The 230686-nt window shown below is 44.3% G+C and carries 211 protein-coding genes, 2 tRNA genes, 2 riboswitches and 1 other annotated feature (2 of these 216 cut by a window edge); of the genes, 128 read left to right on the top strand and 85 right to left on the bottom strand.

Translation table 11 applies throughout. The features are described from left to right. The 6 genes from R7O13_RS10960 to R7O13_RS10935 form a co-directional block, all read left to right on the top strand. Nucleotides 1–256, top strand: the end of a protein-coding gene (locus tag R7O13_RS10960) for a 54K polar flagellar sheath protein A (protein ID WP_225473778.1). It extends 1208 nt beyond the left edge of the window; only the last 256 of its 1464 coding nucleotides appear in the window; the start codon falls outside the window, past its left edge; the stop codon is at nucleotides 254–256. 241 nt (nucleotides 257–497) lie between these two features. Continuing rightward, nucleotides 498–1268, top strand: coding sequence for an ABC transporter ATP-binding protein (locus tag R7O13_RS10955; protein WP_005378438.1), 771 nt, complete (start codon nucleotides 498–500; stop codon nucleotides 1266–1268). A gap of 83 nt (nucleotides 1269–1351) precedes the next feature. Further along, nucleotides 1352–2122, top strand: coding sequence for an ABC transporter substrate-binding protein (locus tag R7O13_RS10950; protein ID WP_005378437.1), 771 nt, complete (start codon nucleotides 1352–1354; stop codon nucleotides 2120–2122). Nucleotides 2123–2203: 81 nt separating this feature from the next. After that, a complete protein-coding gene (locus tag R7O13_RS10945; protein WP_005378436.1) occupies nucleotides 2204–2944 on the top strand; it encodes an ABC transporter permease in 741 nt (246 codons plus the stop codon). 3 nt (nucleotides 2945–2947) lie between these two features. Then, complete coding sequence (locus R7O13_RS10940; RefSeq protein WP_053303243.1) at nucleotides 2948–3625, top strand: ABC transporter permease; 678 nt, start codon at nucleotides 2948–2950, stop codon at nucleotides 3623–3625. Nucleotides 3626–3779: 154 nt separating this feature from the next. Next, entirely contained in the window at nucleotides 3780–6497 is a 2718-nt protein-coding gene (locus R7O13_RS10935; RefSeq protein ID WP_318303830.1) for an ImpA family metalloprotease, read from the top strand. A 93-nt stretch (nucleotides 6498–6590) separates the two neighbouring features. On the opposite strand, the gene xthA is transcribed toward R7O13_RS10935, so the two are convergent. From xthA to dinG, 5 genes are all read right to left on the bottom strand, one after another. After that, nucleotides 6591–7397 (bottom strand): exodeoxyribonuclease III, encoded by an 807-nt coding sequence (xthA, locus tag R7O13_RS10930; RefSeq protein ID WP_005378433.1) that lies wholly within the window; start codon nucleotides 7395–7397, stop codon nucleotides 6591–6593. A gap of 93 nt (nucleotides 7398–7490) precedes the next feature. Then, nucleotides 7491–7655, bottom strand: a complete 165-nt coding sequence (rsmS, locus tag R7O13_RS10925; RefSeq protein WP_005378432.1) for a pleiotropic regulatory protein RsmS — start codon at nucleotides 7653–7655, stop codon at nucleotides 7491–7493. Further along, nucleotides 7655–8200 (bottom strand): primosomal replication protein, encoded by a 546-nt coding sequence (locus R7O13_RS10920; protein WP_033905048.1) that lies wholly within the window; start codon nucleotides 8198–8200, stop codon nucleotides 7655–7657. The genes rsmS and R7O13_RS10920 overlap by 1 nt, the downstream gene beginning before the upstream one ends. Continuing rightward, entirely contained in the window at nucleotides 8197–8982 is a 786-nt protein-coding gene (locus R7O13_RS10915; protein WP_005387866.1) for a sulfite exporter TauE/SafE family protein, read from the bottom strand. Before R7O13_RS10915 ends, R7O13_RS10920 begins: the two co-directional genes overlap by 4 nt. A 14-nt stretch (nucleotides 8983–8996) precedes the next feature. Continuing rightward, entirely contained in the window at nucleotides 8997–11072 is a 2076-nt protein-coding gene (gene dinG, locus R7O13_RS10910) for an ATP-dependent DNA helicase DinG (RefSeq protein WP_053303240.1), read from the bottom strand. A 514-nt stretch (nucleotides 11073–11586) separates the two neighbouring features. Here dinG and R7O13_RS10905 point away from each other — a divergent pair. Then, the gene (locus R7O13_RS10905) at nucleotides 11587–12666 is read left to right on the top strand and encodes a porin (protein WP_005378424.1); all 1080 of its coding nucleotides are present in this window, start codon (nucleotides 11587–11589) and stop codon (nucleotides 12664–12666) included. A gap of 76 nt (nucleotides 12667–12742) precedes the next feature. Continuing rightward, complete coding sequence (locus R7O13_RS10900) at nucleotides 12743–13420, top strand: DUF2057 family protein (protein ID WP_017634732.1); 678 nt, start codon at nucleotides 12743–12745, stop codon at nucleotides 13418–13420. 85 nt (nucleotides 13421–13505) lie between these two features. Here the strand turns inward: R7O13_RS10900 and R7O13_RS10895 are convergent, their stop codons facing one another. Further along, nucleotides 13506–14207, bottom strand: a complete 702-nt coding sequence (locus R7O13_RS10895) for a pseudouridine synthase (protein WP_005387874.1) — start codon at nucleotides 14205–14207, stop codon at nucleotides 13506–13508. A gap of 311 nt (nucleotides 14208–14518) precedes the next feature. Here R7O13_RS10895 and R7O13_RS10890 point away from each other — a divergent pair, with 311 nt between their 5' ends. Beyond that, on the top strand, nucleotides 14519–16744 hold the full coding sequence (locus tag R7O13_RS10890; protein ID WP_005387876.1) for an NADP-dependent isocitrate dehydrogenase: 2226 nt from the start codon (nucleotides 14519–14521) through the stop codon (nucleotides 16742–16744). Nucleotides 16745–16927: 183 nt separating this feature from the next. Here the strand turns inward: R7O13_RS10890 and cspD are convergent, their stop codons facing one another. Then, nucleotides 16928–17146: a cold shock domain-containing protein CspD gene (gene cspD, locus R7O13_RS10885; protein ID WP_005378407.1), complete on the bottom strand. Its 219-nt coding sequence runs from the start codon at nucleotides 17144–17146 to the stop codon at nucleotides 16928–16930. A 704-nt stretch (nucleotides 17147–17850) separates the two neighbouring features. Between cspD and clpS the strand changes: the two genes are divergently transcribed. Together clpS and clpA are read left to right on the top strand one after the other, a co-directional pair. Further along, complete coding sequence (clpS, locus tag R7O13_RS10880; protein WP_005378419.1) at nucleotides 17851–18171, top strand: ATP-dependent Clp protease adapter ClpS; 321 nt, start codon at nucleotides 17851–17853, stop codon at nucleotides 18169–18171. 50 nt (nucleotides 18172–18221) lie between these two features. Then, nucleotides 18222–20489, top strand: a complete 2268-nt coding sequence (gene clpA / locus R7O13_RS10875) for an ATP-dependent Clp protease ATP-binding subunit ClpA (protein WP_213915086.1) — start codon at nucleotides 18222–18224, stop codon at nucleotides 20487–20489. Between the two features lie 127 nt (nucleotides 20490–20616). On the opposite strand, the gene infA is transcribed toward clpA, so the two are convergent. From infA to aat, 3 genes are all read right to left on the bottom strand, one after another. Beyond that, nucleotides 20617–20835, bottom strand: coding sequence for a translation initiation factor IF-1 (infA, locus tag R7O13_RS10870; protein WP_001040192.1), 219 nt, complete (start codon nucleotides 20833–20835; stop codon nucleotides 20617–20619). Nucleotides 20836–20916: 81 nt separating this feature from the next. Beyond that, entirely contained in the window at nucleotides 20917–21618 is a 702-nt protein-coding gene (locus tag R7O13_RS10865; protein WP_151514645.1) for an arginyltransferase, read from the bottom strand. After that, nucleotides 21615–22322 carry a leucyl/phenylalanyl-tRNA--protein transferase gene (gene aat / locus R7O13_RS10860; protein ID WP_308387114.1) on the bottom strand — a complete coding sequence of 236 codons (708 nt, stop codon included), beginning with the start codon at nucleotides 22320–22322 and terminating at the stop codon, nucleotides 21615–21617. Before aat ends, R7O13_RS10865 begins: the two co-directional genes overlap by 4 nt. 39 nt (nucleotides 22323–22361) lie before the next feature. Between aat and R7O13_RS10855 the strand changes: the two genes are divergently transcribed. After that, a complete protein-coding gene (locus R7O13_RS10855; RefSeq protein ID WP_005378348.1) occupies nucleotides 22362–22838 on the top strand; it encodes a glycine zipper 2TM domain-containing protein in 477 nt (158 codons plus the stop codon). A 290-nt stretch (nucleotides 22839–23128) separates the two neighbouring features. Beyond that, nucleotides 23129–24409, top strand: a complete 1281-nt coding sequence (gene aroA / locus R7O13_RS10850) for a 3-phosphoshikimate 1-carboxyvinyltransferase (RefSeq protein WP_005387883.1) — start codon at nucleotides 23129–23131, stop codon at nucleotides 24407–24409. A gap of 63 nt (nucleotides 24410–24472) precedes the next feature. Here aroA and R7O13_RS10845 read toward each other — a convergent pair whose 3' ends face one another. Beyond that, a complete protein-coding gene (locus tag R7O13_RS10845; RefSeq protein WP_005387884.1) occupies nucleotides 24473–24721 on the bottom strand; it encodes a YciN family protein in 249 nt (82 codons plus the stop codon). Nucleotides 24722–25155: 434 nt separating this feature from the next. Here R7O13_RS10845 and topA point away from each other — a divergent pair, with 434 nt between their 5' ends. The 4 genes from topA to R7O13_RS10825 all read left to right on the top strand — a co-directional run bounded on the left by topA (nucleotide 25156) and on the right by R7O13_RS10825 (nucleotide 31959). Beyond that, the gene (topA, locus tag R7O13_RS10840; RefSeq protein WP_005378351.1) at nucleotides 25156–27786 is read left to right on the top strand and encodes a type I DNA topoisomerase; all 2631 of its coding nucleotides are present in this window, start codon (nucleotides 25156–25158) and stop codon (nucleotides 27784–27786) included. Between the two features lie 595 nt (nucleotides 27787–28381). Beyond that, entirely contained in the window at nucleotides 28382–29599 is a 1218-nt protein-coding gene (gene glgC / locus R7O13_RS10835) for a glucose-1-phosphate adenylyltransferase (RefSeq protein ID WP_017634726.1), read from the top strand. After that, entirely contained in the window at nucleotides 29589–31046 is a 1458-nt protein-coding gene (gene glgA / locus R7O13_RS10830; RefSeq protein ID WP_017820031.1) for a glycogen synthase GlgA, read from the top strand. The genes glgC and glgA overlap by 11 nt, the downstream gene beginning before the upstream one ends. Before the next feature lie 109 nt (nucleotides 31047–31155). Further along, the gene (locus R7O13_RS10825) at nucleotides 31156–31959 is read left to right on the top strand and encodes an alpha/beta fold hydrolase (RefSeq protein ID WP_017820032.1); all 804 of its coding nucleotides are present in this window, start codon (nucleotides 31156–31158) and stop codon (nucleotides 31957–31959) included. A gap of 31 nt (nucleotides 31960–31990) precedes the next feature. On the opposite strand, the gene R7O13_RS10820 is transcribed toward R7O13_RS10825, so the two are convergent. The 5 genes from R7O13_RS10820 to torD all read right to left on the bottom strand — a co-directional run bounded on the left by R7O13_RS10820 (nucleotide 31991) and on the right by torD (nucleotide 36337). After that, nucleotides 31991–32311: a DUF2007 domain-containing protein gene (locus R7O13_RS10820; protein ID WP_318303823.1), complete on the bottom strand. Its 321-nt coding sequence runs from the start codon at nucleotides 32309–32311 to the stop codon at nucleotides 31991–31993. 20 nt (nucleotides 32312–32331) lie between these two features. Beyond that, a complete protein-coding gene (locus tag R7O13_RS10815) occupies nucleotides 32332–33018 on the bottom strand; it encodes a TVP38/TMEM64 family protein (protein WP_005378366.1) in 687 nt (228 codons plus the stop codon). A gap of 114 nt (nucleotides 33019–33132) precedes the next feature. Next, nucleotides 33133–33723 (bottom strand): TfoX/Sxy family DNA transformation protein, encoded by a 591-nt coding sequence (locus R7O13_RS10810; RefSeq protein WP_005378367.1) that lies wholly within the window; start codon nucleotides 33721–33723, stop codon nucleotides 33133–33135. 116 nt (nucleotides 33724–33839) lie between these two features. Further along, nucleotides 33840–33929, bottom strand: a riboswitch (cyclic di-GMP riboswitch). Nucleotides 33930–34216: 287 nt separating this feature from the next. Continuing rightward, the gene (gene purR, locus R7O13_RS10805; protein ID WP_005378368.1) at nucleotides 34217–35221 is read right to left on the bottom strand and encodes an HTH-type transcriptional repressor PurR; all 1005 of its coding nucleotides are present in this window, start codon (nucleotides 35219–35221) and stop codon (nucleotides 34217–34219) included. Nucleotides 35222–35689: 468 nt separating this feature from the next. Next, complete coding sequence (gene torD, locus R7O13_RS10800) at nucleotides 35690–36337, bottom strand: molecular chaperone TorD (protein ID WP_005378369.1); 648 nt, start codon at nucleotides 36335–36337, stop codon at nucleotides 35690–35692. A 266-nt stretch (nucleotides 36338–36603) separates the two neighbouring features. Here torD and torR point away from each other — a divergent pair, with 266 nt between their 5' ends. Further along, nucleotides 36604–37314 carry a two-component system response regulator TorR gene (gene torR / locus R7O13_RS10795; protein ID WP_005378370.1) on the top strand — a complete coding sequence of 237 codons (711 nt, stop codon included), beginning with the start codon at nucleotides 36604–36606 and terminating at the stop codon, nucleotides 37312–37314. A 72-nt stretch (nucleotides 37315–37386) separates the two neighbouring features. Here torR and elyC read toward each other — a convergent pair whose 3' ends face one another. Then, on the bottom strand, nucleotides 37387–38172 hold the full coding sequence (elyC, locus tag R7O13_RS10790; RefSeq protein ID WP_005387893.1) for an envelope biogenesis factor ElyC: 786 nt from the start codon (nucleotides 38170–38172) through the stop codon (nucleotides 37387–37389). Between the two features lie 114 nt (nucleotides 38173–38286). Here elyC and cmoM point away from each other — a divergent pair, with 114 nt between their 5' ends. From cmoM to mukB, 4 genes are read left to right on the top strand one after another with little or no spacing between them, the layout of a single operon-like run. After that, nucleotides 38287–39078, top strand: coding sequence for a tRNA uridine 5-oxyacetic acid(34) methyltransferase CmoM (cmoM, locus tag R7O13_RS10785; RefSeq protein WP_025766915.1), 792 nt, complete (start codon nucleotides 38287–38289; stop codon nucleotides 39076–39078). Nucleotides 39079–39080: 2 nt separating this feature from the next. Continuing rightward, on the top strand, nucleotides 39081–40418 hold the full coding sequence (gene mukF, locus R7O13_RS10780; protein WP_213866951.1) for a chromosome partition protein MukF: 1338 nt from the start codon (nucleotides 39081–39083) through the stop codon (nucleotides 40416–40418). After that, nucleotides 40399–41124 (top strand): chromosome partition protein MukE, encoded by a 726-nt coding sequence (gene mukE, locus R7O13_RS10775; protein ID WP_005378379.1) that lies wholly within the window; start codon nucleotides 40399–40401, stop codon nucleotides 41122–41124. Before mukF ends, mukE begins: the two co-directional genes overlap by 20 nt. Nucleotides 41125–41126: 2 nt before the next feature. Continuing rightward, nucleotides 41127–45590 carry a chromosome partition protein MukB gene (gene mukB / locus R7O13_RS10770; protein ID WP_285335093.1) on the top strand — a complete coding sequence of 1488 codons (4464 nt, stop codon included), beginning with the start codon at nucleotides 41127–41129 and terminating at the stop codon, nucleotides 45588–45590. Nucleotides 45591–45732: 142 nt separating this feature from the next. On the opposite strand, the gene R7O13_RS10765 is transcribed toward mukB, so the two are convergent. The 7 genes from R7O13_RS10765 to R7O13_RS10735 all read right to left on the bottom strand — a co-directional run bounded on the left by R7O13_RS10765 (nucleotide 45733) and on the right by R7O13_RS10735 (nucleotide 52375). Beyond that, nucleotides 45733–45885, bottom strand: a complete 153-nt coding sequence (locus R7O13_RS10765; RefSeq protein WP_318303821.1) for a hypothetical protein — start codon at nucleotides 45883–45885, stop codon at nucleotides 45733–45735. Between the two features lie 227 nt (nucleotides 45886–46112). Further along, nucleotides 46113–47081, bottom strand: a complete 969-nt coding sequence (locus R7O13_RS10760) for an alpha-L-glutamate ligase-like protein (protein ID WP_005378387.1) — start codon at nucleotides 47079–47081, stop codon at nucleotides 46113–46115. 3 nt (nucleotides 47082–47084) lie between these two features. After that, nucleotides 47085–48590, bottom strand: coding sequence for an inactive transglutaminase family protein (locus tag R7O13_RS10755; protein ID WP_005378389.1), 1506 nt, complete (start codon nucleotides 48588–48590; stop codon nucleotides 47085–47087). 11 nt (nucleotides 48591–48601) lie between these two features. Further along, on the bottom strand, nucleotides 48602–49348 hold the full coding sequence (locus R7O13_RS10750; RefSeq protein ID WP_005378391.1) for an ATP-dependent zinc protease: 747 nt from the start codon (nucleotides 49346–49348) through the stop codon (nucleotides 48602–48604). Nucleotides 49349–49624: 276 nt separating this feature from the next. After that, a complete protein-coding gene (cmoB, locus tag R7O13_RS10745) occupies nucleotides 49625–50596 on the bottom strand; it encodes a tRNA 5-methoxyuridine(34)/uridine 5-oxyacetic acid(34) synthase CmoB (protein WP_005387902.1) in 972 nt (323 codons plus the stop codon). 81 nt (nucleotides 50597–50677) lie between these two features. Beyond that, the gene (gene cmoA, locus R7O13_RS10740; RefSeq protein ID WP_017635063.1) at nucleotides 50678–51415 is read right to left on the bottom strand and encodes a carboxy-S-adenosyl-L-methionine synthase CmoA; all 738 of its coding nucleotides are present in this window, start codon (nucleotides 51413–51415) and stop codon (nucleotides 50678–50680) included. Nucleotides 51416–51508: 93 nt separating this feature from the next. Then, on the bottom strand, nucleotides 51509–52375 hold the full coding sequence (locus R7O13_RS10735) for a DUF72 domain-containing protein (protein WP_054576382.1): 867 nt from the start codon (nucleotides 52373–52375) through the stop codon (nucleotides 51509–51511). 273 nt (nucleotides 52376–52648) lie between these two features. Here R7O13_RS10735 and aspS point away from each other — a divergent pair, with 273 nt between their 5' ends. From aspS to R7O13_RS10630, 21 genes are all read left to right on the top strand, one after another. Further along, complete coding sequence (gene aspS / locus R7O13_RS10730; protein ID WP_054576383.1) at nucleotides 52649–54427, top strand: aspartate--tRNA ligase; 1779 nt, start codon at nucleotides 52649–52651, stop codon at nucleotides 54425–54427. A gap of 143 nt (nucleotides 54428–54570) precedes the next feature. Beyond that, complete coding sequence (locus tag R7O13_RS10725; protein WP_005378402.1) at nucleotides 54571–55317, top strand: YebC/PmpR family DNA-binding transcriptional regulator; 747 nt, start codon at nucleotides 54571–54573, stop codon at nucleotides 55315–55317. Nucleotides 55318–55409: 92 nt separating this feature from the next. Continuing rightward, nucleotides 55410–55931, top strand: a complete 522-nt coding sequence (ruvC, locus tag R7O13_RS10720; RefSeq protein WP_005387909.1) for a crossover junction endodeoxyribonuclease RuvC — start codon at nucleotides 55410–55412, stop codon at nucleotides 55929–55931. 67 nt (nucleotides 55932–55998) lie between these two features. Then, complete coding sequence (ruvA, locus tag R7O13_RS10715) at nucleotides 55999–56610, top strand: Holliday junction branch migration protein RuvA (RefSeq protein WP_005378313.1); 612 nt, start codon at nucleotides 55999–56001, stop codon at nucleotides 56608–56610. 286 nt (nucleotides 56611–56896) lie between these two features. Beyond that, the gene (gene ruvB, locus R7O13_RS10710) at nucleotides 56897–57901 is read left to right on the top strand and encodes a Holliday junction branch migration DNA helicase RuvB (protein WP_005378312.1); all 1005 of its coding nucleotides are present in this window, start codon (nucleotides 56897–56899) and stop codon (nucleotides 57899–57901) included. Between the two features lie 461 nt (nucleotides 57902–58362). Further along, nucleotides 58363–59949 carry a cytochrome ubiquinol oxidase subunit I gene (gene cydA / locus R7O13_RS10705; protein WP_005378311.1) on the top strand — a complete coding sequence of 529 codons (1587 nt, stop codon included), beginning with the start codon at nucleotides 58363–58365 and terminating at the stop codon, nucleotides 59947–59949. Nucleotides 59950–59966: 17 nt separating this feature from the next. Next, the gene (gene cydB, locus R7O13_RS10700) at nucleotides 59967–61103 is read left to right on the top strand and encodes a cytochrome d ubiquinol oxidase subunit II (protein ID WP_318303819.1); all 1137 of its coding nucleotides are present in this window, start codon (nucleotides 59967–59969) and stop codon (nucleotides 61101–61103) included. A gap of 12 nt (nucleotides 61104–61115) precedes the next feature. Continuing rightward, complete coding sequence (gene cydX / locus R7O13_RS10695) at nucleotides 61116–61223, top strand: cytochrome bd-I oxidase subunit CydX (RefSeq protein WP_000270284.1); 108 nt, start codon at nucleotides 61116–61118, stop codon at nucleotides 61221–61223. Then, nucleotides 61216–61518, top strand: a complete 303-nt coding sequence (gene ybgE, locus R7O13_RS10690; protein WP_005378304.1) for a cyd operon protein YbgE — start codon at nucleotides 61216–61218, stop codon at nucleotides 61516–61518. The genes cydX and ybgE overlap by 8 nt, the downstream gene beginning before the upstream one ends. Before the next feature lie 172 nt (nucleotides 61519–61690). After that, nucleotides 61691–62110, top strand: coding sequence for a tol-pal system-associated acyl-CoA thioesterase (ybgC, locus tag R7O13_RS10685; RefSeq protein WP_017820044.1), 420 nt, complete (start codon nucleotides 61691–61693; stop codon nucleotides 62108–62110). After that, nucleotides 62100–62798, top strand: a complete 699-nt coding sequence (gene tolQ, locus R7O13_RS10680; protein WP_005378301.1) for a protein TolQ — start codon at nucleotides 62100–62102, stop codon at nucleotides 62796–62798. The genes ybgC and tolQ overlap by 11 nt, the downstream gene beginning before the upstream one ends. A gap of 3 nt (nucleotides 62799–62801) precedes the next feature. After that, nucleotides 62802–63245, top strand: a complete 444-nt coding sequence (locus R7O13_RS10675) for an ExbD/TolR family protein (RefSeq protein ID WP_005378298.1) — start codon at nucleotides 62802–62804, stop codon at nucleotides 63243–63245. 13 nt (nucleotides 63246–63258) lie between these two features. Then, nucleotides 63259–64326, top strand: coding sequence for a cell envelope integrity protein TolA (gene tolA, locus R7O13_RS10670; RefSeq protein ID WP_042522108.1), 1068 nt, complete (start codon nucleotides 63259–63261; stop codon nucleotides 64324–64326). A 12-nt stretch (nucleotides 64327–64338) separates the two neighbouring features. Continuing rightward, nucleotides 64339–65691, top strand: a complete 1353-nt coding sequence (tolB, locus tag R7O13_RS10665) for a Tol-Pal system beta propeller repeat protein TolB (protein WP_005387925.1) — start codon at nucleotides 64339–64341, stop codon at nucleotides 65689–65691. 30 nt (nucleotides 65692–65721) lie between these two features. Further along, nucleotides 65722–66246, top strand: coding sequence for a peptidoglycan-associated lipoprotein Pal (gene pal, locus R7O13_RS10660; RefSeq protein ID WP_005378293.1), 525 nt, complete (start codon nucleotides 65722–65724; stop codon nucleotides 66244–66246). A 15-nt stretch (nucleotides 66247–66261) separates the two neighbouring features. Next, on the top strand, nucleotides 66262–67014 hold the full coding sequence (ybgF, locus tag R7O13_RS10655; RefSeq protein ID WP_005378285.1) for a tol-pal system protein YbgF: 753 nt from the start codon (nucleotides 66262–66264) through the stop codon (nucleotides 67012–67014). Between the two features lie 251 nt (nucleotides 67015–67265). Next, nucleotides 67266–68327: a quinolinate synthase NadA gene (gene nadA / locus R7O13_RS10650; protein ID WP_064367997.1), complete on the top strand. Its 1062-nt coding sequence runs from the start codon at nucleotides 67266–67268 to the stop codon at nucleotides 68325–68327. Nucleotides 68328–68445: 118 nt separating this feature from the next. Further along, entirely contained in the window at nucleotides 68446–69489 is a 1044-nt protein-coding gene (locus R7O13_RS10645) for a potassium channel protein (protein WP_017635053.1), read from the top strand. Beyond that, nucleotides 69489–69905, top strand: a complete 417-nt coding sequence (locus R7O13_RS10640; protein WP_005378281.1) for a DUF350 domain-containing protein — start codon at nucleotides 69489–69491, stop codon at nucleotides 69903–69905. Before R7O13_RS10645 ends, R7O13_RS10640 begins: the two co-directional genes overlap by 1 nt. An 8-nt stretch (nucleotides 69906–69913) precedes the next feature. Next, nucleotides 69914–70483: a DUF1190 domain-containing protein gene (locus R7O13_RS10635; RefSeq protein ID WP_025766906.1), complete on the top strand. Its 570-nt coding sequence runs from the start codon at nucleotides 69914–69916 to the stop codon at nucleotides 70481–70483. An 8-nt stretch (nucleotides 70484–70491) separates the two neighbouring features. Continuing rightward, complete coding sequence (locus tag R7O13_RS10630) at nucleotides 70492–71658, top strand: glutathionylspermidine synthase family protein (protein WP_042522104.1); 1167 nt, start codon at nucleotides 70492–70494, stop codon at nucleotides 71656–71658. Between the two features lie 73 nt (nucleotides 71659–71731). Here R7O13_RS10630 and R7O13_RS10625 read toward each other — a convergent pair whose 3' ends face one another. Continuing rightward, nucleotides 71732–72343 (bottom strand): YecA family protein, encoded by a 612-nt coding sequence (locus tag R7O13_RS10625; RefSeq protein ID WP_203345782.1) that lies wholly within the window; start codon nucleotides 72341–72343, stop codon nucleotides 71732–71734. A 51-nt stretch (nucleotides 72344–72394) separates the two neighbouring features. Between R7O13_RS10625 and R7O13_RS10620 the strand changes: the two genes are divergently transcribed. The 4 genes from R7O13_RS10620 to R7O13_RS10605 all read left to right on the top strand — a co-directional run bounded on the left by R7O13_RS10620 (nucleotide 72395) and on the right by R7O13_RS10605 (nucleotide 77793). Beyond that, nucleotides 72395–74815, top strand: a complete 2421-nt coding sequence (locus R7O13_RS10620; RefSeq protein ID WP_318303816.1) for a hybrid sensor histidine kinase/response regulator — start codon at nucleotides 72395–72397, stop codon at nucleotides 74813–74815. Between the two features lie 502 nt (nucleotides 74816–75317). Further along, nucleotides 75318–75767, top strand: coding sequence for an L-alanine exporter AlaE (locus R7O13_RS10615; RefSeq protein WP_054575116.1), 450 nt, complete (start codon nucleotides 75318–75320; stop codon nucleotides 75765–75767). A gap of 144 nt (nucleotides 75768–75911) precedes the next feature. Continuing rightward, a tRNA-Ser gene (locus R7O13_RS10610) sits at nucleotides 75912–75999 on the top strand. Between the two features lie 93 nt (nucleotides 76000–76092). After that, nucleotides 76093–77793, top strand: a complete 1701-nt coding sequence (locus R7O13_RS10605; protein ID WP_140339977.1) for a site-specific integrase — start codon at nucleotides 76093–76095, stop codon at nucleotides 77791–77793. A gap of 221 nt (nucleotides 77794–78014) precedes the next feature. Here the strand turns inward: R7O13_RS10605 and R7O13_RS10600 are convergent, their stop codons facing one another. The 4 genes from R7O13_RS10600 to R7O13_RS10585 all read right to left on the bottom strand — a co-directional run bounded on the left by R7O13_RS10600 (nucleotide 78015) and on the right by R7O13_RS10585 (nucleotide 80377). Next, entirely contained in the window at nucleotides 78015–78950 is a 936-nt protein-coding gene (locus R7O13_RS10600) for a hypothetical protein (protein ID WP_140339975.1), read from the bottom strand. A gap of 158 nt (nucleotides 78951–79108) precedes the next feature. After that, complete coding sequence (locus R7O13_RS10595; RefSeq protein ID WP_152915237.1) at nucleotides 79109–79300, bottom strand: hypothetical protein; 192 nt, start codon at nucleotides 79298–79300, stop codon at nucleotides 79109–79111. A gap of 20 nt (nucleotides 79301–79320) precedes the next feature. Further along, nucleotides 79321–79788 (bottom strand): ribonuclease HI, encoded by a 468-nt coding sequence (gene rnhA / locus R7O13_RS10590; RefSeq protein WP_152915238.1) that lies wholly within the window; start codon nucleotides 79786–79788, stop codon nucleotides 79321–79323. Then, the gene (locus R7O13_RS10585) at nucleotides 79769–80377 is read right to left on the bottom strand and encodes a recombinase family protein (protein ID WP_005459841.1); all 609 of its coding nucleotides are present in this window, start codon (nucleotides 80375–80377) and stop codon (nucleotides 79769–79771) included. The genes rnhA and R7O13_RS10585 overlap by 20 nt, the downstream gene beginning before the upstream one ends. A gap of 352 nt (nucleotides 80378–80729) precedes the next feature. On the opposite strand from R7O13_RS10585, the gene R7O13_RS10580 reads away from it, so the two are divergent. The 5 genes from R7O13_RS10580 to R7O13_RS10560 all read left to right on the top strand — a co-directional run bounded on the left by R7O13_RS10580 (nucleotide 80730) and on the right by R7O13_RS10560 (nucleotide 83629). Further along, on the top strand, nucleotides 80730–80918 hold the full coding sequence (locus tag R7O13_RS10580; protein WP_213866945.1) for a hypothetical protein: 189 nt from the start codon (nucleotides 80730–80732) through the stop codon (nucleotides 80916–80918). Nucleotides 80919–80921: 3 nt separating this feature from the next. Continuing rightward, nucleotides 80922–81512: an ABC-three component system protein gene (locus R7O13_RS10575; protein ID WP_213866944.1), complete on the top strand. Its 591-nt coding sequence runs from the start codon at nucleotides 80922–80924 to the stop codon at nucleotides 81510–81512. Continuing rightward, complete coding sequence (locus tag R7O13_RS10570; protein WP_213866943.1) at nucleotides 81506–81763, top strand: hypothetical protein; 258 nt, start codon at nucleotides 81506–81508, stop codon at nucleotides 81761–81763. Before R7O13_RS10575 ends, R7O13_RS10570 begins: the two co-directional genes overlap by 7 nt. Next, a complete protein-coding gene (locus R7O13_RS10565) occupies nucleotides 81747–83498 on the top strand; it encodes a DUF2326 domain-containing protein (protein WP_213866942.1) in 1752 nt (583 codons plus the stop codon). The genes R7O13_RS10570 and R7O13_RS10565 overlap by 17 nt, the downstream gene beginning before the upstream one ends. A 56-nt stretch (nucleotides 83499–83554) precedes the next feature. Further along, nucleotides 83555–83629 (top strand) — tRNA-OTHER (locus R7O13_RS10560). Nucleotides 83630–83902: 273 nt separating this feature from the next. Here the strand turns inward: R7O13_RS10560 and R7O13_RS10555 are convergent. From R7O13_RS10555 to R7O13_RS10545, 3 genes are all read right to left on the bottom strand, one after another. After that, on the bottom strand, nucleotides 83903–84031 hold the full coding sequence (locus R7O13_RS10555; protein WP_258453793.1) for a hypothetical protein: 129 nt from the start codon (nucleotides 84029–84031) through the stop codon (nucleotides 83903–83905). 347 nt (nucleotides 84032–84378) lie between these two features. Further along, nucleotides 84379–85371: a cytochrome d ubiquinol oxidase subunit II gene (locus R7O13_RS10550; protein WP_138940014.1), complete on the bottom strand. Its 993-nt coding sequence runs from the start codon at nucleotides 85369–85371 to the stop codon at nucleotides 84379–84381. Between the two features lie 2 nt (nucleotides 85372–85373). Then, complete coding sequence (locus R7O13_RS10545; protein WP_318303805.1) at nucleotides 85374–86705, bottom strand: cytochrome ubiquinol oxidase subunit I; 1332 nt, start codon at nucleotides 86703–86705, stop codon at nucleotides 85374–85376. A gap of 816 nt (nucleotides 86706–87521) precedes the next feature. Between R7O13_RS10545 and R7O13_RS10540 the strand changes: the two genes are divergently transcribed. Beyond that, the gene (locus tag R7O13_RS10540; RefSeq protein WP_262658442.1) at nucleotides 87522–87770 is read left to right on the top strand and encodes a hypothetical protein; all 249 of its coding nucleotides are present in this window, start codon (nucleotides 87522–87524) and stop codon (nucleotides 87768–87770) included. Nucleotides 87771–87775: 5 nt separating this feature from the next. Here the strand turns inward: R7O13_RS10540 and R7O13_RS10535 are convergent, their stop codons facing one another. Further along, the gene (locus tag R7O13_RS10535; RefSeq protein ID WP_104978953.1) at nucleotides 87776–88765 is read right to left on the bottom strand and encodes a Solitary outer membrane autotransporter beta-barrel domain; all 990 of its coding nucleotides are present in this window, start codon (nucleotides 88763–88765) and stop codon (nucleotides 87776–87778) included. Nucleotides 88766–89539: 774 nt separating this feature from the next. On the opposite strand from R7O13_RS10535, the gene R7O13_RS10530 reads away from it, so the two are divergent. From R7O13_RS10530 to R7O13_RS10515, 4 genes are all read left to right on the top strand, one after another. Then, nucleotides 89540–91177 carry a methyl-accepting chemotaxis protein gene (locus R7O13_RS10530; RefSeq protein WP_053307463.1) on the top strand — a complete coding sequence of 546 codons (1638 nt, stop codon included), beginning with the start codon at nucleotides 89540–89542 and terminating at the stop codon, nucleotides 91175–91177. A 467-nt stretch (nucleotides 91178–91644) separates the two neighbouring features. Further along, nucleotides 91645–92784, top strand: coding sequence for an efflux RND transporter periplasmic adaptor subunit (locus R7O13_RS10525; RefSeq protein ID WP_042522092.1), 1140 nt, complete (start codon nucleotides 91645–91647; stop codon nucleotides 92782–92784). Nucleotides 92785–92786: 2 nt separating this feature from the next. Beyond that, on the top strand, nucleotides 92787–95948 hold the full coding sequence (locus tag R7O13_RS10520) for an efflux RND transporter permease subunit (protein WP_005378264.1): 3162 nt from the start codon (nucleotides 92787–92789) through the stop codon (nucleotides 95946–95948). A gap of 187 nt (nucleotides 95949–96135) precedes the next feature. Continuing rightward, nucleotides 96136–96591, top strand: coding sequence for a MarR family winged helix-turn-helix transcriptional regulator (locus tag R7O13_RS10515; protein ID WP_017635039.1), 456 nt, complete (start codon nucleotides 96136–96138; stop codon nucleotides 96589–96591). A 44-nt stretch (nucleotides 96592–96635) separates the two neighbouring features. Here R7O13_RS10515 and R7O13_RS10510 read toward each other — a convergent pair whose 3' ends face one another. Beyond that, on the bottom strand, nucleotides 96636–97592 hold the full coding sequence (locus tag R7O13_RS10510; RefSeq protein ID WP_005388415.1) for an AEC family transporter: 957 nt from the start codon (nucleotides 97590–97592) through the stop codon (nucleotides 96636–96638). Nucleotides 97593–98193: 601 nt separating this feature from the next. Between R7O13_RS10510 and trpS the strand changes: the two genes are divergently transcribed. After that, entirely contained in the window at nucleotides 98194–99216 is a 1023-nt protein-coding gene (gene trpS / locus R7O13_RS10505) for a tryptophan--tRNA ligase (RefSeq protein ID WP_025766897.1), read from the top strand. A gap of 84 nt (nucleotides 99217–99300) precedes the next feature. Here the strand turns inward: trpS and R7O13_RS10500 are convergent, their stop codons facing one another. Both R7O13_RS10500 and R7O13_RS10495 read right to left on the bottom strand, forming a co-directional pair. Further along, nucleotides 99301–100257, bottom strand: coding sequence for an ATP-dependent dsDNA exonuclease (locus R7O13_RS10500; protein WP_318303800.1), 957 nt, complete (start codon nucleotides 100255–100257; stop codon nucleotides 99301–99303). Next, on the bottom strand, nucleotides 100254–101582 hold the full coding sequence (locus R7O13_RS10495; protein ID WP_318303798.1) for a sphingomyelin phosphodiesterase: 1329 nt from the start codon (nucleotides 101580–101582) through the stop codon (nucleotides 100254–100256). Before R7O13_RS10495 ends, R7O13_RS10500 begins: the two co-directional genes overlap by 4 nt. Nucleotides 101583–101874: 292 nt before the next feature. On the opposite strand from R7O13_RS10495, the gene R7O13_RS10490 reads away from it, so the two are divergent. After that, nucleotides 101875–102141: a hypothetical protein gene (locus tag R7O13_RS10490; RefSeq protein WP_017634954.1), complete on the top strand. Its 267-nt coding sequence runs from the start codon at nucleotides 101875–101877 to the stop codon at nucleotides 102139–102141. A gap of 155 nt (nucleotides 102142–102296) precedes the next feature. Then, a complete protein-coding gene (locus R7O13_RS10485) occupies nucleotides 102297–103925 on the top strand; it encodes a methyl-accepting chemotaxis protein (protein WP_005388969.1) in 1629 nt (542 codons plus the stop codon). 125 nt (nucleotides 103926–104050) lie between these two features. Here R7O13_RS10485 and miaE read toward each other — a convergent pair whose 3' ends face one another. Both miaE and R7O13_RS10475 read right to left on the bottom strand, forming a co-directional pair. Beyond that, a complete protein-coding gene (gene miaE / locus R7O13_RS10480) occupies nucleotides 104051–104821 on the bottom strand; it encodes a tRNA isopentenyl-2-thiomethyl-A-37 hydroxylase MiaE (protein ID WP_005388968.1) in 771 nt (256 codons plus the stop codon). A gap of 97 nt (nucleotides 104822–104918) precedes the next feature. After that, complete coding sequence (locus R7O13_RS10475) at nucleotides 104919–105683, bottom strand: hypothetical protein (protein ID WP_005378247.1); 765 nt, start codon at nucleotides 105681–105683, stop codon at nucleotides 104919–104921. Nucleotides 105684–105996: 313 nt separating this feature from the next. On the opposite strand from R7O13_RS10475, the gene cysB reads away from it, so the two are divergent. Then, on the top strand, nucleotides 105997–106971 hold the full coding sequence (cysB, locus tag R7O13_RS10470; protein ID WP_005388967.1) for an HTH-type transcriptional regulator CysB: 975 nt from the start codon (nucleotides 105997–105999) through the stop codon (nucleotides 106969–106971). 54 nt (nucleotides 106972–107025) lie between these two features. Next, nucleotides 107026–108222, top strand: coding sequence for a methyltransferase (locus R7O13_RS10465; protein WP_213969478.1), 1197 nt, complete (start codon nucleotides 107026–107028; stop codon nucleotides 108220–108222). 93 nt (nucleotides 108223–108315) lie between these two features. On the opposite strand, the gene ald is transcribed toward R7O13_RS10465, so the two are convergent. Then, complete coding sequence (ald, locus tag R7O13_RS10460; RefSeq protein WP_005378241.1) at nucleotides 108316–109440, bottom strand: alanine dehydrogenase; 1125 nt, start codon at nucleotides 109438–109440, stop codon at nucleotides 108316–108318. Between the two features lie 156 nt (nucleotides 109441–109596). On the opposite strand from ald, the gene lrp reads away from it, so the two are divergent. The 9 genes from lrp (at nucleotide 109597) to R7O13_RS10415 (ending at nucleotide 118511) form a co-directional block, all read left to right on the top strand. Then, the gene (gene lrp / locus R7O13_RS10455; RefSeq protein ID WP_005378234.1) at nucleotides 109597–110091 is read left to right on the top strand and encodes a leucine-responsive transcriptional regulator Lrp; all 495 of its coding nucleotides are present in this window, start codon (nucleotides 109597–109599) and stop codon (nucleotides 110089–110091) included. A 152-nt stretch (nucleotides 110092–110243) separates the two neighbouring features. Then, nucleotides 110244–113291: a DNA translocase FtsK 4TM domain-containing protein gene (locus tag R7O13_RS10450; protein ID WP_318303795.1), complete on the top strand. Its 3048-nt coding sequence runs from the start codon at nucleotides 110244–110246 to the stop codon at nucleotides 113289–113291. Nucleotides 113292–113352: 61 nt separating this feature from the next. Beyond that, nucleotides 113353–113979, top strand: coding sequence for an outer membrane lipoprotein chaperone LolA (gene lolA / locus R7O13_RS10445; RefSeq protein WP_318303794.1), 627 nt, complete (start codon nucleotides 113353–113355; stop codon nucleotides 113977–113979). Next, on the top strand, nucleotides 113980–115335 hold the full coding sequence (locus R7O13_RS10440; protein ID WP_242531641.1) for a replication-associated recombination protein A: 1356 nt from the start codon (nucleotides 113980–113982) through the stop codon (nucleotides 115333–115335). 91 nt (nucleotides 115336–115426) lie between these two features. Further along, the gene (serS, locus tag R7O13_RS10435; RefSeq protein WP_005378225.1) at nucleotides 115427–116734 is read left to right on the top strand and encodes a serine--tRNA ligase; all 1308 of its coding nucleotides are present in this window, start codon (nucleotides 115427–115429) and stop codon (nucleotides 116732–116734) included. Nucleotides 116735–116940: 206 nt separating this feature from the next. Then, nucleotides 116941–117252 (top strand): hypothetical protein, encoded by a 312-nt coding sequence (locus tag R7O13_RS10430; RefSeq protein ID WP_318303792.1) that lies wholly within the window; start codon nucleotides 116941–116943, stop codon nucleotides 117250–117252. Nucleotides 117253–117286: 34 nt separating this feature from the next. Continuing rightward, on the top strand, nucleotides 117287–117673 hold the full coding sequence (locus R7O13_RS10425; protein WP_318303791.1) for a hypothetical protein: 387 nt from the start codon (nucleotides 117287–117289) through the stop codon (nucleotides 117671–117673). Continuing rightward, nucleotides 117667–118107: a hypothetical protein gene (locus R7O13_RS10420; protein ID WP_318303790.1), complete on the top strand. Its 441-nt coding sequence runs from the start codon at nucleotides 117667–117669 to the stop codon at nucleotides 118105–118107. The genes R7O13_RS10425 and R7O13_RS10420 overlap by 7 nt, the downstream gene beginning before the upstream one ends. Before the next feature lie 137 nt (nucleotides 118108–118244). Continuing rightward, nucleotides 118245–118511, top strand: a complete 267-nt coding sequence (locus R7O13_RS10415) for a DksA/TraR family C4-type zinc finger protein (RefSeq protein WP_005437185.1) — start codon at nucleotides 118245–118247, stop codon at nucleotides 118509–118511. Between the two features lie 69 nt (nucleotides 118512–118580). Here R7O13_RS10415 and bioA read toward each other — a convergent pair whose 3' ends face one another. Next, nucleotides 118581–119861: an adenosylmethionine--8-amino-7-oxononanoate transaminase gene (gene bioA, locus R7O13_RS10410; RefSeq protein ID WP_171344574.1), complete on the bottom strand. Its 1281-nt coding sequence runs from the start codon at nucleotides 119859–119861 to the stop codon at nucleotides 118581–118583. A gap of 130 nt (nucleotides 119862–119991) precedes the next feature. Between bioA and bioB the strand changes: the two genes are divergently transcribed. The 4 genes from bioB to bioD are packed head-to-tail and all read left to right on the top strand — an operon-like array spanning nucleotide 119992 to nucleotide 123686. Continuing rightward, a complete protein-coding gene (gene bioB / locus R7O13_RS10405; RefSeq protein ID WP_005378222.1) occupies nucleotides 119992–121044 on the top strand; it encodes a biotin synthase BioB in 1053 nt (350 codons plus the stop codon). Next, a complete protein-coding gene (gene bioF / locus R7O13_RS10400; RefSeq protein WP_318303787.1) occupies nucleotides 121031–122182 on the top strand; it encodes an 8-amino-7-oxononanoate synthase in 1152 nt (383 codons plus the stop codon). Before bioB ends, bioF begins: the two co-directional genes overlap by 14 nt. Next, on the top strand, nucleotides 122182–123003 hold the full coding sequence (gene bioC / locus R7O13_RS10395) for a malonyl-ACP O-methyltransferase BioC (protein WP_318303786.1): 822 nt from the start codon (nucleotides 122182–122184) through the stop codon (nucleotides 123001–123003). The genes bioF and bioC overlap by 1 nt, the downstream gene beginning before the upstream one ends. Further along, entirely contained in the window at nucleotides 123000–123686 is a 687-nt protein-coding gene (gene bioD / locus R7O13_RS10390; RefSeq protein WP_005378217.1) for a dethiobiotin synthase, read from the top strand. The genes bioC and bioD overlap by 4 nt, the downstream gene beginning before the upstream one ends. An 82-nt stretch (nucleotides 123687–123768) precedes the next feature. Here the strand turns inward: bioD and R7O13_RS10385 are convergent, their stop codons facing one another. Next, on the bottom strand, nucleotides 123769–123972 hold the full coding sequence (locus tag R7O13_RS10385) for a hypothetical protein (RefSeq protein WP_054575128.1): 204 nt from the start codon (nucleotides 123970–123972) through the stop codon (nucleotides 123769–123771). Nucleotides 123973–124445: 473 nt separating this feature from the next. Between R7O13_RS10385 and htpX the strand changes: the two genes are divergently transcribed. The 9 genes from htpX to R7O13_RS10340 all read left to right on the top strand — a co-directional run bounded on the left by htpX (nucleotide 124446) and on the right by R7O13_RS10340 (nucleotide 131664). Beyond that, nucleotides 124446–125315, top strand: a complete 870-nt coding sequence (gene htpX, locus R7O13_RS10380) for a protease HtpX (protein WP_005388085.1) — start codon at nucleotides 124446–124448, stop codon at nucleotides 125313–125315. Nucleotides 125316–125524: 209 nt separating this feature from the next. Continuing rightward, nucleotides 125525–125944 carry a nuclear transport factor 2 family protein gene (locus R7O13_RS10375; RefSeq protein WP_005378211.1) on the top strand — a complete coding sequence of 140 codons (420 nt, stop codon included), beginning with the start codon at nucleotides 125525–125527 and terminating at the stop codon, nucleotides 125942–125944. Beyond that, nucleotides 125941–126666 carry an SDR family oxidoreductase gene (locus R7O13_RS10370; RefSeq protein WP_047100788.1) on the top strand — a complete coding sequence of 242 codons (726 nt, stop codon included), beginning with the start codon at nucleotides 125941–125943 and terminating at the stop codon, nucleotides 126664–126666. The genes R7O13_RS10375 and R7O13_RS10370 overlap by 4 nt, the downstream gene beginning before the upstream one ends. Before the next feature lie 12 nt (nucleotides 126667–126678). Continuing rightward, nucleotides 126679–127989: an NAD(P)/FAD-dependent oxidoreductase gene (locus tag R7O13_RS10365; protein WP_053349496.1), complete on the top strand. Its 1311-nt coding sequence runs from the start codon at nucleotides 126679–126681 to the stop codon at nucleotides 127987–127989. A 1-nt stretch (nucleotide 127990) separates the two neighbouring features. Beyond that, complete coding sequence (locus R7O13_RS10360; RefSeq protein ID WP_154204701.1) at nucleotides 127991–128809, top strand: DUF1365 domain-containing protein; 819 nt, start codon at nucleotides 127991–127993, stop codon at nucleotides 128807–128809. Continuing rightward, nucleotides 128803–130059 carry an SAM-dependent methyltransferase gene (locus tag R7O13_RS10355; protein ID WP_213970491.1) on the top strand — a complete coding sequence of 419 codons (1257 nt, stop codon included), beginning with the start codon at nucleotides 128803–128805 and terminating at the stop codon, nucleotides 130057–130059. Before R7O13_RS10360 ends, R7O13_RS10355 begins: the two co-directional genes overlap by 7 nt. Before the next feature lie 6 nt (nucleotides 130060–130065). Then, the gene (locus R7O13_RS10350; protein WP_318303773.1) at nucleotides 130066–130578 is read left to right on the top strand and encodes a DUF2878 domain-containing protein; all 513 of its coding nucleotides are present in this window, start codon (nucleotides 130066–130068) and stop codon (nucleotides 130576–130578) included. Further along, nucleotides 130538–131131: a chalcone isomerase family protein gene (locus R7O13_RS10345; protein WP_017821712.1), complete on the top strand. Its 594-nt coding sequence runs from the start codon at nucleotides 130538–130540 to the stop codon at nucleotides 131129–131131. Before R7O13_RS10350 ends, R7O13_RS10345 begins: the two co-directional genes overlap by 41 nt. Then, entirely contained in the window at nucleotides 131131–131664 is a 534-nt protein-coding gene (locus tag R7O13_RS10340) for a DUF3833 domain-containing protein (RefSeq protein WP_137281853.1), read from the top strand. Before R7O13_RS10345 ends, R7O13_RS10340 begins: the two co-directional genes overlap by 1 nt. A gap of 133 nt (nucleotides 131665–131797) precedes the next feature. Here the strand turns inward: R7O13_RS10340 and purB are convergent, their stop codons facing one another. From purB to mnmA, 3 genes are all read right to left on the bottom strand, one after another. Further along, complete coding sequence (gene purB, locus R7O13_RS10335; protein ID WP_005378198.1) at nucleotides 131798–133168, bottom strand: adenylosuccinate lyase; 1371 nt, start codon at nucleotides 133166–133168, stop codon at nucleotides 131798–131800. Between the two features lie 153 nt (nucleotides 133169–133321). Then, the gene (hflD, locus tag R7O13_RS10330; RefSeq protein ID WP_005378194.1) at nucleotides 133322–133939 is read right to left on the bottom strand and encodes a high frequency lysogenization protein HflD; all 618 of its coding nucleotides are present in this window, start codon (nucleotides 133937–133939) and stop codon (nucleotides 133322–133324) included. 10 nt (nucleotides 133940–133949) lie between these two features. Continuing rightward, nucleotides 133950–135074 (bottom strand): tRNA 2-thiouridine(34) synthase MnmA, encoded by a 1125-nt coding sequence (mnmA, locus tag R7O13_RS10325; protein ID WP_005378192.1) that lies wholly within the window; start codon nucleotides 135072–135074, stop codon nucleotides 133950–133952. A gap of 188 nt (nucleotides 135075–135262) precedes the next feature. On the opposite strand from mnmA, the gene R7O13_RS10320 reads away from it, so the two are divergent. Together R7O13_RS10320 and R7O13_RS10315 are read left to right on the top strand one after the other, a co-directional pair. Further along, a complete protein-coding gene (locus tag R7O13_RS10320) occupies nucleotides 135263–135532 on the top strand; it encodes a hypothetical protein (RefSeq protein ID WP_005378190.1) in 270 nt (89 codons plus the stop codon). A 117-nt stretch (nucleotides 135533–135649) separates the two neighbouring features. Next, complete coding sequence (locus tag R7O13_RS10315; protein ID WP_005378187.1) at nucleotides 135650–136954, top strand: inosine/guanosine kinase; 1305 nt, start codon at nucleotides 135650–135652, stop codon at nucleotides 136952–136954. Between the two features lie 127 nt (nucleotides 136955–137081). Here R7O13_RS10315 and R7O13_RS10310 read toward each other — a convergent pair whose 3' ends face one another. After that, a complete protein-coding gene (locus tag R7O13_RS10310) occupies nucleotides 137082–137489 on the bottom strand; it encodes an H-NS family nucleoid-associated regulatory protein (protein ID WP_318303769.1) in 408 nt (135 codons plus the stop codon). 582 nt (nucleotides 137490–138071) lie between these two features. Continuing rightward, nucleotides 138072–138254: riboswitch (Lysine riboswitch) on the top strand. Between the two features lie 109 nt (nucleotides 138255–138363). Between R7O13_RS10310 and tet(35) the strand changes: the two genes are divergently transcribed. After that, nucleotides 138364–139965, top strand: a complete 1602-nt coding sequence (tet(35), locus tag R7O13_RS10305; RefSeq protein ID WP_318303768.1) for a tetracycline efflux Na+/H+ antiporter family transporter Tet(35) — start codon at nucleotides 138364–138366, stop codon at nucleotides 139963–139965. 324 nt (nucleotides 139966–140289) lie between these two features. On the opposite strand, the gene R7O13_RS10300 is transcribed toward tet(35), so the two are convergent. Then, nucleotides 140290–141243 (bottom strand): sigma-54 interaction domain-containing protein, encoded by a 954-nt coding sequence (locus R7O13_RS10300; RefSeq protein ID WP_005388056.1) that lies wholly within the window; start codon nucleotides 141241–141243, stop codon nucleotides 140290–140292. Between the two features lie 369 nt (nucleotides 141244–141612). Further along, nucleotides 141613–141750, top strand: a sequence feature (His leader region). A 53-nt stretch (nucleotides 141751–141803) separates the two neighbouring features. On the opposite strand from R7O13_RS10300, the gene hisG reads away from it, so the two are divergent. From hisG to hisIE, 8 genes are all read left to right on the top strand, one after another. Then, on the top strand, nucleotides 141804–142700 hold the full coding sequence (gene hisG, locus R7O13_RS10295) for an ATP phosphoribosyltransferase (protein ID WP_005378180.1): 897 nt from the start codon (nucleotides 141804–141806) through the stop codon (nucleotides 142698–142700). A gap of 5 nt (nucleotides 142701–142705) precedes the next feature. Then, a complete protein-coding gene (gene hisD / locus R7O13_RS10290; RefSeq protein ID WP_054575132.1) occupies nucleotides 142706–144004 on the top strand; it encodes a histidinol dehydrogenase in 1299 nt (432 codons plus the stop codon). Nucleotides 144005–144016: 12 nt separating this feature from the next. Then, a complete protein-coding gene (gene hisC / locus R7O13_RS10285) occupies nucleotides 144017–145057 on the top strand; it encodes a histidinol-phosphate transaminase (RefSeq protein WP_154204696.1) in 1041 nt (346 codons plus the stop codon). Nucleotides 145058–145126: 69 nt separating this feature from the next. Continuing rightward, complete coding sequence (gene hisB / locus R7O13_RS10280; RefSeq protein ID WP_005427528.1) at nucleotides 145127–146200, top strand: bifunctional histidinol-phosphatase/imidazoleglycerol-phosphate dehydratase HisB; 1074 nt, start codon at nucleotides 145127–145129, stop codon at nucleotides 146198–146200. 26 nt (nucleotides 146201–146226) lie between these two features. Beyond that, complete coding sequence (gene hisH / locus R7O13_RS10275) at nucleotides 146227–146841, top strand: imidazole glycerol phosphate synthase subunit HisH (protein ID WP_005450758.1); 615 nt, start codon at nucleotides 146227–146229, stop codon at nucleotides 146839–146841. A 12-nt stretch (nucleotides 146842–146853) separates the two neighbouring features. Then, nucleotides 146854–147591, top strand: coding sequence for a 1-(5-phosphoribosyl)-5-[(5-phosphoribosylamino)methylideneamino]imidazole-4-carboxamide isomerase (gene hisA, locus R7O13_RS10270; RefSeq protein ID WP_318303762.1), 738 nt, complete (start codon nucleotides 146854–146856; stop codon nucleotides 147589–147591). Then, nucleotides 147573–148346: an imidazole glycerol phosphate synthase subunit HisF gene (gene hisF / locus R7O13_RS10265; protein ID WP_004749837.1), complete on the top strand. Its 774-nt coding sequence runs from the start codon at nucleotides 147573–147575 to the stop codon at nucleotides 148344–148346. Before hisA ends, hisF begins: the two co-directional genes overlap by 19 nt. After that, nucleotides 148343–148978 (top strand): bifunctional phosphoribosyl-AMP cyclohydrolase/phosphoribosyl-ATP diphosphatase HisIE, encoded by a 636-nt coding sequence (gene hisIE, locus R7O13_RS10260; protein WP_005378160.1) that lies wholly within the window; start codon nucleotides 148343–148345, stop codon nucleotides 148976–148978. The genes hisF and hisIE overlap by 4 nt, the downstream gene beginning before the upstream one ends. Before the next feature lie 275 nt (nucleotides 148979–149253). Here the strand turns inward: hisIE and R7O13_RS10255 are convergent, their stop codons facing one another. The 4 genes from R7O13_RS10255 to R7O13_RS10240 form a co-directional block, all read right to left on the bottom strand. Beyond that, nucleotides 149254–149769: a YchJ family protein gene (locus R7O13_RS10255; RefSeq protein WP_033905094.1), complete on the bottom strand. Its 516-nt coding sequence runs from the start codon at nucleotides 149767–149769 to the stop codon at nucleotides 149254–149256. An 80-nt stretch (nucleotides 149770–149849) separates the two neighbouring features. Beyond that, nucleotides 149850–151064, bottom strand: a complete 1215-nt coding sequence (locus tag R7O13_RS10250) for an EAL and HDOD domain-containing protein (RefSeq protein WP_104975223.1) — start codon at nucleotides 151062–151064, stop codon at nucleotides 149850–149852. A 98-nt stretch (nucleotides 151065–151162) separates the two neighbouring features. Continuing rightward, entirely contained in the window at nucleotides 151163–151900 is a 738-nt protein-coding gene (gene lpxH, locus R7O13_RS10245; RefSeq protein WP_005389817.1) for a UDP-2,3-diacylglucosamine diphosphatase, read from the bottom strand. 60 nt (nucleotides 151901–151960) lie between these two features. Next, nucleotides 151961–152455 (bottom strand): peptidylprolyl isomerase, encoded by a 495-nt coding sequence (locus tag R7O13_RS10240; protein WP_104975224.1) that lies wholly within the window; start codon nucleotides 152453–152455, stop codon nucleotides 151961–151963. A 203-nt stretch (nucleotides 152456–152658) separates the two neighbouring features. On the opposite strand from R7O13_RS10240, the gene cysS reads away from it, so the two are divergent. Continuing rightward, nucleotides 152659–154041: a cysteine--tRNA ligase gene (gene cysS / locus R7O13_RS10235; protein WP_318303759.1), complete on the top strand. Its 1383-nt coding sequence runs from the start codon at nucleotides 152659–152661 to the stop codon at nucleotides 154039–154041. Nucleotides 154042–154128: 87 nt separating this feature from the next. Beyond that, nucleotides 154129–154707, top strand: a complete 579-nt coding sequence (locus tag R7O13_RS10230; protein WP_042522050.1) for a thymidine kinase — start codon at nucleotides 154129–154131, stop codon at nucleotides 154705–154707. A 60-nt stretch (nucleotides 154708–154767) separates the two neighbouring features. On the opposite strand, the gene R7O13_RS10225 is transcribed toward R7O13_RS10230, so the two are convergent. The 3 genes from R7O13_RS10225 to R7O13_RS10215 are packed head-to-tail and all read right to left on the bottom strand — an operon-like array spanning nucleotide 154768 to nucleotide 157127. Then, the gene (locus tag R7O13_RS10225) at nucleotides 154768–155406 is read right to left on the bottom strand and encodes a YdcF family protein (protein WP_318303757.1); all 639 of its coding nucleotides are present in this window, start codon (nucleotides 155404–155406) and stop codon (nucleotides 154768–154770) included. Beyond that, nucleotides 155403–156230: an NAD-dependent epimerase/dehydratase family protein gene (locus R7O13_RS10220; RefSeq protein ID WP_318303755.1), complete on the bottom strand. Its 828-nt coding sequence runs from the start codon at nucleotides 156228–156230 to the stop codon at nucleotides 155403–155405. Before R7O13_RS10220 ends, R7O13_RS10225 begins: the two co-directional genes overlap by 4 nt. 18 nt (nucleotides 156231–156248) lie before the next feature. After that, a complete protein-coding gene (locus R7O13_RS10215; protein ID WP_005378151.1) occupies nucleotides 156249–157127 on the bottom strand; it encodes a LysR family transcriptional regulator in 879 nt (292 codons plus the stop codon). Between the two features lie 89 nt (nucleotides 157128–157216). On the opposite strand from R7O13_RS10215, the gene R7O13_RS10210 reads away from it, so the two are divergent. Continuing rightward, nucleotides 157217–157663 carry a PACE efflux transporter gene (locus tag R7O13_RS10210; protein ID WP_042522041.1) on the top strand — a complete coding sequence of 149 codons (447 nt, stop codon included), beginning with the start codon at nucleotides 157217–157219 and terminating at the stop codon, nucleotides 157661–157663. A 43-nt stretch (nucleotides 157664–157706) separates the two neighbouring features. Here R7O13_RS10210 and R7O13_RS10205 read toward each other — a convergent pair whose 3' ends face one another. Further along, nucleotides 157707–157940: a TIGR02647 family protein gene (locus tag R7O13_RS10205; protein ID WP_005387662.1), complete on the bottom strand. Its 234-nt coding sequence runs from the start codon at nucleotides 157938–157940 to the stop codon at nucleotides 157707–157709. 299 nt (nucleotides 157941–158239) lie between these two features. Here R7O13_RS10205 and focA point away from each other — a divergent pair, with 299 nt between their 5' ends. Then, on the top strand, nucleotides 158240–159100 hold the full coding sequence (gene focA, locus R7O13_RS10200) for a formate transporter FocA (protein ID WP_318303753.1): 861 nt from the start codon (nucleotides 158240–158242) through the stop codon (nucleotides 159098–159100). A gap of 85 nt (nucleotides 159101–159185) precedes the next feature. On the opposite strand, the gene R7O13_RS10195 is transcribed toward focA, so the two are convergent. Then, complete coding sequence (locus tag R7O13_RS10195) at nucleotides 159186–159323, bottom strand: hypothetical protein (RefSeq protein WP_005378145.1); 138 nt, start codon at nucleotides 159321–159323, stop codon at nucleotides 159186–159188. Nucleotides 159324–159707: 384 nt separating this feature from the next. Then, nucleotides 159708–160490 (bottom strand): ABC transporter permease, encoded by a 783-nt coding sequence (locus tag R7O13_RS10190; RefSeq protein WP_318303752.1) that lies wholly within the window; start codon nucleotides 160488–160490, stop codon nucleotides 159708–159710. Nucleotides 160491–160952: 462 nt separating this feature from the next. Between R7O13_RS10190 and torE the strand changes: the two genes are divergently transcribed. The 4 genes from torE to R7O13_RS10170 all read left to right on the top strand — a co-directional run bounded on the left by torE (nucleotide 160953) and on the right by R7O13_RS10170 (nucleotide 166794). Continuing rightward, on the top strand, nucleotides 160953–161132 hold the full coding sequence (gene torE, locus R7O13_RS10185; RefSeq protein WP_005378141.1) for a trimethylamine N-oxide reductase system protein TorE: 180 nt from the start codon (nucleotides 160953–160955) through the stop codon (nucleotides 161130–161132). 50 nt (nucleotides 161133–161182) lie between these two features. Further along, entirely contained in the window at nucleotides 161183–162367 is a 1185-nt protein-coding gene (gene torC, locus R7O13_RS10180; RefSeq protein WP_005378139.1) for a pentaheme c-type cytochrome TorC, read from the top strand. Nucleotides 162368–162393: 26 nt separating this feature from the next. After that, nucleotides 162394–164856, top strand: a complete 2463-nt coding sequence (gene torA / locus R7O13_RS10175) for a trimethylamine-N-oxide reductase TorA (RefSeq protein WP_041156583.1) — start codon at nucleotides 162394–162396, stop codon at nucleotides 164854–164856. Between the two features lie 198 nt (nucleotides 164857–165054). Then, nucleotides 165055–166794 carry a glycoside hydrolase family 36 protein gene (locus R7O13_RS10170; protein WP_154204692.1) on the top strand — a complete coding sequence of 580 codons (1740 nt, stop codon included), beginning with the start codon at nucleotides 165055–165057 and terminating at the stop codon, nucleotides 166792–166794. Nucleotides 166795–166871: 77 nt separating this feature from the next. On the opposite strand, the gene R7O13_RS10165 is transcribed toward R7O13_RS10170, so the two are convergent. After that, entirely contained in the window at nucleotides 166872–168086 is a 1215-nt protein-coding gene (locus tag R7O13_RS10165) for a putative manganese transporter (RefSeq protein ID WP_017820871.1), read from the bottom strand. A 186-nt stretch (nucleotides 168087–168272) separates the two neighbouring features. Between R7O13_RS10165 and R7O13_RS10160 the strand changes: the two genes are divergently transcribed. Both R7O13_RS10160 and R7O13_RS10155 read left to right on the top strand, forming a co-directional pair. Continuing rightward, nucleotides 168273–169178: a manganese-dependent inorganic pyrophosphatase gene (locus tag R7O13_RS10160; RefSeq protein ID WP_017634678.1), complete on the top strand. Its 906-nt coding sequence runs from the start codon at nucleotides 168273–168275 to the stop codon at nucleotides 169176–169178. Between the two features lie 68 nt (nucleotides 169179–169246). Next, complete coding sequence (locus R7O13_RS10155; protein WP_005378129.1) at nucleotides 169247–169636, top strand: DUF2750 domain-containing protein; 390 nt, start codon at nucleotides 169247–169249, stop codon at nucleotides 169634–169636. Between the two features lie 81 nt (nucleotides 169637–169717). On the opposite strand, the gene R7O13_RS10150 is transcribed toward R7O13_RS10155, so the two are convergent. From R7O13_RS10150 to pspF, 6 genes are all read right to left on the bottom strand, one after another. Next, complete coding sequence (locus R7O13_RS10150) at nucleotides 169718–170509, bottom strand: ATP-binding cassette domain-containing protein (protein WP_005393308.1); 792 nt, start codon at nucleotides 170507–170509, stop codon at nucleotides 169718–169720. After that, on the bottom strand, nucleotides 170506–171501 hold the full coding sequence (locus tag R7O13_RS10145) for an oligopeptide/dipeptide ABC transporter ATP-binding protein (RefSeq protein WP_005378126.1): 996 nt from the start codon (nucleotides 171499–171501) through the stop codon (nucleotides 170506–170508). Before R7O13_RS10145 ends, R7O13_RS10150 begins: the two co-directional genes overlap by 4 nt. After that, the gene (locus tag R7O13_RS10140) at nucleotides 171501–172388 is read right to left on the bottom strand and encodes an ABC transporter permease subunit (RefSeq protein WP_005378123.1); all 888 of its coding nucleotides are present in this window, start codon (nucleotides 172386–172388) and stop codon (nucleotides 171501–171503) included. The genes R7O13_RS10145 and R7O13_RS10140 overlap by 1 nt, the downstream gene beginning before the upstream one ends. Further along, nucleotides 172375–173337 carry an ABC transporter permease gene (locus R7O13_RS10135; RefSeq protein WP_005378122.1) on the bottom strand — a complete coding sequence of 321 codons (963 nt, stop codon included), beginning with the start codon at nucleotides 173335–173337 and terminating at the stop codon, nucleotides 172375–172377. The genes R7O13_RS10140 and R7O13_RS10135 overlap by 14 nt, the downstream gene beginning before the upstream one ends. Next, entirely contained in the window at nucleotides 173337–174956 is a 1620-nt protein-coding gene (sapA, locus tag R7O13_RS10130) for an ABC transporter substrate-binding protein SapA (RefSeq protein ID WP_017820870.1), read from the bottom strand. Before sapA ends, R7O13_RS10135 begins: the two co-directional genes overlap by 1 nt. A 205-nt stretch (nucleotides 174957–175161) precedes the next feature. Then, nucleotides 175162–176169: a phage shock protein operon transcriptional activator gene (gene pspF / locus R7O13_RS10125; RefSeq protein ID WP_017820869.1), complete on the bottom strand. Its 1008-nt coding sequence runs from the start codon at nucleotides 176167–176169 to the stop codon at nucleotides 175162–175164. Between the two features lie 232 nt (nucleotides 176170–176401). Between pspF and pspA the strand changes: the two genes are divergently transcribed. From pspA to R7O13_RS10090, 7 genes are all read left to right on the top strand, one after another. After that, entirely contained in the window at nucleotides 176402–177073 is a 672-nt protein-coding gene (gene pspA / locus R7O13_RS10120; protein ID WP_005378119.1) for a phage shock protein PspA, read from the top strand. 14 nt (nucleotides 177074–177087) lie between these two features. Next, entirely contained in the window at nucleotides 177088–177321 is a 234-nt protein-coding gene (pspB, locus tag R7O13_RS10115; protein ID WP_005378117.1) for an envelope stress response membrane protein PspB, read from the top strand. Continuing rightward, the gene (gene pspC, locus R7O13_RS10110) at nucleotides 177314–177703 is read left to right on the top strand and encodes an envelope stress response membrane protein PspC (protein ID WP_025766867.1); all 390 of its coding nucleotides are present in this window, start codon (nucleotides 177314–177316) and stop codon (nucleotides 177701–177703) included. The genes pspB and pspC overlap by 8 nt, the downstream gene beginning before the upstream one ends. A gap of 161 nt (nucleotides 177704–177864) precedes the next feature. Beyond that, nucleotides 177865–178896, top strand: a complete 1032-nt coding sequence (locus R7O13_RS10105; RefSeq protein ID WP_005378114.1) for an efflux RND transporter periplasmic adaptor subunit — start codon at nucleotides 177865–177867, stop codon at nucleotides 178894–178896. Nucleotide 178897: 1 nt separating this feature from the next. Then, nucleotides 178898–179995 (top strand): efflux RND transporter periplasmic adaptor subunit, encoded by a 1098-nt coding sequence (locus R7O13_RS10100; protein WP_005378112.1) that lies wholly within the window; start codon nucleotides 178898–178900, stop codon nucleotides 179993–179995. Next, nucleotides 179992–183102, top strand: a complete 3111-nt coding sequence (gene vmeI / locus R7O13_RS10095; protein ID WP_318303748.1) for an efflux RND transporter permease subunit VmeI — start codon at nucleotides 179992–179994, stop codon at nucleotides 183100–183102. The genes R7O13_RS10100 and vmeI overlap by 4 nt, the downstream gene beginning before the upstream one ends. Nucleotides 183103–183174: 72 nt before the next feature. Beyond that, nucleotides 183175–183741, top strand: a complete 567-nt coding sequence (locus tag R7O13_RS10090; protein WP_017634671.1) for a DNA-3-methyladenine glycosylase I — start codon at nucleotides 183175–183177, stop codon at nucleotides 183739–183741. A gap of 24 nt (nucleotides 183742–183765) precedes the next feature. Here R7O13_RS10090 and R7O13_RS10085 read toward each other — a convergent pair whose 3' ends face one another. The 4 genes from R7O13_RS10085 to cls all read right to left on the bottom strand — a co-directional run bounded on the left by R7O13_RS10085 (nucleotide 183766) and on the right by cls (nucleotide 188664). Beyond that, complete coding sequence (locus R7O13_RS10085) at nucleotides 183766–184626, bottom strand: lipase secretion chaperone (RefSeq protein WP_086046632.1); 861 nt, start codon at nucleotides 184624–184626, stop codon at nucleotides 183766–183768. 12 nt (nucleotides 184627–184638) lie between these two features. Next, nucleotides 184639–185544 carry an esterase/lipase family protein gene (locus R7O13_RS10080; protein ID WP_197687493.1) on the bottom strand — a complete coding sequence of 302 codons (906 nt, stop codon included), beginning with the start codon at nucleotides 185542–185544 and terminating at the stop codon, nucleotides 184639–184641. Nucleotides 185545–185792: 248 nt separating this feature from the next. Further along, nucleotides 185793–186998, bottom strand: coding sequence for a cystathionine beta-lyase (locus R7O13_RS10075; protein ID WP_151514686.1), 1206 nt, complete (start codon nucleotides 186996–186998; stop codon nucleotides 185793–185795). A gap of 211 nt (nucleotides 186999–187209) precedes the next feature. After that, nucleotides 187210–188664, bottom strand: a complete 1455-nt coding sequence (cls, locus tag R7O13_RS10070) for a cardiolipin synthase (protein ID WP_017820861.1) — start codon at nucleotides 188662–188664, stop codon at nucleotides 187210–187212. Between the two features lie 430 nt (nucleotides 188665–189094). On the opposite strand from cls, the gene R7O13_RS10065 reads away from it, so the two are divergent. The 3 genes from R7O13_RS10065 (at nucleotide 189095) to R7O13_RS10055 (ending at nucleotide 192213) form a co-directional block, all read left to right on the top strand. Then, on the top strand, nucleotides 189095–190465 hold the full coding sequence (locus R7O13_RS10065; protein ID WP_043884644.1) for a sodium-dependent transporter: 1371 nt from the start codon (nucleotides 189095–189097) through the stop codon (nucleotides 190463–190465). An 82-nt stretch (nucleotides 190466–190547) separates the two neighbouring features. Further along, complete coding sequence (locus tag R7O13_RS10060) at nucleotides 190548–191240, top strand: TIGR01621 family pseudouridine synthase (protein WP_086046635.1); 693 nt, start codon at nucleotides 190548–190550, stop codon at nucleotides 191238–191240. 31 nt (nucleotides 191241–191271) lie between these two features. Next, a complete protein-coding gene (locus R7O13_RS10055) occupies nucleotides 191272–192213 on the top strand; it encodes a class I SAM-dependent methyltransferase (RefSeq protein ID WP_171342727.1) in 942 nt (313 codons plus the stop codon). 213 nt (nucleotides 192214–192426) lie between these two features. Here R7O13_RS10055 and R7O13_RS10050 read toward each other — a convergent pair whose 3' ends face one another. From R7O13_RS10050 to R7O13_RS10010, 9 genes are all read right to left on the bottom strand, one after another. Next, nucleotides 192427–193482, bottom strand: coding sequence for a hybrid-cluster NAD(P)-dependent oxidoreductase (locus R7O13_RS10050; RefSeq protein ID WP_318303743.1), 1056 nt, complete (start codon nucleotides 193480–193482; stop codon nucleotides 192427–192429). A gap of 81 nt (nucleotides 193483–193563) precedes the next feature. Further along, nucleotides 193564–195225: a hydroxylamine reductase gene (gene hcp, locus R7O13_RS10045; RefSeq protein WP_318303741.1), complete on the bottom strand. Its 1662-nt coding sequence runs from the start codon at nucleotides 195223–195225 to the stop codon at nucleotides 193564–193566. Nucleotides 195226–195399: 174 nt separating this feature from the next. Next, nucleotides 195400–196929 carry a nitric oxide reductase transcriptional regulator NorR gene (norR, locus tag R7O13_RS10040; RefSeq protein ID WP_318303740.1) on the bottom strand — a complete coding sequence of 510 codons (1530 nt, stop codon included), beginning with the start codon at nucleotides 196927–196929 and terminating at the stop codon, nucleotides 195400–195402. Between the two features lie 202 nt (nucleotides 196930–197131). After that, on the bottom strand, nucleotides 197132–197611 hold the full coding sequence (locus tag R7O13_RS10035) for a glycine zipper 2TM domain-containing protein (RefSeq protein ID WP_005386695.1): 480 nt from the start codon (nucleotides 197609–197611) through the stop codon (nucleotides 197132–197134). 123 nt (nucleotides 197612–197734) lie between these two features. Continuing rightward, complete coding sequence (locus R7O13_RS10030; RefSeq protein ID WP_042522015.1) at nucleotides 197735–198346, bottom strand: CDP-alcohol phosphatidyltransferase family protein; 612 nt, start codon at nucleotides 198344–198346, stop codon at nucleotides 197735–197737. After that, complete coding sequence (locus R7O13_RS10025; protein WP_065274385.1) at nucleotides 198339–198986, bottom strand: ATP-binding cassette domain-containing protein; 648 nt, start codon at nucleotides 198984–198986, stop codon at nucleotides 198339–198341. The genes R7O13_RS10030 and R7O13_RS10025 overlap by 8 nt, the downstream gene beginning before the upstream one ends. After that, entirely contained in the window at nucleotides 198952–200661 is a 1710-nt protein-coding gene (locus tag R7O13_RS10020) for a thiamine ABC transporter permease (RefSeq protein WP_318303737.1), read from the bottom strand. The genes R7O13_RS10025 and R7O13_RS10020 overlap by 35 nt, the downstream gene beginning before the upstream one ends. Before the next feature lie 9 nt (nucleotides 200662–200670). Further along, the gene (locus R7O13_RS10015; RefSeq protein ID WP_064353819.1) at nucleotides 200671–201831 is read right to left on the bottom strand and encodes an ABC transporter substrate-binding protein; all 1161 of its coding nucleotides are present in this window, start codon (nucleotides 201829–201831) and stop codon (nucleotides 200671–200673) included. Between the two features lie 435 nt (nucleotides 201832–202266). Further along, nucleotides 202267–202713 (bottom strand): META domain-containing protein, encoded by a 447-nt coding sequence (locus R7O13_RS10010; RefSeq protein ID WP_005378077.1) that lies wholly within the window; start codon nucleotides 202711–202713, stop codon nucleotides 202267–202269. 184 nt (nucleotides 202714–202897) lie between these two features. Between R7O13_RS10010 and R7O13_RS10005 the strand changes: the two genes are divergently transcribed. Next, nucleotides 202898–203146 carry a DUF1289 domain-containing protein gene (locus R7O13_RS10005; protein ID WP_005378062.1) on the top strand — a complete coding sequence of 83 codons (249 nt, stop codon included), beginning with the start codon at nucleotides 202898–202900 and terminating at the stop codon, nucleotides 203144–203146. Nucleotides 203147–203281: 135 nt separating this feature from the next. Here the strand turns inward: R7O13_RS10005 and R7O13_RS10000 are convergent, their stop codons facing one another. Next, entirely contained in the window at nucleotides 203282–203503 is a 222-nt protein-coding gene (locus R7O13_RS10000) for a hypothetical protein (protein WP_005386686.1), read from the bottom strand. Nucleotides 203504–203918: 415 nt separating this feature from the next. Further along, complete coding sequence (gene ushA, locus R7O13_RS09995) at nucleotides 203919–205607, bottom strand: bifunctional UDP-sugar hydrolase/5'-nucleotidase UshA (protein WP_017634888.1); 1689 nt, start codon at nucleotides 205605–205607, stop codon at nucleotides 203919–203921. Between the two features lie 751 nt (nucleotides 205608–206358). Between ushA and R7O13_RS09990 the strand changes: the two genes are divergently transcribed. Further along, complete coding sequence (locus R7O13_RS09990) at nucleotides 206359–206874, top strand: GNAT family N-acetyltransferase (protein ID WP_064353820.1); 516 nt, start codon at nucleotides 206359–206361, stop codon at nucleotides 206872–206874. A 147-nt stretch (nucleotides 206875–207021) separates the two neighbouring features. Here R7O13_RS09990 and rplY read toward each other — a convergent pair whose 3' ends face one another. The 5 genes from rplY to R7O13_RS09965 form a co-directional block, all read right to left on the bottom strand. Beyond that, nucleotides 207022–207300, bottom strand: a complete 279-nt coding sequence (gene rplY / locus R7O13_RS09985; RefSeq protein WP_005378066.1) for a 50S ribosomal protein L25 — start codon at nucleotides 207298–207300, stop codon at nucleotides 207022–207024. A 283-nt stretch (nucleotides 207301–207583) separates the two neighbouring features. Beyond that, on the bottom strand, nucleotides 207584–208933 hold the full coding sequence (locus tag R7O13_RS09980; RefSeq protein ID WP_318303734.1) for an ATP-binding protein: 1350 nt from the start codon (nucleotides 208931–208933) through the stop codon (nucleotides 207584–207586). Beyond that, the gene (locus R7O13_RS09975) at nucleotides 208923–209582 is read right to left on the bottom strand and encodes a response regulator transcription factor (RefSeq protein WP_005378073.1); all 660 of its coding nucleotides are present in this window, start codon (nucleotides 209580–209582) and stop codon (nucleotides 208923–208925) included. The genes R7O13_RS09980 and R7O13_RS09975 overlap by 11 nt, the downstream gene beginning before the upstream one ends. Before the next feature lie 76 nt (nucleotides 209583–209658). Further along, nucleotides 209659–210024: a PepSY domain-containing protein gene (locus tag R7O13_RS09970; RefSeq protein WP_372008595.1), complete on the bottom strand. Its 366-nt coding sequence runs from the start codon at nucleotides 210022–210024 to the stop codon at nucleotides 209659–209661. 155 nt (nucleotides 210025–210179) lie between these two features. Continuing rightward, nucleotides 210180–211931 (bottom strand): DEAD/DEAH box helicase, encoded by a 1752-nt coding sequence (locus tag R7O13_RS09965; RefSeq protein WP_206953201.1) that lies wholly within the window; start codon nucleotides 211929–211931, stop codon nucleotides 210180–210182. Between the two features lie 121 nt (nucleotides 211932–212052). Here R7O13_RS09965 and rsuA point away from each other — a divergent pair, with 121 nt between their 5' ends. From rsuA to R7O13_RS09950, 3 genes are all read left to right on the top strand, one after another. Next, nucleotides 212053–212754 (top strand): 16S rRNA pseudouridine(516) synthase RsuA, encoded by a 702-nt coding sequence (rsuA, locus tag R7O13_RS09960; RefSeq protein ID WP_033905117.1) that lies wholly within the window; start codon nucleotides 212053–212055, stop codon nucleotides 212752–212754. Between the two features lie 436 nt (nucleotides 212755–213190). Beyond that, nucleotides 213191–214393 (top strand): Bcr/CflA family multidrug efflux MFS transporter, encoded by a 1203-nt coding sequence (locus R7O13_RS09955; RefSeq protein ID WP_017820848.1) that lies wholly within the window; start codon nucleotides 213191–213193, stop codon nucleotides 214391–214393. Continuing rightward, nucleotides 214393–215055 (top strand): DUF2913 family protein, encoded by a 663-nt coding sequence (locus R7O13_RS09950; protein WP_005378053.1) that lies wholly within the window; start codon nucleotides 214393–214395, stop codon nucleotides 215053–215055. Before R7O13_RS09955 ends, R7O13_RS09950 begins: the two co-directional genes overlap by 1 nt. 30 nt (nucleotides 215056–215085) lie before the next feature. Here the strand turns inward: R7O13_RS09950 and R7O13_RS09945 are convergent, their stop codons facing one another. Beyond that, nucleotides 215086–216537: a DUF2867 domain-containing protein gene (locus tag R7O13_RS09945; RefSeq protein WP_318303733.1), complete on the bottom strand. Its 1452-nt coding sequence runs from the start codon at nucleotides 216535–216537 to the stop codon at nucleotides 215086–215088. Between the two features lie 94 nt (nucleotides 216538–216631). Between R7O13_RS09945 and R7O13_RS09940 the strand changes: the two genes are divergently transcribed. The 8 genes from R7O13_RS09940 to fabV all read left to right on the top strand — a co-directional run bounded on the left by R7O13_RS09940 (nucleotide 216632) and on the right by fabV (nucleotide 228991). Further along, nucleotides 216632–218008: an MATE family efflux transporter gene (locus R7O13_RS09940; protein WP_318303732.1), complete on the top strand. Its 1377-nt coding sequence runs from the start codon at nucleotides 216632–216634 to the stop codon at nucleotides 218006–218008. A gap of 187 nt (nucleotides 218009–218195) precedes the next feature. Then, nucleotides 218196–218867, top strand: a complete 672-nt coding sequence (locus tag R7O13_RS09935; protein ID WP_005378040.1) for an ABC transporter ATP-binding protein — start codon at nucleotides 218196–218198, stop codon at nucleotides 218865–218867. After that, nucleotides 218848–221301 carry an ABC transporter permease gene (locus tag R7O13_RS09930; protein WP_005378038.1) on the top strand — a complete coding sequence of 818 codons (2454 nt, stop codon included), beginning with the start codon at nucleotides 218848–218850 and terminating at the stop codon, nucleotides 221299–221301. Before R7O13_RS09935 ends, R7O13_RS09930 begins: the two co-directional genes overlap by 20 nt. Continuing rightward, nucleotides 221301–222425, top strand: coding sequence for a lipocalin-like domain-containing protein (locus R7O13_RS09925; RefSeq protein WP_042521997.1), 1125 nt, complete (start codon nucleotides 221301–221303; stop codon nucleotides 222423–222425). The genes R7O13_RS09930 and R7O13_RS09925 overlap by 1 nt, the downstream gene beginning before the upstream one ends. Nucleotides 222426–222755: 330 nt before the next feature. Further along, a complete protein-coding gene (nhaA, locus tag R7O13_RS09920; RefSeq protein ID WP_005378034.1) occupies nucleotides 222756–223907 on the top strand; it encodes a Na+/H+ antiporter NhaA in 1152 nt (383 codons plus the stop codon). 717 nt (nucleotides 223908–224624) lie between these two features. Continuing rightward, nucleotides 224625–225260 carry a TetR/AcrR family transcriptional regulator gene (locus tag R7O13_RS09915; protein ID WP_005378033.1) on the top strand — a complete coding sequence of 212 codons (636 nt, stop codon included), beginning with the start codon at nucleotides 224625–224627 and terminating at the stop codon, nucleotides 225258–225260. Between the two features lie 71 nt (nucleotides 225261–225331). Then, complete coding sequence (locus R7O13_RS09910; RefSeq protein ID WP_017634878.1) at nucleotides 225332–227614, top strand: acyl-CoA dehydrogenase; 2283 nt, start codon at nucleotides 225332–225334, stop codon at nucleotides 227612–227614. Between the two features lie 174 nt (nucleotides 227615–227788). Next, the gene (gene fabV / locus R7O13_RS09905) at nucleotides 227789–228991 is read left to right on the top strand and encodes an enoyl-ACP reductase FabV (RefSeq protein ID WP_005388648.1); all 1203 of its coding nucleotides are present in this window, start codon (nucleotides 227789–227791) and stop codon (nucleotides 228989–228991) included. 78 nt (nucleotides 228992–229069) lie between these two features. Here the strand turns inward: fabV and R7O13_RS09900 are convergent, their stop codons facing one another. Then, nucleotides 229070–230686, bottom strand: the 3' portion of a protein-coding gene (locus R7O13_RS09900; protein ID WP_005378028.1) for an aspartate:alanine antiporter. 66 nt of this gene lie beyond the right edge of the window; 1617 of the gene's 1683 nt are visible here — the last part of the coding sequence; its start codon lies off the right edge, out of view; its stop codon occupies nucleotides 229070–229072.

The raw sequence follows: 230686 nt of genomic DNA, 5'->3' as shown, positions 1-230686 counted from the left end.
GGAATTGTACTACTACACATTCGATGACAGTGTGAAGCAAGATTTGAAAGTTTCTTCTACCAGTGATTACTCACAATCTATTGTCGTGGAGTCTGCTGAAGCAAACCTAAATAGCTATGACTTTGTTTCTCTTTTCTCTCATGGTGATGTGACCGATCTTAAAGTGGATCACGATGGTCTTGTGATCAGTGAAGTTGATTCTGAGAAGGTCAATACGAATGCTCAGAAATCTGATTTTATGGTATTGGTTAAGTAGCGTCTTAACACTTTTGTAAATTAATTAAGCCCCTTTGAAAGGGGCTTTTTTATATTTAATATTCAATTTTTGAAGAATATGTTGCTATATATTGCATATTAATTTGTCTATCGTATCTTTCTATTCGAATTATTTAGGTTAATAATTTGTTGCAAGTTTCAAGGGGCGGTGCTAATTTGTTCCGAATTAGAGAGGGCGGAGTCCCTTAATTGCAGTGACAAAAACACAGGGAGTAGGGCGCATGAATGATGTACCAGCGCTAGATATAAAAGACCTGCACAAAACATTTGGACAAAATGAAGTTTTAAAAGGCATTTCACTTGCTGCGCACAAAGGAGATGTTATCTCCATCATTGGCTCTTCCGGCTCAGGTAAGAGTACCTTTCTCAGATGTATCAACTTGCTAGAAACGCCTACCGCGGGCGAAATTTGGGTAAATGGTGAATTAATCCAAATGAAGAACAACAGAGCAGGTGAATCTGTTCCTGCTAATGAAAAGCAAGTCCAACGTATTCGTTCACGCCTGGCAATGGTTTTCCAAGGTTTCAACCTCTGGTCTCACCTAACCGTACTAGAAAACGTGATTGAGGCGCCTGTTCATGTCTTAGGCGTGCCAAAAGCTCAAGCGATTGAAAATGCAGAAGTCTTGCTTAAGAAGGTAGGCTTGTATGAGCGTAAAGATTATTACCCTGGGCACTTATCTGGCGGCCAGCAGCAACGTGCAGCTATTGCCCGTGCGCTAGCAGTTGACCCAGAGGTGATGTTGTTTGACGAGCCAACTTCTGCGCTTGACCCAGAACTTGTAGGAGAAGTTCTGGGGGTAATGAGAGATTTGGCAGATGAAGGGCGAACTATGCTGGTGGTCACGCACGAAATGGCGTTTGCGCGTGACGTATCAAACCATGTGATGTTTTTACATCAAGGCTTAGTGGAAGAACAGGGAAATCCAGCTAAGCTATTTACAAACCCGGATTCAGAACGATTACAGCAGTTTATCTCATCCATTTACTAATATTTGTTAGGCGGCAGACTATTGCCTCCTAAGCCAACACAACAAACAAAACGAAATAAAATAGCAATCACAGGAGTATGGAAATGAAAAAGTGGTTATTAGCAGCAACGATTGCTGCAACGGCAGTATCAGGTGTTGCCCAAGCGAAAGAATGGAAAACAGTTCGCTTTGGTATCGAAGGTGCTTACCCTCCGTTTAGCTGGACAGAAACTGATGGCTCAATAAAAGGCTTTGACGTAGACATGGCAAATGCACTCTGTGAAGAGATGCAAGTGAAGTGCAAAATCGTCGCTCAAGATTGGGATGGTATTATTCCTTCTCTGCTTGCACGTAAGTACGATGCCATCATCGCAGCAATGTCTATCACTGAAGAGCGCAAGAAAAAAGTCGATTTCACTGGCAAGTACGCACAAATTCCAAATAAATTTATCGCTAAGAAAGGTGCTGGTCTAGATTTTGATAATCTTAAAGATGTCAAAATTGGCGTGCAACGTGCGACGACACATGACAAGTACTTAACTGACAACTACGGCGATGATGTTGAAATTGTGCGTTATGGCTCTTTTGATGAAGCGTATCTTGATCTAGAAAATGGTCGAATTGCTGCCGTTTTAGGTGATGCGTCTGCTCTAGAAGAGGGTGTGATCAACAAAGCAGGTGGAGAAGCTTATGAGTTTGTTGGACCGTCGTTAACCGATCCAAAATGGTTTGGTGAAGGTATGGGGATCGCTGTTCGTAAACAAGACAAAGATCTGACGAAGAAACTCGACGCAGCAATTATTTCACTACGTGAGAAAGGTGTTTACCAAGAAATTGCTGGTAAATACTTTAACTACGATGTGTACGGTGAATAAACCGTAATTAAGCGACCGTTGGCTTGTTCCTAGAAGTAGTCAACGGTCGATTTTTTGAGTTTAGGGATTAGGAACTCACCTATGCTAGATTTACAAGGATACGAAGCTTCGATTTTGAAAGGAGCTTTAGTAACAATAGAAGTTGCAGTGCTTTCACTCATTCTCGCCATGGTCTTAGGCATGCTTGGCGCATTAGCTAAGTTAGCACCTTACAAATGGGCAAGGGCGATTGCCACTCTTTACACCACCGTCATTCGCGGCATTCCAGATTTGGTTCTGATGATGCTAATTTTCTTTGGTGGACAAATACTTTTAAATAACAGCCTTTACTCCATCAACGAAACGCTCAACGAGTGGTTTGCCTCGAGTGATCCAAACCATGAATGGACGTCTTACTTACCTGATTATATTGATGTCAGCCCATTTATAGCTGGTGTACTCACGATTGGTTTTATCTTTGGCGCCTACATGGCGGAGACTTTTCGTGGAGCGATCATGGCGGTGGACAAGGGTGAATTAGAAGCGGCGAAAGCTTATGGGATGAGCTCTGCTTTATCGTTTAGAAGAATCTTGCTTCCTCAGATGATTCGTCATGCATTACCTGGATTTGGTAATAACTGGTTAGTGTTACTTAAGACCACTGCGTTAGTTTCCATTATTGGTCTGGATGACATGGTGAGAATGAGCTCATTGGCAGCAGGTACGACCAAAATGCCGTTCACCTTTTACATGGCTGTCGCGCTCATCTTTCTATTTTTTACCAGCGTTTCGACCGGGCTACTCAAGCTTGTTGAGCGTAAGTTCAGTATTCATGCGAGGTAAGTTATGGACTTTTCTTTGATTATTGAAAGCTTTCCAACTTATCTTCAGGGACTTTGGACAACAGTTTGGTTAGTGGGATTAGCGTTGGTTATTGGCTTGTGTGTCTCTATCCCATTAGCCGTGGCACGCAATAGTACCAATTACGCTCTAAGCTTACCTTCTTGGGGATTCATTTACTTTTTCCGTGGAACGCCGCTATTGGTTCAGCTGTATTTGATTTACTACGGCATGGATCAGTTTTTCCCTGTGAAAGATACCTTATGGGAGAACGCTTGGTTCTGTGCTTTGGTCGCTTTTATTCTTAATACATCGGCTTACACCGCAGAAATTATTCGTGGTGCGATTAATGGTTTGCCGAAAGGTGAGGTGGAAGCTGCGAAAGCGTATGGCATGAGTAAGTTTATGACATACAGACGTATTATCTTGCCGAGTGCATTGCGTCGAGCATTACCAGCTTATTCAAACGAGGTCATATTTATGCTGCACGGAAGTGCAGTCGCGGGCATCGTTACCATCATGGATTTAACTGGTGCTGCGCGTCTAGTTAACTCGCGCTACTATGCACCATTTGAGTCTTTCCTGACGGCGGGGCTGTTCTACATGGCACTGACGTTTATGATTTTGTGGTGTTTCAAAGTGGCAGAGAGGCGTTTCTTAGCTTATCTACGTCCTTTAAGCTAATTATCAATAGAGGCAATAGCACCGGAATGGGTGCTATTGCTTTTGATAATTTTGTTATCTTCATTCCTATTTTTCCAGCCGATATAAAAGACTCTTTCTTATTATTCATTAACTTACATTAACATTCGGTAAACTCATTGTTTAGTAAGTAAAAATGAAAAAAACAATTCTATCGTTGGGCATTGCCGCCTTAGCCACAGGATGTGGAGAGGGAGAATCACAACCTAATGCTCAAGTAAAACCAACGCCAGCTCCAGTTCAACAAGCTCTGGAAACTGGTAATGCACTGCTCGTTTCTGACCCGAGCGATTTCATTCGTAAAAGTCATCAGGTTGTGGAAGCTCACAAGATGCAGTCGAACACGATCAAATCTGCAATTGCGAAAAACCTTTCAGGTCTTTATTGGGATCCAACCCATGATGCCGCGATCTTGGCACCTAAGTATGGCTTCAACGACACCATCTTGATGACCAATAAGGCCATGGTAAGCGGTTACAAAGATCAAGCTCTGTCAATTGGCGTTGCCGGGGAAAAGTCTAATGGTCAACGTTACGCACTATTAGGTAGTAACCCATTTAGAACGGCACAACGTTTTCCCGACTCTTCCAACGCAGCGATGACGCAATGGTTAAGTAACCTGGTCACTTGGGTGTCGGGCGGAGTTACTTCAAACGTCGTCATCGCGCAAATGGATCAGTCTTATTACTTTCCGGATGAGCAAGCGACTCGGAATTGGCTGAAAGACAATGTTTCACAAGAGCTGGCGTTTAACGAGGCCAACCTATGCGATGGTTCGAAGCTACTTAGCTGCTTGCAAACCAATACTCCAAACTTATTGATCTTGTCACAGCATCTGCAATCTGGAGATACCAACAAACCAGTACTCGAAGCTTTGGAATACGCTGAGCAAGCCCAAATTCCTGTTCTATACCTGCATTGGGATGGAGGACTAACTGATCTTGGCCAAGACATTTTGGAAAAATTCCATGTTGATTATGTGGGAGATAACTATTGGCGTAAGTTAGGCTTGGTCGACTGGGAACCTTCATCGTTGATGAACGTTGTGCCGGACTCTGTCATCACACAACAAGCGCTGTTGTCTCGTTTTGAATCTCAAAATTTCAACGTTGACTTGTCAAAGTGTGATGACAAATCCTGCCCTGACACTGCGAATATGGACAGTCAATTTTATGCAGGGGCAAACAGCATTCGCCATTGGTTGCAAAAGCTTGATGAACAAAAAGTAGATTTGTTTAATCAAAACGGCTACCAATACGAAAAACTCATGGTATTGCTGGCTGATCATTATCGTCAAACGGTTGTCTTCCCGATGGACAAACAATCAACCCAAACGACCGAATTCCTAAAGTCGTACTTTGCCGATTACGTGCAATACAACAGCCGAAGCGTAAACCCAAAACAACCAAATATGGGGAACTTCAGCCGTAGTGAGTTTAGCCCTGACATAAAGAGAATCAGTGCAACGATTAATATGGAATCAAAGCGTAACTTCCGTTCGGCTGGTGTGTATGCGCTTCCTGGGGAAACCTTTACGGTTAAACGTAATGACAGCAATGATGTGGCGACTAAGATTGTCATCAACACTTTAAGAAGTGGTGCAACTCATGAGTTCAGCAAAGATGGATACACGCGACCAAAACTGCTGACTTCATTCGGCTATGAAGTGAAGCCGGGTGAAACCATCACGCTGACTTCTCCTTATGGTGGTCCAGTACAGGTTCACTTTGACAAAAATGATGTTCCGGTTGAACTGAAATTTAATCATGTGGCACAGCATCCAGTTTGGAGAAGTGAGAAGGACAACGACGCTTTTATTCAACAGTTAGAAGCCAATTTATTCGATTGGGCTGAGCTGATCACTCCTGGGTTTGAAGTACACTCAAAGCGCGACAAAATGTTGGAGTCGGTCAACGATGAAATGTGGTCTACCCCTTCGGAAATGGCGCTTGCAACAGAAGAATATGTTCACAACTACCCGCATGTGCTGGCAGGTTTCCAAGGGCCGGGCATAGATGAAGTGCCTGAAATTATTCAATACGCCCAAAACCAAGGTTGGGAAATCGCCAATATTGATATAGTGAAGCACATGAACGCTGACCAAGCGACGTGTGGTTATGGTTGTTCGGGTAACCCTTACGATGCTTACTGGTCATTCAGCCCACTCGGTCACGGTGATTTACATGAGCTTGGTCATGGTTTAGAAAAAGGTCGATTCCGATTTTCAGGCTGGGAAGGGCATTCAACGACTAATTACTACTCGTATTACAGTAAGTCTCGTTTCTTCCAGAATACGGGAAAAGTTTCAACTTGCCAAAGCTTGGATTTCAAAGGCCAGTTTGAATTATTGCAAGCTAGCCGAACTCAAGCGGATCCAAACGCATACATGGCTGCGCAAAATCAAACCAGTTGGAGTTGGGGCGCTCGTGTTTACATTCAAATGATGATGGCGGCGCAGCATGAAGGTGTGCTTAAAAATGGTTGGCATTTATTGGCGCGCTTGCACCTGATTGAACGTGAGTTTAACCGCTTAAAATCGGACGATGCGCTTTGGGATGAGAGACGATTGAGCATTGGTTTCGCCAACTACTCTCGGGAAGAAGCAAATAGCATCTCGAACAACGACTGGTTGCTTATTGCTCTGAGCTACATCTCTCAGCGAGATATGACTAACTATCTCGATATGTGGGGGTTCTCGTTCACAGAAAAAGCGAAACAGCAGGTTGTGGCGCTGAATCTACCGCCGATGCCGCTCACTTACTTTGCAAGTAGTAATACAGGCTACTGTCTGAACGAATTTGCTCAAACACCGATAACTATTGATGGTCAAACGGTTTGGCCGCTGAATCAGTGATTAAATGGTAATTTGTATGAAAAAGGGAGACTGAGTCTCCCTTTTTATTGGACTAAGCTTAGCGTTGAGTCTCGCTTATAGCTTTGCAATATATTACTTAAATGTTGACCAGATTGGTGCGTGATCTGAAGGCTTCTCGATACCACGAAGCTCATAGTCGATACCAGATTCAATACACTTTTCCGCTAGAGAAGGGGTTGCCAAAATGACATCAATTCGTAGGCCACGGTTATCATCAAAACCGCGAGAACGGTAGTCAAACCACGAAAATTGATCGTTCACCTCTGGGTATAGCTTACGGAAGGTGTCCACAAAGCCCCAGTCTAGTAAGGTTTTCAACCATTCGCGCTCTTCAGGTTGGAATGAACATTTACCTGTTTTTAGCCAACGTTTACGGTTTGGTTCGCCGATACCGATATCTGCATCAATAGGGCTGATGTTGATGTCACCCATAACAATCAATTGCTCGTCGTTATTGTGATGATCGTTTAGGTAGGTCATCAGATCTTTATAGAATTGGCGCTTGTATGGGAATTTGGTTTCGTGGCTGATGTTATCCCCTTGAGGGAAATAGCCGTTTAGCACAGTGACCTTTTCGCCGTTTTCATTTAAAAACGTTGCCATGATCATGCGCTTTTGATGTTCTTCGTTATCCGTCGGGAACCCTTTTTGTACGTGTAGAGGCTCTTGCTTACAAAGCATTGCTACGCCGTAATGTGCTTTTTGACCATGAAAATACACTTTGTAGCCCATGGCTTCGACAGCTTCAATCGGGAATGCTTCATCGTGAACTTTAATTTCCTGAAGACCAATCACATCAGGTTGGTGTTTGTCGATTAGCGCTTGGAGCTGGTGCAGTCGCGCACGTAGTCCATTGATGTTAAAGCTGATTACTTTCATTATTTATCCTTTTGGGGCGTACTTTTTATGAATAGTATCATTGTGTAAGAGCACTGGAAATGAGTCTCGGTGAAAGGAGTGAAACGCTCTGAGCTACTTTGCTTTTAATTTGTTTTCTAAGTCGTTTTGCACGATCTTTAAAGCGTTAAGCGCAACTTCTGGATCTATCTCATTGCTCTCAAGCAAATAGATTAAATCGACAGCCAGTTTGATCTCTTCAGGTGCGTCATCTAAAGGCGAGGTTGGTTGGTCAGCCATTATTGATGTTTTTCCCTATGTGTAATTTGGTTCTCTAGCTTAAGAAGTGCTGCTTCACAACGCGCTAAACGTTGCTCGGTTGCTAGTAATACTTTTTGAGCGTCGGCACGCATAAAACTCGGAGCGCTTTCGACAGCACGTTCTTTTTCTAACACCATCTCGCGCAAGCGTCTTGCCCACTCTTGGTGTTGAGCGAGTTCCTGATAAAGCACGTTGATAGGCTTGCGGAAATAGCTGCTATGTTTGATTTCATTCTTACGAATTTTAGTGGTAGAAATCTCGCGTTGAATCGCACCGATTTGTGCCACTAACCGTTCAGTGAGGTACTCAGCACGCAAAGCGGTGAGCTTACCTTCATTTTGCTCACGCACAATCGCATCCAGCGTGGCTTTTGCTTCTTTTACGCAAGGAGTAAGTAAGCGAGAGCGGCAACCAAATAAACGCTCATCAAAAAGCGGAACATGATGTTCGCCTCTTTGACGGTCAAGAACAGCGGCTTGCTTCGCCATTTGTTCTAGATTTTCCTGGAGTTGAGAAATGTTCATGACAAACCTACAAACCATGCGTCATAAGCCAATTTAATGGCTAGTATGCTGACGACAGTAACAAATACAGGACGAATGAATTTAGAACCAAATCTAATAGCGGAGTGCGCGCCAACAAAAGCACCAGCCATTAAACATACTCCCATTGTTAAGCCTAGCACCCAGTTGATATGTCCGAGGAATGCAAAAGTGATCAAAGAGGTAAAGTTACTGGTAAAGTTCATTGCTTTTGCTAAGCCAGAAGCGAGCAAGATATTCAGCCGGTACAGCGCCATTGAACTTACTGTCCAAAAAGCCCCAGTTCCAGGCCCTGCGAGTCCGTCGTAGAATCCTATGGATAAGCCTTGCATGTACTGTTTTTTATGAAGTTTTGGACAAGGCTCGGGTATTGGACTTTGATGAGCAGAGTGGGGTGTTTTATGAAAAACGGTATACAACGCTGCCGCCAAAATAACAAGCGGCAATCCTTTTTCCAGCCAATCCGTACTAATCGCATCTACAAATAGCGTACCTAATGTCGCTCCGACGAGTGTTGCCACGAATGCACGCCTCCAGCATTGAGGTTTGAATAGACGTTTTTTGTAGTACGTAAATGCTGCAGTAGAAGAAGCAAAGGTAGCGGCAAGTTTATTGGTGCCTAGTGCAATATGAGGCGGCAAGCCTAGCGAAAGTAGAGCAGGTACGGTAAGCATGCCACCACCACCGGCAACTGCATCAATAAATCCAGCGACAAAAGCGACAAGCGCCAACACCAACAGCATGGTTGGCTCAATCATTTCCATAAATGGTGATTCTTCTAATATTCTATTTTACGTTTAAATGGAGGTAGTGAGTCGATTAAGGCTTGTCCGTATCGCTTAGTGACTAGGCGTCGATCAAGAATCGTTACTCTACCAGAATCTCTCTCTTTACGCAGTAAGCGACCTACGCTCTGGATCAGCTTTTTGCTTGCGTCTGGTACAGTTATTTGCATAAACGGGTTTCCTCCTTTTTTCTCAATGTATTCGGAATGAGCCTGCTCAACAGGGGAGGTTGGAACGCCAAATGGAATTTTTGTAATCACCAAGTTTTCAAGTAATTCGCCAGGTAAATCTAGCCCCTCAGAGAAACTGCCAGTACCAAATAAGATGCTGGTTTTATTTGATTCTATTAGCTTTTTATGTTTTTTTAGAATTTCTTGACGTGAGCTTTCACCTTGAACTTGCAACGCCCAGCCTTTTTTTATGAACTCCGAAGAGAGTGCCTTCGCGACTTGGTTCATCTGCCAATAGGATGAGAATAATACTAAGTTGGCTTTCTTGTCTTCCAAGTACTTAGGCAAGATCTCAATAAGATATTCAGTAAATTGAGGCGCTGGTGGTTCATATTTCATCGCAGGGATGAGTAATTCTGCCTGGTTTTGGTAATCGAATGGTGACGCAAGCGCTAAAAACTGAGTGCCTGATTCTGGTTTTCCATCAATACCAACCTGATGGCAAAAGTAATGGAAAGAGTTTAATGCACGCATCGTTGCGGAAACCAAAATGGCGCCAATACATCTGCTCCAAATCTGTTGGTCGAGTTGCCATCCAATTTCAAGTGGCGAAACACTCACAATGAAATCACCCTCGCGATCGGGGTGGGTTTCTAACCAGCGAGCTAAAGGCGCACCTTTTTCACGAGTTGGTTCAGCCATTAAATGCCATACTTGCGCTAGGTTTTCTAACCTTTGAATGTAGAAACCGAGCTCTGCAAGCGCTGGTTCAGCCAACCTTGTCGCAAGCTCCCCGTCTTTTACTCTTTCCGCAATAAGGTCGGCAATTTTTGCCACACTCTGATTTGCTTTTTTACTGAACTGTTTTAGTTCTTTGGATTGGTTCTCTAGCCACTCAGGTAGTTCACCGTGTTCGAAGCGGTAGATACCCTCTTCAAATTGAGCTGGGTCGAACTGTTTGGGCAATTGAGTCAGTGCCGGTATCAAGTTCTGAACCGCGTCTTGAAGGTCGTTGCGAAATCGAGCTACGCGTTTCTCGTCTGCGAGTGATGAAAACTTACTAATCGACTGATTTAACTTCTCAAGCCATGCTGCCGCGCCTTTTAAACTCGCAGATGCTGAAGCATGGTCACGAGCGACGTGAGGTAAGTGATGTGCCTCGTCGAAGACGTATATTGTATTTTCTGGCTCAGGTAAAATCACGCCGCCACCTAAATCTGCGTCTGCCATGACGAGAGAGTGGTTAGCAATGATGACATCGTTTTTATCCAACTCTGAGCGCGCTTTTTGGAATGGGCAGCCGCGGTGGCCTGGTAAACTGTTATTGCAACTGTGTTTATCACTGACAATCAGTTGCCAAAGCTTATCGTCGATGGGTTTAGGCCAAGAATCACGGTCACCGTCCCATTTACCTTGCGCAAGAGAGCGATGCATTGTTTCCAACAGCTCTATATCTTTTTGCTTAGGCTTGGTTTCGAACATGGCTAACTGACCACCATCAGCACCGCTAGCAGTGGCGAGCTTTTCTGCACAACAATAGCGTTGACGGCCTTTTGCCAAAATAAAAGAAAACTCGCGGTCAGTAATCCGACGAAAAAGAGGGAGGTCTTTATTTATGAGCTGCTCTTGCAGAGCGACGGTCGCCGTTGAGATAACCACTTTTCTATTGTTATGTACAGCCACGGGAATGGTCGCCATTAGATAGGAGAGCGATTTACCAATTCCAGTCCCTGCTTCTGCAACGAGTATTCGGTTAGATTTGTGATACTGACCGCACAGCGTTTTTGCAATCTCTGCAACAAGGTAGTTTTGTGCTCTTCTAGGCACAAAGTTATCAAGTTGATCTTGAAGGTTTTGATAGCTATTACGAATCGATTTTTGAATGTTACTGGTCAGCATACGGGCCTCAAATGCGTTGGAGGCGAATAGTAGCACACATCACTAGTTGTACAGTAGTTCACAAAACGGAATGCTTTTATAAGGAATGTAGATCTCCTTCACAAAAAAATATTGAACCTTATCTTAATGAAATTAATTTCATTATATGAAAAATATAAAACTCCAACTTGGTCTTATTTGTAGGTTTTTATTCTTTTTTTGTTTTTTTAAAATTTACTTATTGGATTAAAAAACCATTTGTTAATAATTTTGTAAATTACAAATAATAATGGGGATTGGTTAGATGTTCGTCGAATAAATAAAGGTAAACTTATTAAGTTGTTGTTTTGTAATGGTATTTTGTTTTTTTTACATTGGTATTTAGAAAATTTGACAGCCAGAATAATCTTTTGCACTCTTAGCTCCAGATTTTGAGGAGGTGCTGTATAACGTTTTGTTAACGCTCTACCTCAAACATATAAAAAAGGGAACCGGACAAGGATATCCCGAACTAAGAAAAGGCAGTGGATTAATTATGAAAAAAACTCTATTAGCACTAGCTGTAGTTGCGTCTGCAACTTCAGTGAACGCAGCTGAAGTATTCAAATCTGAAGAAGGTTCTGTAGATTTCTACGGTCAGCTACGTCCAACTCTTCTATTCACAGAAAAAACTGATCACACAGCAGAGCTAAACACTAGCTCTTCTCGTACTGGTGTGAACGCGGTTTACGTTGTTGACGAAAGCCTAAAAGTTCTGGGTGAAGTTGAAATCGGTGTTGCTCTAGGTGACAACTACGACGCAGGTGCTGATTCAAGCGAGCGTACAGATGACTCTGTATACGTACGTCGCCACATCATCGGCTTTGATATGGGTGATATGGGTACTCTTCGCTTCGGTAAAGAAGGTACTTGGGCTGATGACGTATACTTCGCAGATTACTCTTACTTCTTCGGTGGTAACGCAGCGGAAACTGCATACGGTCACGCTTGGAACAACGATTCTCAAATCAAATACGCTTACGAAAATGACGCATTCTGGCTAAAAGCTGGTTACGCGCTAGGCGAAAAAGATTCTAACGAAGAAGTACTAGAAGTATTCGTTGGTAAATCTTTCAACGACCTATCTCTACACGCTGGTGTACTTACTGCAAACAACGACATCAACGTAACTAAAGAGAAAAAACTAGTTCTTAATGGTGTAGAGCAAACAGTTTCTCACACAGAGCGTACTGATAACGAAAACCTATCTTTTGAAGTAACTGCTGAGTACGCACTAAACGAGCACACTCTAGGTGCTACGTACTACTACAACGAAAACGAAGATAAGCTAGGTAAATCAACAGTTGATTCACACTACATCGTTGTAGCTGGTATGTTCGCTGTTGCTCCTAAAACAACTCTATACTCTGGTTACGAGTACTTAGCTCAGTCTACTGACGAAGCAGGTAAAGTAGACGCAGACTCTTCTTGGTTCTACGCTGGTGTTGAATACAAGTTCTCTAAATGGGCACGTGTATTCGCAGAAGCGGGTTACACTTTCGAAGGTACTGACTTCGACAACAAAGACACAGACGACGCAACTAACTTCGGTGTTGGTGCTCGTTTCTACTGGTAATCAATACCCAGTTTGATATTGTAAGACCCAGCTATATGCTGGGTCTTTTACTATGAAGATAAGGATGAAAAATTCTATGCAGTTATCATTAAAAGTGGCAATGGCACTGTCTATTTTTGCCAGTACAAACCTCTACGCTGCAACGACTTTAGTGGTTCCAGAAGACGTGAAGTTATTGGCCGTCAACATGGAGAAGCCAGATCTAGAAGGTGGTCTTTTTTCTAGTGAGAAGACAATCGAACTACCTGACGGAACGAATCAAATTGTCTTCAAATATCAACCTACATTCGAAATTAACGAAAACCTTAAGACGGTTTACAGTGATGTAATCGTTGCTAAATTTGATGCTGAAAACGAAAAGCTAACGTTTGAACTGCCAGAGTTTAAAACTCTTCGCCAAGCGCAAAACAACATCTCGCCTCTAGATTGGCAATTACTGGATACCAAAGGCCAACCTATTGCTTTGGTCGAAGATGTATTAGAGTCAGATGGTGTTCAAATTGGTCGTAATTACCCTCAAGAATCTCGTAACTACAATATTGCTGGCGGTATCGCGAGTGTTGCCGTTAGTTATGTAACTGTGAATCAGCATCAACAATCAGTAAGTGATATCGAGCCTCGAGTTGAGACTAGTGATACCCGTTCAACAGCCGCATCGAACGACAGCCCAATGGTTGATGTATTAAAGACTATGTACCAGAAAGCGTCTCCGGCGGAAAAAGAGGCATTTAAAAACTGGCTTGCTGAGCAGTAATCCCTTAGTTCATTAGATAGGGCTTAACTGAAAAAGTACGAATCTAAAAAGCAGGCTTTAAGCCTGCTTTTATCTTTTCTGCTTATTAGAGAGAGATTTCTCTCCATTCACCAGGCATTAGGTCGTTAAGGACGATATCACCCATCGAATGACGAATGAGGCGCAAAGTAGGGAAGCCAATGTGCGCAGTCATGCGACGCACCTGACGATTTCTTCCTTCGATAATGGTAATGGCTAACCAAGTGGTTGGGATATTTGCGCGAAAACGAACCGGAGGCGTTCTGTCCCAGACTTGTGGTTCTGGAATAACTTCAACTTCGGCTGGTAGAGTCATACCATCTTTTAGCTCTACTCCCTTCCTCAATTTTTCAAGATCTTGCTCCTGAGGAGCGCCATCGACTTGAACCCAATAAGTCTTCGGCGATTTTGACTTTGGCTGCGTTAACTTCGCCTGCAAGATGCCATCGTTAGTGAGTACCATCAAACCTTCGCTGTCTCGGTCCAATCGGCCAGCCGCATAGACATTTTTGATTGGGATATAGTCCGCTAACGTTTTGCGACCATCGCCATCGGTAAATTGACTGAGCGTATCGTAAGGCTTATTGAAAATAATGACTTTACGATCTTTAGGGGCCACTTTTGGCTTTTGGCTTTTTGTTGGGCGATTAGGGCGGCGGTCTTGCTGAGTACGAGTCTTCGAGCCATTGCGAGCTCCTGAGTGTTTAAAATGGCCCGTTTTAGACTGGTTACGACTGCGACCTTTTTCCTGACCTGTACGAGATGACATGTTAACTACCCTGCAAAAATGTAAATGAACTGTGTTTGAAAGTTTTAAGTTTTCTCATGATCGGATATGATTTGCGCGCCTAAAACTAACAAACGCGCACAGAATGATAGACTAATTCGTGTTATTTGTTTAATTATATCAGTGCACTCATGGATTCAGAGCTTAGAGCTTCAAACTACAACAAAGAGTGCGAACCGCATGTGGCGTTAGTGAGGAGACATGTACTGCTAACGTGCAGCAATGCGTCAATTAAACCAACTCAGACGCTGAGTTGATCAGCCAACAAGTTGATTAAAAAATAGGGAAATTTCATGCCTACAGAAAAACCTACAATTATCTACACCATCACTGATGAAGCGCCGGCGCTAGCAACTTATTCATTACTACCAATCATTCAATCATTCACAGCATCGTCTGGCATCAATGTAGATACTCGTGATATTTCACTAGCAGGTCGAATTATCGCTAACTTCCCAGAGCATCTAAAAGAAGAACAGCGCATTGGCGATGCGTTGACTGAGCTTGGTGAACTAGCTCAAACTCCAGAAGCAAATATCATCAAGCTACCTAACATTTCAGCTTCAGTTCCTCAGCTTAAAGCGGCGATTAAAGAGCTTCAGGCGAAAGGTTACGATTTACCAAACTACCCAGAAGAGCCGAGCACGTACGAAGAGAAAGCGATTAAAGCGGCTTACGACAAAATCAAAGGTAGTGCGGTTAACCCAGTACTTCGTGAAGGTAACTCAGACCGTCGTGCTCCGACTTCGGTTAAGAACTACGCGAAGAAAAACCCACACTCAATGGGTGCATGGTCAGCAGAATCTAAGTCTCATGTTGCGAGCATGTCAGACAATGACTTCTTTGGTAGCGAAAAGTCTACAACTATCTCTGGTGCAACAGATGTCAAAATCGAGTTTGTCGGTAATGATGGTACAGTTAAAGAGCTTAAGTCTGCGTTCCCATTACTAGATAAAGAAGTCATTGATACTTCAGTAATGAAGAAGAAGGCGTTGGTTGAATTTTTCGAGAAAGAGATTGCTGAAGCGAAAGCACAAGACGTGCTGCTGTCTCTTCATATGAAAGCGACGATGATGAAAGTTTCTGACCCTGTCATTTTCGGCCATGCCGTAAAAGTTTACTACAAAGACGTTTTCGATAAGTACGGTAAGCTGTTTGAAGAGCTAGGCGTTGATGTAAACAATGGCATCGGTGATGTTTACTCAAAAATTGAGTCTCTACCTGAAGCGCAAAAAGCAGAAATTGAAGCGGCCATTCAAGCGGTTTACCAAACTCAACCAGAACTTGCGATGGTTGACTCTGATCGTGGTATCACAAACTTACATGTACCAAGTGACATTATTGTAGATGCTTCTATGCCAGCAATGCTTCGCTCTTCGGGTCAAATGTGGGGACCAGATGGTAAACAAAAAGACACCAAAGCGATGATTCCAGATCGTAGCTACGCAGGTATTTACCAAGCGGTTATTGATTTCTGTAAAGAGCACGGCGCATTTGATCCAACCACTATGGGTAGCGTACCTAACGTTGGTCTAATGGCTCAGAAAGCTGAAGAGTATGGTTCTCACGACAAGACATTCATTCTAGACGCTGCGGGTACTGTTCGCGTTGTTGATGCTTCAGGTAACGTACTGTTAGAGCAAGCGGTTGAAGAAGGTGATATCTTCCGTATGTGTCAGGTTAAAGACGCACCAATCCAAGATTGGGTTAAACTAGCAGTGACTCGCGCACGTGCAACAGGTGTTCCAGCTGTATTCTGGCTAGATGAAAACCGCGCGCACGATGCTGAGCTCATCAAGAAAGTAAACGCCTACCTACCAGATCACGATACTGACGGTCTAGAGATTAAGATCCTATCTCCTGTTGAAGCTTGTAAGTACTCACTAGAGCGTATGAAAGCGGGCCTAGATACTATCTCTGTTACAGGTAATGTTCTTCGCGACTACCTAACAGACTTGTTCCCAATTCTAGAGTTAGGTACGTCTGCTAAGATGCTATCTATTGTTCCATTGATGAATGGTGGTGGTCTATTTGAAACAGGCGCTGGTGGTTCTGCTCCTAAGCACGTTCAACAAGTAGAAAAAGAGAATCACCTTCGTTGGGATTCTTTGGGCGAGTTCCTAGCGCTTGCAGCTTCGTTAGAGCATTTAAGTGTAGCGACAAACAATCCTAAGGCTCAGGTTCTCGCAGATACACTAGATAAAGCGACCGGTGAGTTTTTAGACACCAACAAATCTCCGTCACGCAAAGTGGGTGAGCTAGATAACCGTGGAAGCCACTTCTATCTTGCACTTTACTGGGCGAAAGCGCTTTCAGAGCAAACGGATGATGCGGATCTTGCTGCTGAATTTGCACCAATTGCAAAAGCGCTGTCAGAGCAGGAAGAAACGATCGTTGCTGAGCTAAATAATGCGCAAGGCGTGAAAGGTGAGCTAGGAGGTTACTACTTACTAGACGATGCATTGGTTTCTAAATTGATGCGTCCAAGCGAAACCTTTAACGCAATCATTAACAAGTAAGTTAGTGTAAAAACACGTCGTTTTCGGCGTGTTTCCTATCCTGTAAGTGCGTTGTAAGTGTTCCTTTTGTAACACGTGCTCTAAATAGTAAGAAACCCGCTATCTTTGCGGGTTTATTTTTCTCTTCAAAACATCAACGTGGCGTTTCGAGAGCAATATTTTAATATTTCGACAGCGCTCTAATTATTTGGCTTGGCCTTCAAGAGGCACGACGCTACTCGCGTGACAGCCTTTGGGACCTTTTTCAATCTCGTAAGAGACTTGTTGGCCTGCTTTCAGTGTACGATAACCGTCCATCTGGATAGTTGAGTAGTGGGCAAAGATATCTCCCTCTTCTTCATCTGAACAAATAAACCCAAATCCTTTGGCATTGTTAAACCACTTTACTGTACCTGTAGCCATGCTTTACATCCCTCATGCATTTTTTACTGATGTTGTTACTGCAACCAAGTTATACCTTTAACTTGGTACTACCATTGTCAGCGAATGCCAACAAACGTCAAATCAATGATAAGTCACATTCATCAAACCACTTAAAGGAGAGAGGTTTCAAAATGATGATTTATGCATCGACACTTTCCACTGTAGTCAATGAATTTCGACAGTCAATAGCAGTGAGCAACAAACAGAAACATAATTGAAAACAAATCACTTTTGAGATTAACAAATTTGCAAACAGTTTTTCGTATATACGCAGAAGTTTAGTCAATTTGCCTATGAAGTGGCTCATACTGAAAAAGCCATACTGTCCGTGTTGCTTATGGGAGAAGAATCCTCTGACTGAATAAAAAATGAAGTTTTCGTGATAATTACCGTATTCTCAATGAGGAAGTGTGATCCAGATAGAAGATGATGGGGTGGTTTGCAATAGTCCGAGAGCAATAAATAGAAAGTTCTTTTATAAGAAAAAATGTGTAACTTATCGACAAGCATCTTTTATTTGCGCCGTATCAAGACGTGCATTAGTCTCTATATTAGGTAGCAACTTTTATCGATCAAAGATCGAATTCGGTGCCATAACTCACTACACCGCGCTGCATGCTTGTGGTAGATTGTTTTTATAGGTCGAAAACATCAACCCTTTGATACGATATCTTTAGATTGCCATGAGTAAAAATTTTGAATGGGTCACTCCGGACTCTGATCTTCTGGAGCGAGAAAGTACGAAAGTCCAGCCACCTAAGCTGTACAATGTCGTACTCAATAATGATGACTATACACCTATGGATTTCGTCATAGAGGTGCTTGAGCGATTTTTCTCACATGATATTGATAAAGCAACTCAAATCATGCTTCAGGTCCACTATGAAGGAAAGGCAATCTGCGGCACATACAGCGCAGAAATTGCCGAAACAAAAGTAGCGCAAGTTACGATGTACGCAAGGGAAAATGAACATCCGCTACTTTGCACTATGGAGCAAGCGTAAACAAAGAAGACTTGCTCGAACAACCCCAGTTGTTTTTTCGGGAGGTACTTATGCTAAATAAAGAACTAGAGTCAAGCCTTAACGGTGCATTTGCTCGGGCGCGAGATAAACGCCACGAGTTTATGACTGTCGAACACCTCCTACTTGCATTGTTGGAAAATGATGCAGCTAAGGAAGCCCTTCTAGCTTGTAAGGCGGATCTTGACGCTTTACGCAACGAACTCGATATTTTCATCGATCAAACTACGCCTCTTATCCCAGATAGTGATGAGACGCGTGAAACGCAGCCGACTTTGAGTTTTCAACGTGTACTACAACGCGCCGTCTTTCATGTACAGTCGTCTGGTCGTAATGAAGTAACAGGCGCCAACGTGCTTGTTGCTATCTTCAGTGAACAAGAGTCGCATGCCGCTTACTTACTGAAGAAAAATGACATCTCCCGATTAGATATTGTTAACTTCATCTCCCACGGTATTACTAAAGCATCAGGTGCAGGTGAGGATTCATCATCAGACTCGTTTAGCTCAGAAAGTGTTGAAGAGCCTAATTCTGAAGAACGCCTAGAAAGCTTTGCGACGAATCTTAATCAAGTCGCTAAAGATGGAAACATCGACCCACTCATTGGACGTGATAAAGAGTTAGAGCGCACTATTCAGGTACTTTGTCGACGCCGCAAGAATAATCCACTACTAGTGGGTGAGGCAGGGGTTGGTAAAACAGCCATAGCGGAAGGTCTTGCATGGAGAATTGTCGAAGGGCAGGTCCCTGAGGTTATTCAAAACAGCGTGATTTATTCACTAGATATTGGCTCTTTGCTCGCTGGTACCAAATACCGCGGTGATTTTGAAAAGCGCTTCAAGGCGATTTTGAAACAACTTGAAAAAGAAGAAGATGCCATTTTGTTCATCGATGAAATACATACCATCATCGGTGCAGGCGCGGCATCTGGTGGTCAAGTCGATGCAGCAAATCTTATTAAGCCTCTTTTAAGTAGCGGTAAGTTGCGTTGTATTGGTTCGACGACATACCAAGAATACAGCAACATTTTCGAGAAAGAGCGTGCGTTGTCTCGCCGTTTCCAAAAGATAGACGTTGTAGAGCCTTCATTGGATGATACAACTAAAATCTTGATGGGCTTGAAGCCGAAGTACGAAGCTCACCATGAAGTACGTTATACCAATAAAGCACTGCGTGCCGCGGTAGAACTGTCGGCTAAATACATTAATGAACGCCATCTACCAGATAAGGCCATTGATGTCATTGATGAAGCTGGTGCTCGTAGTCGTCTTGCTCCTGCAAGCCGTCGTAAAAAAACGGTCGGAGTGGCTGATATCGAATCAATGGTTGCCAAAATGGCGCGAATTCCAGAGAAGTCGGTTTCTTCTTCAGATAAAGACATTTTGAAAAACTTAGATAGCAAAATGAAGATGTTGGTATTCGGTCAAGATAATGCGATTGATGCATTATCCGAGGCGATCAAGCTGACACGCGCAGGTTTAGGTGTAGACAACAAACCTGTTGGTTCATTCTTGTTTGCAGGCCCAACAGGGGTTGGTAAAACAGAGGTGACGGTGCAGTTATCTAAGCTTCTAGGTATCGAGCTACTTCGTTTTGATATGTCTGAGTATGGTGAGCGTCACTCCGTAAGTCGCTTGATTGGTGCGCCTCCTGGTTATGTCGGTTATGACCAAGGTGGTTTGCTAACTGATGCTGTTATTAAGCACCCACATTCAGTCGTATTACTTGATGAGATTGAAAAAGCGCACCCTGATATCTTTAACCTGCTGTTGCAAGTCATGGATAACGGTACGCTAACGGACAACAATGGTCGCAAAGCAGACTTCCGTAATGTCATTCTTGTTATGACAACTAACGCAGGTGTGGCGGAAACCGAGAAGAAATCAATTGGTTTGATTCAACAAGACAACAGTCACGATGCAATGGCGGAAATTAAGAAGGTGTTTACTCCTGAGTTCCGTAACCGTCTTGATAACATTATCTGGTTTAACAGCCTTGATGAAAACGTTATCCATCAAGTGGTTGATAAGTTCATTGTTGAACTGCAAGTGCAACTTGATGCGAGAGGCGTTTCAATGGAAGTATCGCAAGACGCTCGCCATTGGTTAGCACATAAAGGTTATGACAAAGCTATGGGGGCTCGCCCAATGGGGCGTGTTATCCAAGAACAGCTTAAGAAGCCTTTGGCTAACGAACTGTTGTTTGGATCTTTAGTTGACGGCGGTACAGTGAAAGTAACGCTGGTCAACGATACGCTTGAGTTTGAATACTTAAGTGAGAAAGAGACAGCGATGCATTAATCGTTAGTCGGTAACAAACGCGCACGAGAAGATCGTGCGCTTTTTTATCTGAACTAAATCGGAAAAAATTGTGCAATAAAAAACGGAGCAGCTTGCTCCGTTTTTTATTGCATCCGAAAATCAGAGATTAACGAGCGCGGAAGACGATGCGGCCTTTTGACAGGTCGTATGGAGTCATCTCTACAGTTACTTTGTCACCCGTTAGGATACGGATGTAGTTCTTACGCATCTTGCCAGAGATGTGAGCAGTCACAACGTGACCGTTTTCAAGTTCAACACGGAACATAGTGTTTGGTAGAGTGTCAAGGACTGTGCCTTGCATCTCGATTACGTCTTCTTTAGCCATTTAATCCTCTTTAGAAATTAGGCAATATTAGCGGGCTATATTCTGCCGCTAAATAGTAATTATGTAAAGTTGAGGCGTATTCTACCCTCGCCAACGCTGATTTACTAGCCTTTGGTGGCGTTGAAAGCGTGTTTTGTAGCTCATTGCTGGGCACTCATCAATCTGATATCCCAAATATAGCCACTGTTGTTTGTTTTCTTGGCAGTATTTAATTTGATAAAGCACTGCTAACGTGCCAAGAGATAACTCGTAGTCAGGGTCAAAAAAAGTATAAAAAGCACTCGAGCATTGTGGCATCAAATCTGTCACTGCAATGGCGAGCAATTGATCTGATTCATCGTAAATGTGTAAAAACGACGTTGTCAGCCAGCTAGTTTGAGCAAATCGAGCAAACTCATCACGCTTTGGTGGGTACATAGTGCCGTTTTTATGCCGTTTGCAGATGTACCGACTGTAAAGCTCAAACCATTCCTCATCCATTTCAGGTTTCATATCCCAGCGTAAAGACTGTGCTTTATTAAGCAGCCTCTTCTGACTTTTTGATAGTCTAACGTCTGGAATCGAGACTCGAATTGGCTGGCAAGCGGTGCAATGCTCGCAATGCGGTTTATATATGGTATCTCCGCTACGACGAAAACCGTTAGCCATGAGCAACTGGTAATTTTCTTCAGTATGCAGCCTTTCATCAAGCGCCACCGCAACCCGCTCTTGCCGTTCAGGCAAATAACTACAAGGGTGATTATTCGTCAACCCTATTCGAATATGTTGTATATCCGTACTCATACTGAATCCTGCAAAACTTGGGGATGATAGGCATCAAATAGTGTTTGCTTTTCTCTTAAAGATAGTAGTTTTTGCATAAATTCGTCACGCTCAAGTTCAAATGCGCCAAGTGATGCCAAGTGAGAATTCATAACTTGGCAATCGATTAATTGACCTTGCTTTGACGCCAAATGGTTGCATAAGTACCACAATGCAATTTTGGATGCGTTATCTTTTAGACTAAACATCGACTCTCCGCAAAAAAGTTGGCCCACGCAGATGCCATATAGTCCGCCAATCAGGTTGTTGTCATGCCATACTTCTACAGAGTGACAGTGACCAAGTTTGGCTAACTCAATGTAGGAAGCTTGCATTTCCTCGTTGAGCCATGTTTCCTCTACAGGGCGTGTTGAAGAACATAGTCTAATCACTTCTTCTGTCGCGAAATTGAGTGTTACTTTATAGTTATGTTTACGCTGAAATTTTTTGAGACTTTTAGATGGCTTAAACTGCAATGGGTCAAACACAGCGCGCGGAGAAGGGCTCCACCATAAAATAGGTTCACCAGGACCATACCAAGGGAAAATGCCTTGATAGTAACCATTGAGGATTCTCATGGGGTTTAAGTCACCACCAAAAGCCAGCAAACCATTGGGGTCGCTGAGTGCTTTATAGGGTGAGGGAAAGTTGAACGTTTCATCGAGTTCAGTTAAATAAATAGCCATAAGAAGTCGTTACCAACATTGGAGTCAGAGGAGTTTATGATGACCTGGTTAAGAAATATCGTAAAAGTATGGCTTGGGATCATACTGTTTTTACCACTTGTCGCCAACGCAGCCTATGAAAGAAATGTTGCCAAGCCAGTTAATGAAGTAGTTTACGGGAAGATTGACTCTGTCCGTTATATTACTCAACAAGAGGTTGTTCAATCGAAAAGTAACGGTTGGAAGACACTACTTGGTGCCACTATCGGTGGTTTAGTCGGTAATCAATTTGGTGGCGGTACGGGAAGAGAAGTCGCGACGGCAGTGGGTGCGCTTGCAGGTGCCGCAGTTGCTCAAAACCAAAGTAATTACCAATACACGGTTGAATATAAGTTAGTTGAGCTACTCATCAAAGTGAAGGGTGATAAGCTAATTAATGTCATCCAAGATGTTGATAAAAATATGTTATTTAGTCGAGGGGATGAAGTTCGTATTTTATATTTTGATGATGGAGTCAGGGTTGATATCACTTATTAACCCTAGGTTGTTTTAGTCTAACGAAGCCTAATCAGGCATGTACAGTCGGGCTGGCTTATCGTCAAATAAAGTCGAAATAGTTTGCTGTTTCGCCGTGCTTCTTTCGCTCTGATTTACATCGCTGGCAATGCCTTTAATTCTGTATCTTTAGGCTGCTTGAGGATATTCATAAATTAGCGCCGATTTACTCTGGTTTTGTCGTGTTTTTTTGGGTAGTCTGAATTCACGAAGAATTGTTTAGCCCTCATAAAAAATCGTATGTTGAGGGCACAAAGGATTATCAACTTTTAATGGAAAGCCTAACGTTACAACCTATCAATAAAATTCAAGGGGAAGTGAACCTTCCTGGCTCTAAAAGCGTTTCTAATCGAGCTCTTTTACTTGCTGCTCTTGCTAAAGGCAGAACTCGCCTTACTAATCTCCTCGACAGTGATGATATCCGTCATATGCTGAATGCGCTGACTAAACTAGGCGTTCAATACCAACTTTCCGAAGATAAAACAGAATGTCTCGTTGAAGGCCTTGGGCGTCCGTTTTCTGTCTCAGAGCCGGTAGAGTTATTTCTCGGCAATGCTGGCACTGCGATGCGACCATTAGCTGCGGCTCTTTGTCTTGGAGAAGGGGAGTATGTACTGACGGGCGAACCTCGTATGAAAGAGCGTCCAATTGGTCACCTTGTCACGGCACTGAAAGATGCTGGTGCGAACGTTGAGTACATGGAAAACGAGAACTTTCCGCCTCTCAAAATAATTGGTACTGGCCTAAAAGCAGGTACAGTTTCTATCGATGGGTCCATTTCAAGTCAGTTCTTGACCGCTTTCTTAATGTCTGCGCCATTGGCTGAAGGTGAAATTCGCATCAACATCGAAGGCGATTTGGTTTCTAAGCCTTATATCGATATCACCCTGCATATCATGAAGCAGTTTGGAGTCGATGTGATCAACAACGACTATCAAGAGTTTGTGATCCCAGCCGGTCAGCAATACATCGCTCCAGGTGATTTCTTGGTTGAAGGTGACGCGTCTTCTGCTTCTTACTTCTTGGCGGCGGCAGCCATCAAAGGCGGAGAAGTTAAAGTCACGGGTATCGGTAAAAACAGCATTCAAGGTGATATTCAATTTGCTGATGCGCTTGAAAAAATGGGTGCAGAAATTGAATGGGGTGATGACTACGTAATTTCACGTGTTGGTCAATTAAAAGGCATTGATATGGATTACAACCATATCCCTGATGCTGCAATGACCATCGCGACAACAGCGTTATTTGCCGAAGGCACTACCGCTATTCGTAACGTTTATAACTGGCGTGTAAAAGAAACAGACCGTTTGTCAGCTATGGCGACTGAGTTACGTAAAGTTGGTGCGGAAGTGGAAGAAGGGGAAGACTACATCATCGTCAAACCTGTCTCTCAGTTAAAGCATGCTGCGATTGATACTTACGATGATCATCGAATGGCGATGTGTTTTTCGCTGGTGGCACTTAGTGATACGCCTGTGACGATTAACGATCCAAAGTGTACGTCGAAAACGTTCCCTGACTACTTCGACAAACTTAAGGCTTTAAGTTGCTAAATATTCTGACCTAAAACAGGAAAGCCAGAGTGAATAACACTCTGGCTTTTTTGTTTCCCAATACTATTTAACCAGCGTAAATTCCTTAGAAAGGTGATGCGCTAAGTATTTGAACATATTGAATACTGCAGTCGTATTTGAAGTTGGTAAACCTTTGTCATCAAGGAAGTATTCACCTTTAAAAACTAAAACACCTTCTTTTTCTTCTACGCTTGTTGCTCGCATCCCCTCGATGTAATCATCGTGCTCTTGGATGATTTGGTTAGCGATCAAAAGAAGGTCGAACTCTTCGATAAACGTTCTATCAGACATATTCTTTCTACCATCCTATTCAGTTAAGAACGCTGAGTATACCTACAACTAAAATGGGTTTGCATGATTAATTCAGTCAATCGTTCAGTAAGACTAAACAGATCAATTTTTAGAGTATAAGCATGATGCGGAGGAAGATGGCAGAGCATTGAACCAAACTATTTTGTGATGGGTAACAAAATTTATTGCATTGGATTAGCGGATGCTAAGTTTGCCTGTTTAGATATGCCGCTCAATACCTTTCAGAACCCTGTCTCTTTGAAGTATAAAGACGATGAATTGTCAACCAATCGGATCTGAATTTCAAAAAAGCAGTTGATCTTCTTTTCATCTCGCACAATAGTAAAAAAAGAAGCAATGAAATAGAACATTATGCGGGTGGCCTTTAAACAAGGTTTCTACCCGCATTATTATGAAGGACGTTAGAGTCAGTTATGGGTAAATCACTCGTTATAGTGGAGTCACCAGCCAAGGCAAAGACGATAAATAAGTACCTTGGTAAAGACTTTATTGTTAAGTCTAGTGTTGGTCATGTGCGTGATCTGCCTACGGCCGGTCAAAGCACTGGTGAGAAAAAAGCCGCAGCCATCTCAACTAAAGGGATGAGTCCGGAAGAGAAAGCGCGCGTTAAAAAAGAGAAAGACCGCAAAGCGTTGATCAAAAAGATGGGGATTAACCCATATCATGACTGGGAAGCGAATTACCAAATCCTTCCAGGCAAAGAAAAAGTTGTCAACGAACTACAAAAACTCGCCAAAGACGCAGATTGCGTTTATCTCGCAACCGATTTGGACCGCGAAGGAGAAGCAATCGCATGGCACCTTCGTGAGATCATCGGTGGCGATGAAGAGCGATACAAACGTGTAGTTTTTAACGAAATTACGAAAAACGCGATCCAACAAGCTTTCCAGACACCTGGCGAGCTGAACATGGATGGTGTAAATGCCCAACAAGCACGTCGCTTCATGGACCGTGTCGTTGGTTTTATGGTTTCACCTTTACTTTGGAAAAAAGTGGCTCGTGGTTTATCTGCTGGTCGCGTGCAGTCTGTTGCGGTGAAACTGTTAGTTGAGCGCGAGCGTGAGATTAACGCGTTTGTACCAGAAGAATTCTGGGACATTCATGCGAATACGAAAACGAAAGACAAAGCGGACTTTAAACTGCTTGTTGCTCAGAAAGACGGTTCTGCGTTTAAGCCAGTTAATGAGGCAGAAACCAAAGCAGCGATGTCTGTACTTGAGAATGCAAGTTACGAAGTATGTAAGCGTGAAGACCGCCCTACAAAGAGCAAGCCCTCAGCACCTTACATCACCTCTACGCTTCAACAGGCAGCAAGTACACGTCTGGGCTACGGCGTGAAAAAGACCATGATGCTAGCTCAGCGCCTCTATGAGGCCGGTTACATCACTTATATGCGTACTGACTCGACTAACCTAAGTGCCGAGGCTGTGGACGCTGTACGTGACTTTATTGGTTCTGAGTTTGGTGATAAGTACCTACCAGCGAAACCATTGACGTACGGTAGCAAAGAAGGAGCACAGGAAGCGCACGAAGCGATCCGCCCTTCAAATGTGGGTGTTAAGGCGGAAGACCTGCAAGGTGTCGATGCTGATGCGCACAAACTTTATGCTTTGATTTGGAATCAGTTTGTAGCGTGTCAAATGACGCCAGCAGAATACGATTCAACAACCATTAGCGTAAAAGCGGCAGAATACACGCTTAAAGCGAAAGGCCGTATCCTTAAATTTGACGGCTGGACTCGTGTACAGCGTCCAATGGGCAAAAACGAGGATACAATCCTTCCAGCGGTACAACTTGGCGATAAGCTAAGCTTAGAGTCACTTGACCCTAAACAGCACTTTACAAAGCCACCTGCGCGCTACACTGAAGCAGCACTGGTTAAAGAGCTGGAGAAACGAGGCATTGGTCGTCCGTCGACTTACGCATCGATCATTTCTACGATTCAAGATCGTGGCTACGTGAAAGTTGATCAGCGCCGTTTCTACGCTGAAAAAATGGGTGAAATTGTTACTGACCGCCTTGATGACAGCTTTAACGATTTGATGAACTACGACTTTACTGCGCGTATGGAACAGAAATTGGACCAAATCGCTGAAGGTGAAGTGAACTGGAAAGCTGTGTTAGACAACTTCTTTGCTGATTTTACTGGCGATCTTGAAAAAGCGGAGCTGGATGAGTCAGAAGGCGGTATGAAGTTAAACCACATCGTCATGACGGATATCGAGTGTCCGACGTGTAGCCGTCCAATGGGCATCCGTACTGCTTCGACAGGTGTGTTCTTAGGCTGTTCAGGTTACGCGTTACCACCAAAAGAGCGTTGTAAGACAACCATCAACTTGGGTGACGAAGAAGGTATTATTAACGTTCTAGAAGAAGACGTTGAAACCGCAGCTCTTCGTGCTAAAAAGCGTTGTCCGATCTGTGAAACAGCGATGGACGCATACCTGATTGATGACAAGCGTAAGATGCATGTTTGTGGTAATAACCCGAACTGTGAAGGCTACCTTGTTGAATACGGCGAGTTCAAAGTAAAAGGCTACGATGGTCCAGTTGTTGAATGTGACAAATGTGGCTCTGATATGGTGCTTAAGAACGGTCGCTTTGGTAAATACATGGATTGTACGAGCGAAACGTGCAAGAACACTCGAAAGATCTTGAAGAATGGCGAAGTCGCGCCCCCGAAAGAAGATCCTGTTCATTTCCCCGAGTTGCCATGTGAAAACTCAGATGCGTATTTCGTACTTCGTGATGGTGCTTCAGGTCTATTTATGGCGGCAAGCAACTTCCCGAAATCGCGCGAGACACGTGCTCCTTTGGTTGCTGAACTGGCACGTTTTGAAGAGCGTTTACCTGAGAAGTTCAAATACCTAGCGACCGCACCGCAAGAAGATCCTGATGGTCGTCCTGCAGTTGTACGCTTTAGTCGCAAAACAAAAGAGAACTACGTTCGTTCGGAAGAGAATGGCAAACCATCTGGTTGGACAGCGCTCTTTGTTGACGGTAAGTGGGAAGTCACTGATAAGCGTAAAAAAGCGAAAGCATAAAAACGTACGATCTAAGTAATGTAAAAAGGCAGCGATATCGCTGCCTTTTTTGCGTAAAGGCCACTGTGTTGTTCGTATAGATCTTTGCTGCTTTGACTGAGTTTTGCTGACGCGAGAAGATCCCAGTATCAATATTTCGTAGTCGCTGATGTATTTTTTATGTAAAAAATATTCGTTGTAACTTTCATTTTGCATTCACATATTTGTTATACATTGGGCTAAAAAATCGGCGGTGTAGTGAATCCGTTCGTAAATTGTTTTCACAATGTAATCGTTTGCTTTTCCATGTGTGATCTAGATATCGTCTTGAGTACGCAAGAGCTGTATGGTACACAGAATGGCGTATTAAAAATTGTAATTTAGAACCCGCTTAGATAATTTATTACAAAAATTAGTGCAACTGTGTGCATTGTTTGCGTCAAAAAATAAGGAAAGAGTGGACGTTGCATACTGGAAGTGCCGTAGCTTTTTTATCCGTGTTGTAAGAGTTCACAGAAACTCAGAGACGGTTGCTAAATGTATTCGCTTGACTCCCCGAGTATGACTCATTCAAGCGAGTACCAAATCCAAGCTATAACGATATGGAGAACAACAAATGGCTGGTGTTTTGGGAATGATTCTTGCTGGCGGTGAAGGCTCTCGTTTGAGACCTTTAACGGAATCTCGCAGTAAACCTTCGGTACCGTTTGGTGGTAGTTATCGATTGATCGATTTTGCTCTAAACAATTTTGTTAATGCGGATCTGATGCGCATTTACGTCCTAACCCAATTTAAATCTCAATCTTTATTCCATCACTTAAAAAAGGGGTGGAACATCAACGGCATTACAGACCGCTTTATCGATCCTATTCCCGCTCAAATGCGTACTGGTAAACGTTGGTACGAAGGGACGGCGGACGCGATCTATCAAAACCTGCGTTTTATGGAGTTAGAGGAACCAGAGCAAGTTTGTATTTTTGGCTCTGACCATATCTATAAGATGGATATCAAACAAATGCTGAACTTCCACTCAGAAAAGCAGGCTTCTCTGACGGTATCTGCATTGCGCATGCCACTAAAAGAGGCGTCGCAATTTGGGGTTATCGAAGTGGATAGTGAAGGTCGTATGATTGGCTTTGAAGAAAAACCAGCAAATCCGAAGTCGATTCCTGGGGACCCAGATTACGCTTTAGTTTCAATGGGTAACTATGTTTTTGAAGCTCAGGTACTGTTCTCAGAGTTGGTCGAAGATGCGGATAATGAAGCTTCATCACATGATTTTGGAAAGGACATCATTCCAAAGATGTTCCCTAGAGGTGATGTGTTCGTGTATGACTTCAGTACCAACAAAATCAGTGGCGAAAAAGAAGAGGTGTACTGGCGTGATGTCGGAACTATTGATGCGTACTGGCAAGCGCATATGGATCTGCTAGAAAAAGATGCACCATTTTCGCTGTACAACCGTAAATGGCCATTGCACACCTACTACCCACCATTGCCACCTGCGACATTTACCGACTCTGATAATGGTCGTGTGCAGATAATCGATAGTTTAGTGTGTAATGGCAGCTATGTTAGAGGCTCAAGAATCGAAAAGTCGGTGCTTGGTTTTCGCAGTAATATTGCTTCTGCTTGCGATATCAGCGAATGTATACTTCTTGGTGACGTAAAAATTGGCGAAGGCTGTGTTTTACGTCGTGTGATTGTCGACAAGGATGCCGATATTGCTCCTGGTACTCAGATTGGTGTGAATCTTCAAGAAGATAAAAAACACTTCCACGTGTCTGAGGAGGGCATTGTTGTTATTCCGAAAGGAGCTCGAGTTGGCTACTAACAACTTATCTATTCTGTTTGTAGCTTCTGAGGTTGAAGGCCTCATTAAAAGTGGTGGCTTGGCAGATGTTGCCAAGGCACTACCGGAAGCCCTTCAAAACCTACAGCAAGACGTAAGAATTACCATCCCTGCGTACAGTAGTATTGATAAACTCGCAGACGCAGAAGTTGTATTAGAAACAGAATTAACATCATGGCCGCATACGGAGTATCGAGTTTTGCGGCTCATGTTAGGTCAAAATCCTGTTTACCTGATTGATTGTCCGCCGTATTTCAATCGACCATCAATGTATGCGGAGAACAACCAAGCGTATACTGATAACGGCGAGCGCTTTGCGTTTTTTAGTGCAGCATGTCTCGATATGTTACCCAAGCTCGCCTTTCAACCTAATATCATACACGCGAACGATTGGCACACAGGTCTTGTTCCATTTTTGCTCAAGCACAGGTATGGCAATGATCCGTTTTTTGCTCATACTAAAAGCGTCATTTCAATTCACAATGCGGTCTTTAAAGGCGTATTTAGTTATGAAGACGTGCAGTGTTTGCCAGAGTTTCATTGTAGAAACGTTCCCGATGCTGCGGTGAGTGCAACGCATATTACGATGCTTAAAGCTGGTGTAATGAATGCAGATAAGATAAACGCGGTTAGCCCTACGTACGCAGAGGAACTAAAAACAGAGCTTGGCAGTCACGGCATGGCTTGGGAGTTTCAGCAACGCGCGCAGGACTTAGTCGGCATCTTGAACGGTTGTGATTACAGTGCTTGGAATCCGGAAACTGATACCTACTTGCCGGTTAATTACTGCGCCGACCAGCAAAGTATGTCGCAAGGGAAGAAAGCTTGTAAAAAAGCATTACAACAGCGACTAAATTTGCCCGAAAAAAATGTAGCTATGTTCGGTATGGTTTGTCGGTTGACCCAGCAGAAAGGCGTTCATTACTTGTTGCCTGCTTTGGCCGATTTTTTAAAGCACGATGTTCAGCTAGTTGTCGTTGGGACCGGAGACCCTGTTCTTGCCGCTCAGTTACGAGAGGTTGCCGCGCAGTTTTCTAGCAAATTTGCCTTTGTAGAAGCGTATGACAATGAACTTGCGCATATCGTTGAAGCTGGTTCTGATTTCTTCTTGATGCCTTCTGAGTTTGAACCATGTGGCTTAAACCAAATCTATAGTATGGCTTATGGGACATTACCGATAGTACGCGGTGTTGGTGGCTTAAAGGACAGCGTTAGCGATTATGATGTAAACCCATCTGAAGCAACGGGGTTTGTTTTTTTCGAACCGACACCGCAGGCATTGTTGTTAACGATGCTAAGGGCACTGTTGCTCTACGCTCAAAACGAGCCTGAAGTGAATAAAGTACAGTTGCACGCGATGCAACAAGACTTTTGTTGGCAAAAGGCCGCAGAATCTTATTTGCAGCTTTACCACTCAGCGTTAGTTTGACTTAAAATTGTAACGAAAGGCACCGAATGAGGTGCCTTTATTATCTTGAGTAAGGGGAGTGTGGTAGGATGGCTTTTTACTCAATAGCACGATCTTTTTGATACTCAATATGACCCAGCCGCTACTTTTTCATAAAACCTATTTGCACCCTACTAGTAATGAGTGGGTTGTATTTGTGCACGGTGCTGGTGGTAGCTCTTCTATCTGGTTCAAGCAAATTAAAGCTTACAAGCAACACTTTAACTTATTGCTGATCGATTTAAGAGGTCATGGAAAGTCAAATCAGTTACTTAAAGAGCTCATTGCTAGCCGTTATACCTTTACGGAAGTTACCCAAGATATTTTGAAAGTATTGGACCATTTAAAGATCCAATCCGCTCATTTTGTCGGTATGTCGCTTGGTACTATTATTGTTCGAAACCTTGCTGAATTGTCATCAGAGCGCGTACGTTCGATGGTGCTCGGCGGTGCTGTCACAAGGCTTAACACTCGTTCTCAGATATTGGTGAAATTAGGTAATTTTTGTAAGCATATCCTACCGTACATGTGGCTCTACAAACTGTTCGCTTATATTGTTATGCCTCAAAGAAGCCAACGAGAATCTCGCCACCTTTTTATTCGCGAAGCCAAGAAGCTTTGCCAAAAAGAATTTAAACGTTGGTTTATTCTTGCCGCTGATGTAAATCCGTTAATGAAATATTTTAAAGATCGAGAGTTACCCATTCCGACTCTTTACTTAATGGGCGACAGGGATTACATGTTTATTAAACCTGTCAAAGAAATGGTTGCAGCACATAAGCTCAGCATTCTACGAGAAATCCCGAATTGTGGTCATGTATGCAATGTAGAGCGTCCAGAAGACTTCAATCAACACTCCATCGAGTTTATTAAACAGCAAGCTGTATGTGCTTAAAACTGAGTGCATCCACTGAATAGGAGAGCCGCTATAGCTCTCCTAGTTGATATCCACATTGCCAACATGCACCAAATTGCACTTCGTTTATTTCATGACATTTTGGGCATTGCCAATCTTGATACTCATGCCTATCGGATTGTTTTCGATATGCTTTTACTATTTCTTCAGCTTTCATCTTTTGTGCAGTGTCAAAAAGCCACACATAAGGATCGGTATCATCACCAAACGGCAGTTCTCCTTTTAAGCCGAAAATACCTTCTCCACGAACTTCACAGTAAATTTGTTCCACTTTAAGCAGCTCACATACAATGTGTGCTTCTGCTGGGTTTTTAGCGATAAATATTTTCATCAAAATACCCACTTCACCAATTACGAGTTTTGCTGACTTGGTGTCGGCCTTACTTTATTCATAACCCATTTAGTGATGATTGGAAATAGTCCCAATAGCGCAAAAGACGCTAATACTGCGGGTGAAACAATGCCCGATAGGCTTTCAATTGTTGCTAATTGAGTACCTGCATTCAGATATACGGCTGTGCCTGGCAGCATACCTATTTGGCTAGTGAGATAAAATCTACCTACAGACATCGGCGTTAAGCCCATCAGTAAGTTGATTAGAAAGAAAGGGAATACAGGGATTAGACGCAAGGAAAATAGATAAAAAGCTCCGTCTTTTTCGACACCTTGATTAATTGCGTTGAGTTTATTTCCGAATTTGTTTTGTACCCAGTCACGCAATAAGTATCGGCTGCTCAAGAAGGCCAGTGTTGCCCCCATAGTGCTAGCGAAAGAAACCAGTAGCAAGCTTGTCCAAAAACCAAATAAGGCTGCACCAAGTAAGGTGACTACTGCCGCTCCTGGGATAGAAAAAGCGGTAATTGCAATGTAGGTAAAAAAGTAAATCGCAGCCGAGAATACAAAATTCTGATCGATGTATGTAGTTAGTGCTTCTTGTTGGGCTTTTGCATTCTCTAAGGTTAAATACTGGCCAAAGTTAATACCTAAAAAGACGATAGCCGCTAGTAGGATGAGACCTAAAATCAGTTTCTTATTCATAATTTTGATTCCAATTTGGGATATATGTAATAAGACAGTAGGAAAACCGAAAAAATTTCACAAAAAAACCGCAGATTAGACTGCGGTTTTACAAGATAGTTTTTAGGCCGACTTTTATTGGAGGCCGTTCATCAACTCATCTCGGCGAGCTTGAGGTACCACACTCCAATGAGTGCCGTTGATAGCACCTTCTAGTGCCCATAGCAACTCAATGTTGACGGTTGCAGAGTGCGTATCTCTTATCGCTTTATAGGCGTTAAGCGCACCTTCCTCTTCAAGCTTCTCTACGGATTCGATGCCGGCTTTTTTTAGCATGCGCTCGGTAGCCAGTCGTAAGTTAGGCAAATCTTTCAAACGGTTAGGCTTTGTACTTGCTTGCTGTTCTTTCTCAAGCTTTGCCTTTTTCAATGATTGATTCGCTACTTCGATTAAGCGTTCGCTTGATTCCCATAAATCGCTGGAAATAGCGTAGTACTTTGTAACGACTGGGAAGCCACGTTTTTTATAAACGTAAGGCTTTAGCCCTTGTTTCTCGAAGTCAGATGAAGTTTTTTGGTCTGCTCTGATATGAAGCTGATTATTTACCACTAGTGCAAACATTGTTTCATCAGCGAATAGTCCGAAGCCACCAAACATTGAGCGCGACTTGATATTACCAAGTGCCTCAAATAGCTTCATAGAGTCTTTGAGTATCGGTTTATCCATGTTTTGTTATCTCGGTGTAATTAATATTACGCCACCAAAAGTCAGGTCCGAGAGAGTAGCAAACATGCGTAAAAACAATGTCATTACAGAGTAAAGTCATTGCTTACACACTTGCCATCGGTAACCCCGCTACCTTCCATATCGCAATATGGTTCAGGCCGGAGGCTTTGCGTCCCACTCTTTCGAATGGTTTGCCCTGTGCGTGACACAATGAGCATACTTCTTATATTGAATTAACATCACGGTTTAGCGTTAAAAGTGTGATTTTGGTTCAATAAAAATGATAGATTGAATGCTCTATTTTGCATATGGAAAGGTGCAAATTGGCCTTTGAAAAGGAGTTCTTAATATATATTACATTTATATAAAACAGGGAGTTAACGTTAGTCAATTGTTATTAGAGCGGTGTGAAGTATTAGAGAATGCTTAATTTTCCCAAAAAAATAAGCGCCCCTGTAGAGCGCTTATTTAACACGGTTAAATACAGTGAAATTTAGTTCATTTTTTTCACAGTATTTCGAATTACAAGCTCAGGTTGCATTTCGAAAATTCGTTTTTCGTGTTCTTTATCTTTGATACGCTCAAGTAGAATTTCGAATGCATTTTTACCAACACGACGTTTAGGTTGGTGGATAGTCGTTAGCGGTGGAGAGAAGTATTCCGCAAGCTCGATGTTGTCGTAGCCGATCACTGAAATATCTTCAGGAATTTTGATCCCGTTTTGTTGCAAGCGGCTCATTAGGCCTAGAGCCATTGTGTCGTTAAAACAGAATACCGCCGTCGGGCGCTTGTCCATTGCGGTAATTTTATCTGCAACTAATACGGCCGTATCACATTCAAAGTTACCTTCAAGGATCCAGTCTTCATTTACAGCTAGGTTCGCTTCGCTCATTGCGCGACGGAAACCTGCAATGCGCTCTTGGCAAGCAAGCTTTTCAAAATGACCGCTTAGACAAGCGATATCCGTATGACCATTGTCAATCAGATGTTTGGTTGCAATGTAGCCACCTTCTTCTGAGTTATCCATGATCTTGTCTGCTTGTGAGCTCTCTGGGCCCCAATCCATGACCACTTTAGGAATGTCCGCATGACGGTCAAGCATCTCTTTTAGTTCTTCGGTTAAGTCAGAACACATCACTAGGATGCCATCAACGCGCTTTTCAGCCAGCATACGAATGTAATCGCGTTGTTTTTCGTAAATCCCGCCTGTGTTACATAAAATCAGAGTATAGCCTTGGCGGTAACAGTAGCTCTCAACGCCATCAATCACTTCTGAGAAAAATAGGTTAGTTGATTGAGTTACTAACATGCCAATCGTACGAGTTGAGTTGCATTTTAGGCTGCGTGCAACGGCACTTGGCGCGTAATTCAGCTCGTCAACGGCTTTCATTACTTTTTCTTGCGTTGCTTCTGCAACGAAACGCGTTTTATTGATAACGTGCGAAACTGTCGTAGTGGAAACGCCGGCTAAGCGAGCAACGTCTTTTATCGTGGCCATAAATGGTGTCCTGTATCGAGCTACTGAAATATGTCGTATTGGATGTACCTGATGCTCTAATGGTTTCACACCTAGCAATATAAAATTGGCGCTAAGTGTCTCGGCAGCGGTTGATCCAAGTGCGACAAAAGGGTACGTAGCAGCATCGGTCGATGAATTTTATCTTTTTTCTATCTGATGAGAAATTGCCATCAACCTGTTAAGAAAACACAAAAACCGCTATATTTCAGCGGTTTACATATAAATCATATTTAATCGTTTGCGCTCACATTTTAGCCCTATGTGGACTGACTAGCAATGTTTTCAGCAAGAGATTTGTGTATTTGAAGTCACATTTTGACTGCTAAATAACCAAGCGTCTTTGCGCTAAGTTAAGGCAAACGAATATTATACCCAAGTTACTTACAATTGGTCACTTTCAGGCATACAGGAAGCCCGATAGGCAGGCTCCCTAAAAATAGGCGGCAATTATTCACCAAGAAGGTAGGCGCTGTCTAGTTTACAAAATGCAACTAATAGTTTCGCGACACTCGAGTAAAATCCAAATTCGTCGAATTTTTTACATTTGTCTGAAAACTGAGGTAACCAAGACATCAATTGTTGCTGGATAAAGTCGTTTTGTTTAACGAAGGCTTCTTCCATGTGTTTTTCTTGTTCAAGCTCGTTTGAGCGGATAATCATGTTCCCGAGAAAGTCGAGCTCAACGGCTAAGTGATCCGCAGGTTCCTTTAGGTTTTCGTCTACTTGAACGCCAAATTCAGCCATCAACTTTTCCATTTCCTCAGCTGGCTTGTCATTCAGTAAACCTGATTCACCAATGTACATGGATGCGTAAGGAAGAGCGCCGTATTTTTCTGTCTTCAAAAACAGTTCACAAAAGTCAGCTGCAAGCTCTAGTTGTGCATCTTCACGATCTTGTAACCGATTCAATGCATCAACTAGGCTATCAACAGCTGGTTTCAGCGACTCATTTTCACCTAAACCTGCGAGAAAACTGCGAATTTCAACACTGTGATAGGCTTCCAATTCTTTCTCTGTTAGTTCTTTTGCGAACAAGCTCGAAAACCACCAGTAAATTTCAGCGCGTTTTTCATTAAAAGCTTTCACTTCTTGCATTTTGGGCTCCTGAATGATGCTTCAAGTCATGCATCACAAAGTCAATTAGGGATATCCCCTAAGTGTAATCAATTAAAATGAATAGCAGTAACTATAATTGTTATGTTTTATGGTCAAAAATGACCGTTTATTAATAGCAATGGGCAAGCTTGTTTTGAATCAATAAAAACGCTAAATCTTGCGTTTTAATGTATCTATGACTAGAAATGTTACTAGTTATGAATAGAATACGTCTTGGATAATAAGAAGACAGAAAAGTGGTGTAAATGAGCTATCACGTATTAGTCGTAGAAGATGATGTTGTAACTCGTAGTAAGCTTGCGGGGTATTTCCAAAATGAGGGCTACCAAGTCAGCGAAGCAGAGAGTGGCGCAGAAATGCGTGAAGTTTTGCAAGCGGGCGATGTAGACCTGATCATGCTGGATATTAACCTGCCTGGTGAAGACGGCCTGATGCTTACTCGTGAGTTACGTAGCCAATCGGATATTGGTATCATATTAGTAACAGGACGCACGGATAGCATTGATAAAATCGTAGGCCTAGAAATGGGTGCTGACGATTATGTGACAAAACCTTTTGAACTGAGAGAGCTGTTAGTTCGCGTTAAAAACTTGCTGTGGCGTATTTCAGCAGCGCGCAGTGGCAGCTCGAAAGCGAATGAAACCAGTGAAGAGCACATTGTGCGCTTTGGGGAGTGGACATTCGACATTCAACGTCGCGCACTTAGCCGCAACGGTGAGCCAGTAAAACTAACTAAAGCAGAGTATGAACTTTTGGTGGCATTATCGTCTTACCCTAACCAGGTGTTAAGTCGTGAGCGTATTTTGAACATGATCAGCCATCGAGTGGATGCGCCGAATGACCGCACCATTGATGTTCTTATTCGACGTATGCGCGCAAAAATGGAGTTCGATCCTAAGAACCCACAGATTTTTGTAACGGTACACGGCGAGGGCTATATGTTTGCTGGTGACTAGTTTGAACATAACTCAATCGTAAAAAGAAAAAGGAGAGCTTCGGCTCTCCTTTTTTGTGGCTTCAAGATAATACTAGTTTGCTTCAACCATTGGTGTTTGGCCGACAGTATCACGCAACCTTTGCCAAATACTGCCCAAGTACTCATGCCAATAAAGCTCTGTTTGTTCTAAGTAACGCGCTTTAGGTGAGTATTTATCCCAAGGTTGACTTATCTCGCTAATAGCTAAGAAGTTGGTCGGGGCTGGGATTGGTTTAATGCCTGCTGCGTTGAACTCATACAATGCACGGCTCATGTGACTCGCAGAAGTGACTAACACAATTTCCTTTTGTTGAACGAATGCAGCCGCTTGACGCGCCTCTTCCCACGTATCTTTCGCATCTTCTAATAAAATGATATCGGATTTCGCGACTCCCAACGCAAGGGCAACGTTCGCCATCATTCGCGCGTGGCTAATTTCAGATCCGCCAGCATAGCCGGATAAGATTAATTTCGCGCCTGGATACATTCTTAAAATACGAATGCCCTCAGTTAAGCGCATTAATGCTGCACGGCTTAACTGCGAGGTGGGTGGAATTTCGTCATCGATAACATGACCATTCCCTAAAACCATCACGTAGTCGATGGTGCCAGAAACTGGCAAAAAGGCTTTATGCTCTCGCTCTAACGGCATAAGAAGCTTGGTTGAAACAGGTTGGAAGGCAACAAGAAAAATGCCAACAAAAGAGAATAGAACAACGAAGCAGCCAGTTTTACGTTTTGTAGTAAAACTAATGAGAGCAAGACCCAACAAGCCTATCAGCAGCAATGCCGGAAGGGGCATAAGCATGGCTGACACTACTTTTTTCAGCTCAAACATACATAAATAGTCCGAAAAAACATCAATTGATAATAAAAATGAGGGTATCCCTCTTTATTCCTGCTTTCCTTGTGCCAGAATAGCGGCACAATCCGTTATGATAACTCAGCAGAAGTGACAGAAGACCGCAATTTCGACGATATCGCCCACAAATTTGCAAAAAATATTTACGGCTCCGATAAAGGGGAGATCCGCCAAATCATTGTGTGGGAAGATTTTCTACAGATTCTAAGTGAATTAGATGCTGACCAGCAACCCCTAGAAGTGTTAGACGCTGGTGGTGGTTTGGCACAAATGTCGCAAAAGCTTGCTAAGCTCGGACATCGAATCGCTTTATGTGATCTATCTTCGGAAATGCTGCAGTTGGCTAAGCAGGATATTGAAAAAAACGGTTTGCTTGAGCAGTATCGCCTGATTCATTCGCCTGTCCAATCCATCGGTGAACATATGGATGGACAGGTCGATCTGGTTATGTTCCACGCTGTGATGGAGTGGCTGGTTGATCCTAAGGCCGCACTTGAAACAGTTCTTGAACAAGTAAAACCGGGAGGTATCGCATCAGTCATGTTCTACAACCACCACGGTTTAGTCTATAAAAACGTGGTTTGTGGCAACATTCCTCATATATTAGACGGCATGCCTCACCGAAAAAGATTTAAACTACAGCCGCAAAAAGGCTTAAAACCTGAAGAAGTCTACCAGTGGATAGAAAATTCAGGTTTTAATATTTGTGGCAAATCTGGTATTCGCTCATTTAGTGATTACATAGGCAATATGGAATACATGGGTGATTACGAGTTTGAAGATGTGTTGGCGCTAGAAAAACAACTTTGTCGACAAGAGCCATACCTCTCATTAGGCCGCTACATTCATGTGTGGGCTAAAAAGAACGATAAACAGGAATAACAATGAGTGAGATGACTCTCAATGCTGCAGAGCAACCAATCGATGAGCTGGTTGGCTGGGTTAAGCAGCACGATTTCTCGTTGAACCTGACCACAGAGCGATTGGCATTTTTGATAGCCATTGCCGTACTGAGTAATGAAAGGTTCGATGAAGAACTGGGTGAAGGTGAACTGCATGATGCATTTGCCATCGTCACTCGACTATTTGATGAGACCGGCGAAGCCTCCGCTTTTCGTGCGAACAATGCGATCAACGAGATGGTTAAGCAGCGTCTTATGAGCCGTTTTGTCAGTGAGATTACTGACGGAGCGAGCATTTACCGCTTGTCGCCATTAGCGATAGGAATAACCGACTACTACGTGCGTCATCGTGAGTTCTCAAAACTGCGTCTATCTATCCAGCTATCCATGGTAGCGGATGAAATGGCGAAAGCGATTGAGGCAGCACAAAAAGGTGGCACACCGGGTCACTGGAAGAAAAACGTATACGGTGTTTTAAAATATTCTGTAGGCGAAATTTTCGATCAAATTGACCTCAACCAACGTGTTATGGATGAGCAGCAACAGTCAGTGAAACAACAGATTGCTGACCTGCTTAACAAAGACTGGCGTGAAGCGATCAACAACTGTGAAGCACTTCTGTCAGAAACATCAAGCACGTTGCGTGAACTTCAAGATACGCTGCAAGCCGCCAGTGATGAACTGCAAACTCAGATCCTCGATATTCAAGAAATTGTTTACGGTGACCCTGAGCTGGAGTTTATCGAAGAAGCCTTGTTTGGTCTGCAAATGAAGCTGGACCGAATCACAAGCTGGGGCCAGCAAGCTATCGACCTTTGGATTGGTTACGACCGACACGTGCACAAGTTTATCCGTACTGCAATCGATATGGATAAGAATCGTGCGTTTAGCTCGCGTCTGCGTCAATCTGTCAAAGATTACTTCGATGCGCCTTGGTATCTGACTTATGCAGATGCGGAGAGGCTTTCCGACCTTCGTGATGAGGCCCTAGTACTGCGTGATGACGAGGTCACGGGTCAAGTTCCGATGGAAGTAGAATACGAAGAGTTTCAACAAGTCAATGATGAGTTGGCAGAGCGAATTGGTGACATGCTGAAAGCGCATAAAGATCAAGGCACACCAATCGATTTGAGTGTGGTACTGCGAGATTACCTTGCACAGCACCCTTACACTCATCATTTTGATTTAGCTCGCATTATCGTCGATCAAGCTGTACGTCTAGGGTATTCAGAATCGGATTACCAAGCGATTCAACCAGACTGGAAAGCAATCAACGAATTTGGGGCAAAGGTACAAGCGAATGTCATCGACCGATACTAATGAATACATGTCAGAGAATCTGGCAAAAGCAATTTCTAACCCTCTGTTCCCAGCGCTAGACAGCATGCTTCGAGCAGGGCGTCATATCTCAAGTGAAGATCTAGACAATCACGCGTTGTTGTCGGATTTCGAACTTGAGCTTTCTTCTTTCTACCAACGCTACAACACCGAATTGGTGAAAGCGCCAGAAGGTTTCTTCTACCTTCGTCCTCGTTCAACGTCTCTGATTGGCCGTAGTGTTCTTTCTGAACTGGATATGCTGGTGGGTAAGGTACTGTGTTTCCTTTACCTAAGCCCAGAGCGTCTTGCGCACGAAGGCATCTTCACTAACCAAGAGCTGTACGACGAACTGCTTGCTCTAGCAGATGAAAATAAGCTGATGAAGCTAGTGACGAACCGTGCTACCGGTTCTGACCTTGATAAAGAAAAGCTGTTTGAAAAAGTACGTACGTCACTTCGTCGTCTGCGTCGCCTAGGCATGATCATCAACATCGGTGAAACCGGTAAATTCAGCATCAGTGAAGCGGTATTCCGCTTTGGTGCCGATGTACGTATTGGCGATGACATGCGTGAAGCGCAGCTGCGTCTGATCCGTGATGGTGAAGCAGTAGTGCACACCAAAGAGCCAAGCCAAGGCAGCTTATTGTCTGAAGAAGATCAAGACGACCAAGCCCAAGAAGAAACAACAGAAGAGGGTGAAGCATGAGCATGATTGAACGCGGTAAATACCAATCGCTGACCATGGTCAACTGGAACGGCTTCTTTGCCCGTACGTTTGACATCGATGGTCTGGTCACCACGCTATCAGGTGGTAACGGTGCAGGTAAATCAACCACAATGGCGGCGTTCATCACCGCATTGATTCCTGACCAAACGCTACTGCACTTCCGTAACACGACAGAAGCAGGCAGCAGCCAATCGTCTCGCGACAAAGGTTTGTACGGTAAGCTACAGCCGGGCGCATGTTATGCGGCGCTGGACGTGGTGAACTCACGTAACCAACGCCTATTGTTTGCAGTAAAACTGCAGCAAGTTGCGGGTCGTGATAAGAAAGTAGACATCAAACCGTTTGTTATCCAAGGTCTTCCAAGCCATGTGAAACCAACGGATATCTTGGTGGAAAGCGTATCGGCGACTCAAGCTCGTGTACGTCAAATCAATGAAGTAAAAGAATCGATCGCGGAATTTGAAGGCGTTCAGTTCAAAGCGTTCTCTTCTATCGTGGATTACCACGCACAAATGTTTGAATTCGGTGTGATTCCGAAGAAACTGCGTAACTCTGGTGACCGCTCTAAATTCTACCGCCTGATCGAAGCATCGCTTTACGGTGGTATTTCAAGTGCGATTACGCGCTCGCTACGTGACTACCTTTTGCCACAAAACGGCGGCGTGAAAAAAGCGTTCCAAGATATGGAATCGGCACTGCGTGAAAACCGCATGACGCTAGAAGCGATCAAAACTACGCAAGCAGACCGTGACTTGTTCAAACACTTGATCACAGAGTCGACTAACTACGTGGCAGCGGACTATATGCGCCATGCTAACGAGCGTCGTAAAAAACTAGAACAGACATTGTCTTTGCGTTCAGAGTTATTTGGTTCTCGCGAGACCTTGATTGAGCAAAACAATCTGCTTAATCGCGTTCAAGAAGAGCTGGAACTGCTGATCGAGTCAGAATCTTCTTTAGAGCAAGACTACCAAGCGGCTTCTGATCACTTGCAACTGGTGCAAAACGCGCTGCGTCAGCAAGAGAAGATCGAACGCTACCAAGAAGATCTTGAAGAGCTGAGCGAGCGTCTTGAAGAACAAATGATGGTAGTCGAAGAAGCGCAAGAACGCGTGATGATGGCTGAAGAGCAAGCTACCGTTGCAGAAGAAGAGGTGGATAGCCTTAAGACGCAACTTGCTGATTACCAGCAAGCTCTTGACGTTCAGCAAACTCGCGCCCTTCAATATCAACAAGCAGTTCAAGCGCTGGAGAAAGCGAAGCAACTACTTGGCGATGACAGCCTAACGGCGGAATCGGCTCAAGCGCTTGTCTCTGAGCTTAAGAACAAAGAGTCAGAAAGCACCAATGCGTTGCTATCGGTTAAGCACAAACTGGACATGTCTTCTGCAGCGGCAGAGCAGTTTGAAACCGCGCTTAAACTGGTACAAAGCATTGTTGGTCAAGTTGAGCGCAAAGACGCGTCTGAACATGCGAAAACCGCAATTGCGAAAGCGCGTGAGTCACAACAAATCGCACAAAACGAACAGCAATGGCGAGCACAACACCGTGATCTCGAACGCAGCCTTAACCAGCAGCGTCAAGCACGTGAACTGGTTGCTGAATACAAAAAGCAATATCACGTTGAACTAACCGATGAGGTTACGTTTGAACAAGAACGTGAACGTCATGCGACGCAAATCGAATCACTAGAGATAGCTCAAGAAGAAGTTCGTGATCAGCGTGGTGAACAGCGCCGTCTAGAGCAAAACGCGGTGGCAGAAATCAGTAAGCTTGAAGCAATAGCACCAGCTTGGATTGCGGCGAACGATGCGCTAGAGAAACTGAGAGAGCAGAGCGGTGAAGAGCTTGAGGATCGCCATGCGGTAATGAACCACATGCAAGTTGTCCTTGAACAAGAAAGGGAGCTGTCTTTAGCTAAAGATAAGCTTGCTGAGCGCCGTAGCCAGCTAGACTCTGAGATTGAGCGTCTTGCTTCTCCTGGTGGTTCAAATGACCCTCGCCTGAAAGGTTTAGCAGATACGCTGGGCGGTGTATTGCTGTCTGAGATCTACGATGACATCACGATTGATGACGCGCCTTACTTCAGTGCGATGTACGGTCCGGCTCGTCACGCTATCGTTGTTTCTGACTTGTCAGGCATCGAAGAAAAACTGGTAGAGCTAGACGACTGTCCAGAAGACTTGTACATCATTGAAGGTGACATCGATGCCTTTGATGACAGCTCGTTCGATGCAGAAGAGTTAGAGGGCGCGGTTTGCGTTCGTATGAACGATCGCCAAATGCGTTACTCTCGCTTGCCTGAGATCCCATTGTTTGGCCGCGCGGCACGTGAGCAGCGTCTAGAGTTGCTGCGTAACGAACGAGAAGAAGTGGTAGAGAAACACGCAAAAGCGGCGTTTGATTCTCAGAAAATGCAGCGCTTGTACCAAGCGTTTAACTTATTTGTGTCTAACCACATTCAGGTTGCTTTTGACGCCGATCCAGAACAAGCACTGGCAACTATTCGTGATAAGCGTAACCAAATTGCTCGCGTGCTGGCGGATCTGGATGCGAAAGAGCAACAACAACGTTCTCAGCTTCAAACCAGCAAGCAAGCGTTGTCTTCTCTGGACAAGCTAGCGTCACACATGGTGCTTGTTGAAGATGAGTCATTGCAAGCGCGTTTTGATGAGCTAGAAGAGAAAATCGCTCAGCTGGCAGAGGCGAAGAACTTCTTAAGCAACCATGCAAAAGCCGTCGGGCAATTAGAGAATATTGCGTCTGCGCTTGATGCTGACCCCGAGCAATTCGATGCACTAGAAGCAGAATACAAAGCGGCAGACGAGCAGCTACAAGATCTTAAGAAGCAAATCTTTGCACTTTCAGATCTCGTTGAACGCCGCCACTACTTCGCTTACTCTGATTCAGTAGACCTACTGAACAAGAGCAGCGAACTGAGTGAGCAGCTAAAAGCAAAACTGGTTCAAGCTGAACAAATGCGTACACGCTCTCGTGAAGAGTTGAAACAGTCGCAAGGCCAAATGAACCAATACAACCAAGTATTGGCTTCTCTGAAGAGTTCACACCAAGCGAAACTGGAAACGGTTCAAGAGTTCAAACAAGAACTTCAAGAGTTTGGCGTGAACGCTGACGAAGGTGCAGAAGAGCGCGCAATGCGTCGTCGTGACGAATTGCACGAGCGTCTACACACGTCTCGCAGCCGTAAGAGCGAATACGAGCGCACGATCACCTCTACTGAACTAGAGATGAAAGGCTTGGCAAAACGTCTGAAGAAAGTTCAGAAAGAATACGTTGAGCTGCGTACGTTCGTGGTTGCTGCGAAAGCCGGCTGGTGTTCAGTGCTTCGTCTGGCGCGTGAGAATGATGTTGAGCGTCGTCTACACAAGCGTGAACTGGCTTACATGTCAGCGGATGAACTGCGTTCGATGTCGGATAAATCACTGGGTGCGCTGCGTCTAGCGGTTGCGAACAATGACGACCTGCGTGATGCACTCCGTTTGTCTGAAGACAACGCTCGTCCAGAGCGTAAAGTTCTGTTCTATATTGCTGTATACCAACACCTTCGTGAGCGTATTCGTCAGGATATCATCCGTACTGATGACCCAGTTGAAGCAATCGAAGAGATGGAAGTCGAGCTGGCGCGTCTAACGGAAGAGCTAACGCAACGTGAAAACCGTCTAGCGATCAGCTCTGAGTCGGTAGCGAGCATCATCAAGAAGACGATTCAGCGTGAGCAAAACCGTATTCGTATGCTGAACCAAGGCTTGTCGAACATTTCGTTTGGCCAGGTGAAAGGCGTACGTCTAAACGTGAAGATCCGCGAAAGTCACGAAGTGCTACTGAACGGTCTAGCGACACAGCAAGAGCAGCACAAAGACCTGTTTGAATCGACTCGCTTTACTTTCTCCGAAGCAATGGCGAAGCTGTTCCAACGTGTGAACCCACATATCGATATGGGTCAACGTTCTCCTCAGGTTCTGGGTGAAGAGCTACTGGATTACCGTAACTACCTAGAGCTAAGTGTAGAAGTGAACCGTGGTACAGATGGTTGGCTACAGGCTGAGTCTGGCGCACTATCAACAGGTGAAGCGATCGGTACCGGTCAGTCAATCCTATTGATGGTAGTACAAAGCTGGGAAGAAGAGTCTCGTCGTCTACGCAGCAAAGACATTGTGCCTTGTCGTTTGCTCTTCTTGGATGAAGCAGCGCGTCTGGATGCGAAATCGATCGCGACATTGTTCGAATTGTGTGACCGTCTGGATATGCAGCTTCTTATCGCGGCACCAGAAAACATCAGCCCAGAGAAAGGTACGACCTACAAACTGGTGCGTAAGGTGTTTAAAGACCACGAACACGTACACGTGGTTGGCTTGCGTGGTTTTGGTCAAACGGATAAGCCTAAGACTGAAGCGCAAGAGATGATTGAAGAGTTTGAATCGTAAACTGCGAATCTAACAAAACGCCCGCATGAACGCGGGCGTTTTTGTATCTGTTTGCGAGGTAGGCTTCGAACTACATAAGATAAGCCGAGACTGTAGGACGGCAGTCTCGGCTTATTAGCGGAACTTAATGAGGAAGCGACGTTTATTCCTCTGGAATATCGTCCCTGACTTCGATCATTTCAGCAAGCTGTTCAAGTGCTTGGACAGAAAGCTCAGACAAGCGCTGTAGGTGTTGGTCTAAGCTCTCTTGTTCTTCAAGCTCTGGTTCATCATTATTTGTTTCTTTTATTAGCATTTCCCAACCTCTCAAGTTGAGTAAGGGGAGCTCTCATCATACTCAAAAGGCAAAGTAGAACAGAAACGATCTATGTTGATTTTGTTAGCTCGATCATTGATTCAACTTATATATGAGAAGGATGTGTTTAATAAGGAGAGCAAGTGCAAGGTTTTTGGATGCGGGAACAAAAACGCCAGTAATCATGACAATTACTGGCGAGTAATAACGAACATTATGTCGGAGGGTTAGAACAACGGCTTCACACCGAACTGCTCTGCCGCGTAAGCGACGCGTTCAATCGGTTTTGGATACTCAGCAGGTGTGCCAAGGCTCTCTATGTGTTTCAAACGAGGAAGCAAGCCTGCACCATTAGCGATTTGGATTGCCAGACCAGGGCGAGCGTTAAGCTCTAAAACCATAGGTCCTTCATCTTTATCCAGCACCATATCCGTACCCATGTATCCCAAACCTGTCATTTCCCAGGCACTTGACGCAAGCTCCAGCAAGCGCTCCCAATGCGGTACTTGAAGGGTCGAAAGGTCTTTACCTGTATCAGGGTGATGAGTCACTGGATGATCGAACTGCACCGCTCTGACGGCTTTACCTGTCGCGATGTCAATGCCTACTCCTACCGCACCTTGGTGAAGGTTTGCTTTGCCGTCGGAAGCCGCTGTAGAGCAGCGCATCATCGCCATAACTGGATAACCTTTAAATACGATGATCCGAACATCTGGTACGCCTTCATAACTGAAGCCATCAAAACAGTCATCAAACTTGATTAAGTTTTCAACCACAGCAACGTCATTTTTACCACCAAGAGAGAAAAGGCCAGCAAGCGCATTACTAATGTGACGCTCGACCTCATCCCTACCAATTGTAGAGCCGGAGGGTTTGGTATATACCCCGTTTTTATGAGACGTAACAACCAGAATGCCTTTACCGCCACTACCTTGTGCAGGTTTGATTACAAAACCAGGCCAGTTCTCAACCATTTTGTGGATAGTCTTAACTTCAGCTTGGTTATGAATGACACCGATCAGGGCAGGAACTGTTGCTCCTGCTGCCTGTGCAATAATTTTGGTCTTTAGCTTGTCATCGACAAGTGGGTATTTAGAACGATCATTGTAACGGCCAATATAGCTGTGGTTACGCTTGTTCATCCCCATAATGCCTTTATGGCGAAGCTTAGACGGCGAAGTAAAACTTTCGAACATCGTTTAGTCCTCCGCTAGTGGTTTGAAGCGTCGTAGCTCAGTGAGGCGGTAACCTGTGTAAGTACCTAGTAATAGAATACCGGCCAGAACAATCAACTGTAGACCAATGAAGTTAAAGGTTAAGTGTTGAATGTATGAGTTCGTCATTGCAAGGTAAACTAATACCGCTGTCAGCAATGAACCACCACCTTGCAGAGCAACTTCCTTCGCACCTTCTTCTTCCCATAGGATTGACATACGTTCAATCGTCCAAGACAAGATGATCATAGGGAAGAAGGTAATTGTTAGGCCTTCCGTTAAGCCCATCTTAAATGCAACAACGGTGAACACCGAGATGATCATGATAACGGTAATAATGACCGCAGATATCCTTGCTACCAGCAATAAGTTCAACCTAGACAAATAGCTTCGAATAATCAGGCCTGTACCTACAATTAGCAAGAAACCGACAATACCAGTTAATAGTTGAGTTTGAACAAAAGCAACGGCAATCAACACCGGCATGAAGGTACCGGATGTTTTCAGGCCGATAATCACACGCAAGAACACAACGATCAGAGCACCAATAGGGATGAGCATGATGGTTTTGAACATCGCTTGCTCTTCCAAAGGTAAGCTATGAATTGAAATATTCAGTAATCCATCTGCTTCTATTTTGTTGTTTGTAGCTTGTTGTGGTGTCATTTCTTGCTTAATCATCGAGAAATGCACTTGGCTATTTTTACCACCAACAAGGTCAAGTAAGGATACGTTTGATTCATCCCACACTAACAAGTTGGGTTTCACTGCTTTTTGTTCGGATTTTGGTGAAAACAGTACCCAATCTTTACCTGACCAAACCTGAACCATTGGTTGAATTGTTTGGCGTCGACGACCATCCTCTAGTTCGATAACACCGACGGTTTTGCTCTGTATACCTGCGGTAAGCAAAATATTATGCAGTGCATCAGTACGGCTGAAATCGTTCAGTAGTAGCGACGAGTTTTGGCTATCTGGGTCATTAAGCGCTTTGATAAGCTCACGAGTAAACGTCACATTATCGGCTGAGCGACTCATCGCACGTTCGATAAGGGCATTTGCCGCTGCTGCTTGTGGTGCTGATAGCGTTGGTGGCGTAATGTCTTCCGTTGGCGGTAAAGGAGTGACTTTAGCCTGAGGGTCTACTAAGAACTGGGCTTTGTAGTATATGGTTTGTGGCCCTTGAGCTTGGCGAATTGACCATTCTGCACGACGGCCTGAATCGTCATTGATGTAGGAAACGCCATAACCTGATGAGGAAGCAGATTCACCAATAAGTGTGTAACCACTTTGCGTATGCGGTGCTGCAAGTGACGCTTTTACTTCGTTGCCGTTAGCATTGAACTCAATACGAGCTTCTACATCCCACACCTGGCGAGTTTCGCCTGGCGTCCAAGGCACGCCGTAGTTTTCATGCCTGAAAACACTCAGAGCAATGCCCGCAATCACCAATAAGATGATAGAAAGGTAAAACGGTATTTTTGACGTCATAATCTACCTTATTATTTTTTATCTTCGTCCGTTTGGATATAGGTACGACTTACATCGACAAGTGCTATGTCGCGCATAAATTCTCTACCCAGTAAAATAGGATGGTTCATATGTGAGCGATCTGCCAACGTAAATTGCGCTTTTTCATGAATTTTTCCAACGCGCACCCAAAGTTCTACCACAGCGCGGCGTTCTAACTCTTCACTGGTAACCTGGCGGATTTTGACGTAGCGAATGACAGGTGCTTCGATCCAAGTACTTTTCTCTTCTTCGGATTTACTGGTGTCTGCTAAGTGGAATCGGACCCATTTTTTGCCATTTCTTTCGAACTCTTCAATATCAACGGCATTTAAAGACGACGTCGCAGCACCAGTGTCGATACGTGCATCAAAAGTTTGCTTAATCGACTCTACCGTGACCTTTTCGATAGAGCCAAGGACAATATCGTGAGTTGGGGTTGGTTCCACAGGAGCGGGAGATTGGACAATAATCGGCTCTTTCGGTTTTTTTACTTCTGCCATTGCTTCATCGCGAAATGTAAGAAGTTCAACCTGTAGTTTATCGACTTGTTCTTCAAGGCTGTCGATATAGTCCGATTGGTTGCTGAGCTGTAGCTCTAGGTTGGTAATGCGATTATTGACATTCGCTTCTGAATTTTGAATCGCCGCTAACGTTTCTTGGTGGTACTGTTCGCCTTTGGTTAGTGAGCATCCAGATAGTAAGGCGATGGCAACAATCGGGGTCAATCGTAATAACATTGAAAACCTTGGGATTGGATTAAGTTGTTTATTTTTTAGGAGTTTAGCTTATATCGATAAAGCCTCACAAGTAAGAATGTTTCTCTATTACTTATTGTTTGAGGAATAGTGATGAAAAGCCAAAAATCAAGGACATAAAAGCGCATCCTTATTTAGAGCGTGCTTATATTTTGACGTGAAAAATGGATTCAAAAAACAAACTCGCTCATTACGAGGAAAGAGGGTAATGTCTTAACTCGTAAAATGAGTTAAGACAATGTCAGGAATCTCAGCGAATTATGATTTGCGAGCGACAAGAACCGCGCGGCGAGGGGCAGGGTAGCCTTCTACAGTCTTGCTTGGGTCGTTCGGATCTAAGTAGTCAGGTAGAGAGTTATGCGTCATCCAATCTGTGGTACGTTGTTCATCTACGGATGTGATGTTTTCATCAACGATACGAACATCTTCAAAACCGACCAATTCTAACCACACTTTTAGGGCTTTTGCTGAAGGGAAGAAATAGACATTACGCATTTGCGCGTAACGAGAAGTCGGGACCAATACTGCATTCTCATCACCTTCAATCACGAGTGTTTCCAATACGAGTTCACCACCAGATACCAATTGATCTTTTAGTTGCACTAAATGATCGAGAGGCGAGCGGCGATGGTAAAGCACGCCCATGCTGAATACCGTATCGAACGCTTCTAACTTAGGTAGTTGTTCAATGCCCAATGGCAGTAGGTGTGCACGTTGGTCATCGCCCATTAGTTTACGAATTGCTTCGAACTGAATCAGGAACAGGTGAGATGGATCGATACCGACAGTTAAGCGTGCACCTTCGCCTAGCATGCGCCACATGTGGTAGCCGTTACCACAACCTACATCGAGTACGCTGCGATTCTTTAATGGTGAAATATGCGGAAGCACGCGGTCCCATTTCCAATCACTGCGCCACTCAGTATCAATATGGATGCCGTGTACGTGGTATGGGCCTTTGCGCCAAGGATGGAATGTACGAAGTAAGCTTTCTAGCTTTTTAAGTTCCCCTTGAGGCATCGGCTCATTGTTTGAAATCGTGACAGAATCAACAATGTCGATGTTGTCCGGTCTACCCGCTGGGATTTTGTTCAGGGCTTTCAACCAGCGACCAAAGTCACCGTGCTCTGCATTTTGCCAATCCGTTAGCTGTTGTGGAAGCACATTAAGCCAAGGTTGAAGACGGGTGTCTTGGGCAATCAATTGGTAGAAATTTGCAAAGTTAAACATAGTTAGTTAATCGCTGAGTTGATGGGTATAAATTATTAACAAAAGCCGAAATCGGTATGGTTCAGGCTTTGTATGCATGGTCTATTTAATCGCGAACATGGAGCCGAAGTTAAAGCATTGGAACCAAACATCGTAGCTAGAAAAGCCAATTTTAGCGAAACGCTCTTTATGCTCTTTCTTTGAATCTGGGCGCATTACATTTTCTATCGCGCTGCGCTTTTGGCTGATTTCTAGTTCGCTATAACCATTCGCACGTTTAAAGTCGTGGTGAAGGTCAATTAATAGTTCGTTCGACACTTCATCTTCGAAGACGAATTTCTCAGATAGAATCAAAATGCCGCCCGGACGAAGGCCAGCGTAAATTTTTTCGAGCAAGGAGTAACGATCTTCTGGAGAGAGGAATTGCAAAGTGAAGTTCAACACCACCACTGACGCGTTTTCAATTTCGATATTGCGAATGTCTGCTTCTACTACATCCACAGGAGTGTCACTGCGGTAAGCGTTGACGTGAAGTTTACAACGCTCAACCATCGCAGGAGAGTTGTCCACTGCGATGATTTGGCAACCTTCTTGTTTGATATGGCGACGCATAGACAATGTTGCAGCACCCAAAGAACAGCCAAGGTCATAGATGTTTGAGTGAGGTTTTACAAAACGCTCTGCCAGCATACCGATTGCAGAAATGATATTGCTGTAACCCGGTACCGATCGTTGAATCATGTCAGGAAATACTTCCGCTACGCGTTCATCGAACGTGAAATCCCCAATTTTATCGATTGGAGCCGAAAAAATAGTATCTGGATTGCTCTTAGGGTTCATAACTAAGTCTCTGCATACAAGCCGCCTGAAAATGTCAGGCACCAAAAAAGGCGCGTATTTTATGGGAATTTCGCGCCTCTGTCATGTGTTGCGTTAGAACATCTGTAACTGCGAGTTGCCATCGTCAGCAGGGAAAGGTGCTAACTCAGGGAGCGTGATACGCTTTTGTATGTCTTTATATAGGTTTGCGGCCAACTCTGGCGCAATTATATTGTCTGCGGTATGGATCATGACATATGGCTGTTTACCTTCGGCAATCCATTGTGGCAACTTGTTGAGCCATGGTTTAAAAAACTCGTAATTTTGCTGTTCTTCTGGATGACCAATAAAGCGAATCAAAGGGTGTGAAGCGGTAGCAATGGCGTGAACAGGTACTCGTGGTTTTTTCATTTGTGCATCAATAATCGCCTCATTGTCGGGCTTAGCGGCAAAGACTGGGCGGCTATCCATAATAATGCGGTCAATATTATTCTCTACTAACCATTGGTTAAGTGCTCGCTCTTCTTCGCCTTTGGAGAAAAATGCCATATGGCGAACCTCAACACCGAGAGGGAAGTTAGGTGGAAAGCTCGCACAGAACTTTTTCAGCCGATCAAGGTGCTCAGGACCAAATGCGGCTGGCAATTGAATTGTCCATTGGCCCACACGGTAATGCAAAGGCTCCATGACTTTCATGAAGTCTCTCAGTTGTTCGCTGCAACCTCTTAGCATTTGCTCATGAGTGATGGCTTTAGGAAGTTTGAAAGTAAAGCGAAAATCATCGTGGGTTGCGGCTCTCCAGTTTTGCACTGTATTGAGCGTCGGTGTGGCATAAAATGTCGTGTTGCCTTCCACGGTATGAAACACTTGCGCATACCTTTCTAAACGTTCAGCGGGCTTTGTCCCGCTGCCGTAAAAACTTTGTTGCCATTGATTGTGCGACCACATCGTCAATCCAAGTCGAAGAGGTAAGTTATCCATTATTCTTTACTGCTTGCTACTCGTGTGAATACTTTACGAGAGTTTTGCTGAAATAGGTAATTTCACGCTATAATCTTCCCCAATTTTTTCGCTTTGGTGCGCTTTTGAACATTTGTTGTACTAAAAAGCACCAGTGAATGATAAAACACACGTAATTGTATGTTGAGTAGTCGATTTTCGTGGACATTCAGCGTATAACTGAATCTTTACTCTGCTTAGCAATGAGGCTGACAGAGCGTAGTTAACAACATTTGAGAGATTGGGAATTTCATTATGCGTACCCATTACTGTGGTCACCTGAACAAGTCCCTTGCAGGACAAACTGTAGAACTTTGCGGCTGGGTTAACCGTCGTCGTGATTTAGGCGGTCTTATTTTTATTGATATGCGAGATCGCGAAGGTATCGTTCAGGTAGTTGTTGATCCAGATATGGCGGATGCGTATGAAGTGGCGAACACACTTCGTAATGAATTCTGTATCAAACTAACGGGTGAAGTGCGCGTTCGCCCAGAGAGCCAAGCAAACAAAGACATGGCAACAGGTGAAGTCGAGATCCTTGCGAAAGGTCTTGAAATCATCAACCGTTCTGATGTTCTGCCTCTAGACTTCAACCAAAAGAACTCTGAAGAGCAGCGCCTGAAGTATCGTTACCTAGATCTACGTCGTCCAGAAATGAGCGACCGCATCAAGCTACGTGCTAAAGCGTCTAGCTTTGTTCGTCGTTTCCTAGATGACAACGGCTTCCTAGACATCGAAACACCAGTACTAACAAAAGCGACACCAGAAGGCGCTCGTGACTACCTAGTACCTAGCCGTGTTCACAAAGGCAGCTTCTACGCGCTTCCTCAGTCTCCACAGCTATTCAAACAGCTTCTAATGATGTCTGGTTTTGACCGTTACTACCAAATCGTTAAGTGTTTCCGTGATGAAGACTTGCGTGCTGACCGTCAACCAGAATTCACTCAGATCGATATCGAAACGTCATTCATGACGGCTGACCAAGTTCGTGCAACGACTGAGAAAATGGTTCGTGAAATGTGGCAAGAGCTACTAAACGTTGACCTAGGTGAATTCCCAGTAATGCCGTTCAGCGAAGCGATTCGTCGTTTCGGTTCTGACAAGCCAGACCTACGTAACCCACTGGAACTAGTAGACGTTGCTGACCTAGTGAAAGACGTTGAGTTCAAAGTATTCTCAGGTCCAGCAAACGACGAAAAAGGCCGCGTTGCCGTTATTCGCGTTCCAGGTGGCGCTTCTCTGACTCGTAAGCAAATTGATGGCTACGGTGAATTCGTTGGCATCTACGGTGCGAAAGGTCTAGCTTGGATGAAGGTTAATGACCGTGCAGCGGGCATGGAAGGTATCCAATCTCCAGTCGCTAAGTTCCTAAATGAAGACGTGATCAACGGCATTCTAGATCGTACTCAAGCGGAATCTGGTGACATTATCCTATTTGGCGCTGATAAAGCGGGTATCGTTGCAGAAGCAATGGGTGCGCTACGTTTGAAACTAGGTAAAGACCTAGAGCTAACGGATGAGTCTGCATGGGCTCCACTATGGGTTGTTGACTTCCCAATGTTCGAAGAAGATGACGAAGGTAACCTACACGCGATGCACCACCCATTCACATCGCCTCTAGGTGTGACTGCAGAAGAGCTAAAAGCAAACCCAGCTGCGGCAAATTCTAACGCTTACGATATGGTTCTAAATGGCTACGAAGTGGGCGGCGGCTCTGTTCGTATCCACAACGCAGATATGCAAGAAGCCGTATTTGATATTCTAGGTATCACACCTGAAGAGCAACAGCTTAAGTTCGGCTTCCTGCTTGATGCGCTGAAATTCGGTACGCCTCCACATGCTGGTCTTGCATTTGGTCTAGACCGTCTAGTAATGCTGCTATGTGGCACAGAGAACATCCGTGATGTTATCGCGTTCCCTAAAACAACAGCAGCGGCGTGTCTACTAACAGACGCACCAAGTATTGCGAACCCAGCAGCGCTAGAAGAGCTAGCAATCTCAGTAACTGCAGCGAAAGAAAAAGACGCAGAATAAGCGCACAACATTTTAAGAAAACTCCCGCAACTGCGGGAGTTTTTGTTTAAATAAACCCAAGAAACTTCCAAAGCAATTTCCCAAGCAACGCTTTTTAGAACATGTTTTGTTATTAAGCGTCAAAATACATTAAAAGGTGAATTATGGCTGGTCATAGTAAATGGGCGAATATTCGTCACCGTAAAGCAGCGCAAGATGCGAAGCGCGGCAAAATCTTTACTAAATTAATCCGTGAAATCGTTGTTGCGGCAAAAGAGGGGGGCGGTGAGCCAGAAAATAACCCACGTTTGCGAGCAGCAATTGATAAAGCACTGTCTAACAACATGACACGTGACACTGTCAACCGCGCTGTCAGCCGAGGTGCTGGTGGTGAAGGCGACGACAACATGGAAACCGTGATCTATGAAGGTTATGGTCCAGGTGGTACGGCGGTCATGGTCGAATGTATGACGGATAACCGAAATCGTACGGTATCTGGCGTACGCCATGCATTCTCAAAGTCAGGCGGCAATCTGGGGACGGATGGTAGCGTCAACTATCTTTTCGACAAGAAAGGCGTGATTTCATATGGCCCAGGTTTAGATGAGGATGCGGTAATGGAAGTAGCATTAGAAAGTGGTGCTGATGACATTGAAACGGCAGAAGATGGCTCGATTGATGTCTACACGGCCCCAGGCGACTTTGGACTCGTAAAAGATGCTCTTGATGCCGCAGGGTTTGAGGCAGAGAACGCTGAGGTGTCGCTGATCCCATCTACGAAAGCAGATTTGGACGCGGATACTGCGCCAAAACTACTTCGTTTGATTGACGCTTTGGAAGATCTGGACGACGTTCAAGAGGTTTATCACAATGGTGATATCTCTGACGACGTTGCGGCTACGCTAGATTAAACTCAAGGTGTCGGGAGCGGTATTTGCTCCGAAGTTAGCAAGTAATAATAAAAAGACTGAGGCCGAATTAGGCCTCATTTTTAGGAACATTCATGTCAATTATTTTGGGCATTGACCCAGGTTCGCGCATTACCGGCTATGGGGTCATTCGTCAAAATGGACGCCACTTGCAATACCTTGGTAGTGGCTGCATTCGTACTTCAGAAAAAGAACTTCCGGGTCGGCTTAAACAGATTTATGCAGGCGTCACGGAAATCATTACCCAGTTTCAACCGGACGTTTTCGCGATCGAGCAAGTGTTTATGGCCAAAAACGCGGATTCAGCGCTAAAACTTGGCCAAGCTCGTGGCAGTGCAATTGTTGCTGCGGTGAATGCGGAGTTGCCGGTATTTGAATACGCGGCTCGTCTTATTAAGCAAGCTGTCGTCGGCACTGGTGGCGCGGACAAAGCGCAAGTTCAGCATATGGTTCAGCAGATGCTTAAATTGCCCGCCAAGCCTCAAGCGGATGCAGCCGATGCTTTAGGTGTGGCGATTTGTCATGCCAATACTAACAAGACTCTCGTTGCGTTAGCGGGCAAAGCAACCAGTGCCAGAAAAGGGCGCTACCGTTAAAATTAACTGGATGTCTATCCAGTTCTTTATTATCCTGTCGCAAATTCATTTCCAAAGAGTATTTATAGTGATTGGACGTCTTCGTGGCATACTGATTGAAAAACAACCACCTGAAGTATTAATTGAAGTTAATGGCATTGGTTATGAAGTCCAGATGCCAATGAGCTGTTTTTACGAACTGCCAAATGTTGGCGAAGAAGCCATTATTTATACTCACTTTGTTGTCCGTGAGGATGCGCAATTGCTATACGGTTTCAACACAGTAAAAGAACGAGCACTTTTCCGTGAAGTGATCAAAGCCAATGGCGTTGGTCCTAAACTCGGTCTTGGTATTCTCTCTGGTATGACAGCAACGCAATTTGTTACTTGTGTGGAACATGAAGACGTTTCTACGCTGGTTAAGCTTCCAGGCGTTGGCAAGAAAACCGCAGAGCGATTGGTTGTTGAAATGAAAGACCGCTTGAAAGGGTGGGGCGCTGGCGATCTATTTACGCCATTTACGGATGCTGCTCCTGCGGATTCTGGTGCAACATCCAACAACGCAGAAGAAGAGGCAATCAGTGCTCTTCTAGCTCTAGGTTACAAGCCGACTCAAGCGTCGAAAGTGGTATCTCAGATCGCTAAACCGGACATGAGCAGTGAGCAAATGATCCGTGAAGCTCTAAAATCAATGGTGTAACGCTGGTTGCACAGTGAACATTTGTTCAAGATAACTCATTCTCTAAGGTTAATGCCAATCGCTTAACGATGTTTTTTGTGTCATTCCAGCGAGCCTGGCGAGACTGGGAATCTAATAGCAGCACGCTGAGCGGTTAATGAAACAATTTGACCATAAATCGCTCGGATAGAAGATCCTGTATCACGCTCCTTCGTCGCTGTACAGGATGACGAGATATAGAAATATGCCACTTGCTGTTAAACGAGCGGCATTATTCTCTCAGGTAACCATTTTTCAAGGTAAAAAGATGATTGAAGCCGATCGTTTAATCGCGCCAGAAAACCCTGCCTTTCGTGATGAAGATGTCATTGATCGTGCTATTCGGCCAAAAAAATTAGCGGATTACCAAGGTCAGGACCATGTCCGTGACCAAATGGAGATCTTCATTAAAGCTGCTCAGTTACGTAGCGAAGCACTTGATCACCTTTTGATTTTTGGTCCCCCAGGTTTGGGTAAAACCACACTTGCGAATATCGTTGCCAATGAAATGGAAGTGAACATTCGCACTACTTCAGGCCCTGTACTTGAGAAAGCAGGCGATTTGGCCGCGCTGTTAACCAACCTTGAAGAAAACGATGTGTTGTTCATCGATGAGATTCACCGCTTGAGTCCGATGGTTGAAGAGGTGCTATATCCGGCGATGGAAGATTATCAACTGGATATTATGATCGGTGAAGGTCCGGCCGCTCGTTCTATTAAGATCGATTTACCACCGTTTACGTTAATTGGTGCGACGACCCGAGCGGGCTCTTTGACGTCACCATTGCGCGACCGCTTTGGTATTACTCAGCGCCTTGAGTTTTATAAGATAAAAGACCTCCAAGATATCGTGCAGCGAAGCGCGGATTGTTTAGGTTTATCAATGGAACCTGAAGGTGCATTGGAAGTGGCAAGACGTGCGCGTGGCACACCACGTATTGCTAACCGTTTGCTACGCCGTGTTCGTGATTATGCGGAAGTAAAAGGCAATGGTCACATTTGTGCCGATGTTGCCGATAAGGCGTTGAATATGCTTGATGTGGACGCCGAAGGCTTCGATTACATGGACCGTAAGCTACTACTCGCGATTATGGAAAAATTTGGTGGTGGTCCGGTCGGGCTCGACAACATGGCAGCGGCGATAGGTGAAGAAAAGGACACTATTGAAGACGTTCTTGAACCTTATCTTATTCAGCAAGGTTATTTACAACGCACTCCGCGTGGAAGAATCGCGACAGATCGTGCGTATTTGCATTTCGGAATTGAAAAATAAGATTCCCTCGCTGGGCCGTTGTTGCCCAGCGCTTCATTAAAGTTGACCAAACTCACATTTTTTGAATTTTTTCTCATACTGGTTTAGTAAGTAAAAAGCATTGATTGTTAACTCGATGTTTGCTTGCAACTGGTTAATTTCTCTCCTGATTACTCTCTCTTAACATCCGTATCCAATACTGGTTGATCTAGATCAATGTGATGGATTTTTGTGCAAATTCCGCGCATAAACATTGATGTATATCAAAGCGCGTTACGGCTATAAACCTTTTGAAACAATCTGTTTTTACAAGTAATATTAGCCCCAGCTATATTAGCTGATGCTTAACAATTAACTAACCAATGAAGCACATTTTTGCAACAATGAGTTGTGATAATTCAACATTTTTCAAGTGTAAATAACACCTGAATATGGATTGCAATATGTAGAGAGTGTCATTCAGCCGACACATAGGAGTTACCATGATTGACGTAGTTGATCTATCGCGGTTGCAGTTTGCACTGACAGCGATGTATCACTTCCTATTCGTACCATTGACCCTTGGTATGGCCTTCCTTCTGGCCATTATGGAATCGATGTACGTAATGACGAACAAGCAAATCTATAAGGACATGACCAAGTTCTGGGGTAAGCTATTCGGTATTAACTTTGCACTTGGTGTGGCGACAGGCCTTACCATGGAGTTCCAGTTTGGTACGAACTGGTCTTACTACTCCCACTATGTAGGTGATATCTTCGGTGCACCGCTAGCGATCGAAGCACTTGTCGCATTCTTCCTGGAGTCAACTTTTGTTGGTCTATTCTTCTTCGGGTGGGATCGTCTATCTAAACGCCAACACTTAGCGGTTACCTGGCTTGTGGCACTAGGCTCTAACTTCTCTGCTCTTTGGATTCTTATCGCAAACGGCTGGATGCAAAACCCAGTAGGCGCAGATTTCAACTTCGAAACCATGCGAATGGAAATGGTGAGCTTCTCTGAGGTTGTACTAAACCCAGTTGCTCAGGTTAAGTTCGTGCATACGGTTGCTTCTGGTTACACTTGTGGCGCAATGTTTATTCTAGGCATCAGTTCATACTACCTATTAAAAGGTCGTGACATTGCGTTTGCTCGTCGTTCATTTGCTATCGCTGCATCTTTCGGTATTGCTGCTATCTTATCTACCATCGTTCTTGGTGACGAATCTGGCTACGAGCTTGGTGAAGTTCAAAAAGTGAAACTCGCTGCAATTGAAGCAGAGTGGCACACTGAACCTGCACCTGCCGCATTTACATTATTTGGTGTTCCTAACCAGGAAACGATGCATACCGATTACGCAATTAAGATCCCTTACGTAATGGGTATTATCGCGACACGTTCTTTTGATGAGCAAGTAACAGGTCTTCGTGATTTACGTGATGAACACGTCGATCGTATTCGTGACGGCATGTACGCTTATGAACTTCTAGAGAAGCTTCGTGCGGGCGATAAGTCAGAAGAAAACATGACTGCGTTTGATGAAGTGAAAGGTGACCTAGGTTACGGTCTACTTCTAAAACGCTACACAGACAATGTTGTTGATGCAACAGAAGAGCAAATCCAAGCTGCTGCGGACGACTCAATCCCAACAGTATGGCCGCTATTCTGGTCATTCCGTATCATGGTTGCTTGTGGCTTCATCATGTTGTTTGTCTTTGGTGCGGCGTTTATCCAAACGTGTCGTCAGAAGATTGAGCAGAAACAATGGATTCTAAAAGCTGCACTATTTAGCATTCCACTACCTTGGATTGCAATTGAAGCGGGTTGGTTCGTCGCTGAGTACGGCCGTCAACCTTGGGCTGTAGGTGAAATTTTACCAGTGCATGTTGCAGCTTCTGCACTAACTGCAGGTGAAATCTGGACTTCACTCTTCGCAATTCTGGCGCTATACACGGTATTCCTGATTGCAGAAGTTTACCTAATGTTGAAATTCGCTCGTAAAGGTCCAAGTAGCCTGAAAACGGGTCGCTACCACTTCGAGCAAAATGCTGACTCTGTTGAAGACAAAGTTAGTCGCCAAGTAGAAGCGTAAGGTAAGGAGATAACAAGATGTTTGATTACGAAATCTTGCGACTCATCTGGTGGATACTAATCGGTGTTCTACTAGTTGGTTTTGCAGTAACAGACGGCTTCGATATGGGTGTAGGCGCGCTTGTACCTATTATCGGTAAAAACGACACGCAACGCCGTGTCATGATTAACTCAATTGCTCCTCACTGGGATGGTAACCAAGTTTGGCTTATCACTGCTGGTGGTGCACTGTTCGCAGCTTGGCCTTTGGTTTACGCAACGTCATTTTCAGGCTTTTACTTAGCGATGATTTTGACACTAGCAGCGCTATGGCTTCGTCCTCTGGGCCTAGACTACCGCTCTAAAATCGAAGATCCAAAATGGCGCAATACCTGGGATATCTGTATCTCAATCAGTGGTTTTGTTCCGCCAATCATCTTTGGTGTGGCGTTTGGTAACCTTCTACAAGGTGTACCGTTCCAATTGAGTGAGTTCTTGATGCCAACATACCATGGCTCATTCTTTGGTCTACTAAACCCATTTGCACTGTTGTGTGGTCTAGTAAGCTTGTTCATGATTTTGATGCAAGGTTCTACTTGGCTACAAATGAAAACAACAGGCGAAGTGCATGTGCGTGCGCGCAACGTTGCTCAGTTGGCTGGTTTACTGACGGTTGCTGCGTTTGTAGCGGCTGGTTTCTGGATCCAAAATATCGATGGCTACGTCATTGTTGGCGGTATCGACACTAACGCTGCTTCTAACCCTCTAAACAAAGAGGTTATCCGTGAAGCTGGTGCGTGGATGAAGAATTTTGAAAACTACCCATTACTATGGGCTGCTCCTGTACTAGGTGTTGCAATGCCGCTTCTCGCTGTATTGGCATCTCGTCTTGAAAAATGTGCGATTTCGTTCATTACTTCAAGCTTGGGTGTTGCTGGTGTTATCTTTACTGCAGGTTTTGCGATGTTCCCATTCATCATGCCTTCAGACTTAATGCCAAGCCACAGCTTAACAATGTGGGATGCAACGTCATCTGAGCTGACTCTGAACCTAATGACAGGCGTTGCGTTTGTTATGGTGCCAATCATCCTTGGTTACACATCTTGGACTTACTACAAGATGTTTGGTCGCCTTGATGACCAGTACATTGAAGACAACAAAAACTCACTTTACTAAGGAGCATTTACTATGTGGTATTTCGCATGGATTCTAGGTGTACTACTTGCTTGTGCATTCGGTATCATCAACGCTCTTTGGCTAGAGCACTCAGAAATGATGGATAAAGACAGTGAGTAACCTCGCTGATAAGGTAGCGAAACTTCACGCACCAATGGATAAGACTCTGCTACGAGTCTTATCTCTCATCCTTGGCTTTATGCACGTAGGATTGGTGATGTGGGACCCTGAAGCTTACCATCAAGCAATTGGTGGTTTTAACTCAATCATCGCACCAGCACTGATTTGGTCTGTATGTTCAAGCATGGTGTATGGGGTGGGCTTCAAGCCAAGAAACTGGTACTGGCAAGTTTTGTTTAGTCCTTATTTCTCGTTAGCTATCTTAATTTATCTAACGGCACTTTATTTCATTTAGGCTGAAATATGCTGTAATAAAGTCGGTTACTAAATCACCGAATAAAAGCTAGGTATCTCGCCTAGCTTTTATTTTTTCTACAAATTTCAAAAATATTTCCTTAGCTCGGTACCAATTGCTGTCGCTTCAGTTATAGTAATTACTTTAAAGAATTGAATATATTGGTACTCCCTTGCAAGGCACATCAAATCTCTTTCACTGGCCGATCACCGTGTACTATGAAGACACTGATGCGGGCGGTGTTGTATATCATTCTAATTATCTAAAATTCTTTGAGCGCGCACGGACAGAGATGTTACGTGCTAAAGGCATTTCTCAACATGTGTTACTGGAACAAAATATCGGCTTTGTTGTCCGACACATGGATATCGATTTCAACCAAGGGGCTAGGCTGGACGAGCATCTGACAGTCGTAACCCGAGTGTCAGAAATAAAACGTGCTTCTCTGCAATTCTGTCAAGAGTTGGTCAATGATCAAGGCAAGATATTGTGCAAGGCCTCGGTTAAGGTAGCATGTATCGATAATAAGAAAATGAAACCAATAGCTATTCCAACCTTTATAAATTCGGAGCTAACAAATAGTGACTGCTGATATTTCCATTTTAGATCTCTTTCTTCAGGCCAGTCTGTTGGTAAAGCTTGTGATGCTGACGTTGCTTGGCATGTCAATTGTGTCATGGGCAATGATCATCAAGCGCAGCAAAGTGCTTTCTCAAGCATCAAAAAATGCAGAGCAGTTTGAAGACAAATTTTGGTCGGGTACTGATCTTTCTCAGCTTTACCAAAAAGTAAAAGCGCGTAAAGACGAAATTGAAGGCACAGAAGAAATCTTCTACGCAGGTTTTACAGAGTTTGCTCGCCTACGTAAGAGCAACGCAAATTCACCAGCTTACATCATGGAAGGCACTGGTCGCGCAATGCGCGTTGCTGTTTCTCGTGAAGTTGATGAGCTAGAAACAAGCTTACCGTTTTTGGCAACAGTCGGTTCTATAAGCCCTTATATCGGCCTATTTGGTACCGTTTGGGGCATCATGCACGCCTTTATTGCGCTGGGTGAAGTAAAGCAAGCTACGCTGTCTATGGTTGCACCGGGTATCGCGGAGGCACTTATCGCGACAGCGATGGGTCTATTTGCGGCTATTCCGGCAGTAATGGCGTACAACCGCCTAAGCAATAAAGTGAGTAAACTAGAGCACACTTACGCAACATTTTCTGAAGAATTCCACAGCATCCTTCATCGTCAAGCGATGGCTGGCCGAGACAGCGCGGATAAGGAATAAAGCATGGCGGGTTATCAACCTAAAAAGCGAAAAATGACAGCGGAGATCAACGTTGTTCCGTATATCGACGTAATGCTCGTACTGTTGATCATTTTTATGGCGACCGCTCCATTTGTGACTCAAGGCGTCGACGTTGATCTTCCGAAAACATCGACCGCAGAATCTATGCAAGACCTTGCTGGCGAGACTGACAGTAGCTTTATTATCATCGAAATTGATAGCGAGGGTAATTTAGGCCTAAGCGTAAATGATGAAGAAGTTCAGCGAGGTTTGTCGTTGCAAGATGTTATTGTGCGAGTGAAAGCGGAGCGAGAGGTTAAGCCGGATTCACCAGTTGCGGTAGGTGGCGACGCGGCAACACCATATGCCGATGTTGTTCTATTGCTAGATGAACTAAGTCGAGCTGGTATCCCTAAGGTAGGTCTAATGACCGATATCAGGGAATAGACATCAATTATCTATGAAAGATCACAAGAAGAAACCCAACCAATACGCCAAACCGATAGCAATATCGGTTGGTTTGCATGCAATTCTAGTTGCAGCCCTGCTTTGGGGGACGGACTTCAACATGTCTAAACCAGAGCCTACAGGGCAAATGGTTCAAGCTGTTGTCATCGATCCAAAACTTGTGCAGCAACAAGCGAAAGAAATTCGCCAGCAACGCGAAAAGGCAGCGAAAAAAGAACAAGAGCGTCTTGATAAACTGAGACGCGAAGCAGAGCAGCTAGAAAAAAACCGCAAAGCTGAAGAAGAGCAAATTCGCAAGTTGAAAGAGCAGCAAGCGAAAGATGCTCAAGCGGCGCGAGAAGCAGAAGCTGCACGTAAGAAAAAAGAGCAAGAGCGCAAGCAGGAAGAAGAACGTGTTCGCAAAGAAAAAGAGCGAGCTGCTAAGCTAGAAAAAGAGCGCAAGGAAAAAGAAGAAGCCGTGCGTAAAGCTGAGCAGGAGCGTTTAGCAAAAGAAGCGGCTATAGCAAAAGCTGAGCAAGAACGTTTGGCTCGTGAAAAAGCAGCAAAAGAAGCGGAAGAAAAAGCACGTCGTGAGCGTGAAGCTGCTGAAAAAGCTGAACAAGAGCGCATTGCAAAAGAGAAAGCGGCAAAAGAGGCAGCGGAGCGAGAGCGTAAAGCGAGAGAAGCAGCTGAGCGTGCCGAGCGTGAGCGTAAAGCTCAAGAAGCCGCGTTAGATGATATTTTTGCGGGTCTCGAGGATGAGGTCAGTAAAAACAGTGCTGCGCGCAATCAATTTATTGACGACGAACTTTCTCGTATGTCATCCATCTATACTCAAAATATTCAGCAAAAGCTGATTAAGGATGACTACTTGCTGGGAAAGGAGTGTAGGGTAAACATCAAATTGATTCCGACAGGAACTGATATGATGGTCTCTGGTGTTACCGTTTTGAGTGGCGATACTCGAGTATGTGCTGCGGCGAAGCGAGCAATAGCTCAGGTAGGGACGTTCCCTAAATCTTCAGAATCAGCGGTCAATGAAAGACTAAAAGACATCAACATAACTGTTGCTTTGGACTAAAAGGAATAAGACGTGATTAGACGCCTTTTACTAGGAATGTTTGTACTGTTTAGCAGTATGACAAATGTGGCGAATGCCGCATTAGAGTTGGTCATTACCGATGGTATTGATTCAGCACGACCAATTGCTGTTGTTCCGTTTAAGTGGGAGGGCACACAAGCGCTTCCAACGGATGTTTCTGCTGTTATCGCCTCGGATTTACAACGTAGTGGTAAATTCAGCCCAGTTCCAACGAGCAAAATGCCACAAACACCGTTCAGTGAATCAGAAGTTAATTTTGATGCTTGGACCAATTTAGGTGTGGATGCGCTATTGACTGGTTCAATCAAGCAAAACGACCAAGGTGACTACGTTATCAACTATCAACTTGTTGATATTGTGCGTGGTCAGTTAACAGGTGGGAAGAGTAAGGCGCTTGGTAGTGACGGTGAATTGGTTCTGTCAAAAGATCATGTGCTGTTCAATAAAGTAGCCACTGTTCAAGGGCCTCGTATGCGTGAGTACGCTCACCGTATCTCTGATTTGGTGTATGAACAGTTAACTGGCGACCGTGGCGCTTTCATGACTCGTATCGCATATGTGGTAGTGAACGATAAAGACCGTTTCCCTTACCAACTTCGAGTCGCTGATTACGATGGCTACAATGAGCGTCTGGTTTTACGTTCTAAGCAACCATTAATGTCACCAGCGTGGTCACCAGATGGTAAAAAGCTTGCGTATGTTAGCTTCCAAAATGGCCAAGCAGAAATCTTCATCATGAACATCTACACCGGTGAACGTGAGAAAATTACTTCATACCCACGTCACAATGGTGCGCCAAGATTTTCGCCAGATGGCAATAAGTTAGCGATTGTTCTTTCTAAAACAGGCTCGCTTCATGTTTATACGTTTGACCTTAACACTCGTAAGCTGACGCAAATTACGCGTGGCAGATCAAATAATACGGAACCGTTCTGGCATCCGGATGGAAAATCGTTGATTTTCACATCGGATAGGGGTGGTAAACCACAGATTTATCAAGTAAATTTGGGCAGCGGTTCTATTGACCGTTTGACTTGGCAAGGCAGCCAAAATTTGGGTGGTCAGATTACTCCTGATGGGCGATTCCTAGTTATGGTGAACCGCAGCAACGCAGGATTTAATTTGGCGAAACAAGATTTGGAAACTGGTGCTCTTCAAGTCTTAACTAAGACCTTGCTTGATGAGTCTCCTAGTATTGCCCCAAACGGTGGCATGGTTGTGTATAGCTCGATTTACAACAAGAAAAACGTACTATCGATGGTGTCAATTGATGGTCGATTCAAAGCTAGATTACCGGCAACAAATGGGCGTGTTCGAGCGCCTGCATGGTCACCGTTTTTGTAGTAATAAGTTTGATTAATAAAGGAAAATAAGATGCAACTGAACAAGGTTCTAAAAGGGCTACTAATCGCGCTTCCTGTAATGGCTGTTACAGCGTGTAGTTCAAGCGACGACGCTGCTTCTAACACTGGTGCAGCAACAAACAACAATGGCGCAGTTGAAACAACAGTAGCTACGCCAATTGATCAAAGCGGTCAGTTGACAGAGCAAGAGCTAAAAGAGCAAGCGCTACGTGAAACTCAAACAATCTACTTTGCTTTTGACAACTCAACAATTGCAGCAGATTACGAAGAGATGCTAGCGGCTCACGCTTCTTACCTAAGCAAGAACCCAGCACTTAACGTAACTATCGAAGGTCACGCTGATGAGCGCGGTACACCTGAGTACAACATTGCTCTAGGTGAGCGTCGTGCACAAGCAGTAGCGAACTACCTACAAGCACTAGGTGTTCAAGCTGACCAAATCTCAATCGTTAGCTACGGTGAAGAGAAGCCACTTCTTCTAGGTCAATCAGATGAAGTTTACGCTAAGAACCGTCGCGCGGTTCTAGTATACTAATTCGAGGTAATCCTCATGTTCAGTAACACTAAGCGCGCTGTTGCGCTTACGTTACTGGCAAGTGCAGCGAACTTTGCGTTCGCTGCACCAGCTCCAGTATCCGATCTCAACAGCACATCATCCGTCTCTAAGAGCCGTTCATCTGAAACGGAAGTAGAGCGTCTAGAACGTTTGCTACAAAATCGCAATCGCGTTCAGCTCCAAATGCAACAGCAAATTGACCAAATGTCACAAGAGATCAGTGAATTGCGTGGTCAATTAGAGCGAAATAGCTACGAAATGAAACAAATGTTGCAACGTCAACGTGAGTTGTTTGTCGAGCTGGATCGTGTTCGTGGAGAGATAAAATCCACACCTGCACAAGAAGCACAACCTGTGAAAACAGGTGGCCAGTACACTCCAAATGTTGATGAGCAAACGGCATATCAGAATGCAGTTGACCTCATTCTCAAAAAGCGTGATTACACTGGTGCAATTGCAGCGTTCCAGCAGTTCCAGAAAGATTATCCTGATTCTACATATTCAGCGAATTCTCACTACTGGTTAGGTCAGTTGTACTTCGCTAAAAAGCAGGATGAGGATGCAGTGAAAAGTTTTGCCGCTGTGGTGTCTTATAAAGACTCCAATAAGCGAGCCGATGCGTTGCTTAAGTTAGGCGAAATCGCTGAGCGTAATAACAATGCAGCTCAAGCGAAAAAGTACTACCAACAAGTGGTTGATGAATACCCAGGTAGTGCATCTGCAAAACTTGCCAGCTCTAAGCTGTAAGACGTTATGTTTTGAAAAGGAAGCTTCGGCTTCCTTTTTCTTTTCCATTTTCTGTTGGTGCAGAACGGCTAAGTCGATAGCAATGATGCAGAGCCTCTGACCTTATGTTGCACCGAATTTCGCTACTCGGAAATGCTACCTGTAACAAAGATATACGGCTAGACCGCTAGAAATCCCCGCGACAAGTTGGTTTTTGAAAATTAACGAGGTTACAATACTCGGATTAAAGGAAGTTGCGTAGAGCAAGAGCAATGAGCCATATATTAGATAAAATCGACACTGTTTACCCATTCCCACCGAAACCAGTTCCATTAAGCGAAGAAGAAAAAGCATCTTACATTGAGCGTATTAAAAAGTTACTCAAAGAAAAAGATGCGGTACTTATCGCGCACTACTATACCGACCCTGAGATTCAAGCCCTAGCAGAAGACACTGGCGGGTTTGTTGGTGACTCGTTGGAAATGGCGAAGTTTGGTAATCGTCACCCTGCAAGTACATTGATTATTGGTGGTGTTCGCTTTATGGGCGAGTCGGCCAAAATTCTGACACCAGAAAAGCGCATTCTAATGCCAACGTTGGAAGCGGAATGTTCGCTCGACCTTGGCTGTCCAGCGGATAAGTTCAGCGAGTTTTGTGATGCTCACCCTGATCATACGGTTGTAGTTTACGCAAATACTTCAGCAGCGGTTAAAGCCCGTGCCGACTGGGTCGTTACATCGAGCATTGCGCTTGAAATCGTGGAACACTTAGACGCTGAAGATAAGCCAATTATTTGGGGACCAGACCGTCACCTAGGATCGTACATCGCTAACAAAACTGGCGCAGATATGCTGCTTTGGCAGGGTGAGTGTGTGGTTCATGATGAGTTCTCTGCTGATGCGTTACGAAAAATGAAGAGCGTATATCCAGATGCGGCTATTTTGGTTCACCCTGAGTCACCAGCAAGCGTCGTAGAACTTGCCGATGCCGTTGGATCAACGAGTCAGCTGATCAAAGCAGCGAAAGAGCTTCCTCACAAACAAATGATCGTTGCGACAGACAAAGGTATTTTCTTTAAAATGCAGCAACTTGTGCCAGAGAAAGAACTTATCGAAGCGCCAACCGCAGGTGCAGGCGCAACATGTCGCAGCTGTGCACACTGTCCTTGGATGGCAATGAACGGTTTGAAAGCAATTGAGAAAGCGCTTAGTGAAGGTGGTGAAGAGCACGAGATTTTTGTTGACGAAGAACTGCGTGTTAAATCCCTTATACCACTTAACCGCATGCTAGATTTTGCTGAGCAGCTAAATATGCAAGTGAAAGGTAATGCTTAAAAAGTAGGCGTAACTGAAAGTAAATCTCAAAAACCAGCCGAATATGGCTGGTTTTTTTGTGTCTTACTATCAATGAGTTACTATTGATGCAATCAATGAATATCGAGGTCATAAATTTATGGCGGTGTGGTTAGTAGTTAAAAAGTGGCTTAGTTCCCACCTTTTTAAATTGAGCAACCGAAGCCTTCTCATCTTTAGTGGCTTATATGTGAGCCTTTCATGGTGGCTGCTGGTTCTCGCTGGTGAAACAGCATTAACAGACAGTTTCGCTAACTTTATCTATTACCTCATGGTTACGGCGAGTACGGTGGGTTATGGCGACCATTCTCCAGTAACAGATTTGGGTAAATGGGTTGTCGTACTATTTGTAATCCCCGGCGGTTTGAGCTTATTCGCCGCATTATTGGGGCGTGTCGCTGGAGCAGCGATGGACTATTGGCGAGCGGGTATTTTAGGAAAACGGAGAGTAAGAGTGGAAAACCATATTGTATTGTTGGGCTGGAATGGATCGAGAACGATGCACCTTATTCGCATGTTACAACATGAAGAAGAGGGAAAGCGTCCGATTGTTTTATGCAGCCGTTCAGAAATAGAGAACCCGTTACCTGGCGAAATCAGTTTTATCAAAGTGACCAGTTATACCGATTCGCAAGAAATGAAAAACGCCAATATTGCCGAAGCCGCTTGCATTATTGTGGATAATCTCTCGGACGACATTACCTTGTCAGCCGCTCTATACTGCGCATCTGTAAACCCTTCCGCTCATTTGGTCGCTTACTTTAAAGATGAAGCGCTAGGCCGACTTCTAAGTCAGCATTGCCCGAAAGCGGAATGCATACCTGCTGTTGGCGCAGAAATGTTGGCAAAAGCGGCGGTTGACCCGGGCTCAAGTGCGCTTCATCAGGAGCTTTTGGCTTCAACACGAGGTATGACGCAATACTCAGTTATTTATCCCGAGGGTCAGTCTGCCACCACTATTGAGAATCTCTTCGTTTTTCTCAAAAGACGCCATCATGCCACGCTGATTGCTTTTGATATTGGCGATGGTATTCAACTCAACCCAGATTTAGATGCTGAAGTACCCGCGAGTACCAAGCTGTTTTACATTGCAGATGAACGTATTGAAGATTTTGCCTGGAAAGAAATGAACAAGGAACAATAATGCACATGATTGCCGGCCTGTTAGCAGGCTTCCCAAACTTTTTACTCTATTTCTCTGTTTCTATTATTTTTGTATTGGCGTTTAAGTTCATCTACGTCAAGTTGACGCCATACGATGAGTGGCATCTGATCAAAGAAAAACAAAATACAGCAGCAGCGATTGCGCTAAGTGGGGCCTTCCTTGGTTATTGTCTCGCGATTTCGGGGGCGGCAAAAAACTCGGTCAATATCGTCGATTTTATGGTGTGGGGCGTTGTTGCAATGCTTGCTCAAATTATCGCATTTGCAATTGTACGCTTTATTTTACTTCCGAAAGTGGCAGAGCGTATCGAAAAAGATGAGCTGCCAGCCGGTATTGTATTAGCCGCAGTTTCTGTTTCGGTTGGCGTATTGAATGCCGCGTGCATGACCTACTAGGAGGAACGATGAAGCGGAGTTCTAACGTTAAACGTTCTTCCATGGACAAAAGCTTAAAGCTTGGGAAAATTCTTCCCTTTGCTGCCTTTGGTGGTATTTTCTTCTTTGCTACGTACGAGTCAAAAACAGAAGGGTACATTTTTTCTGATGCTGATGAGTGTAAATCTAACTCGCCTGAGTTTAGTGAACAGTGTGACATTGCATACCAAGAAGCTTTAGCTCGTGCCGAACAAAATGCCCCTCGCTACCGCAGCGAGTTCGAATGCGAGAATGATTTCTACGAGGATGATTGTTACTACAGTTCCAGTTCCCGAGCTTATGTACCTAACTTTGGCGGTTTTTTTTACAGTCGCTCATTAAGCGGGTTGAAAGGTTATAACAAGAGCTATTACTCAGAGCCGATGTACCGTTATAAATCCAAATTCTATAATGGAGCAGGACAATTCTTTGGCTCCTACCGAAATCAGCCGACCAAAGTTGCGACGAATAGCCTTAATAAACGTGGTGGCGGCACCATTGGCAGGGCGATGTCTCGAGGCGGGTTTGGTAAAGCGGTGTCGGTCAGTCGAGGCGGTTAAAAAGCACTATGTTTCGACGAGAAATACAAGAGCGCGAAAACTGGCGTGAATTAGCACGCCAGTTTGGTTTTGGTTTCCATACCATGTATGACCAACCGTATTGGGATGAGAGTGCTTACTATCAATTCACGCTGGAGCAAATTGAGCGCGATATAGAAGCGCCCACTGAAGAGCTGCATCAGATGTGCCTGGCTATTGTGGATGAAGTCGTTCGGAGTGAGCGGTTGCTGACGCAATGTGCGATCCCTGAATCTATGTGGGAGCAGGTCGCTTCTTCATGGAGACGAAGCGAACCTTCGCTTTATTCGCGGCTGGATTTCGCGTACAACGGGACCTCGCCAGCAAAATTACTGGAAAACAATGCGGATACGCCAACCAGCTTGTTTGAAACTGGCTTTTGGCAGTGGGTGTGGCTAGAAGATGTTGTAAATAAAGGTCGAGTTCACCAGAGCGCGGATCAATTCAATATTCTTCAAGACTTTTTGATCGAGCGCTTTGCCGAAATAGCAAAATACCAACCAGGACAAACACTTCACTTTAGCTGCTGCAAGTACACTGAAGAAGATAAAGGGACTGTCCAGTATTTAGAGGATTGCGCGCGAGAGGCAGGGTTAGCAACGGCATTCGTGCATGTCGAAGATATTGGAGTGACGGAAGATGGTCTGTTTGTGGATGCTGACGACAGAGCGATTCGTTGGATGTTTAAGCTTTACCCTTGGGAGTTTATGTTTGAAGAGGAATATGCGAAGTACTTAGCGACTGCGAACGTAAACTGGTTAGAACCGATGTGGAAGTCGATTCTATCCAATAAAGCACTTTTACCGTTATTGTGGGAGCGTTTTCCTAACCACCCGAACCTTTTGCCCGCTTATTTTGCTAACGATTCAAAAGCGAACACTATGAGAGATTATGTCATCAAGCCACTATTTTCTCGAGAGGGCGCGAACATCGAGATCGTCATCGATGGAAAACGTTTTGTTAAAACGTCAGGGCCTTATGAATCTAAATTCAATATCGTCCAGCAATACCATCCACTACCTAAGTTTGGGCACAACCATACGTTAATTGGCAGTTGGTTGGTCAATGATAGAGCTGCCGGTATTTCGATTAGGGAAGACAGTAGCTTAGTGACTCAAGATATGGCGCGGTATATTCCACATGTAATTTTAACATGATCAAAAAAGCTCTCCATTTGGAGAGCTTTTTGTCTATTCAGCCGTTCAATCTTGATGGTCGACAGCGTTGCGTCTATTGTTCTTCAGCTAATGCAACACCGCGCTGGGTAAGACCACATAACATCACTGGCATTGCATTGAAGATCTCTTCAAACTGCTCTAAGCCTTCCATACCTTGTTCGGCCAATGTTTCAATGGTTGTTTCTGGGTCGTAAAGCATAGTAAGAGAAAGTAAAAGACCACCGAGTAGGGCATTATCTTCGCTATCCTCAGGCATCAACGTTTCCCAGTCATCACGCGCAAGTTGCCAGCCTTGTAATACACCTTCACAGAAATCGCGAGCCTGACTTGTTACAATGTCTTGCTCATCTAGCGCGCACCCTGCAGGCCACTGCCAAGTGCCTTCTAGGAGAGCGGGACGAGTTTGGTTCCACATTTGTACAATCTCGTCAATGTACTGCTCTAGTTGTTCACCGTCAGTAAATGGCGCTGTTTCTTCTCCACCCCATAAGAATGGCAACCACTCTTGAGGCATTAATACGTTTGGCGCTGCAGCCATCGCTGTTACAAAGCCTTGAGTTTTTGCTAGGTTTAGTAGTTTACCGTCAAGTTCTGGGAGAGAAAGGATGTCTTGTAGTTTCAAAATAGAATACCATTTGTTAATGGGCTGGTTGATTGCGCTCATCTTACCAATCAATTAGTGATAAATCGATATTAGGGAATGATTCACACATCTATGGAAATTCGCTCATCACTTAGAAAAAAAAGCATTGTCGCCCTAACACTTTACCTGTGCTTCTTTATCGCCACTATCGGTTCTGTCGCCTATTTGGTTGTTGAGCCACCGGTTAGACAAAAGCTAGAGCAAAACCTAGAGTTACGTACCCAACTCCTGGCTCTTGAGATAAAAGAGCCCCTCCTCAGTTCTACAGGTGTATTGAGCAGCTTAGTAGGGCTAGCCCAAGGGACTGAAAATATTCAATCTCTCAACACAATAATTCCACATATACTTCAATTGAGTGACAAGATGCTTGTTAGTGGTGGCGTATGGCCTAAACCCGAACTCAAAGCAGAACAATGGAGATATAAAAGTCTATTCTTCAATAAAAACAGTGATAGTGGTATTGACCAAATTCACTCCTACAATAACCCCGAATCTGGCGGTTATGATAATGAACCCTGGTATGTCGCTGCCGCCGATGCTCCGGTAGGTTCTGTTAGTTGGTCTACGGTTTACATCGATACCTTTACTCAGGTCCAGATGATTACCGCGTCTTCTCCGTACTACCAAAACGGTCGATTCGCTGGAGTTGTAACGGTAGACCTATCACTTGATGCACTTTTTCAGTTTATTCGAGAGCACACGAACCAGCATTCTTTGGGGGTAGTGGTTCGCGATGCTGACTCAAACGTGATTATTGAACACAACTTTCAACTGACGGATGAAATTTATGTCAGCGAGCTTGATTTCGGAGAGTTTGATTGGCGCATGGAAGTTGTCAACGCAAAAGCTAAAGTCGCCGATCAAGTGTTTGAACAAGTGATGAGCGTTGAGGGGAGGATCATTCCATTTTTGCTCTTGTGTGTCTTGGTCGGTTACTACTTACTGAATCGCTATATTGTTGAACCAATTGTTCGCATTGCCGCTAAGATTGATGACTCGAAAACTGGTGGGATCATAGATATTGACTACGATAGCGATGACGAAATCGGACAGCTTATCGAGAAGTTCAATGAAAAGACGATCTATTTAGAGCAGGAGAGAATAAAAGCTCAGGCTTCGACAAACGCTAAAACGGCATTCTTAGCCACATTGTCCCACGAGATTCGCACACCAATGAACGGTGTACTAGGAACTGCCCAGATACTGTTAAAAACACCACTTACCGATGAGCAGCGTAAGCACCTGAGAACACTTTATGATTCAGGTGATCACATGATGACATTACTCAATGAGATTTTAGATTACTCAAAAATTGAACAAGGGCATGTTGAGTTTGAAAATAAGCCTTTCCCAATTGAGTCGATTATCGGCAGTATCAAGAGTGTTTATCAAACTCTATGTGCAGAAAAAGGTCTTCGCTTTAGAGTAGTCTCGCATTTACCAACGGGTCGTTGGTACAACAATGACAAAGCCCGTTTGCGTCAAGTACTGTTCAATCTACTCAATAACGCTGTTAAGTTCACCGATCGTGGCATCGTAGAGGTAGAGCTAGCCGAGAAATCGAGTAAGGCAGGCACCAAGCTGATACTAAAGGTAAAAGATACAGGAATTGGTATTTCAAAAGAGGCACAAAAACGCATTTTTCGTCCTTTTGAGCAAGCGGAGTCATCAACGACTAGACGGTTTGGTGGTACAGGGCTTGGTTTAGCAATAGTCAAAGAAATCGCGGAACATATGGGTGGGCAAGTGGTTGTAGAGAGTCAGGAGGACGCTGGAACGACTTTTACTGTCGAAATTGCCCTTACACCTTGCAAGCCGGGTAAAGTAGAGTCAATCAATACACATAAATTGAACTGTAAAGGGTTGAAAGCACTCATTGTTGAAGACAACCGAACAAATGCGATCATTATGGAAACTTTCCTCCGAGCCAAGGGCTTTGAGTGCACAAGTGTCGAAAATGGTCAGCTTGCAGTCGATGAGGTTGCGATCAAACCATTTGATTTGATACTGATGGATAATCATATGCCTGTTCTAGATGGCGTTGGGGCCATATCAGCCATTCGAGCAATGAGTTCACCTGCTAAGTCGGTACTGATTTTTGGCTGTACAGCGGATGTGTTCAAAGAAACACAAGAGCGTATGATTAATGTAGGAGCAGACCACATAATAGCGAAACCAATAGTGGAGTCTGAATTAAATGATGCACTGTATCTTCATGCGACACAGTTATATCAGTACCAATCGGACTTTGATGGAAATGCAGCAGATAGCTTTAATGCTGAAAAGTGGTTACTCAACTTCTATGTCGCTCTAGATAGTGGACATCTTAATGAAGCACTTGAGGCTATTTCAGCGATCATTGCGGAGGCTCCCCTTGAACTCAGTGACGACGTTTCTTCAGTCGCCGAACGGATAAGAAGTAACTTAAAGCGTCAGCAATCCCCAGACCAAGATGATATCGATACATTAACGATTTTGCTGGCCTCACCATAACTGAATCAATATGGCGCAACTGTGAATTGTTCTTACTATTTATACGTCATCCAGCGTCGTCACAAACTCTTCTAACCTGCAATGAACAGGCTTGCTGTTTCACTTTTACGAGTAAAACAGCAAGCCCTTCTACTGTGATTATATCGGTAATACTCTGAATTTTCGCAGCTCGGTAGCATAAGCTATAGGAGTGGCTGTTTACAGTCCGAGTTTTGTTCTAACTTTACGTCAAAATAATTATCGTAACCCCTTTTTATGTAAGTGAAATCCGTGTTTTTGTACCATTTTTACGTAATTTTAGGCGTTTTTACTCGCCATTGGTGAAAAAAACTACTTTTACTTTAAAAGTTGGTTATAAATTTACAACTTAATTTTAAATACAGGACCATAAGCTAGTTTTTGTGTGTTCTAATTGCATCATTAACTGGCTTGATGTCTTTTTTCTGGTTAATAGTTTTATTATTTTCATTAATTGCAGTGTTTGATTTTAAGGGTTTTGTAAATGAAGTCTCGTGGACCATTTTGTATTCGTCACGCCGCAGCGGATACCTTTGCTATGGTTGTTTTTTGCTTTATCACAGGGATGATTGTCGAGATTTTGATTTCAGGGATGACATTTGAGCAATCTCTAGCATCGCGTACGCTATCGATTCCAGTGAATATCGCCATTGCTTGGCCGTATGGGGTTTTTCGTGATTGGGTGCTGCATCAAGGTAGTAAGGTGTCACCGTCTTCCTTTATGAAGAATATCTCTGATCTGGTCGCTTATGTACTATTTCAATCTCCAGTTTATGCGGGTATTTTATTCGCAGTTGGCGCGTCTACAGATCAAATTGTGACCGCAGTAGCAAGTAACGCTGTTATTTCTTGTGGCATGGGTGTGTTGTATGGGTACTTCCTGGACATGTGCCGCCGTTGGTTCCGTGTTCCCGGTTATTCTCAAAGCATCTAAATGCCCCAGTTTTGCTCAATTTAGTTACTTAGTGAGCAATCGATTCGAAAAGGGCGCTTTTTTTTATGTTTAGCCTTGACCATCAGGCACATAATCATTAAATTAGCGCCTCGTTAGCCAATGATGCTAACCAAAATTTGATTCGGTGAGTTGTCCGAGTGGCTGAAGGAGCACGCCTGGAAAGTGTGTATACGGCAACGTATCGAGAGTTCGAATCTCTCACTCACCGCCACATTCTATAAGCCCTTGTAGTGTAAGAACTTCTTATAATACAGGGGTTTGGTGTTTTAATGTAAGCTGCCTACTGGTACAAAGAGTAGGTACAATGTCGAACATCATGGCAAGTCCTTATAAGCATCCCCAAACTGGTGTTTACTACTTTAGAATGGCTGTCCCCAAAAAGCTGGTTCCTATAATCGGTAAGACAGTCTTCAAGAAATCTCTTCAAACGAAAAACCTTTCTGAAGCAAAGCAGCGCTTTCCTCAGCATCTTGATGATGCGCTCAAGCAAATCGATTTCGCTAATTTAAAGCTATCTAATTCATCTGATATTGAGCTTAATGTCCGTGATTGCGCGATCATTGCCGAGCGTTGGTATCTGCGTGTCAAAGATGAGGTTGATGGTAATGGTAACTATGATTGCTATCTTCGATATGAATGGTATGGCGTTGAGGGCGATAAGCGTCTCCACGTATTCGGCTTGTCTGACACATTTGAGTTTAGTGGTCTAGATGCGTCAAAAGCTACTGAAGAAGAATACCAAGAGCTTTTGGAAGGCTTGAAAGATTTCATTGAAGAACAGCTAAAGATAGAAGGTTTAGTTGTATGTGAGACAAGCGCTTCATATAGACGTATGGTTTACGCTTTTTACGATTACGCCCGTCGAGTTGAGTCTCTCTGTTTGGCTCGTCACAAGCGAGACTTTGGGTATGAGCCAGTGACCACTCCAATCGCTAGTGAGCCCCTTTCAGTGTCTAAGCCTGATAAGATACCGTCTAGGGTTTTGAAACCATCTCAGGACTCCATTTCGAGCCTATTGAAGCGTTACCTTGAGTCTGCATCTATTAATGGCAAAGCTTCTCAATCCTTGGCAGAGGTTGAGTCTCAGATAGAGCGTCTTATAGAGATAATAGGGGATCTAGACGTTGCTGATGTAACCAGAGGTCATATCTCAAAATACAAAGATACCCTGTTACAATTACCTAAGTCTAAAGCTAAAGAGATTAGAAACAAATCAGTACCTGAGCAGCTTGAGCTTGTTAGGACCAAGGGGCTCGAAACAATAGCTCCTTCAACCGTTAAGACTATTCTCAGAAAGACTTCTCCTGTATTTGGCTATGCTGTTGAGCTTGGTCTGATAGACGTCAACCCATACAAAGGTGTAACACTTCCTAAAGTGCAGAATAAGTCAGCGGTTGCCGAAGCTAAAGGCTTTAGCCCTAGTGAACTCAACCAGTTATTTCAGTTTGATATATTCACTGACGCTACTGCTAATAAGCCTTATGGCATGGCTTGTTATTGGGTACCACTTCTATGCAGGTATACGGGCTCACGGATTGAAGAAATGGTTCAACTTAGAAGGTCAGATATACAACAGTCAGACGAAGGTATTCATTTTATTTATGTTCGTGAGGGTGAAGAGCAGAACGTAAAAAACGTTAAGTCAGTTCGACAAGTACCGATTCATGATCATCTCATTGATTTGGGCTTTTTGGATTATGTGGCGTCCTGTGGAGAGTTTCTATTCCCTGAGCACAAACCAAACAAACACGGTAAAAGGTCTGGTGCTATTGGTAAGTGGTGGAGTAAGCAGGTCAAGACGTTAGGCATAACCAAGCAGCCATCACACTCGTTTAGGCACTCTTTGAGAACAGCTTTGCGTGGCCTAGGAGTGGTTGATTCTGTTAGTGATGCTATCACTGGTCACGCTCCGGCTAATATCGGTGCAGCATACGGTACGGTTGATATGAAGGCTAAGAAGGACGCTATAGACCGCCTTCCTCGCTTAGGGTTAAGTAAGCTTTAAATAAATAGTTATCAGTTGTTTTATTTCGAGGGTATATTGGTTTAACTGATTTAAGTTGTTGTATTGTTGGGGTTTTATTGTTTTTTGGTTCTTTCAAAACCCCTATAGTGACCACCTAGAGGTCTCAGCGGTCACGAGTGACCACCCTAGCGTTTTCTCAAAGATAGCCACCAGCTTGGGGATACCGCTAAGATCTCTCTGTGGGTTTTCTGGTGTAAGTGCTAGGTTTTCACCGTGGCTTTTTCTTCGAATTTCTCGTATTCATTAACGTCACCATCACCGTACTTTAGAATAACCTCGTTTTCGTCCCAACTACGCTTTACGACAATCCCTAATGCTCTTTTATCTAAAGTATTTAATGCCTTTCTAAATGCCATAGGGTTTCTTTGGATTAACTCTTTGAGGGCACTTTCTTGATAAATGATTTCTTGTAGCTCTAACTCTTCTTCAGATAAAGCAGCCTCAAACCTATTACCTTTATAAGCTTTTGATAATCTGCTGATAATTGGAAACCCATCCTTATCGAAATCGTCAGGCATTACCTCAAATCTCTTTAATAGCTTTTTTCTAAGCTTTTCTGCCGCCTTTTGATAATCACTCGACCACTCTTTCACATTAGGTAAACCAACCTCGATACAGGCCTTCTGAGCGTTCAAAATATGTAATCCTTGGGTTTCACTGCAATCAAATAACTTAGCGGTTTCGCGCTTTGAAAGTGGTTCTAGGTTTTCCCCCTGCATCAAAGACTGCTTAAACTTGTTTTGCCATATCTCAGACTGATCTAAGGCTGTACCGTGTTCCACGTTCTTAGTAAGAGAATCTAAATAAGCCTCTGCTTCTGTATAGCCTCGATAAATTTTTACGGGCACTAAAAGGTTTTGGCTTGGGTTGTCTTTAAGGAACTTGTGGCATGCCTCCGTGCGGTGGAAACCACTCACTACATACAACTCACCGTAAATATCATAGGCTTCTATTGGTTCCCTAATGCCATTACCGTTCTCTAAACTGGTAAGAATGTTTCTGAGTTGCCTTTGTCTACTGTTTTCTGAAGATGCTCTGTCTGCTCTTTTAGCTATTAACTGTGTTTGTCTGCTTTGAAACCTTTCATCGAGAACAAGCTGTCTAGGGTCTATCTGCTCTAAAATACACTGTTTCATAGTTTTTTACTGCTGGTGGTTTATCTCTTTCTTTTACTAAGTTTTAATGCACCTCAAACCACGACCATAGGGGGGGAAGGTTCGACATAAATTGTTTTCCTTACGATTGCTCCGCCCCCTGACGTTTACACAAAATGTGATTTACAAAAGTTCATTTTTTAAGAGAGACGACCATACCAGTTGCCTACATGCGTTCGGATTACGGGTACACCATCTTTTGCCGCTTTCTTTGCATTTTTCATTGAACAGACAAACCATGCTTTGACTTCAGGTATGCGGTGATAGTTGTCTATCTCGTTAAGTTCAACTTCTGGTAGGATAAAATCTTCAACTAATGTAGTTTGTTCCATGTTGTTATACCTTTGTAATTTTACTTTTGTGGAATAGCAGAGTAAGCAAGCATGTTAACTCTCTCGTTTAGAGGATGACCATTGTGTGCTTTTACCCACTCCCAAGAAACATTCATTGATTCGTTCAGTTCGTCCAATTTCTGCCATAAGTCTGCGTTAAGGACGGGTTTTCTGTCACTCTTACGCCAACAATTACGCTTCCAGTTATGTATCCATGTAGTGATGCCATTTTTTACATACTGGCTGTCTGTGTGGACTGTTATAGGGTTGTTCGGATACTTCTTATATATGACCTCTAATGCTTTAATTGCTGCCGTTAGTTCCATTCTGTTGCTGGTGGTCTTTCTTTCGTGTCCAGAGCGTTCTAGCTTTTTGTCTGCTCTGGTTAGTATGAATGCCCAGCCGCCTATGCATTTCTGTGTAATACATGAACCGTCTGTGTAGGCGTTAATTACTTCTTTAGCGTTGCTAGTTACTGTTGTTTCCATTTTTCTCCTTACTCTTCTTTGATTCTGCGTAGAGGCGCTTAACCGTTGATTGAGAGATGTTAAGCTTCTCTGCGGTTTTGGATATGGACAATCCTTCATTCCTTAGCTTTGCTACTTTGTCCGCACTTGCTTTGGCAGGACGACCAATAGTTTTACCTTCAGCCCTTGCTCTTGCTTGACCCTCAATTGTTCGTTCTCTAATACGATCTTTTTCAAACTCAGCAAAAGCTAAAAACATTTTCAACATTAACTGACCTTCAGGGCTGTTTAGGTCGTTATGTGGTAAATCTAAACAGTGGATATTGATACCTTTGTCCATCAAAAGCTTGATCGTTTGTTGTACATCTATGTTGTCACGTCCTAAACGGTCTAGCTTTAAGACCACCAGCGTGTCACCTGCAACAAGCTTGTGCTCAATAAGAATCCTGAAGCCTTTACGTTCCAAAGCACAAACTCCACCTGATACAACATCTTCAACTACAAAAGCTTCGTTGACTTCATATCCTCTGTCTTTGAAGGCTTGTATTTGGTTCGCTGTTGTCTGCTCTGTTGTAGAGACTCGACAATAGAAATAAGTCCTCGTACTCATTAGCCCTCGCATACCACTCTGAAAAAGTAGTATGGATTTTATGAGCCTGGGTCAAAATGTCAAGAGGGTACTTATGAGACGTTTTTGTCTCATACTATGCGGGTAGGTTCGAAAACGAATGGTTTTGAGCTAGTTATACCTGTTTGATTTTTAGATACGAATAAAAGCAATGTAATGATAAAGAAAATGAGCCTTAATGGGTTCTGTTATCTCATAACGTGAACATAGTCCCTTGAATTGATAAAGAAAGGGTGACTGAGCTAAAAGTTCAGTATTCACAGTGAGATAGATGATTGAAAGGATTATACTGGCCTTGTAATATGTGACAACTTGCAGCAAAAGGGTGCGAATAATGAAGGACTTGATGACATCAGATTGGTTAGCAATAGCTGGGATTATCGTAGCGGTATTTGGAGTTGTTGTTGCTTTAGTGATCGGAGTTATCCAGATCAAGAAAAAAAATGATGCAATCACTATAAACCAAAAGCAAGGCTCGTTATCTAGAGGAAAACAGACTATTACCATAAACAAGGATAGTTAAATTATGGAGAACCGAGACCCAGTTCGTATACATCAAAGTCAGGGTATTGGGAGTTCTGGGAAGCAATCTATTCACATAGACCAAAGCGTTCATAACCACTATCCCAATGTGTATAAGCATCTAGTTAAAACTCATGTTGGCGCAATAACCTTTAATCCAGTGCAGCTTAGAGAAGTAGTTGAGATCATTTCTGATAACTATGAAGATATCGAGCAATCTCCAAGGGATTTCGACTCAATTTCTATCGAAAAGAAAAATGTTCTGAATAATCTATCACAAGAGTTTTACAACGATGTAATTGCAAGAGATTATGAACCTTACTTTATGGAACTGGACATTTTCTTTAGGCAGCGAGCAAGTGAAGACTTGCAAAAACTTGTAGGGAAAATAACTAGAAGTTTAAATAGAAATATTCGTTCCACATCTAACGAACTTGATCGATTCGAGTCATTACTAGCTTCCATTGAAAACTCATTATTGGATTCTCAGTTTGAAGAACTCAATGGAAAAGAAGATTCTATCACTTTGTTCTTATATTACCTTTATGCTAATTGCTTTATTGGTCGTAAAACAGAAGAGGAAAATTTATGTTAACACCTCATCGTTTTATGGATCTAAATTATTCCGTGTTGAACGTAACTAGTTTAGCTATAGATCTTTTAACACAAAGATGTAGCGCTACTTTGGATGAAATACTCGATTTCGCTCAGGATGAATATTCTGAAATAAATGAACAGGATGTCTTATTAGCTGTTAGCTTTTTATATCTTTTGGGGAAAGTAAGATATTGCAAGGAGAGTGAGTCAGTTTTACTATTAAAGGATGACAATGATAAAGTTAAATAAACTATATTCAAGTGATGAAGAGGTTTTCCCTACAATAACTTTTGTTGAAGGAATTAACGTTGTCTTCGCTAGTGTTAGTAATAACAAAAGCAAGTCTTCGCATAGCTTAGGAAAAACTACTCTAGTAGATATAATAGATTTCTGTTTCCTAAAGAAAGTTGTAAAAGGAAGCGTACTGAGGAACGAGCGTCTCTCTGGTCAGCAACTGTTTCTTGAACTGAAGCTGGGTAAGGATAAATATTTAACTATTAAGCGGGTGGTCTCGGGGAAGATATCTATTGTAACTACAACTACGCCTTGTAGCATGGCAGGACAACCTAATATTCCTTGGGGATATACCAACCTTTCATTTGATAAAGCCAAAGAGGTATTGAATGGTCTAATATGTCCTTCTTTATTAACGGAGTCAGGTTTCCATTTTAGAAGTGGTCTAAGGTACTGTCTTAGAAAGCAAACTAATTATGAAGAGACCTTTAAAGTTCGGGCAGGTCAAGAACCAAATGCCTCTTGGGTACCTTATTTAGGGTCTATTTTGGGTATAGATGCCCAATCAATAAATGAAAAGTTTGAGGCAAACAAAAGGGTAGATGCTCTAGATAACGCAATCAAACAAATTAAAGACCTTCCAACTGATAGCAGTCAAAGCTTAGAGGCTGAGATTACAAGAATTGAAGCAACAGTAACAAAGATGAAAATTACTGCTGATAGTTTTGATTTTAAGACTTCAGATGAGGTTGTTAGTAAGGAGCTAGTCAATGAGGTATCAACGAGAGTATCTAGTTTAACCAAGGAGCTATACTCGATTGATCAAAAAATATTGGCAATAAATAAATCATTGTTAATCGATTTTTACTTTGATCTTGAAAAAACTTTAGAGCTATTTGAGGAAGTTAAAATACATTTTCCCGAAGGTCTCAAGAGGTCATACGAAGATCTTATTTCTGTAAATGAAGAAATGACTAAAGGTAGGAAATCTAGGTTAATTCAATCGAAGAAAGAGATTGTATCCTATAGGGTAACGCTAGAAGGTGAGCTTAATTCCGAAAGAGAGAAACAACAAAAATTGTCACAGCTATTGCTTCAGAAAGATGTATTTAAGAAGTACAAAGAACTCCAAAATAAAATATCAAAAGAAGAGTCAAGGGTAGCTACATTAAAGGAAAAGCTTAAGCGATTAGACCTAGTTGGTACTTTGGATGAAAAACTAGAAGAGGCTAAGTCTGAAAAACGAAAGAAAGGTAGAAAGTTAGAACCTGCTACAAAATTAAGCCAAAATGAAATCCTGAAGAGTGCTGTCACTATCTTTAGTGGAATGGCCGAAAATATTTTAGACTTGGATGCGTTTTTTTATGTGGAGCTTAATAAAGAAGGAAATCTACAGTTCGATATCCAACTAAAAAATCAAACGAGTATTAATGAAGGCTTTTCCTATACGCGAGTATTATCAGCTATATTCGATGTCACATTATTACTCATACACTCTAAGGTAAGTTTTTATCGCTTTTGTTACCACGATGGCTTACTTGAGTCTCTGGATGACCGAATTAAAGTGAAGCTCATAAAGCTTTGGCGTGAGATCTCTAATCAAAACGGTCTGCAACTTATCATTACGGTTTTAGATAGTGATTTGCCAATCGTAAACGGGCAAAGACAATACTTTCCTAAAGATGAAGTTATACGTGAGTTGAATGATAAAGGTGACGAAGGTAGGTTGTTTAAGATGCCTGCTTTCTAAAAATCCGTGCGATTGTTTGGTACAAATTACTGGTACAAAAATTAGAATTTATATATAATTAAGTGGTTGATATTAAATGGTTTATACTTGGTAGCTTGCAATCGAGAGTTCGAATCTCTCACTCACCGCCACATTCTAAAAGGTCTGATTTATCAGGCCTTTTTTCATATCTGCACTAAAGTAATGCGTCATTGAAAGTACACAAGAGTGCTCAAGGTGCAAGCGCCATTCTATCTACAAGCCAACTATTCACATCTCACCTCTATACAACGCCAAAATTGAAGAAGCTATACAGAGGCAGCCATAATCTGATTGGTGCGGGTTAGCCTATCCACTTTAATCTAGAATTTAGCACCCATATCACATGAGGTATGAATACGGCCACAAGAATGAACGTAGTGCTACTAGATGCTAAGCAAAACAGCCATGAACACGAATACAACAGCAATCATACCAAAGAGATCTGTGTTTGGATTGAGGTCATCTGGGTTAAATTTTTCAATGCTATGCGTCGTTTTGCATCTTATCTTCATGTTCTTGTCCTTATTTCATGTACTATTTCAACAGCAACATAACATGCAATTGAGTGTTCACAAGTCATAAAAAGCATAAGTATACTTGCACCTCATTGAGCGCAAAAAATACTCAAAACGTTTTAAAGTGGTGGTCTACCTTTTGTAATATCCAATATTCTTTCTGTTTTTGTGCCTGTATCGCTATAGTTGAGAAACGGTTATCTCGTTCTAGTTAGGAACAAACTACTGGCTGCCGCTACATTCTCTCAGCGTTCCCACTCAGTCGCCTTGGGTAGATACTTTAGTCGTGAGTACTGCAAAAAAACGCCGCATGAGCAGCGGCGCTTTGTTGAGGAATTACCTTCCTACTTGTAGCTAAGTTCTGTCGCTTTGCCTTTGAAGATCCGGTATACCACAAAGGTGTAAAGCAATATCACCGGCATAACAATCATCACACCGTAGCCCACGATTATTAATGTCGCAGGTGAGGAGGCCGCTTGTTGTGCGGTCATCAACCCCGGCACAACTTCTGGGAAGAAGCTATACGCAAGACCGAGAAAGCTCAAGGCGAAAATGACGGTGACACCAAAGAAAGGCCAGCGCACACCCAGATCATTCACCATTGGAACCTGACGCAAATAGCGATCAACGAGGAAGATGGTCGCCAACACAATCAGCGGAACTGGGGCAAGCAACAAGACTTCTGGGAAGCTGAACCAACGCAGGGCAACTTGTTGATTTACAATTGGGTTTACAACGCTCACGACTAAGATTCCTAAGGCTGCTAACCAACCAGCACGACGAGACCAACGTGCTGAACGTATTTGCAAATCACCCTCCGTTTTCAGTACCAACCATGCGCCGCCGATGTAAACATACGCCGCCGTTACACAAAGTGCGCTTAACCATGCAAAGCCAAATGCTTCGGTTGATTGCTCAAATCCCATGATGTAACGACCAACCATGTAACCTTGGGTTAGCGCGGTGACTAACGAGCCAATTCTAAAGCACCAATCCCAATGAGGTTTATGATCCGAGTTCGCTTTGGCGCGGAAGTCGAACGCTACGCCACGCATGATCAGTGCGATAAGCATGATGGCGGTCGGCATATAAAGCTCAGTCAAAATCAAGCTATGAGCGGTAGGAAAGGCAATCAGCAGAATACCGACGGCTAACACCAACCACGTTTCATTCGCATCCCAGAAAGGGCCGATAGACGCTATCATTCGGTCACGTTGCGCTTCATTATCACTCGGTAAAAGGATACCGACGCCAAGATCGTAGCCGTCGAGCACGGCATACATAAAGACCGAGAAGCCAAGCAGCAGAAGATAAATTTCTGGTAGATAGTCGAGCATGATTAGGCCTCTTGTTGTGTCAATGGGACTTCATGGGCTGCAACGTCTTTGCGCGCCAAATAGAATAGGGTATGGATGTACGCAACCAGCAATGCAGCATAAATGGCTAAGTACATAATGAGCGAAGTCATCACGCTACTGCTCGCAACCGTGGTGACGGCTTCGGATGTTCGCAATACACCGCTGACCAACCAAGGTTGTCGACCAATCTCAGTAACATACCAACCCGCCAGTGTGGCTATCCAACCAGAGAACGTCATGGCTAATACTGTGTATAGGTAAGGTTTAGGTAGCGCTTTTTTGCGTGTTAGCTTCACCGCGCCATACCAGCTAACCAGCAGCATAAGGACACCTACACCAACCATCACGCGGAAACCAAAGAACAAGGGCTTCACTGGCGGGTGGTCAGGCGCAAACTCGTTAAGTCCCTGGATTTCCCCGTCTAAGTCATGCGTAAGAATCAAACTCGCCAACTTAGGGATGCCCACTTCAAAATCATTGCTGCGAGTTTCTTCATTTGGCATCGCAAATAGTAGAAGAGGTGCGCCTTGCTCGGTCTCCCACACACCTTCCATCGCTGCAATTTTTGCAGGTTGATGTTCAAGCGTGTTTAACCCGTGAAGGTCACCGACAAAGATTTGTACCGGGATGAACCCAGCCGCCGCGAACAACGCGAATTTTAAGCCAAGTTTGGCTGAGCGGTGATCTGGCTTTTTCATTATTTGATAAGCCGAGATACCCGCAATCAAGAAGCTGGCAGTCAGCGCCGACGCTAATAGCGTGTGCAGAAGACGGTAAGGTAAAGAAGGATTGAAAATGACTTCCTTCCACTTGGTTACATGCACAATACCGTCAATCACTTCATAGCCACTTGGTGTGTGCATCCAGCTGTTAAGCACCAGAATCCAAAATGCGGACATACTTGTCCCAACAGCAACCAGAATGGTGGCGAGAGTATGAACCCATTCTGGCACTCGTCCACGCCCAAAAAGCATCACGCCAAGGAAGGTCGCTTCCATAAAGAAGGCGGTCATCACTTCGTATCCGAGCAATGGTCCTGCTACGTTTCCTACTCGTTCCATAAAGCCTGGCCAGTTGGTCCCAAACTGGAAACTCATCGTAATGCCGGAAACCACACCTAAGGCGAAAGTGAGAGCGAATATCTTGACCCAGAAGTAATAAACATCGAGCCAAACGGGGGCTTGTGTGCGGTTATATCGCCACTTGAAAAACACCAACATCCACGCCAACGCGATGGTGATGGTCGGGAAGAGAATATGAAAGCTGATATTGGCCGCGAACTGGATCCGCGACAGTATGAGGGTATCTAACATCTTGGTTCCTCAAAAACGTGCCATACTAAAAATCGTGTCTATCTGTAATTTAGTTACGAAAAGTCGGGCAGTTTGGATTCATGTATCGAGAAATACAGGTGATTCTGTTTTCTTCTAACCATGATTTATATCAACTAAGGGAAAGAAAGGAGTGTAGGAAATTGTCTCAAAATGCCACTAATAGTCGCGAGAAGTGAGTAAAAGAAAGCAAATGTAACTGAAGGAGCATGGATTAAGATTAGTTCGAATTATCCTTATGATGGTTTCGATAATCCTGAAATAAAATTACAAAAACAATATTTTTAGTAAGGAAAATTGCCTTGCCTTCACTTTGAACCTCCATACTATTTATACACTAGTCATGTCGAGATCATCTCAAACACAGCAAACTTACTGGCAGTTAAGGTGGGAAACTTTAGCTAATTGATAAACTTAAAATTGCACTGCTAATGACATGTGCATCATAAGTTCGTTAGCACTCGACCAGAAGTGCGATAGGCTACATTTTTATACTAGCGAACGATTTGGCTCTAGGTAATTCGGCTTTCACTAGATCAACAAGTCGACTGCGGACCATTTTCGATTCCTGATGAGTTTCAATCCAAACTGACACTTACTTTTCAGCAAGTGTGCTAGTGTCTTTCTTGTTATTTATTAAATAATTAATAAATGCCTATATGGTAAAGAGAGTTGTGGACAGCTATCTCGAGCAGTAGACTGGCGCTAGCCAGAGCGTCTGACTTTGAGGGGGGCATTCTACATGAATCTTGGATTCTGCCACCGCAAAGCTGATATTGAATTTGATGGAGATGGATAATGAACGACAGTTGGGCTAATTTCTTTCCTTACTTTGCTGGAGCTTTTAAGCTTATTGTATTAGGGATAGGAGCCTACTTAGCCATTAAATGGCATTTTGACGAAGAGCGAAGGGTAAGAGAAGCGGAAGGTGTGGTGTTTGATAACCCAAGTCTCATGAAAAAGTTTGCGAAGACGCTAACTCTGCCATTACTTTTGTGTCTTCTCGTTCTTCTTGTTATATATGCTACCAACTGGTTCCTGTACTGACAGCGTTATTGTTTGTTGTAGTAAAGTTGAATGCTGCCACCTCTGAGAGTCGAGCCGTAGTTGAAGTTAACGCCTATGCCGAAATTGTCCAACCAATCAAAGGGCTTTGGTGCATAAAATAGCCATCCTATAGAAGCTTCGTAGTAATGCGGACTTCCAAGTTCGTCGCTTAAATCATGCGAAAGGTCGACTCTTTTAATCCCAGTAAATAAAGCTTGCTCACCGTGATAAATATTGTAGTAACCGGTGATTTCATTAGATAGGTACCAACCTTTAGGGTTGCCTATATTGCCGTTATTTGCGCTTCCCCAGCTGTGCCCAATGAATGAATTCAATGTCGAACTGGCATGCCATTTCCCCCAACTTGTGGGAGACGTGTATTTGGCTTTAATGGATGGTTGAACTATTGCCGCCCATGCTGAAACGTTAACGGCACGGCCGTCTAGGATTCTTCCAATGATGGATGAAAGTTTATTATCGGTAGAGAATGAGTTTTTATAACGCATAAGGTGAGTCGTCGTTCTGGTGCTAAGGGTGACGTTTTCACTTGCTTTGTATAGATACCCATAACCAATCGACGCGCCGTATGTCCTTTCCTTGAGAAGATCCTTACTTGTGCCGAATAGTTTGAGATCATTCTCTGTTTGTATCGTAAACGCCTTAAACGACAGCTCATGTAAATCCTCGCTGCCCTCAATGTCAAAGTTAGTCGTGTAAGGGAGAACATATACGGATTTGCTTCGACGTTCATTGATTGACTCGTCAGTCCCGAACTCTGGGTTGGCGGTATCAAATAATGCATTCGGATCAAAGTCGCCAATACCAAACGCAATTGCGTCAGTATCGGACAGCAACACCGCGATAGAAAAACGTTGTTGAAGAAGGTTGCTAATTTCCTTATCTAGTGGATCCGCATGAGCAGTATGAGGTAGAGAGAGTAGGAGAGCGAGCGAAACGACTCGCCACTCCACTGAGGCGAAGTTGGGTTGGAACATTTTGGCTCTTTTAAATGGTTCATGCATGGAGTTTTCGGACGTATCGGTACGCTAACATTAGTTTAATCGTTGAATGGTCTGTGTAACTTTGAGAAATCTATGTTTTCTCATATTGATATGAAAAAGTTCCTTAAACGAGTTTAGCTTCAATGTGTATGCTGCACCAGATTTGTTTAGCAACATCATTCTTTTCTGAAGATGTAGCAAGACTTTGTGACTAGGTTGCATTATTTTCTTTAATGCGTCTCTTGAGAGGAAAATAGCAAACTTTTTTATTGCCTTGGCGCTCAAGAAAATCTGAATCGTTCACTGCGCTACTGGTTAACTTCGAAAACTTGTAAGAATCCTGTCTGCCAACATCACGATTAACATCATCAAGGAGTACCCTTAAATACGTTAGATAAACAATGGTTTTTTTGAGCTTTAGAAGAAGTGTTCGGACCTTTGCATATTCCGCGGTGGTGCTCAATCCTAGAACTGTGTTTTGTATGTGTTCTCAGTAAATCATTGAGTCGATCTATTCTTCAAAATGTGGTCCCTTTTAATTCACTTTCTGTTACATATTTTTCGTTTTGAAAGAGCATTTTAATTTGCATCTTTTGAAAAGATCTCTTTGTTAAATTTTGTATAAAATCAACTAATTGTTGAAATTAGAACCCTTGTCAAAAAGTCATTAGATTTCATGTTGAATAGCCTCTTTTACCTAATGGTATACTCTATTTGTTTGATATAATTTCCGGCAGTTTGTATACCATAAATAAAGAGAGTCTATTCATGTTCCAGAACTTAACGATCAAGCAGAAGATAGTGATCCCGCTGTCATTGATTATTGGATTGTTTATTGTGAGCTCTGTATTAAACGTTATGACAAGTTGGAAGCAATCTGAATTGAGTGAGACACTCAACGAACAGATCGTGCCGAACTTATTAACGATTGAGGATGCTTATCGCGATCTTTACCAAGCAACATCTGCAATCCAAGGTGTTGCACTTTCTGATACTCAAAACGATATTGATCATCACATCGGTGAATACAAAGACAACGCCTACAAAGCACTGCCACGTATGGAACAAATGATTGAGCTATCACAAGCCGGTGTGATGCCTTCTACACATGGTAATGAAGTTCGAACGCTTGTCTCTTTGGGTGAAAAGTGGTTAGCAAGTTATGAGGCGATGCTACGTTTACCTCAATCTCAATGGCGTGGTTACTACAATGAGCACAAACATACCTTTGAAGACCAATTTATCGAGGTTAGAGCGCAGCTTAACGTTGTAAAAGATGCAATAGAAGAAAAGCAAAGCCAATTGAAGGACGAAATATCAGCGGCTGCAACAAGAGCAGAACTCATTCTTGAGGCTGGCATTGTGATTGTTATTTTTGCCGCTATCGCGATGGCTTTTTTGTTGTTACAAACGGTTGTGAAGCCTATCAATGATATTAAAAATGCGATGACAGAAATTGCGTCCGGTGAAGGTGATCTAAGTCAGCGAATCGATGTAAAAACACAAGACGAAATTGGCAATTTAGCAGACGCATTTAACCAGTTTGTGTCCAAAATTCAAATGACAGTCGCTCAGGTAATTGAAAGCTCAAATACCTTACGTAACGAAATGGCAAATCTTAGCTCGTTGACCACGACCATCGCGAACTCGACCGTTTCTCAGCAAAAAGATAGCGAGGCGGTAGCGGCGGCAGTGCATGAAATGCAAGTCACAAGCAGAAATGTAAGCGATAGCGCTAACGAAGCTGCGGTTGCGAGCCAAACAGCGAATGATGAACTTACCAATACCAATGTTATTTTGGATCAAACGGTTAGCTCAATTCGCAGCCTCGCAAGTGAAATCGAAAGCGCAAGCCACGTCATTAACACATTGGATCATGATGTGAGTAACATTGCGTCCGTACTGGATGTAATTCGTGGTATTGCCGAGCAAACAAACTTATTAGCGCTTAACGCAGCCATTGAAGCGGCTCGCGCTGGAGAGCAAGGGCGAGGCTTTGCTGTGGTAGCGGACGAGGTTCGTTCTTTAGCCAGTCGTACGCAACAGAGTACGGGAGAAATCCAAACCATGATTGAAAAGCTACAATCTGGTGCAGGACAAGCTGTAGAAGTGATGCGCGGTAGCCAAAATAGCAGTGATGAAACGATCAAGTCCGCTGGCCGAGCGAGTGAATCCCTTTCTGAAATCTTGAACGCGATTTCACGTATGAACGAGATGAATACACACATTGCAACGGCTGCGAGCCAGCAAAGTACAGTAAGTGACGAAGTAAATAGCAACGTACAAGGCATTGCAGACAGTAGCACTTCAATTGTGGAAATCGTAAACCAAGCGCAAGCTTCTTTAGCCATGTTGTCAGAGCAAACTCAACGTTTAGATCATCAGGTCAGTCAGTTCAAAGTATAAGCTTGAGAACAGCAATCTCACTGACGAAATAACCCGCTTCTTAGCGGGTTATTTTTTAGATAAGTGGCGAACCTGACTTGTGAAATTTCGACTATATTTACATTCCTTTCTCACTTTAGTTCGTATACCAGAGTGGGCAAATAACCCCTAGACAGCGGTAACAAACTCTGTACAGCGTGATGATGCTTTTATCATCACTTTTGCTGCTTTTTAACCATTGCAATTGCACACAGGAAAATGTGATTTCCAACCCAAAATCTTCAAATTTGAGAACTTCATAACACCTTTACCATAAACGTTTTTCGTAAGCGTATAGAACTGTAAATTTTGTTGTATGTACAACACTGGGTATTTATCATCCTAATTAATTTGTTCTGGATATACATCCTTTAGTCATTATTAAGTCATTCTAGAAGCTTTTAATAAGGAATCTTGAAGGCTTGTCGGTAGATAAGAGAGAAAAATTCATGAGACGTAAAACCACGCTATCTCTGCTGATTGCGTCGAGCCTTTTTGTGGTTGGATGTCAACCTAGCGAAGAAGGATCGAGCCAAGGTGGTGGTCCTGCGCCCGCAACCGAAGTAGAAGTGTTAACAGTGCAGCCAACGCGCCAAGCATTGACAGTAGAGTTGCCGGGTCGTAGCAGAGCATTCAAAGAAGCAGAAGTTCGTCCGCAAGTCACTGGCATTATTTCGGAGCGAAATTTTGTTGAAGGTGGCCTTGTTGAACAAGGACAGTCGCTATATCAAATTGATGATTCATCATTTCAGGCGGATTTGCTGAGCGCTGAAGCGGAATTAATCCGTGCGCAAGCTGCGGCAGAGTCGACCTATGCCACGGTGAAGCGTTACAGAACCTTGATCACCAAAAAATCCATCAGCCAACAAGACTTGGATGAAGCAGAAGCGGCATACAAAGAAGCGAAAGCGCAGGTCTTAGTCGCAAAAGCCAAGATCAACACAGCAAAAATCAACTTAGATTATACGCAAGTCAAAGCTCCGATTAGCGGGGTGATCGGTAAATCGAGTGTGACAGCGGGTGCGTTGGTTACGGCTAATCAAGCTGCCAAATTAGCGACCATTCAGCAGCTTGACCCTATCAATGTTGATATTGTGCAATCATCCGCGCAACTGCTGCGTTTGAAAGCATCACTCTCCCAAGGCCATATGCAAGAAGATGACTCTGCGCAAGTTACATTGATGCTTGAAGATGGCAGCACTTACGAACACAAAGGCACAATGAAATTTACTGAGGTTAATGTGAACGAAAGTACGGGCAGCGTGACGCTTCGTGCCGAATTCCCAAACCCTGACGGTTTGTTGCTACCTGGAATGTTTGTTCGTGCGACGGTCATTACTGGTGTCGACCCTGATGCGATTCTAATACCACAAAATACGGTATCTCGTGATGCGACAGGTAAAGCGACAGTGATGACGGTTAATGGCGAGAACAAAGTGGAAGCGAAACCAGTGAAGACTGCCGAAGCGATCAATAGCCAATGGCGCATTATTGATGGTTTGAACGCGGGTGATAAAGTCATTACCGCCGGTTTACAAAAGGTAGGGCCAGGCAGTTCGGTAACTATCCAAAACGGTGAACAGGAGTAATCATGGCACGATTTTTTATCGATCGTCCGGTATTTGCTTGGGTTCTCGCGATTCTAACGATGTTGGCGGGGGTAATGTCATTATTCAATTTACCCGTCTCGCAATACCCAACGATTTCACCGACGACGATCACCATCAGTGCTCGCTATCCAGGTGCATCAGCAAAAACCGTTGAAGACTCGGTAACGCAAGTTATCGAGCAAAACATGACGGGATTAGATTACCTTCGCTACCTATCATCGAGCAGTGATGCATTTGGTAATGCGACAATTACCCTGACGTTTGATAGCGAAGCTGACCCTGATATCGCGCAAGTACAGGTGCAGAACAAACTGCAATTGGCATTGACTTCATTACCGATGGAGGTACAAAACCAAGGTATTGTCGTAAATAAATCCAATACGGCATTTCTCATGGTTGTCGCAGTTTATTCTGAAGATCCAGACTTTACAGAAAACGATATCGGCGACTTTGTTGTAACGAATATTCAAGACCCGATAAGTCGTGTAACTGGCGTAGGACAAGTGCAGGCGTTTGGTGCGCAGTATGCGATGCGAGTTTGGCTGGATCCATTTAAGCTTACGCAGTTCAACTTGACCGCAATCGATGTAGCGAACGCGATCAGTGAACAGAACGCGCAAGTTTCTTCAGGTCAACTTGGTGCAGCACCTGCGCAGGAAGGCCAGTTGTTGAATGCAACGATTTCGTCTGCAAGTCGTTTGAGCAGTGTGGAAGAGTTCCAAGACATCATTCTTAAGTCTGACGCCAGTGGTTCTAATGTTTATTTGAAAGATGTTGCTCGTGTTGAACGTGGTGCAGAAAGTTATGATATTCGAGGCCAATATAATGGCTTCCCAGCATCGGGTTTAGGTATTTCATTAGGTACTGGCGCAAACGCGCTTGAGACAGCCAATGCGGTAAAAGAGCGCTTAGAACAACTGAGTGCAACGTTCCCAGAAGGGTTGCAGATTGCTTACCCATTTGAAACAACGCCATTCGTCAAAGCCTCGATTCAAGAAGTGGTTAAAACGCTATTAGAAGCCATTCTTCTTGTGTTCTTAATCATGTACCTGTTCTTGCAGAACTTCCGTGCGACGATCATTCCAACGATCGCAGTGCCTGTCGTATTGCTCGGAACCTTCGCTATTTTGTACGCGACTGGATTTAGTGTAAACACGTTAACCATGTTCGCGATGGTTCTGGCTATCGGTTTGCTGGTGGATGATGCCATCGTTGTGGTAGAAAACGTCGAGCGTGTGATGCATGAAGATGGTTTAGAGCCCAAAGAAGCGACCAAAAAATCGATGGGGCAGATCACTGGTGCCTTGATTGGTGTGGGTTTGACGCTTTCAGCGGTATTCGTCCCTATGGCGTTTATGTCTGGTTCTACCGGGGTTATTTACCGTCAGTTCTCGATAACTATTGTGGCGGCTATGACGCTTTCCGTTTTGGTTGCGATAATTCTGACTCCAGCATTGTGTGCTACGTTGCTGAAAAAAGGCGATGCTGAGCTTCTAGAGAAGAAAGGTTTCTTTGGCTGGTTTAACCGCAAGTTTGATGCGATGACAGCTGGCTATGAAACCGGTGTTGCTAAACTTCTAAAACGCACAGGTCGCATGTTGGTTGTATTTTTGGCAATGAGTGCAGGTGCTGGCTGGTTATTTATGAACCTTCCAACGTCATTTTTGCCAGATGAAGACCAAGGCACAGTATTCTCAATGGCTATTTTGCCGCCTAACTCAACACAAGAACAGACGGAAAAAACACTTGAGAAAATGCGTGACTTTTACCTAGTAGACGAAAAAGACAATGTAAAGTCTGTCTTCTCCGTTGCTGGATTTAGTTTCGCAGGCCAAGGCCAAAACATGGGGATGGCATTTATCGGTCTGAAAGATTGGTCTGAGCGTGAAGCGCCTGGCGCTGATGCGGCTTCCATTACGGGCCGAGCGATGGGGTACTTCTCTACCATTAAAGAAGCTTTGGTGTTTGCGTTCGCCCCTCCAGCGATTCAAGAGCTAGGTAACTCGACAGGTTTCGATTTCTATCTCCAAGACTCGTTGAATAAAGGGCACGATGCATTAGTTGCGGCTCAAGGGCAACTTCTGGGCATGGCAGCACAAAACCCGAAACTTGTCGGTGTTCGTCCAAACGGTCAGGCAGATGCGCCAATGTACAAAGTGAACATTGACCACGTCAAACTTCGTGCTTTGGATGTCAGTATCAATGACGTAAACCAAATCCTGTCAGCTGCATGGGGCGGGGCTTACATTAACGATTATATTGATCGCGGTCGTGTGAAGAAAGTGATGGTGCAAAGTGATGCGGAATACCGCATGCAGCCAAAAGACTTCGATTCATGGTACGTACGCAACGCTAAGGGAGAGATGGTGCCTTTCTCTGCTTTTGCGAGTGGCGAGTGGACATATGGTTCTCCTCTTTTGCAGCGCTTTGATGGTTTGCCAGCAATGAATATTCAAGGCGGTGCAGCTCCTGGTGTAAGTACTGGTGAAGCCATGGAAGAAATTGAAGCAATGGTAGAAAAGCTACCAGAAGGTTTCACGGTGAACTGGAATGGTATTTCGTATGAAGAGCGCCTTTCCGGAAACCAAGCGCCGATGCTATATGCGCTATCTATCCTTGTCGTATTCTTAGTTCTTGCCGCTTTGTATGAAAGTTGGTCAGTACCTTTCGCCGTGGTGTTAGTTGTTCCTCTTGGTGTGCTTGGTGCTGTGCTTGCGGTAATGACGCGCAGTATGGATAACGATGTGTTCTTCCAGGTGAGCTTATTAACTACGGTCGGCTTGGCAACCAAAAACGCCATTCTGATTGTTGAGTTTGCAAAGGACTACTATGAGAAAGGCGCTGGGCTTATCGAAGCAACCTTACATGCTGTTCGCGTTCGTCTGCGCCCAATTATCATGACATCGCTTGCTTTTGGTTTGGGTGTGGTACCACTTGCTATCAGTTCAGGTGTGGGATCGGCAGGTCAAAACGCAGTAGGTACCGGCGTACTTGGTGGCATGATCAGTGCCACGATATTGGGTATATTCTTCGTCCCAATCTTCTTTGTAGTGGTTGAGCGATTGTTTGATCGACGTGCGAGAAAAGAGTCGGAGGCAGAGTTGTCTGAGACCAGCACTAAACCCACTCAGCAAAGCGAGTAGGACTTGGTTGTTTTAACTGAGTTATACTAGTGATAATAAACACGATTAAAGGGCGCTTCGGCGCTCTTTATTTTATGTTTTCACTTGGTGGTTACCGTCTATGACGCGAGCCTGAAAGACGGCGTGTTGTGTGCAGTATCAGCACAGCCTTTTCGGCCGAATGAAAGCCTAAAGAAGAAAAACGACGATGAAAGATCAGAAAATTTCCCCAATTTCCGTTTTGGATCAAAGCCCTATGTTTGTCTGCGGTGTGATGCAGCGCATGTACCGCAATCGTGCCCAAGCTGAGCTCTCTCGGCAAAATTTGATGACACTAGAAATGGCAAGTGCACTGGCCGCTTTAGAAGAATTTCAACCTATGAGCCAGCAAGCGTTGGCTGATGCGGTTCGAACTGAGCGAAGTGTAGCAAAGCGGATGGTGGACAATCTGGAAAAGAGAGGGTTTGTTCAAGTGTCTAAAAGTAAATCGAATCAGCGCCTTAAAATGCTAAGCATGACAAAAGAGGGGGCAAATGCTTTAAAGCAAGTTCATCAAATCATGACGAATTTACAGAAAGAGTTTTTTTCTTGTTTGTCGGAATCTGAAGCGAGTGAATTTTTTCGTCTGGTAAGAAAGCTCACTTTTGCGAATCACGACCAGTAACTGACATCAATGCCGTTTAGCGTCTTTATTTTATCGCAGACCAATTATATTAAGTTGTAGAACTTAAGAAATAGGATGCCCAACGTACAGGTCACGGTAGAAAGCACCGTAGTGAGTGCGATGATATTTGCGGCTAATGTGGCATTGCCCCCCATGGAACGCGCCATGACATAGCTGGCAGCAGCGACTGGAGAGGCGTTCATAAAGAAAAGAATACCTAGCTCAATTCCTCGAAATCCTACTAAGTAAGCTCCCATGGTGATGATGACTGGCGCTACGATGAGCTTGTAACTGCTCGCAAACCAAGATGGACCTTTCTCTTTTCTCATCAAGCTAAAGTCAAGTGAGCCACCCGTACACAACAGCGCCAAAGGCAATGTCATTTTGGACAAGTAGTCTCCTGCGTCAATAACCACATTCGGTACTGGAATAGCGAGTAAATAAAAAGCCATTCCTAGAACAATGGAGATTATGAGCGGATTCCTAGTCAGTGTTCGGCCCATCATCTTTGCTGCTTGCGAGGCAGACGTTGCCCCCTTGGGCGATAAGCAAATTACCGCTTGGACGTTATAAATAAATGTGGTGACCGCGACATAGAGCGCTGCTAGCGCCACACCTTGAGAACCATACGCATTGGCAACGTAAGCGATACCAATAATACCTGTATTTGCTCGGAACCCACCTTGGATGAGAACGCCTTGGTCAGGCGATGCTTTGAACAGAAGTTTGACGGAAAGGTAGGTGAAAATGAAAAACGAAATACTAGCGATGACGCCGAAATTGACGAATCCACTTGCCGCGGAAAAGTCGTGTTCTGAAGCCACAATGCTGACAAATAACATTGCAGGCAAGGTAACTTGAAACACGAGTTTAGAGCCTACTTCGATAAAATTATCGTTGATTAGACCAAAGCGCTTAAAAAGAACGCCAAGTACCAACATCAAACAGATAGGTCCGGTTATCGACAAAGAGAATTGCAACTGATGTAAAACAGCTTCCATGTAAGTATCCGCAGCAAAAGAAAAAAGTGTTCCTGTTGCCTATTAAGCCACAAACCCGGAGGGTAGGACAGTAACGTGATGAAATTTTCTTCTGTTGTAGGTTCCGGAGTCATTTACACTCCAAGTTATGGACGAGGTCCCAATTTAACAAAGCGGTACTGGTCCTACGTGCGATATGTTGGTTAACTCGTTGTCGTGATGCATCCACATGCGTATTAGATGTGAGGGCTGGTCATCGTAGTTATGGATAGGAGTTCATCAATGAAAAGGAAACACAACAAAACTGTACTGTGTGCGTTTGTCTCTGGTTCGGTATTTGGTGCGGTTTTGGTCATTGCGATGTCTTTACCAATGTAATCCTCTTAATTGGCTGTTGGAACACTCACTCTAATTCAGTACAAAACAGATTGAGTTCTGCGGTATGTGCTGTTAGTTTAAAAAACATGAAAATACACGTTCGCCCTTCATTAACAACCTTCTCTTGGTGGCGCTCTAAATAGAGCGGCGCGGAATACTTACATTCTTAAGCTGCTGGATGGTAGCTAAGAGTGTTTGATCTTTTTATCTCCAGTAGCGATCTATTAATTACTTGGAGACAAATATGAATAGCCATAAAAATACATCTCAGCGTGAAATTATACTTACCGGAGATCGAGCAACAGGTCCATTACACCTCGGGCACTATATTGGTTCATTGCAACAACGAGTCAAATTGCAAACGGAGCACGAGCAAACGATCTTGGTCGCGGACATGCAAGGGCTGACGGATAACGCGCATAACCCATCAAAGGTATCCTCTAATATTCTCAATGTCGTTGCAGATTATTTGGCTGTTGGTATCAACCCCGCTCAAACTACGATCACGTTGCAGTCTCAAATTCCAGCGTTAGCCGAGTTGACAATGTATTACAGTAATCTTGTTTCTATCGCACGATTAGAGCGAAACCCCACGGTTAAAAATGAGATTCAAAGTAAAGGCTTTGAACGCTCTATTCCCGCAGGCTTTTTAACGTATCCAATTTCTCAAGCTGCTGATATTACGGGGTTTCATGCGACGCTAGTACCAGTGGGTGATGACCAGCTGCCGATGTTAGAGCAAACTAATGAAATCGTGAGAAAAATAAACCACCTGGGTGGAAAAGAGGTTCTTAGAGAATGCCGTCCATTACTTAGCGATGCACCTCGTTTGCCGAGTACTGACGGTAAAAATAAGATGTCTAAAAGCATGGGGAACGCAATCAACTTAGGGGCCTCCGAAAAGGAGATTTCCGCGGCAGTGAAATCTATGTATACCGATCCCAATCATCTGAAAATTGAGGACCCTGGCCAAGTCGAAGGGAATATTGTATTCATCTACCTCGATGCTTTTCATCCTGATAAAAATTATGTCGAACAGCTAAAAGACCATTATCGACGAGGTGGGTTAGGTGATGGTTTGACCAAGAAAGTGTTAGAAGAATGCTTACAAGAGATGCTTCGCCCTATTCGAGAAAAGCGCGCTATGTATTTGAATGATAAAGCGCAGCTGATTGATATTTTAAAACAAGGTAGTGAGCGTTCTCGCGAGAAAACCGAAAAAGTGCTATTTGATGTGAAAGATGTATTTGGTTTAAATTTGTTCTGAATTAAAAGTAGAGAGTTGAACATAAGGCACGACGGCTGGTTAGCAACGTGCCTTTTTAAGTTCCCAGTCAGTCAAAGCGCATTGTTAAGAAGAAAAAAATTCACGACGAAAATCCGCGACTTCTTGTTGGTAATAGCTTTGCCATTCCGGTTCTGACAAATTTGAATGGCTAGAAGCTCTTTGCGTTCTTAACTTGGACTCAAGTTGTTGTAATGCTTGTTGGTAATCTTTGACTTGTTTTTTTTGTTCTGTAATTTGCTGCTGACGAGCATGAATGTTTTTAGTTTCTTCTTTCGTTAAGTAAGTTCGTTCTAGCTCTGCGATGATCGCCAAGCGATCTGGTAGGCTCATACTATTAGGAATCAGGGTGACCGCACGCTCATATTTTTCCTGGTCGCTTGTTAGCCCGATAGCACCTGCATGTTCTTGCCAGTCAATGGTGAGTTGCTCGAAAGCTCGCAAAAAGTTATCTGGGCTTTGAGTGTCCAGCTTTTGGGCTTCTAAGTTGAAATCGTACAGCGCGAACTCATCCGCGAAAACAACATCAGCCAATTCTCCCCAGATGCTTCTTGCTTCGTTCTTCAGGTGTGCAATACGCGACGCCAGTGATTGTTGCTCATCAAATAACAAATTTCCTACACTCTCTTGCCATTGGCTGCTGAGCTGAGGGTAGTTCGCCAAAAGCTGGAATCGAGCTGAAGATAAATGCGCCTCAAACAAGGCGACCTGCTCTTCACAACTACGGTTCAACATACACTCATGCCAAAACGTCTCAAGTTCAGCGACAAGTTTCCTGCCTTTGAGTTGAGTTAATCGCTCAGTCGTTATTTGAACTGTGGAAGGGAGCTTAGTTGTTTGTGGTGAAGTATCCGTATCGGGCACGATGCTATTTGTTTGTGGTGATGTACTTGAGACACTCTTATTTTTTGTCTTAGGGGAAGGAGAGGAAGCGAGCTCTTCTTTTTGAACATCGTGATTGAAAGTTAAAAATATCATGCCCGCCATAATGGCGGACATGATTATCAAAGCGATTTTCTTCATGGCTTGATTGTTGCGCTTACTGGGAAATGGTCAGAAAGGTTGTAGTGTTTCCATAAACTCTCTGCGGTTGTGCGCGGCACGTCTACACGGTTGTCATTGAATGATTTCACCCCGTATTCACTACTCACCATAACATAGTCAAGGTATTCCACGTTTTCGCCACCTGATAACGCTTCACCTGCAAAGTTATTGATACGGGGATCAAAGGTTGACTCCGTGTAACCAGAGTAGTGAGGTTCGATGGCGCTTAAGTTAGCGATCATTTGTTGGTAGTCACCAGGGAACTTTCTTTTGTTTACGTTAAAGTCGCCGCTGTATACCACAGTTTCGCTTGAAGGAATTTTAAGAGATTGGGCGAGTGCGCGGATTTGTTTGAACTGGCGCTGACGATACTCACGGGCGGTGTCTGTATCGAAAGATGCGGTATGGGTAGCAAACACATGGTAAGCCTGACCACCTTTAATTATTTCCGCATAATTTACGCCTTTATCGGCAAAGCAGTCTGTACCAGAGCAATCGGGAAAGACATATTGCGCTTCGTTCACGATAGGGTAGCGACTAACTATGATTACGCCACCATCATGAATATTAACGCCTTCTTTATCTAACATCTTTGTTTGGTAAGGATATTCCTTGGCTAACTCACGTAAGAATGCTTCACGGCCGCTGGCAAACACCTCTTGCAGCGCCAAAACATCGTAACCTTTTACATGTTGAGGAATCAGTTCGTAACGATCTCCAATGTGCGATGCAATAGCCGTCAACGCCCAGATGTTATAAGTCATCAACTTAAGGTTTTGTTCTTCGTTGTCGACAGACTCCGCTACCTTGCTTGGCGTGATGGTGTAGTAAAGATCATCATATCGAGCGGTACTGTCTGACTTAAATGCCAGTTCGGTTTCTCTCGCACCAAAAGCGTTAGTGTTGGCACGATGAATGTTACGATCATCTTTGAGAGATAACTCGACATCGGCTGCGGACAAGCCGTATTCAATGGTCGAATTGTACCAATGGCCTTCCATTATTTGATTGAGTGTTATGCTTTCACCTTCGGGGCTAGAAACCACCGTTTCAAAACGGTAAGTTTGATTTGATTTCACGCCCTCCCAGCGGTTGAAGCTTAATACAGATTTAGTTTCCCACGGACCAAGTACCTGCACATGTTGTTGCCACTCGTCTCCGTATTGAAGCAAATCACTACCTTCATGTTTTACTTGAATAGTTAACGGTTGATCAGAGTTATTCGTTAGGTAAACGTCGGTATCTGCAATGCTGGGTAACGCTATCAAGCTACTTAATAAAAGGCTCCACTGCGAAAATTTCATCTTATTTTTCCATCATTTGAACTAGAGTAATCATTCTTGTTTATAAATGTTACTTGCACGTTAAATATGGATGACATCTAAGCCAGCGCTGAAAATTGTTATCAGAATGTGATCTTTATTCAATGGTTAGGATGGGGGTATTGAGTGTGTGGCCGTTGAAGCGGTGGAAAAATAATACCAACAGTCAACGAATTGCATTCACTGCAATCAAGCTGTCATCTTTGCTCTATAAGTTGTGCGGCGTCATTCATCTAGCCATATGGCTAGAACTCAAATTGATAGATGGAGCACCATGGCTAGAGCAGTAAATCCAACCGATGAAACCATCATTAAATTGTTACAAGAGCAAGGTCTGATTAGAAGTGAAGCAGAAGCGCGTTTAAAGAAAGAGGTGTACCGCTTGCAGCCTAATGAGATAGCAAAAGTAAAAAATTATGCCCAGCATTTTGGGATAAACGCGAAAGAAAAGCTCATCGATGAGATCTTGGATCTGCGCCGAGAAGCGCTCATGAAAAGATGTAGACACAATACGGAGCATGCGAGCCTATCTCTAAAATAGCTTGTGATAAAACTATCAATTACTGGTCAAGATTTGATCTCTCAAGCCGATGTATATAAGAGCGTTCAATGATATCGAGCGCAAAAAACAGTGTGTTTTAGAGGTTAAGCTTTCACTTAAGTGAGAGGTTTGGAAAGGCTGCGGGGAGAAAGTGCATGCGTATTAAAGACTTAAGTGTCGTAAAGAAAATATCGGTTAGTTATTTAACCGTTTTTGCCGTGTTTGGTTTAGTGTCAGTAATGTTGGTGCAAGGTTTGTTAACACTGAATAAAGACATCTCAGTGTTAACAGATAAAAGTTTACCTTCTGTTGCGATTTTGAAAGGTATCCAAGTTGATATTACTAAAGTGCGTAAAGATGAGTTCTCTTTATTGCCAAACGCAAATCACCCCAAAATTGGTGAGTGGTTAAAAGGCCTCGACCAATGGCGTTCTGATGTGCAGGCTGGTATTGCAGAATACGAAAAGCTCGACCTTAATAAGCGTGAAACGCAGTCTTTTAGCGTTTTTAAAGAAACTTGGAATCAATACATCAAAGAAACGAAGACTTACAACGCACTGCTAAGCCAAGGTGATGCTGAAAGTGCAAATGATGTGATTTTATCGAGTTTCGATACCTACTCAAAAGCGTTGAGCAGCTTGGATGATACCCTCGCGTTGAACGATGAGTTGGTGAATTTGATTGGTGAAGAAGTACAAAGTGAAGCGGCATTTACACAATACAGCGCTGCTGTTGGTGCGCTCGTCGTCGCATTGGTCATGGTAATGTCTGCCATGTTGCTTTCTCGAGTCATTTGCGGGCCTGTTGATCGAGCATTGGAATTCGCTTCCAAAATCGCCAAGGGTCAATTGAATAATCAAATCGACGAAAGTGAATTGAGCAAAGACGAGTTAGGAACGTTGCTTAAAGAGCTTGTCGGTATGCAAACAAACTTACATTCGCTGGTTTCTGAGATTAATGACTCAACGATTCAGCTAACGGCAGCAGTAGAGGAAGTGAGTGCTATTTCTTCTCAGACCGCCTCTGGTATGCAAAATCAACAAATTGAACTTAGCTCGGTGGCTTCTGCGATGACAGAGATGCAAGCTGCTGTAAGTGAAGTGGCACAAAATACCGAAGTTGGCGCAACCTCTGCTTATTCGGCTGCGGAAGTGGCAAAGCAAGGAACGGCGACGTTACAACAAACTATCGCAGTAATTGAGCGTGTATCACATACGATCCAAGAATCAGATGAACTGGCACGTGAGCTTGAATCGAGCTCAAACAATATCAATGTGGTCGTCGATGTGATCCGCGGGATTGCCGAGCAAACAAACTTGTTAGCACTGAACGCCGCAATTGAAGCCGCTCGGGCTGGTGAACAAGGACGTGGGTTTGCTGTTGTGGCAGATGAGGTTCGTTCTCTGGCGCAACGCACTCAAGACTCCACTTCACAAATTGTGGAAATTGTTAATCAGCTACAAGAGAGCAGCAGTAAAATAGGGCATTCAAGCCGTGATTGTCAGGAGGGTATTTCTCAGTGTGTTGAGCAAGTTAATGATGCTGATAGCCAGATAAAAGAAATTGAACATTCTGTCGATAACATAGCGCAAATGAGCACACAAATCGCAACGGCGTGCAGTGAGCAGAATTCTGTATCCGAAGAGCTGAATCGCAGTGTGGAGCATATTAATAGTGCTTCAACAGAGATGGCTGAGGGAGCTTCACAAACGGCTGTGGCTTGTCAGCAGATTAGTAGCCTAGCGCACAACTTGAAAACTCGAATAGGTTCATTCCAGCTCTAGCTGTTGTGTTTCAGCTTTATTCCTAACCTCATTGCTACAATAAATAAGCCGGACGAAATGTCCGGCTTATTTACTCTCTGTCTATATAAGTTCAGAGTATGCTCAACCTTGGGAGAATATGCTCGCTAGGCTGGAATACCACTGTGAAACTTAAAATCTGTATCTGGCGTAGAAATTAAATCTGCCTCTATACGTCCAAAGTAGGCGATGCGCTCGCTGATATCTTTGCCTGCGATTTGCTCCGCTAATACAAGATAATCCTGGTAATGGCGTGCTTCAGAACGTAATAAAGAAATGTAGAACTTTGCGATATCGTCATCCATATGTGGTGCTAGTTTGGCAAAACGCTCACAAGATCGGGCTTCGATGTACGCACCAATGATGAGTTTATCGATCAGCGTTTCCGGCTCATGAGTCTTCATATGCGAAATCAGTCCTTTAGCATAGCGACTTGCTGGAATATTTTTATACTCAATTCCACGACTTTCCATGATCTCTAAAACTTGATAAAAGTGGTGTAACTCCTCTTTTATCAAAAGCACCATCTTATCGATCAAATCTTGGCTGTATGGTGAGTCGGACTTAGCCATGATTGACTTAGAAATATTGCTCTTGCCTTTTAAAGTTTCCAATGAGCCTACGTTACGGTAAGCAAAATCTTCGTAGGGCTTAAACCAGTCAAGTAGAGCATGTGAACTGGATTGGTCAACGGCATACTTACGAATTAAAAACATGGCAGATTGGCCAGCTTTTAGTTCGCACAGTAGGTGGTCTAACAAAATGGTTTGAAGGTTCTCTGGTTTCTTTGCTTCCTCTACCCATTCATCAGGTGTACTGCATTGCAGAAATTGGTTAATGGGAGCAAGAAGATCTTGATAGGCGTCTAGATTCATCATTTTAGTTTTAGTACTTCACATTTTTATTGGGCATATCCGTTGTCTTGCGGATAGAAAAAAGGCTGCAATTGCAGCCTTTCTTGACCTGAAGTGAATGTTACCACTTTTTCTTCTCGCCGAAGAGTGCTTCCATGTCATTGTCACGCTCTTTGTCAGCAATCTGCTGCATTTCGGCATCGCTTTTATCTTGGCGCTTTTTATCTAAGTCACCCAACATCTCTTCAAGCTTTTGTTTCGCTTGAATAGAATAAGGATCGCTCTTAGTGCTCAAAGCATCGATACCTTTACGCAGCAGTTGAAGCGCGGTGCCTGGTTGGCCACGAGCGATAGAGTCGTTTGCTCTTTTGATGACATTTTCAATGTTGATGCGAATTTGCATCGTTTCCAAGCGCGCATTTTCAGTGACGTAAGTCTGGGTATCCAATCGGCCTTTGTTGTGCTCGTTACGGATAGTGTCGCGAAGTCGTTTAACCAGCTTAAGCATGACGATAGCTTGTTTATCACTACTCGGCATCTTGAAAGTGGTACTCTCGCCAGTAGGACCATTCTCTTTTAGCTGCGTAATCTGCTGCTTCATATTTTCGATACGTTGAGCAAGTTGCTTGTTCTTCGGGTCCAGCTCATGCATGCTCTCTAGCGCGTCAAGAATACGATTGTTTAGACACAGCAACAGCTCTTTACTAAAAGGGATATGGTGTGCATGACCAATCAACTCTTCAGTACCATCTATCAAGGCTACATATCGCGCTGATTCCTGCCTTTTTGCGGTTTCAACTTTAACCTTATATTGCAACATAATGTTATAGCCTAGGATTAACACCAGTAGGATGGCTACCAAAGCGATTATTAAACCAATATTCATATCTTTGCGTCTGCTTTACTTTTCTGCGGCTAGCGTTAAAGAATACATGAATCTTATCTTACTCGGCACCTTATTTGTTTGATTATTTTGTCTCTCCCACGTTTTAGTTACTGATAGAAGTCACATCATAGAACTTCGGTCATTTATTGGCTCAACTTTGTGCATATTGTTTCTTGCTTGAAGATTATTAGTATGTGATTGAGGTATAAGTTAGAAATTGCTGTTCATTTCGATTTGAACGCGTTATAACTAATTATTATATCGCTCGCTTGAGTGGCCAATAAACTCTCTCATGAATAAGTAAGGGATTACGATGAAACTGCAGCAGCTGAAGTATATTGTTGAGGTTGTAAACCATAATCTGAATGTATCTGCAACGGCGGAAAGCTTATATACCTCTCAGCCAGGTATCAGTAAACAGGTTCGGTTGCTGGAAGACGAGTTAGGCATTCAGATTTTTGAACGTAGCGGTAAGCACTTAACGCAAGTGACGCCAGCTGGAGAAGAAATTGTACGTATCTCTCAAGAAATTCTCGCTCGTGTAGAAAGTATCAAAGCGGTGGCTGGAGAGCACACCCATCCAGAAATGGGGACGCTGAATATCACCACGACACATACGCAGGCTCGTTATGCACTGCCAGATGTCATCAAAGGTTTTACTTCTCGTTATCCAAAAGTGTCGTTACACATGCACCAAGGTACACCATCACAAATGTCTGAGGCGATAGCTAAAGGCACAGCGAATTTTGCGATTGCGACAGAAGCTCTTCACTTATATCAAGATGCCATCATGCTGCCTTGTTATCACTGGAATCGTTCAATAGTTGTGCCTAAAGACCACCCACTAGCGAAGAAAGACAAAGTAACGATCAGTGATCTTGCCGCTTACCCATTAGTCACTTACGTGTTCGGTTTTACTGGCCGTTCAGAGCTGGATACAGCATTCAACCGCGAAGGTTTAACCCCGCGAGTGGTGTTCACTGCAACTGATGCAGACGTCATTAAAACTTACGTTCGTATGGGTATTGGTGTGGGTGTGATTGCAAGCATGGCTGTGGATGAAGAGCAGGACGGTGACTTGGTTGCAATAGATGCGAGCCATTTGTTTGGCGCGAGCACCACGAGCATCGGCTTCCGCCGTGGTACATTCTTACGCTCTTACATGTTCGATTTTATGGAGCGTTTTGCACCGCACTTAACGCGTCCAGTGGTTGAGCAGGCGATTTCGTTGAAGTCTAATGCAGAAATCGAAGAGATGTTTAAAGACATCGAGCTTCCGGTGAGATAACACTTCATTGATGTTTCGATTCCCTCTACAATGCGCTCGTTGTAGGGGGTAGCTATGAAAACGCAATTTCAATTTATTAATGACTGCTTAATCGAAAACCAATCTTTGTGGCGATTCGAGCCTTTTAAAAGCAGCATTCACACGTCATTACCTTGGCAGGAGCAACATCCTCGACTGTGCCAATGGCTAGCGTCTCTTACTCCCTCTCAAATCGAAGAATACAAAGCAGCACCAGAACTCGCGTTAAAAGCACTTAGTCCGTTTTTGCCTGAGCTTGAACAACTCGCAGAACTGACTCATTTAGAGCTTTTGTCGTTAAACGGCTTGGAACTCGCTCGTGGTTTAGATAACGGTATTCCGGGACGTAAGTTGGAGCAAATTAGCTCGATGGGTGAAGCTGCAATTCAACAACACTGTGGCGAAGAATGGCTAGAATGGTGCTCAGGTAAAGGTTACTTGGGGCGAATCCTGACCGCGCAAACCGATCAGCCTGTAACCAGCTTTGAATACCAACAAGCACTGTGCGATTCGGGACAACAAGCAGCCAATGAACATCATTGGAAGATGACGTTTATTCAAGGCGACGCGTTTGATAGCAAAGCGAAAGCCGTGTTTAAGCCAACGCAACACGCAGTAGCACTGCATGCATGCGGTGACCTTCACGTTCGTCTAATGCAGTACGGCAGTGAAAATGGGATTGCTGCGATGACCATATCACCTTGTTGTTACCACTTGATTCAGTCGGAACAATACCAGCCGATGTCGGAATCGGGCAGGGCTTCTTCTCTCTCATTGTCTAAGCAAGAACTGCGTATCCCATTACAACAAACGGTGACGGGAGGAGAGCGCGTGCGTCGTCATCGTCAGCAGGAAATGATGTTTCGTCTTGGGTTTGATTTGATCACGCGACAAGCTTTGGGAATGGCAGAGTATCAGCCTGTGCCGAGTATCCGTAAGTCGCAATTAAGTGATGGTTTTGAAGCCTTATGTCGCTGGGCAGCGGAGCAAAAAGGCATTGTTCTTCCTCAAGAAATCGATTTCTCTCATTTTGAAAAGTTAAGCGAACAACGCTTCTGGCAAATGGAGAGAATGAGCTTAGTGCAACTTGTTTTTCAACGTCCGTTGGAGATCTGGCTCGCATTAGACAAAGTGCTTTATCTTGAAGAACGTGGTTACCGTGTTAGATTGTCAGAGTTTTGCCCTAAATCGGTCACGCCTAGAAATATTTTAATTTGTGCATATAAGATTTAGTTATTCTTTATAGCCAAACGCTCTATATGAAAAAGCCCACTTATGAGTGGGCTTTTGTAAACAAAACGTGACAAGTTATGTTTTATTTTGTCATTAATTAAACATAGCGATAGCTTGAGTTGGTTCAACGTATTCCAAGTCAAAGCTTTCTGCTACTTCTTTACACGTTACTTTTCCGTGAATAACGTTTAGACCTTCAAGGAAGCCTTTATCTTCTAGAAGTGCTTCGCGGTAGCCTTTATTTGCTAACTTCACGATGTATGGAAGTGTAGCGTTGTTGAGTGCAAATGTTGAAGTGCGAGCAACTGCGCCAGGCATATTTGCTACACAGTAGTGAACCACTTCATCAACGATGTAAGTTGGATCTGCGTGAGTTGTCGCGTGCGAAGTTTCGAAACAACCGCCTTGGTCAATTGCCACGTCAACCACTGCCGCACCAGGCTTCATCTTAGCAATGTGCTCTTTAGTGACCAGTTTAGGTGCTGCTGCGCCAGGAATTAGAACGGCACCGATAACAAGGTCCGCTTCTAGAACATGCTTCTCGATAGCGTCTTCAGTAGAATAAACCACTTTTGCGCGACCTTGGAATTCTTCGTCAAGCTTACGAAGTGTGTCTACGTTACGGTCTAGAATAGTGACGTCAGCGCGAAGGCCAACCGCCATACGAGCAGCGTTTGCACCAACAACGCCACCACCAACGATAACGACTTTTGCAGGTTCAACACCAGGTACGCCGCCTAGGAGTAGACCACGACCGCCGTGCGATTTTTCCAACGTTTGCGCGCCAGCTTGGATAGACATCCGACCTGCCACTTCTGACATTGGTGCTAACAGTGGCAAACGACCCATATTATCTGTTACAGTCTCATAGGCTATACAGACAGCTTTGCTCTTGATTAGCTCATCAGTTTGTGGAAAATCTGGTGCTAGGTGTAAATAAGTAAATAAAATTTGCCCTTCGCGGAGCATTGCTCTCTCTACTGCTTGGGGTTCTTTTACTTTTACAATCATGTCTGCTTGCGCAAATACGTCAGCAGCATGAGGGAGAATGGATGCGCCGACAGCGATGTAATCATCGTCTGAAAAACCAATGCCGGCACCTGCATTGGTCTCAACTAAAACTTGGTGACCATGTGAGATGAGTTCTCTCACGCTAGCTGGGATCATACCAACACGATATTCGTGATTCTTGATTTCCTTAGGTACGCCAATGATCATCCTGTATCCTCTTTCTATAATGGTTGTATTAACTGTTAGTAGGGTGTTATTGTCGAATTAATAACTAGTATAGTTATAGATTTGTAAAATTTGGCACCAAATATTAAAAAGTTGTAGTATATTTTTTTGCAAGGAAGTAATAAGGTGGAATAAAAAATGGCAGACAACTATAAAAAGCCGTCCAAGGAACTAGACCGTATCGACCGCAACATTCTTAATGAGCTGCAGAAAGACGGTCGTATTTCAAACGTTGAGCTTTCAAAACGTGTGGGACTTTCTCCAACGCCATGTTTGGAGCGTGTACGTCGCTTAGAGCGTCAGGGTTATATCACAGGGTATACTGCATTATTGAATCCGCAGTTCCTGGATGCATCACTATTAGTATTCGTTGAGATTACGCTAAACCGTGGTGCGCCGGATGTGTTTGAGCAGTTTAACTCAGCTGTTCAAAAGCTAGACGACATACAAGAGTGTCATCTTGTTTCAGGTGACTTTGACTATCTTCTTAAAACCCGTGTATCAGATATGGGTGCTTACCGCCGACTATTGGGCGATACGTTACTACGTCTACCTGGCGTAAATGACACTCGCACATACGTTGTTATGGAAGAAGTGAAACAATCTAACCAGCTTGTGATCAAAACTCGTTAATTTCTTGCAAAGAAAGCGGTATATGCTTCCGCTTTCGCCAGAGAGTAATTGGGTTTTTCTCCTTGATATGGTTAAATCAATTTACCGAGCGGCTTGATGCCGCTCGGAATGTTTTGCAATTTCCTATTTCATTTCCATATTCAAGTTGATTTATGTTCAAAGAGAACGCAAAGAAAGTCGAAACCATTATCAAAACCAGTGAAGAGCCCCAGTCTTCACGCTTAAATGGCTTCCAACGCTTAAAAGAGTGCTGCTTTATCGTTGGCGTTCTTAGCTCGGTATTGCTTGCGGTTGCACTATTTACCTTCAGTCCGGCCGATCCTTCTTGGTCCCAAACCGCATGGGGAGGGGATATCGATAATGCTGGTGGCCTTTTCGGCGCTTGGCTAGCCGATACTCTATTCTTCACATTTGGCTCTCTCGCTTACCCAATCCCTTTCTTGCTAGCGGCGGCAGCATGGGTGATTTGCCGTAAACGAGGAGAAGATGAGCCCATTGATTTCATGCTATGGGGTACAAGGCTGCTCGGTCTGGTCGTCCTTATTATGACCAGTTGCGGTCTTGCCGATATTAATTTTGATGACATTTGGTATTTTTCATCCGGAGGTGTGGTCGGGGATGTGTTGTCTAGCCTCGCTTTACCTACATTGAATGTACTCGGTACCACATTGGTACTGCTGTTCTTGTGGGGAGCGGGCTTTACGCTCTTCACTGGCATCTCATGGCTTAACATCGTGGAATGGCTTGGTGATCGTGCATTAGCACTAATTGCCGCGCTTGCAAATAAGGTAAGAGGTTCAGAGCAGGAAGTTTTAGAACCTCAGCTTGATGAGTTTGTAGAAGATAAAGTCTCTACGCCTAAACATAATGTAGACCATGAAATTGATGATGAGCCGCTTCCTCATTTAACGGCGTACGATGTTGATGAACCGAAAGAGTCGGCGCCAGCGCATGAGTACCCTATTTATATGCCGCAAGCTAAACCTGATAAGCCTGCGGAACAGGCGATGGTAGAACCGACGCCACCACAACGCAAGTCTACGGTTAATGCTGCGCCAGTTTATGCTGAACCTGAGCCTCAAACACAACCTATCCATACGGTTAACACTGATAACGTTGATCCGCTCTTGGAACGCACCAAGCAACTGAATGTTACGATAGAAGAGCTTGAAGCAGCGGCGCAACAAGCAGATGACTGGGGAACTGAAGAACAGGCAGCCCCATCATTTGCAGACACTTACTCTTCCTATGTAGAGCCACATACAGCTACAGAAGAACCGATCAGTGTTGAACCAGATTATGCGGAGTACGAACAATTTGAAGCAGAGCAAGTACAGCAGCCAAGTATTGAGCATCCTGTACATGAAGAGCCTGCAATTGATTCTGCTGTATTAGATAGCATCACGGCGCAAACAGAATCGAGCCAACATATTGAGCCTACGATCTCTGACTTTGATGTGTTAGATGATGAAGACGAAGTGGAATCTCAGCCTGCACAGCAAGCACAGCCAACAACGCCTCATCAGCAAGTTGCAACACCTTCAACAACATTTGAACCTGCACCTCAAAAAGTGGAGGTGGAAGAGGTCCAAGACAACGACCAAGATGTTACCGCATTCCAAGATATGGTTTCCAATGCGCAAGCCAAAGTCGCTGCAACACAGAACCCATTTTTGGTACAGAAAGAAGAAAACTTGCCAGTTCCGGAAGAGCCACTCCCAACGCTCGAGTTGCTTTATCATCCAGAAAAACGTGAAAACTTTATCGACCGTGATGCGCTAGAGCAGGTCGCTCGATTGGTAGAGAGCAAACTCGCTGACTACAAAATCAAAGCCGATGTGGTTGGTATTTATCCTGGTCCAGTGATCACTCGTTTTGAGCTTGATTTGGCGCCAGGGGTGAAAGTAAGTCGTATTTCTGGTCTTTCAACTGACTTAGCGCGTGCATTGTCTGCGATGGCGGTACGTGTTGTGGAAGTAATCCCTGGCAAGCCTTACATCGGTTTGGAACTGCCAAACATGAGTCGTCAGACGGTCTATTTATCTGATGTCATCAGTAGCCCTCAGTTTGAGCAAGCAACGTCACCAACAACGGTTGTGCTAGGTCAAGACATTGCGGGCGAAGCTGTGGTGGCAGATCTTGCGAAGATGCCTCACGTGTTAGTAGCAGGTACAACAGGTTCTGGTAAGTCGGTGGGTGTGAACGTGATGATTTTGAGCATGCTATATAAAGCAGGTCCAGAAGATGTACGCTTCATCATGATTGACCCGAAAATGCTAGAGCTTTCTATTTATGAAGGTATCCCTCATCTTCTTTCTGAAGTTGTGACTGATATGAAAGACGCATCAAATGCTCTGCGTTGGTGTGTGGGCGAGATGGAACGTCGTTACAAATTGATGTCGGCATTAGGTGTACGTAATGTGAAGGGCTTCAACGAAAAATTGAAGATGGCAGCAGAAGCGGGCCACCCAATCCATGACCCGTTCTGGCAAGAAGGCGACAGCATGGATACTGAACCGCCATTGCTAGAAAAGCTGCCTTACATCGTCGTTGTTGTTGACGAATTTGCTGACCTAATGATGGTGGTAGGTAAGAAAGTTGAAGAACTGATTGCTCGCTTGGCGCAAAAAGCGCGTGCGGCAGGTATTCACTTAATTCTTGCGACTCAGCGTCCATCGGTTGATGTTATTACCGGTCTAATTAAAGCGAACATTCCAACTCGTGTTGCGTTTACGGTATCGACTAAAACGGACTCTCGTACAATCCTAGATCAAGGCGGCGCAGAATCACTACTTGGTATGGGTGATATGTTGTATCTACCGCCGGGATCAAGTCATACAACTCGTGTTCACGGTGCATTTGCATCAGATGATGATGTTCATGCAGTTGTAAACAACTGGAAAGCGCGTGGTAAACCGAACTACATTGAAGAGATCATCAGTGGAGATCAAACTCCAGAAAGTCTATTGCCAGGTGAGCAAATGGAAGCGGATGAAGATGTAGACCCGCTCTTCGATCAAGTTGTTGAGCACGTGGTTCAATCACGTCGAGGTTCGGTTTCCGGTGTTCAGCGCCGATTTAAGATAGGTTACAACCGTGCCGCCCGTATTGTAGAGCAGCTTGAAGCGCAGGGCATCGTAAGTGCTCCGGGTCATAACGGTAACCGCGAAGTACTGGCACCCGCGCCACCAAAAGATTAATGAACTTGTGTTACTCACCTCAGTCCAACTGAGGTGAGTGGTTCTAATAATAGGTATCTGAATGAAAAAACTATTTTCAGCGCAACTTTTCTCTGCGCTTGTTTTAAGCTTTTCCCTCTTCTCTACTGCGCACGCAGCGTCTCCTAAAGATGAATTAAACAAACGCCTTTCTATGAATGATGGCTTTAGTGCGGATTTCTCTCAGCAGGTTATCAGCCCTGAAGGCGAAACGGTGATGGAAGGAGAAGGTACGGTTGAAATTGCCCGCCCAAGCCTGTTCCGTTGGAGTACAACATTCCCTGATGAGAACCTATTGGTCTCTGACGGTAAGACATTGTGGTACTACAGCCCATTCATCGAGCAAGTGAGCATCTACTGGCAAGAGCAAGCAACAGAGCAAACGCCATTTGTTTTGCTAACGCGTAACCGAGCAAGTGATTGGAATAACTACAAAATATCTCAAAAAGGTGACCAGTTCACTCTCATTCCTACTGCAGTAGACTCCACACAAGGTCAATTCCAGATTAATATTGATGCCAAAGGCGTGGTGAAAGGCTTCAATGTGGTTGAGCAAGACGGCCAAAAAGGTTTGTTCACCTTTAACAACGTGAAGCTGGGTAAACCAAAAGCAGACAGATTCACATTCACAATTCCAAAAGGTGTGGAAGTGGATGACCAAAGGAATTAATTGGTAGTGAGTAATTACACATTAGATTTCTCGGGGGACGAAGATTTTCGTCCCCTTGCTGCTCGTATGAGACCGGAAACGATCGAACAATACATCGGACAGCAGCACATTTTAGGCCCCGGTAAGCCACTGCGCCGTGCGCTAGAGGCGGGTCACATTCACTCTATGATCCTTTGGGGACCACCAGGCACAGGCAAAACGACATTAGCGGAAGTGGCTGCAAACTATGCCAATGCTGAAGTAGAGCGTGTGTCTGCGGTAACGTCTGGTGTGAAAGAAATCCGTGCTGCAATCGAGAAAGCACGTGAGAACAAAATGGCGGGCCGCCGCACCATCTTATTTGTGGATGAGGTGCATCGCTTCAACAAATCTCAACAAGACGCGTTTTTACCGCATATCGAAGATGGCACGGTTACCTTTATTGGTGCGACGACAGAAAACCCATCGTTTGAGTTAAACAACGCATTGCTGTCACGTGCACGTGTCTACAAGCTGACGTCTCTTGATAGAGATGAAATCTCACTGGCGCTGAACCAAGCGATCAGCGATAAAGAACGTGGCTTGGGCAATACACCTGCACACTTCGCTGATAACGTATTAGACCGCCTAGCAGAACTGGTAAACGGTGATGCTCGCATGTCTCTCAATTATCTTGAGCTGCTCTACGACATGGCAGAAGACAATGCGCAAGGTGAAAAAGAGATCACGCTTAAGTTGCTGGCTGAAGTGGCAGGGGAGAAAGTCTCTCGCTTCGATAACAAAGGTGATATCTGGTACGACTTAATCTCTGCGGTCCACAAATCCATTCGTGGTTCTAACCCAGATGCGGCGCTTTACTGGGCTGCACGTATGATTGCAGCGGGATGTGATCCTCTTTATATTGCCCGTCGATTACTTGCGATAGCATCGGAAGATGTCGGCAATGCGGACCCTAGAGCCATGCAAGTGGCACTCTCCGCGTGGGACTGTTTTACACGCGTTGGTCCAGCAGAAGGTGAACGTGCGATTGCTCAAGCTATTGTTTATCTCGCGTGCGCTCCAAAGAGTAATGCCGTTTACGTTGCTTGGAAACAAGCGCTAACGGACGCTCATAACTTACCTGAATATGAAGTGCCGCATCACCTTCGAAATGCGCCAACCAGTTTGATGAAAGACATGGGTTATGGGGCTGAGTATCGTTATGCTCACGATGAGCCTGGTGCTTACGCAGCAGGTGAGCAATATTTGCCGCCTGAAATGGGCGATCGTAGGTACTATCAGCCGACAAATCGTGGTCTGGAGACCAAAATCGGCGAAAAGTTAGATTACTTGGCTACTTTAGACGCAAATAGCCCACAAAAGCGCTATGAAAAGTAGGCGTTTTTGGATACATTTGTGCAGTAAATTTTTTTAACGCGTACGCTTGGAAAGTGCGCGTGATTTCACAACAAAAAGCATAGGATTAACAATGCTGGATTCTAAATTACTTCGTACAGAGCTGGATGAAACAGCTGCTAAACTGGCGCGTCGTGGCTTTAAGCTAGACGTAGATACTATTCGTAAACTTGAAGAACAACGTAAGTCCATTCAAGTAGAAGTAGAAAATTTACAATCCACGCGTAACTCCATCTCCAAGCAAATCGGCCAAAAAATGGCGGCTGGCGACAAAGAAGGCGCAGAAGAGATCAAGAAACAAATCGGTACGCTAGGTAGCGATCTTGATGCGAAGAAAGTTGAACTTGAGCAAGTAATGGCTCAACTAGACGAATTCACGCTTTCTGTACCAAACATCCCAGCAGACGAAGTGCCAGATGGCAAAGATGAAAACGACAACGTTGAAATCTCTCGTTGGGGTGAGCCAAAGTCTTACGACTTCGAACTGAAAGATCACGTTGACCTAGGCGAAATGGGCGACGGTCTAGACTTCGCAAGTGCAGTTAAGATCACTGGCGCACGTTTCATCGTGATGAAAGGCCAATTCGCTCGTCTACACCGTGCAATCGCTCAGTTTATGCTAGATCTTCACACTGAAGAGCACGGCTACACAGAAATGTACGTACCTTACCTAGTAAACTCTGACAGCCTATTCGGTACTGGTCAGCTTCCTAAGTTCGGTAAAGATCTTTTCCACACTGAGCCTTTAGCGGAAAAAGTAAACGACGAAGAGCCACGTAAACTGTCTCTAATCCCTACTGCAGAAGTACCTGTAACGAACCTAGTTCGTGACACGATTTCTGACGAAGCGGATCTACCAATTAAGATGACAGCGCACACGCCATGTTTCCGCTCAGAAGCAGGTTCTTACGGTCGTGATACTCGTGGTCTGATCCGTATGCACCAGTTCGACAAAGTTGAGCTAGTACAAATCACTAAGCCAGAAGATTCAATGAACGCACTAGAAGAGCTAACAGGTCATGCTGAGAAAGTTCTACAACTTCTTGAGCTTCCTTACCGTAAAGTGGTTCTATGTACAGGTGACATGGGCTTTGGCGCTCGTAAGACTTACGACCTAGAAGTTTGGGTTCCTGCTCAAGAAACTTACCGTGAAATCTCTTCATGTTCAAACATGTGGGATTTCCAAGCTCGTCGTATGCAAGCGCGCTTCCGTCGTAAAGGCGAGAAGAAACCTGAGCTTGTACACACGCTTAACGGTTCTGGTCTTGCTGTAGGTCGTACAATGGTTGCTATCCTTGAAAACAACCAAGAAGCAGACGGCCGCATTGCAATCCCTACAGTACTTCAGAAGTACATGGCGGGCGCAACGCACATCGGTTAATTCATTAACCACTAGAACACCAAAACCCAGCCTTAGTGCTGGGTTTTTTGTTATCTGCGTCGAGTGAAAATACGTTGTTATGTAATTAGCACACGTATTAGTGACGAACTCGCCCAGAATTTGGCAGTACGAGATAAATGATATTTTTCTAAGCGGTTTTTCACGTGACAAGCTAACGTCCTCATTTGTCTTTGTTGTGAAATGTTATGCCAGTAAATCATCTTTTATTACGTGTTATTTTTGCGTTTACCTTGCTCGTTTCCGGTAGGGTTGTCGCAAGCGAACTTATCCAGCCTCAATACTTAGATAGTGAGCGAACAGACCGCTTTTTCGCACGTGAGGTAGCGAAACCTTCCAAAGAAAATATAGATATGCGCAATTCATTCGACTGGGGCTATGAACTTGAATTGAGACGTGCGCCTGACAAAGAAAAATTGGTATCTAATTGCCAAGACTTAGCTAATGCAAGCTCTGCGGGCTTTACTGCGGCTAAAGCTTATGAAATACGGCGCATTTAAAGCGTATTTAACTCAGTGTCAAACATGGAGTGAGATGGCAAAGCTAGCTGCTTCCAAGCGCTCATTTATATCGATATTTAAGTTAGACGATAACTTTCCTAACTTAGCCCCAAGTGCACTTGCTTTTGTCATTTCTGACGAAAGTGCGGAGAAAGCAAAAGCACTATTAACGTGGGATGAAGCAGACCACATCCAAAGAACTCATGCCTCCAGTGAAGTGAGAGCAGAGTACTTCGACGCGACCGATGGCTTTCAAGTCGTTACGATTGTAGCAAAAGGTGATTACAACGCTGACGGCATCGAGGATATCGTTATTGAGAAAGAGAATAGTGTACTCAGTGGCTCATATTCATCTTCACACGGATATGTATTAACCCGTATGTCTGAACAAGCGCTATTTAAAGTGTTGGCTGAATGGTAATGAAACGATTTGTGGCCACTTGGGGCTTAAGTGTTGCCATGATGAGCACGGTTGCCGTTGCTAGCACCTCGCCCAGAAAAGTCTTTGAATGTTCAGTAAACCAAACTATGAACTTTAGTATTTCGATAGAGCAAGGCAAAGGCGGGCTTATCTTTAATAAGTCTATTGTGAATCAAACCCCAGTTTTACTGTGGATTAAACCTCAAGATTATCGTGTCAAACATTATCATCGAGCGTTGGTAGATGAGAAGTCACTGGAATTTAGTATTGGTGAGCGCGTCATATTAGTCAGTGAGTACTTTAGCGAGGAGTTTGATGAGGTAGAGAAGATACTCAGTGTTACTTTGATAGATCCTGAGCAAACGCAGTATTTTGAATGCGAGGAAGGGAGTATGAGTAACCTTGCATTGCTTTTCCATGAGAGTGCCGAATAATCGATTACAGAGTGATTATTACCAGATCGTAATAGTGTTTTCTTATTTACCCTAATTATCTTGTTATTTGTAATCGATATAATCATCCACCTTACCACGGTAAGTAGATTTTCTCATTCAAGTAACGAGGAGGGCTTATGGCCGTAGGGTGGGCAAATGACGATAGCGTCAGCCAACAAATTCAAAACACAATAGACGACGAGATTTCCCGTGTTCGTGGCAGTATCACAAAGGGTGAGAGCGCCCATTACTGCGATGAGTGTGGTGATGAGATTCCAGAAGCGCGTCGTCTTGCAATGAAAGGCGTTCGTTTGTGTATCGAATGTCAGTCAACAATCGAATTGGTATCTCAACGCCAAGCATTGTTCAATCGACGAGCGAGTAAAGATAGTCAACTTCGATAGCTTTACTGCTCTAATAAATAACGAGACGGTTTGAGTCTCATACTCAAACCGTTTTCGTATTGAATTGAACTATGAAGCGAAGCAGTCTTTACGTTGTAACGCAGCATCAATCGCATTCACTAACTTTTCAATATCTTCTGGCTTGCTGATGAACGGCGGCATCATATAAATCAGTTTACCAAATGGACGAATCCAAACTCCGTGTTCAACAAACAAGGCTTGGATGGTTTCCATATTCACAGGGCGATACGTCTCCACTACGCCAATGGCACCTAGCCAACGGGTGTTCTTCACCAACTCGTATTCTTCAAGTTTTGGTAGTAACTCAGAAAACAGCGTTTCAATTTGTTGGGTTTGTTGCTGCCAGTTACCTTGTTCAATCAATTCCAAACTTGCGGTGGCAACAGCACAGGCGAGTGGATTCCCCATAAAGGTTGGACCGTGCATAAAACAGCCTGCATCACCACCACAAACGGTGTCTGCTACGTGTTTGCTCGCCAGGGTCGCAGAGAGGGTCATGTAGCCGCCAGTGAGTGCTTTCCCGACACACAGAATGTCTGGTTGAATGTCTGCATGTTCGCAGGCAAACAATTTACCGGTACGACCAAATCCGGTAGCGATCTCATCTGCAATCAATAACAAGCCGTATTTGTCGCAAAACCTACGCACGCCTTTGAGAAATTCTGGATGGTAGATGCGCATGCCGCCTGCGCCTTGAACAATAGGTTCTAGGATCACCGCAGCAAGTTCTTGATGGTGCGTATCAATCTTATGCTCGAAGTCAGTAAGATCTTCTGGATCCCATTCATCCCAATAACCACAAGTTGGGGACTCCGCAAAGATATGTTCAGGTAAAAAGCCTTTGTAGAGAGAGTGCATTGAGTTGTCAGGATCGGTAACCGACATCGCCGCAAACGTATCGCCGTGATAACCGTGTCGCAAAGTAAGAAACTTCGGTCGGCGTTCGCCTTTTGCATGCCAATATTGCAGTGCCATTTTTAAGCTGACTTCTACGGCAACGGAGCCTGAATCGGCAAGGAATACATGTTCAAGGTTATTTGGTGCAAGGGACAATAGCTTCTTACACAAACTGATTGCTGGCTGGTGGGTAATCCCGCCAAACATCACGTGAGAGACCTGATCGATTTGCTGGTGAGCGGCTTGATTTAAATGCGGATGGTTGTAGCCGTGGATCGTCGACCACCAAGAAGACATGCCATCGACCAGCTCAGTACCGTCTTCCAATTTAATGTGAACACCATTTGCCGATGCTACTGGGTAGCAGGTCAGAGGTGTCAATGTCGAAGTGTAAGGATGCCAGATATGCTGGCGGTCGAAGGCGAGATCCATGTGCGATTCCAATAATAATTGAGATTAAAAAACAGACAGATGTAAACTTTGTTCTTTTGCGTTGTGTTGACAGTTTATCGAGACTCAGTAGACTGTCAACACAACAACAAAAGTGACTAAAGGAATACACGTGGAAGTTCGTCATAACTGGACGCATGCTGAAGTGCGCGATCTCATGGAAAAACCATTCATGGATCTCCTATTCGAAGCGCAGCTTGTACATCGTCAATATCAACAAACCAACCATGTTCAAGTAAGCACGCTTCTGTCGATTAAGACAGGTGCTTGTCCAGAAGATTGTAAGTACTGTCCTCAGAGTGCTCGTTACACCACAGACATCGAGAAAGAGCGTCTGATGGAAGTAGAACGCGTACTCGATGCTGCGCAAAAAGCCAAAAATGCTGGTTCTACTCGATTCTGTATGGGCGCAGCATGGAAAAATCCAAAAGAGCGTGACATGCCGCATTTGACCGACATGATCAAAGGCGTGAAGGGCATGGGTTTAGAAACGTGTATGACATTAGGTATGCTGACGCCAGATCAAGCAAAGCAATTGGCAACCGCAGGTCTTGATTACTACAACCACAACCTAGACACGTCTCCTGAGTTTTACGGCAACATCATTACCACACGTACTTACCAAGATCGTTTAGACACTTTGTCTCATGTTCGTGATGCTGGCATGAAGATCTGTTCCGGTGGCATCATCGGCATGGGTGAAAGTGCCAATGACCGAGCGGGCTTGTTGGTTGAATTGGCTAACTTGCCAGTTCATCCTGAAAGTGTACCAATCAACATGCTCGTGAAGGTAAAGGGCACACCGTTGGAAGAAGTGGATGATGTTGAGCCATTCGATTTCATTCGCCTGATTGCGATTGCACGAATCATGATGCCTCAATCAGCCGTTCGTTTATCCGCTGGCCGTGAAAACATGAACGAACAAATGCAAGCGCTGTGTTTTATGGCGGGTGCAAACTCCGTCTTCTACGGCTGCAAGCTTCTGACAACGCCAAACCCTTCTGAAGACAAAGACATGATGCTGTTCAATAAGCTCGGCATTAACAGCCAAGAGGTGTCTCAAAAGCCTGATGAAATCGAAGAAAACGAGTTACTCGATCGCGTCGTAGAGCGCGTTGCTGCCCGTCCGACAAAAGACGACCTTTTCTACGATGCCAGCGTTTAAATCTCGTATCGAGTCCGCCCTTACTAAGCGTAAAACGCAAGGGTTGAATCGTTCGATGAATGTGGTGTTTGCCGGTAACCAGTCCGTTTTGGAGCACGAAGGTCGACGCTACATTAATTTCTCAAGTAATGATTATTTGGGATTGGCCAATGACCAAGCGCTTGTTCGTGCTTGGCAGCAAGGTTTAAGCGTATACGGCAGTGGCAGTGGAGCATCGCCAATGGTCACTGGCTTTAGTGCAGCACACAGCAATTTAGAAGCCGCACTAACTGAATGGTTGGGCTACGACAGAGCAATTCTGTTTGGTTCTGGATTCAGTGCTAACCAAGCGCTGCTGTTTACTCTACTAGAAAAATCAGACGTATTGATCCAAGATCGTTTGAATCATGCTTCACTGATGGAAGCGGGGATGTTGTCACCAGCTAAGATGAAGCGTTTCAAGCACAATGACATCGAGCACCTGAAGTCGCTGATTAATAGCGAAGGCAACCATCTAGTTGTGACTGAAGGGGTATTCAGCATGGACGGTGACTGTGCACCACTCGCTGATATCGCTGCTGTCGTTGATAGCCACAATGCATGGTTTGCTGTCGATGACGCTCATGGAATTGGTGTTCTCGGTCAATCCGGTGGTGGTTCTTGTGAGTTGGCAACGGTTAAGCCTGAGTTATTGGTCGTTACCTTCGGTAAAGCGTTTGGTATGTCTGGCGCGGCTATTTTATGTGACCACGCAACGGGGGACTTTTTAACTCAGTTTGCTCGTCACCATGTGTATTCCACGGCGATACCGCCAGCACAAGCGTATGCGTTGACTCACGCAGTCTCGATGGTTCAAGAGCAGTCTTGGCGACGTGAAAAGCTCTCTGAGCTTAGTGAAGTGTATCGAGATAGCCTTAGCGACCTTGAGGGGTTTGTTGAGACTCAAACTTCGATTAAGCCCTTTTTGATTGGTGAATCTGAATTGGCTTTGCGAGTAGCAGGTGCTTGTCGCCAAAACGGTATTTGGGTGACTGCTATTCGCCCTCCGACGGTGCCTAAAGGAACGTCTCGTCTTCGAATCACACTCACTGCCAATCACACTAATGAACAAGTTAAAACGCTTTCAATCGCATTGAAGCAAGCATTAGGAGCGCTGTAATGGATAATGCAACTACCGCATTAGCGCAAACGCTCGCGTTAGAGAGTTTCCATCAAGATAAAGACGCGATTGCCTCTTCGTTTGGTAAAGCAGCAGAAACATACGATAAACATGCGGCTTTTCAACGTGATGTCGGGCATCAGCTGCTTGATAAACTTCCTGAAAACTTGACGGGAAAACGTGTATTGGATTTAGGTTGTGGCACGGGTTATTTCTCCCAACTACTTCAACAACGCGGTGCGGAAGTAGTCTGCGGCGATATCTCTCAAGCCATGTTAGATAAAGCAGAGCAGCGTTGTGGTTCAGTACGAATGCATTACCAAGTTGCTGATGCTGAAAACTTACCATTTGACGATGATAGCTTCGATTACGTGTTTTCAAGTTTAGCGCTGCAATGGTGTACAGATTTAAGTTACCCACTAAAAGAAGTGCGCCGCGTGCTAAAAAATGGTGGGAAAGCGTGGTTCTCTACACTGGTTGATGGATCACTGTATGAGCTGCGTGCATCATGGGAAAAAATTGATGCATATCAACACGTCAATAACTTTCTAACGCTCAATCAGGTAAAAATTGCGTTAGCGCAATCTCGATGTGACAGCCATCAACTAGACTTGACCACCATCACAGTTTGGTATGACTCTGCATTTTCAGTTATGCGTGACCTAAAAGGTATAGGTGCAAATCACGTAAGCGGGCGCTCACACGGTTTAACTAGTCGCGAGACTTTGTTAAAAGTTGAGCATGCGTACCAAGCGTTTAAAAACGATCAAGGTCTTCTACCTGCAAGTTATCAGGTTTGTTTTGGAGTAATACATCTATGATTGATGCTTTTTTTATTGCTGGTACGGATACTGATGTTGGAAAGACGGTAGCGTCTAAAGCCATTTTGCAAGCGATCGCTGCAAAAGGACTAAACACTATTGGTTATAAGCCAGTGGCAGCAGGGAGTGACAAGACTGAAGCCGGATGGCGTAACTCTGATGCTTTACACTTACAAGACGCCGCAACACTCGATGTGGCCTATGATGATGTGAACCCATACGCTTTAGAGTTGCCTGCTTCTCCCCACATTGCAGCGAAGCATGAACATGTCGAAATAAGTTACGATGTTCTGAGTCAAAAACTGGCTCAACATAAGCAGCAAGCCGATGTTGTTCTCGTTGAAGGTGCTGGAGGCTGGCGTGTGCCAGTATCCGATACGGACTGTTTATCTACATGGGTAAAAGAAGAGCAGTTACCTGTTGTACTGGTGGTTGGCATTAAATTAGGCTGTTTGAGCCACGCTTTACTCACAGCGGAGAGTATTAAAGCGGATGGTTTGAATCTTGTTGGCTGGGTGGCAAACCGCGTCAACCCTGGCACAGAGCACTACGCTGACATTATCGAGATGCTAGAAGCACGTATCGATGCACCTAAGCTTGGGGAAATTCCATATATTCCAAGTGCTAAACGCAAAGAGCTAGGCAAGTACATTAATGTAGAGCCGTTGCTAAACACTGACTAATGGTGTTTAGGATAAAAGACTAAAAAACCCAAAGGGCTGCGCAATGCAGCCCTTTCTTGTTGGTGTAACCTAAAAAGTCAGATTACTTATCTTGGCTGAGCCCCATCAATGCTTGTTGTGTTTCTGCAACACGCTGAGACATATGATGATCGGTTGAAATACCAAGTTGTTGCTTTGCCTCGTCCTCTGAGATGCCTAGGTGACAACGTAGTAAATCAATAGCCATTTGATAGTCGTTAGTTTCTACCATGGTTTTTCCCTCAATACATGGAGTTTTTGAGCTCACCCAATGCACTTTTTGCAATGTACTTAGAGTGGCTCTGTTTTGTTCATCTCATTCGAATTTAGCATGTCCATGTAGCCGCACAATAAGACCAAAGTCTATAGCAGAGCTAACGTACTGTTTTTGGTCTATTAAAAAATTTCTAGCTAAGTTGCTAAGAGGTGATAGATTTAACACCAAGATCATCTATCAATAGATGATGGGTAGGTCAGAGCTTATTTCATCATTTTGATAAATGTATATGAACGGAGGTTCCAGCTCCTACCAAAGCATGTTTTGAAATCGCTTGAATCAAATATTTCAGTCTCGAAAACAAATGTTGCAATTTATTGCTTAACCTTGTTTTTATCGCGGATAGACTATATCTATAACGCACGGAACATGAAAATCAACGGAATTGGCTTTTATAGCGATTACCATTTGTTCCTTATAACAATCCGTTTTAAAAAAACGATAAGCTTCCTCGGAGAAAAGTAATGAAGCGAATTATGTTATTCCTAGCAACTAACCTAGCTGTCGTGCTAGTGCTTAGTGTTGTTCTGAATATTGTTTACGCTGTAACTGGAATGCAACCAGGCAGTCTGTCAGGTTTACTTGTAATGGCTGCTGTATTTGGTTTTGGTGGCGCATTTATTTCGTTGATGATGTCAAAGGGTATGGCACTACGCTCGGTTGGTGGTATGGTCATTGAAAGCCCGCGCAACGAAACGGAGCATTGGTTAGTCGAAACTGTGGGGCGTCAAGCTCAACAAGTGGGTATTGGTATGCCAACGGTGGCTATTTATGATTCACCAGATATCAATGCATTTGCGACAGGTGCAAAGCGAGATGACTCTCTTGTCGCAGTTTCTACTGGTCTTTTACACAATATGACTCGTGATGAGGCAGAGGCAGTACTTGCACACGAAGTGAGCCATATTGCAAATGGTGATATGGTCACGATGACGTTGATGCAAGGTGTCGTGAACACGTTTGTTATCTTCCTATCACGCTTTATTGCCAATATCGTGGCATCGAACGATGATGAAGAAGGCCAAGGTACAAATATGATGGTTTACTTTGGCGTATCCATGGTGCTTGAACTGGTATTTGGTTTCCTAGCTAGCTTCTTGACTATGTGGTACAGCCGTCATCGCGAATTCCACGCGGACGCAGGTGCAGCGCGCCTCGTTGGCAAAGAAAAAATGATTGCGGCTCTAGAGCGTTTGAAGGTGAGTCATGAATCTCAACTGGATGGCACCATGATGGCATTTGGTATCAACGGCAAGCAGTCGCTGACTGAGCTACTAATGAGCCACCCTCCGCTAGATAAACGTATTGCAGCGTTGCGAGGCCAGCAATACTAATTGTTCCTACTTAAATAATTGTTAATCTGCTGAAAAGGCTTGGTTTTGACCAAGCCTTTTTTTTCGCCGATTGATCGCGTGCGAACTTCATCACGTACTACTTACAGAAATAAAGTTATACAAAATTATTTTTGTACAACTTTGGTGGAATGAACTATCTTGTACATATAATAATTTTGTACAACTTAATGGGCGTGTAGGAGTAAAAAATGGACATACAGTCTGTTGGCAATATCTATCAAAAGCTCAACAAAGCGAACTTACATCTACTTAAGGATATATATCACCAAGATGTAGTATTTGAGGACGCAGCGCATCGTTTAGAAGGATGGCCAGCACTTTCGGATTATTTCACCTCATTATATGCCAACGTCATCAGTTGTGATTTTGTAATCCATGAGCATCAACAAGTCGGAGATACAGGCTTCCTAACTTGGACAATGGACCTTCAGCATCCCAAACTTCAGAAGGGTGCGCCTATTCTCGTCAATGGTGTTTCGCACCTCAAATTTAGCGAAGGTCAGGTCATTTATCACCGAGACTATTTTGATCTCGGAGAGATGCTCTATGAGCATTTACCGTTACTTGGTTCAGTCGTTAAAACCATCAAGCAGAGGTTAGGACAATGAACAACACCATCTTAATCACAGGCGCCACCTCCGGAATAGGAAGACAGCTTGCCCTAGATTACGCGAACTCAGAATGGAATGTGATTGCTTGTGGTCGGAATCAAGATGTTCTTGCAGAACTGGAGGCAGTTTCCTCCAAAATTCATACATTGCAGTTTGATGTGACAAATTATGAGGAAACTCAGCAGGCGCTCTCTAATTTGCCCTTTACGCCAAATACATGGGTTTTTAACGCAGGCGATTGTGAGTACATGGATGAGGGAGTGGTCGACGCGAAACTCATGGCGCGTGTGATGAACGTAAATGTTGTCGGTGTTGCCAACTGCGTTGAAGGCTGCCAAGTGCATTTAGAGAGAGGGCACCGCATTGTTATTGTTGGCTCTATCGCATCAGAAGTGGCACTGCCTCGTGCAGAAGCTTACGGCGCATCCAAAGCGGCAGTCAGTTATTTTGCACGCACGCTCGCCGTCGACTTGAAAAAGAAAGGGATCAAAGTGGTAACGGTGTTTCCTGGTTTTGTTGAAACGCCGTTGACTGACAAAAACGACTTCGAAATGCCAATGATCATTTCTACTCAGCAAGCGTCGGACTCTATCAGGAAGCAGTTAGCCGCCAACAAGACCTATATCTATTTCCCGGCGAGATTTACCAGTATTTTACGTTTTATCTCGTTACTTCCATACAGTTGGCAAGCTCGCCTAACTGCTAAACTCGTATCATAAGAAGGAATAAAAATGAAAACAGCAGGAAGAAAGAAGATAGCGATTGTGGGAACGGGAATCTCTGGCCTTACTTGTGGTTATTACTTGCATAAAGAACATGATGTAACGCTGTTTGAAGCGAACGATTACATCGGTGGCCATACTGCAACCGTTGATGTGAGCCTTGATGGTAAAGAATACGCGATAGATACTGGGTTCATCGTCTATAACGACCGTACGTACCCTAATTTCATTAAAATGATGAGCGAGATTGGCGTTGAAGGTCTGCCGACTCAAATGAGCTTCAGTGTCAGAAATGATGGGAACGGACTAGAGTACAACGGCCACACAGTGTCGACATTGTTTGCTCAAAAACGTAACTGGGCAAACCCTAAATTTTATCGATTTATCTTCGAGATACTTCGTTTCAATAAACTTGCCAAGCGCTTCGCTAGCGAGCAGTCCACGCACTCTCAGACGTTAGGTGAGTTCCTTGACGAACACAAATTCAGTGCTTTCTTTACCGATAACTACATTTTACCGATGGGTGCTGCGATTTGGTCGTCGACTTTAGCTGACATGCGCGCATTCCCTCTTATGTTCTTCTTACGTTTCTTCCTCAACCACGGTCTGCTAGATGTGACTAACCGACCACAATGGTATGTGATTAAAGGTGGTTCACGTTCATACATTCCACCATTGACCAAAGGCTTTGCCGAGAATATTCGTCTTAATAGTCCTGTCGAAAAAGTGGTTCGCAACGAAAAAGGGGTTGGCGTTCAAGTTCGCGGAGAAACGCATTGGTTTGATGACGTTATCTTTGCTTGTCACAGTGATCAAGCAATGAGAATGCTAGAGGATATCAGCCCAATTGAGCAGGAAATCTTGGGGGATATGACATACCAAGCAAATGAAGTTGTTCTTCATACCGACTCTGCCGTACTACCAAAACGTAAGGCAGCATGGGCATCATGGAACTACCTATTGGAAGGCAGTGAGGAGGAACAGCAACGCCTCCCTTCGCTCACTTATAACATGAACATTCTTCAGCATATTCAATCAGAACACACGTTTTGTGTAACGTTGAATAGTACTGAGCAAATTAACTCAAATAAAGTCTTGCGTTCGTTCACTTATCATCATCCAGTATTCACCACTGAGTCTATTGCAGCGCAGCAGCGCAAAAATGAGATACAGGGTAAACAAAGTACCTGGTTCTGCGGCGCTTATTGGTACAACGGTTTTCATGAAGATGGCGTGCGTAGCGCGCTTGATGTTGTGAAAGAACTAGAAGAAAAGTACCGCGAACAAAATGTGGTTCCTTTCGAAAAAGGCGCAGCGTGATATGGATAGCCAAATGAACAGCCGATTGTTTATAGGCAACGTTCGTCACCGTCGATTCACGCCTGTGAATCATGAGTTGAACTACTCTTTATTTATGCCCGCCATCGATGTAGACGAGATCGATGCTTTAGAGAAAAAAGTATGGGGTTTTGGTTCGCGTTGGTGGCATTGGGCTCGCTTTAAGCGCAGTGATTACATTGGTGAAGGTAGCGTCAAGTCGGCAGTGCACAGCAAAATTGAAGAACTGACAGGTGTTCGCTGTACCGGCAAGGTAATCGCAGTCTGTCACTTGCGTTATCTAGGACTTTATTTCAGTCCCGTTAATTTCTACTACGTTTATAACACGGAAGGAGAATGGAAGTATCTCCTCGCAGAGGTGAGTAACACTCCTTGGAATGAACGACATTACTACGTGGTGTCAGCAGATAAAGAAGAAGAAAAGTTTGGTTGGGAACAAGATAAAGCATTCCATGTTTCACCATTCAACCCGATTGACCAACTCTACCGCTGGAGAATTAAACCTTTGACAGACAAGTTGAATATTCATCTTGAATGTCACAAAGGAGAGAAACACTTTGATGCCACCATGGTTATGAAAGCCAAGCCACTTTCAAGCAAAACCTTATTGAGGTGTTTGATCGTTACACCAATACAAACGGTAAAAGTAATGGTTGGTATTTATTGGCACGCATTAAAACTTTGGGTGAAAGGCGCACCTTTTTATTCTCATCCTAAATATTCAACGCATGAAGAAATAGAAGCCGATACTGAAAAAACAGACAAAAAAAATAAAAAGCACAAGGAGAATTCTGCATGTTAAATACTAGTTCTATGACATTGCCGCGTAAATTGACGACAACGCAAAAAGCGGCTCGCGGAGTTATTTTTCAATGTCTGCAAAAAATGGAAATCGGCTGCTTAACAGTTATTGAAAGTTTTAAGACGGAAACGACAGAGCGAAGCGAGCGTTTTAGTGCGCCAAATGGGGAGTACAGTGGTCAACCTGTTGTCGCTACTATAGAGGTAAAACATCCAGGCTTTTATTCACGGATCTTGCAGGGCGGCAGTATTGCTGCTGGTGAGGCTTATATGGATGGGTGGTGGGATAGCCCCGATTTAACCTCATTAATGAAACTGATGGCCCTTAACATGCGTGCTCTAGATAAACTCGAAGAGCAAGGCAGTTGGTTGACTAAAATACTGTACAAGTTCAGTCATTGGTCAAACAGAAACTCTGAAGAGAACTCACGTAAAAATATCCATGCGCATTACGACTTGGGTAACAACCTATACGAAGCGTTCCTTGATACCAATATGCTGTACTCGTCGGCGCTTTACAATCATGCGGATGACTCTCTAGAGCAGGCTCAAATCAACAAAATGGATCGTCTATGTCAGCAACTTGAGCTGAAGCCCACTGATCATGTTGTTGAAATTGGCACAGGGTGGGGCGCTATGGCGATTTACATGGCCGAACAATACGGTTGTCAGGTCACCACAACAACGATATCTGAAGAGCAACACGAGTACGCGGAGCAAAAAATCAAAGAGCGTGGCTTAGAAGACAAAATCACTCTACTCAAAGAAGATTACCGCAACCTAACCGGCACTTATGACAAGCTCGTTTCTATTGAAATGATTGAAGCTGTGGGCAAACAATTCCTGCCTTCGTACATTAAGGTCTGTGAGTCTTTATTAAAGTCCGGTGGCTTGATGGCGATTCAAGCGATTACGATTGCCGATCAGCGTTACGATTACTACAGTAACAACGTCGACTTTATCCAAAAGTACATTTTCCCGGGTGGTTTTTTACCGTCGGTAACCTCACTAACCCAAGCCACAACAAAATACAGTGACTTAGTGACGCGAGACTTGTTCGATATTGGTTTGGACTACGCTAAGACGCTGAATGAATGGCACCTACGTTTTAATCGAGCAGAGGGTGAAGTGCGCTCATTTGGCTACGACGACCGCTTTGTGCGTATGTGGCGCTACTATTTGAGCTACTGTGAAGGTGGCTTTTTGGCTCGCACGATCAGTGCCGTTCACATGACGTTTCAACGCCCGTAGTTCGTTATGAAGGTGTTTCTTGCTTCGATATGGTTCCAACTCTGCTGGTTTGCAGCGGTGCTTGGAACCTATCAATGGCAATGGGTGACGTTATTCCTTACTTTGGCAACCCTACTATATTGTTTGAAAACTGACGCATCTTCGCTCAAAAGTATTGGTGTTATCGCCACGATTGGTCTCGTGCTTGATACATTAAATCAGCAATTTTCAATTTTCATGTTTGCCACTCAATGGTTACCCCTTTGGCTTTTGTGCCTTTGGATTCTGTTCGCCTGGTATGCCTATCAACTCAAGTCAATTTTGTACCGTTTCCCAAAAACCTACGTATCAATAGTAGGCGGTATCGGAGGAACAGCGAGCTACTTTGCTGGCTATAAGCTCCAAGCCGTTGAATTTGGATTTAGCACTGGCGCTACACTGGCAATGTTGTTTGTCGAATGGTGCGTCATGATGCTCTTGATACTCAAGGTGTACGGAAATGAAAAGCTTGAAGAGAGACTTAACTCAGAGACTGACTAGGCTGCTTGCGTTGGTAATAGTAACTGGCTCTTTTGCTCTGCAAGCTCAACCTGTTGGAAATAGCGAAGCTGCCAGCAACATTGCGAATTGGAAGGGATGGAAAACTGTTGGAGAAGCCCAACTTACTTGGTTCATCTTCGATATTTATCACTCAAGATTAAAAGCGCCTGATGGAAAGTTCATCGTAAGCGATGACGTATCGCCACATCCCCTTGCGTTGGAAATTAATTACAAGAGAGACATCAGTAAGCAACAGCTGCTTGATGTGACGGATGAGCAGTGGGCGAAATTGGGTTTTACGGACTCATATCGAAAAGCTTGGATCAGCGAGCTCGATCGTATGTTTCCTGATATTCAAAAAGGTGACGAGCTTACTTATCTAACAGATGGAAAATCTGGTCAGCTGTTTTATAAGCAGGTTGGGGACGTGCAAGTAAAGAACGTTGGCATCATTGAAGACGAACGAATGAACGATGCATTTTTGGCTATATGGTTATCACCCAACACAGAATTTCCGAAACTCCGAAAACAATTGATAGGGCAGGTTAGATAGTGTTTAAACGAATTTTTAAAGCAGCGACTTTAGTGGCAGCTGTTTTTCTTTCGGCATGTTCCGCAGACATTGATAATTACCGCTCTTCTACACCGACTTTTGACGTATTCGGTTATTTCGAAGGCGACATAAAGGCGTGGGGGATGGTGCAAGATTATACCGGACAGCAAACGCGTCGCTTTGAGGTCGATATAGTGGGTACTGTAGCGGGTGATACGCTGACGCTGGTGGAAGACTTCGTGTTTGATGACGGAGAGGTGGACCAGCGAATTTGGGTTATCACTAGATTAGAAGACGGTCGTTATGAAGGTAAGGCAGACGATATTATAGGTGTAGCAACAGGGGAAGAGCAGGGCAATGCGCTACAGTGGCAATATGACTTTGAGCTACAAATGGAGGATTCATCAGTGACGGTTGCTTTTGACGATTGGCTTTATCGTCAGGATGACAGACACGTTTTCAATCTAACGAAAATAAAAAAGTTTGGTGTGGAAGTAGGAACAATAACCTTGTTCTTCCAAAAGCAGCCATAACAAATGGGGCTGATCTTCAATTAATAATCCATTCCATATAACTAAAATTATTTTCTCCCGACCTAACTCTCCTAACTAAAAAAGGTTGACGCTTTCGCGTCAACCTTTTAAGTATCTGGTCGTTACAGGAGTATTACAGCTTATCTGTCAGCTCGATTGCTTGACCGATATAGTTCGCTGGTGTCATCTCTTTCAGACGTGCTTTCTCGTGCTCAGGAAGCTCAAGACCGTCGATGAAGTTACGCATTGCTTCGCCGTCTACACGCTTACCACGAGTTAGCTCTTTCAGCTTCTCGTATGGCTTCTCGATGCCGTAACGACGCATAACGGTTTGTACTGGCTCAGCTAGTACTTCCCAGTTCTTGTCTAGTTCAGCAAGAAGCGCTTCACGGTTTACTTCTAGCTTGCTGATGCCTTTAAGCGTAGAAGTGTAAGCGATGATAGCGTAGCCAACACCAACACCAAGGTTACGTAGAACCGTTGAGTCAGTTAGGTCACGTTGCCAACGAGAGATAGGCAGTTTCTGTGCTAGGTGGCCGAATACAGCGTTCGCAAGACCTAGGTTACCTTCTGAGTTTTCAAAGTCGATTGGGTTAACTTTGTGAGGCATTGTTGAAGAACCGATCTCACCAGCAATAGTTTTTTGCTTGAAGTGGCCTAGTGCAATGTAACCCCAAACGTCACGGTCGAAGTCAATCAGGATAGTGTTGAAACGAGCGATAGCGTCGAACAGCTCAGCGATGTAATCGTGCGGTTCGATTTGAGTTGTGTAAGGGTTCCAAGTTACGCCTAGAGACTCTGTGATGAACTCTTCAGAGAACTTGTGCCAATCTAGCTCTGGGTAAGCAGAAAGGTGTGCATTGTAGTTACCTACTGCACCGTTGATTTTCGCTAGGATCTCAACGTTTTCGATTTGCTTGAATTGACGCTCCATACGGTACGCCACGTTTGCCATTTCTTTACCCATAGTAGATGGAGAAGCAGGCTGACCGTGTGTACGAGATAGAAGAGGAATGTCGCGGTATTCCACTGCTAGTGCTTTGATAGCGTCGATTAGGTTACGGATTTCTGGAAGAATCACGTTCTCACGCGCTTCTTTAAGCATTAGAGCGTGTGATGTGTTGTTGATGTCTTCAGAAGTACATGCGAAGTGGAAGAACTCGTTTACTGCGTGCAGTTCAGGAACGTCTGCTACTTTCTCTTTTAGGAAGTACTCAACCGCTTTTACGTCGTGGTTAGTTGTACGCTCGATCTCTTTGATACGGCGTGCATCTTCTTCAGAGAAGTTTGCAGCAAGGTCGTCTAGGAATTGGTTTGCTTCTGCGCTAAACGCTGGCACTTCTGCAATTTCAGCAGTAGCAGCAAGCTTTTGTAGCCAGCGGATTTCAACGATAGTACGGTACTTTAGTAGACCGTATTCACTGAAAATTTCGCGTAACGCAATTGTCTTGCTTCCGTAACGGCCGTCTACTGGTGAAACAGCAGTCAATGCTGACAGTTCCATGATGTTCTCCTGAATTGGGTTTCTAAATTTCGTGAGCTTTATACCAATAACTGTGGCAATTGTCACGAATATTGCGCAAACGTTTGCGCGAGATTTGTTTTAGTCGAAAAAAATGAGCTCGCGATAAACGCGAGCTGCTTATTTGATATTTTACTACAGACGAGCAAGAAGGATTTGTGCTTGCTCTACCATCTTCTTGCGCCCGAAGATTAGGTGGCGACGCTTACCACCAACTTGACGCCAAAGAACTGCACTACGAATGCCAGATAACAACAGCGCACGAACTTTGTGTTGGCTTGCCGTCTGCTGCAGTACAGATGGCGTGCCCGTTACTTGAATGCGTGGGCCAATAGGGCTAACGACATCCAGATAGATGCTCGCTAAATTGCTGATCATTTGATCGTCTAGTAGCTCAAAGTGCTCTGACTGACGCTTGGCCATTTGAATACGATCACCAAGCTGAGACATAGCATCGTTACGAGAGCTTAACTTACGCTCTAACGCCATTAAACTAATAATGTAACGAGTAATTTCACTGCCTGATGGTGTGCTATCAATCCCTTTAACCAAGCATTCTAGGCCGAGCTTTAGATCGGCTTCGCGACCGAATACGCCAACTGTGTTAGCAGGGTTCGTGCTCAAAATAGCGTTGATTGATGTTTCAAAAGCATCTTGATCACAATGTCCGTTTCTCGCTACCTGTTGAACTAAAGCAACAGCTTGGCAAATCCCAGCGAAAGCGATAGTACGGTCATAAAGTGTATTCGCCACGTAACGACTCCTAAGCTTGAGAATATTTAATGCGTTGCTCGATGATGCCGCCACCTAGGCACACGTCACCTTTGTAGAACACTGCTGATTGACCTGGAGTTACAGCAATTTGTGGCTCGTCAAAGATAACTTTAATGTTTTCATCATCGATAGGGATGATTGTACAAGGAATATCTTCCTGACGGTAACGAGTTTTCACTGTGCACTTCATAACATCGCGAATTGGCTCACGATCTACCCAATGAAGTTGTGATGCAAGTAGACCTTCTGATTTCAACATTGGATGGTCTTTACCTTGAACAGCAATCAAAACGTTACGTTCTAGATCTTTCTCACCAACGAACCATGGGTCCTCGTTACCACCGCCGCCTTTACGGCCACCGATGTGTAGACCTTTACGCTGACCAAGTGTGTGGTACATCAGGCCTTGGTGTTGACCAATCACTTCGCCTTCTGGCGTCTCGATATTACCAGGCTGAGCTGGAAGGTAGCGACCGAGGAATTCTGTAAACTTGCGTTCACCGATGAAACAAATACCCGTAGAGTCTTTCTTCTTAGCGGTAATTAGATCTTGTTCTTCCGCAATGCGGCGCACTTCTGGCTTCTCTAGATCACCAACAGGGAATAGGCTACGTGCGATTTGCTCGTTGCTTAATGTGTACAGGAAGTAGCTTTGATCTTTGTTGCCATCTAGACCACGTAGCATCTGTGGTTTTTCACCATTTTCTGGGAAAGAGCGACGCACATAGTGGCCCATTGCAATGTAATCAGCATCAAGTACTTCATCAGCGAATTCTAGGAATGCTTTGAACTTGATTTCTTTGTTACAAAGAATGTCAGGGTTCGGAGTACGGCCAGCTTTGTATTCAGCAAGGAAGTACTCAAATACGTTATCCCAGTATTCGGCAGCAAAGTTGATAGTGTGTAGGTGGATGCCTAGCTTGTCACATACTGCCTGAGCGTCAGCAAGATCTTCTGCCGCTGTACAATATTCTTCGTTGTCATCTTCTTCCCAGTTCTTCATGAAAAGGCCTTCTACTTGGTAGCCTTGCTGCTTTAGAAGATACGCGGAAACAGATGAATCAACGCCGCCGGACATACCGACGATGACTTTCTTTTGGCTGTTATCAGACATTACTAAACACCACTTAAATAAACGGGATGCAGATTCTATCAGAATCCACAGACCGGTGACAGATCCGAGATCGAAATCACAATTCGTTTCGCTGGATTTTTCTTCAACAAAGATTCGAACGAGTAATTTCGCAAGTATAGAAGAGGTATATATGGCATAGTTGGCCAAAATCCAAGAGGAAACACCAAATGACAGAAGAAAACCAATTTATGCAAGAAAGTGAGTTGATTGAAATTGTGGAAAATCAGCTCGAAGATGGCAACCCGCTTAAAGTAAAAGAAACCCTTATGCGTTTAATGATGACTGGCACACCACGTGAAGATGCGGTTGCGATGATGGCATGTGCGATGTCAATTGAGATTTTTGATGTAATGAAGAATGAAGGTGAGTTCAACCTAAAGCGTTATAGCGAGCACCTTGAGCAACTACCAGATCTCAGCTTTATGGAAGGTGAATAAGCCACCTAAAAGAAAAAAGTTGTCAGCAAACGTTTGCTATAATCGCTTTTATTGCTGCTTTATTATTAGCGGTATAGAATCCGCTCTCCTTTTCATCCCCTTACTCAGACTGACAATATGAAATTTCCTGGACAACGCAAATCGAAGCACTATTTTCCTGTTCATGCTCGTGACCCGCTGGTGAGCCAAGCACAAGAAAGCAAGAAGATGACGCGCACTCACATCATTGGTATTGACCAAACCTTGGTTGATATTGAAGCAAAAGTTACAACGGATGTGATTGAAAAGTACGGTCTGAGTAAAGGTCACTCTCTGGTTATCGATGACGAAAGAGCAGAAGAGTTATACCAGCAACTGAAAGAAGAGAACTTGATTACCAATGAGTATGCGGGCGGTACAATTGGTAACACGCTACATAACTACTCCGTGCTAGCGGATGACCGCTCCACACTACTTGGAGTGATGAGCCAGGATATTAAGATTGGCAGCTACGGTTACCGTTATCTTTGTAATACATCAAGCCGCATGGATTTGAACTACCTACAAGGTGTAGATGGTGCAATTGGCCGTTGTTTTGCTCTTATCACAGAAGACGGTGAACGTACTTTTGCTATCAGCGAAGGGCAAATGAACCAACTCCATCCTGATAGCATTCCAGAGAAAATCTTTAAAAATGCATCAGCACTTGTACTGACGTCATATCTAGTACGTTGCAAAGACGGCGACCCAATGCCGGAAGCCACAATGAAAGCGATTGAGTACGCGAAAAAGAATGATGTGCCTGTTGTTCTGACTTTAGGCACAAAGTTTGTTATTCAAGATGACCCTAAATATTGGCAAGAATTCATTCGAGATAACGTTTCAGTCGTTGCGATGAATGAAGATGAAGCAGAAGCTCTGACGGGGGAATCTGATCCACTTGCTGCGTCTGATAAAACATTGGAGTGGGCTGATCTAGTATTGTGCACGGCGGGTCCTGTAGGTCTATTTATGGCTGGGTATACGGAAGATAGCGCGAAGCGCGAAACTTCTTTGCCATTACTTCCAGGGTCAATTGCTGAATTTAATCGTTATGAATTCAGTCGTCCGGCGAAAAAAGACTCATGCGAAACGCCAATAAAAGTGTACTCGCATATCTCGCCATATATGGGTGGCCCAGAAAAAATTAAGAATACAAATGGCGCAGGTGATGCTGCGTTATCTGCTGTTCTTCATGATATGGCAGCAAATAAATACCATAAAGAAAATGTGCCTAATTCAAGCAAGCACAGTAACGAGTATTTAACTTACTCTTCTTTTTCTCAAGTCTGCAAATACGCAAACCGTGCTAGCTACGAAGTTCTCGTGCAACATTCACCACGATTGTCGCGCGGACTTCCTGAGCGAGAAGATAGCCTAGAAGAAGCATACTGGGAACGTTAATACGAAGCGGTTTAATTAACGATTCTGTAACTAAAGTAAAAGGCACATTAAGAAATGTGCCTTTTTTATTTGTAATGGTTTAAATAAAAAAGGCTCCCTATGGGAGCCTTTTAAAAATAGCACGGATCTAGATTAGGAACTCATCCAGAGATCTACCTGCATCAAGTTGCTCTTGAATCGCCGAAGGTGTACGACCTTGGCCAGTCCAAGTTTTCTCATTACCGTTTGAATCTGTGTATTTGTATTTAGCAGGGCGAGGTGCGCGCTTCGCTTTGCCTTTCGTCTTAGTTTCGCCAGATAGCGCAGTAATAAGTGCTTCTACATCAATACCGTCTTGAGCGATTTTCTCAGCAATCTCTGCAAGCTTAGCTTCTTGCTCTGCTTGTGCTGCGCGTTCTGCTTCTTCTGCTTCACGACGCTCATCTACGACAGTAGTGAGTTTATCTAGAGCTTCTTCCAATTGTTCTAGAGTCAGCTCACGAGAAAATGCACGAAGGCTACGGATATTTAGAAGGGTTTTAGTCAGCTCTGACATAACGATTCCTATTAAAAGGTTAATGTGTTGGGCACTTTTTATCGTTACGATTAAATAATGCCAATCTATAAATAAACAAAGAGTCCTTATATTTAACTTTATCTTTTCCTTATGTGCAAATGCTAAATCAAGATTTTGTTTAAATTTGACTATTTTTTAAAGCAATTAATATTATTACACTCGAAATAAATCATTATTAGATGAGAACTAAAATCAACAATCATTATTGTATAGAGAGAGTGACAGCTTGGTTTTTTATAAAAAAATTTGAGTTATTACTTAAAAATATGAAGCATCCATCTTTAATGGTGTGTCATATATCCTTAATTTATTGATATAAGATAAACCATGATATTTCTAAGGTAGTAATAATGTTTCATAAATAACATGATTGATGTGATTTCAGTTGCACAAAACTTATGGAAGTAGGCAAGGTTTATAAATTATCTCAGTCATTATTTATTTGTTTAATTTAGTTTGATGTGTTGCATTGACTCTCATCATAAGTACAATGGCTGCCACCTGATGCAATATTGCAGACAATTTGTTGTTAATTTGTACAGTTAGTGGTTAATTGTTTGTTGTTGCCGTAGAGGCGCGGTCTCGAAGAGTAGCTATTATTGGGGTGATGCCAATGAATAATAGTGGAAGGCGAAGATTGCCGAAGTAAGTAACTCATCAAAGTTACTTGCTGGGGTTGTATCTGAAAGGAACAACACTGCCATAGTATATATTCACATTAAACTATGGAGCGCTACTGTAGGGTTGGGTGGAGTGTTCGCTTCCCTGTCGCTAAGTTCAACATGAGCACGTATCGTATGCTACGTGACTTGTCTGCAGTAGATCTCTAGCCAAACTTTGGTTTTTGAAGATCATGAATTTAATAGATTTTTCTAGTTCTCCTGTTTCATTATTGCCACCTATTGTCGCTTTGACTTTGGCGATTTTGACTCGACGTGTATTAGTTTCCTTGGGTGTAGGTATCGTGCTAGGTGCGGTGCTACTTAATAGCTGGTCTATCAGCGACACCGCAGGTTACGTCAGTTCTCAAGTTTCTTCTGTCTTTATTGAAGATGGCGGAATTAACACTTGGAACATGAGCATTGTTGGTTTCCTAATCTTATTAGGTATGACAACAGCTTTATTAACGCTATCTGGCGGTACTCGTGCTTTTGCTGAATGGGCACAATCTCGAGTGAAGAGTAAACGCGGCTCCAAACTTCTTGCCGCCTTTTTAGGCGTATTCATTTTTGTCGATGATTACTTTAATAGCCTTGCTGTTGGTGCGATCTCTCGCCCAGTAACCGATCGCTTTTATGTGTCTCGCGCTAAGCTTGCGTACATTCTAGACTCAACCGCTGCTCCAATGTGTGTAATTATGCCTGCTTCTAGCTGGGGTGCTTACATTATTACTATTATTGGCGGGATCTTAGTCTCACATGGGATCACAGAGTATTCGGCTCTTGGCGCATATGTTCGTCTTATCCCAATGAACTTCTACGCCGTTTTTGCGCTGCTAATGGTGTTCGCTGTTGCGTGGTTTGGTCTTGATATTGGTAAAATGCGTGAGCATGAAATCTCTGCATCGCAAGGTCGTGGCTTTGATAAAGACAAAGAAAATGACTCGCAAGAAGCGCATGACCTAAACGAAGAGCTAGATATCCGTGAAAGTGAAAAGGGTAAAGTGTCAGATTTGATACTTCCTATCGTAACGCTGATTATCGCGACTATCGCTTCAATGCTTTACACGGGTGGCCAAGCATTGGCTGCTGATGGTAAGGAGTTTGCGCTTCTTGGTGCTTTTGAAAATACAGATGTAGGTACATCACTAATCTACGGTAGCTTGCTTGGCTTAGCTGTTGCACTGTTTACTGTTGTGAAGCAAGGTCTACCAATGGCTGAGATCGCACGTACACTTTGGATTGGTGCTAAGTCTATGTTTGGTGCGATTCTAATCTTAGTATTTGCCTGGACCATTGGTTCTGTTATCGGTGATATGAAGACTGGTACTTACCTTTCGACAATAGCGCAGGGAAATATCAACCCTCATTGGCTCCCAGTTATCTTATTCCTGCTGTCTGGCCTGATGGCGTTCTCAACAGGTACTTCATGGGGTACGTTCGGCATCATGCTTCCAATCGCCGGAGACATGGCTGGTGCAACAGACGTAGCGCTAATGCTACCGATGTTGAGTGCGGTTTTAGCTGGTGCGGTATTCGGTGACCATTGTTCACCAATCTCAGATACGACTATCTTGTCATCGACGGGTGCACGTTGTAACCACATTGATCACGTATCAACACAGCTACCTTATGCATTATCAGTCGCGCTTGTTTCATGCGTGGGCTTTATTGCCCTTGGTATGACTGCTTCAATTGCGTTCTCGTTCATTGCAGCGTCGATAACATTCGTTATCGTTTGCGCTATTTTGTCATGGCTTTCAAAGTCTAAAATAGCGTCTTGCCAGAGTGCGTAAGTTGTTTTGAATAGATTCGTTACAGAGGGAAGCTCCGCTAATTTAGCGGAGCTTTTTTTTAACGCGACTTAGGTGAGGGGGGCAATCGCGTTTTTGGGGATAAAAGTCTCGTGTTAAGAGCGAATTGTTTGTGTACCGAGCTCTCCTTGATGGGCTGTAATGGAAAAGCAATCCATCTTCTTCTTAGTTCTAAGCAAAGACTATGCCCATTTTAAGCTTTTGATTTTTAATACAGCAAAATACGCATGGTTGCGATGCAGAGTTAACTAAATGATATCTAAAGAGTTACCTGTTACACAGTGTTACGTTACACCTATACAGTATTTAAACATTTAAGTTGTATTTCTTTATTAATCGATAAAGCGTTGTTCTTGAAATGCCGAGGTGACGTGCAGCCGCACTCATATTGTGTTTATTTTCTTCGATAGCTTGCAGTAGGTAGTCGAGATCAATTTGGTCCACAGAAGGGAGCAATTGCCTCTCATTGTTATCAAGGCCCAAGTCGGCGACGAGAAGCGTGTGATCTTCACACATCACAATTGCTCGTTGGATGACATTACGCAGTTCTCTTACGTTGCCTGGCCAACGATGTTTGAGGAGCTTGGCTTTTACCTTATCAGACATTTTTTGTACCTGACCATGAGACAGATCTGCTAGGAAGTGTTCAGATAAAATAATAATGTCTTTTCCACGCTTTCTCAGTGGAGGGATAGTTAATGGCAATATATTAAGCCGATAGAATAGATCTTCACGAAATCCTCCTTGTACGACTTCATTTTTCAAATCCACGTGGCTTGCTGCAATGACCCTACAGTCCACGTCAATGAATTTATCCGCTCCGACTTTATGGATTTGTTTACTCTCCAAAAAGTGAAGGAGGTGGATTTGTAGGTCTGGTGGCATGTCACCAATTTCATCAAGAAATAGGGTGCCTTTATGTGCCTTTTGAATAAAACCTATACGCTCTGAGATTGCGCCTGTAAATGCTCCTTTTTCGTGGCCGAAAAGCTCGGATGCAATAAGACCACTTGGAATGGCTCCACAGTTGACTTCCACAAAAGGTGCTGAGTGTCTGTTCGACAATTGATGAATAAGGCGAGCGCAAAGACCTTTCCCAACACCAGTTTCACCCTGAATGAGGACTTCAGCATCACATTGAGCGTACTTTTGTATTGCAGTACGAAGTTCTTGGATACAGGCACTATTGCCGATCAACGGGTATAGTGCCGTATCGTCGAAATCTACAGCTTGTTTATTACTACCGTTACGCAGTTTCATTGTTAATCACTATTTTTTGCCCCGCTCTAATAATAGTTTTGAATGACTTGTCTCAAACGTGAGTTGCTGTCTCTTTATTGAGAAGAGTGTCAATTAATGGATTGGGTACGGTCTAAATAGTTGTTTTGGTGAATATTCATACTATTCTTCGCTTTCTTCGTCAGAGTAGAGCTGATTGGAGGTGTTCTTTCTACCAGAGTATTCAATATGGGAAAGAATTTAATTTCATTTAAATCAATGTCTTGTGAAAAATATTTAGAAAATATTCAATTGAGTATTGAAAAATATAGAATCCTTAGTTAGTGTGGTTACTAACAAAGCAACTCAAAAAGAGCCTTAAATAAGTATGCGTAATTTTGTAATGAACATTCATCACCATCATCACCCAATCTAGTCTTTCGGGCGATGTACGCATACCCGGGAGGCAGGAAACTCCCGGAGGTAAAATCAAAGTAAAAGCAGATTTTAAACCCTCGGGAGACTTCAATCTCCCGAGGGTTTTTTAGTTTTATTAGTTTGAAAAATACTTAGATATCAAAATCTTGCATAGGGACAAAGCAATGCAAACACAACGTTTAAGAATCGCAATTCAGAAAAAAGGTCGTCTTAGCAAAGAGAGTCAAGCTCTACTAAAACAGTGCGGCGTAAAGTTCAACGTAATGGGCGAGCGTTTAGTTGTCCATTCTGAAAATATGCCAATTGATTTACTCTTGGTTCGTGACGACGACATCCCAGGTTTAATTATGGATGGCGTGGTTGACCTTGGCTTTATTGGCGAAAATGAGCTAGAAGAAGTTCGCCTTGACCGCAAAGCATTAGGTGAACCCTGCGAGTTTGTTCAGCTTCGTCGACTTGATTTTGGTGGCTGTCGTTTATCTATCGCAATCGACAAGGACGAAGAGTACAACGGTCCACAAGACTTAGCTGGCAAGCGTATTGCTACAACGTATCCTCAACTTCTAAAAGCGTACATGGATGAAGCCGGCGTTCCATTCTCTACATGTATGCTGACAGGCTCTGTAGAAGTTGCGCCTCGCGCGGGTCTCGCTGATGCTATCGCTGATTTGGTTTCTACAGGTGCAACACTGGAAGCGAACGGCCTTAAAGAAGCTGAAATTATCTTCAAATCAAAAGCGACATTGATTCAACGCACAGGTGAGTTCGACGCAGACAAAGTGGCGCTAATCGAAAAGCTGTTAACTCGCATGCAAGGCGTGCAGCAAGCGAAAGAATCTAAGTACATTATGCTTCACGCCCCAGCAGAGAAGTTAGATCAAATTAAAGCACTACTGCCAGGTGCTGAAGACCCAACTGTTCTTCCTCTTTCTGCAGATAAGCAGAAAATGGCTGTTCACTTAGTGAGTTCTGAAAACCTGTTCTGGGAAACAATGGAACAGCTGAAAGAGTTGGGCGCAAGTTCAATTCTCGTTCTACCAATTGAAAAAATGATGGAGTAAGCATCATGAGAACAGTCGTTTGGCAATCATTAAGTGAGAATCAGCAAGACTCTATTTTGGAGCGCCCTGCTATTGCAGAAGGTGCCAATATCACCACTGCTGTGGCCGAAGTTATTGCTAAAGTTCGAGAAGAAGGTGACTCTGCTCTTATTGAGCTGACCGAAAAGTTTGACCGTGTTAAGCCTGAATCCATTCGTGTTTCTTCTCAGGAAATTAAGGCAGCGTCAGAGCGTTTGTCAGAGTCAATGAAGAGCGCATTAGAGCAAGCTTACGCCAATATTTCTAAGTTCCACAAAGCGCAAAAGCCGCAACCGATCAAGGTGGAAACCCAGCCAGGTGTCCTTTGTGAACAAGTAACACGCCCAATTCAAAAAGTGGGTTTGTACATTCCGGGTGGCAGTGCGCCTTTGCCATCGACTGTTTTGATGCTCGGCGTTCCTGCAAAAATTGCAGGTTGTCGTAAAGTCGTTCTTTGTTCTCCACCGCCAATCGCTGATGAGATCCTTTATGTCGCGAAACTGTGTGGCATTGATGAAGTGTACAACGTCGGTGGTGGCCAAGCAGTTGCTGCAATGGCTTATGGCACCGAGACGGTATCGAAAGTAGATAAGATCTTTGGTCCGGGCAACGCTTACGTGACCGAAGCAAAACGACAGGTTAGCAATGATTTCCGCGGTGCTGCGATTGATATGCCAGCAGGGCCATCAGAAGTGTTAGTGATTGCAGATGAAACCGCAGATGCAGACTTTATCGCTGCGGATCTTTTGAGCCAAGCGGAACACGGTCCTGATTCTCAAGTGGTATTGGTGACTCCTTCTCCTGTGATTGCTGATCAAGTGACGGATGCGGTTCAACGTCAGCTTAAGGAGCTATCTCGTGCAGACATCGCAGAAAAGGCTCTGGCATCAAGCTTGATCATTATTTCCGAGTCGATGACGCAGTCAGTTTCTATTTCCAATTACTACGGTCCTGAGCACTTGATTGTTCAGACTAAGAACCCTCGTGAGCTTCTACCTCTACTTGATAATGCAGGCTCTATCTTCCTTGGGGATTGGTCGCCTGAATCTGCGGGAGATTACGCATCGGGGACTAACCACGTCCTTCCTACTTACGGTTACACACGTACTTATTCAAGCTTAGGTTTGGCGGATTTCTCTAAACGAATGACGGTTCAGGAGCTTTCTGCTGATGGTTTAAAGAACCTTGCACCAACGGTAGTCACGATGGCTGAAGCAGAAGGTCTGGACGCTCACAAACGTGCTGTTACTATCCGCGTAGAAAAATTAGCAAGTAAGAAAGAATAAGAGAGTAATGAGATGGAAAAGCTAGCGCGTAAACAAGTCCAACAGCTTACCCCTTATATGTCGGCTCGCCGAATCGGTGGTACGGGTGACGTATGGCTAAATGCCAACGAATCACCATTTAACAATGAATACAAAACAGACTTTGCTCGTCTTAATCGTTACAGCGAATGCCAACCGAAAGAACTGATTTCCGCTTACGCAGCGTATGCGGCTGTGAAACCAGAACAAACACTGACTTCTCGCGGCGCAGACGAAGGTATTGAGTTATTAATTCGTGCATTCTGTGAGCCGGGTGAAGATGCGATTCTTTACTGCCCACCAACTTACGGTATGTACGCCATCAGTGCAGAAACCATCGGTGTAGAGCGCAAAACCGTGCCGCTAACGTCAGATTGGCAACTAGACCTTGCTGGCATCGAAGCTAATCTGGATAACGTGAAGCTGGTTTTTGTATGTTCGCCAAACAACCCAACGGGTAATTTGGTTAAGCGTGAGGACATTGTGTCTCTGCTTGAGATGACAAAAGACCGTGCAATCGTGGTGATGGATGAAGCGTACATTGATTTTTGCCCTGAAGCATCAACGGTAGATTTACTGGCGCAATACCCGAATCTCGCAATTCTGCGCACTCTGTCGAAAGCTTTTGCGCTTGCAGGTCTGCGTTGTGGATTTACGCTTGCGAACGAAGAGCTGATTAATGTACTTCTTAAAGTTATCGCACCATATCCAGTACCGGTGCCAGTAGCAGAAATTGCCACTCAAGCGCTTTCTGAAGCAGGCCTAGCGCGAGCGAAGTTCCAAGTTCTCGATCTGAATGCAAACCGTGCCTACTTGCAAGTTGGTCTTTCAATGATTCCGGGTTTGGAAGTGTTTGAAGGGTGGGGGAACTACCTATTGGTGAAATTCCCAGATGGTGATGGGCTTTTCAAAGCCGCTTGGGAGACGGGAATTATTTTACGCAACTCGCCAATTGAGAACTGCGTACGTATCAGTGTGGGTAACCGTGACGAGTGCGAAAAAACACTTGGATTTATTAGAAACTACTACTCATAAGTAGAGAAAAAATTTATCGCTCTTGCTCAATAGCGGGAGCGCCAAAAGAATAGCAATAAGGAAGTTCGAGTGAGCAAACAACAAAAAATCCTTTTTATCGACCGTGATGGCACCTTAATTGTTGAGCCGCCAGTTGATTTTCAAGTAGACCGTTTAGATAAGCTAAAACTGGAGCCGTTTGTTATCCCAAGCCTGTTGTCGTTGCAGGATGCCGGATACCGCCTAGTGATGGTCACTAACCAAGATGGTTTGGGTACCGACAGCTACCCACAAGCAGACTTTGATGCTCCACACAACATGATGATGGAGATCTTTGAGTCTCAAGGTGTGAAGTTTGACGACGTGCTGATTTGTCCTCACTTTGATGAAGATAACTGCTCTTGCCGTAAGCCTAAATTGGGCTTGGTAAAAGAGTATCTACAAGGTGGCAAAGTTGATTTTCAAAACTCTGTTGTGATTGGTGATCGTCAAACCGATCTTCAACTTGCAGAAAATATGGCAATTCGTGGTATTCAATACAACCCAGAAACCATGGGTTGGAAACAGATCCTGAAAGATCTGACGGTGAAAGCTCGTGTTGCTGAAGTGATTCGTACCACGAAAGAAACGGACATCAAAGTTGCGGTTAATCTTGATGAGCAAGGCGGTAATGACATCTCAACGGGTCTTGGTTTCTTCGACCACATGTTGGATCAAATTGCGACGCACGGTGGATTCCAAATGGTGTGCAAAGTGGAAGGAGACCTTCACATCGATGATCACCACACAGTAGAAGATACCGCTCTTGCCTTGGGTCAGGCGTTGAAAGAAGCGCTGGGTGACAAGCGTGGTATTGGTCGCTTTGGTTTCAGCCTGCCAATGGATGAGTGTTTAGCACAATGTGCGCTAGACCTATCAGGTCGTCCCTACCTTAAGTTCGACGCGCAGTTTAGCCGTGAGCAAGTGGGTGATCTTTCAACAGAGATGGTGGTTCACTTCTTCCGTTCTCTGACTGACACCCTAGCGTGTACGCTGCACCTGTCTTCTGCGGGCAATAATGACCACCACATCATTGAAAGCTTGTTTAAAGCGTTTGGTCGTACTTTACGTCAAGCAATCAAAGTAGAAGGCACTGAGCTACCAAGTAGTAAAGGCGTGCTTTAAGGCTCACGTTAGCAAGGAGAAAAACAGTGACAGAACAGAAAGTTGTCATTATCGATACTGGCTGTGCCAACGTTTCTTCGGTGAAGTTTGCCATCGAACGCCTAGGTTATGACGTAACTATTTCAAAAGATCCACAAGTTGTATTGGCAGCTGACAAGCTATTTCTACCGGGAGTGGGGACTGCCAGTGAAGCGATGAAGAACCTAGAAGAGCGCGATCTTATCAGCTTGGTAAAACAGGTAGAAAAGCCTTTGCTAGGTATCTGTTTAGGCATGCAACTATTGGGCAAAGTGTCTCAAGAGAAAGGGCAGAAAGCAGATGAGTTGGTTGAGTGTCTTGGACTTTGTGATGGCGAAGTGAAGTTGCTACAAACCGGCGATTTACCGCTGCCGCATATGGGGTGGAATACAGTGTCTGCAAAAGCAGGTAACCCACTGTTCAAAGGCATTGAAGAAGGTGAGTACTTCTACTTTGTACACAGCTTTGCAATGCCTGTCGGGGATTACACGATTGCCGAGTGTGAATACGGCAACCCGTTCACAGCAGCAGTACAAAGTGGCAACTACTACGGTGTGCAATTCCACCCTGAGCGTTCTTCAAAAGCGGGCGCGAAGCTTATTCAAAACTTCTTAGAATTATAAAAGGGATTTAGTGTGATTATTCCAGCTCTTGATTTAATTGAAGGACATGTGGTTCGCCTTTATCAAGGTGATTACGGTCAAGTTACCGAGTACAAAGTCGACCCAGCAGAGCAGTTTAATTTGTACCACCAAGCAGGTGCTAACTGGCTACACTTAGTGGATTTAACTGGCGCGAAAGACACGACAGCACGTCAACTTGATTTGATTGCAAAGCTATTAGCAAGTACGCCAGCGAACATCCAAATTGGTGGTGGAGTGCGTACAGAGCAGGACGTGATTGATCTGTTAGAAGCCGGTGCGCAGCGCGTTGTCGTTGGTTCTACAGCGGTAAAACAGCCAGAGCTTGTGAAAGGTTGGATGGAAAAATACGGTGCAGAGAAAATCGTTCTCGCGCTAGACATCAACATCGATCAAGACGGCACACGTAAGGTAGCGATCTCTGGTTGGCAAGAAGATTCAGGCGTGACTATCGAAGCTTTGGTCAACGATTATCTGACGGTAGGTCTACAGCATGTGCTTTGCACGGACATTTCTCGTGACGGTACGCTAGAAGGCTCAAACGTAGAGCTTTACGTTGACCTATGCAAACAGTACCCACAAGTGCAGTTTCAATCTTCAGGTGGCATTGGCTCATTAGCAGATATCGAAGCGCTAAAAGGCAGCGGTGTGGCTGGCGTGATTGTTGGTCGTGCGCTGTTAGATGGTAAGTTCACAGCAGAGGAGGCGTTTGCATGTTGGCAAAGCGAATAATTCCATGTCTTGATGTACGTGATGGACAAGTGGTCAAGGGCGTCCAGTTCCGTAACCATGAAATCATTGGCGACATCGTTCCTCTGGCACAGCGTTATGCGGAAGAGGGCGCTGACGAGCTCGTGTTCTACGATATTACCGCTTCAAGTGATGGTCGTGTCGTCGATAAAAGTTGGGTCGCTCGCGTTGCAGAAGTTATTGATATTCCTTTCTGTGTGGCTGGTGGTATTAAATCAGCGGAAGACGCAGCGCGCATTCTTGAGTTTGGTGCAGACAAAGTGTCTATCAACTCACCTGCATTGGCGAACCCTCAGTTGATTACTGACCTTGCTGATAAGTTTGGTGTGCAATGTATCGTCGTTGGTATCGATTCATACTACGACAAAGAGACGGGCAAGTATCAGGTTTACCAGTTTACTGGTGATGAAGAACGCACCAAAGCGACCCAATGGGAAACGCGTGATTGGGTGCAAGAAGTACAAAAACGCGGCGCTGGTGAAATCGTACTGAACATGATGAACCAAGACGGTGTGCGTAACGGCTACGATATCGAACAACTGAATATGGTGCGCGAAGTATGTAATGTACCGCTGATTGCATCGGGTGGCGCGGGTGCTATGGAGCACTTTGCGGAAGCATACCAAAAAGCCAATGTGGATGGCGCGCTTGCCGCATCGGTATTCCACAAACAAGTCATCAATATTGGTGAACTAAAGCAGTATTTGAAACAACAAGGCATTGAGGTACGACTATGAGTGTGAAAGCCGCCGAAGTAAGTTCGCTAGTTGAGCGAATCAACTGGGAAAAGGTGGATGGTCTGGTACCTGCTATCGTACAAGATTTCCAATCAAGCCAAGTGCTGATGATGGGTTATATGAACCAAGATGCGTTGGCAAAAACGGGCGAAACAGGTCAAGTGACGTTTTTCTCTCGTACCAAGCAGCGTCTTTGGACGAAAGGTGAGACTTCTGGCAACGTATTGCAATTGGTGAACATGCAGCTCGATTGCGATAACGATACGCTGCTGGTGAAAGTGAATCCCATTGGTCCTACGTGTCACTTGGGTAACACAACTTGCTGGGATGTGGACCCTCAAGAGGAGTCACAAATGGTGTGGCTTCATCAACTTGAGCAGCTATTGGCTGCCCGCAAGAGTGCCGACCCAGATTCCTCTTATACTGCCAGTCTTTATGCCCGTGGCACCAAGCGTATTTCGCAAAAAGTGGGCGAAGAAGGCGTTGAAGTCGCGCTTGCGGCGACGTCGGGCGATAAGGCGGAGTTAGTGTGTGAATCTGCAGATTTGATTTATCACTTAATGGTATTGCTTCAAGACCAAGGCTTATCGATGAATGACGTAGTGAACAAACTGAAAGAGCGTCATAAGTAAGCTTGCGATAAGTGAAAGCCCCTATGCTCTCGAGCCTAGGGGCTTTTTACTTTAGTGTTCTTGATTCGGGGCAAAAACCGGCAACAGTGCTGGTGGCGATTAGATTCTGAATCACGCTCGTCCCTCGCTGTTCAGAATGACGGTATATTTTCTAATGGTACTTGCAGTAGAGTTATTTACTTCAAATAGGTACATATATTAACGTCACTCCAACGAACCTAGGCGAAGTCAAGAATCCAATTAAATCGAGCTCAATAAGCTAGGAGTGGATGATCTTACCCACAACACTTCTTAAATTTCTTACCGCTTCCACAGATACACGGGTCGTTACGACCTACTTTTAGGCTACTCACTGGTTGGTTTAGGCGAGGATCTTGTTCTGGTTCTTCTTCTAGCTCTTCTTCTGGAAACGTGCCGTCAATGTAGTACCAAAGCCCATTTTCTTTTACAAAGCGAGAACGCTCTGTCATGCAGTAGCGTTTGCCGTCTTCATCAAAATAAGCGCTAAACTCTACAAAGCCTTCATTGTCATTACTGCCAGCTTCTGTTTTTACAACTTCAAGTTTGCACCAATCGCTGTCGATAGATTGGGCAATGTCTTCACGTTGCTCTTCTGCATTACAGCTTGGGTGGTACGTGTTCACCACGTAATCGACTAGACCTAACACATGCGCACTGTAACGAGAGCGCATTAACTGCTCTGGAGTGGTGACGTCAGCGTGGTTATTGTGGGCAATTTCACAACACTGTTGGTAGGTGCGGTTAGATCCGCAAGGGCAAGAAGAAGCCATAAAATGAAATCTCGATTAATTAAGCGGTAAAAACAAACAACCTCACAATTGCGAGGCTGGAGGTGAGGCATTATAGCGATTTAGGGCGTTTGAGACAGCAGTTCTTGAGCCCATTCCGTCGATTGATTAAAAGCGTCTGCTAATTGAGGTTCGGTTAATTTAAGAACGGTGCAATATCGCTCGGCTAACTCCCAGTCCGCTTGTTCGTAGGCGATCGTCATCGAAAGTAAGTGACCAAGTACGCCTTTTCGACTGGTTAATGCGAGTTTTATATCTTCGTCAACGGGGATATCTTCAATGACATCCGAGAGCGGTTGATCGAGCAAAGATCCGAGTAAAGAAAACATGCCTGTCAAAAAAGCCTGCCCAGGGTCATACCTAGTGTTCATTTGACTAAGTAACAGTTCACACATTCGTGCACGCTGAATCGCTAAAGAGTAAAGAGAGTCAGGTTTATCTTCTTGAACGGACGCAATTGCAACTAAGGAAATAAAGCGTCGTAGTCGCTCTTCACCCAGATAAATAAGCGCCTGTCTGAACGATTTGATCTTAGTCGTTAATGTATATCCTGAATTTACGTAAGTAAGCAGCTTGTATGACAGCGTCACATCAATCGAAAACAGACGTTCAACCTCATTGAAGTCGATGGGCTTATCAGCAATCTCTTTACAAAGTTGGATGACGGTAAGAAACGCGGGGTTCAACCGTTTTTTCTGGATCATCTCAGGTTTGCTAAAAAAATACCCTTGAAAATAGTTAAAACCGGCTTCTAGAGCTTGCTCAAACTCTTCATAGGTCTCTACCTTTTCCGCAAGAAAGTCGATTTTAAATGGGCTCAACGCCTGAATAAAAATGGCAGCTTTCTTGATCGGCACAAGTCTAATATCAAACTTGATCATGGAAATGTATGGAAGAAAACGCTTCCAAGCTTTCGTCGGAACAAAATCATCCAGAGCAATTTTGTATCCGCACTCATGAAGGTGCTTGATGGCTTCTAACAGTTCTTCTGTCGGTTCGCAGTCTTCAAGGACTTCAATGACGAGAGATTCTTTAGGGAACAAAGTTGGGACCAAGTTCACCAAGCTTTGATGCGGAAAGTTAACAAAGCCAAGTTTGTTTCCTAATGTGTTGTAATGCGTCGATAAAAAATGATCGGATAGCAGTCGACTAGTAGCCAGCTCTGGTTCTACTTCAGGGAAGGTATTTTTAGGGCCGTCTCGAAAGAGGAGTTCGTAACCTATGGTTCGTTTTTCTCTATCCAGAATCGGTTGGCGAGCTACGTAAGAATACTTCAATTAGGTACTTCGTTCTGTTTAACTTAGTATTATGATAATAGCGATTTTTTACAAAATATCTACGACTTGAGCGTGAATCTTCTACACGCTCTACATGCTTAACGCAAATTCTGTATGAACGGTCTCGTTTGTAGGTCAAAACTATCAGAATTTACTTTTAAAACTGAGCCTTGCGTATACCAATCCCCTAAAACAATTCGGGTCTTTTTAACGCCATCGACGTCAAAAAAATGTGTGTTCGGGCGATGTGTGTGACCATGAATCATTAAGTTGACGCAGTTCTGAGACATCACTTTCTCGACCTCATTTTGGTTGACGTCCATGATATCTAATGACTTGCTCATTTTATCATCACGAATATCGGATTGAACTTTTGAGACAATTTTCTTCTTAATGAACCAAGGAATACGGTTAAACAACCATTGTAGCCATGGCTTGTGAACGGTTTTTCTAAACTCTTGGTATTTCACATCGTCAATGCAGAGCGTATCGCCATGTAGGATTACGGCTTTTTGACCATAAAGATCAATCGTGCAGACATCGTCGAGTAATGTCATACCGGTTTCTTTGCAAAAGCGTTTGCCGAGTAAAAAATCTCGATTGCCTTGGATGAAAAAAGTTGGCACACCCGCATCCGTCAGTGCTTTAAATTCTGCACGGATTTGGTCTGCAAAAGGGGTGTTGTCATCGTCACCAATCCAGAACTCAAACAGATCGCCGAGTACATAAAGTGCATCAGCTTTTGTTGCTTCTGTTCGCATGAACGTCACAAAACATTCCGTGATATCAGGACGTGATGGGGTAAGGTGAAGATCGGAAATAAATAATGTCGTCATAGAAATAAGGGGAAGCTATGCCTCCCCATTAACTTATCTTTTAAAAATAATTCCTAAGAATTACTCTTCAATTGTTGTACCAGTGATTACTACGTCTTCTAGAGGTACGTCTTGGTGCATGCCGTAAGAACCAGTGCTAACGCCTTTGATCTTATTTACGATGTCCATGCCTTCGATTACTTCACCGAACACACAGTAACCCCAACCGTCTAGGCTTTCGCTACGGAAATCTAGGAATGTGTTGTTGTTTACGTTGATAAAGAACTGAGAGCTTGCTGAATGCGGCTCCATAGTACGCGCCATAGCAAGTGTACCCACTTTGTTGCTTAGGCCGTTGTTTGCTTCGTTCTTGATAGGTGCACGTGATGCTTTTTCACGTAGACCAGGTTCCATGCCACCACCTTGGATCATGAAACCGTCAATAACACGGTGGAAAAGCGTGTTGTCGTAAAAGCCATCGCGGCAGTACTGAAGGAAGTTTGCGCTAGTCTCTGGCGCTTTCTCTTCGTTTAGTTGAATCTTGATGTCACCAAAATTAGTGTGAAGGGTGATCATGCTACTTTCCTTTACTGTGTTGTGTTGAGCCCGAGATTCTAGCCTAAGTTCTAGTGCTTTAAAAACTCAGGAAGAGGAAATTCTTCGTTTTGTGCTTGAAGTTTAGCCGATTATCGTTTTATCGGTTAATTGCTATTACCTAACCAGGTCGGAGTTGATATACTCGACCTTCTTTTATTCATTCACAATCATAGATAGAGATCATGTTAAAGATATATAACACACTCACAAGACAGAAAGAGGAATTCAAACCAATTACAGCTGGCAAAGTCGGCATGTATGTCTGTGGAGTTACCATCTACGATCTCTGTCACATTGGTCACGGTCGTACTTTCGTCTCTTTTGACGTTGTATCACGTTACCTTCGCTACTTGGGCTACGATCTGACGTTTGTACGTAACATCACAGATATCGATGATAAGATCATCAAACGTGCCGCAGAAAATGGTGAGTCTTGCGATTCATTGACTGAGCGTTTAATTGGTGAAATGCACGCTGATTTTGATGCGCTGAACATGAAACGCCCGGACGTTGAACCTCGTGCGACACAGTTTATTGCTGAAATCATCGAACTTGTTCAAAAACTGATTGAACGTGGTTTTGCTTATGTTGCGGATAATGGCGATGTAATGTTTGAGGTTCGTAAGTTTGACGAATACGGCAAACTGTCTAAACAAGATTTGGATCAGCTGCAAGCGGGCGCGCGCGTTGATGTCGAAACAGCCAAACGTAGCCCGCTAGACTTCGTACTTTGGAAGATGTCTAAACCGGGTGAACCAACATGGGAATCACCATGGGGTCCAGGCCGTCCAGGTTGGCACATCGAATGTTCTGCAATGAACTCGTCAATCCTAGGCAACCACTTCGACATTCACGGCGGCGGTTCTGACCTTCAGTTCCCACACCATGAAAATGAAATCGCGCAATCATGCTGTGCACACGATACACAATACGTGAACACATGGATGCACAGCGGCATGGTAATGGTAGACCGTGAGAAGATGTCTAAATCTCTAGGTAACTTCTTTACTATCCGTGACGTTCTTGGTCACTACGATGCTGAAACAGTGCGTTACTTCCTAATGTCTGGTCACTACCGTAGCCAGTTAAACTACAGCGAAGATAACCTAAACCAAGCACGTGCTTCGCTTGAGCGCCTGTACACATCTCTACGTGGTTTAGACCTAAACGCTGCGCCTGCTGGTGGTGAAGAATACGTATCTCGCTTCACTGCAGCGATGAACGATGACTTCAACACACCAGAAGCTTACTCAGTACTGTTCGACATGGCGCGAGAAGTTAACCGTCTGAAGACAGAAAACCTAGAGAAAGCGAGCGAACTCGGTGCGCTAATGCGTGAACTGGCTGACGTGATCGGTATTCTTCACCAAGATCCTGAAGCCTTCCTAAAAGGTGATGCGGGTAACGATGATGAAGTGGCTGAAATCGAAGCTCTGATCAAGCTGCGTAACGACTCTCGTGCTTCGAAAGATTGGGCGAATGCAGATATGGCTCGTGACAAGCTGACCGAAATGGGCATTGTTCTGGAAGATGGTCCAGAAGGCACAACGTGGCGTCGTAAGTAATTGAATTTTCATTTTTAAAGGGCTGATAATTCAGCCCTTTTATTTTCCATTTCCATAAATTAAAACTTTAACTTTAGGTAATGCTCTGTGGCTCAGATGTATTTCTATTACTCAGCAATGAATGCGGGTAAATCAACAACGCTTCTTCAATCCTCTTTCAACTATCAAGAACGCGGCATGACGCCAGTTATTTTTACGGCTGCGCTAGATGATCGTTTTGGTGTCGGTAAAGTGAGCTCTCGTATTGGTCTTCAATCTGACGCACATTTATTTCGTCAGGATACCAATTTGTATCAAGAGATCGCAGATCTGAATGAGGTTGAAAAACGTCACTGTATTCTTGTTGATGAGTGTCAGTTCTTGTCGAAAGAACAAGTTTATCAACTTACTGAAGTCGTTGATAAGTTGCATATTCCAGTATTGTGTTACGGCCTTCGCACCGATTTTCTAGGCGAACTTTTTGAAGGCAGTAAGTATCTATTATCTTGGGCAGACAAGCTGGTTGAGCTCAAAACAATCTGCCATTGTGGCCGCAAAGCGAATATGGTTATTCGTACCGATGAACACGGCGTGGCAATTAAAGAAGGCGATCAAGTTGCGATCGGCGGTAACGATAAGTATGTCTCCGTATGCCGCCAACATTACAAAGAAGCGCTCGGTAAATAAGCCGCATTGATACAGAAAAGCCACCGTACTTGGTGGCTTTTTGTTGTCGGTTAGAAAAAGCTAGCCTAAGTCAAAACCAAACCGCTCGAGTAAAACCTGGTAAGAAGATTCGACTTGCTGAGGGATGTTCTGCTCGGTTTGAAATCCTTTCTCTGGATAGCTTTTTACGCGAGAGAAATCTTCCATTAGTGCTTCTAGCACCATCATTAATGGCATGTCTTCATTAATGTATTCAAAAAATGGAAGAGCCGCAGAGCTTACTTGGAGCTGAGTGTAGGGTGACTGCCACTGTTTTTCAAATGTCGCGATTGCTCTACGCTCCATAAACGGTTTTTGTACCAGAATAAACGAGGAACACTGTTTTCCTTCCTCTTTTAATCGTTGCTCAGTAAAGCGAACATTTTCTCCACTGTTTGTGGATTCAGTTTCGAGCAAAATTGCTTCACTTGGAACGCCCGACATCTTTGCAATCTCGGCAAAGGTTTCTGCTTCGCTTTTTTCAAACAGTCCATCTGTGAAGCGGCCTTCACCCCCTGAAAATACAATCAAAGGTGCCAACTTTTGGTGGTAGAGCTTGGCAGCGTGCTCCGCTACACGCACGTCATTACTGCACATCACAAACAAACAGTCCGCAGGTTTCAGTTCATGTTTGAGTTGCATGTAATCCCAAAGCGTTTCTATATGTCTATAGAGTCTCATAGCGCATCCAAAGTTGAATTGAAGTGAAATCGATAACCAAGTGAGAGTAGTTTGTCAGCAAGAATACGCTTGTCAGCTTGCTCTGTGATGGGTGGAAGAGGTATCTCACTTCCGATTTTGTTTATGGCAGCTTGGTAGAACTCAGCCTTGCTGACAGTATGAGGTGTCGTCACATTAATGACTTGGTTGCTTAAATTGCCTAAGGCAAATTTCGCAGCCGAGACAGCATCATCTTGATGAAGCATATTAGCTGGTGCTTTACGACTAACTTGTTGAAGCCTTGCAGCAAAGCGAGATGGGTGTCTATCTGGCCCGATTAATCCGCTACAACGTAGAATAACAAAGCTAATATTCGAGTCGATAACATGCTGCTCTGCTTGAAGCATAATACGTGCATTGTCAGAGAAATAAGGGCTTTCGGCTGCTAAAGAGAGTGACGCGTCAGCTTCTTCCATATCGGAAGCAAGGTTAGGGTAAACCGTGGTAGAGCTGATCATGAGAAGTTTTTCAACGTTGTTTTGCTTAGCTGCGTTGGCAAGTATTTGCCATTGCTGGGCATATTCTTGACCGCGTCCTTTACGAAATCCTGGAGGAAAAGCGCCGATAACGTGCGTAATTTGATGCTGTTTGAGCAGCTCATCTAGCCGTGCTGTGGCGTTCAATTGATTGAAATCGAACAATGCGGAGTGAGTTAATGAGGTGGGTAACTCTTTTAATCGAGTTTGGCTACGACGAGTGACGACAACATAGTGTCCATCTTTCATCAATGTTTCTGCTAGCGGAGTTCCGAGCCAGCCTGCACCTACGATCAATGTATTTGCCATTTGGGTCTTCCTACTTACTTATGTCTGCCCGAATAGGTTGAGCAGTTCTGCTTTAGCTTGTTGATGGAGGGGATCTGAATGCCATTTCTGGTGCTGAATAAGGTCAACATTGACTTGCCAAGCCAGTTTTGTGAAATCATCCCCAACCTTTTTTAATGTATTAGGTGAATACGCGACTAAATGCTGTGGTAGAAAGCACCAACCAAACCCTTTATTCGCCAATTCCAACAAAATATAGTAGTTATCAGCGTACCAGATATCTGGGCTAAATGCTTGATTGAGACCACATGGCTCTGCACTTTTGGATCGTATGACCAATTGACGATGTTGTTTTAGTTGATCAATGTGAGTGATTTGCTGCTTTGCTAAAGGATGTGTTGAAGAGACATAGACATCAAATGCAATATTGCCAAGATTGGTGAAATCGATGTGCCTTGGCATTTGTAAATCACTCAAAATAATCCCAGTCGTGGCGCGTTCCGACTTAACCAATTCAATGATATCAGGGCTTGATGCCGTTAAGCATTCAACTTGTAAGTGTGGAAAGCGTTGCTCTAACTTCTTTAGCACATCCGGCAAGCGAGTCAGAGGAATCCCTTCATCAATAGCTAAGACTAATTTGTTCGTTGGCGTGGAAAAGAGCTGTGATGCCCTATTGTTTAGGCGGTCGAGTTGGCTGATTGTTGCTTGTGCATAAGGTACGAGCGCGAGGCCATTCTCAGTTAATTTAGGGTACCTGCCTGATCGATCGAAAAGCTCAACACCACAGTCGATCTCCATATTCATGATGTGCTGGCTCACTACAGATTGAGCTCGCCCCAGTTTTCTAGCTGCTCCTGAAAATGATCCTGCTTCTGATGTAGCAATGAAAGCTTGCAGTTGTTCGATGGTAAACATATCGCTTAAACCGATGGTATCTAACTTTTGATTATCTAAATAATAGATAAAATTCTAAGCATTGAGTAGAACTATTTGGACAGAGAAATATGACTCGTAATGAACGAATTTTTCATGCAGTACTTTTTGAGTTAATCGCACTCGCGATTATTGTACCAGCGGCTTCATTGATCACTGGAAAGGGTTCTAGTGATCTCGCGTTGGTTGGGGTCGGGTTGAGCATGTATACCGTGATATGGAACTACATCTACAACTTGTATTTTGATAAGTGGTTTGGTGACAATCGAGCTGAGCGAAGTTTAGCGATGCGGCTTGGACACACTATTGGTTTCGAGGGAGGATTGATCTTTATCTCTCTACCTGTGATTGCCTGGTTCTTAGAAATTACGCTTCTTCAAGCTCTAATGCTGGAAGCCGGCTTCCTCGTTTTCTTCCTATTTTATGCTACTGGTTTTAACTGGTTGTATGACAAGGTTCAACCATTTAGCAAAATGAAAAAGCGATTATTGCCACAGGCATCGACAGGAAAAATATAGGACTAAAAAACGCCACCGAGTTCGGTGGCGTTTTTTGTTCAAATTACACAGACAAAACTCTTAAAATCTTATCTGCATGTTCTGCAACTTCAATGCCTTCGTCTGTGAGATAACCACCGTCAGGCTGTGTACAAAGTTGCTTCTTATATAGACGAGCAACGGCTGCCTGCATTTCTTCTGACGCGTCTGTATGAACTTTAATACCAGTTGCAGCACTACTTAGGTCGAACTGAAGAAGTAGATTCAATTCGGCGATATGTTCAGCTGAATATTTCATAAATGATTCCTTTGCGCTTTTTTTACCAAGCTAGTCTGAAAAGTAGCGTTGGGCAACATTCAACGACAAGAAGTGTTAAGTATGGCGCTATCAGGCTGATATAACGCAGGATCTTTGTTCGAAAGGCCGAATACTTGTTAAGTATCATTGATACTTACGGTAGCGAATGATAGGCGCCATTTATTGCTTGATCTCCCAATAACAACGATTTTAGTAAACACGCCAAATAGCACTTGAAAAAATAGGGAAATAGAGCGATTATCCGCGCCTCTTTAAATGTTTCTAAATGTTACACCAGAATGAACTTTAATCAGTTTGACTCACTATTACCGCCACAAGCTGCGGAACGCGCGGCTGAAGTGGGGGTAGGCAAAGCAACGAAAGCTCCAATCAAATCTTTTCTGCTCGCCATTTCTGCGGGGCTTCATATTGGTATTGCTTTCATCTTCTATACCACAGTAACGACAGGCGCAGGCGAGCTGCCTTGGGGCATTACACGACTCATTGGTGGTCTGGCATTTAGCCTTGGTTTGATTTTGGTGGTGGTTACTGGCGGCGAGCTTTTCACTAGCTCTGTGCTAACACTAGTTGCGCGTGCGAGTGGAAAAATCTCTTGGCAAGCACTTATCAAAAACTGGTTGGTGGTTTACTTTGGCAATATGGTTGGGGCCATTTTGCTCGTGGCCTGTATGCTAGTTACCAAGCAATATATGTTTGATCATGGCCAAGTTGGTCTTAACGCGATGGCGATCTCCCAACACAAATTACATCATGGTTTCTTTGCTGCTGTTGCGCTTGGCATTATGTGTAACGTATTAGTTTGTATTGCAGTTTGGATGACGTTTAGTGGGCGAACATTGACAGATAAAATAGCGGTCATGATTTTGCCTGTGGCTATGTTCGTGTCGGCAGGTTTTGAGCACTGTATTGCGAACATGTTCCAAGTACCTATGGCGATTGGTATTAAGTACATTGCGCCAGAAGCGTTTTGGCAAATGACAGGGGCAGATATTGCAAACTACGCGGACTTAAACATGATGGGGTTCATCGTAAACAACCTAATTCCTGTTACGATAGGAAACATTATTGGTGGTGGCGTATTTGTTGGCATGTGGTATTGGATGATTTATCTACGCGATGAAGATAACCATTTGCGATAAGTTTAGAAGATCACAAGAAAGGCGAACCAGATGGTTCGCCTTTCTTTTTATTTGTCTCTGCAAATGTCAAATAAGTCGAGTCATGCTAAATCAACTCTTCGTTGATGCCAAAATCGGTTGGGAGCCAATGAGAAGTTACTTCCTTTGGTTCTTGAACGAGCCAATCCAGAGGTGCATCGGACAGGAGTTCATCGTAATTTTCTTTGATCATTAAGACATCCATGTACGTCTCTCCAAGTTTGTGGTCACTGCCTTTACTTTAAAATTAGAACATGTCAGTCACGTGATCAATGCATGAAGATTAGATTGATCACTTATGTTGCTATGTTTCTGGTTGCGTATGGGTTTTGGGGGCTTATCCACATTTTCTGTGGATAACCTGTATCAAAGATCGTGCGTATCTAAACTTGCAAAGAAAATTTCATAAAATTAGAGGCTTATATCAAAAAGAATTCTGCCTGACTTTTCATCTGAAAGCGTCTTGATGAGTGCTCGAAGAATAGTTGAGTTATTCAGTTATAAGTACGTTCGACTTGGCAACACAAGTTGTTTAACGGGCTTTACCCACAAGCGCCAACTAACCGTGAGTTTTGGTCGATTCGGGTTGCTAGATTTTTATCTTGATTCGGCCTTCTTTGGTTTGTACCCAGCGCAATGTCATTTCTAACGTTATGGTTACGGAGGCACTCAACATAACGAAAATAGCCAGCATAATTACTAACTGGTATTTAATCGCAACCATCGGGCTCGCGCCACCTAGAATTTGACCGGTCATCATACCCGGTAAGGTAACCAGCCCTGTAGTGGCCATAGAAGCTAAAGTCGGGGCAAGGGACTTTCTAAGAGCCTCCTGAATGAAGGGGAAGGATGCGTAGCGAGGAGAGGCTCCAAGTGAGATTGCAGCCTCATATTCTGCTTGTCTCTGCTCAAAAGCCGTAAACAAATTCTGAAGAGCGATGATATTACTACTCAAGCTGTTACCCAATAACATACCAGCAAGTGGGATCATGTACTGCGCATTGTAAATAGGGGATGGTTGCACTAAGCCTGCTGTAATTGCTATCAGAAGTGGTATTAGACCACAGGTAAGGCCCGTTAGTAGCGGAAGCATAAGTGGCTTTTTAGGTAAGTGAGCTTTTCCCGCAATTGAGCTGGCACCAATCAGTAGCATGATGGCAAGCCAAAGTATATTGACAAGTAAGCTGTTTAATTGAAAAAGATATTCTAAATACACGCCAATCAATATGAGCTGAAGTGTCATTCGGATAACACTGATTATCGTGTCTTTTGCTATCCCTAATTTGTAGCGGGCATTGATAAAAAAGGGGACCAATAAAATCAAACCAAACAGTGCCAGTTTGACCCAGCTTATATCCACCACGTTATCCATAATCGCTCCTTGAAAGTACGCGAATAATTGTATCTAAGCCTCTCCTTTATATGAACCACTACGTGCACTTTTTGCTGTTCTTAAAGTAAATCTTGAGTGCTATTTTCGACATTAATACGCAGCATTTTGTTTACAAACGGTTATCTTTTTCGGAGTTTTTAAGTCGATTTATGGCATGGTAATTACGATTTAAATGTGATCGATGTTTCTTAAATGTTGGTTATTTAACAACTCCTTAAAAGACTTATTTTGTCACATCTGTTCATGTTTTTTAATAAATAACATCAATCCATCATATCTCTGGATGAGCTCAAAAAAGTGTTGAATTACAAGGTCTGAGGTCGCTTATTTGATTGAACCCTACTATTAGTATGGTCTAACATTTTCCATTAGAGATTGTAAAAAACTTAAGCTTGGTTACGCGGGCTTTTCAATAACACTAGATACAAAATAGGCAAATGTATGAGTGATGTTAATAAAATTGAGAGTGGTGAAAAACGCTCCCTGGAGTGGAAGTCGTTCCTCTTCATTGCAGTTGTTCTCTTCCCAATTCTGAGTGTGGCCTTTGTTGGCGGCTACGGGTTCATCGTTTGGATGTTGCAAGTCTTCTTCTTTGGGCCTCCAGGCGCACACGGCATGTAAGCCAGTGCGCTCATAACCACACTTTTGAAAAGATTTTAAGAGAGCAAATAATGAAATCATTAATCATTAAACTGTGGCGTACCATGACGCGCCCAGCTGTACATATCAGCCTAGGTGTGCTGACTATGGGCGGCTTTATTGCTGGTGTTATCTTTTGGGGTGGCTTTAACACCGCTCTAGAAGCAACCAACACAGAAGAATTCTGTATTAGTTGTCACACAATGCGTGACAACGTATACGTTGAGCTACAAGAAACGGTGCACTGGAAAAACCACTCTGGTGTTCGTGCTACCTGTCCTGATTGTCACGTTCCACATAACTGGACAGATAAGATCGCTCGTAAGATGCAAGCTTCTAAAGAAGTATTTGCACAAGTATTTGGCAACTACGACGAACCGGGTGTGTTCGAAGAGCGTCGTATCGAACTTGCTAAACACGAATGGGATCGTTTCTCGGCAAACAAATCTCTGGAGTGTAAAAACTGTCACAACTATGAATCGATGGATTTCGAGCAAATGTCTCCTACGGCTCGTATCCAAATGAAGCAAGCCGCTGAGAAAGATCAAAGCTGTGTTGACTGTCACAAGGGTATTGCGCACAACCTACCAGCAGGCATGGACAGCATTGGCGGTATCGTGGGTGATCTAGAGGGTATGACTTCTAACACGGATTACGGCGTTGGTCAGCAACTCGTGAGCGTTCGTCACCTACCAATTTACTTTGATGCGCAAGGCAGTAAAGAAGCTGGTCTTCTTAATCCTGCATCGACCGTTAAAGTTCTTGAAGACAAAGGCGAGTTTGTTGAGATCGAAATTGACGGTTGGCGCAAAGCAAAAGGTTTTGGTCGTGTAATTCAAGAAGACTTCGGTAAGAACATTGCGACTGCGTCTCTGATGAAAGAAGCAGCAACAGACAGCAACATTGTGACGACTGGTGAGAAAAAAGTGGATGAGCTAACAGGCCTTCCTTGGGAAAAAGTAGCGGCGAAAGTATGGATTAAGAAAGAGTCTATGCTGAACGACATCAATCCTGTTTGGGAAAAATCTCGTGAAGCCTACAAGACCAATTGTTCTGTATGTCACACTCAACCTGCGGAAGCGCACTTCGACGCGAACACCTGGCCAGGTATGTTCGACGGTATGTTGGCGTTCGTTAACCTAGATACAGACAGTGAAGCACTGATCTTGAAGTATCTACAGAAACACTCTTCAGATTATGCTGAAGGTCACCACTAATAAGCGTCGGATTGGAGTAATTTTAAATGGCTATTACACGAAGAAGTTTTCTTAAAGGTGTAGCAACCACAAGTGCAGCGTCAGTAATTGGTCCTAGCTTATTGGCGTCCGCCTCTGCAAATGCCGTTGAGACGACAGGTACTTGGAAAGTAACCGGTTCTCACTGGGGCGCGTTCCGCGCCCACATCTACGCGGGTAAAGTTCAAGAGATCAAGCCGCTAGAGCTAGACAAAAACCCAACAGAAATGTTGAACGGTATCAAGGGCATTATTTACAGCCCTTCACGTGTGCGTTACCCAATGGTTCGTCTAGATTGGTTGAAGAAACATAAATACAGCGCAGATACGCGTGGTAACAACCGTTTCATTCGAGTAACTTGGGATGAAGCGCTAGACTTGTTCTACCGCGAACTAGAACGTATTCAAAAAGACTACGGTCCATGGGCGCTACACGCAGGTCAAACGGGTTGGAACCAAACAGGTTCATTCAACAACTGTACCGCGCACATGCAACGTGCAGTAGGTATGCACGGCAACTTCATCACGAAAGTAGGTGACTACTCGACGGGTGCAGGTCAAACCATTATGCCTTACGTACTTGGTTCAACCGAAGTTTACGCACAAGGTACGTCTTGGTCTGAAATCCTAGAGAACTCTGACAACATCGTTCTCTGGGCTAACGACCCAGTGAAAAACCTTCAAGTAGGTTGGAACTGTGAAACGCATGAGTCGTTCAAGTACCTAGCACAACTAAAAGAAAAAGTAGCGAAAGGTGAGATCAACGTTCTATCTGTAGACCCAGTGAAGAACAAGACTCAGCGCTACTTAGAGAACGATCACTTGTACATCAACCCGCTGACAGACGTAGCATTCATGCTTGCTGTGGCGCACGTGCTGTACAACGAAGATTTGTACGATAAGAAGTTCATTGATACTTACTGTCTAGGCTTTGAAGAGTTCATTCAATACGTTCAAGGTAAGACAAAAGATAAAGTAGAGAAAACACCAGAGTGGGCTGCGGCTATCTGTGGCGTGAAAGCGGACAAGATTCGCGAATTCGCGCGTATGCTAGTAAGTGGTCGTACACAGATCCTGATGGGTTGGTGTATCCAGCGTCAAGAGCACGGTGAGCAGCCATACTGGGCAGCGGCTGTGGTTGCTGCAATGGTTGGTCAAATCGGTCTACCTGGCGGTGGTATCTCTTACGGTCACCACTACTCAAGTATCGGTGTACCTTCAACTGGTTTCGCTGGCCCTGGTGGTTTCCCTCGCAACCTTGACCAAGGTATGAAGCCGAAGTGGGACAACAACGACTTTAACGGTTACAGCCGTACTATCCCAGTTGCACGTTGGATCGACTGTCTGCTTGAGCCAGGCAAAGAGATCAACTACAACGGCGGTAAAGTGAAACTGCCAGACTTCAAGATGATGGTGATCTCGGGTTGTAACCCATGGCACCACCATCAAGATCGTAACCGCATGAAGAAAGCGTTCCGCAAACTTCAAACGGTTGTAACGATCGAGTTTGCTTGGACTGCGACATGTCGTTTCTCAGATATCGTTCTACCGGCGTGTACGCAATGGGAACGTAACGACATCGACGTATACGGTTCATACTCGAACAAAGGTCTGATTGCGATGCATCGCCTCGTTGATCCATTGTTCCAATCTAAGCCTGATTTCCAAATCATGAGTGAACTCACTCAGCGTTTTGGTCGCCGCGAAGAATACACTCGTGGTATGAGTGAGATGGAATGGATCGAAAGCCTTTACAACGATTGTAAAAAAGCGAACGAAGGTAAGTTTGAAATGCCAGAATTCAACGAGTTCTGGGAGAAGAGCGTACTAGACTTCGGTGAAGGTAAACCTTGGGTTCGTCATGCGGACTTCCGTAAAGACCCTGAGCTGAATCCACTAGGTACGCCGTCTGGCTTCATCGAGATCACGTCTCGTAAGATCGGCCGTTACGGTTACGAACACTGTCAAGAGCACCCAATGTGGTTCGAAAAATCAGAGCGTTCACACGGTGGTCCTGGTTCAGATAAATACCCATTCTGGTTGCAGTCTTGCCACCCTGATAAGCGTCTGCACTCTCAAATGTGTGAGTCTGAAGAGTTCCGCGCGACTTACGCGGTACAAGGTCGTGAGCCGGTTTACATCAACCCAGCGGATGCCAAAGCAAAAGGCATCAAAGATGGTGATTTGGTACGTGTATTCAACGGTCGTGGTCAGCTATTAGCTGGTGCTGTTTTGACTGACAGCTACCCACGTGGCGTTATTCGTATCGAAGAAGGTGCGTGGTACGGTCCTCTAAACGAGAAAGAAGGCGCAATCTGTACCTACGGTGATCCTAACACGCTAACGCAAGACATCGGTTCTTCTGAGCTTGCACAGGCGACTTCTGCGAACACATGTATCGTAGACTTCGAGAAGTTCACAGGTAAAGTGCCGCCAGTCACTTCATTTGGTGGTCCGATCGAAGTTGCTTAATTAGTGCAGTTTGCATAAATCCAAATACCAGCCTCAGGGCTGGTATTTTTTTATCAAAATTTCAGTGAGCGTTGTCTCAATAGTAACTTCATAACGTTAAACGAGACTGGTATTCGTGATGATGGTAACGAATTGGGTGAGACAAGCAGGAGATAATGCGCCAAGCTAAACAATAATAATTAAGTGAGTAGACTCTTTATGGCTCAGAGCATTCAATTAGCAAATCACACTGAGATCACTGTGAATAACAATGACTTCCAAGTTGAAGTCGAGGGTAATCAATTACATTTTTCTTTTGCTGGTCTTCACAATAAAACCTTTACCGACCATGAAGTGTTATTCGAAATGCCGTTTTTGTACGAGCACGAGGCCAACGTAATTGGGGATGGTTTTCAAATGTTGGCGCAAACGGCGGGAACGATCAATCACCCCGTTGATATTGGTCGCTGCCCAGACAATAATCCTTCTTATCGAATCTATCCTAAAGATGCCCCTAAGCGTTATTACAACTATTTAGTGGTGGAAGGCTCGGCTGGCTACACATTATTTGGCTTCACATCATGTCATCGCTTTGCAGGCTATTTTGATGTTGTACTGCGTGATGGGCATTGGGTTTTATCAGCCGCAATTGATGGTGAGTTGACTCAAGTGGCGGATTGGGAAAGTAATCAACTTGAATCCGTGGCGGTACTCTGTGGTCAATCGCTGTCCGAGCTTTATCAAACCTATGGCGAGATGATTGCAAAGCATCATCCTGTTCGCCAAGGTGTGACACAAGATGCGCCTGTTGGTTGGTGTTCGTGGTACGCGTACTACGCAGACGTGACAGAGCAAAACATCATGCAGAACGTGGATTGCATGCAAGATAAGCTCGAAGACCTAGAGTGGGTACTTCTGGATGATGGCTATCAAGCCTTTATGGGCGATTGGTTAACCCCATCAGATAAGTTTTCTGGTGGCGTAAAAGAGCTCATTCATAATATCCGTGCAAAAGGAAAAAAGCCGGCAATTTGGATGGCGCCTTTCATTGCACAGCCTGAGTCGGAGATCTTCAAACAGCATCCAGAGTGGTTTGTTCGCCACAAGGATGGTGGCTTACTTAAAGCAGAAGATGTCACATACGGTGGTTGGCGATGCACGCCTTGGTACATACTCGATACCTCAAACCCAGAAGTGCAAGACCATCTGACGCATGTGGTCTCTGTCATGAGACAAGAGTGGGGCGTTGAGTTGTTCAAGCTAGACGCTAACTATTGGGGAACCTTAAAAGGTGTTCGCAAACAATCTGGTATTACAGGCGTTGAGGCGTATCGCTTAGGAATGGAAGCGATTGCTAAAGGCGCTGGTGATGCGTGGCTTTTAGGTTGCAACGCGCCAATGTGGCCATCTCTGGGACTTGTGGATGCAATGCGTGTTTCTGACGATGTAGAGCGTCATAGTCGTCGATTCGAGCAGATAGCCAGAGAAACCTTTTACCGTAGTTGGCAGCACCGAAAACTGTGGCAAATTGACCCGGATTGCGCGACATTCACTTCATTAGCTAATCAAGCCGCATCCAGAGAAGAGTATGAATTTCATCGCACGGTGTTATTAGCTAGTGGTGGTTTGCTGCTGTCTGGTGACCCGCTCCCTGAGATTACGCCGTTTGCGAAGAAGATATTGTCTAAGCTCATGTTACGTCAACAACGTAACCAACAATCTGCAAAGTTTACCGCTTTGAGTTTAAATCACGCGTTTTTAAAACTAACGACGAAGAATGACCTCCATTGTTTGTTTAATTATGCGAGTTACGGAGCGATGGAATTTACGCTGACGTCTGATCAACCGGTGGACTGGTATGATTACTGGACAGGGGAAAAGCTAAACCAAGAACCTTGCCAGTTGTTAATGGTGAGCGTGGATAAAGGGCTCAATGCGAAAGCGATCGTTACAGCATAACGTGAAGTAAATCGCCCAATACCAAGATCAAGAAAGGAGCCTATTGCGGCTCCTTTCTCGTTTTGATGCTCTGGGCGTTAGAACTCGAATAAAAAGTAATACCCGTATCCAACAATAAACGCAGGAATGGACGAGTAAATAGTCGCGACCAAAGCAGCTTTCGGTGCCATTGCAATAGCGGGGAATAGGGCGTCACCATCGTTAGAAATCGCATTGGCCAGTTGCGCAGAAAGTGGCGCTGCACCAGAAATGTATAGGCTAGTGACTAAAATTTGCGGTCCACAACCAGGCAACATACCAATGGCTAGGCCAGCTAATGGCATCCAAATTCCCCAATGAGAAAAGGTTTCTACAAGGTCGAGTCCAGAAAAATAGGTCGTCAGTTCAAACGCCAGAAACGCCACGATCACCCAAGCACTGACGAAATTCGTATCTTGTGCTGCTTTTTGAATCGGGTGTGAGTCCACGATTTTTTCATCTTCAGAGACCGTTGACTGATAATCGCCGAGCTCTTTTGTCATCGCCCACAACGACATTGTGATCACCGCGAAGATAGCGCCCAGCCATTCAATGGTATTGGCCTGCAAAGACAACAGCTGATTAATATCGATTTGGAAAGACATTAACACAGCAACGACACTAGCAGGCACAATAAGCCATTTCCAAAATGCGCCTTGTAGATTGATTGCACGTTGTTCAAGGGGTGTGTGTCGGTCTGTCTGGTGTTGGCAACAAGCATGTGTCTGAGGTGCTTCTTTTGGTTCTGGTCGCAGAAAGTTATCAGCATGAAAAGCATTAACGACTAACCCTGAAAGAGTACCCACGATAATGCCTAATCCAACCACGCCTAATCCAACACTTGGTTTGGCGGCCAGAAGTAAAAAGGCAGCGTCACCCATTGTTGAAGTAAGTACCGCGACAATCGCACCAAATCCTACTCGGCCACTAATAAATTGCGTTGTCACAACAATAGCGCCACCACAGCCAGGCAAAGCACCCAACAAAGAAGCAAAGAAAACCTGATGATTACGCGAGCGATGATATAGCTCGGTAATTCGATTGGTTTTCGACATAAAGTTTGAAAGATAATGATAAATAGCCAATGTGGCAGCAACATAGCATGACACCGCCCAGAATGAGTCGGATAGCGTCTGTACGGCTACGTCACGTGTATTTTCATTGCCTAGCAAAATGAGCATGACGATAGGGATCAGCAATCGCTTATAAGCTAAACGAAACTGAGTAGGCTGAAACAACTGTTGTGCAGAGTGTAATAATTGGGTCGCGTTCATCGTTTACTCAAATGCAAATAGGAATAATTATCATTATATGTAAATGAGATTTATTCGCAATAGCATTGTGAACTTTTCTTCGTGTCAAACTCTCTGAAATCAGGTAAAGTATCGGCCTTTGTGAGCAAACACGCCCTAATTAACTGTATTAGGCGGCGTATAAAATTGACTTGAATAGGAAGAAACATGATTCTAGTTGTAGGTCATAAGAACCCAGACAGTGACAGTATTTGTAGTGCACTCGTTGCAACTGAACTTCTAAAAGCGCGTGGCGTTGAAGCTATGCCAATTCGCCAAGGCGAAATCAACCGTGAAACTCAGCACATCCTAGAAGTTGCTGGCGCTGAAGTTCCTGAGCTTCGCACATCAGTTGCGGGTGAGACCGTTTGGCTAGTAGATTACTCAGATCTAGCACAAGCACCAGACGATATCGCAGAAGCTGAAATTGCAGGTATTGTTGACCACCACCGTCTAGGTGACGTGATGACAGTAAACCCAATGGAAGCATGGATCTGGCCTGTTGGTTGTACCAACACTGTTCTATTCAACATGTTCAAGATTGAAGGTCACGCGATTACTCCACAAATTGCTAAGCTAATGATGTCAGCAATTCTATCTGACACAGTAGGTTTTGCTTCTCCAACTTGTACACAAAAAGACAAAGATGCCGTTGCTGAACTAGCGGCAATCGCAGACGTACAAGATGTTGACGCGTTCACTAAAGATCTTCTAATTGCTAAAACAAACATAGAAGGTCTATCAGCGGCTGAGCTTGTTGAGAAAGATCTTAAAGGTTACCCATTCAACGGTCGTGACGTAGTGGTTGGTCAGGTTGAACTTGCAACTCTTGAGCAAGTTGACGGTATGATCGAAGCACTAGAAGCAGACCTAGAATCTCGTTGTGAGAAAGATAACCTAGCGTTCGCTGCTGTAATGCTAACAGACATCACGACTGCTCAAACTCGTCTTCTATACAAAGGTGAGTGGGCTGAGAAGCTTGTTAAGCACGAAAAAGACGGCATGCTAATGATGGAAAACACGCTAAGCCGTAAGAAGCAAGGTTGGCCTTGGCTTCAAACTGAGCTAGCTTAATTTTCTAGCATATACTTTAAATGCCCGCCTAGCTGCGGGCATTTTTCTATGGGAAATAGGAGACGAATATGTCTGAGCAACTGACCCAAGAGCAGATGGATACCATTAATCGCTACAACGAAGAGCAACGTTTAAAGTACTGCGTAAAAGAGATTGTGGCGAATCGTAAGGTTTGGATTCTGAAAGACGAACATGGCTGTGTCATGTTAAATACAGAAGATGATGATTGTGTACCAGTATGGCCAAACGAAGAATTTGCTTTGCAATGGGCGAATGGTGATTGGGAAGATTGCGAGCCTGAGGCGATCTCTTTAAACAAGTGGCACAGCCGTTGGACCTCTGGTCTAGAGGATGACGAGCTATCGATTGTTGTATTCCCAAATCAAAATGAAGAAGGGGTCGTATTGTTTCCTGACGAGTTTGATTTTGAACTGCGCAAACAAGCGAGCCGCCGTTAGTTTTTTGATTAGTACCCATGCAATAAAGAAGCCTGCGTTAAAGCAGGCTTCTTTACATTTGCACGATTACATCTTTGATAACTATTTTGTTTGATGGCTTGGCGCTTTATAAAAGTGGCTTTCGACTAGTCGTTGAGTAATAGGATGCTCGGGATGAGTCAGTACTTGGTTGGTCTCGCCAAACTCGACCACTTCACCTTCATGCATCACCATCACTTTATCAGTAATATGCTTAACAATGCCAATATGCTGAGACACGTACACAAATGACAATCCCATCTCTTCTTGCAACTCGAGGAATAAGTTAATGATCTGCGAGCGCATTGCCATATCCAAACCGTTTAACGCCTCATCAGCGACAATGATGGAAGGTTGAAGAATAAGTGCACGAGCCAAACACACGCGCTGTTTTTGACCGGCAGCTAGCATTTGTGGATAAAAATAGGCGTGCTCAGGCAGCAATCCTACGCGGAGCAGGGTGTTCTTTACACGCTGCATGCGCGCATCTGGCGGCATGTTGGTATTTCGCTTTAGCGGACCTTCTAAAATACGACCAATCTGGATTCGTGGGTTTAACGATGTGTTTGGATCTTGGAAAATCATGCGGATGAGCTTGCAGCGTGTCGCGTAATCTTTGTGCTCCAATCGTTCGCCATTCACACGGATCTCTCCGGAGCTTGGTTCAACAACGCCAGCAAGCATACGAGCTAGTGTGGATTTTCCTGACCCGTTTTGACCAATAAAACCAATAGTTTGTCCTGGCTCTAAAGTAAAGCTTACCGGTTTAACTGCCTCATTAACCTGACGTTTGAACAGACGGGAGCGCGTAACAAATTGCTTCGATAAATTATCGACTTCAAGTAACGCACTCATGACTTTTTCTCCGTGTTCAATGGAAAGTGGCAGTTAAATTTATGATTCTTAATTCGTCTGGTGTGTGGAATTTCTACACATTGTTTCTGCGCATATGGGCAACGTGGTCCGAGGCGACAACCGATAGGTAGATGCTGCAATGGCGGAATCGAGCCCGGTAGGGATTGGAGTTTTTGCTTGTGTGGTACCCAATCATTAAAGTCAGGCATCGCTTTAAGCAAGGCATCGGTGTACGGGTGCTTGGGTGCCGCAATGATTTTACTGGTATCGGCAGACTCCACCGACTGACCACAATACATTACCGTAATACGTCCTGCCCACTGTGTTATGGTCGCTAAGTCGTGGCCGATAAGCAGAATGGTTGTGTTATTAAGTTGGTTCATGCGGCTCAACAGACGCAAGATTTGCGATTGGGTAATCGGGTCTAAGTCGTTGGTTGGTTCATCTGCTATCAGCAATTTAGGTTTGGTCGCAATCGCCATGGCAATCATGACCTTTTGACACTCACCATCAGTCAGTTCATAAGGGTAGCTACCCATTAAACGCTTGTGATCTTTAATACCCACTTTATGCAAAAGCGCGATGGCCTGTTTTTTACGCCATTTAAATCGCTCCCACCATTTCCCTTCAAATGCGCGAGATGGAATGGATTCAATCAATTGACGCCCGACTTCCTCTGAAGGGTCAAGACAAGTTGAAGGCTCTTGGAAAATCATCGCAATATCACGAGCAATGACGCGCCGACGCTCTTTTGGCGTAAGCTGAAGCAAGTCAATATTGCCAAGGCGCATACGGTCAGCGGTGATGCGCCAGTTATCTTTACTTACCCCGACAATCGCTTTTGCAACTAAGCTTTTTCCAGAGCCAGACTCACCTACAAGACCACGAATTTCGCCTTCGTTCAAAGTTAGGCTCATTCGGTCAACGGCTTTGACCAACCCTTGAGGTGTTTCGATCTCAATGGTCAAATGTCGAATATCTAACAACGGCATTATTCGATCCCCGCATTAAGCGCTTGACGTACACCTTCACCTACTAAGTTTAGGGTAATAACAGTAAACATGATGGTCAGGCCGGGTAGGGTCACTGTCCAAGGTGCAATATAAATAAGCTCGACAGAGTCACCTAATATTGCTCCCCACTCGGTGCTTGGGGCCTGTGCGCCTAGGCCAAGAAAACCCAGTGCCGTAATATCTAAAATCGCAGCAGAGAGCGCGAGTGTGATTTCAGCGGCAATGACCGTCAGAATGTTAGGAAGAATTGAACTCCACAGTAAGTAGAAATCATTAGCGCCATCAAGGCGTGCTGCCATTATGTAGTCTTTTTCAACTTCGGTGTGGACTGCGATATAAACGGAGCGAATAAAACGCGGAATCAAAGCCAAGCAGATTGCGAGTAAAATATTGAACCCACCAAAGCCTAGAAATGCCACAAAAATGATTGCTAATAAGAGCGACGGGATCGACATGACGGTATCGAGCAAGTGGTTGAGAGTACTCGACAGTAAGCCTTTCGTCATACCTGCCAATACGCCAATTAAACAGCCTACAACGGCAGCAATTGCGGTGATGGCGACAGCAGCGCCAAATGTTAGCTGAGAGCCCATAATCAGGCGCGAAAGAATATCTCTACCTAAGTCATCGGTCCCCAAAAAGTAATCAACCGTTCCTGCTGGGGCCCATGATGGCGGCACAAGCAACTCACCTGACTGTGCTTGGGCGTCAAATGGTGCAAGTAGGGGGGCAAAAATGGTAATAAGGACGATAAACACCAAGCACCACAAGCCAAACATGGCTAGTCCGTTGGCGCGGTAGCTTCGCCAAAAACGCTCAAACTGTGTTGGAATGCGCTCTTCCTGATAAACGTTATTTGTTAGCATACCATTCCTTTCGAACTAAAGGGTTAATCATCGCGCCAATCAAATCCGAGAGTATGTTAGCGGTAAGAACCAAAGTCGCAAGTACCATCACGCCAGCTTGGATAGATGCATAGTCTTGGCTTGCTAGCGCATCTAAAAGCCAACGACCAATACCTGGCCAGTTAAAAATAGACTCCGTGATGATAGCTAAGGTAATCATACTCGAAAGTTGAACACCAACTTTGGGAATGATAGGCGGTATCGCATTCCGCAATACATGTTGAGTTACGATTTCGCGGTTCGAAAGACCTTTGATTCTCGCTGCACGGATGTAGTTTTGGCTCATCACTTCCGCTACCGAGGAGCGCATTAGTCCGACAACCTGGGTGGTTGGAGCCAAAGCGAGCACCAAACATGGCAGTACCATATGCTCAATAACGCTTTGCAGTGCGTGAGCGCGGTATTCGCCTTTCGCCATGAATGCGTCGATAATGGCAAACCCGGTTACATGATCAATTTCGTAAAGTAAATCATACCGTCCCGCAACGGGAAAGAGTTGGTATTCCAATGAAAAGACCATGATAAGTAGCAGAGCTACCCAAAAAATTGGGGCGGAATAACCAGACATCGACATGAATGAAATGCTGGTGTCGAGCCATTTACCTTGCTTCATCCCAGCCACGGTTCCAAGAGGAATGCCGATCAAAAGGGACACCAAAAAGGCAAAAAAGCACAGTTCCAAAGTGGCTGGGAATACAACGGCGAGCTCGTCGTAAATCGCATTGCCGTTTTTACTTATGCCAAAATCGAGTTGAGAAAGGTTGATTAAGTAAGTTTGCCAGCCAGACCAAAAATCAACGTTTGCCCAGTGCGAGAGAGGGTCAAGGCGAAGCAGAGAAAAACCTACTAATGTAAGGATCATCAAAGTGATGATAAATAGGTTAAAGCGTCGAACGGTATACCAAAACATCAGTGAATTCTCTCAACTCTATCAAACGGTTGGGCATTGAAAGGGCTTGATTTGAAGCCTGTCAGCGATTTGTCGTGCACACGGAACTGCACGCCATGCGCCAGAGGAATAACCGGGAACTCTTGATTCAAAATGTTCTGTGCTTGGCGATATAGGTTCAAACGGTAACGCGGTTCTTGAGTTTCTAACGCCAAATCGAGCAAGAAATCGAAGTCATCGTTACACCACATGGACACGTTAAGGCCAACGCGGTCAGACTCGCAAGATAATAAAGGGCGGAAAAAGTTGTCAGGATCCCCGGTATCACCAATCCAACCTGTTAAAAGTAAATCGATATCGTTGATGTTCTCCAAATCCACACGTTCAAACCTATCATCGGTCAGTAGCGTTAATTTAACCCCAATATCGGCAAAATTCGCTTGGATTAACTCCGCAGTCTTACGAGGGCTTGGGTTAAAAGCACGTGGTTCAAGTGGTACCCACATGGTCAATTCTAGGCCGTCTTCGTAGCCTGCATCTCGAAGTAGTGCCAATGCATAATTCCGGTCATAACGAATTTTTACGCTATCTTTTTGATAAGCCCATGAATTAGGTGGTAGCAAGGTATAAGCTTGGGAGCCAGTTCCGTAGTAAACCGAATCTAAAATATTTTGACGGTTGATCGCTAAGTTAAGTGCTTGGCGAACTCGAGCATCACTCAGCGCGGTGGTTTCTGTGTTTATCGCAATAAAGGAAACGTTGTTAGCTGGTGTAGCCGTCAGCTCAAGGTTGTCATTTTCTTGAATGACAGGTATTTGGCTCGAAATAGGTGAAGAGAGTACGTCACACTCGTTTCTTAAAAGTTTAGCTAATGTACCCGTGCCTCTGTGAGAGATATCGAACACCACTTGTTCCATTTTTGCTGGTGACTTCCAGTAATTAGAATGACGCTCTAATCGAATCAAGTCGTTCACTTGGTATTCTTTTAATTGATAAGGGCCGGTACCGATAGGAAGTTGGTCGATTTCTTCTTTATGATCTTTTGCAGCCAATTGCTGTCCGTACTCCGCAGACAAGATAACCGCATGGCTGGTGGCAATATTGGCCAAGAAAGAAAAGTTTGGCTGAGATAACGTAAACCTTACCGTATGCTCATCTATTGCAACCACGTCTTGGAGTAGGTTTTGAAAATCTAACCCTGCAAACCATGGATAAAAACCACCACCTACTTGGTGAAAAGGATGGTCTACATCGATGATTCGCTTGAAGCTAAATACCACATCTTTTGCATTCAATGGGCGAGTGGGTGTGAACCAAGGCGTGGTTTGGAATTTAACACCACGTTTAAGCTTAAACGTGTATTCCGTCCCTGATTCATTTACTGACCAACTCTCGGCGATGCTTGCCACGGGCTGATGTGATTTAGGATCGAGCGTGAGCAGCGTATCGTACAGCTGCGGGCTCAGAGCCTCTGCGGTAATACCGCTATCAATAAGCTGAGGGTTAAACGTGGTCGGCTTACCTTGCCCGCAAAACACAAAGCCAGCTTTGCGAATATCATTGTGGTCAATTTCATCGCCACAAGCGGTCAGTAGGCTAATCCCAATAAGGCTCAGCGATAATCTTATAAAAGCATTCATAATATGAAATGTTCATTGGATCTTGCTCGTTTCGTTTGATCTTACTCTTTCAAAGCTAACAAGCGAAAATGATCTCGCTAATTTATCACCTTTGTGAACTCGCTCCAAACATAAAATCCATACACTGTAAGGTGTTATGCCATAAATGCATGCGAATTAGAGCGCAGTCACGAGCTCGTGTATTGATTGAGTACTCTCGGTCAAGTTAGCTTTGTCCGACCAAACCATATTTTCTAACCATCCCTCGTAATTGGTGATAGCTCAAGCCAAGTAGCTCGGCTGCTTGTCGTTGATTAAACTTGGCTTCTTCCAATGCACGATTGAGTAAATGGATATCTTGTTCCTCTTGCCATTGTTTATAGTCTAGAGGGAATTGGATGGTGTTGCTTGATGCTTCCTCTTCTTGTTGTTCTGCTTGTTTTGCACTATGGCCAAGCGCGCTGTGCCAAACCGTTTCAAAAGGATTGAAAACCAGTTCATCAATTGGGTGAGCATTCAGACCATGTTGGTAAATCGCACGTTCAATCACGTTTTTTAGTTCGCGGACGTTACCGGGCCATTCATATTCAATAAGCGACTGCTGCGCTTTTGGGGTAAAACCGACAAAGTATTCCAGTTGCAGTTCACGACACATTTTCATCGCGTAGTGCTCTGCTAAAGAGAGAATGTCTTCTTTGCGCTCGCGAAGAGGCGGTAACATAATGACATCGAAGGCTAGCCTGTCGAGCAGATCCGCACGAAAATCACCTTGCTCTGCCAATTTTGGTAGGTCGGCATTGGTTGCACAAACAAGTCGAACATCCGCATTGAGAGCGGTATGACCGCCAACTCGCTCATATTCACCATATTCAATGACACGTAATAGCTTTTCTTGAACCAAAAGTGGTGCGGTTGCCAGTTCGTCAAGAAACAAAGTACCGCCCTCGGCACGCTCGAAACGCCCTTTATGCTTACCTTTAGAGCCCGTGAAGGAGCCGGATTCATGTCCAAACAATTCGGAATCTATTAGCCCTTCGCTTAATGTCGCACAGTTGAGTGATAGTAGTGGTTTATCCCAACGTCTTGATAAATAATGCAAACGCTGAGCGATGAGTTCTTTACCCGTACCTCGTTCACCAATGATGAGGACAGGGCGCTCAATGGGTGCAAGTTGTGATACTTTATCTAGTACAGCGAGAAAAGCAGGTGATTCACCAATCAGGTTTTGCTTCATAAAGTCCTTCTTATTTAACAGCCGAGCCATGATTTAGAGATAGAGTTGGTAAATTTCACCAACAGTTGGTGAAAAACATCATAGCACAATAGTGTGTAACGACAACAAAATGAATAACGCTCTGATTTAAAAGAAAATTATAAGTTGGCACGTTACTTGTTATATATTCAGGGAGACACAAGGTTAATCACCACCTTGTCGAGTTTTAATAGGAAAAAAGAGGAGTTCCGTTATGGGTATTTTTTCTCGATTTGCAGATATCGTTAACTCAAACATCAGTGCATTACTGGACAAGGCGGAAGATCCTGAAAAAATGATCCGTCTTATCATTCAAGAAATGGAAGACACACTTGTTGAAGTGCGTACTAACTCGGCTAAAGCGATTGCAGACAAGAAAGAGTTGGCTCGTAAGGTTGAAACGTTAGAAGAGCAAATTGGCGAATGGGGTCAAAAAGCGAGCTTAGCATTAGTTAAAGAGCGCGAAGATCTAGCTCGTGCAGCATTAATTGAAAAGCAAAAGCTAGAGCAAGTAATTAAAGGCCTCCACACTGAGCAAACCTTAGTGGAAGAAACGATCGATAAGCTTACTGGCGAGATTGGTAAGTTGGAAAGCAAAATTGCTGAAACGCGCGCAAAACAGCAAGCACTAGCAATTCGTAACCAAACTGCATCTAACCGTCGTGATGTGCAAAAACACCTGCACACTAGCCGTACTAATGAAGCGATGGCGAAATTTGAGCAGTACTCACGTAAAGTGGATGAAATGGAAGCGGAAGCAGACCTATATGCTCAAACTGGTAATGCTAAATCGCTAGAACAAGAGTTTGCAGAGTTGCAGGCACAAGACGAAATTGAAAAAGAGTTGGCAAAACTGAAAGAACAGATGTCATCGAAAGATAAATAAGAAAGGAGCCATTTATGTCGGCATTTTTTATAGCAGGACCAGTGATTGTCTTTTTAATCTTTGTCGCTCCACTATGGCTCTTCTTACACTATCGCAGCAAACGCAAAACAGATAGTGCACTGTCGAGCCAAGATTTAGAGCGCCTTCAGGTACTATCTGAAAAAGCGGAAGCGATGCAGTCCCGAGTTGATACATTGGAGCGCATCTTGGATGCTGAGTCACCAACATGGAGACGAAAGTATGAATAATCGAGAACTGTATCGTGATCCAGTAAATGGCAAAATCTCCGGTGTTTGCGCCGGAATTGCCAACTACTTTGGTGCAGAAGTTTGGTTGATTCGTATTGTAGTGATTTCTGCAGCGCTGTTAGGTGGTACGTTTTTGGTATTGTTAGCGTACATCGCGATGGCGTTTATGTTAGAAAAGCAACCAGTAACGTATTCTGAAAATATCAGAGCGCAGCAAGAGCATACGCTCAAAAGTAAGCCTTGGCAGAAAGGGCAAAGCCCTGATCAACTGCTCAGTGTGTTGGAAAGGGATTTTGACCGTCTTGATGGCAAAATTCGTAACATGGAAGCTTATGTTACGTCTGATACATATAGGGTGAACAGAGAATTCAGTAAGCTCTAGGCATTTTGTATCCAAAGAAGATTTAACTGAAGCAGGCATAAAGCCTGCTTTTTTATCACAAATTACTAATTTTAAAGCACTATTAATCTTTTCTGCTCTGGAAGTTCGTTCAAAATTCATCTACTTTAAAAATAATCCCCCAATTTTTATGGATGAATGTAATGAGAAAATTGCTCATTCCTATTGCCATCTCGGCTGTCTTGTCGGGGTGCGGTAAAGAACTTCCTCCTGTTCCTGAACCTGAATCGCGCCCTGCGAAGCTATTTACAGTATCTGTTGGCAATGCCCAGTTTGAGCGACATTTTCCTGCCACGACGGAAGCTGGCGATAGAGCAGTACTGACATTTCGAGTTCCTGGGCTTCTTCAAACGATAGAAGTGAATGAAGGTCAAGTCGTCAGTAAAGGTGATGTTTTGGCGTCATTAAACCCAGATGAATATTCTCTGCTCGAACAGCAAGCTCGGGCAAATTTTTTGCTCGCAGATGTGCAATACAAGCGATACCAAAAGCTACGTAAAGACCAAGTAGTATCTGAGCAAGATTTTGATGAGGCAAAAGCGAATCACAACTCAGCAAAAGCTCAATGGAATCAAGCAAAGGCAAACTTAAGATATACCAAACTTGTCGCGCCATATGATGGCACTATTTCGTACATTCCAGCAGAAAACCATGAATATGTTGCCGCGAAAGAAGGGGTGATGAATATTCAGTCCAACCAACTCCTCAAAGTGATATTCCAAATCCCAGACTATCTTCTAAATCGTTACACGCAGGGGAGCGATGTCTCTGCCAGAATGATATTTGATGCGTTCCCCGAGCGAGCCTTTGATTTAACCTTTCAGGAAATCGATACAGAAGCCGATCCTAAAACGGGCAGTTACAAAGTCACGATGGTCATGGAGCGACCAGCAGAAATTGGCCTTTTGCCGGGAATGTCTGGCAATGCTTACCTCCTGTCCAAAAGTGCAGGAGCGACAAAGATTCCTAACTCCGCGTTGCTAGAAGAGAACGGCAAAACATACGTTTGGCGTGTCGATGAGCAAGGCATTGTATCCAAAGCCGCAATTGAGATGAATGACAAAAATCAAGTGTTAGCCGGGCTTAACGATGGCGACCAAATCATTATCTCGGGTGTCAGTGTAATTGAACCCGGAATTAAGGTAAGAGCGTGGATTAAGGAAAGAGGGTTGTAATATGAAAGGAATCATCTCTCTAGCGACTTTACTTTCAACGCTTTTTCTCGTTGGCTGTGGGGATAAGGCGCCAGAAAAAGAGCTCGAAACGCCACGAGTTAGGGTTACGTCATTAGCGGGAAACAAGGTGGACGACAACTTGTACTTCCCTGCGGTTGCGAATGCAGCGGATCGCTCTCATTTGAGCTTCAGAGTGGCAGGAGAAGTCAGCCGCATCATGGTAAAAGAGGGCGACAAAGTCACGAAGGGTGATGTTATTGCAACGCTAGATCCCACGGACTATGAGTTGGATGTAGATAATGCGAGTGCGCGTTTTTCTGTTGTCGACAGTCAGTATCGCCGCTCACGCCCTTTGGTTGATAAAGGCCTATTAGCTAAGTCTCAGTTTGATGAAATTGCAGCACAACGACAAATCGCCTTAGCTGAGCTTCAGTTAGCCAAACTTCGTCTATCATTTACTGCCTTAAAAGCGCCCGTGGATGGGATTATTTCGCGAGTTAATATCGACCAATTCGAAAATGTTCAAGTCGGACAGCATATCGTTAATATTCACAGCTTGGAGCGAGTCGAAGTGTTGATTCAGCTTCCAGACCGCCTCTATGTGAACCAACCGCCAACGGAAGAAAGGCTTACCGCGATCAAAGCATTGGTGCGCGTGCCCAGCGGTAACGAATATAACGCGACGGTAAAAGAATTTACGACTGAGCCCGATCCAACAACAGGTACGTTTACTGTCACACTGTCGCTTCCTATGCCGGAAGAAGAGTACATCCTAGATGGGATGGCTGTTGAAGTAACGTCTAAAGACGAGAATGTTGGGCTTGATCTCAACCTAGGAATTAATGTCCCTATCGAAGCCATTTTTAATGCGGATGGTGACGAGCTGGGGCGCGAAAACAAATTTGTTTGGGTACTGAATGACGACAATACGGTATCGCGCAAACAGGTGCGAGCAGGTAAGGCATCTAAAACGTCCATTCAAATCCTTGATGGTCTCATGCTCAAAGACAAAGTTGTGATTGCCGGTGTTTCTCGATTAAGGGATGGCATGAAAGTGGAAGTGATACAGGAAATGGCTACGCAGGAGGCCGGTCTATGAGCGATCTTAATAAATCAGTGCCTCACAGTGATGATGATGTGACCGGTATTGCTGCGTACTTCATCCGAAATCGCGTCATCAGTTGGATGGTCGCACTGATATTTTTGATTGGTGGTATCGCCGCATTCTTTGGTTTAGGGCGTCTTGAGGACCCTGCTTTTACTATTAAAGATGCGATGGTAGTGACCTCTTACCCTGGTGCGACACCGCAACAAGTCGAAGAAGAAGTGACGTATCCAATCGAAAAAGCGATTCAGCAGCTTACTTATGTTGATGAAGTAAATTCGATTTCTAGCCGAGGCTTATCTCAAATCACGGTCACGATGAAGAACAATTATGGCCCTGATGATCTACCACAAATTTGGGATGAGTTGCGCCGTAAAGTGAACGACCTTAAAGGGACGTTGCCTCCAGGTGTGAATGAACCTCAAGTGATCGATGATTTTGGTGATGTTTACGGGATTTTGTTAGCGGTGACTGGCGACGGTTATAGCTATAAAGAGCTACTGGATTACGTCGATTACTTACGCCGAGAGCTCGAACTGGTTGATGGCGTGAGTAAAGTTTCGGTATCTGGGCAACAGCAAGAGCAAGTGTTCATCGAAGTATCGATGAAAAAATTGAGCAGTATAGGTCTTGCTCCGGATACCGTGTTTAATCTTCTTTCGACGCAAAACGTAGTTTCTGACGCAGGAGCGATCAGAATTGGTGACGAGTACATCAGAATTCAGCCGACTGGCGAGTTCCAGAGTGTGGATGAGCTAGGCGATTTGTTGATTACTGAGTCGGGTGCTCAGGGGCTCATCTTCTTGAAAGATGTGGCGGAAATAAAACGTGGTTACGTAGAAGTCCCGAATAATATTATTAATTTTAACGGCAGCCTCGCACTAAACGTGGGTGTTTCTTTTGCTGAAGGCGTCAACGTCGTTGAAGTCGGAAAAGCGTTTGATCATCGCCTTGCAGAGCTAAAGTACCAACAACCTGTCGGTATCGAAATTTCGGAAATCTATAGTCAGCCGAAAGAAGTGGATAAATCGGTTAGCGGTTTTGTTGTGAGCTTGGCTCAAGCTGTCGGTATCGTCATTATCGTACTTCTGTTCTTTATGGGGCTACGTTCAGGTCTGCTTATCGGTTTAATTTTACTGCTGACGGTGTTGGGTACGTTCATTTTCATGAAGTATCTCGCGATAGATTTGCAGCGGATTTCATTAGGTGCCTTGGTTATCGCGTTAGGTATGTTGGTGGACAATGCAATCGTTGTGGTTGAGGGGATTTTGATTGGTACTCAAAAAGGGCGAACTCGACTCCAAGCAGCGACCGACATTGTTACCCAAACAAAGTGGCCATTACTTGGGGCAACTGTGATTGCGGTAACTGCATTTGCGCCAATTGGACTGTCTGAAGACTCTACGGGTGAATACTGTGGCACTTTGTTTACGGTTCTGCTGATCTCTTTAATGTTGAGCTGGTTTACCGCTATCTCGTTGACACCATTCTTTGCTGACATCTTCTTTAAAGGCCAGAAGATTAAACAAGGTGAAGGGGAAGAAAATGATCCATATAACGGGGTTATTTTCGTTATTTATAAAAAGTTTCTTCAGTTTTGTATGCGTCGTGCTTGGTTTACCGTTGTGGTGCTGATTGCGGGATTAGCGGCAAGTGTTTACGGGTTCACCTTTGTGAAGCAAGCGTTTTTCCCATCGTCGACAACGCCGATTTTTCAGTTAGATGTATGGATGCCAGAAGGAACTGATATTCGAGCAACTAACACAACGCTTAAAGAGTTAGAAAGTTGGTTAGCTAAGCAAGAGCATGTTGACCATATCACGACGACCGCGGGTAAAGGTTTACAGCGCTTCATGTTAACGTACGCGCCAGAGAAAAGTTATGCGGCTTATGGTGAGATAACCACTCGTATGGAAAATTACGAAGCGTTAAAACCATTAATGGCGAAGTTTCGAGAGTATTTAAAAGCCAACTACCCAGAAATCAATTACAAGCTCAAACAGATTGAGTTAGGCCCTGGTGGTGGTGCAAAAATTGAAGCGCGTATTATTGGCTCAGATCCAACCGTCCTTCGTACGATAGCCGCTCAGGTCAAGGACATCATGTACGCCGACCCTCAGGCAACAAATATCAGGCATGATTGGCGTGAACGAACCCAAGTTCTTGAACCTCAGTTTAATGAGAGTCAGGCACGTCGCTATGGCATTACCAAATCGGACGTCGATGATTTCTTGTCCATGTCATTCTCTGGAATGACGATAGGCTTATACCGAGACGGCACGACGCTCATGCCTATCGTGGCTCGTTTACCAGAAGATGAGCGCATTGATATTCGTAACATCGAAGGCATGAAAATATGGAGTCCAGCACAGAGTGAGTTTATCCCACTTCAACAAGTCACAATGGGTTACGACATGCGTTGGGAGGATCCTATCATCGTACGTAAGAACCGTAAGCGTATGCTCACTGTGATGGCAGACCCTGATATTCTAGGTGAAGAAACCGCATCGACGTTGCAAAAACGTTTACAGCCCCAAATCGAAGCGATTCAAATGCCTCCTGGCTATTCACTAGAGTGGGGTGGTGAATACGAATCTTCAGGTGATGCTCAAGAGTCACTGTTTACTACTATGCCAATGGGGTACTTGTTCATGTTCTTGATCACTGTATTCCTATTTAACTCTATCAAAGAGCCACTCATTGTTTGGCTTACCGTGCCACTGGCGTTAATTGGTGTCACCACCGGTTTGTTGGCACTCAACACGCCGTTTGGTTTTATGGCATTGCTCGGCTTCTTAAGCTTATCGGGAATGGTGCTCAAAAATGGCATCGTATTACTGGACCAAATTGAAATTGAAATGAAGTCCGGTAAAGAGGCTTATGACGCGGTCGTTGATGCTGCGGTAAGTCGCGTCCGTCCCGTTTGTATGGCTGCTATCACGACGATCCTTGGTATGATCCCACTGTTGCCAGATATTTTCTTCAAACCAATGGCGGTTACGATTATGTTTGGTTTGGGTTTTGCGACAGTCCTGACACTGATTGTCGTGCCAGTGTTGTATCGTTTGTTCCATAAAGTGGCAGTACCGAAACAGGCTTAGTGCTACTGATATAACGATGAAAAATATCGCGCCTCTAGCTCATCAGTTAGAGGCGCTTTTTAAGGAAGAATAATGACAGAACAAAAAACGTGTGCGTGGGCGATGAATCACCCATTAGAGCGCGAATATCATGATTCCGAATGGGGCGTGCCAGTATATGACGACCAAGTCCTGTTTGAATTTATTACTTTGGAAGGTGCGCAAGCTGGTCTTAGTTGGATCACCATCCTTAAAAAGCGCGAAGGTTACAGAGAAGCGTTCGAGAATTACGATCTAGATGCGTTGGAACAAAGAAATGAAGAACGCGCTGAATACATCGTGGAAAACTTCGATGTTGTAAGGCATCGCGGAAAGATTAACTCGGTTTTCAGTAATGCCAAAGCGGCCAAAGCGTTAATTGCTGAATACGGAAGTTTATCAGACGCGTTGTGGCAGTTCGTGGACGGCGAACCAATCATTAATCAATGGCAACATATGAGTGACGTGCCAGTTTCGACAGAGCAATCCAAAGCCATGAGTAAATTCCTAAAAAAGAAAGGCTTCAAGTTTGTCGGTGAAACCATCTGTTATGCTTTCATGCAAGCCGTCGGCATGGTGGATGACCATATCGTTGGATGTCCTAAAAAGCAGAATAAGTAACGTTTGGCTATTAAGCTAATGTTGTTAGTTCTGGCTATCATGAATACGTTCCAAAGCTTCGATTCGACGCCATTGAGTGGCATCGAAGCTTTGTTTTCTTAAAGCAATGATTTCTGCCTGTTTTTCGTCTTGCCCTAAAAAACCCCTATTCAGAATATTTTGACGCTGCTTTAAGTAAGTGGCGAGTTGAGTCTCAAATGATGCTCTTTGCTCATCAAGCTTTTGCAGCCTCTGCGCTCCGGCATCTCCTACCAGAGCAACACGGGCGATGTACTTGTCTTGTGAATCAAGCTGAGAAGCTTGCTCGAGCTGCTCTGCTAATGCGTTATTGCGTTCACTTTCTCGTATGTAATCCGGTTGTTCTGATAATGCTTGATTGAGAAGGTGTGCTTGACTCTCGATATCCGATGCCTGTGTTTTAATCGTCAGCTTTTCTAAAGCAAGTTGGCGAAGTCGGTTTTCTTCGTCAAACAATTGGGTTATCTGCACCTCGTTAAAGTATTGAAGCTGTAAGTTCAGTATTGCTTCATTCAGCATGGTTAAATGTTCAAGCGTTAGGTGGTTGTGCTCAAAAGGCTCTAATGCAGAGAGTGCTTGCTTGTAGGAAAGGTAGGCTTGAAAAAGTTTGGCATCAATATTCAGAGTTTGCTTTGCTAAAGTGTCATCATTAACTTCCGCTTTGATCGTATCGAGATCTTCTTCGCCCAGCCGGCTAAGAGAATATTCGAAGAAGTCTTTTGGGGAAGAGACATCGGCGGCTATATCTTGCTGAGATTGCGAATGGTTAGAGGTTATCTCTTGTTGTTTGTCGCTTTGCAACAGAGAAAGCGCTCCCACGCCAAATATCGAGAGCAGGATAAAAGTGGTGAGAGCGACTTTCTTCATTGTGATGACCTCTTATAAACCTTGAAGTTTGAGACGATTTGCATGTTGGCGATAAAGCGTGACTGGATCGGTTTCAAAAAGATGATGAATACCGAGTAGGCCGTTAATTTCATCCAAATGGTTCATTTGATAATCATCACGTATGACTTTGCCCAAATGTGTGCTGCACGCACCAACTAAGCCATCATTTGGCCCATCAAAGGCTAAGCCAAGTACCATCATGGCAGCGTCGGTCGGATCGAAAACGTTTGTAAAAGTGGATGATCCGGTCCATGAGTAGTAATAAACGCCATTTGAAGCCAGCAAGTCACCATTACCACATTCACTGGTAGGGACTCCCTCCGGGTAGTGTTGGTTAAACGCTAATGATCCTTCCGTGGTTAATGCTGCTAGTGAGGCTAAAGGGTCTTGGTCGAGATCAGAACCACCTGATAGAAGATTAATAAGAGTAGTTAAGCCTTGCGCCAGTTTTACCGCGAGCTGCTCACTACCCGAACCCTCAGATACGGTGCCACGAACTAAATCTGCCACTTTAGACCCTTTATTAACGCCTCCTATACTCGTAACTGATGCGACTAGGTCAGGACGGACAGAGGCAACATAGCGCGTTGTTGGACCACCATGACTGTGACCAATGAGATTGACTTTCTCTGCGCCTGTTGCTGCAAGTAAGGTTTCGACTTGAGCAAGCAGTTGCTCCCCTCGAACTTCGCTGCTATTGGTCGCGGATACCTGTGCAACATAAACCGTAGCGCCATCTTTTGTTAAGGAATGTGGTATTCCGAAAAAGTAATCAACGCCTGCCAGGGTATCAAAACCAAACAAACCGTGAACCAGAACAATCGGATACTTGGTTTGGGTATAACCTGTTGCAGCGGATACGGAGGTTATTGGGACGGTAATTAAGGTAAAAAGCATTAGCGCTATAAATTTGAGTTTCAAAACTATCTCCTTGTGGTATGACCTCTTATGAATGATAAAAAGTAGGAGAGAAACTCTAAATTTGGAAAGCCTATTTGTGGCACATTATTTCATTCTGTGACTGCTCAATTGAAAAACAACACAAATGATTAACATTAATTAATGGTTCGGGTGAATGTTGGTTAATTCTAATTAAGTCAGTGGCTTATAAAAACGCCCCGCAATGCAGGGCGATTCAATCATTGTTATAGGGAGACTTCTTTTTCAAGCATTAAGGCGTTATAACGCGCAAAACCAGTCTCTAAATCAGCGATCAAGTCATTTACGTCTTCTAAGCCAATATGAATACGAACCAAAGTACCTTCAAAGTGTGGGTGAGCTACGGTTCTCAGGCTGTTAAAGCTCTTAGGTTCGTTAGCTAGAATGAGGCTTTCATAACCGCCCCAAGAGTAACCCATACTGAAGTGTTTCATACCATCAAGCAGAGCCGTCGTCGCTTTTGGATAAGACGTTTTGAGAACAAATGAAAACAAGCCGTTTCCACCTGTGAAGTCTCGTTTGAAAAACTCATGGCCAGGGCTTGTTTCTAAAGCTGGATGGCGGACATGATCAACTTCTGGGCGAGAAGCGAGCCACTGAGCGACTTTTAAACTGCTTTCTGCGTGCTGTCTTAGGCGAACATCCAACGTGCGAATACCTCGAAGACCTAGGTATGCGTCGTCAGGAGAAACGCACTGACCCATCAGGTAGCTTTGTTCACGAAGCTGATCCCAATACTTTTCAGAAGCCACAGCAGTACCTAGCATGACATCTGAATGTCCAACGATATACTTAGTCGCCGCTTGAATGGAAATGTCTACGCCATGCTCGAAAGGAGAGAAGTTCACGCCAGCTCCCCATGTGTTGTCAAGCATCACAATGATATCTTGCTCGTGGGCAATGCGCGCTAATGTAGGTACATCTTGGACTTCCATGGTTATTGAACCAGGAGACTCCAAGAAAAGGACTCTGGTATTCGGCTGAATCAAGTCTCGGATACCTTCACCGATCATTGGGTCATAATAGGTGGTTTCGATGCCCATTTTCTTCATTATGGTGTTACAAAAGTCACGAGTTGGTTCGTAACAAGTGTCCACCATTAGAATGTGATCGCCAGTTTCAACGAAAGAGAGGATGGCGTTTGAAATTGCTGCCGTTCCACAAGGGTAAAGCGCGCAACCAGCTCCACCTTCAATCTCAACCATTGCGTCTTGGAAAGCAAAGTGCGTGTTGGTGCCTCGGCGACCATAAAACAATGTTTTGTTTGCACGATTAATGGTGGCTTGGTTCTTTTCTGCAACGGTATTGAATACCACGGTTGAAGCGCGTTGAACGGGTGGGTTTACAACACCATTTGTCCACTTTTTATCGCGGCCAGCGGTAATGAGTTTGGTTTTTTTTCCCTCTGACATAAAAGTTCCCTGTCTTAAATATTGCGGTTTTGAATATTTAAAACATGGACGACGTAGGTTATGCAAGGGAAAAGTCAACTATCAGCCAATAACAGCCAAGATGAACAGGTAATGATGTCGAGAGGTATCGTGTAGATAGGGAGCTAAAAGAACAAACCTCCAGCAGGATGCATGTAGCGCTGGAGGTTTTTTAGCCTGTGTATTTGAGGTATTAGAGGAGTGGGTTGAAGAGATAGAACACTCGCTCTAAGAACCGAGAAAATAGGCTCCTTTTCTCCCATTCTTCCAATACAACAGTGTGAGATTGCTTAATATAGCTATCTTGTAACCAAGACATTTGCTTGGTGAACTCTTCGTCATCAACGGCGAGGGTCACTTCGAAGTTCAGCCACAAGCTGCGCATATCCATGTTTACGGTGCCAACTAAACAGAATTGGTCGTCAATTACGACAGATTTTGTATGCAGCAAACCACCATAAAACTCATAAATCTTGACCCCTGCACTCAAGAGCTCACTATAAAAAGCGCGTGAAGCCCATTGCACCATCATAGAGTCATTTTTATGGGGAATAATGAGTTCAACGTTAATGCCTCGTTGTGCTGTCATCTTTAACGTTTCGAGTAAATCAGCATTGGGCACGAAATATGGTGTTGTGATTCGTACCGAGCGATTGGCTTGGTTTATTGCCAATGTTAATACTTGATAGATCAGATATTCCGGCATACCTGGGCCAGAAGGCACAACCTGAATAGGGTGTTGGAATTCACTCTCATCGATCTTGCATTCAGGTAGTCTTGGTAAATGACGTTCGCCAGTTTCGACTTCCCAATCCCAACAGTGGATGGCACTCAATACGTTTACCGTTGGTCCTGTAATGCGAACCATGATATCCACCCAATGCCCAACGCCACTATTTTGCTTGAAGTAAGCCGGGTCAACCAAGTTCATTGAACCTGTATAAGCAATTTCATCATCAATTACGATGATCTTGCGATGTTGGCGAAGATCAAGACGACGTAAGAAAATACGCCACATCTTCACTTCTAGCGCTTGAATAACTTCAATTCCAGCATCCTGCATCATTCGATACCAAGGACTTCTGAAAAAACGTGGACTACCTGCTGAATCGAGCAATAGTTTGACATCTACGCCGCGTTTAGCCGCTTGAATAAGCGCAGAAGCGACAGAGTCAGCCAAACCACCCGGATGCCAAATGTAGAATACCATTCGAATACTGCTCTGCGCGTTTTCGATGTCTTCAATAATGGAATGCAAAATCTCATTAGGTGACTGTTGCAGCGACAATGTATTACCGCTCAATGCGGGAAGACCAAGGCGGTTGTTACAAAGTTCATCAATTCGGTAGATGTGCCTTCCCATCGTTTCTGGGTTGTGCGCGTTACAGTCGTTAAGCTGACTGAACCACTTCTCGAATGGTGTAAACATCTCTTTCGCACGTTCGGCTCGCTTTCTGCCTAAGTTCAGTTCACCGAAGAGGAAATAACATGCGACACCCAGAACGGGAAGGATATAAATGATCATTAGCCAAGCTAAAGACACGCTCACTGCACGGCGCTTTAAAACGACACGAATGGTCACACCTGCGACCAGTAACCAATATAGCCCGATGCCAGCTAAAGTAAGAAAGTGATAAAACTTGTCCATATACGCTCAGAGTAATATGCCCTTCTAGGATATTAAGCATAAAAGTGGGTTGGGGGAATAGATTTCCCATTTAGACGTGGGATTGACCTTATATGAGGAACGAATTTCATAACAGCTGATTCTGTTATTTTAATGTGAAAAATAAGGTCATTCTTTAACTTTTGAACAAAAAAGCAGCATTTAACCTGCGTAACTCGACACTTGTGCGATAAATGTACTTTTTTGGGGTTCCAATTTTAAAGGGGAGCTGCTTTACTTTCTAGATATAGTGCGTCGAACGCTTATTTTATAAGTGTACAATAATTTTTACATAAACTTTTTAGACGCCTATCTCTATGCATACACAACAAACTAATTTTGGAGAAAAAGCGTGGCTACAACTAATACAGCAGCACCACGTGATACGTGGGGGTCTAAACTAGGCTTCGTAATGGCAGCAGCGGGTTCCGCTGTCGGTTTAGGCAATATATGGAAATTCCCTTACACAGCAGGTGAGAGTGGCGGCGGTGCATTCGTTGCTATCTATCTTATCTTTGTAATTTTTATCGGCTTTAGCGTGATGCTGACAGAGTTCGCTATTGGTCGTAAGACAGGTCTTTCTGCCGTAGGTGCATTCAAAACAACTGACCGACGCTGGACGTTCACTGGCGTTATGGGAGTTTTCAGTGGTCTTTTGATCATGGGCTTCTACCCTGTGGTTGGTGGTTGGGCATTGGCCTACATCTTTAAAGTGGGTGGTGGTCTACTCAGCGCGCCAGAAGCAATTGGCGACAGTTTTGGCGGTTTCATCTCAGATCCGATTCAACCTTTAATGTGGATGGGTGTTTACCTGTTCCTTAACGTCATGATCGTGATGAAAGGGATTTCGGGTGGTATTGAGAAAGCCGGTAAGGTTCTGATGCCGCTTCTGTTCTTAATCCTAATCGTTGTTTCTGTTAAGGGCTTAATGCTGCCAGGTGCAATGGCTGGCCTTGAGTTCTTATTCATGCCGGACTTTTCTAAAGTCGACAGCAACGTGGTTCTTGCTGCACTAGGACAGGCGTTCTTCTCACTTAGCTTAGGTATGGGTTGTATGATGACGTACGGTTCTTACCTGAAGAAGAAAGAGAACCTAGTTCAAACAACCGGTATGGTTACAGCGATGGATACTGGTGTCGCGATTCTTGCTGGTGTTGCTATGTTCCCAGCAATGTTTGCCTTTGGCATGGAGCCTGCAGCAGGCCCTGGTCTTGTATTCGTTGTCGTTCCTCAGCTATTTGCTGAAATGGGCGGAGTGATTGGGTTGCTATTCGCGTTGCTATTTTTCATCGGTTTGACGGTGGCGGCATTAACTTCTTCAGTATCACTATTGGAAGTTGTCGTGTCTTACCTAATCGACGAGAAAGGCATGAAGCGCTCTAACGCAGTTCTGTCTGCAAGCGCAGTTATGGCGGCATTATGTATTTTTGCGTCACTATCGTTAGGTGGAATGGGACCAACGCTGTTTGGTACCGGTGCCTTTGATATCTTCGACTTGCTAACGGACAAAATCTTCCTAGCGGTTGGTGGTATGTTGGTTTGTATCTTTGCTGGATGGCGCCTAAGCCGTGCTGAGCTAGAAAAAGAGATCACTAATGACGGCGAAGTATCCTTCCCGCTATTTGGATTGTGGTACAACCTAGTTAAATACCTGATTCCTGTTGCGATTGCTATTGTTGCCTTCATGGGGATTAAGTCTGGCTTTGATAGTGGTAAAGGTGAAATCATGCTGCTGGGTATCGCAATCATTGGTCTTGCTGGTATTTTCTCTAGAAAGCTCTAGCTCAGGCCTTAGGGCAAGCCTCGATAGCTTTGTCCGATAACTTATGTATACTGCTGGCTCCAAACGTGGAGCCAGTTTTTTTATGTTCGATATTCTACATACCCATCCCGATTTTCTGATCATCAATAAGCATCCCAACGTCTCTGTTCATAAAGACGATGGCGACACAATGCTGCTGCAAGAAGTGGCTAAGCAGAGTGGTGATCAGCAGCTCTATCTTATCCATCGCTTGGATAAAATGACATCGGGTATTCTGCTCCTCGGACGCAACGCCAAAGCGGCCAGTGCGTTATCGCAAGCCTTCGCTGACCGCCAAGTAGAAAAGTTCTACCTAGCGATTGGCTCTAAAAAGCCGAAAAAGAAACAAGGTTTGGTCGTTGGTGATATGGAGCGTTCGCGCCGTTCATCATGGAAGCTGGTCAACAGCAAAAATAACCCAGCCGTCACCCAGTTTTTCTCTCTTGCGGCAGAGCCCGGAGAGCGCCTATTTTTATGTAAGCCACACACTGGTAAAACGCATCAAATCCGCGTGGCATTAAAATCGGTTGGCTCAGGTATTGTTGGCGACCCGATTTACAATGCAGGCAATGAGGCTGATCGCGGTTACCTGCATGCATTTTCACTTTGCTTCCAATACCGAGATGAGCAATATCGCTTTGTTTGCGATCCACGAGAATACCAAGTGCTGGGTAACAAATGGCACAATGAAATCGTCTCTCAGGGTTTGGATACTTGGCTTTCCCCTTGGGAACTGAGCTGGCCTACGATCAAATAACCGTCACAAAGAAAACTAATAAGAGAACTCGATGCAAGTATCACAACTTCCGCTGTTTTTTCAGCATCTAGAAACCGAGCTCGCGCAAGCTCCGAATGAAATTCGTCGATTGTTTCACGGTCGTGGCCGTCGTTTTGAAGGTCTAGAGCAAATCACCTGTGACTGGTTACAAGGTCAGTTGATCATCAACTTGTTTAAAGAAGTCGACGACGCGTTTCTCGCTGAGCTGAAAAGCGGCCTCAATGCGTTGGCACAATCACAGTTGTGGGCAGACAAGCAAGGTCGCACTATGGTTCTTCAGCACCGTTATGCCGATGGTGCGCCTTCAGAAGTGCTTGTCGGTGAATTAGACGCTCGCCCTGTCGTTGAAGAAAGCGGTTTGAAATACCAATTGGATATTGGCCGCAACCAAAACTTTGGTCTGTTTTTGGACATGCGCTACGGTCGTGATTGGGTACGCGAAAATGCGAAGCATAAGAACGTGCTTAACTTGTTTGCTTACACCTGTGGCTTTTCTGTCGCTGCCATTGCGGGTGGAGCAGATAAAGTGGTTAACGTCGACATGGCGAAAGCATCGCTGTCTAAAGGTCGTGAGAACCACAAGCTAAATGGTCATAACATCAACCAGGTAAGCTTTATGGGGCACGATATCTTTAAATCGTGGGGTAAGATTAAAAAATCTGGTCAGTATGATTTGATCATTATCGATCCGCCTTCATTCCAGAAAGGCAGCTTTGCGCTGACTAAAGACTACAAAAAGATTCTACGTCGATTGCCGGATTTGTTGGCAGAAGGCGGTCAAGTGATGGCATGTGTGAACTCACCATCTGTGACAAGCGACTTCTTGATTGAAAGCATGAAAGAAGAAGCGCCAGAGTTGACATTCCGTGAGCGTCTGGATAACCCGCCAGAGTTTATGGACGTAGACAGCGAAGCAGCATTGAAAGTGTTGTTGTTTAGCGAGAAGCAATGACGACGAAACGAAAGTTGTACCTATCTATAATACCAGCCGTTTGAGTACGGCTGGCATTTCCGCGATACCCCGTCAATCTGAATAGCGAGACGCGAGTGTGATTCAGAGTCTATTATCAGAATGAGTTATTCTTAACACGCTGATATTAGGTTCCTGATCTCGCCTAGGCTCGCCGGAATGACGGGAAACAATAAAAGATTGATACCAGCAGCATTAACCGATCTGCACTTCAAGATCGGCTTCGATGGTTGATGAGCAGGCGAGCACATAGCCTTGTTCAATTTCTTCTGGCGTCAATGTTTCTAGGCTGGTGGAAGAGACGTTGCCTTTACGAACCTTGCATTTACACGAGCCACAAATCCCGCTTCGACAAGCGACGATTAATGGTAAACCTGCGCCTTCGAGCACATCGGCCAGTACCTGACCTTTTTGCGCATCGATGCTTTGAGCAAAATCAGGAACAGAAACGTTAACCGTCTCATCGGAGACCGATGTTTCTGCGCCAGTCGCAGGCGTAAAACTCTCTTGGTAGAAGTTCGTCATGTCAAAACCAAGGTCATTCAAATAGCCGTGAACATCTTGCATAAACTGGCTTGGACCACACAGGTAAACGGTGCGCTGTTTGAAATCAGGAACAAGCTCTTTAAGCCAGTCGGCATTCAAACGACCTTGTGGATGCGATGTTCCTTCGCGGTTTTTCAGCAACAGCTTTAAATGGAAGTTGGGATACACAGCGTCGAGCGTTTCTAGCTGATCGTAATAAATCGTCTCTTCTGGGCTGCGTGCGATATGAAGAAATGCGATGTCCACATCGTTGTCGTTTTCATCTTGATTACTCAGCCAGTGTTTTGCCATCGAAAATACGGGCGTGACGCCGCAACCTGCACTGATAAGCAAGGCTTTTTTTTCGCCATCACGTAACACGGGTGGATGGTCGATGCAGTTAAATTCGCCTGCTGGTGGTAATGCTTGAACGGTATCACCTAGCAGCAGCGAGTCAACGATGTAGTTCGATACTTTACCGCCAGATACTCGTTTGATGGTGAGTTGAAGGTGATCGTCTTCATTGATCGAGCTGATTGAATAGGCGCGAAACTCCATTTTTCCATCAATTTCCACGCCTAAGTTAATAAACTGGCCAGGCTTAAACTGAAACAGAAGTGATTCGGTTAGTTCGGCCAATTTGATGCTGACGGTGTCGTGTGTTTCGAAGTATTTGTCGATGCAACGGAGTGCGACGGGTTGGTTACCTTGCCATTCAAAAAACATAACAATCTCTTTGGTTGTGGCTATTTTTGGTTCGAAATAGATAGCGCCTCCGCGTAAGGAGGCGCGTAACAAGCAGGTTTATTAGGCTGCTAGGATGGCTTTTAGATCATCCTGAACATTGCCAATACTGCGCATATCGAACTTCTCTTGGATGATGGCGATTAGGTTTGGCGTTAGGAATGCTGGTGCAGTAGGGCCTGTGTAAATGCCTTTCACGCCCAATGCAAATAGCGTTAGCAAGATAACGATCGCTTTTTGCTCGAACCAAGAAAGCACAAGCGTGAGTGGCAGTTCATTGATGTCACAGTCAAACTCTTTCGCCAGTGCAAGTGCAAGCTGGATTGCAGAGTAAGCATCGTTACATTGGCCCACATCCAATAGGCGAGGGATGCCGTTGATATCTCCGAACGTATTCTTGTTGAAGCGGAACTTACCACACGCCAAGGTCAGGATGAGCGTGTCTTCTGGCGCTTCAGCCGTAAAATCGGTGTAGTAGCTGCGTTCCGCTTTATCACCATCACAACCGCCGACTAGGAAGAAGTGTTTGATGTTGCCTTGCTTCACTTGGTCGATAACCGCAGGGGCGGCGTTCATCAGTGCATTGCGACCAAAACCAACCGTGATGTGGTGTTCGATTTCATCGTGTTGGAAACCGTCTTGCGCCAGAGCACATTCGATCACTTGGCTGAAATCATCGCCTTCGATATGTGCAACACCAGGCCAGCCAACAATGCTACGGGTGAATAGACGGTCTGCGTATTGACCCACATTTGGATTCAACAAGCAGTTTGACGTCATTACGATTGCACCAGGGAAGTTGGCGAATTCTTTCTGTTGGTTTTGCCATGCGCTGCCGTAGTTACCGACAAGATGAGGGGATTTCTTCAGCTCAGGGTAGCCGTGTGCAGGCAGCATTTCACCATTGGTGTAAACGTTAATGCCTTTACCTTCGGTCTGTTGCAGGATTTTTTCTAGGTCATGCAAATCATGGCCAGAAACAAGAATACATTTACCTTTTACTGGCTTGACGTTCACCGTGGTTGGTTCTGGATGGCCGAAGGTCATTGTTTCACCTTGGTCGAGCATTTCCATCACTTTGTAGTTCATCAGGCCGATGCGCATTGAGCAATCAAGTAGTTCGCCGAGATCTTCAGGGTCTGTGCCCAACCACGCCATGATTTCATGGTATTCGGCATAGATATCGTTGTTGGTTTGCTCAAGAACACGTGCGTGCTCCATGTACGCGGCTGCACCTTTAAGTCCGTATAGGCAAAGTAGGCGTAGGCCAATAACATCTTCATGTACTTGGTCCTTACCACGGTTCACCGCGACTTGAGGAGCAAAAGTTAAGATCGCTTCTGCGCTGTTTGGTAGATCGAAGTTGGCAACGGCAGGAATGTCAGTAAGGTTGGTGTTTGACAAAGTCGCAGCAGACATTACTTGCTCTTTTAACAATGCTTTGTACGTTGCGGCTTGAGAAGTTAACTCTAGGATGCGTTCAGGGTCGAAGTTAACGTTCGTCAATGTAGAGAAAAATGCCTTGGGTGCCCATTGGTTGATTTCATCGTTAATGATGTTGAATTCAAGTGCTTTTGATGCCCAAAAAGAAACCCCTTGCAGTGTGTAAACCAACACGTCTTGCAGGTCAGATACTTCAGAAGTTTTACCACACATACCTTGTGCAAAAGAACAACCTTTAACAGCAGGGGTTTGAATTGTCTGTTCACATTGAATACAGAACATATTGGGTTCTCCAGTGATTGTTTTAATAGTCGTGATGTTGACCACTAGAGAGCAGAATGCGTGCCAATTATTATCTTGTTGATTTTTAATGATTTTATTTGTTTTTGATAGGGCGAGTGATGTAATTAAGACAACGTAAATGATGTCTTAATTACATCAGCTTCTTGTGGTTGGTTATTTATTGATCCCGAGCTTTTTACCCATTCGATATAAGTTCCCGCGATCCATTTGCAAAAACTCCGCTGCTTTTGCCCAAACGCCACCAGTTTGGCTTAAAGCATGTTCAATTAAATCACGTTGATAGCTTTCTATCAGTTCTCGCATTGGTTGGCTTTCTTTGGGCAGATAATGCGATGTGTTTTTTACATCACCGAGAGCCAATGAGGTGTCGAAATGGTTAAGCATGATCGTGCTTGCACCTTGTTGAATAGCGTGTAAAGCCGCGCGAGTTAAAGTGTGTTCGAGCTCGCGTACGTTTCCGTACCAAGGTGAAGACTCCAGTTGAGCCAACACCTTAGGGTGAACGTGCAGATTGGGCGCATTAAATTGTTGGCGTACTTTTTCTAACAGGTATCCTGCTAAAACGGGAATATCTCCGTCACGGGCACGCAGTGGGGGGACTTGGATTGGGAACACGTTTAAACGGTGGAAAAGGTCTACTCGAAACGTGCCAGCTTCGACCTCTTTTTCTAATTGTCGATTAGTCGCGGCGATGATGCGCACATTGACCATCAAATGCTGATCGCTACCTACACGTTGCAGCTCGCCTTGTTGAATCACACGTAGCAATTTTGCTTGCAAAATCAAAGGCAGTTCGCCCACTTCATCAAGGAAAATCGTTCCACCGTCTGCCAGTTCAAACTTACCGGCACGGTGGCTATTAGCACCTGTAAATGCGCCTTTGACATGGCCAAACAGTTCACTCTCAGCCAGACCTTCAGGCAGGGCCGCACAGTTGACGTAAATCATCGGCTTATCGCTACGATGAGATTGCGCGTGTACCGAGTGCGCGACCAGTTCTTTACCAGTACCGGTCTCTCCTGTGATAAGTACTGCGTAATCTGATTGAGCAACGGTCGCAATGTTGTTTCGTAACTGGTTGATCTGTGGACTCAAACCCACCATTTCACCATGTTGAGAACGGGCTTGCTGGATAAGGGTTTGAGTGACGCTTTTTTGCTTCTGGTTTTGCGCTTTGAGCGCTTTTAACTGAGCAATGTTACGCAATGTCGCAGCGGTCAAAGCCGCAAAGGTTTCGATAGCGACAGGATCGATGCCATCAAACGCGCCCACCGTTAGTGCATCCATCGTTAGTGCGCCAACAAGTTGGCCTTCGACATACAAGCTAAAGCCCATGCAATCGTGAACATCAATGCATTGGTCTTCAGTTAATAGTGTGCCGTCGAAAGGATCCGGCAGTGAACAATCGGCATCGAAACGCACCGGTTCACGGCTATGAATAATGGCATCTAAGCGAGGGTGCGCCTTGGGGAAATAGCGACGACCTAAGACCGAGCTGGATAAGCCTTTTACCGCGACAGGAGTTAGAAACCCATCCTCATCGAAGATAAACAGGCAGCTCGCATCACATGGGAATACTTGCGCGACCCCATCAATGAGATTTTGATATTGCTGCTCGTGAGAGCGATTTGAGCTGAGGTTTAGCGCGATATTAAGGAATACGTGGTCAACAGTCGAAGTCATAACAAGCCCAAAGTTATCTGGAATGGGCTCATGCTAGCAACTTGATGTCATTTGAACATCGAAAGGTGTGGGAGATTGATGTTCCATTGACGACGATCAAGTTTGATACGAAAAGAAACGCGCAAGTTAACAAGCCAGTGATGTAAGCTTGCGCGGATTAGGTGTTTGAATTAAAGCAGGCCAAAGGTTTGGTTCGTCCGAATTAACGAGGAACGACTCTGGCGTCATTACCAGAAACATTGATTTGGACCGCTTGGCCTGGTTGGAAAATCATGTTTGGATTTGCTTCTTGAACAATAGAGATAATCTTTCCGTCCTCTAAACGAATGGTCAGATTCACGCCATTTCTTTTCGCGGTTGCTTCAGCCGCTTTGCTGCCTGCATAGCCACCCAATAGACCACCACCAATGGCAGCGATATCCGAGCCAGAACCGCCCCCAACTTTTGAGCCTAAGATCCCGCCCACGGCAGCACCAGCGATGGTGCCAATGGCATTGGATTGGGTAGAGGCATCAATGGTTACGGGTTCTACTTTTTCTACTGTGCCGTAGTAAACCTGCTGAACTTTGCGAGTGTCGGATGAGCCGTATGCATCTCCGTACGGGTTAGGTGAGCTACAGCCGCCAAGCACGAGCGCACAAGTAATGGTGAGCAACATGCCTAAATTGATCTGTTTTTTCATATAGCCTCCGAATGGTTTCTTCATTCAAAGAGTATATACCCCAATTTAACCTGCGTTTTGGTGCTTTATAAAACAGTGGCTTAGCGGCCTGTCCCTTAAGGAAACGCGATTGTCTAAGCAGTATTAATGATCGTTAAGCGTATGAAACCCTGAATAAATACGTGTAAAAGTAGTAAACCAGCATGCCGCGCCAAAGATATACGCGATGACGGCAAAGTGTTGCGGTAGCAAACAAAATAAAACCAAGCAGCCAATGGTTTCTGTACCTTCGGTTAAGCCGCTCATGTAGTAAAGCGATTTGTTTTTATATACCGGATTATCGATGCCTTGTTTTCCTGCCATGATGGCAAAAGCCAAAAAGCTACTACCAGTGCCGATGAAGGAAAAAATCAAAAATGCGCCTGCAACGGCATTGTGCTCTGGGTTGGCAAGCACAAAGCCAAAAGGAATCAACGAATAGAACAAAAAATCTAAGCTGATATCAAGAAAACCACCCGCATCGGTAATGCCTTGAATCCTCGCCAGTGCACCGTCTAACCCATCACAGATTCTGTTCAGCAAAATAAACAGCAACGCCAACAAGTACTGTTCGGTGATCAAAGCCGGCAGGGCAAAACAGCCAAGTACAAAACCAAACACTGTCGTCTGATTTGCAGTGATACCACATTTATCGAGATATTTCGCACTGAGTGCCAGCGGTTTGCGGATGAGCTTTATACTCAGGCTATCAAGCATGATTTGTCTCCCACGGCCAGTTTAGGCAGCTGCTGCCATCAGGAATATCGTCTTCATCGTGCGTTACCATCAAAGTAGGGATGTTCGCTTGCTGCAATTGTTCGACCACCCAATTGCGAAATTGCACGCGCAGGTCTTTATCCAGCTTGCTATAGGGCTCATCAAGTAGCGCAACTTTTGGCTTTGCTAGCAGCATACGAGTCAATGAGATACGGGCACGTTGCCCTCCCGAAATTTGGTCAGGAAAGGACTCTGCTAGTTTGGTCAATGAAATGTTCTTCAGTGCTTGCATAGCGTGAGCTTTACGCTCTTCACCTTTGATTGAGTTTGGTAGCGCGAAGGCAAGGTTCTCCCACACCGTTAAATGAGGGAAGAGCAAATCTTCTTGGAATAGAATACCGACCTGACGCTTATGGGCAGGGAGGGCATCCAACTTTTCGTTATCAAGCGTAATGGATCCAGAGTAGTTGAACTCGGCGGATAGGTGCCCGGCAATGGCATCCAACAAAGTGGATTTACCACAACCGCTAGGCCCCATCAGGGTAACGATTTCACCTTTTTCTACGGTCATGTTGAACGCTGAAAAAAGCGCGTCGCCATTGGTTTTACGGATGGCGAGGTTTTCGAGACAAAGACTCATTCAGTAGTAAACCTTTTATAGACAAGCGGCGATACTTCCTGTGCAAGTGGCTAAGCAGTATCGCAAAAGAAAAGAACAAGAATGGCAGCAGAGCTTGCCAAATAGCGTAAATAGCGGTGACACGTCGGTCAAAACCACTGGATAGTGCAACGGCTTCGGTTGTGATGGTGCTAATGCGCCCAGCCCCTAGCACCAATGTTGGTAGGTATTGCGCCAGGCTGACACTAATACCGACAGCCCACGCGAATGCAATTGCAGGCAGGAGGATTGGCAGTTTCACTTTTAACCAAGCTTGCATCGGTGATTTACCCAAGCTGAGTGCGGCGCGAGTTAAGCCGTTATCGAAGCTGCGCCACGGACCGTCTAGCGAGAGGTAAATAAATGGGAACGCAAAGAATATATGCGCCCAACATACCCAAAAGAAATACGCATTACTGTTTAAGTACAGCGTCACTATTTGCATACCGAATAGCACGGATAGCTGAGGAATCAGCATTGGGATGGCGATGATGTAACCGGGCACCTGCCAGCGATAACGGAGACGATACTCATGTGCTATTAAAGCAAGAACTAGCGCGACAGTCGCGCTGATTAGGGCGATTGACATACTTTGTTCTAGAGTCCCTAGAATACTGTGCCATTCGTATTCCCAAAAACGCAGGCTGTAACGGCTTGGGAGCAAATCTGGAAAGCGCCAACGTTGGGCAAAGCTCCACAGCACCATGAGTGGAATCATTAGAAGTGCAAGTAGCGCGACCAGTGAAAATAGGGTTTTACCGGGTAAACGAAACCCGTTTCGACCAGAGTACTGCCAGCGTTTGAAGCCTTTGGTAATACACCATTCCATTAAGCGTGCAAATCCAATCAAAAGGCTTGCGATCGCAAACAGTATTACTGCGCCAGCGGCCGCTCTTGGTAGGAGCGATAAATCTGGATCGTTAAACCATTGCCATACCAAAACCGCAAACGTCGGCGGGTTGGTGGGGCCAATAATCAGGGCGACATCGACAACGGACAAACTGTAAGCCAATACCGCCAGCATTGGAAAGCGCAGTTTTGCTATCCACTGTGGGAACACGCATTTCCACCACGCTTGCGCCGAACTGTAGCCCATCGAATGACTGACTTTTTCAATCTTATCGACTTTCAATTGCTGAAGAATTGGAATACTCATCAACAATAAAAACGGCACTTCTTTAATCGCAAGCATGATGATCAAACCGAGTGCGTGCGGATCTTTAATCAGCAATGCTAAGTCATTCACCGTTTGTGCATTCGAGTCGTAACCAAACAGTTGGTTGAGAACCCTAACGCCCATACCAGTTGGGGCAAACAAGAACGCAAAGCCAATCGCAAACGCTACGTGCGGCATGGCAAGAAGTGGCGAGAGGCTTACTTCAATTTTTCGCCAAAACTTACTGCCCCAAGAGGCTTGCAAAATCGCAAATGTGATCAAGCAAGCCAAGTAGCTACTGAAAATGGCAGAGTAGAAAGTAAGCCCGATGGATGTCCAAACACCCTCCCAATCAAAAACAGCGTTAAAGCCATCTAAAGAAAAGTGGTGCAAGCCGATAGGAGGCACATAACCGAGCGCAGAGACCACCACTCCAAGTAGTCCCGGAATGGTAGGCAAAATACAAACTGCGATAATGACTAAATACAGCGCTCTTAACATGGATTCTTACTAATTCCCGTAGCGTTTCAACCATTCTTTTTCTAACGCCGCTTGCCAACTTGGATGTGGCTCAGCGATAGATTTGAATTGTTGAGTGTTTTTGGCCGAACCAGTTAGGTATTGGTTGCTTAGTACCGAAGGGTCGCCCCAGATGTTTAGGTTACCTTTGCGAGACTGTGCTTCAGGGCTCAATAAAAAGTTTATCGCAACTTGTGCACCAGCACTGGCATTTGCGTTCCAAGGAATCGCTAAAAAGTGGATATTTGAGAGTGCTCCTGCGTCCATTGCGTACGCTTTGGTGCTCTCTGCAAGATTACCGCTCGACTGCGCAGAGAAAACCGCGTTCGGGTTAAAGGTAATCGCCAGGTCAGTCTGACCATCATCTAGTAGCTGAAGGGTTTCTGCTGTACCACCTGGAAACTGCTTACCACCGCGCCAAGCGACTTTATGGAACTCATCTAGATAAGACCACAGCGGTTGAGTGACTTGCTCAAACGTGTTATCGGTAACTGGTTGTTGCAGCTCAGGGGCGTTGTTAGACAGTTCAATGAGTAATGCTTTGATAAAGCTTGTGCCATGAAACTCTGGTGGTCGAGGGTAAGTCAGGCGATTCGGGAACGCTTTTGCATAGCTCAGCATTTCTGCGAATGATTTTGGAGGGTTATGGAGGGTTTGCTCGTCATGGATAAACACTAATTGTCCTACTCCCCAAGGTGCTTCTAGACCTTCTGTTGGCTCGGAGAAGTCCACATCAATTGGTAGAGATTTATCCACATATTGCCAGCTTGGCAAACCTTCGACAAAAGGACCAAATAGCAATTGGTTATCCTTCATTGATTTGAAGTTTTCGCCATTGATCCAAACCATATCAACACTGCCACCGCTGTTTTTGCCTGCCGCTTTTTCTGCGATAAGTCGAGTAGTGGTCTCAGAAATATCAGTTACTTTAACGTGGTTTAGCGTCACGTTATAACGTGATTTTAGCTCTCTACTCGCCCACTGTATGTAGCGATTAATTTCTTGGCTTCCGCCCCAAGCATGAAAGTAGACGGATTGCCCGTCGGCTTGATGTTCGATTTTTTGCCATTCGCTATTCACTGATGAATCGGCAAAAGAAGGTGTCGCAAAAGTCGTGGCTAAAATGCCAATGCTGCTGAGTAGCTTTTTCATATCTATTCCGTGTTATGTCTTTTGGTTCTTGCTTTCGTTTCTATTGACGTTTTCGCAAGTCGTTCCGCTCTGTTACAAGGATAGTAATTCATCTCTCTCTATTATCAATGCCAATCCCAAACGGAATCACTCATTGATTCAAAGAATTACTCTCAATGTGAAGCAAAACGAAGAAAGGACAAATTTGGTGTCATTCTAGGAGCGGACCGTTTGTTTGAGGATATTCTTTCAAGTAATTGAAAATTATTGTCCCCAGAGATATGAATAGGTTGTTTTACAGAGCAAAATTGATGTTTAAAGCATGGAATTGAGGGCAAAAGAGAAAGAAAGTTTGTCACTTAAATGACTTTGGCATGCACGACCAATGACTCGTGGACATAAAAAAAGCAGCCGTCTGGCTGCTTTCAAAATACTATTTGGTTTACTTAGTTGGGATTAGTTTACCCAGTCACGTAGTGTAAACGTCAATTCGTGATCGGCACTTTTCAGAACAAGACCATCTTTAGTTAGCGTGATATCGCTCCAGTTAGATAGTGTTTGTGTCATTGCGTTTTCGATCTTCATTTGATCTTCCATACACATCTTCATGGTCATGCCCATTTTTTCGATGCGTAGTTGGTTGTTTTTCAGCTCGGCTTGACCGAAGAAGTTGTTGCAACCTGCGTTGCCGTTTGCGGTTAGATTTTCACCAATTTCTAGGCGAGCCGCTTTTTGGTGTTCGTCTAGAACGATATTTTTGCCATCAACTTGAACAAGTTCCCAGTTGTGGTGCTGCAAATCTTGAGCCGTTATTTCTTTCACATCATCACCGTTGCTAGCACAAGCAGTCATAAGAACAGGGAGAGAGATTGCTGTAACTAACGTTTTTAGGCTAAGCTTCATTTTATAGACTCCGTTTTTATAAACGCGGTAAGTATAAGTAATAAAACACTGTTTTTGTCAGCATAAGGTTATGGTTTCGTATGTTTTTGACATAACGAAGTATATAGCAAGTTTTGTTGCTGACTAATCTTCTCATTATTTAAACTAGGCCAATACGCCCTAATATGGAAAGAGCGGTTTTAGTATGGAGCAACTGGAGTTTTTTACTGTCCCAAGCCCTTGTGTTGGAGTATGTACCTCCGATGAAAAAGGGTATTGCAAGGGGTGTATGAGAAAGAGAGAGGAAAGGTTTAATTGGCTTAACTTAACCCCCGCTCAGCAGTTGCACGTTATTAAGTTGTGTCGTCAAAGGTACAGAAGAAAGATGTTGGCAGGGAAGACGAAGCCAGAACAGCTTCAAGATGAGTCATCGCCTCAACAAGACTTATTCTAGAACTCTTGTTCAGTCTGTGGGGTTACGCCTTCGCTTTCGGTTCTGATTAGGCTTTTACATATTCCCGGTCCGGCAAGGTGTCCTTTAAGAACCGGGAATCTCCTATCCATTTTCCCTATAAAGCGGTAATTGGCGTTATTTCATCGACCAACGGTCGCTAACCCAGCCTCCCGCTTGTTCGTCGAAGTGATTTCCTGAAAATCGATGATTGAATTCAACATCTAATTTACTTGTTGGGCGTTCATCCATGAGTTGATGAATGTATCTCGCCATAGGATCCGTACAAGCTTCACGCTCTCTACGGGTAACTACTTCTTTGATCATTTGGAGTCTGTAGCTATTGCTGGCTCGTTTCATTTTTGACCTCCAGAACTCGATGGCAGCAGTTTGAACACATTGACGTCCAGATCGCTGCTCATTAGTGTGCGCGTGGAGGCACATCACCATCGTTTGAAGTCCAAAGACAAATTGTTTGAGAGCAGTGTTTGTAACGCCATTCACATCTTTCTCAGAATCATTGACTATGCGATTAAAAATGTTTCGCGAAATTTAGCCGATGAACCTGCATATTTAAAAGACCTTATCAAACATAGAAGCCCAACACAGGGGCGTCAATAACACAAATGAACAATTTTTGAACATATTGTGAAGGTGGAGAGTTTTCAGTAATTTATCGAAAATAAAAAACCGAAGCACAAAGCTTCGGTTTTGAGGAAAGCCCTGACGAAATTGCTTGTAAAAGCTCTTAGTGCCAGGGGTAAGGTGTTGAGTATTAGCTACCAGATGCAGGACAGCCTTTTACTGGTTGGCCATTACTGAAGTACTTGATGTTCTCTAAGTTCTTGTTGTAGTTATCCGCAGAGATTTGTGGGTTGTTTACGAAGAACTCGCGCAAAACGTATGCATCGGTTAGCTGTGTAGATTGAACATCGATGATTGGATAGTTATCGCCACCAGCAGCACTGAAGCTGATTACAGAGAATGTGTACGTTGCGTCTAGATCGAAGCCTTTATTGTTAATATCGGTAATGGTTACTGAGCCAGCATCACAATTTACATCTAAAGTGATGTTATCTAGTTGAGCGTAAGCACCAGAGCCTGCAGATTTCGTCGCAACCACATCTAAGTATTCTTTAACTTCTTTACCTGTCATAGTTGCTTTAGTCACGAAGTTACCAAATGGCTGAACCGTTAGTACGTCACGGTAAGTGATATCACCATCTTGGATTGAATCACGCACGCCGCCAGAGTTCATCACACCAAAGTCAGCATTTACCGTTTTGTAAGTACGGTATGCCTCGCCGAGTAGGTGACCTAGGTTAGTTTGTTGAGAGCGAACTACGTTACGATCACCTTCTAACTTACCCGTCGTATTAGAAATCTTCTCATCTAATAACTCTTGACCTTGTTGTTGGTATGGCAGTAGTAACGCTTTTACCGTTGCATCTTGTTGAATTCGTTCACCGATAACTTCATCGTTTTCGTCTAGAAGGTTTACAGGAATCAGTGCGTAATTCGCTAAGTGAAGCTTGCCGTCGTAGTATTCGAAGTCTGCACGACCCACATATTTACCCCACTCATGCGCTTGCATAATCCAAGTGCCTTTTTGTTGGTCTGGGGCACAATCATCCCCAGGTTTGAAATCAGCATACTCATTGGTACCTGGTTCCATACATACAGGGTTTTGTGAGTGACCACCGATGATAGCGTTTAGCTGTCCTTCTTCAAGAGAGCGAGCGAGTTTAACGTCACCTGGTGCTTCACTACCGTTTTTGCCATCTTCGTAGTGACCCATGTGCGTCGTTGCAAATACTAGGTCTACCTTTTCGTTCTCTTCGATTTCTTTCAGTACCTTTTTGATTTCTACTTGAGGGTCTTCGAAGTGGATGTTTGATACGTTGTCTGGATTGACTAGCTTCGCAGTGTCTTGCGTTGTTAGACCAATAACAGCGATCTTAAGGCCGTTGATAGTAAATACTTTGTAAGGGTCGAAGTAACGCTCGTTTGTATCTTTTTTATAGATATTCGCAGCCAGCATAGGGAAGTCAGCTAGCTCGGCTTGCATATCGAGAATATCTAGTGAGTTATCAAATTCGTGGTTACCGACAGCCATTGCATCGTAACCAAGTAGGTTCATCCCTACGAAGTCTGGAACCGCATCTTGCATGTCTGATTCTGGTACGCCGGTATTAATATCACCGCCAGATAGCAGAATGGTTTCACCGCCTTTTGCTTCGACTTCTGCGCGGATAGATTCGATTAAAGTGTGACGCGCAGCCATGCCGTATTCGCCGTCGCTGTTATGCCAAAAGCGACCATGGTTATCGTTAGTGTGGAGAACGGTGAACTTAGTACAAGAATCTGCAGTCTCGCAGGTTACTGGAGAATTGTCGCTGTCTGAGCCGCATCCTGCTAGCGCAGCGCCTACTGCCACTACCAAAAGAGATTTGGAAAACTTCATAAGGGATCCTTTCTTTGTGATTTTGTTATTGTTACGGCGTGAAATATACGGAATTAATGTGAAACTTTAGTGATCTATCTCTTATTTATACTTCTATCGGAGAAATGAATTAATAAGCCTGCAAACTACGTCTATAAATAAACAGAATTGGTATTTAGTATTTATTTTGTATCGCTAGCTCTATTTTTTGTGAGGTAGTTAATTGAATGTGTGTTGTTTGTGTGAATCAATGCGCATTTTTGCGAAGTATTACGCTGATTTTGGTGATTATTTTGCCAAGTTTATGTTTTTCCTAATAGGTATGACACAAATCGTTATAAATTTTCGCTCTAATGATGAGGGGTTCGGTTTGTATGCATAATGAACAGCACAGAGCTTAAACTCATTTGATCATGGCTTTATTCTGCCAAACTCTATCAAAAATTGTATTTATCTCTTTACTATAATTGCGATCGTTTAGAAACCTTATGCTTTAGGCATCGTTTATTTATCCTCATCCGATACCTTATCGTGCTTATTCCGCATTTGACACTCGAGTGTTTAAACAAATAGATTCAACCTAATGAGTCAAAATGAAAAGTAAATAATGGATCGTTCTTCTTCGAATATTATGATGTGAACTATCATTTAATTAATGAAAATGAAATAGATTAATGTAAAGCGTTGCGACTGTAGCCGTTATCTTTGAGCTTTGGTTTAAAGGGTAGGGTTAAAAGAATTTGTAAGTGGTGAACGCTAATAAAGGATGCTTATGAGATACACAGTAAGGGACGCACTCAAAAAGGAAGCAGCCCAAATCGCCAAGATACACGTTGATTCTTGGCAGGTGGCGTATAAAGGATTAATGCCAAAGAGCTACATAGAGCAGTTTACGATTGAGCGTCGAGAAAGGATGTGGGCGCGAGTGATGACGGAGCAACTGGCCCAATTGATCGTAGTTGAGAGGCAAGGAGAAATTGTTGGCTTTTTAAGTTACGAGTTACCTAACCACACCAGCGAAGATAAAACGGCATTAGTGACATGTTGCTACGTTACGCCGCTACATTATGGGCAAGGAGCAGGAAGTGCACTGTTAGATGAGTTAGAGACACGTTTGCTCTCTACGTCAGTTATGCAGATCAGTTTGAAAGCACTGGATACTAATCAACAGGGGCTTAACTTTTACAAGAAGTGTGGTTTTGTGCGTACTGGAGAGGAAGAGTCGGAAGTGATTGATAGTATGACGCTGACCGATCTCACTTTAGTGAAGTATATTGCCCGTTCATAAATCAAATGCTATATGCCAAATATAGTAAAACCCCGGAGGTGGTAAGACTCCGGGGTTTTGAAATTTTGTAGATGTCTCGGTTGGTAAGTCCGATTATCTTTTATGCAAAAGGTTTGGATTTAATCCGATTAATTCCTTGGTAGGGAATTAGATACGGATGAAGTCCATGTGTTCAACTTTTGGCTTGAACGCGTGACGTTGAACGTCTTGTGGCTTAACTTTAACTTCTTTGCCATCGATAACTAGAACGATGCCTTCGTAGAATTCAGGCTTGTCCATTTGGTTTACGATGTCGTCGTGGTTAAGAACGATAGCTACTGCTGCTTCTTCACCGCCGTATACAACTGCAGGGAATTTGCCAGCGTGACGTAGGCGGCGGCTCGCACCTTTACCTAGTTCAGTACGTACTACTGCTTCGAATTTCATAGTATTTACTCTCAAATTAGTAAAAATCAAATGTTCACAAACAACAATGCGACCTTGTTGTTCGTGGTAAAGCTTGAAACAGGAACTGTTCAAGCGAGCGCGGATACTATCATTCCACTTATAAATGGGCAACCCAAATCGTATCCAAATCAACAAAAAGGTATGATTTAGCGGGGTGGAAGGCTATCCCTTTTAACGCTTTGCTTGGATTTTGTTCACATCGACTTCATTTTCATCAGTTTACTGATCAAGGTCCGAAGAACAAAGTTTACTGTTATATGCTTTATGTTCGGCTGAGATGTAAGAGTAAAGATGCTTTTAATCCACCCAAAGCGCTTGTATCCAATGTTAATTGACCTCGGTAACTGTGTGCCATTTCACTGACTATGTTTAGACCAAGACCTGAGCCAGGGGTTGTTTCATCCAATCTAACTCCTCTCTTGATTACTTGACTCAGTTTCTCTTTAGGGATGCCTGGCCCATCATCTTCAATAATGATGTGTATATTTTCCTTATCCTGAGAGGAGTGCACACGAATCATGCTGTTGGCCCACTTATAGCCATTTTCTAGCAAGTTACCTAGCATTTCATCGAGATCGGTCTGCTCTACTGCTACATTCAGCTCTGAATCAAGTTCATTAATTAAGGTAATGCTTCGGCTCGCATACACTTTATCAAACGCCATTGAGATAGCATCCACACGATCTGCTGGGTTCGACTTCACTGATAATATGTTCATCGATCCGGCCATACGGGCACGACCCAAATGGTAATCGATATGGTCTTGTATTTGATTGATTGGAGCTCGGAGACGGGATTGTGCCTCAGGTTCTAACGTCTGAACTTCATTTTTTAGAACAGAAAGTGGCGTTTTAAGTGCATGAGATAGGTTACCTGCATGATTGCGAGCTCTCTCTAGTAATTCTTGGTAATGGAACAGCAGAGCATTGAGGTCGAAGATTAGAGGAGAAATCTCTTTTGGGTAGGTTTCTTCTAGACTCTTTTTATTACCAGACTTCAGCTCGGCTAATTCTTTTTGTAGCTTTGTAAGCGGACTCAATGACCAAGCAATTTGCAGTAAAATGACCGTAAGCACGCCCGCGAATAATAAACCCAAAATAAGCCAAAGTTGGCCGATTAACGTCTGAAGGGTATTTTTAATGGGCTCTTCGTCAATACCAATAATAATGTGAATAGGACCATCGTAATCAGGAAGATACAGTGCTTTTTCTAGCGTAATTAGTTTTTCGCCTCTTGCTCCATACGCATCTTTATCCAAACCTTTGTATTCGATTTTTTTGTCCCACAACGAACGAGAACGTTCGAGGCTTGCCTCTGTAGAGGCACTCCAATACAAACCACTGTAAGGTCGGTTAAATCGAGGGTCTGATAGCTGAGCTGCGAGTGAAAGGTGCCCGGTGTTATCGACTTCTAACTGTGCTGCGACTTCATCCATAAAAATGCTGAGCTGTGAGCGAGTGTCATCAACCATATAGTTGTAGACCTGCGTCGGTATCGTCACACCAGCGGCGAGGATCATTGCCGTTAACCAAACGATCGCCGCTAAAACGAGGCGACTTTTGATACTCAGTCGTTTTATTGCGTTCAACGGTAGCCTGTTTCTATTCGGCATTTAATTGGTATCCCAACCCTCGGACAGTTTTGATGATCTTTGGTGCGATTTTTTTGCGAATTCGGCCGATAAAAACTTCGATTGTGTTGGAGTCACGATCAAAGTCTTGTTTGTAAATGTGCTCGACGAGTTCGGTTCGAGAAATCACTTTTTCCGGGTTATGCATAAAGTAAGCGACCACTTTATACTCTAGCGCCGTCAAGCTTACCGCTTGCCCTTGCCACATGACTTTAGAAGTGCGTGTATCCAAGCTCAAGTCGCCAATTTGCATCACAGGAGAGGCATTACCAGAGGCTCTTCGAAGCTGTGCACGAATACGAGCGATAAGCTCAACCATTTCAAATGGTTTAGTTAGGTAATCGTCTGCACCTGCGTTTAAGCCTTCAACTCGCTGCGTTAGGGTGTCGCGAGCGCTTAAAATCACGACAGGAGTATTAATGTTTTCATCTCGGATGCCTTTTAGGACGGTAAGACCATCCAGTTTTGGCAAGCCGAGGTCAAGAACAATGGCGTCCCATTCTTCCGAAGTCGCGCGATACAGAGCGTCTATGCCATCTTGGGACAGTTCTGGTACCCAGCCGGTACTTTCTAATGTTTCGATGATTTGCTCGCCTAAACGAGGATCATCTTCAACAACAAGTATTTTCATATTGATGATTCTTATTATGTTTGGATTTTTATCGAAGTAAGCTACGCATCGCGTCTGGATTACGCATTAGACAAGTTTAGTTGTTTTGCGGCTTTAACGCTTTGTTAAAGCTGCGACCTTTGATCTCAAGCATTTCCAGCGTGGCGGCGTCGTACTCAACTTTCAGGACGCTATTGTTGTACAGAATTTTCAATTCATACACCCAAGCATCATCATCTTCTTCAAGCTCGACCTTGATGATGCGGCCGTATAGGTCGTTTTCTACTGCGGCGTAAAGTTCCGAAAATGGTCGTATATATCCTTGTTGAACCGCGCGATAGACCTCATCTTGATCTTCATCGAATTCGATGCGTGTTCCTGGCTTTTCGACATCTTGCACGATGGCGTGGCCATTTTGTGATGTGTACTCGTTGCCATGCTTGGCAAAACTTGGTGCACACATGAATGTCGTGATAAGGCCGAAAAGTAACGCAGAATGTAGAGAAGTCGTTGCTTTATACATAGTCAAACCTTTTCTGGAGCGTTAGCCGCAGTATATCGGATATAGATGAACAGAGAGTGAATCAGCTAATTAAGTTTTGCCATGTGTTGTCGATGTTATTTCAACTCATCTTCAAAAATCTTATCCCGCAGCTTCCAAAAGCGACCAGATTTTCTAGCAATAACAAACTGAGGCAAACGGAAACGATGTTGATTAGCGACAACGCGTGTCGGTGAAGCCTCTTCAAAAGGGCGATGCTTGTCTGCTAAGTGGGGGCGTACGAACTGATCTTTAAACGTTTGTTTTTGTTTTTTGGTACTCAATGACCAAAACTCATGAACTAACGCATTGCCTTCGCCTTGGTATGGTTCACCAGAATACGTCACCTTTAGTTGAGATTTACCATCACTGGACTTAAATACAGATAGGTCCATTTCTGTGCATTCAAAGATTAATGCATCTTTGAGATTAAGGGCTTCTTTTAGCTTTTTATCTGGGTCAACGAGCGTCGCGTCACACTCATGACAAATTCGTGCAGCGATATCGTTGTCCGCACCACATTCACCGCAGTATTTGGCACGAAAACGGTAGCCACAGAGTTCACGTTCGCCTGTGTCTTCATCTTCAAAGTAACCTTGGCAACGTCTGCCAAAATGTTCAACCAAGAAACCGTTACTATCCAACTTACCCCAGAAATTGTTATTGAATCCGCAAGCCGGGCAAGGAATCGTGATAATTTCACTGTCAGAGTCTGGTTTGGGATCACCGACTTCAGGTTGGTATAAATCGTAGCTGTTGCCTGCGTAATCAAGCACTAAACATTCTGATTTTCCGTCTGATAAGCGTAATCCTCGTCCTACTATCTGTTGGTACAGACTGACTGACTCTGTTGGTCGCAAAATCGCGATTAAATCGACATGCGGCGCATCAAAACCGGTTGTCAGTACCGAAACATTGACCAAGTATTTTATTTGGCGATTCTTGAACGCTTGGATGATCGCATCGCGCTCCAGCGTAGGTGTATCACCAATGACGATTTCAGTTTCGCCTTCTGGCAATAAACTGTGGATCTCCTGTGCGTGTCGAACAGTTGCAGCGAAGATCATGACACCTTGACGCTCTTTCGCATATTGCATGATTTGCTCAACAATTTGTGGAGTCGCACGTTTGGCTTTATCGATCACCATGTCCATTTCTGCTTCTTTGTAGCGTCCGGTGTTAGCGGGCTTCAGCTGAGAGAAGTCGTAAGACAAAACGGGCGCATCCATCATGCGGGCTGGAGTGAGGAAGTTTTCGTCGAGCAAGTAACGGATCGGCAGTTCGAAAATACAATCGCGGAAGAATCGAGGCTCTTCGGTTCGCACTTGACCTCGGGTGTGATACTGATAAATCCAGCCCATTCCTAAACGATAGGGCGTTGCAGTTAGTCCTAGCACCTTAATGCCAGGGTTCAGTTCTCGTAAGTGAGTAATAACTTTTTGGTAGCTGCTGTTTTTGTCATCTGGCACACGATGGCACTCATCAATAACGAGCAGAGAAAACTGGTTTTTGAACGAATCTAAGTTACGTACGACCGATTGAACCGAAGCAAACACGACTTGCTGGTCAGTTTCTTTTCGTCCCAATCCTGCTGAGAAGATGGAACCTTTTAAACCATAACCTTCATACTTTGCGTGGTTTTGCTCGACCAGTTCTTTTACGTGGGCGAGGACTAACACTCGTCCTTTCGCAAGGCGAGCAAGTTCTGCGATCACCAAGCTTTTTCCTGCACCGGTTGGCAGCACGATCACTGCTGGTGTCGAGTGTTTACGAAAGTAATGAATAACGGCTTTAACCGAGTCGGCTTGATAAGGACGAAGTGTGTACATGAAAATATGTGAAATTGCTCAACTATTCGAACGAGGAACGCTATAATACCTGACTTTTATACCCAAGTGACCTTTAAACCAAGATTTAGAGATCACTTGGGTATAATTCAATGAGGTATTCATGCGTTTAGATAAATATTTGTGTGATGCTCTGGGTGCAACACGCAAACAGGCAACAAAGATCATCAAAAGTGGAGACATCACCGTAGACGGTGAGGTTCAAAAAAGTGGTGCATTTAAAGTACCTGAAGGTGCGGAAGTGATGTGGGAAGACCGTGTTATTGGTGCTCCTGGTCCTCGTTACATTATGTTGTATAAGCCTGCTGACTTTGTTTGTTCACATGAAGATGGCTACAACCAAACTGCATTCGCATTGCTTGATGAGCCTAAAATTGAAAACCTTCACTTTGCGGGCCGATTAGATGTCGACACAACTGGTTTAGTGTTGATTACGGATGATGGTAAGTGGTCTCACCGTATTACCTCACCTAAGCATAAGTGTGAGAAAACGTACCGTGTTTGGCTCGTCGATGCTATTCAGCCAGATTACGCGGAAAAGCTCGAACAAGGCATCATTTTGCGCAATGAATCAGAAGCAACATTGCCCGCTCGTTTGGAAATCGTGAACGAGGCCGAGAATGAAGTATTGTTAACTATCGTGGAAGGTAAGTATCACCAAGTGAAACGTATGTTCGCGGCGTTAGGAAATAAAGTTGAGTACTTACATCGTGAGCGTATTGGTTCTATCGAACTTGATGAGGCACTAGAACCAGGTGATTATCGCTACCTCACGCAAGAAGAAATTGATTCTATTTGGAATTAATTGTCGGCATGGGAAATTCTTTAGTTCCTAATAGGAACTAGTCTTTTGGTAGGAATTGGCTCAAAATAAATTTTCCTACCAAAATTAGTGCCTAGACAATTCCGGTGTGCTTACTCATCTCAGTGATATGCCTTTGCATTTAGCTGATGCATGCATACTCTTATTGCAAAGCCTTCGGCTACGGTGAATGGAATGATGGTGTCAACGCCATCATTTTTACTGCATTGTGTTTGTTTCCCATAAACACATTTCGCTTTCACATGCTTTTCTATGTCGAGTTCGTCAAGGTCACACCTTGGTACATATTTGCCCTTATGATTCTCGAACGTTGGATAGAACAGGTTTTTGGCTTCTACATTCAGCGATATGAGAACTTCCGTTATTTTCACTTTGTTCTGCAAGTATTGACGGTAGGGCTCCAACAAGAGGTAAAAGAATGACAGAAAAAGCTCAAAGTGCTCCGCAATCCCAAATCAGTTTTCTATTGTTTCTGGTACTAGGAGCGATTGGTGCTTTGACGCCTTTGGCGATCGATATGTATTTGCCTGCGATGCCGACAATTGCGAAAGATTTGGGGGTCGCGCCTGGCGCGGTTCAGATTACGTTGACGGCTTATACCGCGGGTTTTGCGATCGGCCAGTTAATTCACGGGCCGCTTGCCGATAGCTTTGGTCGCAGACCTGTGTTGATTTTAGGCGTACTTTTCTTCGGCTTGGCTGCTGTTGTGAGTGCGACAACAAATGGCATTGATGCGCTGACCTATGTACGTACGGCACAAGGTTTTGCTGGCGCGGCAGCGGCGGTCATTATCCAAGCTGTCGTGCGTGACATGTTTGACCGTGAAGACTTTGCACGCGCAATGTCCTTCGTTACTCTGGTCATTACTATTGCGCCGTTGGTGGCACCGATGATCGGTGGCCATCTCGCGATTTGGTTTGGTTGGCGTTCCATTTTTTGGGTATTAGCTATTTTCGCTGTAGTTGTGATTTTTCTCGTACTTTGGAAAATCCCTGAAACGTTACAGCCTGAAAATCGTCAGCCTCTTCGTTTCCGCACGACGCTGAGAAACTACGCCAGATTATGCTCCAATCCTGAAGCGATCGGTTTGATGCTCTCAGGTGCGTTTTCATTTTCCGGAATGTTTGCATTTTTGACGGCGGGTTCGTTTGTTTATATTGATTTATATGGTGTTCGACCAGACCACTTTGGTTACCTATTTGGTTTGAACATTGTGGCGATGATCATCATGACCAGTATTAATGGTCGCTTGGTGAAGAAAGTGGGTTCCCATGCCATGCTTCGTTTTGGGTTGTTCGTGCAACTTTTGGCGGGGATTGGTTTATTCGTAAGTTGGTTAATGGACTTCGGATTATGGGGCATTGTGCCTTTTGTTGTGCTGTTTATCGGTACATTGTCGACGATAGGTAGTAACGCGATGGCGCTGCTTTTAAGTGGTTACCCATCAATGGCGGGTACGGCGTCGTCTCTAGCGGGGACATTAAGATTCGGTATCGGTTCATTGGTTGGTGCGCTGGTGGCATCACTGCCCGGGAATGTTGCTTGGCCGATGATCATCGTGATGTTTGCTTGTTCTGTGCTTTCAGCACTGTTTTATTGGACTTTAGGAAGAAAGGCGTAATGTCGAATTACACCAAAGAAATTCAAAACTTGGTTAACTCAGCACTTGAAGAGTTAGATCAAGAGCATCGCTCAGGTAAGTTAGCCAATGCCCCTGTTGCGAATAACCATTATTTAGTGCGTTGGGTAACAAAGGCGCTAAAATCACAACGCTTCGGACGTACAGTGGGCGATGACTTAACGCGTTGGCAAAAAGCAGGTCGCTCAAAGGGGAACGATGCTGGTTTGTTGTTTATCTTCAAGCGTATTTCTGCTTTTTATGCGCAATTCTTCCCTGAAGGTGAAGACTCCAAAGTGTTCAAAGATTCAGATATTGAGTCTTTTCTTGATTTGATGGAGCAAGCAGGCTGGGAAGTCTCAACATCTGAGCAACTGATTGGGTGCGGCAAAGTACAAATCTTCACTGAAGGTCAAAACTCTTTAGCGTTATGTGCAGACCAATGCGAAAGCTGTTTTGATGGCGAGTTGCTCGTAAAGCCAATGAGTTGGTTTGTACGCGGCAATCATGCTGAGTTTGTTGAGAAAGCAGCGCAAGCGGGCTTTATGGTTCATAAGGTAACAGACTACAAATCGATGGTGAAATACCATGGCGAGTACCTTATTTTTCCAGCAAACGAAGGCAACCAGTTAGCCGAAATTCCACTCTCGTTCAAAGCTGACTAAAGTGACATTGTGAGTGTTTAGAAGCCCCTGTTATTGGGGCTTTTTGTTTTCTAAACGGTTTGCTTCTTTCGCGATGGCTTTGACCATGCCTTTAAATATGAAAAGATGGGCTGGCATCATTGCAAACCAATAAAGCAGTCCAAGAAACCCTTGCGGGTGCCACCAGGCGGTAATATCCAGCTCTCGTTCGTCACCGAGATCTTTGATGGTAATTTCTAAACGCCCAAGGCCTGGGCCTTTCATACCAAAAAACAGTGAAAGAAACTGATTATTATCGCAGCGAATCACTTTCCAAGAGTCAATAAAATCACCGACTTTAAGCTCTGGTCCAGGAGGAGAAACGCGAATCGGTTTTCCGCCACCAAAAAAGATATCGAGCCATTCACGTGTACGCCACAAGATGTTGGCAAAGTAATAGCCTTTTTCGCGACTCCCGATCTTTTGCGCCACTTTCCATAATGCCGCAGCGGAGGCATGAGTTTTAATGCTCGCTCCAGCTTGTTTTGGGTAATAGCCATATCCTGGTTGCCATCGACGAAGCGCTGCGGGTTCAAACCCCCAGACATTACTGCGTACAAATGTGCCTTCATCTTGAATGGTATCAGTTACCGCTTGCTCGTAGCTGATCAGCGTTTGAGGAAATCGTTCTTCAATCGCTTTGGAGTTTGCAATGTAGTCGTGCTCTAAGCCCGCAAGTAATGCTTTACCGATACTAGTTGGCACTGAGGTAACTAAACCTAGCCAGTACGATGCCATTTTCGGAGTAAGTAGCGGGGTCGACCACAGTCGATACGGCTTGTTCGTGATTCGGCAAATGACTTTGAACTGTTCGCGGTAGCTAAGTGTATCTGGCCCACCAACTTCATAAACTTGACTTTCTTCTGGAGAGGGGGCTTCTGCTAACTTCAACAAATAGTGGTTGAGATTGGGCAAGGCAATAGGGTTCGCTTTTGAGTCGACCCATTTAGGCGCGATCAAAATAGGTAAGTTGTAGACAAAGTCACGCATGATTTCGAAAGCAGCAGAGCCGGGGCCGATGATAACGCCTGCACGCAATTCAGTTACTGGAATACCAGACTGTCGAATTATTTTTCCCGTGGCTTTACGAGCGGCTAAATGGCGAGAGTTTCCGGTTTGAGGTTGAATGGCACTCAAATAGATAACATGCTCGACGGAGCTTTGTTCCAACGCATATTTGAAGTTCAAAGCAAGGTTTAGTTCGTACTCAACAAAGTCATCACCTTGAGCCATCCCGTGCACGAGAAAAAATACTAAATCAAAATCGTTCACTACAGCCTTCGTGATCTCTGCGTCAGCCAAGTCGAGATACCTTAACGTTAAATTAGGGTGATGCTGAGTTCTTGACTCTAAATAATCAATATGTCGCGCCGCTGCTGTGACGGCGTAACCTTTATCTAAAAGTAACGGAAGAAGTTGAGAGCCAATGTAACCCGAGGCGCCTAGCACCAACACCTTTTTCATTATCTGTCCTTTTATCGTTGGTGGAATAAACACCACAGAGTATAATCATGAGACACTTTCCCCATTCTATCAATAAGTTGTCGTTGGAGCGCTTGTGACTTTTCTTTCTCAACTCTCAATACACGCAGATAAAGCATTCTTACGTCGTTTATTTGCAATCGCGTTACCAATTACACTGCAAAGCATGATGTTTTCTAGCCGAAGCCTCGTCGATGTTCTTATGCTTGGTCAACTTGGTGAAGCAGAAATTGCCGCTGTTGGAGTTGCTGCGCGCGCGACTTTCGTCACCACCATCATGTTAGTTGGGGTGACAACGGGCGGTGCGTTGTTAACCGCTCAATATTGGGGGGCTGGCGATAAAGTTGGGATGCGTCGCAGTACCGCTTTGACATGGATGATCGCAATGATGTTTGCTGCGATTGCTGTTGCTTTGTTTGTTGTTTTTCCACAACTCATCATGAGCTTGACTACCGATTCACAAGAAGTGATTGAATTAGGGGCCAGCTATCTCATTATTTCGTCGGTTAGCATGTTTGCTGTTGCATGTGTGGCCAGTATGTCGGTGGGCCTAAGGGCGATGCACCAACCAGGCCTAAGCACTTTTTTTAGTGGTATAGGCATTTTATCTAATGTGTTTCTTAACTGGGTTTTAATTTTTGGTCAATTAGGCTTTCCTGCTCTGGGTATTACGGGAGCAGCGATCGCAACGGTAATCAGTGGCGCGATCGAAGTAGGTTGCTTGTTTGGTTATCTATGGTTGAAAAAACACATAATCGCATTTGGTTGGGATGATATACGCGCAGGATTGGTCTTAGATAAAATTACGCGTTTCTTGAGCCTCTCTTTGCCAACCACATTTAACTTCTTGGCGTGGGCTGGTGGGCTGTTTGCTTATCACGCCATCATGGGGCAAGCAGGTGTACAAGGTTTGGCGGCACTTTCCGTAATGACACCTGTTGAGTCGATCGCATTGGCGATGATGATTGGTTTATCGAATGCGGCTGCAGTTCTAGTCGGGAACCAGCTCGGCGCTCGTAATTTTGAACCCGTTTATTATCAAGCATGGGCTACGGTCATTTTGAATGTGCTTATCGCATTTGTGGTCGCCGTCTTGTTGATAGTGTCAAATCAATGGATCCTTAATGCGTTTAGTGCACTGACAACGGACACTCGCGAGCTAGCTGAACAGTTTATGGTGATTCTTGCGTTGGGTGTCGTGCTACGCTCGGTGCCGATGATGGCTATTGTTGGTGTATTACGTGCGGGCGGTGATGTTAAGTTTTGTTTGTATCAAGACATCTTGGCGCAGTGGGTGATCGGGATTCCACTCGCAGCATTTGCAGCGATTTATCTCAATTGGGACCCACAATGGGTTTACTTACTCTTTTTGACAGAAGAAGTTGTGAAGTGGGTGATTTGCTTGCCAAGAATGGTTAGCCGAAAATGGATGAAAAACCTGATTGGCCAGTAAGGAGGAACAGAGTTTATTTTGGCTATAAAAATCTGCTCAAAACGTCAACAAAATTAGCAACAGAAAGTGAATCGAGTTGCATTTGTACTTCCATAGTGTGATCAAGCATTCAAAATACTTTCTACTAACAGGATTTTAGTGTAGATTCTGATCCCAATTTTTAAACACCATCCGAGCGGCATAATCAATGTTAAAACTGTCAGACCTATGTAAAGGCTATGTAGACGGGGGAGAGTTTCACCCTGTATTACAAGGGGCAGAATTAACATTGCAGCAAGGCGACCAAGTTGCTCTGATGGGAGAAAGTGGTTCGGGTAAAAGTACTCTGCTGAATTTAATCGCCGGATTAGATACTGCTGACTCTGGTGAAGTGCAGTTTCCAAATTTTGCTATGCATGAAGCACCGGAGCATTTAAGAACCCTTTATCGCCGCAACAATATTGGGAATATCTTCCAACAATTCAACCTGCTTCCTACACTTAATATTGCCGACAATATTCGTTTTTGTCGTCAGTTAAAAGGTCTGCCGGAAGATAAAGAGTTGTGGCGTCAAATTCTTTCTGCTTTGGACTTAATGCCATTGCTAGGACGTTATCCGGAAGAGGCGTCTGGTGGTCAGCAACAACGTGCGGCGATTGCTCGTGCACTCTATATGGAACCCAAAATCCTGCTTGCTGATGAGCCAACTGGTAGTCTAGATGAGCGAAACGCAGAAGCAGTAATGCGCTTATTAACGAGTCTCGCTCGCCAACTGGAGTGTACTTTGCTGTTAGTGACGCACAGTGAAAAAGTGGCCGCCCATATGGAAGGAAAGATTCGACTTCAAGGAGGGCAGCTACATGTTATGGCCCGTAGTTAAGGCACTACTCGGTCATTACCGTCGTTACCCTCTACAAATTATTCTTGTCTGGCTGGGATTAACTTTAGGCGTGTCCCTCCTTGTTGGTGTTACTTCTATCAACCAGCATGCAAAACAAAGTTATGCTACTGGGGAAAAGCTTTTCTCCAATCCTTTGCCATACCGAATCCGAACGAAGCACTCTGCCAATAAAATTCCTCAAGGTTTCTATATTCAGTTACGTCGAGCTGGGTTCAACCAATGTGCACCGTTTGACGTGCTGCATCTAGATGCCAAGACCGATATGAGCCTGATGTTGGTGGGGATAGATCCTGTCGCGATGATCCCACTACAACAAGGAAAATCGCTAGGTGAGATGCCTGTTTTATCACTAATGAAGCCTCCTTATCCTATTCTCGTTAGTCAAGATTTGGCCGCTTACATGAGTTGGCAGGATGGGGACTTCATTGAGATGAATGACGGAAGCCGTCTTGGGCCTATTCAAGTAGATAAGGACAAGATGCTTTCGGGTACTCGGCTGGTTACTGATATATCGTTGTTGCGTATGCTCAAGCGGAGCTCAGGTTTGTCTGCGATTTCTTGTGGCGAAATGCCAGAGGAAAAGCTGATAGCACTGAAAAACATGTTGCCAAACGGAATGACGCTCGTTAGGAATACGCGTACTGAGCTTGAGTCGCTAACTAACGCATTCCATATGAATCTCACCGCGATGGGAATGCTGTCGTTTTTGGTCGGGTTGTTTATTTTTTATCAAGCGATGTCTCTGTCTTTCATCCAGCGACAACGTTTGGTCGGTATTTTGAGACAGACTGGTGTTAACGGAACACAGTTAGCACAAGCCTTATTGCTAGAGTTGTCTTTGCTCGTCTTTATTGCGTGGGCGTGTGGTAACTTTTTTGGCTTGATCTTAGCGAATGAACTTATCCCAGCAGTGTCTTCGAGCCTGAGTGATTTGTATGATGCCAACGTAGGTTTAACCATAGGATGGTCATGGCAATCTAGCTTATATAGCCTAATCATGGCAGCGATGGGTGCGTTGATATCGTGTCTGTGGCCATTAATCCGTTTGCTGAAGTCACAACCAATCCGCCTTTCTTCTCGACTGTCGCTAATGCGATTTGCTGGAAGAGAGTTCTCTTGGCAGGCGCTTGCGGCATGTGCGTTTTGTGTCGCTGCAATAGCGGTATATCAGGCGCCGAAAACACAAGAAACCGGCTTTGCAATTATTGCGCTGATGTTGGTTAGTGTGGCGTTGTTTATGCCATTTATTATGTGGCATATGTTCCAAAGTTTTTCTTATACCATGCGATGGGTTCGTGTCCGTTGGTTTTTTGCTGATGCAGCAGCCAGCATGAGCTATCGCGGTGTGGCTACGATGGCGTTTATGTTAGCGCTGGCGGCAAACATTGGTGTAGAAACAATGGTCGGAAGCTTTCGAGATACAACCGATAAGTGGCTAAATCAGCGATTAGCCGCTGATGTATACATCTATCCGACTAACAATTCAGCCGCTAGGATGAGCGCATGGCTCCAGAATCAGCCAGAGGTGAACTCGGTTTGGTGGCGCTGGGAAAAAGATATGCCGACCGAGCATGGTGCTCTGCAAGTTGTGAGTACGGGCTCTTCTGAAGGTGAGTTAGACTCACTTACCGTCAAGTTAGGTGTCCCAAATTACTGGTATCAACTGCACGCTACCAAGAGCTTAATGGTCAGTGAGTCGATGGCCTTGAAGCTGGATATCCGCCCTGGCGATTTCATTAACTTGCAAGAACCGCTTGGTGGTGATTGGCAAGTCGTAGGCGTTTACTACGATTATGGAAACCCATATAACCAGGTGATGATGTCGCACCGGAATTGGCTGTATGCATTTGCAGGTACGGGTAATGTTGGTCTTGGCGTAGTATTAAAAGATAACGTCAATGGAGAAGGGCTGAAAAATCGCTTAGAGAATGTATTCCGTCTCCCGCAAGATCGTGTGTTTGATAACGGTAATATTTATAGCCAAGCAATGAGAGTGTTTGATCATACCTTTGCGATAGCAGGAACCTTGGGCAATATCACGCTGATAATTGCCGTGTTTGGTTTATTCTTTGCGACGTTGGCAGGAGAACTTTCACGGCAGCGGCATTTTTCCTTATTAAGGTGCATGGGTGTGTCCGGAAAAGAACTTGTCGTATTAGGTGGTTTGCAGCTATTCGTCTTCGGAGCCATTTCTGCGATTATTGCAGTGCCGCTCGGCTTGGCGCTCGCACATTTGATCGTTGATATTATCATTAAGCAATCATTTGGCTGGTCTCTAGAGCTTCAAACGATTCCATGGGAGTATGCTCAAACCATTGCTTGGGCGATGCTTGCCATCATGGTTGCTGGCGCATTGCCAGTTATTAGAATGATCAAAAGTACACCGATGAAGTCATTAAGGGACGCGTTGTAATGAAAAAAATGGGCTCTAAAAAACGCTTGTTGGTTTCAACGCTCATTGTTGTTACGTTCGCTTTTCTGACTGGGGCTGCTTTTTACTCAACTTTTTGGTTAGAGGCGACAGCAACACGAGAAAGCGAACTTGATTCTATCTTAACGCGTGAAAATCAAACGATTTTCGAGCCTGTACTACCTAATGAGCATGTCTCTTTACCCTCAGACTTTCGCTTTCATCCCGAGTATCAGCATGAATGGTGGCACTACTTTGCGAAACTAAAAGATGAGCAAGGCAAGATCTACAATGTTCAATGGAGCTATTTCAGGGTTGCGACGGACGAGCGAGAAACCAGCGGTTGGCAGAACCCTCAATTGTACATTTCACATGTTGTCGTCAGTCATGGCTCGCATGTATGGAAAGAGCAACGGGTAGCTAGAGGTGGGATAGGCCAAGCTGGTATGATCAATCGTCCTTTCAGGTTATGGATTGATAATTGGACTTGGCGATCACTCGGTGCGACGCCTTTCCCGGGCAACTTGAATGTGAATACTGATACGTTTGGACTTGAGCTCAATACCATGACAAGCGGCCCCTTTGTGGTGAATGGAGACAAAGGCTTCCAAGTTAAACATGCGTTGCAATCTGTTGCTTCTTTCAGCTTCAGTGCTCCATTTTTAAAAGTAAAAGGCAGCTTAAGCTTAAATGGTAAGCGATTCTCAGTGACGGGTTCTGCTTGGGCGCAAAAAGAGTGGGGCAGCGGCTTAATTGGTGAGGGGCAACAAGGCTGGGATTGGTTTGTTTTCAATTTAGATGATGGTCGAGCATTAACTGTTAGCCGTTATCGTCACCATGGGCAAACACCGCACGTGTTTGGCACGTTGTCGACACGCTCAGGTAAAGTCATCAACCTCTCAGACGATGATATCAGTATTAAACCAATGCAAGTGACCAGTTTATCCAATGGAAGAAGGTTACCTTTGCAGTGGATTATCAATATTCCGAAGCATCAAATTAATTTGACTACCCGTATTATCAAGTCAGATATGTGGCTACCCTTTGTAATACCTTACTGGGAAGGGCCTACTTTAGCTTCCGGCTCCAATGAGGCTTGGGGCTTTATGCAGCTGACAGGCTATTGAGTTGTGAAGAAAACCACCCCCTACGGGTGGTTTTTTAGTGCGCGAAGCTTCCTAGCTTTTTCTCAAAAGTACGGGGTTATCATGATGGTACAAGCCGTGTTATGCTGATTTTCTCATCATCTTGATAAATATTTGGTGCGACAAGTACAAATACGATCTCCGATCAAAATTGAGTGTCATGTTGGAAAATACGATGTATAGTAAACTTAACATCGAAAAAACCGAAGTTTATACTCTGAAGAAGCGATTATTCTAAAGTTTTCGACAGCTATACACTCTTATCACTCTTTGTTAATCGTTTATTAAGATAATAAATATAAGGACGAAACCATGAACGATGTCATTCGTGACTTTTTCAAAATGGAATCAGCAGGTGGTATTCTTCTCGTAATTGCAGCGGCAATTGCGATGACCATTGCTAACTCACCGCTGGGCGAAACTTATCAATCTGTACTGCATACTTATGTATTCGGTATGTCAGTTTCTCACTGGATTAATGATGGCCTAATGGCTGTTTTCTTCTTACTTATTGGCCTTGAAGTGAAGCGAGAGCTACTTGAAGGAGCGCTAAAATCAAAAGAAACCGCAATTTTCCCTGCGATTGCAGCGGTTGGTGGTATGTTAGCCCCTGCTCTTATTTACGTTGCGTTTAATGCTAACGACCCAGAGGCGGTTTCTGGCTGGGCCATTCCAGCTGCGACGGATATTGCATTTGCTCTAGGTATCATGGCGCTACTAGGTAAGCGCGTACCAGTAAGCCTTAAAGTGTTTTTGTTAGCTCTCGCTATCATTGACGATTTAGGCGTGGTTGTTATTATTGCACTGTTTTACACAGGTGATCTTTCTAGCATGGCGCTGCTTGTTGGCTTCATCATGACTGGTGTCCTGTTCATGTTGAATGCGAAGGAAGTAACGAAACTGACGCCATACATGATAGTCGGCGCGATCTTATGGTTTGCGGTACTTAAATCTGGTGTTCACGCAACACTTGCAGGCGTAGTGATCGGCTTTGCTATTCCTCTTAAGGGTAAACAGGGCGAACATTCCCCACTTAAGCACATGGAGCACGCACTTCATCCATACGTGGCATTTGGTATCTTACCTCTATTCGCATTTGCAAATGCGGGGATTTCGCTAGAAGGCGTATCGATGTCAGGCCTAACTTCAATGCTGCCATTAGGTATTGCTTTGGGGCTACTGGTTGGTAAGCCTCTAGGTATCTTCACCTTTAGTTGGGCAGCTGTGAAAATGGGTGTAGCTAAGTTACCGGAAGGCATTAACTTCAAGCATATCTTTGCGGTCTCTGTGTTGTGTGGTATCGGTTTTACAATGTCTATATTCATTTCCTCTTTAGCGTTTGGAAATGTAAGCCCTGAGTTTGATACCTATGCTCGACTAGGTATCTTAATGGGCTCGACGACAGCCGCGTTACTTGGCTACGCGTTACTGCACTTTTCTTTGCCTAAGAAAGCGCAAGCGTAAGATACACACTGTTTAGTAAAGCCTCCCATTCGGGAGGCTTTTTTATGTCTGCAGATTGGCACATCAACTACTTCAGGGTGGTTACTTTTGTGACCAACTAAGGTCTAGCTTATGGAGTCGGGGCAAATCATCGAAAGGGGCGTTTGGTAAATCTATAGGCGAAAAAAAGCCCAGCCGAAAATTTGACTGGGCGGATACAAACATAGGAGTTAATAAGAAAAAAGCAGCAACGTAACAATTAGATGGAAACAAGTTTGACGGCCAGTGAAACTTCAAATGCCCTAACTGTTACGTATATTCAGACCGAGCCTTTTCCAAACAGTTCCATTTTTTTTCAAAAAATTTCTACTTAATGCTTTCTAGCTTCTTACACACCCGAAAGTAATAGAAAAATCGAGATGGATTACCAACTTGGCGAAGTTACTAACTTCTGTGTTTCTCATTTTATCTCCCCTAGAACCGAAGATGTATTTCATACTCTCGTCGCTCACTCCGAGCCGCCAAGGCTATTGTTAGCGTTTCAATTGCGCTGGACTGAGAAATTTGATCGTTTTCTTCTGACAAGCTTCACTGGAGTATTCGATTGAATTTCAAAAGATTAGATCACACCTTTTACTGTCTGGTCAGACCAATTGGTTAAAGTGTGATGTTAATCATTTGTTAATCTTAAGTTTCGGGAGTATATTTTCAAACAGTTGTTTAATACGAGTGATTAAAATGGCCCCGAGAACATCAACAAAAGAAAAAATACTCGATGTCGCAGAAGGACTCTTTGCTGAACATGGCTTTAATGATACTTCGCTAAGAACGATAACAGGTAAAGCTAACGTTAACTTAGCATCGGTAAACTATCACTTTGGCGATAAAAAAACGCTGGTTAGAGCGGTTTTAGATAGGTATTTAGAAGCACTAATGCCGAGCATTAAGACTTCATTAATTGAGCTAAACACGCGCGATAGCTACAACATGGACGATGTCTTTGAGTCATTGCGATTACCTTTACGTACATTAAATGATGTACGCCCAAATGGTACTGCGCTATTTATGTTGTTAATTGGCCGCGGTTATACAGACGTTCAAGGTCATCTACGCTGGTTCATTACCACCAGATACGAAGAGGTACTAAACCTTTTCACTTTCTCGATAATGAAGGCGAACCCGGAACTATGTGAAGAACAGTTGTTTTGGCGACTGCACTTCACGTTAGGGACCTGTGTATTTACGATGGCTTCAAGCCAAGCTCTTTCGGAGCTGGCAGAAAGTAAGTTTGAAAAGGAAGTCGATGTGAAATCTGTCGTCGATTTACTGATTCCATATTTGTCAGCAGGAATGTCAGCAAAGCAGTTGGCATAAGACAAATAAGAAAGTTAAACCAATAACAAGATTATACCCCGAGCGGTTACGTGAACAAAAGGATCTGAACTATGAGCTCTCTACGAAGAAAATGGATTAGTGACCCGGCTTTTAAAGTGTTCAAAAAAGTATTGCCACCTCTGTCTAGCACCGAGAAAGAGGCGATGGAAGCGGGTAGTGTATGGTGGGATGCCGAACTATTCTCAGGCAAGCCAAACTTCACAACATTGCATCATTATCCAACGCCTACACTGACGGCAGAAGAGCAGTCATTTATGGATAATGAGCTTGAAACCCTGCTAGAAATGCTTGATGACCAGAAGATTGTCAAAGAAGACAGGGATTTACCGCCTGAAGTATGGGAGTACCTACGTAAAGAGCGATTTTTCTCTTTGATCATCTCGAAAGCATATGGTGGTCGTGAATTTTCCGCTTTGGCGAACTCAACCATTGTTTCTCGTATTGCGACTCGAAGTATCAGTACCGCGGTATCGGTAATGGTACCGAACTCTCTTGGCCCTGGTGAGCTGCTATCGCACTATGGTACGCAAGAGCAAAAAGATTACTGGTTGCCTCGTTTAGCTGATGGTACAGACATCCCTTGTTTCGCCCTAACTGGCCCTGAAGCGGGTTCTGATGCGGGTGGCATACCTGATCAAGGCGTGGTTTGTTACGGCACCCATGAAGGCAAAGAAGTGCTTGGCGTGCGAGTTAGTTGGAATAAACGCTACATCACGCTTGCGCCAGTTGCGACAGTGCTCGGGTTAGCGTTTAAACTGCAGGACCCTGAAGGGCTACTTGGTGACAAGAAAGAGGTTGGCATTACATGTGCGTTGATTCCCGCTGACCATGAAGGTGTCGAGATAGGCGAGCGCCATGATCCTCTGGGGTCTGCGTTCATGAATGGCCCAACTCGTGGTGAAGATGTCTTCATCCCTATGGACTGGTTGATCGGTGGCGCTGATTACGCAGGTAAAGGTTGGCGTATGCTGGTTGAGTGTCTTTCTGCTGGTCGTGGTATCTCTCTTCCAGCGCTTGGCACAGCGATTGGTCACCTTACTACACGTACAACAGGTGCTTATGCTTACGTGCGTAAACAGTTTGGAATGTCGATCGGTAAGTTTGAAGGTGTTGCAGAAGCAATGGGGCGCATTGGTGGTCTTACTTACCTACTAGAAGCGACGCGTACGCTAACGACGACTTCGCTCGATATGAAAGAAAAACCTGGGATTGTAACCGCGATTGCCAAGTACCACATGACGGAAATCGCGCGTACCATTCTAAATGATTCGTTTGATATCCATGCGGGTCGTGCGATTCAAGATGGCCCAATGAACTATCTTGCTAAACATTACCTTGGTATCCCGGTTGCTATCACCGTTGAAGGCGCGAATATTCTGACTCGTAACCTGATGATTTTTGGTCAAGGTGCGACTCGATGTCACCCATATGTTCTAAAAGAAATGGAAGCAGCGGCGAATCCAGATTCTGAACAAGGTGCGAAAGAATTTGACAACTTACTCTTTAAACACATCAAGCACGCGCTCGGTAATACATTCGGTGCATTTGGTGCAGCACTAACTGGTTCTCGATTTGTTAACGCGCACATGAGTGGCCCAACGCAGCAATACTACAAAGACATTACTCGTCTCAGTCGTGCACTTGCAGTAAGTGCAGACTTTGCGATGTTAACCTTAGGTGGAGACTTGAAGCGTAAAGAAATGATCTCCGCACGTTTGGGTGATGGATTAAGCTATCTATACATGGCATCTGCTGCCTTGAAAAAGTATGAAGATGAAGGCCGTCAACAAGGCGATCTAGACTTCGTTCATTACGCTGTTCAACACTGTTTGTATAACGCTTCTAAGTCATTAAATGAGGCTTACACCAACTTCCCTGTGAAATACGTTGGCGGTGTGCTTAAGGGGCTATTGTTCCCGCTTGGTAATCATTTCAATAAGCCAAGTGATGAGCTGTGTGTGAATTTGGCTGAAGCGATGATGACGCCAGGCGCGCAACGTGATCGCCTCACGCATCTGTGCTACATCGGAAAATCAGAGGATGACAGCGTAGGCTTAATGGAGAATGCATTCCTTGCAATGTACGACATTAAACCTTTGGAGCGTAAACTTATGAAGGCTGCGAAGGATGGTAAAGTGGCTCGTAAAGGTCTGCTGCATGACCGTTTGCAGCAAGCATTTGAAGCAGGCGTGTTAACTGAGCAAGAAATTGATCAAATCATGGCTGCAGATAAATTGCGCTACAAGGCGATTCAAGTTGACCACTTTAGTCATGACTTTTCTGAAGTGCGAACTCATAGCCCAAAAAAGTCGCAGTTGAATCCGGCGGCATAATAGACAACTAATGTTAAGAAAAGCACCTCAATGAGGTGCTTTTTTGTATTCTTGGGGAGTGGATGGTGGGATAGTGCTCCAACCACTTGCCTTTTAAGAGCATTTTTACAGAAATTAGATGCGAAATCCCAACGAAACTTTTATCCTAACAAGGTTTTTTAAAGGAAGTTGAATATGATCATCAAACCTAGAATTCGTGGATTTATCTGTACTACAACGCACCCTGTTGGTTGTGAAGCTAACGTAAAAGAACAAATTGCGTACACCAAAGCGCAAGGTCCAATCAAAAACGCACCTAAGCGTGTTCTTGTTGTTGGTGCATCAAGTGGCTACGGTCTATCTTCTCGTATCGCTGCGGCATTTGGTGGCGGTGCATCAACTATCGGTGTTTTCTTCGAAAAAGAAGGTACTGAGAAGAAACCAGGTACAGCAGGTTTTTACAATGCCGCTGCTTTTGAAAAGCTAGCGCGTGAAGAAGGTCTGTACGCAAAAAGCTTAAACGGCGACGCTTTCTCAAATGAAGCGAAACAGAAAACTATCGAGCTGATCAAAGAAGACTTAGGTCAAATCGATATGGTGGTTTACTCACTGGCATCTCCAGTACGTAAAATGCCAGAAACTGGTGAATTAGTTCGTTCATCTCTTAAACCTATCGGTGAAACTTACACATCAACGGCTGTTGATACCAACAAAGATGTGATCATCGAAGCTAGCGTTGAGCCTGCAACAGAAGAAGAAATCAAAGACACTGTCACTGTAATGGGCGGTGAAGATTGGGAACTTTGGATCAATGCGTTGTCTGATGCTGGTGTTCTTGCTGAAGGTTGTAAGACCGTCGCGTACAGCTACATTGGTACTGAGCTAACTTGGCCAATTTATTGGGATGGTGCACTAGGTAAAGCAAAAATGGACCTAGACCGTGCAGCGAAAGCGCTAAACGACAAGTTAGCAGCAACAGGCGGCAGTGCCAATGTTGCGGTACTTAAATCTGTTGTAACTCAGGCGAGTTCTGCAATTCCTGTTATGCCACTGTATATCGCAATGGTATTCAAGAAAATGCGCGAAGAAGGTGTACACGAAGGCTGTATGGAACAAATTTACCGTATGTTCAGCCAACGTTTATACAAAGAAGACGGTAGCGCGGCAGAAGTTGATGAGATGAACCGCCTACGTCTGGATGACTGGGAACTTCGTGACGACATTCAGCAGCACTGTCGTGAGCTATGGCCTCAAATTACGACTGAGAACCTAAAAGAGCTGACTGACTACGTTGAGTACAAAGAAGAGTTCTTGAAGCTATTTGGTTTCGGCGTTGAAGGCGTAGATTACGAAGCGGATGTGAATCCAGCAGTTGAAGCCGACTTCATTCAAATCTAATCGAATCACAGACTAGATAACCAATAAACAAAAGGCGCTCATTGAGCGCCTTTTTGTATTTCATAGTCAAAGTGAGTATTAACTTAGTATTATCAGTATCGTACCAGCTAGCGTCATTAAAATATTCGCAATCGCATAGGTACCCGCATAACCAAGGGCTGGGATGGTGGACTTAGCGTAGTCGTTAACGACATCCATAGCTGGAGCGCAAGTACGGGCGCCAATAATGGCACCGAAGAGCAGGGCACGGTTCATCTTGAGTACGTGTGCGCCAACTAAGTAAGCCAGAACCACAGGCACAACACTGACAATAAATGCCAAACCAATGACTTTTGGTCCTACTTGCGTTAGGTGCTCGAACATCTTTCCACCTGCACTTAGACCAATTCCCACCATAAAGAACATTAACCCTAGATCTTTGACCATATTCAGCGCCCCTTGTGGGACATAACCGAAAGTAGGGTGATTTGCTCGTAAGAAACCAAGCGTAATACCGGACAACAGAAGACCCACCGCATTACCCAAACTGAAAGACACCTGACCGAACGTCATTGTGATGAGGCCAAACAGAATACCCAAAATAAAGAAGCTACAAAAAGCGAGCAAATCGGCCATTTGACTGTGGATCGAGATGAAACCGATTTTTTCCGCCAGTCCATGTACTCGGCTTTTCTCGCCGCTCACTTGAAGGACGTCACCTTTAGCGAGCACAATGTCTAAGTCCATAGGCATTTCAATCTGAGCGCGAACTACGCGGTTTAAGAAACAGCCAAACTCAGACAAATTCAAATCCGATAAACGCTTACCAGCGATAGCGTCACTTTTTACGACGATTTCTTCTTCAACGATGCGCAAATCAAGCAAGTTACGGTCGAATACTTCTTTACCATTACGGAAGCTAGGGTCTAAGCGAGCATGGCTGTCAGGGAAGCCAACCAGTGCAATTTCATCTCCCTCTTGCAAGATAGCATCACCATCTGGGTGGGCGAGAATACCATTGCGACGGATTCGTTCAATGTAACAGCCAGTTTGACGATAAATACCCAGTTCTCGCAAGTTTTTACCATCAGTCCAGTCAATTAGCTCTGGGCCCACTCGGTAAGCTCGAATAATGGGTAAATACACTTTTCTCTGGCTTGAATTTCCAAGGCCACGCTCTTGTGCGATTTGCTGCGCGGAATCAGAAAGGTTTTGTTTTTGCAGTTTTGGCAACAATTTAGCAAACATGATCATGCTAATTAAGCCGACCAGATAAGCCATCGCGTAGCCTACGGATAGATTTTCTAATACCAGAGAAAATTCCATATTCCGCGGTATAGTCGCAAGGCCAGAGTTAAGAGCATCTTGTGCACCAACCAGTACTGGCGTTGCGGTCAATGCGCCTGCCATCATACCGGCGGATAAGCCAAAATCGAGGCCGAAATAGTGACTCAAGCCATACGTTAAGCTGACCGCAGACACGAGAACAGTCATGCTTAAAATAAAATAATGCTTACCATCTCTGAAGAATATACCAAAAAAGTTTGGTCCAGCTTCAATGCCAACGCAGTAGATAAACAGCATAAAGCCAATGGTTAAAGCTTCTGCATTAAATGAGAAACCAAGGTGGCCCATTACCAAAGAGGTAATAAGAACGCCAATAGAGTTGCCTAATTGTAATTTGCCAAATCGAATTTTTCCGATGGCAAGGCCAAT

The organism is Vibrio sp. Y176 (genome assembly GCF_033438945.1).
Note: the sequence above shows the minus strand (reverse complement) of the source record. Positions and strands in the feature narration are given on the sequence as shown.

What these genes read in the sequence shown, in the direction of transcription:
- R7O13_RS10955 (WP_005378438.1), top strand. Translation starts at nt 498, where the DNA reads ATGAATGATGTACCAGCGCTAGATATAAAAGACCTGCACAAAACATTT.
- R7O13_RS10950 (WP_005378437.1), top strand. Translation starts at nt 1,352, where the DNA reads ATGAAAAAGTGGTTATTAGCAGCAACGATTGCTGCAACGGCAGTATCA.
- R7O13_RS10945 (WP_005378436.1), top strand. Translation starts at nt 2,204, where the DNA reads ATGCTAGATTTACAAGGATACGAAGCTTCGATTTTGAAAGGAGCTTTA.
- R7O13_RS10940 (WP_053303243.1), top strand. Translation starts at nt 2,948, where the DNA reads ATGGACTTTTCTTTGATTATTGAAAGCTTTCCAACTTATCTTCAGGGA.
- R7O13_RS10935 (WP_318303830.1), top strand. Translation starts at nt 3,780, where the DNA reads ATGAAAAAAACAATTCTATCGTTGGGCATTGCCGCCTTAGCCACAGGA.
- xthA (WP_005378433.1), bottom strand. Translation starts at nt 7,397, where the DNA reads ATGAAAGTAATCAGCTTTAACATCAATGGACTACGTGCGCGACTGCAC.
- rsmS (WP_005378432.1), bottom strand. Translation starts at nt 7,655, where the DNA reads ATGGCTGACCAACCAACCTCGCCTTTAGATGACGCACCTGAAGAGATC.
- R7O13_RS10920 (WP_033905048.1), bottom strand. Translation starts at nt 8,200, where the DNA reads ATGAACATTTCTCAACTCCAGGAAAATCTAGAACAAATGGCGAAGCAA.
- R7O13_RS10915 (WP_005387866.1), bottom strand. Translation starts at nt 8,982, where the DNA reads ATGGAAATGATTGAGCCAACCATGCTGTTGGTGTTGGCGCTTGTCGCT.
- dinG (WP_053303240.1), bottom strand. Translation starts at nt 11,072, where the DNA reads ATGCTGACCAGTAACATTCAAAAATCGATTCGTAATAGCTATCAAAAC.
- R7O13_RS10905 (WP_005378424.1), top strand. Translation starts at nt 11,587, where the DNA reads ATGAAAAAAACTCTATTAGCACTAGCTGTAGTTGCGTCTGCAACTTCA.
- R7O13_RS10900 (WP_017634732.1), top strand. Translation starts at nt 12,743, where the DNA reads ATGCAGTTATCATTAAAAGTGGCAATGGCACTGTCTATTTTTGCCAGT.
- R7O13_RS10895 (WP_005387874.1), bottom strand. Translation starts at nt 14,207, where the DNA reads ATGTCATCTCGTACAGGTCAGGAAAAAGGTCGCAGTCGTAACCAGTCT.
- R7O13_RS10890 (WP_005387876.1), top strand. Translation starts at nt 14,519, where the DNA reads ATGCCTACAGAAAAACCTACAATTATCTACACCATCACTGATGAAGCG.
- cspD (WP_005378407.1), bottom strand. Translation starts at nt 17,146, where the DNA reads ATGGCTACAGGTACAGTAAAGTGGTTTAACAATGCCAAAGGATTTGGG.
- clpS (WP_005378419.1), top strand. Translation starts at nt 17,851, where the DNA reads ATGAGTAAAAATTTTGAATGGGTCACTCCGGACTCTGATCTTCTGGAG.
- clpA (WP_213915086.1), top strand. Translation starts at nt 18,222, where the DNA reads ATGCTAAATAAAGAACTAGAGTCAAGCCTTAACGGTGCATTTGCTCGG.
- infA (WP_001040192.1), bottom strand. Translation starts at nt 20,835, where the DNA reads ATGGCTAAAGAAGACGTAATCGAGATGCAAGGCACAGTCCTTGACACT.
- R7O13_RS10865 (WP_151514645.1), bottom strand. Translation starts at nt 21,618, where the DNA reads ATGAGTACGGATATACAACATATTCGAATAGGGTTGACGAATAATCAC.
- aat (WP_308387114.1), bottom strand. Translation starts at nt 22,322, where the DNA reads ATGGCTATTTATTTAACTGAACTCGATGAAACGTTCAACTTTCCCTCA.
- R7O13_RS10855 (WP_005378348.1), top strand. Translation starts at nt 22,362, where the DNA reads ATGACCTGGTTAAGAAATATCGTAAAAGTATGGCTTGGGATCATACTG.
- aroA (WP_005387883.1), top strand. Translation starts at nt 23,129, where the DNA reads ATGGAAAGCCTAACGTTACAACCTATCAATAAAATTCAAGGGGAAGTG.
- R7O13_RS10845 (WP_005387884.1), bottom strand. Translation starts at nt 24,721, where the DNA reads ATGTCTGATAGAACGTTTATCGAAGAGTTCGACCTTCTTTTGATCGCT.
- topA (WP_005378351.1), top strand. Translation starts at nt 25,156, where the DNA reads ATGGGTAAATCACTCGTTATAGTGGAGTCACCAGCCAAGGCAAAGACG.
- glgC (WP_017634726.1), top strand. Translation starts at nt 28,382, where the DNA reads ATGGCTGGTGTTTTGGGAATGATTCTTGCTGGCGGTGAAGGCTCTCGT.
- R7O13_RS10825 (WP_017820032.1), top strand. Translation starts at nt 31,156, where the DNA reads ATGACCCAGCCGCTACTTTTTCATAAAACCTATTTGCACCCTACTAGT.
- R7O13_RS10820 (WP_318303823.1), bottom strand. Translation starts at nt 32,311, where the DNA reads ATGAAAATATTTATCGCTAAAAACCCAGCAGAAGCACACATTGTATGT.
- R7O13_RS10815 (WP_005378366.1), bottom strand. Translation starts at nt 33,018, where the DNA reads ATGAATAAGAAACTGATTTTAGGTCTCATCCTACTAGCGGCTATCGTC.
- R7O13_RS10810 (WP_005378367.1), bottom strand. Translation starts at nt 33,723, where the DNA reads ATGGATAAACCGATACTCAAAGACTCTATGAAGCTATTTGAGGCACTT.
- purR (WP_005378368.1), bottom strand. Translation starts at nt 35,221, where the DNA reads ATGGCCACGATAAAAGACGTTGCTCGCTTAGCCGGCGTTTCCACTACG.
- torD (WP_005378369.1), bottom strand. Translation starts at nt 36,337, where the DNA reads ATGCAAGAAGTGAAAGCTTTTAATGAAAAACGCGCTGAAATTTACTGG.
- torR (WP_005378370.1), top strand. Translation starts at nt 36,604, where the DNA reads ATGAGCTATCACGTATTAGTCGTAGAAGATGATGTTGTAACTCGTAGT.
- elyC (WP_005387893.1), bottom strand. Translation starts at nt 38,172, where the DNA reads ATGTTTGAGCTGAAAAAAGTAGTGTCAGCCATGCTTATGCCCCTTCCG.
- mukF (WP_213866951.1), top strand. Translation starts at nt 39,081, where the DNA reads ATGAGTGAGATGACTCTCAATGCTGCAGAGCAACCAATCGATGAGCTG.
- mukE (WP_005378379.1), top strand. Translation starts at nt 40,399, where the DNA reads ATGTCATCGACCGATACTAATGAATACATGTCAGAGAATCTGGCAAAA.
- mukB (WP_285335093.1), top strand. Translation starts at nt 41,127, where the DNA reads ATGATTGAACGCGGTAAATACCAATCGCTGACCATGGTCAACTGGAAC.
- R7O13_RS10765 (WP_318303821.1), bottom strand. Translation starts at nt 45,885, where the DNA reads ATGCTAATAAAAGAAACAAATAATGATGAACCAGAGCTTGAAGAACAA.
- R7O13_RS10760 (WP_005378387.1), bottom strand. Translation starts at nt 47,081, where the DNA reads ATGTTCGAAAGTTTTACTTCGCCGTCTAAGCTTCGCCATAAAGGCATT.
- R7O13_RS10755 (WP_005378389.1), bottom strand. Translation starts at nt 48,590, where the DNA reads ATGACGTCAAAAATACCGTTTTACCTTTCTATCATCTTATTGGTGATT.
- R7O13_RS10750 (WP_005378391.1), bottom strand. Translation starts at nt 49,348, where the DNA reads ATGTTATTACGATTGACCCCGATTGTTGCCATCGCCTTACTATCTGGA.
- cmoB (WP_005387902.1), bottom strand. Translation starts at nt 50,596, where the DNA reads ATGTTTAACTTTGCAAATTTCTACCAATTGATTGCCCAAGACACCCGT.
- cmoA (WP_017635063.1), bottom strand. Translation starts at nt 51,415, where the DNA reads ATGAACCCTAAGAGCAATCCAGATACTATTTTTTCGGCTCCAATCGAT.
- R7O13_RS10735 (WP_054576382.1), bottom strand. Translation starts at nt 52,375, where the DNA reads ATGGATAACTTACCTCTTCGACTTGGATTGACGATGTGGTCGCACAAT.
- aspS (WP_054576383.1), top strand. Translation starts at nt 52,649, where the DNA reads ATGCGTACCCATTACTGTGGTCACCTGAACAAGTCCCTTGCAGGACAA.
- R7O13_RS10725 (WP_005378402.1), top strand. Translation starts at nt 54,571, where the DNA reads ATGGCTGGTCATAGTAAATGGGCGAATATTCGTCACCGTAAAGCAGCG.
- ruvC (WP_005387909.1), top strand. Translation starts at nt 55,410, where the DNA reads ATGTCAATTATTTTGGGCATTGACCCAGGTTCGCGCATTACCGGCTAT.
- ruvB (WP_005378312.1), top strand. Translation starts at nt 56,897, where the DNA reads ATGATTGAAGCCGATCGTTTAATCGCGCCAGAAAACCCTGCCTTTCGT.
- cydA (WP_005378311.1), top strand. Translation starts at nt 58,363, where the DNA reads ATGATTGACGTAGTTGATCTATCGCGGTTGCAGTTTGCACTGACAGCG.
- cydB (WP_318303819.1), top strand. Translation starts at nt 59,967, where the DNA reads ATGTTTGATTACGAAATCTTGCGACTCATCTGGTGGATACTAATCGGT.
- cydX (WP_000270284.1), top strand. Translation starts at nt 61,116, where the DNA reads ATGTGGTATTTCGCATGGATTCTAGGTGTACTACTTGCTTGTGCATTC.
- R7O13_RS10675 (WP_005378298.1), top strand. Translation starts at nt 62,802, where the DNA reads ATGGCGGGTTATCAACCTAAAAAGCGAAAAATGACAGCGGAGATCAAC.
- tolA (WP_042522108.1), top strand. Translation starts at nt 63,259, where the DNA reads ATGAAAGATCACAAGAAGAAACCCAACCAATACGCCAAACCGATAGCA.
- pal (WP_005378293.1), top strand. Translation starts at nt 65,722, where the DNA reads ATGCAACTGAACAAGGTTCTAAAAGGGCTACTAATCGCGCTTCCTGTA.
- ybgF (WP_005378285.1), top strand. Translation starts at nt 66,262, where the DNA reads ATGTTCAGTAACACTAAGCGCGCTGTTGCGCTTACGTTACTGGCAAGT.
- nadA (WP_064367997.1), top strand. Translation starts at nt 67,266, where the DNA reads ATGAGCCATATATTAGATAAAATCGACACTGTTTACCCATTCCCACCG.
- R7O13_RS10645 (WP_017635053.1), top strand. Translation starts at nt 68,446, where the DNA reads ATGGCGGTGTGGTTAGTAGTTAAAAAGTGGCTTAGTTCCCACCTTTTT.
- R7O13_RS10640 (WP_005378281.1), top strand. Translation starts at nt 69,489, where the DNA reads ATGCACATGATTGCCGGCCTGTTAGCAGGCTTCCCAAACTTTTTACTC.
- R7O13_RS10635 (WP_025766906.1), top strand. Translation starts at nt 69,914, where the DNA reads ATGAAGCGGAGTTCTAACGTTAAACGTTCTTCCATGGACAAAAGCTTA.
- R7O13_RS10630 (WP_042522104.1), top strand. Translation starts at nt 70,492, where the DNA reads ATGTTTCGACGAGAAATACAAGAGCGCGAAAACTGGCGTGAATTAGCA.
- R7O13_RS10625 (WP_203345782.1), bottom strand. Translation starts at nt 72,343, where the DNA reads ATGAGCGCAATCAACCAGCCCATTAACAAATGGTATTCTATTTTGAAA.
- R7O13_RS10620 (WP_318303816.1), top strand. Translation starts at nt 72,395, where the DNA reads ATGGAAATTCGCTCATCACTTAGAAAAAAAAGCATTGTCGCCCTAACA.
- R7O13_RS10615 (WP_054575116.1), top strand. Translation starts at nt 75,318, where the DNA reads ATGAAGTCTCGTGGACCATTTTGTATTCGTCACGCCGCAGCGGATACC.
- R7O13_RS10605 (WP_140339977.1), top strand. Translation starts at nt 76,093, where the DNA reads ATGTCGAACATCATGGCAAGTCCTTATAAGCATCCCCAAACTGGTGTT.
- R7O13_RS10600 (WP_140339975.1), bottom strand. Translation starts at nt 78,950, where the DNA reads ATGAAACAGTGTATTTTAGAGCAGATAGACCCTAGACAGCTTGTTCTC.
- R7O13_RS10595 (WP_152915237.1), bottom strand. Translation starts at nt 79,300, where the DNA reads ATGGAACAAACTACATTAGTTGAAGATTTTATCCTACCAGAAGTTGAA.
- rnhA (WP_152915238.1), bottom strand. Translation starts at nt 79,788, where the DNA reads ATGGAAACAACAGTAACTAGCAACGCTAAAGAAGTAATTAACGCCTAC.
- R7O13_RS10585 (WP_005459841.1), bottom strand. Translation starts at nt 80,377, where the DNA reads ATGAGTACGAGGACTTATTTCTATTGTCGAGTCTCTACAACAGAGCAG.
- R7O13_RS10580 (WP_213866945.1), top strand. Translation starts at nt 80,730, where the DNA reads ATGAAGGACTTGATGACATCAGATTGGTTAGCAATAGCTGGGATTATC.
- R7O13_RS10575 (WP_213866944.1), top strand. Translation starts at nt 80,922, where the DNA reads ATGGAGAACCGAGACCCAGTTCGTATACATCAAAGTCAGGGTATTGGG.
- R7O13_RS10570 (WP_213866943.1), top strand. Translation starts at nt 81,506, where the DNA reads ATGTTAACACCTCATCGTTTTATGGATCTAAATTATTCCGTGTTGAAC.
- R7O13_RS10565 (WP_213866942.1), top strand. Translation starts at nt 81,747, where the DNA reads ATGATAAAGTTAAATAAACTATATTCAAGTGATGAAGAGGTTTTCCCT.
- R7O13_RS10555 (WP_258453793.1), bottom strand. Translation starts at nt 84,031, where the DNA reads ATGAAGATAAGATGCAAAACGACGCATAGCATTGAAAAATTTAACCCA.
- R7O13_RS10550 (WP_138940014.1), bottom strand. Translation starts at nt 85,371, where the DNA reads ATGCTCGACTATCTACCAGAAATTTATCTTCTGCTGCTTGGCTTCTCG.
- R7O13_RS10545 (WP_318303805.1), bottom strand. Translation starts at nt 86,705, where the DNA reads ATGTTAGATACCCTCATACTGTCGCGGATCCAGTTCGCGGCCAATATC.
- R7O13_RS10540 (WP_262658442.1), top strand. Translation starts at nt 87,522, where the DNA reads ATGAACGACAGTTGGGCTAATTTCTTTCCTTACTTTGCTGGAGCTTTT.
- R7O13_RS10535 (WP_104978953.1), bottom strand. Translation starts at nt 88,765, where the DNA reads ATGTTCCAACCCAACTTCGCCTCAGTGGAGTGGCGAGTCGTTTCGCTC.
- R7O13_RS10530 (WP_053307463.1), top strand. Translation starts at nt 89,540, where the DNA reads ATGTTCCAGAACTTAACGATCAAGCAGAAGATAGTGATCCCGCTGTCA.
- R7O13_RS10525 (WP_042522092.1), top strand. Translation starts at nt 91,645, where the DNA reads ATGAGACGTAAAACCACGCTATCTCTGCTGATTGCGTCGAGCCTTTTT.
- R7O13_RS10520 (WP_005378264.1), top strand. Translation starts at nt 92,787, where the DNA reads ATGGCACGATTTTTTATCGATCGTCCGGTATTTGCTTGGGTTCTCGCG.
- R7O13_RS10515 (WP_017635039.1), top strand. Translation starts at nt 96,136, where the DNA reads ATGAAAGATCAGAAAATTTCCCCAATTTCCGTTTTGGATCAAAGCCCT.
- R7O13_RS10510 (WP_005388415.1), bottom strand. Translation starts at nt 97,592, where the DNA reads ATGGAAGCTGTTTTACATCAGTTGCAATTCTCTTTGTCGATAACCGGA.
- trpS (WP_025766897.1), top strand. Translation starts at nt 98,194, where the DNA reads ATGAATAGCCATAAAAATACATCTCAGCGTGAAATTATACTTACCGGA.
- R7O13_RS10500 (WP_318303800.1), bottom strand. Translation starts at nt 100,257, where the DNA reads ATGAAGAAAATCGCTTTGATAATCATGTCCGCCATTATGGCGGGCATG.
- R7O13_RS10495 (WP_318303798.1), bottom strand. Translation starts at nt 101,582, where the DNA reads ATGAAATTTTCGCAGTGGAGCCTTTTATTAAGTAGCTTGATAGCGTTA.
- R7O13_RS10490 (WP_017634954.1), top strand. Translation starts at nt 101,875, where the DNA reads ATGGCTAGAGCAGTAAATCCAACCGATGAAACCATCATTAAATTGTTA.
- R7O13_RS10485 (WP_005388969.1), top strand. Translation starts at nt 102,297, where the DNA reads ATGCGTATTAAAGACTTAAGTGTCGTAAAGAAAATATCGGTTAGTTAT.
- miaE (WP_005388968.1), bottom strand. Translation starts at nt 104,821, where the DNA reads ATGATGAATCTAGACGCCTATCAAGATCTTCTTGCTCCCATTAACCAA.
- R7O13_RS10475 (WP_005378247.1), bottom strand. Translation starts at nt 105,683, where the DNA reads ATGAATATTGGTTTAATAATCGCTTTGGTAGCCATCCTACTGGTGTTA.
- cysB (WP_005388967.1), top strand. Translation starts at nt 105,997, where the DNA reads ATGAAACTGCAGCAGCTGAAGTATATTGTTGAGGTTGTAAACCATAAT.
- R7O13_RS10465 (WP_213969478.1), top strand. Translation starts at nt 107,026, where the DNA reads ATGAAAACGCAATTTCAATTTATTAATGACTGCTTAATCGAAAACCAA.
- ald (WP_005378241.1), bottom strand. Translation starts at nt 109,440, where the DNA reads ATGATCATTGGCGTACCTAAGGAAATCAAGAATCACGAATATCGTGTT.
- lrp (WP_005378234.1), top strand. Translation starts at nt 109,597, where the DNA reads ATGGCAGACAACTATAAAAAGCCGTCCAAGGAACTAGACCGTATCGAC.
- R7O13_RS10450 (WP_318303795.1), top strand. Translation starts at nt 110,244, where the DNA reads ATGTTCAAAGAGAACGCAAAGAAAGTCGAAACCATTATCAAAACCAGT.
- lolA (WP_318303794.1), top strand. Translation starts at nt 113,353, where the DNA reads ATGAAAAAACTATTTTCAGCGCAACTTTTCTCTGCGCTTGTTTTAAGC.
- serS (WP_005378225.1), top strand. Translation starts at nt 115,427, where the DNA reads ATGCTGGATTCTAAATTACTTCGTACAGAGCTGGATGAAACAGCTGCT.
- R7O13_RS10430 (WP_318303792.1), top strand. Translation starts at nt 116,941, where the DNA reads ATGCCAGTAAATCATCTTTTATTACGTGTTATTTTTGCGTTTACCTTG.
- R7O13_RS10425 (WP_318303791.1), top strand. Translation starts at nt 117,287, where the DNA reads ATGGCAAAGCTAGCTGCTTCCAAGCGCTCATTTATATCGATATTTAAG.
- R7O13_RS10420 (WP_318303790.1), top strand. Translation starts at nt 117,667, where the DNA reads ATGGTAATGAAACGATTTGTGGCCACTTGGGGCTTAAGTGTTGCCATG.
- R7O13_RS10415 (WP_005437185.1), top strand. Translation starts at nt 118,245, where the DNA reads ATGGCCGTAGGGTGGGCAAATGACGATAGCGTCAGCCAACAAATTCAA.
- bioA (WP_171344574.1), bottom strand. Translation starts at nt 119,861, where the DNA reads ATGGATCTCGCCTTCGACCGCCAGCATATCTGGCATCCTTACACTTCG.
- bioF (WP_318303787.1), top strand. Translation starts at nt 121,031, where the DNA reads ATGCCAGCGTTTAAATCTCGTATCGAGTCCGCCCTTACTAAGCGTAAA.
- bioC (WP_318303786.1), top strand. Translation starts at nt 122,182, where the DNA reads ATGGATAATGCAACTACCGCATTAGCGCAAACGCTCGCGTTAGAGAGT.
- bioD (WP_005378217.1), top strand. Translation starts at nt 123,000, where the DNA reads ATGATTGATGCTTTTTTTATTGCTGGTACGGATACTGATGTTGGAAAG.
- htpX (WP_005388085.1), top strand. Translation starts at nt 124,446, where the DNA reads ATGAAGCGAATTATGTTATTCCTAGCAACTAACCTAGCTGTCGTGCTA.
- R7O13_RS10375 (WP_005378211.1), top strand. Translation starts at nt 125,525, where the DNA reads ATGGACATACAGTCTGTTGGCAATATCTATCAAAAGCTCAACAAAGCG.
- R7O13_RS10370 (WP_047100788.1), top strand. Translation starts at nt 125,941, where the DNA reads ATGAACAACACCATCTTAATCACAGGCGCCACCTCCGGAATAGGAAGA.
- R7O13_RS10365 (WP_053349496.1), top strand. Translation starts at nt 126,679, where the DNA reads ATGAAAACAGCAGGAAGAAAGAAGATAGCGATTGTGGGAACGGGAATC.
- R7O13_RS10360 (WP_154204701.1), top strand. Translation starts at nt 127,991, where the DNA reads ATGGATAGCCAAATGAACAGCCGATTGTTTATAGGCAACGTTCGTCAC.
- R7O13_RS10355 (WP_213970491.1), top strand. Translation starts at nt 128,803, where the DNA reads ATGTTAAATACTAGTTCTATGACATTGCCGCGTAAATTGACGACAACG.
- R7O13_RS10350 (WP_318303773.1), top strand. Translation starts at nt 130,066, where the DNA reads ATGAAGGTGTTTCTTGCTTCGATATGGTTCCAACTCTGCTGGTTTGCA.
- R7O13_RS10345 (WP_017821712.1), top strand. Translation starts at nt 130,538, where the DNA reads ATGAAAAGCTTGAAGAGAGACTTAACTCAGAGACTGACTAGGCTGCTT.
- purB (WP_005378198.1), bottom strand. Translation starts at nt 133,168, where the DNA reads ATGGAACTGTCAGCATTGACTGCTGTTTCACCAGTAGACGGCCGTTAC.
- mnmA (WP_005378192.1), bottom strand. Translation starts at nt 135,074, where the DNA reads ATGTCTGATAACAGCCAAAAGAAAGTCATCGTCGGTATGTCCGGCGGC.
- R7O13_RS10320 (WP_005378190.1), top strand. Translation starts at nt 135,263, where the DNA reads ATGACAGAAGAAAACCAATTTATGCAAGAAAGTGAGTTGATTGAAATT.
- R7O13_RS10315 (WP_005378187.1), top strand. Translation starts at nt 135,650, where the DNA reads ATGAAATTTCCTGGACAACGCAAATCGAAGCACTATTTTCCTGTTCAT.
- R7O13_RS10310 (WP_318303769.1), bottom strand. Translation starts at nt 137,489, where the DNA reads ATGTCAGAGCTGACTAAAACCCTTCTAAATATCCGTAGCCTTCGTGCA.
- R7O13_RS10300 (WP_005388056.1), bottom strand. Translation starts at nt 141,243, where the DNA reads ATGAAACTGCGTAACGGTAGTAATAAACAAGCTGTAGATTTCGACGAT.
- hisG (WP_005378180.1), top strand. Translation starts at nt 141,804, where the DNA reads ATGCAAACACAACGTTTAAGAATCGCAATTCAGAAAAAAGGTCGTCTT.
- hisD (WP_054575132.1), top strand. Translation starts at nt 142,706, where the DNA reads ATGAGAACAGTCGTTTGGCAATCATTAAGTGAGAATCAGCAAGACTCT.
- hisC (WP_154204696.1), top strand. Translation starts at nt 144,017, where the DNA reads ATGGAAAAGCTAGCGCGTAAACAAGTCCAACAGCTTACCCCTTATATG.
- hisF (WP_004749837.1), top strand. Translation starts at nt 147,573, where the DNA reads ATGTTGGCAAAGCGAATAATTCCATGTCTTGATGTACGTGATGGACAA.
- hisIE (WP_005378160.1), top strand. Translation starts at nt 148,343, where the DNA reads ATGAGTGTGAAAGCCGCCGAAGTAAGTTCGCTAGTTGAGCGAATCAAC.
- R7O13_RS10255 (WP_033905094.1), bottom strand. Translation starts at nt 149,769, where the DNA reads ATGGCTTCTTCTTGCCCTTGCGGATCTAACCGCACCTACCAACAGTGT.
- lpxH (WP_005389817.1), bottom strand. Translation starts at nt 151,900, where the DNA reads ATGACGACATTATTTATTTCCGATCTTCACCTTACCCCATCACGTCCT.
- R7O13_RS10240 (WP_104975224.1), bottom strand. Translation starts at nt 152,455, where the DNA reads ATGATCACCCTTCACACTAATTTTGGTGACATCAAGATTCAACTAAAC.
- cysS (WP_318303759.1), top strand. Translation starts at nt 152,659, where the DNA reads ATGTTAAAGATATATAACACACTCACAAGACAGAAAGAGGAATTCAAA.
- R7O13_RS10225 (WP_318303757.1), bottom strand. Translation starts at nt 155,406, where the DNA reads ATGAGACTCTATAGACATATAGAAACGCTTTGGGATTACATGCAACTC.
- R7O13_RS10220 (WP_318303755.1), bottom strand. Translation starts at nt 156,230, where the DNA reads ATGGCAAATACATTGATCGTAGGTGCAGGCTGGCTCGGAACTCCGCTA.
- R7O13_RS10215 (WP_005378151.1), bottom strand. Translation starts at nt 157,127, where the DNA reads ATGTTTACCATCGAACAACTGCAAGCTTTCATTGCTACATCAGAAGCA.
- R7O13_RS10210 (WP_042522041.1), top strand. Translation starts at nt 157,217, where the DNA reads ATGACTCGTAATGAACGAATTTTTCATGCAGTACTTTTTGAGTTAATC.
- R7O13_RS10205 (WP_005387662.1), bottom strand. Translation starts at nt 157,940, where the DNA reads ATGAAATATTCAGCTGAACATATCGCCGAATTGAATCTACTTCTTCAG.
- focA (WP_318303753.1), top strand. Translation starts at nt 158,240, where the DNA reads ATGAACTTTAATCAGTTTGACTCACTATTACCGCCACAAGCTGCGGAA.
- R7O13_RS10195 (WP_005378145.1), bottom strand. Translation starts at nt 159,323, where the DNA reads ATGGATGTCTTAATGATCAAAGAAAATTACGATGAACTCCTGTCCGAT.
- R7O13_RS10190 (WP_318303752.1), bottom strand. Translation starts at nt 160,490, where the DNA reads ATGGATAACGTGGTGGATATAAGCTGGGTCAAACTGGCACTGTTTGGT.
- torE (WP_005378141.1), top strand. Translation starts at nt 160,953, where the DNA reads ATGAGTGATGTTAATAAAATTGAGAGTGGTGAAAAACGCTCCCTGGAG.
- torC (WP_005378139.1), top strand. Translation starts at nt 161,183, where the DNA reads ATGAAATCATTAATCATTAAACTGTGGCGTACCATGACGCGCCCAGCT.
- torA (WP_041156583.1), top strand. Translation starts at nt 162,394, where the DNA reads ATGGCTATTACACGAAGAAGTTTTCTTAAAGGTGTAGCAACCACAAGT.
- R7O13_RS10170 (WP_154204692.1), top strand. Translation starts at nt 165,055, where the DNA reads ATGGCTCAGAGCATTCAATTAGCAAATCACACTGAGATCACTGTGAAT.
- R7O13_RS10165 (WP_017820871.1), bottom strand. Translation starts at nt 168,086, where the DNA reads ATGAACGCGACCCAATTATTACACTCTGCACAACAGTTGTTTCAGCCT.
- R7O13_RS10160 (WP_017634678.1), top strand. Translation starts at nt 168,273, where the DNA reads ATGATTCTAGTTGTAGGTCATAAGAACCCAGACAGTGACAGTATTTGT.
- R7O13_RS10155 (WP_005378129.1), top strand. Translation starts at nt 169,247, where the DNA reads ATGTCTGAGCAACTGACCCAAGAGCAGATGGATACCATTAATCGCTAC.
- R7O13_RS10150 (WP_005393308.1), bottom strand. Translation starts at nt 170,509, where the DNA reads ATGAGTGCGTTACTTGAAGTCGATAATTTATCGAAGCAATTTGTTACG.
- R7O13_RS10145 (WP_005378126.1), bottom strand. Translation starts at nt 171,501, where the DNA reads ATGCCGTTGTTAGATATTCGACATTTGACCATTGAGATCGAAACACCT.
- R7O13_RS10140 (WP_005378123.1), bottom strand. Translation starts at nt 172,388, where the DNA reads ATGCTAACAAATAACGTTTATCAGGAAGAGCGCATTCCAACACAGTTT.
- R7O13_RS10135 (WP_005378122.1), bottom strand. Translation starts at nt 173,337, where the DNA reads ATGTTTTGGTATACCGTTCGACGCTTTAACCTATTTATCATCACTTTG.
- sapA (WP_017820870.1), bottom strand. Translation starts at nt 174,956, where the DNA reads ATGAATGCTTTTATAAGATTATCGCTGAGCCTTATTGGGATTAGCCTA.
- pspF (WP_017820869.1), bottom strand. Translation starts at nt 176,169, where the DNA reads ATGAAGCAAAACCTGATTGGTGAATCACCTGCTTTTCTCGCTGTACTA.
- pspA (WP_005378119.1), top strand. Translation starts at nt 176,402, where the DNA reads ATGGGTATTTTTTCTCGATTTGCAGATATCGTTAACTCAAACATCAGT.
- pspB (WP_005378117.1), top strand. Translation starts at nt 177,088, where the DNA reads ATGTCGGCATTTTTTATAGCAGGACCAGTGATTGTCTTTTTAATCTTT.
- pspC (WP_025766867.1), top strand. Translation starts at nt 177,314, where the DNA reads ATGAATAATCGAGAACTGTATCGTGATCCAGTAAATGGCAAAATCTCC.
- R7O13_RS10105 (WP_005378114.1), top strand. Translation starts at nt 177,865, where the DNA reads ATGAGAAAATTGCTCATTCCTATTGCCATCTCGGCTGTCTTGTCGGGG.
- R7O13_RS10100 (WP_005378112.1), top strand. Translation starts at nt 178,898, where the DNA reads ATGAAAGGAATCATCTCTCTAGCGACTTTACTTTCAACGCTTTTTCTC.
- vmeI (WP_318303748.1), top strand. Translation starts at nt 179,992, where the DNA reads ATGAGCGATCTTAATAAATCAGTGCCTCACAGTGATGATGATGTGACC.
- R7O13_RS10090 (WP_017634671.1), top strand. Translation starts at nt 183,175, where the DNA reads ATGACAGAACAAAAAACGTGTGCGTGGGCGATGAATCACCCATTAGAG.
- R7O13_RS10085 (WP_086046632.1), bottom strand. Translation starts at nt 184,626, where the DNA reads ATGAAGAAAGTCGCTCTCACCACTTTTATCCTGCTCTCGATATTTGGC.
- R7O13_RS10080 (WP_197687493.1), bottom strand. Translation starts at nt 185,544, where the DNA reads ATGCTTTTTACCTTAATTACCGTCCCAATAACCTCCGTATCCGCTGCA.
- R7O13_RS10075 (WP_151514686.1), bottom strand. Translation starts at nt 186,998, where the DNA reads ATGTCAGAGGGAAAAAAAACCAAACTCATTACCGCTGGCCGCGATAAA.
- cls (WP_017820861.1), bottom strand. Translation starts at nt 188,664, where the DNA reads ATGGACAAGTTTTATCACTTTCTTACTTTAGCTGGCATCGGGCTATAT.
- R7O13_RS10065 (WP_043884644.1), top strand. Translation starts at nt 189,095, where the DNA reads ATGGCAGCAGCGGGTTCCGCTGTCGGTTTAGGCAATATATGGAAATTC.
- R7O13_RS10060 (WP_086046635.1), top strand. Translation starts at nt 190,548, where the DNA reads ATGTTCGATATTCTACATACCCATCCCGATTTTCTGATCATCAATAAG.
- R7O13_RS10055 (WP_171342727.1), top strand. Translation starts at nt 191,272, where the DNA reads ATGCAAGTATCACAACTTCCGCTGTTTTTTCAGCATCTAGAAACCGAG.
- R7O13_RS10050 (WP_318303743.1), bottom strand. Translation starts at nt 193,482, where the DNA reads ATGTTTTTTGAATGGCAAGGTAACCAACCCGTCGCACTCCGTTGCATC.
- hcp (WP_318303741.1), bottom strand. Translation starts at nt 195,225, where the DNA reads ATGTTCTGTATTCAATGTGAACAGACAATTCAAACCCCTGCTGTTAAA.
- norR (WP_318303740.1), bottom strand. Translation starts at nt 196,929, where the DNA reads ATGACTTCGACTGTTGACCACGTATTCCTTAATATCGCGCTAAACCTC.
- R7O13_RS10035 (WP_005386695.1), bottom strand. Translation starts at nt 197,611, where the DNA reads ATGAAAAAACAGATCAATTTAGGCATGTTGCTCACCATTACTTGTGCG.
- R7O13_RS10030 (WP_042522015.1), bottom strand. Translation starts at nt 198,346, where the DNA reads ATGCTTGATAGCCTGAGTATAAAGCTCATCCGCAAACCGCTGGCACTC.
- R7O13_RS10025 (WP_065274385.1), bottom strand. Translation starts at nt 198,986, where the DNA reads ATGAGTCTTTGTCTCGAAAACCTCGCCATCCGTAAAACCAATGGCGAC.
- R7O13_RS10020 (WP_318303737.1), bottom strand. Translation starts at nt 200,661, where the DNA reads ATGTTAAGAGCGCTGTATTTAGTCATTATCGCAGTTTGTATTTTGCCT.
- R7O13_RS10015 (WP_064353819.1), bottom strand. Translation starts at nt 201,831, where the DNA reads ATGAAAAAGCTACTCAGCAGCATTGGCATTTTAGCCACGACTTTTGCG.
- R7O13_RS10010 (WP_005378077.1), bottom strand. Translation starts at nt 202,713, where the DNA reads ATGAAGCTTAGCCTAAAAACGTTAGTTACAGCAATCTCTCTCCCTGTT.
- R7O13_RS10005 (WP_005378062.1), top strand. Translation starts at nt 202,898, where the DNA reads ATGGAGCAACTGGAGTTTTTTACTGTCCCAAGCCCTTGTGTTGGAGTA.
- R7O13_RS10000 (WP_005386686.1), bottom strand. Translation starts at nt 203,503, where the DNA reads ATGAAACGAGCCAGCAATAGCTACAGACTCCAAATGATCAAAGAAGTA.
- ushA (WP_017634888.1), bottom strand. Translation starts at nt 205,607, where the DNA reads ATGAAGTTTTCCAAATCTCTTTTGGTAGTGGCAGTAGGCGCTGCGCTA.
- R7O13_RS09990 (WP_064353820.1), top strand. Translation starts at nt 206,359, where the DNA reads ATGAGATACACAGTAAGGGACGCACTCAAAAAGGAAGCAGCCCAAATC.
- rplY (WP_005378066.1), bottom strand. Translation starts at nt 207,300, where the DNA reads ATGAAATTCGAAGCAGTAGTACGTACTGAACTAGGTAAAGGTGCGAGC.
- R7O13_RS09980 (WP_318303734.1), bottom strand. Translation starts at nt 208,933, where the DNA reads ATGCCGAATAGAAACAGGCTACCGTTGAACGCAATAAAACGACTGAGT.
- R7O13_RS09975 (WP_005378073.1), bottom strand. Translation starts at nt 209,582, where the DNA reads ATGAAAATACTTGTTGTTGAAGATGATCCTCGTTTAGGCGAGCAAATC.
- R7O13_RS09970 (WP_372008595.1), bottom strand. Translation starts at nt 210,024, where the DNA reads ATGTGTGCACCAAGTTTTGCCAAGCATGGCAACGAGTACACATCACAA.
- R7O13_RS09965 (WP_206953201.1), bottom strand. Translation starts at nt 211,931, where the DNA reads ATGTACACACTTCGTCCTTATCAAGCCGACTCGGTTAAAGCCGTTATT.
- rsuA (WP_033905117.1), top strand. Translation starts at nt 212,053, where the DNA reads ATGCGTTTAGATAAATATTTGTGTGATGCTCTGGGTGCAACACGCAAA.
- R7O13_RS09955 (WP_017820848.1), top strand. Translation starts at nt 213,191, where the DNA reads ATGACAGAAAAAGCTCAAAGTGCTCCGCAATCCCAAATCAGTTTTCTA.
- R7O13_RS09950 (WP_005378053.1), top strand. Translation starts at nt 214,393, where the DNA reads ATGTCGAATTACACCAAAGAAATTCAAAACTTGGTTAACTCAGCACTT.
- R7O13_RS09945 (WP_318303733.1), bottom strand. Translation starts at nt 216,537, where the DNA reads ATGAAAAAGGTGTTGGTGCTAGGCGCCTCGGGTTACATTGGCTCTCAA.
- R7O13_RS09935 (WP_005378040.1), top strand. Translation starts at nt 218,196, where the DNA reads ATGTTAAAACTGTCAGACCTATGTAAAGGCTATGTAGACGGGGGAGAG.
- R7O13_RS09930 (WP_005378038.1), top strand. Translation starts at nt 218,848, where the DNA reads ATGTTATGGCCCGTAGTTAAGGCACTACTCGGTCATTACCGTCGTTAC.
- R7O13_RS09925 (WP_042521997.1), top strand. Translation starts at nt 221,301, where the DNA reads ATGAAAAAAATGGGCTCTAAAAAACGCTTGTTGGTTTCAACGCTCATT.
- nhaA (WP_005378034.1), top strand. Translation starts at nt 222,756, where the DNA reads ATGAACGATGTCATTCGTGACTTTTTCAAAATGGAATCAGCAGGTGGT.
- R7O13_RS09915 (WP_005378033.1), top strand. Translation starts at nt 224,625, where the DNA reads ATGGCCCCGAGAACATCAACAAAAGAAAAAATACTCGATGTCGCAGAA.
- R7O13_RS09910 (WP_017634878.1), top strand. Translation starts at nt 225,332, where the DNA reads ATGAGCTCTCTACGAAGAAAATGGATTAGTGACCCGGCTTTTAAAGTG.
- fabV (WP_005388648.1), top strand. Translation starts at nt 227,789, where the DNA reads ATGATCATCAAACCTAGAATTCGTGGATTTATCTGTACTACAACGCAC.